This window comes from Nocardioides sp. 1609 (assembly GCF_004522105.1).
GTDB lineage: Bacteria > Actinomycetota > Actinomycetes > Propionibacteriales > Nocardioidaceae > Nocardioides.
Window position 1 is genome coordinate 1 of sequence record NZ_SPUJ01000007.1, and the last position, 230,686, is coordinate 230,686.

207 protein-coding genes (1 of these 207 cut by a window edge) are annotated in these 230,686 nt (G+C 73.8%); 72 read left to right on the forward strand and 135 right to left on the reverse strand.

Annotated elements, in window-relative coordinates; all coding sequences use genetic code 11:
* The first annotated feature begins 801 nt into the window (after positions 1-801).
* A complete protein-coding gene (locus E4623_RS18680) occupies positions 802-2,013 on the forward strand; it encodes an MFS transporter (protein WP_134768095.1) in 1,212 nt (403 codons plus the stop codon).
* Positions 2,014-2,334: 321 nt separating this feature from the next.
* Positions 2,335-2,616: a hypothetical protein gene (locus E4623_RS18685; protein ID WP_134768096.1), complete on the forward strand. Its 282-nt coding sequence runs from the start codon at positions 2,335-2,337 to the stop codon at positions 2,614-2,616.
* A 265-nt stretch (positions 2,617-2,881) separates the two neighbouring features.
* On the opposite strand, the gene E4623_RS18690 is transcribed toward E4623_RS18685, so the two are convergent.
* A complete protein-coding gene (locus E4623_RS18690) occupies positions 2,882-3,469 on the reverse strand; it encodes a hypothetical protein (protein ID WP_134768097.1) in 588 nt (195 codons plus the stop codon).
* A 163-nt stretch (positions 3,470-3,632) separates the two neighbouring features.
* Positions 3,633-4,172, reverse strand: a complete 540-nt coding sequence (locus tag E4623_RS18695; protein WP_134768098.1) for a YaeQ family protein — start codon at positions 4,170-4,172, stop codon at positions 3,633-3,635.
* Between the two features lie 123 nt (positions 4,173-4,295).
* On the opposite strand from E4623_RS18695, the gene E4623_RS18700 reads away from it, so the two are divergent.
* Complete coding sequence (locus E4623_RS18700; RefSeq protein WP_167736756.1) at positions 4,296-5,261, forward strand: MsnO8 family LLM class oxidoreductase; 966 nt, start codon at positions 4,296-4,298, stop codon at positions 5,259-5,261.
* Between the two features lie 56 nt (positions 5,262-5,317).
* On the opposite strand, the gene E4623_RS18705 is transcribed toward E4623_RS18700, so the two are convergent.
* From E4623_RS18705 to E4623_RS18725, 5 genes are all read right to left on the reverse strand, one after another.
* Positions 5,318-6,001: a hypothetical protein gene (locus E4623_RS18705; protein ID WP_134768100.1), complete on the reverse strand. Its 684-nt coding sequence runs from the start codon at positions 5,999-6,001 to the stop codon at positions 5,318-5,320.
* Positions 5,998-6,723, reverse strand: coding sequence for a class F sortase (locus tag E4623_RS18710; RefSeq protein WP_134768101.1), 726 nt, complete (start codon positions 6,721-6,723; stop codon positions 5,998-6,000). The genes E4623_RS18705 and E4623_RS18710 overlap by 4 nt, the downstream gene beginning before the upstream one ends.
* A gap of 2 nt (positions 6,724-6,725) precedes the next feature.
* Positions 6,726-7,487, reverse strand: coding sequence for a DUF4397 domain-containing protein (locus tag E4623_RS18715; protein ID WP_134768102.1), 762 nt, complete (start codon positions 7,485-7,487; stop codon positions 6,726-6,728).
* Positions 7,488-7,627: 140 nt separating this feature from the next.
* Positions 7,628-8,872 (reverse strand): acyl-CoA desaturase, encoded by a 1,245-nt coding sequence (locus E4623_RS18720; RefSeq protein WP_134768103.1) that lies wholly within the window; start codon positions 8,870-8,872, stop codon positions 7,628-7,630.
* A 23-nt stretch (positions 8,873-8,895) separates the two neighbouring features.
* Complete coding sequence (locus E4623_RS18725; protein WP_134768104.1) at positions 8,896-10,047, reverse strand: ferredoxin reductase; 1,152 nt, start codon at positions 10,045-10,047, stop codon at positions 8,896-8,898.
* 142 nt (positions 10,048-10,189) lie between these two features.
* On the opposite strand from E4623_RS18725, the gene E4623_RS18730 reads away from it, so the two are divergent.
* Entirely contained in the window at positions 10,190-11,308 is a 1,119-nt protein-coding gene (locus E4623_RS18730; RefSeq protein WP_245155170.1) for a PucR family transcriptional regulator, read from the forward strand.
* 9 nt (positions 11,309-11,317) lie between these two features.
* Complete coding sequence (locus E4623_RS18735; RefSeq protein WP_134768106.1) at positions 11,318-12,196, forward strand: SGNH/GDSL hydrolase family protein; 879 nt, start codon at positions 11,318-11,320, stop codon at positions 12,194-12,196.
* Between the two features lie 116 nt (positions 12,197-12,312).
* On the opposite strand, the gene E4623_RS18740 is transcribed toward E4623_RS18735, so the two are convergent.
* Positions 12,313-13,854: an amidohydrolase family protein gene (locus E4623_RS18740; RefSeq protein WP_134768107.1), complete on the reverse strand. Its 1,542-nt coding sequence runs from the start codon at positions 13,852-13,854 to the stop codon at positions 12,313-12,315.
* Between the two features lie 36 nt (positions 13,855-13,890).
* On the opposite strand from E4623_RS18740, the gene E4623_RS18745 reads away from it, so the two are divergent.
* The gene (locus tag E4623_RS18745; protein ID WP_134768108.1) at positions 13,891-14,565 is read left to right on the forward strand and encodes a hypothetical protein; all 675 of its coding nucleotides are present in this window, start codon (positions 13,891-13,893) and stop codon (positions 14,563-14,565) included.
* Here the strand turns inward: E4623_RS18745 and E4623_RS23045 are convergent.
* Complete coding sequence (locus tag E4623_RS23045; RefSeq protein ID WP_209020767.1) at positions 14,553-16,058, reverse strand: serine/threonine-protein kinase; 1,506 nt, start codon at positions 16,056-16,058, stop codon at positions 14,553-14,555. The genes E4623_RS18745 and E4623_RS23045 overlap by 13 nt on opposite strands.
* 41 nt (positions 16,059-16,099) lie before the next feature.
* Between E4623_RS23045 and E4623_RS18755 the strand changes: the two genes are divergently transcribed.
* Positions 16,100-16,678 (forward strand): RNA polymerase sigma factor, encoded by a 579-nt coding sequence (locus E4623_RS18755; protein ID WP_209020768.1) that lies wholly within the window; start codon positions 16,100-16,102, stop codon positions 16,676-16,678.
* The gene (locus tag E4623_RS18760) at positions 16,675-18,192 is read left to right on the forward strand and encodes a M1 family metallopeptidase (RefSeq protein ID WP_134768109.1); all 1,518 of its coding nucleotides are present in this window, start codon (positions 16,675-16,677) and stop codon (positions 18,190-18,192) included. The genes E4623_RS18755 and E4623_RS18760 overlap by 4 nt, the downstream gene beginning before the upstream one ends.
* Before the next feature lie 180 nt (positions 18,193-18,372).
* On the opposite strand, the gene E4623_RS18765 is transcribed toward E4623_RS18760, so the two are convergent.
* From E4623_RS18765 to E4623_RS18775, 3 genes are all read right to left on the reverse strand, one after another.
* Entirely contained in the window at positions 18,373-18,747 is a 375-nt protein-coding gene (locus tag E4623_RS18765) for a hypothetical protein (protein WP_245155171.1), read from the reverse strand.
* A 10-nt stretch (positions 18,748-18,757) separates the two neighbouring features.
* A complete protein-coding gene (locus E4623_RS18770) occupies positions 18,758-19,753 on the reverse strand; it encodes an NAD-dependent epimerase/dehydratase family protein (protein WP_134768110.1) in 996 nt (331 codons plus the stop codon).
* Positions 19,754-19,860: 107 nt separating this feature from the next.
* Complete coding sequence (locus E4623_RS18775) at positions 19,861-21,384, reverse strand: serine/threonine-protein kinase (protein WP_134768111.1); 1,524 nt, start codon at positions 21,382-21,384, stop codon at positions 19,861-19,863.
* A 160-nt stretch (positions 21,385-21,544) separates the two neighbouring features.
* Between E4623_RS18775 and E4623_RS18780 the strand changes: the two genes are divergently transcribed.
* From E4623_RS18780 to E4623_RS18790, 3 genes are read left to right on the forward strand one after another with little or no spacing between them, the layout of a single operon-like run.
* The gene (locus E4623_RS18780) at positions 21,545-23,359 is read left to right on the forward strand and encodes an ATP-binding protein (RefSeq protein ID WP_134768112.1); all 1,815 of its coding nucleotides are present in this window, start codon (positions 21,545-21,547) and stop codon (positions 23,357-23,359) included.
* Positions 23,352-26,522 (forward strand): DUF4157 domain-containing protein, encoded by a 3,171-nt coding sequence (locus E4623_RS18785; RefSeq protein WP_134768113.1) that lies wholly within the window; start codon positions 23,352-23,354, stop codon positions 26,520-26,522. Before E4623_RS18780 ends, E4623_RS18785 begins: the two co-directional genes overlap by 8 nt.
* Positions 26,519-27,019 carry a hypothetical protein gene (locus tag E4623_RS18790; protein ID WP_134768114.1) on the forward strand — a complete coding sequence of 167 codons (501 nt, stop codon included), beginning with the start codon at positions 26,519-26,521 and terminating at the stop codon, positions 27,017-27,019. The genes E4623_RS18785 and E4623_RS18790 overlap by 4 nt, the downstream gene beginning before the upstream one ends.
* A 52-nt stretch (positions 27,020-27,071) precedes the next feature.
* Here E4623_RS18790 and E4623_RS18795 read toward each other — a convergent pair whose 3' ends face one another.
* Genes E4623_RS18795 through pdhA form a run of 3 tightly spaced genes read right to left on the reverse strand, consistent with a single transcriptional unit; the run spans position 27,072 to position 30,705 of the window.
* Positions 27,072-28,505, reverse strand: coding sequence for a dihydrolipoamide acetyltransferase family protein (locus E4623_RS18795; protein WP_134768115.1), 1,434 nt, complete (start codon positions 28,503-28,505; stop codon positions 27,072-27,074).
* 14 nt (positions 28,506-28,519) lie between these two features.
* Entirely contained in the window at positions 28,520-29,524 is a 1,005-nt protein-coding gene (locus E4623_RS18800) for an alpha-ketoacid dehydrogenase subunit beta (RefSeq protein ID WP_134768116.1), read from the reverse strand.
* On the reverse strand, positions 29,521-30,705 hold the full coding sequence (gene pdhA, locus E4623_RS18805) for a pyruvate dehydrogenase (acetyl-transferring) E1 component subunit alpha (protein WP_134768117.1): 1,185 nt from the start codon (positions 30,703-30,705) through the stop codon (positions 29,521-29,523). Before pdhA ends, E4623_RS18800 begins: the two co-directional genes overlap by 4 nt.
* A gap of 292 nt (positions 30,706-30,997) precedes the next feature.
* Here pdhA and E4623_RS18810 point away from each other — a divergent pair, with 292 nt between their 5' ends.
* Positions 30,998-31,447 (forward strand): SRPBCC family protein, encoded by a 450-nt coding sequence (locus E4623_RS18810; RefSeq protein ID WP_134768118.1) that lies wholly within the window; start codon positions 30,998-31,000, stop codon positions 31,445-31,447.
* A gap of 18 nt (positions 31,448-31,465) precedes the next feature.
* Here E4623_RS18810 and E4623_RS18815 read toward each other — a convergent pair whose 3' ends face one another.
* The 9 genes from E4623_RS18815 to E4623_RS18855 form a co-directional block, all read right to left on the reverse strand.
* Entirely contained in the window at positions 31,466-32,392 is a 927-nt protein-coding gene (locus E4623_RS18815) for a cation diffusion facilitator family transporter (RefSeq protein ID WP_134768119.1), read from the reverse strand.
* A gap of 18 nt (positions 32,393-32,410) precedes the next feature.
* The gene (locus tag E4623_RS18820) at positions 32,411-33,367 is read right to left on the reverse strand and encodes a glutathione S-transferase C-terminal domain-containing protein (RefSeq protein ID WP_134768120.1); all 957 of its coding nucleotides are present in this window, start codon (positions 33,365-33,367) and stop codon (positions 32,411-32,413) included.
* Between the two features lie 53 nt (positions 33,368-33,420).
* Positions 33,421-34,437 (reverse strand): DUF2510 domain-containing protein, encoded by a 1,017-nt coding sequence (locus E4623_RS18825; protein ID WP_134768121.1) that lies wholly within the window; start codon positions 34,435-34,437, stop codon positions 33,421-33,423.
* Between the two features lie 94 nt (positions 34,438-34,531).
* Entirely contained in the window at positions 34,532-35,536 is a 1,005-nt protein-coding gene (locus tag E4623_RS18830) for a putative zinc-binding metallopeptidase (RefSeq protein ID WP_134768122.1), read from the reverse strand.
* A complete protein-coding gene (locus E4623_RS18835) occupies positions 35,533-36,489 on the reverse strand; it encodes a DUF4878 domain-containing protein (RefSeq protein WP_134768123.1) in 957 nt (318 codons plus the stop codon). Before E4623_RS18835 ends, E4623_RS18830 begins: the two co-directional genes overlap by 4 nt.
* 116 nt (positions 36,490-36,605) lie before the next feature.
* Positions 36,606-37,127 carry a hypothetical protein gene (locus E4623_RS18840; protein ID WP_134768124.1) on the reverse strand — a complete coding sequence of 174 codons (522 nt, stop codon included), beginning with the start codon at positions 37,125-37,127 and terminating at the stop codon, positions 36,606-36,608.
* A gap of 35 nt (positions 37,128-37,162) precedes the next feature.
* Positions 37,163-38,044, reverse strand: coding sequence for a transglutaminase family protein (locus E4623_RS18845; RefSeq protein ID WP_134768125.1), 882 nt, complete (start codon positions 38,042-38,044; stop codon positions 37,163-37,165).
* A 10-nt stretch (positions 38,045-38,054) separates the two neighbouring features.
* Positions 38,055-40,607, reverse strand: a complete 2,553-nt coding sequence (locus E4623_RS18850; RefSeq protein WP_134768126.1) for a circularly permuted type 2 ATP-grasp protein — start codon at positions 40,605-40,607, stop codon at positions 38,055-38,057.
* A 1,034-nt stretch (positions 40,608-41,641) separates the two neighbouring features.
* Entirely contained in the window at positions 41,642-44,935 is a 3,294-nt protein-coding gene (locus tag E4623_RS18855; protein WP_134768127.1) for a transglutaminase family protein, read from the reverse strand.
* Positions 44,936-45,149: 214 nt separating this feature from the next.
* Between E4623_RS18855 and E4623_RS18860 the strand changes: the two genes are divergently transcribed.
* Both E4623_RS18860 and E4623_RS18865 read left to right on the forward strand, forming a co-directional pair.
* Positions 45,150-45,743: a helix-turn-helix domain-containing protein gene (locus E4623_RS18860; protein WP_167736757.1), complete on the forward strand. Its 594-nt coding sequence runs from the start codon at positions 45,150-45,152 to the stop codon at positions 45,741-45,743.
* On the forward strand, positions 45,740-47,017 hold the full coding sequence (locus E4623_RS18865; RefSeq protein WP_134768129.1) for an MFS transporter: 1,278 nt from the start codon (positions 45,740-45,742) through the stop codon (positions 47,015-47,017). Before E4623_RS18860 ends, E4623_RS18865 begins: the two co-directional genes overlap by 4 nt.
* Positions 47,018-47,060: 43 nt before the next feature.
* Here E4623_RS18865 and hisC read toward each other — a convergent pair whose 3' ends face one another.
* Genes hisC through E4623_RS18885 form a run of 4 tightly spaced genes read right to left on the reverse strand, consistent with a single transcriptional unit; the run spans position 47,061 to position 49,883 of the window.
* Complete coding sequence (hisC, locus tag E4623_RS18870; RefSeq protein WP_134768130.1) at positions 47,061-48,128, reverse strand: histidinol-phosphate transaminase; 1,068 nt, start codon at positions 48,126-48,128, stop codon at positions 47,061-47,063.
* 10 nt (positions 48,129-48,138) lie between these two features.
* Positions 48,139-48,708: a dihydrofolate reductase family protein gene (locus E4623_RS18875; RefSeq protein ID WP_134768131.1), complete on the reverse strand. Its 570-nt coding sequence runs from the start codon at positions 48,706-48,708 to the stop codon at positions 48,139-48,141.
* A complete protein-coding gene (locus tag E4623_RS18880; protein WP_134768132.1) occupies positions 48,701-49,264 on the reverse strand; it encodes a VanZ family protein in 564 nt (187 codons plus the stop codon). The genes E4623_RS18875 and E4623_RS18880 overlap by 8 nt, the downstream gene beginning before the upstream one ends.
* A gap of 10 nt (positions 49,265-49,274) precedes the next feature.
* The gene (locus tag E4623_RS18885) at positions 49,275-49,883 is read right to left on the reverse strand and encodes a TetR/AcrR family transcriptional regulator (RefSeq protein ID WP_167736758.1); all 609 of its coding nucleotides are present in this window, start codon (positions 49,881-49,883) and stop codon (positions 49,275-49,277) included.
* Between the two features lie 61 nt (positions 49,884-49,944).
* Here E4623_RS18885 and E4623_RS18890 point away from each other — a divergent pair, with 61 nt between their 5' ends.
* Positions 49,945-51,345 (forward strand): carotenoid oxygenase family protein, encoded by a 1,401-nt coding sequence (locus tag E4623_RS18890; RefSeq protein ID WP_134768134.1) that lies wholly within the window; start codon positions 49,945-49,947, stop codon positions 51,343-51,345.
* A gap of 2 nt (positions 51,346-51,347) precedes the next feature.
* On the opposite strand, the gene E4623_RS18895 is transcribed toward E4623_RS18890, so the two are convergent.
* Entirely contained in the window at positions 51,348-52,250 is a 903-nt protein-coding gene (locus tag E4623_RS18895; RefSeq protein WP_134768135.1) for an arginine deiminase family protein, read from the reverse strand.
* A gap of 123 nt (positions 52,251-52,373) precedes the next feature.
* On the opposite strand from E4623_RS18895, the gene E4623_RS18900 reads away from it, so the two are divergent.
* From E4623_RS18900 to E4623_RS18930, 7 genes are all read left to right on the forward strand, one after another.
* Positions 52,374-53,060, forward strand: a complete 687-nt coding sequence (locus E4623_RS18900) for a GntR family transcriptional regulator (RefSeq protein ID WP_167736759.1) — start codon at positions 52,374-52,376, stop codon at positions 53,058-53,060.
* 78 nt (positions 53,061-53,138) lie between these two features.
* A complete protein-coding gene (locus E4623_RS18905) occupies positions 53,139-53,540 on the forward strand; it encodes a phage holin family protein (RefSeq protein WP_134768137.1) in 402 nt (133 codons plus the stop codon).
* Complete coding sequence (locus E4623_RS18910) at positions 53,537-54,064, forward strand: low molecular weight protein-tyrosine-phosphatase (protein ID WP_134768138.1); 528 nt, start codon at positions 53,537-53,539, stop codon at positions 54,062-54,064. The genes E4623_RS18905 and E4623_RS18910 overlap by 4 nt, the downstream gene beginning before the upstream one ends.
* A complete protein-coding gene (locus E4623_RS18915; RefSeq protein WP_134768139.1) occupies positions 54,061-54,921 on the forward strand; it encodes a fructosamine kinase family protein in 861 nt (286 codons plus the stop codon). The genes E4623_RS18910 and E4623_RS18915 overlap by 4 nt, the downstream gene beginning before the upstream one ends.
* 40 nt (positions 54,922-54,961) lie before the next feature.
* Positions 54,962-55,660: a response regulator transcription factor gene (locus tag E4623_RS18920; RefSeq protein ID WP_167736760.1), complete on the forward strand. Its 699-nt coding sequence runs from the start codon at positions 54,962-54,964 to the stop codon at positions 55,658-55,660.
* Between the two features lie 4 nt (positions 55,661-55,664).
* Positions 55,665-57,101: a HAMP domain-containing sensor histidine kinase gene (locus tag E4623_RS18925; RefSeq protein WP_134768140.1), complete on the forward strand. Its 1,437-nt coding sequence runs from the start codon at positions 55,665-55,667 to the stop codon at positions 57,099-57,101.
* Positions 57,094-57,660 carry a hypothetical protein gene (locus E4623_RS18930; RefSeq protein WP_134768141.1) on the forward strand — a complete coding sequence of 189 codons (567 nt, stop codon included), beginning with the start codon at positions 57,094-57,096 and terminating at the stop codon, positions 57,658-57,660. Before E4623_RS18925 ends, E4623_RS18930 begins: the two co-directional genes overlap by 8 nt.
* Before the next feature lie 118 nt (positions 57,661-57,778).
* On the opposite strand, the gene E4623_RS18935 is transcribed toward E4623_RS18930, so the two are convergent.
* Both E4623_RS18935 and E4623_RS18940 read right to left on the reverse strand, forming a co-directional pair.
* On the reverse strand, positions 57,779-59,122 hold the full coding sequence (locus tag E4623_RS18935; RefSeq protein ID WP_134768142.1) for an anthranilate synthase component I family protein: 1,344 nt from the start codon (positions 59,120-59,122) through the stop codon (positions 57,779-57,781).
* On the reverse strand, positions 59,119-59,694 hold the full coding sequence (locus tag E4623_RS18940; protein ID WP_245155172.1) for an aminodeoxychorismate/anthranilate synthase component II: 576 nt from the start codon (positions 59,692-59,694) through the stop codon (positions 59,119-59,121). The genes E4623_RS18935 and E4623_RS18940 overlap by 4 nt, the downstream gene beginning before the upstream one ends.
* 55 nt (positions 59,695-59,749) lie before the next feature.
* Here E4623_RS18940 and E4623_RS18945 point away from each other — a divergent pair, with 55 nt between their 5' ends.
* Together E4623_RS18945 and E4623_RS18950 are read left to right on the forward strand one after the other, a co-directional pair.
* Positions 59,750-60,274, forward strand: a complete 525-nt coding sequence (locus E4623_RS18945) for a hypothetical protein (RefSeq protein WP_134768144.1) — start codon at positions 59,750-59,752, stop codon at positions 60,272-60,274.
* Between the two features lie 124 nt (positions 60,275-60,398).
* Positions 60,399-61,931, forward strand: coding sequence for a flotillin family protein (locus E4623_RS18950; protein WP_209020769.1), 1,533 nt, complete (start codon positions 60,399-60,401; stop codon positions 61,929-61,931).
* A gap of 174 nt (positions 61,932-62,105) precedes the next feature.
* Here the strand turns inward: E4623_RS18950 and E4623_RS18955 are convergent, their stop codons facing one another.
* Together E4623_RS18955 and E4623_RS18960 are read right to left on the reverse strand one after the other, a co-directional pair.
* Positions 62,106-64,022, reverse strand: a complete 1,917-nt coding sequence (locus tag E4623_RS18955) for a chorismate-binding protein (RefSeq protein ID WP_134768145.1) — start codon at positions 64,020-64,022, stop codon at positions 62,106-62,108.
* A gap of 42 nt (positions 64,023-64,064) precedes the next feature.
* Positions 64,065-66,599: a CHAT domain-containing tetratricopeptide repeat protein gene (locus tag E4623_RS18960; RefSeq protein WP_134768146.1), complete on the reverse strand. Its 2,535-nt coding sequence runs from the start codon at positions 66,597-66,599 to the stop codon at positions 64,065-64,067.
* A 132-nt stretch (positions 66,600-66,731) separates the two neighbouring features.
* Here E4623_RS18960 and E4623_RS18965 point away from each other — a divergent pair, with 132 nt between their 5' ends.
* Positions 66,732-68,108, forward strand: a complete 1,377-nt coding sequence (locus E4623_RS18965) for a S8/S53 family peptidase (protein ID WP_134768147.1) — start codon at positions 66,732-66,734, stop codon at positions 68,106-68,108.
* Positions 68,109-68,166: 58 nt separating this feature from the next.
* On the opposite strand, the gene E4623_RS18970 is transcribed toward E4623_RS18965, so the two are convergent.
* The 3 genes from E4623_RS18970 to E4623_RS18980 form a co-directional block, all read right to left on the reverse strand.
* Complete coding sequence (locus E4623_RS18970) at positions 68,167-69,645, reverse strand: glutamine synthetase family protein (protein ID WP_134768148.1); 1,479 nt, start codon at positions 69,643-69,645, stop codon at positions 68,167-68,169.
* 91 nt (positions 69,646-69,736) lie between these two features.
* Positions 69,737-70,231: a hypothetical protein gene (locus E4623_RS18975; protein ID WP_134768149.1), complete on the reverse strand. Its 495-nt coding sequence runs from the start codon at positions 70,229-70,231 to the stop codon at positions 69,737-69,739.
* A complete protein-coding gene (locus E4623_RS18980; RefSeq protein WP_134768150.1) occupies positions 70,228-70,806 on the reverse strand; it encodes a sigma-70 family RNA polymerase sigma factor in 579 nt (192 codons plus the stop codon). Before E4623_RS18980 ends, E4623_RS18975 begins: the two co-directional genes overlap by 4 nt.
* 181 nt (positions 70,807-70,987) lie before the next feature.
* Between E4623_RS18980 and E4623_RS18985 the strand changes: the two genes are divergently transcribed.
* Positions 70,988-71,272: a hypothetical protein gene (locus E4623_RS18985; RefSeq protein ID WP_134768151.1), complete on the forward strand. Its 285-nt coding sequence runs from the start codon at positions 70,988-70,990 to the stop codon at positions 71,270-71,272.
* A gap of 64 nt (positions 71,273-71,336) precedes the next feature.
* Here the strand turns inward: E4623_RS18985 and E4623_RS18990 are convergent, their stop codons facing one another.
* Positions 71,337-73,550 carry a UvrD-helicase domain-containing protein gene (locus E4623_RS18990; protein ID WP_134768152.1) on the reverse strand — a complete coding sequence of 738 codons (2,214 nt, stop codon included), beginning with the start codon at positions 73,548-73,550 and terminating at the stop codon, positions 71,337-71,339.
* Positions 73,551-73,746: 196 nt separating this feature from the next.
* Positions 73,747-74,526, reverse strand: coding sequence for an enoyl-CoA hydratase-related protein (locus E4623_RS18995; RefSeq protein ID WP_134768153.1), 780 nt, complete (start codon positions 74,524-74,526; stop codon positions 73,747-73,749).
* A gap of 80 nt (positions 74,527-74,606) precedes the next feature.
* Between E4623_RS18995 and E4623_RS19000 the strand changes: the two genes are divergently transcribed.
* From E4623_RS19000 to E4623_RS19040, 9 genes are all read left to right on the forward strand, one after another.
* A complete protein-coding gene (locus tag E4623_RS19000; protein WP_134768154.1) occupies positions 74,607-76,307 on the forward strand; it encodes a molybdopterin-dependent oxidoreductase in 1,701 nt (566 codons plus the stop codon).
* Positions 76,308-76,486: 179 nt separating this feature from the next.
* Positions 76,487-77,212: a fasciclin domain-containing protein gene (locus tag E4623_RS19005; protein ID WP_134768155.1), complete on the forward strand. Its 726-nt coding sequence runs from the start codon at positions 76,487-76,489 to the stop codon at positions 77,210-77,212.
* Between the two features lie 38 nt (positions 77,213-77,250).
* A complete protein-coding gene (sigK, locus tag E4623_RS19010; RefSeq protein ID WP_134768156.1) occupies positions 77,251-77,865 on the forward strand; it encodes an ECF RNA polymerase sigma factor SigK in 615 nt (204 codons plus the stop codon).
* Positions 77,862-78,587: an anti-sigma factor gene (locus E4623_RS19015; RefSeq protein ID WP_134768157.1), complete on the forward strand. Its 726-nt coding sequence runs from the start codon at positions 77,862-77,864 to the stop codon at positions 78,585-78,587. The genes sigK and E4623_RS19015 overlap by 4 nt, the downstream gene beginning before the upstream one ends.
* Positions 78,587-80,566 (forward strand): FAD-dependent oxidoreductase, encoded by a 1,980-nt coding sequence (locus E4623_RS19020; protein WP_134768158.1) that lies wholly within the window; start codon positions 78,587-78,589, stop codon positions 80,564-80,566. The genes E4623_RS19015 and E4623_RS19020 overlap by 1 nt, the downstream gene beginning before the upstream one ends.
* A complete protein-coding gene (locus tag E4623_RS19025) occupies positions 80,563-81,825 on the forward strand; it encodes a cyclopropane-fatty-acyl-phospholipid synthase family protein (RefSeq protein ID WP_134768159.1) in 1,263 nt (420 codons plus the stop codon). The genes E4623_RS19020 and E4623_RS19025 overlap by 4 nt, the downstream gene beginning before the upstream one ends.
* Entirely contained in the window at positions 81,822-83,141 is a 1,320-nt protein-coding gene (locus E4623_RS19030; RefSeq protein WP_134768160.1) for a cyclopropane-fatty-acyl-phospholipid synthase family protein, read from the forward strand. Before E4623_RS19025 ends, E4623_RS19030 begins: the two co-directional genes overlap by 4 nt.
* A gap of 200 nt (positions 83,142-83,341) precedes the next feature.
* Positions 83,342-84,151 carry a DUF1295 domain-containing protein gene (locus tag E4623_RS19035; RefSeq protein ID WP_134768161.1) on the forward strand — a complete coding sequence of 270 codons (810 nt, stop codon included), beginning with the start codon at positions 83,342-83,344 and terminating at the stop codon, positions 84,149-84,151.
* Positions 84,148-84,900, forward strand: a complete 753-nt coding sequence (locus E4623_RS19040; RefSeq protein WP_134768162.1) for a serine hydrolase — start codon at positions 84,148-84,150, stop codon at positions 84,898-84,900. The genes E4623_RS19035 and E4623_RS19040 overlap by 4 nt, the downstream gene beginning before the upstream one ends.
* Positions 84,901-84,984: 84 nt before the next feature.
* Here E4623_RS19040 and E4623_RS19045 read toward each other — a convergent pair whose 3' ends face one another.
* The 17 genes from E4623_RS19045 to E4623_RS19125 form a co-directional block, all read right to left on the reverse strand.
* Positions 84,985-85,410, reverse strand: coding sequence for a hypothetical protein (locus E4623_RS19045; RefSeq protein WP_134768163.1), 426 nt, complete (start codon positions 85,408-85,410; stop codon positions 84,985-84,987).
* 14 nt (positions 85,411-85,424) lie between these two features.
* Entirely contained in the window at positions 85,425-85,712 is a 288-nt protein-coding gene (locus E4623_RS19050; RefSeq protein ID WP_134768164.1) for a hypothetical protein, read from the reverse strand.
* Complete coding sequence (locus E4623_RS19055; protein ID WP_209020770.1) at positions 85,705-86,853, reverse strand: YihY/virulence factor BrkB family protein; 1,149 nt, start codon at positions 86,851-86,853, stop codon at positions 85,705-85,707. Before E4623_RS19055 ends, E4623_RS19050 begins: the two co-directional genes overlap by 8 nt.
* Before the next feature lie 193 nt (positions 86,854-87,046).
* Complete coding sequence (locus tag E4623_RS19060; protein WP_134768165.1) at positions 87,047-88,219, reverse strand: acyl-CoA dehydrogenase family protein; 1,173 nt, start codon at positions 88,217-88,219, stop codon at positions 87,047-87,049.
* On the reverse strand, positions 88,216-90,180 hold the full coding sequence (locus E4623_RS19065; protein ID WP_134768166.1) for a biotin carboxylase N-terminal domain-containing protein: 1,965 nt from the start codon (positions 90,178-90,180) through the stop codon (positions 88,216-88,218). The genes E4623_RS19060 and E4623_RS19065 overlap by 4 nt, the downstream gene beginning before the upstream one ends.
* A 5-nt stretch (positions 90,181-90,185) precedes the next feature.
* A complete protein-coding gene (locus E4623_RS19070) occupies positions 90,186-91,778 on the reverse strand; it encodes an acyl-CoA carboxylase subunit beta (RefSeq protein ID WP_134768167.1) in 1,593 nt (530 codons plus the stop codon).
* A complete protein-coding gene (locus E4623_RS19075; protein WP_245155173.1) occupies positions 91,775-92,266 on the reverse strand; it encodes an SRPBCC family protein in 492 nt (163 codons plus the stop codon). Before E4623_RS19075 ends, E4623_RS19070 begins: the two co-directional genes overlap by 4 nt.
* A 166-nt stretch (positions 92,267-92,432) precedes the next feature.
* Positions 92,433-94,187 (reverse strand): acyclic terpene utilization AtuA family protein, encoded by a 1,755-nt coding sequence (locus tag E4623_RS19080; protein WP_209020771.1) that lies wholly within the window; start codon positions 94,185-94,187, stop codon positions 92,433-92,435.
* Positions 94,184-94,978 (reverse strand): TIGR03084 family metal-binding protein, encoded by a 795-nt coding sequence (locus tag E4623_RS19085; RefSeq protein WP_134768168.1) that lies wholly within the window; start codon positions 94,976-94,978, stop codon positions 94,184-94,186. Before E4623_RS19085 ends, E4623_RS19080 begins: the two co-directional genes overlap by 4 nt.
* Positions 94,975-95,589 carry a TetR/AcrR family transcriptional regulator gene (locus E4623_RS19090; RefSeq protein WP_348537301.1) on the reverse strand — a complete coding sequence of 205 codons (615 nt, stop codon included), beginning with the start codon at positions 95,587-95,589 and terminating at the stop codon, positions 94,975-94,977. Before E4623_RS19090 ends, E4623_RS19085 begins: the two co-directional genes overlap by 4 nt.
* Positions 95,590-96,599: 1,010 nt before the next feature.
* Positions 96,600-97,454, reverse strand: coding sequence for an FkbM family methyltransferase (locus E4623_RS19095; protein WP_134768169.1), 855 nt, complete (start codon positions 97,452-97,454; stop codon positions 96,600-96,602).
* A 9-nt stretch (positions 97,455-97,463) separates the two neighbouring features.
* Positions 97,464-97,883, reverse strand: a complete 420-nt coding sequence (locus tag E4623_RS19100) for a hypothetical protein (protein WP_134768170.1) — start codon at positions 97,881-97,883, stop codon at positions 97,464-97,466.
* Positions 97,880-98,956 (reverse strand): VanZ family protein, encoded by a 1,077-nt coding sequence (locus E4623_RS19105; RefSeq protein WP_167736761.1) that lies wholly within the window; start codon positions 98,954-98,956, stop codon positions 97,880-97,882. The genes E4623_RS19100 and E4623_RS19105 overlap by 4 nt, the downstream gene beginning before the upstream one ends.
* A gap of 10 nt (positions 98,957-98,966) precedes the next feature.
* Positions 98,967-99,854, reverse strand: a complete 888-nt coding sequence (locus tag E4623_RS19110) for an endonuclease/exonuclease/phosphatase family protein (RefSeq protein WP_134768172.1) — start codon at positions 99,852-99,854, stop codon at positions 98,967-98,969.
* A gap of 166 nt (positions 99,855-100,020) precedes the next feature.
* Complete coding sequence (locus E4623_RS19115; protein ID WP_134768173.1) at positions 100,021-100,734, reverse strand: histidine phosphatase family protein; 714 nt, start codon at positions 100,732-100,734, stop codon at positions 100,021-100,023.
* Positions 100,734-101,813, reverse strand: coding sequence for a phosphotransferase family protein (locus tag E4623_RS19120; RefSeq protein ID WP_134768174.1), 1,080 nt, complete (start codon positions 101,811-101,813; stop codon positions 100,734-100,736). The genes E4623_RS19115 and E4623_RS19120 overlap by 1 nt, the downstream gene beginning before the upstream one ends.
* Positions 101,810-103,075, reverse strand: a complete 1,266-nt coding sequence (locus E4623_RS19125) for an acyl-CoA dehydrogenase family protein (RefSeq protein ID WP_134768175.1) — start codon at positions 103,073-103,075, stop codon at positions 101,810-101,812. Before E4623_RS19125 ends, E4623_RS19120 begins: the two co-directional genes overlap by 4 nt.
* 60 nt (positions 103,076-103,135) lie before the next feature.
* On the opposite strand from E4623_RS19125, the gene E4623_RS22805 reads away from it, so the two are divergent.
* Entirely contained in the window at positions 103,136-103,696 is a 561-nt protein-coding gene (locus E4623_RS22805) for a hypothetical protein (protein ID WP_167736762.1), read from the forward strand.
* 527 nt (positions 103,697-104,223) lie between these two features.
* Here E4623_RS22805 and E4623_RS19135 read toward each other — a convergent pair.
* From E4623_RS19135 to E4623_RS19175, 9 genes are all read right to left on the reverse strand, one after another.
* Entirely contained in the window at positions 104,224-105,732 is a 1,509-nt protein-coding gene (locus E4623_RS19135) for a CoA-acylating methylmalonate-semialdehyde dehydrogenase (protein ID WP_134768176.1), read from the reverse strand.
* Between the two features lie 13 nt (positions 105,733-105,745).
* Positions 105,746-107,107: an aspartate aminotransferase family protein gene (locus tag E4623_RS19140; RefSeq protein WP_134768177.1), complete on the reverse strand. Its 1,362-nt coding sequence runs from the start codon at positions 107,105-107,107 to the stop codon at positions 105,746-105,748.
* A gap of 133 nt (positions 107,108-107,240) precedes the next feature.
* Entirely contained in the window at positions 107,241-108,398 is a 1,158-nt protein-coding gene (locus E4623_RS19145; RefSeq protein WP_134768178.1) for an ABC transporter substrate-binding protein, read from the reverse strand.
* Between the two features lie 65 nt (positions 108,399-108,463).
* Entirely contained in the window at positions 108,464-109,252 is a 789-nt protein-coding gene (locus E4623_RS19150) for an ABC transporter permease subunit (RefSeq protein WP_134768179.1), read from the reverse strand.
* The gene (locus E4623_RS19155) at positions 109,249-110,172 is read right to left on the reverse strand and encodes an ABC transporter ATP-binding protein (RefSeq protein WP_134768180.1); all 924 of its coding nucleotides are present in this window, start codon (positions 110,170-110,172) and stop codon (positions 109,249-109,251) included. Before E4623_RS19155 ends, E4623_RS19150 begins: the two co-directional genes overlap by 4 nt.
* Positions 110,169-111,107 (reverse strand): ABC transporter permease subunit, encoded by a 939-nt coding sequence (locus E4623_RS19160; RefSeq protein ID WP_134768181.1) that lies wholly within the window; start codon positions 111,105-111,107, stop codon positions 110,169-110,171. The genes E4623_RS19155 and E4623_RS19160 overlap by 4 nt, the downstream gene beginning before the upstream one ends.
* 7 nt (positions 111,108-111,114) lie before the next feature.
* Positions 111,115-112,143, reverse strand: a complete 1,029-nt coding sequence (locus E4623_RS19165) for a TIGR03842 family LLM class F420-dependent oxidoreductase (protein ID WP_134768182.1) — start codon at positions 112,141-112,143, stop codon at positions 111,115-111,117.
* A 63-nt stretch (positions 112,144-112,206) separates the two neighbouring features.
* A complete protein-coding gene (gene hydA, locus E4623_RS19170) occupies positions 112,207-113,646 on the reverse strand; it encodes a dihydropyrimidinase (protein ID WP_134768183.1) in 1,440 nt (479 codons plus the stop codon).
* 10 nt (positions 113,647-113,656) lie between these two features.
* A complete protein-coding gene (locus tag E4623_RS19175; RefSeq protein ID WP_134768184.1) occupies positions 113,657-114,505 on the reverse strand; it encodes a nitrilase-related carbon-nitrogen hydrolase in 849 nt (282 codons plus the stop codon).
* A 153-nt stretch (positions 114,506-114,658) separates the two neighbouring features.
* Between E4623_RS19175 and E4623_RS19180 the strand changes: the two genes are divergently transcribed.
* The gene (locus tag E4623_RS19180) at positions 114,659-115,996 is read left to right on the forward strand and encodes an aminotransferase class I/II-fold pyridoxal phosphate-dependent enzyme (RefSeq protein ID WP_134768185.1); all 1,338 of its coding nucleotides are present in this window, start codon (positions 114,659-114,661) and stop codon (positions 115,994-115,996) included.
* Positions 115,997-116,268: 272 nt separating this feature from the next.
* Here E4623_RS19180 and E4623_RS19185 read toward each other — a convergent pair whose 3' ends face one another.
* Positions 116,269-118,479 carry a 3-hydroxyacyl-CoA dehydrogenase NAD-binding domain-containing protein gene (locus E4623_RS19185; RefSeq protein WP_134768186.1) on the reverse strand — a complete coding sequence of 737 codons (2,211 nt, stop codon included), beginning with the start codon at positions 118,477-118,479 and terminating at the stop codon, positions 116,269-116,271.
* A gap of 108 nt (positions 118,480-118,587) precedes the next feature.
* Complete coding sequence (locus E4623_RS19190; RefSeq protein ID WP_134768187.1) at positions 118,588-119,799, reverse strand: acetyl-CoA C-acetyltransferase; 1,212 nt, start codon at positions 119,797-119,799, stop codon at positions 118,588-118,590.
* Positions 119,800-119,924: 125 nt separating this feature from the next.
* Here E4623_RS19190 and E4623_RS19195 point away from each other — a divergent pair, with 125 nt between their 5' ends.
* A complete protein-coding gene (locus E4623_RS19195; RefSeq protein WP_245155174.1) occupies positions 119,925-120,635 on the forward strand; it encodes a MerR family transcriptional regulator in 711 nt (236 codons plus the stop codon).
* A 79-nt stretch (positions 120,636-120,714) separates the two neighbouring features.
* Here E4623_RS19195 and E4623_RS19200 read toward each other — a convergent pair whose 3' ends face one another.
* Positions 120,715-122,217, reverse strand: coding sequence for a DEAD/DEAH box helicase (locus E4623_RS19200; RefSeq protein WP_245155175.1), 1,503 nt, complete (start codon positions 122,215-122,217; stop codon positions 120,715-120,717).
* A 199-nt stretch (positions 122,218-122,416) separates the two neighbouring features.
* Here E4623_RS19200 and E4623_RS19205 point away from each other — a divergent pair, with 199 nt between their 5' ends.
* Positions 122,417-123,298, forward strand: coding sequence for an NAD(P)H-binding protein (locus E4623_RS19205; RefSeq protein ID WP_245155176.1), 882 nt, complete (start codon positions 122,417-122,419; stop codon positions 123,296-123,298).
* A gap of 9 nt (positions 123,299-123,307) precedes the next feature.
* Here the strand turns inward: E4623_RS19205 and E4623_RS19210 are convergent, their stop codons facing one another.
* The 7 genes from E4623_RS19210 to E4623_RS19240 all read right to left on the reverse strand — a co-directional run bounded on the left by E4623_RS19210 (position 123,308) and on the right by E4623_RS19240 (position 129,735).
* Positions 123,308-123,997, reverse strand: a complete 690-nt coding sequence (locus tag E4623_RS19210; RefSeq protein WP_134768190.1) for a type II CAAX endopeptidase family protein — start codon at positions 123,995-123,997, stop codon at positions 123,308-123,310.
* A gap of 82 nt (positions 123,998-124,079) precedes the next feature.
* Positions 124,080-124,274 carry a CsbD family protein gene (locus E4623_RS19215; RefSeq protein ID WP_134768191.1) on the reverse strand — a complete coding sequence of 65 codons (195 nt, stop codon included), beginning with the start codon at positions 124,272-124,274 and terminating at the stop codon, positions 124,080-124,082.
* Between the two features lie 122 nt (positions 124,275-124,396).
* Positions 124,397-125,872 carry an NAD(P)/FAD-dependent oxidoreductase gene (locus E4623_RS19220; protein ID WP_134768192.1) on the reverse strand — a complete coding sequence of 492 codons (1,476 nt, stop codon included), beginning with the start codon at positions 125,870-125,872 and terminating at the stop codon, positions 124,397-124,399.
* Between the two features lie 148 nt (positions 125,873-126,020).
* Positions 126,021-126,776 carry an amino acid ABC transporter ATP-binding protein gene (locus E4623_RS19225; RefSeq protein ID WP_134768193.1) on the reverse strand — a complete coding sequence of 252 codons (756 nt, stop codon included), beginning with the start codon at positions 126,774-126,776 and terminating at the stop codon, positions 126,021-126,023.
* On the reverse strand, positions 126,773-127,624 hold the full coding sequence (locus E4623_RS19230) for an amino acid ABC transporter permease (RefSeq protein ID WP_134768194.1): 852 nt from the start codon (positions 127,622-127,624) through the stop codon (positions 126,773-126,775). The genes E4623_RS19225 and E4623_RS19230 overlap by 4 nt, the downstream gene beginning before the upstream one ends.
* Positions 127,625-127,646: 22 nt before the next feature.
* Entirely contained in the window at positions 127,647-128,522 is an 876-nt protein-coding gene (locus E4623_RS19235) for an ABC transporter substrate-binding protein (protein WP_134768195.1), read from the reverse strand.
* 43 nt (positions 128,523-128,565) lie between these two features.
* Positions 128,566-129,735, reverse strand: a complete 1,170-nt coding sequence (locus tag E4623_RS19240) for a CaiB/BaiF CoA-transferase family protein (protein WP_134768196.1) — start codon at positions 129,733-129,735, stop codon at positions 128,566-128,568.
* Positions 129,736-129,799: 64 nt separating this feature from the next.
* Between E4623_RS19240 and E4623_RS19245 the strand changes: the two genes are divergently transcribed.
* Genes E4623_RS19245 through E4623_RS19255 form a run of 3 tightly spaced genes read left to right on the forward strand, consistent with a single transcriptional unit; the run spans position 129,800 to position 132,730 of the window.
* A complete protein-coding gene (locus E4623_RS19245) occupies positions 129,800-130,234 on the forward strand; it encodes an HIT domain-containing protein (protein ID WP_134768197.1) in 435 nt (144 codons plus the stop codon).
* Positions 130,231-131,406 (forward strand): aminotransferase class I/II-fold pyridoxal phosphate-dependent enzyme, encoded by a 1,176-nt coding sequence (locus E4623_RS19250; protein ID WP_134768198.1) that lies wholly within the window; start codon positions 130,231-130,233, stop codon positions 131,404-131,406. Before E4623_RS19245 ends, E4623_RS19250 begins: the two co-directional genes overlap by 4 nt.
* Positions 131,407-131,416: 10 nt before the next feature.
* Positions 131,417-132,730: a UDP-glucose/GDP-mannose dehydrogenase family protein gene (locus tag E4623_RS19255; protein WP_209020772.1), complete on the forward strand. Its 1,314-nt coding sequence runs from the start codon at positions 131,417-131,419 to the stop codon at positions 132,728-132,730.
* A gap of 51 nt (positions 132,731-132,781) precedes the next feature.
* Here E4623_RS19255 and E4623_RS19260 read toward each other — a convergent pair whose 3' ends face one another.
* From E4623_RS19260 to E4623_RS19280, 5 genes are all read right to left on the reverse strand, one after another.
* Positions 132,782-134,254, reverse strand: coding sequence for a glycosyltransferase (locus E4623_RS19260; RefSeq protein ID WP_134768200.1), 1,473 nt, complete (start codon positions 134,252-134,254; stop codon positions 132,782-132,784).
* On the reverse strand, positions 134,247-135,185 hold the full coding sequence (locus tag E4623_RS19265; protein ID WP_134768201.1) for a hypothetical protein: 939 nt from the start codon (positions 135,183-135,185) through the stop codon (positions 134,247-134,249). Before E4623_RS19265 ends, E4623_RS19260 begins: the two co-directional genes overlap by 8 nt.
* Before the next feature lie 13 nt (positions 135,186-135,198).
* The gene (locus tag E4623_RS19270; RefSeq protein ID WP_134768202.1) at positions 135,199-136,230 is read right to left on the reverse strand and encodes a sulfotransferase family protein; all 1,032 of its coding nucleotides are present in this window, start codon (positions 136,228-136,230) and stop codon (positions 135,199-135,201) included.
* Positions 136,231-136,235: 5 nt separating this feature from the next.
* The gene (locus tag E4623_RS19275; RefSeq protein WP_134768203.1) at positions 136,236-137,903 is read right to left on the reverse strand and encodes a glycosyltransferase family A protein; all 1,668 of its coding nucleotides are present in this window, start codon (positions 137,901-137,903) and stop codon (positions 136,236-136,238) included.
* 96 nt (positions 137,904-137,999) lie between these two features.
* Positions 138,000-139,376 (reverse strand): GH1 family beta-glucosidase, encoded by a 1,377-nt coding sequence (locus E4623_RS19280; protein WP_209020773.1) that lies wholly within the window; start codon positions 139,374-139,376, stop codon positions 138,000-138,002.
* 16 nt (positions 139,377-139,392) lie between these two features.
* Here E4623_RS19280 and E4623_RS19285 point away from each other — a divergent pair, with 16 nt between their 5' ends.
* Positions 139,393-140,049 (forward strand): pirin family protein, encoded by a 657-nt coding sequence (locus tag E4623_RS19285; RefSeq protein WP_167736763.1) that lies wholly within the window; start codon positions 139,393-139,395, stop codon positions 140,047-140,049.
* 34 nt (positions 140,050-140,083) lie between these two features.
* Here the strand turns inward: E4623_RS19285 and E4623_RS19290 are convergent, their stop codons facing one another.
* The gene (locus E4623_RS19290; protein WP_245155177.1) at positions 140,084-141,049 is read right to left on the reverse strand and encodes a diacylglycerol kinase family protein; all 966 of its coding nucleotides are present in this window, start codon (positions 141,047-141,049) and stop codon (positions 140,084-140,086) included.
* Entirely contained in the window at positions 141,046-142,671 is a 1,626-nt protein-coding gene (locus E4623_RS19295) for an FAD-binding oxidoreductase (protein ID WP_245155178.1), read from the reverse strand. The genes E4623_RS19290 and E4623_RS19295 overlap by 4 nt, the downstream gene beginning before the upstream one ends.
* Before the next feature lie 17 nt (positions 142,672-142,688).
* Between E4623_RS19295 and E4623_RS19300 the strand changes: the two genes are divergently transcribed.
* The 5 genes from E4623_RS19300 (at position 142,689) to E4623_RS19320 (ending at position 147,674) form a co-directional block, all read left to right on the forward strand.
* Complete coding sequence (locus tag E4623_RS19300) at positions 142,689-143,282, forward strand: TetR/AcrR family transcriptional regulator (RefSeq protein ID WP_134768205.1); 594 nt, start codon at positions 142,689-142,691, stop codon at positions 143,280-143,282.
* Complete coding sequence (locus tag E4623_RS19305) at positions 143,279-144,868, forward strand: glycerol-3-phosphate dehydrogenase/oxidase (protein WP_134768206.1); 1,590 nt, start codon at positions 143,279-143,281, stop codon at positions 144,866-144,868. Before E4623_RS19300 ends, E4623_RS19305 begins: the two co-directional genes overlap by 4 nt.
* A gap of 143 nt (positions 144,869-145,011) precedes the next feature.
* Positions 145,012-146,079 carry a sigma-70 family RNA polymerase sigma factor gene (locus E4623_RS19310; RefSeq protein WP_245155179.1) on the forward strand — a complete coding sequence of 356 codons (1,068 nt, stop codon included), beginning with the start codon at positions 145,012-145,014 and terminating at the stop codon, positions 146,077-146,079.
* Entirely contained in the window at positions 146,076-146,714 is a 639-nt protein-coding gene (locus E4623_RS19315; protein WP_134768207.1) for a TIGR03086 family metal-binding protein, read from the forward strand. Before E4623_RS19310 ends, E4623_RS19315 begins: the two co-directional genes overlap by 4 nt.
* Positions 146,715-146,723: 9 nt before the next feature.
* On the forward strand, positions 146,724-147,674 hold the full coding sequence (locus E4623_RS19320) for a LuxR C-terminal-related transcriptional regulator (protein WP_134768208.1): 951 nt from the start codon (positions 146,724-146,726) through the stop codon (positions 147,672-147,674).
* Between the two features lie 6 nt (positions 147,675-147,680).
* Here E4623_RS19320 and E4623_RS23050 read toward each other — a convergent pair whose 3' ends face one another.
* The 8 genes from E4623_RS23050 to E4623_RS19360 all read right to left on the reverse strand — a co-directional run bounded on the left by E4623_RS23050 (position 147,681) and on the right by E4623_RS19360 (position 159,019).
* On the reverse strand, positions 147,681-148,007 hold the full coding sequence (locus tag E4623_RS23050) for a YkvA family protein (RefSeq protein WP_209020774.1): 327 nt from the start codon (positions 148,005-148,007) through the stop codon (positions 147,681-147,683).
* 15 nt (positions 148,008-148,022) lie between these two features.
* On the reverse strand, positions 148,023-148,964 hold the full coding sequence (locus E4623_RS19330; RefSeq protein WP_134768209.1) for a hypothetical protein: 942 nt from the start codon (positions 148,962-148,964) through the stop codon (positions 148,023-148,025).
* A gap of 9 nt (positions 148,965-148,973) precedes the next feature.
* Complete coding sequence (locus E4623_RS19335) at positions 148,974-150,443, reverse strand: NAD-dependent succinate-semialdehyde dehydrogenase (protein WP_134768210.1); 1,470 nt, start codon at positions 150,441-150,443, stop codon at positions 148,974-148,976.
* Between the two features lie 231 nt (positions 150,444-150,674).
* On the reverse strand, positions 150,675-152,594 hold the full coding sequence (locus E4623_RS19340) for a M4 family metallopeptidase (protein WP_134768211.1): 1,920 nt from the start codon (positions 152,592-152,594) through the stop codon (positions 150,675-150,677).
* A 240-nt stretch (positions 152,595-152,834) separates the two neighbouring features.
* Positions 152,835-155,579 (reverse strand): LuxR family transcriptional regulator, encoded by a 2,745-nt coding sequence (locus E4623_RS19345; RefSeq protein WP_134768212.1) that lies wholly within the window; start codon positions 155,577-155,579, stop codon positions 152,835-152,837.
* An 80-nt stretch (positions 155,580-155,659) separates the two neighbouring features.
* Positions 155,660-157,555 carry a penicillin-binding transpeptidase domain-containing protein gene (locus E4623_RS19350; protein ID WP_134768213.1) on the reverse strand — a complete coding sequence of 632 codons (1,896 nt, stop codon included), beginning with the start codon at positions 157,553-157,555 and terminating at the stop codon, positions 155,660-155,662.
* A 137-nt stretch (positions 157,556-157,692) separates the two neighbouring features.
* Positions 157,693-158,505 carry an SGNH/GDSL hydrolase family protein gene (locus tag E4623_RS19355; protein WP_134768214.1) on the reverse strand — a complete coding sequence of 271 codons (813 nt, stop codon included), beginning with the start codon at positions 158,503-158,505 and terminating at the stop codon, positions 157,693-157,695.
* Between the two features lie 94 nt (positions 158,506-158,599).
* Positions 158,600-159,019 (reverse strand): MerR family transcriptional regulator, encoded by a 420-nt coding sequence (locus tag E4623_RS19360; RefSeq protein WP_134768215.1) that lies wholly within the window; start codon positions 159,017-159,019, stop codon positions 158,600-158,602.
* 57 nt (positions 159,020-159,076) lie between these two features.
* Here E4623_RS19360 and E4623_RS19365 point away from each other — a divergent pair, with 57 nt between their 5' ends.
* Complete coding sequence (locus E4623_RS19365; protein ID WP_134768216.1) at positions 159,077-160,048, forward strand: NAD(P)/FAD-dependent oxidoreductase; 972 nt, start codon at positions 159,077-159,079, stop codon at positions 160,046-160,048.
* A gap of 99 nt (positions 160,049-160,147) precedes the next feature.
* Here E4623_RS19365 and E4623_RS19370 read toward each other — a convergent pair whose 3' ends face one another.
* A complete protein-coding gene (locus tag E4623_RS19370; protein ID WP_134768217.1) occupies positions 160,148-161,929 on the reverse strand; it encodes a DEAD/DEAH box helicase in 1,782 nt (593 codons plus the stop codon).
* Between the two features lie 103 nt (positions 161,930-162,032).
* On the opposite strand from E4623_RS19370, the gene E4623_RS19375 reads away from it, so the two are divergent.
* Entirely contained in the window at positions 162,033-162,407 is a 375-nt protein-coding gene (locus E4623_RS19375) for a YccF domain-containing protein (protein WP_134768218.1), read from the forward strand.
* 25 nt (positions 162,408-162,432) lie between these two features.
* Positions 162,433-163,197 (forward strand): dimethylargininase, encoded by a 765-nt coding sequence (gene ddaH, locus E4623_RS19380; protein WP_134768219.1) that lies wholly within the window; start codon positions 162,433-162,435, stop codon positions 163,195-163,197.
* Between the two features lie 18 nt (positions 163,198-163,215).
* On the opposite strand, the gene E4623_RS19385 is transcribed toward ddaH, so the two are convergent.
* Positions 163,216-163,908 carry a hypothetical protein gene (locus E4623_RS19385; protein WP_134768220.1) on the reverse strand — a complete coding sequence of 231 codons (693 nt, stop codon included), beginning with the start codon at positions 163,906-163,908 and terminating at the stop codon, positions 163,216-163,218.
* Between the two features lie 132 nt (positions 163,909-164,040).
* On the opposite strand from E4623_RS19385, the gene E4623_RS19390 reads away from it, so the two are divergent.
* Positions 164,041-165,267 (forward strand): HNH endonuclease signature motif containing protein, encoded by a 1,227-nt coding sequence (locus tag E4623_RS19390; protein ID WP_134768221.1) that lies wholly within the window; start codon positions 164,041-164,043, stop codon positions 165,265-165,267.
* 249 nt (positions 165,268-165,516) lie between these two features.
* Here E4623_RS19390 and E4623_RS19395 read toward each other — a convergent pair whose 3' ends face one another.
* The 3 genes from E4623_RS19395 to E4623_RS19405 are packed head-to-tail and all read right to left on the reverse strand — an operon-like array spanning position 165,517 to position 168,541.
* Positions 165,517-166,374: a GIY-YIG nuclease family protein gene (locus E4623_RS19395; RefSeq protein WP_245155180.1), complete on the reverse strand. Its 858-nt coding sequence runs from the start codon at positions 166,372-166,374 to the stop codon at positions 165,517-165,519.
* Between the two features lie 21 nt (positions 166,375-166,395).
* Positions 166,396-168,234: a glutamine--fructose-6-phosphate transaminase (isomerizing) gene (gene glmS, locus E4623_RS19400; protein ID WP_134768222.1), complete on the reverse strand. Its 1,839-nt coding sequence runs from the start codon at positions 168,232-168,234 to the stop codon at positions 166,396-166,398.
* A gap of 43 nt (positions 168,235-168,277) precedes the next feature.
* On the reverse strand, positions 168,278-168,541 hold the full coding sequence (locus tag E4623_RS19405; protein WP_134768223.1) for a hypothetical protein: 264 nt from the start codon (positions 168,539-168,541) through the stop codon (positions 168,278-168,280).
* A 371-nt stretch (positions 168,542-168,912) separates the two neighbouring features.
* Here E4623_RS19405 and E4623_RS23395 point away from each other — a divergent pair, with 371 nt between their 5' ends.
* From E4623_RS23395 to E4623_RS19420, 4 genes are all read left to right on the forward strand, one after another.
* Positions 168,913-169,038 carry a hypothetical protein gene (locus E4623_RS23395; RefSeq protein WP_280633681.1) on the forward strand — a complete coding sequence of 42 codons (126 nt, stop codon included), beginning with the start codon at positions 168,913-168,915 and terminating at the stop codon, positions 169,036-169,038.
* 154 nt (positions 169,039-169,192) lie between these two features.
* Positions 169,193-169,759 (forward strand): YceI family protein, encoded by a 567-nt coding sequence (locus E4623_RS19410; RefSeq protein ID WP_134768224.1) that lies wholly within the window; start codon positions 169,193-169,195, stop codon positions 169,757-169,759.
* A gap of 79 nt (positions 169,760-169,838) precedes the next feature.
* Positions 169,839-170,774 (forward strand): GNAT family N-acetyltransferase, encoded by a 936-nt coding sequence (locus E4623_RS19415; RefSeq protein ID WP_245155181.1) that lies wholly within the window; start codon positions 169,839-169,841, stop codon positions 170,772-170,774.
* 56 nt (positions 170,775-170,830) lie between these two features.
* The gene (locus E4623_RS19420; protein ID WP_134768225.1) at positions 170,831-171,937 is read left to right on the forward strand and encodes a serine/threonine-protein kinase; all 1,107 of its coding nucleotides are present in this window, start codon (positions 170,831-170,833) and stop codon (positions 171,935-171,937) included.
* Here the strand turns inward: E4623_RS19420 and E4623_RS22810 are convergent.
* Positions 171,915-173,243 carry a hypothetical protein gene (locus E4623_RS22810; protein WP_167736764.1) on the reverse strand — a complete coding sequence of 443 codons (1,329 nt, stop codon included), beginning with the start codon at positions 173,241-173,243 and terminating at the stop codon, positions 171,915-171,917. The two genes, E4623_RS19420 and E4623_RS22810, sit on opposite strands and share 23 nt — an antisense overlap.
* 161 nt (positions 173,244-173,404) lie before the next feature.
* Here E4623_RS22810 and E4623_RS19430 point away from each other — a divergent pair, with 161 nt between their 5' ends.
* Positions 173,405-174,898, forward strand: coding sequence for a lysyl oxidase family protein (locus E4623_RS19430; RefSeq protein WP_134768226.1), 1,494 nt, complete (start codon positions 173,405-173,407; stop codon positions 174,896-174,898).
* A 58-nt stretch (positions 174,899-174,956) separates the two neighbouring features.
* On the opposite strand, the gene E4623_RS19435 is transcribed toward E4623_RS19430, so the two are convergent.
* The 10 genes from E4623_RS19435 to E4623_RS19480 form a co-directional block, all read right to left on the reverse strand.
* Complete coding sequence (locus tag E4623_RS19435; RefSeq protein WP_134768227.1) at positions 174,957-175,592, reverse strand: hypothetical protein; 636 nt, start codon at positions 175,590-175,592, stop codon at positions 174,957-174,959.
* Positions 175,589-176,041 carry a hypothetical protein gene (locus tag E4623_RS19440; RefSeq protein WP_134768228.1) on the reverse strand — a complete coding sequence of 151 codons (453 nt, stop codon included), beginning with the start codon at positions 176,039-176,041 and terminating at the stop codon, positions 175,589-175,591. Before E4623_RS19440 ends, E4623_RS19435 begins: the two co-directional genes overlap by 4 nt.
* Before the next feature lie 2 nt (positions 176,042-176,043).
* Entirely contained in the window at positions 176,044-177,420 is a 1,377-nt protein-coding gene (locus tag E4623_RS19445) for a hypothetical protein (RefSeq protein ID WP_134768229.1), read from the reverse strand.
* 146 nt (positions 177,421-177,566) lie between these two features.
* Positions 177,567-178,205, reverse strand: a complete 639-nt coding sequence (locus E4623_RS19450) for a hypothetical protein (protein WP_134768230.1) — start codon at positions 178,203-178,205, stop codon at positions 177,567-177,569.
* 50 nt (positions 178,206-178,255) lie between these two features.
* Positions 178,256-179,473 carry an acyl-CoA dehydrogenase family protein gene (locus E4623_RS19455; RefSeq protein WP_134768231.1) on the reverse strand — a complete coding sequence of 406 codons (1,218 nt, stop codon included), beginning with the start codon at positions 179,471-179,473 and terminating at the stop codon, positions 178,256-178,258.
* A 59-nt stretch (positions 179,474-179,532) separates the two neighbouring features.
* Entirely contained in the window at positions 179,533-179,940 is a 408-nt protein-coding gene (locus E4623_RS19460) for a DUF1707 domain-containing protein (protein WP_134768232.1), read from the reverse strand.
* On the reverse strand, positions 179,937-180,569 hold the full coding sequence (locus E4623_RS19465) for a PadR family transcriptional regulator (RefSeq protein WP_134768233.1): 633 nt from the start codon (positions 180,567-180,569) through the stop codon (positions 179,937-179,939). Before E4623_RS19465 ends, E4623_RS19460 begins: the two co-directional genes overlap by 4 nt.
* A gap of 350 nt (positions 180,570-180,919) precedes the next feature.
* Positions 180,920-182,869 (reverse strand): M3 family metallopeptidase, encoded by a 1,950-nt coding sequence (locus E4623_RS19470; RefSeq protein ID WP_245155182.1) that lies wholly within the window; start codon positions 182,867-182,869, stop codon positions 180,920-180,922.
* A 28-nt stretch (positions 182,870-182,897) separates the two neighbouring features.
* Positions 182,898-184,106: an RNA polymerase sigma factor gene (locus E4623_RS19475; RefSeq protein ID WP_134768234.1), complete on the reverse strand. Its 1,209-nt coding sequence runs from the start codon at positions 184,104-184,106 to the stop codon at positions 182,898-182,900.
* Between the two features lie 19 nt (positions 184,107-184,125).
* A complete protein-coding gene (locus E4623_RS19480) occupies positions 184,126-184,485 on the reverse strand; it encodes a YciI family protein (RefSeq protein WP_134768235.1) in 360 nt (119 codons plus the stop codon).
* A gap of 144 nt (positions 184,486-184,629) precedes the next feature.
* On the opposite strand from E4623_RS19480, the gene E4623_RS19485 reads away from it, so the two are divergent.
* Positions 184,630-185,214 carry a maleylpyruvate isomerase N-terminal domain-containing protein gene (locus E4623_RS19485; protein ID WP_134768236.1) on the forward strand — a complete coding sequence of 195 codons (585 nt, stop codon included), beginning with the start codon at positions 184,630-184,632 and terminating at the stop codon, positions 185,212-185,214.
* Positions 185,214-185,570, forward strand: a complete 357-nt coding sequence (locus E4623_RS19490; protein ID WP_134768237.1) for a hypothetical protein — start codon at positions 185,214-185,216, stop codon at positions 185,568-185,570. Before E4623_RS19485 ends, E4623_RS19490 begins: the two co-directional genes overlap by 1 nt.
* A gap of 126 nt (positions 185,571-185,696) precedes the next feature.
* On the opposite strand, the gene E4623_RS19495 is transcribed toward E4623_RS19490, so the two are convergent.
* A complete protein-coding gene (locus E4623_RS19495; RefSeq protein WP_134768238.1) occupies positions 185,697-186,206 on the reverse strand; it encodes a DUF427 domain-containing protein in 510 nt (169 codons plus the stop codon).
* 38 nt (positions 186,207-186,244) lie between these two features.
* Positions 186,245-186,526 carry a DUF4287 domain-containing protein gene (locus E4623_RS19500; RefSeq protein WP_134768239.1) on the reverse strand — a complete coding sequence of 94 codons (282 nt, stop codon included), beginning with the start codon at positions 186,524-186,526 and terminating at the stop codon, positions 186,245-186,247.
* Between the two features lie 78 nt (positions 186,527-186,604).
* Between E4623_RS19500 and E4623_RS19505 the strand changes: the two genes are divergently transcribed.
* The 3 genes from E4623_RS19505 to E4623_RS19515 are packed head-to-tail and all read left to right on the forward strand — an operon-like array spanning position 186,605 to position 189,987.
* Positions 186,605-187,135 (forward strand): gamma carbonic anhydrase family protein, encoded by a 531-nt coding sequence (locus E4623_RS19505; RefSeq protein WP_134768240.1) that lies wholly within the window; start codon positions 186,605-186,607, stop codon positions 187,133-187,135.
* Positions 187,136-187,163: 28 nt separating this feature from the next.
* Complete coding sequence (locus tag E4623_RS19510; protein ID WP_134768241.1) at positions 187,164-188,471, forward strand: MFS transporter; 1,308 nt, start codon at positions 187,164-187,166, stop codon at positions 188,469-188,471.
* 34 nt (positions 188,472-188,505) lie between these two features.
* Positions 188,506-189,987 carry an SDR family NAD(P)-dependent oxidoreductase gene (locus E4623_RS19515; RefSeq protein ID WP_209020775.1) on the forward strand — a complete coding sequence of 494 codons (1,482 nt, stop codon included), beginning with the start codon at positions 188,506-188,508 and terminating at the stop codon, positions 189,985-189,987.
* A gap of 113 nt (positions 189,988-190,100) precedes the next feature.
* On the opposite strand, the gene E4623_RS19520 is transcribed toward E4623_RS19515, so the two are convergent.
* From E4623_RS19520 to E4623_RS19535, 4 genes are all read right to left on the reverse strand, one after another.
* A complete protein-coding gene (locus tag E4623_RS19520) occupies positions 190,101-190,598 on the reverse strand; it encodes a DUF664 domain-containing protein (protein ID WP_134768242.1) in 498 nt (165 codons plus the stop codon).
* Positions 190,599-190,698: 100 nt separating this feature from the next.
* Positions 190,699-192,384 (reverse strand): DUF429 domain-containing protein, encoded by a 1,686-nt coding sequence (locus E4623_RS19525; protein WP_209020776.1) that lies wholly within the window; start codon positions 192,382-192,384, stop codon positions 190,699-190,701.
* Positions 192,385-192,530: 146 nt separating this feature from the next.
* Entirely contained in the window at positions 192,531-193,451 is a 921-nt protein-coding gene (locus E4623_RS19530; RefSeq protein ID WP_134768244.1) for a pseudouridine-5'-phosphate glycosidase, read from the reverse strand.
* Positions 193,448-194,299, reverse strand: coding sequence for a PfkB family carbohydrate kinase (locus E4623_RS19535; protein ID WP_245155183.1), 852 nt, complete (start codon positions 194,297-194,299; stop codon positions 193,448-193,450). The genes E4623_RS19530 and E4623_RS19535 overlap by 4 nt, the downstream gene beginning before the upstream one ends.
* A 103-nt stretch (positions 194,300-194,402) precedes the next feature.
* Between E4623_RS19535 and E4623_RS19540 the strand changes: the two genes are divergently transcribed.
* Positions 194,403-195,353 carry an ATP-binding cassette domain-containing protein gene (locus tag E4623_RS19540; RefSeq protein ID WP_245155184.1) on the forward strand — a complete coding sequence of 317 codons (951 nt, stop codon included), beginning with the start codon at positions 194,403-194,405 and terminating at the stop codon, positions 195,351-195,353.
* A complete protein-coding gene (locus E4623_RS19545; RefSeq protein WP_134768247.1) occupies positions 195,350-196,150 on the forward strand; it encodes an ABC transporter permease in 801 nt (266 codons plus the stop codon). Before E4623_RS19540 ends, E4623_RS19545 begins: the two co-directional genes overlap by 4 nt.
* Positions 196,151-196,169: 19 nt before the next feature.
* On the opposite strand, the gene E4623_RS19550 is transcribed toward E4623_RS19545, so the two are convergent.
* The gene (locus tag E4623_RS19550; RefSeq protein ID WP_134768248.1) at positions 196,170-197,330 is read right to left on the reverse strand and encodes a PQQ-dependent sugar dehydrogenase; all 1,161 of its coding nucleotides are present in this window, start codon (positions 197,328-197,330) and stop codon (positions 196,170-196,172) included.
* A gap of 48 nt (positions 197,331-197,378) precedes the next feature.
* Positions 197,379-198,563, reverse strand: a complete 1,185-nt coding sequence (locus E4623_RS19555) for a homogentisate 1,2-dioxygenase domain-containing protein (RefSeq protein ID WP_134768249.1) — start codon at positions 198,561-198,563, stop codon at positions 197,379-197,381.
* Positions 198,564-198,644: 81 nt separating this feature from the next.
* Between E4623_RS19555 and E4623_RS19560 the strand changes: the two genes are divergently transcribed.
* The 3 genes from E4623_RS19560 to E4623_RS19570 are packed head-to-tail and all read left to right on the forward strand — an operon-like array spanning position 198,645 to position 201,382.
* Complete coding sequence (locus tag E4623_RS19560) at positions 198,645-199,487, forward strand: hypothetical protein (protein WP_134768250.1); 843 nt, start codon at positions 198,645-198,647, stop codon at positions 199,485-199,487.
* A 10-nt stretch (positions 199,488-199,497) separates the two neighbouring features.
* Entirely contained in the window at positions 199,498-200,709 is a 1,212-nt protein-coding gene (fahA, locus tag E4623_RS19565; RefSeq protein WP_134768251.1) for a fumarylacetoacetase, read from the forward strand.
* Positions 200,684-201,382, forward strand: a complete 699-nt coding sequence (locus tag E4623_RS19570) for a helix-turn-helix domain-containing protein (protein ID WP_134768252.1) — start codon at positions 200,684-200,686, stop codon at positions 201,380-201,382. Before fahA ends, E4623_RS19570 begins: the two co-directional genes overlap by 26 nt.
* A gap of 83 nt (positions 201,383-201,465) precedes the next feature.
* Here the strand turns inward: E4623_RS19570 and E4623_RS19575 are convergent, their stop codons facing one another.
* From E4623_RS19575 to E4623_RS19595, 5 genes are read right to left on the reverse strand one after another with little or no spacing between them, the layout of a single operon-like run.
* A complete protein-coding gene (locus E4623_RS19575; protein WP_134768253.1) occupies positions 201,466-202,797 on the reverse strand; it encodes an MFS transporter in 1,332 nt (443 codons plus the stop codon).
* Positions 202,798-202,848: 51 nt separating this feature from the next.
* Positions 202,849-204,270, reverse strand: a complete 1,422-nt coding sequence (locus E4623_RS19580) for an FAD-dependent oxidoreductase (RefSeq protein ID WP_134768254.1) — start codon at positions 204,268-204,270, stop codon at positions 202,849-202,851.
* Positions 204,270-205,058, reverse strand: coding sequence for an SDR family NAD(P)-dependent oxidoreductase (locus E4623_RS19585; protein WP_134768255.1), 789 nt, complete (start codon positions 205,056-205,058; stop codon positions 204,270-204,272). Before E4623_RS19585 ends, E4623_RS19580 begins: the two co-directional genes overlap by 1 nt.
* Positions 205,051-205,884, reverse strand: coding sequence for a glucose 1-dehydrogenase (locus tag E4623_RS19590; protein WP_134768256.1), 834 nt, complete (start codon positions 205,882-205,884; stop codon positions 205,051-205,053). Before E4623_RS19590 ends, E4623_RS19585 begins: the two co-directional genes overlap by 8 nt.
* Positions 205,881-206,354 (reverse strand): nuclear transport factor 2 family protein, encoded by a 474-nt coding sequence (locus E4623_RS19595; RefSeq protein WP_134768257.1) that lies wholly within the window; start codon positions 206,352-206,354, stop codon positions 205,881-205,883. Before E4623_RS19595 ends, E4623_RS19590 begins: the two co-directional genes overlap by 4 nt.
* Positions 206,355-206,497: 143 nt before the next feature.
* On the opposite strand from E4623_RS19595, the gene E4623_RS19600 reads away from it, so the two are divergent.
* The 3 genes from E4623_RS19600 (at position 206,498) to E4623_RS19610 (ending at position 209,709) form a co-directional block, all read left to right on the forward strand.
* Entirely contained in the window at positions 206,498-207,196 is a 699-nt protein-coding gene (locus tag E4623_RS19600; RefSeq protein WP_245155185.1) for a helix-turn-helix domain-containing protein, read from the forward strand.
* A 52-nt stretch (positions 207,197-207,248) separates the two neighbouring features.
* Entirely contained in the window at positions 207,249-208,085 is an 837-nt protein-coding gene (locus tag E4623_RS19605; RefSeq protein WP_134768258.1) for a hypothetical protein, read from the forward strand.
* Positions 208,086-208,188: 103 nt separating this feature from the next.
* Positions 208,189-209,709 carry a M23 family metallopeptidase gene (locus E4623_RS19610; RefSeq protein WP_134768259.1) on the forward strand — a complete coding sequence of 507 codons (1,521 nt, stop codon included), beginning with the start codon at positions 208,189-208,191 and terminating at the stop codon, positions 209,707-209,709.
* A gap of 24 nt (positions 209,710-209,733) precedes the next feature.
* Here the strand turns inward: E4623_RS19610 and E4623_RS19615 are convergent, their stop codons facing one another.
* The 7 genes from E4623_RS19615 to E4623_RS19645 form a co-directional block, all read right to left on the reverse strand.
* Positions 209,734-211,047, reverse strand: a complete 1,314-nt coding sequence (locus E4623_RS19615) for a cytochrome P450 (protein WP_134768260.1) — start codon at positions 211,045-211,047, stop codon at positions 209,734-209,736.
* A 193-nt stretch (positions 211,048-211,240) separates the two neighbouring features.
* Positions 211,241-211,771: a DNA starvation/stationary phase protection protein gene (locus E4623_RS19620; protein ID WP_134768261.1), complete on the reverse strand. Its 531-nt coding sequence runs from the start codon at positions 211,769-211,771 to the stop codon at positions 211,241-211,243.
* 196 nt (positions 211,772-211,967) lie between these two features.
* On the reverse strand, positions 211,968-213,002 hold the full coding sequence (gene tsaD / locus E4623_RS19625; RefSeq protein WP_134768294.1) for a tRNA (adenosine(37)-N6)-threonylcarbamoyltransferase complex transferase subunit TsaD: 1,035 nt from the start codon (positions 213,000-213,002) through the stop codon (positions 211,968-211,970).
* 127 nt (positions 213,003-213,129) lie between these two features.
* Entirely contained in the window at positions 213,130-215,859 is a 2,730-nt protein-coding gene (locus E4623_RS19630; RefSeq protein ID WP_245155186.1) for an FAD-binding and (Fe-S)-binding domain-containing protein, read from the reverse strand.
* 104 nt (positions 215,860-215,963) lie between these two features.
* Positions 215,964-217,544: a GMC family oxidoreductase gene (locus E4623_RS19635; RefSeq protein ID WP_134768262.1), complete on the reverse strand. Its 1,581-nt coding sequence runs from the start codon at positions 217,542-217,544 to the stop codon at positions 215,964-215,966.
* Positions 217,541-218,041, reverse strand: a complete 501-nt coding sequence (locus E4623_RS19640) for a hypothetical protein (protein WP_209020777.1) — start codon at positions 218,039-218,041, stop codon at positions 217,541-217,543. Before E4623_RS19640 ends, E4623_RS19635 begins: the two co-directional genes overlap by 4 nt.
* A gap of 198 nt (positions 218,042-218,239) precedes the next feature.
* Positions 218,240-219,019: an IclR family transcriptional regulator gene (locus tag E4623_RS19645; RefSeq protein ID WP_134768263.1), complete on the reverse strand. Its 780-nt coding sequence runs from the start codon at positions 219,017-219,019 to the stop codon at positions 218,240-218,242.
* An 85-nt stretch (positions 219,020-219,104) separates the two neighbouring features.
* Between E4623_RS19645 and E4623_RS19650 the strand changes: the two genes are divergently transcribed.
* The gene (locus E4623_RS19650; RefSeq protein WP_134768264.1) at positions 219,105-219,425 is read left to right on the forward strand and encodes a putative quinol monooxygenase; all 321 of its coding nucleotides are present in this window, start codon (positions 219,105-219,107) and stop codon (positions 219,423-219,425) included.
* A gap of 44 nt (positions 219,426-219,469) precedes the next feature.
* Here E4623_RS19650 and E4623_RS19655 read toward each other — a convergent pair whose 3' ends face one another.
* From E4623_RS19655 to xylB, 9 genes are all read right to left on the reverse strand, one after another.
* Positions 219,470-221,623 carry a hypothetical protein gene (locus E4623_RS19655; RefSeq protein ID WP_134768265.1) on the reverse strand — a complete coding sequence of 718 codons (2,154 nt, stop codon included), beginning with the start codon at positions 221,621-221,623 and terminating at the stop codon, positions 219,470-219,472.
* Between the two features lie 265 nt (positions 221,624-221,888).
* Entirely contained in the window at positions 221,889-222,569 is a 681-nt protein-coding gene (locus tag E4623_RS19660) for a hypothetical protein (RefSeq protein ID WP_134768266.1), read from the reverse strand.
* 89 nt (positions 222,570-222,658) lie between these two features.
* The gene (locus tag E4623_RS19665) at positions 222,659-223,705 is read right to left on the reverse strand and encodes a hypothetical protein (protein ID WP_134768267.1); all 1,047 of its coding nucleotides are present in this window, start codon (positions 223,703-223,705) and stop codon (positions 222,659-222,661) included.
* Positions 223,702-224,055 carry a PadR family transcriptional regulator gene (locus E4623_RS19670; RefSeq protein WP_134768268.1) on the reverse strand — a complete coding sequence of 118 codons (354 nt, stop codon included), beginning with the start codon at positions 224,053-224,055 and terminating at the stop codon, positions 223,702-223,704. Before E4623_RS19670 ends, E4623_RS19665 begins: the two co-directional genes overlap by 4 nt.
* A 191-nt stretch (positions 224,056-224,246) precedes the next feature.
* Positions 224,247-224,567, reverse strand: a complete 321-nt coding sequence (locus E4623_RS19675; RefSeq protein ID WP_134768269.1) for an AzlD domain-containing protein — start codon at positions 224,565-224,567, stop codon at positions 224,247-224,249.
* Positions 224,564-225,271, reverse strand: coding sequence for an AzlC family ABC transporter permease (locus E4623_RS19680; RefSeq protein WP_209020778.1), 708 nt, complete (start codon positions 225,269-225,271; stop codon positions 224,564-224,566). Before E4623_RS19680 ends, E4623_RS19675 begins: the two co-directional genes overlap by 4 nt.
* A gap of 42 nt (positions 225,272-225,313) precedes the next feature.
* Complete coding sequence (locus E4623_RS19685; RefSeq protein WP_134768270.1) at positions 225,314-226,474, reverse strand: ROK family transcriptional regulator; 1,161 nt, start codon at positions 226,472-226,474, stop codon at positions 225,314-225,316.
* A 76-nt stretch (positions 226,475-226,550) separates the two neighbouring features.
* A complete protein-coding gene (locus E4623_RS19690; protein ID WP_134768271.1) occupies positions 226,551-226,766 on the reverse strand; it encodes a hypothetical protein in 216 nt (71 codons plus the stop codon).
* Positions 226,763-228,160, reverse strand: coding sequence for a xylulokinase (xylB, locus tag E4623_RS19695; protein WP_134768272.1), 1,398 nt, complete (start codon positions 228,158-228,160; stop codon positions 226,763-226,765). The genes E4623_RS19690 and xylB overlap by 4 nt, the downstream gene beginning before the upstream one ends.
* 166 nt (positions 228,161-228,326) lie before the next feature.
* Between xylB and E4623_RS19700 the strand changes: the two genes are divergently transcribed.
* Complete coding sequence (locus tag E4623_RS19700; protein WP_134768273.1) at positions 228,327-229,565, forward strand: ROK family protein; 1,239 nt, start codon at positions 228,327-228,329, stop codon at positions 229,563-229,565.
* A 348-nt stretch (positions 229,566-229,913) separates the two neighbouring features.
* Here E4623_RS19700 and E4623_RS19705 read toward each other — a convergent pair whose 3' ends face one another.
* Positions 229,914-230,686, reverse strand: partial view of a ThuA domain-containing protein gene (locus E4623_RS19705; protein ID WP_134768274.1) — the 3' portion only. It continues 5,881 nt past the right edge of the window; the window shows 773 of its 6,654 coding nt (coding positions 5,882-6,654); its start codon lies beyond the right edge, outside the window; the stop codon is at positions 229,914-229,916.

The following is a 230,686-nucleotide window of genomic DNA, read 5'->3' on the forward strand; positions in this document are numbered from 1 at the left end:
CAAGATCCGTGACTGGGCACGCGAGCAAGGCCTCGGAGTGTCTGAGCGCGGACGGATCGCATCCTCGGTTGTCGAGCAGTACGACGCGGCGCACTGACACACCCACCGCCCGCAGCCATGCCGCTGACACAGCATGACGACGCTCTCGCGGCGGCCCTCAAGTCCGGCGTGACGCAACGCGAGCATCGGCATGATCAGACGGATGGCTTGTTCCAGAGGCGGTGGAAGGGGCTAGGTCACATGGCCGTGTGTTCGTGCAGCAGTCCCCTACGCTCGTGGTCTGAGGTGGTCCCATCCGGTCATTGCGTCAGCGTCGAACCCATACGGTGAGCCACCCCGACACCATGTTCGCCAGCCGCAGCATCACCAGACACCTCGTCCGAGGAGCGCTGGGCCTGCCCACAATGGTGGCGGCCTTTGCGCTGGTGCCGTGGCTTGGGCCGCTCGCGCTCCTGCTCATCGTGCCGTCCGCGGCGCTGCTGCGCGGATGCCCGACGTGCTGGGCCCTCGGTCTCGCGCAGACCTGTGCGATCAGCAAGCAGGGGTCCGCGGGTGGATCTCCGACCCCGCCGCCCACTTCCGGCCACACTGATAAACGGCAGCGACGTGCAGCGTCGACACATTCGGTGTGACGCGCCGCCGATGCGCACACTGTCCGCGGCATGGTCGGACGGAGCGATGTGAAGACCCTTCGCGTCCAGGATCTGTCTTCCTCCGCCATCGTCAGCATGTCCCCGATTGCGGGGCCCGTGCGCAACCTCGGCCGGAATAGTCGGTTCACGGTCTTGGTTGAGGTCGCTCGTGGATAAGTTCAGTGGAGAAGACGTCCCGCCCTCGGTGTGGCTGATCACCACCGGAATCTTCGCGATGGTGACCAGTGAGTTCATGGCCGCTGGTCTGCTGCCGGACATCTCGCGCGACATCGGGGTGACGGTCGGCGCGGCTTCGATGCTCATCTCCGGTTTTGCCCTGGGGCAGGTCTTCGGCGGGTGGGCTCTCGGGATGCCGTTGACGCGCTACGGCGCGCGCAACGTGCTGGCCGGGATCCTGGTGCTGTTCGCGCTTGTGCAGACGATCGGCGTGCTGTCCCCGTGGCCGGTGCTGCTGGCGCTGCGGATGGTCAGCGGGCTCGCCCTTGCGGCGTACTTCACTGTCGCCCTGTCGACCGTCACGAGGCTCGTTCCTGGCGAGGCCCAGCCGCAGGCGACCGCTCGCGTCTTCGCCGGCGTCACGATCGGAACCACCCTGGGGCTACCTTTGGCCACCTTCGCTGGGCAGTCGCTCACCTGGCAGTGGGCGTTCCACGCCGACACTGTGGTCGTCTTGCTTGCCGCGGTCGCGATCGCGGCCGCGCTGCCTCCACTGCCCGGTGTGACCCCGACGCCGGCCCGCGAGCTCGTCGGTCAGCTGGCGGACCTCCGGCTGTGGGCCACCTTTGTGACGGCGGGCCTCTCGATCGGGGGCGCGCTGGTGGCGTTCGGCTTCTTCAGCGCGATCCTGCAAGACGAGACCGGCGTCGCCGAGGGCGCGGTGCCATGGCTGCTCACGGTCTACGGACTCGCATCCGTCGTCGGCAACTACTACGTCGGCCGGGTCACCCACACCGGTCCGACCCGGGTTGTGGCGATCGGCGTCGCTGTGATGCTTGCCGGCCTCCTCCTCTTCCGCCTCGCACCCGGTTCGCTTCCCGTGGCCATCCTCGCCCTCATCCTGATCGGCGGCACCGGAGTCAGCCTGAACGCCGCCCACACCGCCCGCACTATCGCCGTCGGCGGGGCGACCCCTGCCGTCATGGCGATGACACCCACGATCGTGACCAGCGGCATCCTGCTCGGCACCGCGACCGGCGGCGTGGTCGCCGACGCCTACGGCGTCCTGGCCCCGCTCGTCGTCGGCGCCTCGCTAGCCGCGCTCGCCCTGATGAGCCTCGTGCCGGAACTGACGTCGCAACGACGTCGAGAGCCAGCCGCGCAGCCGGGCGCCCAGGCGGACGCGTGCCCCATAGCCACGTGACGCCGCGCCATCAGACCTCTTTGCCGTGATGTGAATTGCCAGCGCTCGCGACGACGGCTCGGAAAGCCGGTCGGGTCCAGCGTGCGTAGTCGATGTCACGAGCATCGTCGTCGAGCCAGATCCGAGGACGCCCGACTCTCGGCATGAGCGCGCACTTCGCGCGGGATGGTCGCGCGGAGCCCGCTCGGCGGCATGGTCGGGCGGATGCGGCGCGGCCAGTCGGCTGAGCCAGTTGCGAACGCGAGTTCCGCACGCAACCATCTTCCAATGCCTGAACCGAGTCCTGTGCCCTCGCCACGACTCGTGGCAGCGTGGCTGCGGTTGGACATCCTCCAGGCAGAAGAGGTCCCCATGTGGGCGGCACATTGGCTCGTGGAGGGCCTCGATGGCGACGCCGTGGTTGAGTTGGCTGGCCTGTCAGGCAAGGACTCCAGGGCAGTGAGGGACCTGTTGGCTGTCGCGCTTGAAGAGGCGGGCGTGACCGCATTGACTACTACCCAAGCCGACGTGAAAGTCGCGTTCGACCACATCGCAGCACTTCACACCGACGGCTTGGCCAGTTGGGGCTGGGTTATCGACGTGGTGCACGAGTCCATCTCGTAAGGCAACTACGCCGTCGAATACTTCGAGGAGCCTCTGGCTGCTGTCTATGGCATGGACGACGAACGCGAGGGCAGGTGGGGCCGTCCAGATGAGGAACTAGGCCGGGCTGTCCAGTCTGCGTGCGACCAGCAACTCAGGCGCATCTAGGGATCTATGGACTTCGCCCTCAGCGCGGCATGGTCGGGCGGAGCCCGTGGTGCGGCATGGTCGGGGCTCGAATGAGGGCTCCGCAAGCTTGGCCGTGAATCGAAGAAACAGGGGCCGGTCACGAACAGAGGTATGGGCCCACCGAGTCCGGGACGACAACGGCGTCACCTCGAATCGACCAGCGGTGAAGTTCTGCGCCAACGTCGATGAACTCGGTCTGAAATCCGTCCTTGGTGTCACGAATGACGAAGTCTGTTGACCATGCCGAGTCGGCCTCTAGGCAGACGGACATCAGCTCGTGCTCGATCACGCCGGTGCGAACGACACGCAGCTCGACGCGCGACAGGCTGTCGAAAGGATTCAAACTTCGCACGGTCTGGACCTGGACGACGAGCCGGCCGCCATCGAGCTGCTGGCTGGCAATCAGCGTCGGCTGTAGCACCGTTCCAAAGAGTCCAAGAACGAGAGACAAGGCAGCGAGCAGCGTCCTGATCTCGGCCGCGAGCTCACGGACCCAAGCGACGACTACGAGGACCCCCAACGCGATCCAAAGTGCCGGCGCTTGAGCGACGATGCCGACTCTGTGGTCGGTGAACACGCCTGCCGCGAGCAATCCGACAAGCACTACGAGGGCGACGACGAGGACCAGGGGCCAGCGCCGCTGGGTGCGCAGTTGAGGGGTGTGTTGCCCTGTCTCGCTTGTCATCGCGACGAGTGAACCACGCGCGGCCGGGGGGACGGGCTACGCGCAGGGCCAAGCCCGCTGCCCGACTCTCGGCAGAGTCGGGCGTATCGACCTCTCCCAGAGGCGGTGCATTGACGCGCGTTGGAAGTCGCGCATCAGGATCGGCAGCGGGAGGTCGCTCCCGCTAGCTGATCGGGTGGTCGTGCACCGCCGATGAGAGGTGGACGCCGTTCAGCTCCAGGTAGAGCTGCCGCTCCGTCACGGTGAGCGTGATCGTGTTGCGGCGCTCCATCGTGTCCACCGCTGAATCGATGAACCCGGGATCGAAGCTGTGCAGCACGATCTCGGCGGCGCGGTGGATCCTCGCCCCTGCCCACTGCGCGAGCACCTTGGCCGGGTCGCGGTGCGTGTAGATCGTCGTGCGCTCGGCAGCCTTGCTGCCCGTGTGAAGCCGCGCGGCATCCGGTGCGCCGACCTCGATCCAGGCGAGCAGCTTCCCGCTCAGGTCACGCACCAGCACCGCCGGGGCTTCGGTCGCCGAGATGCCCTCGCTGAAGGCGATGCCCTCTTCGTGCTCGAGACAGTAGGCGAGCACGCGCGTCACGAGGTACGCCTCGGTCTCTGACGGATGCCGCGCCGCGCGCAGCGTGAACTCCTCGTAGACGCCGCGATCCGTGTCGGCCAGCTCGACTTCAAACGTGTGCATAGTCGCGCCGGCCGCCATGGTGCTCAGCCTAGTCCGGGAACGGGGACCTCCCGCGCCGTCATCACCGTCGCCTGATCGCGGCGGACCGACGCGCGCAGCCAGCGGGAAGTCGACCGGCCCGCAGCGCGTTGAGACGACGTGATGCTCTCGCTGCTCGACCGGTCCCGGACTCGCGCCGGCCTGCCCGACGCGGCGGCGCTCGAGGCGACGGTGGCGCGGGCGGAGCACGCGGAGGCGGTGGGCTACGAGCGGTTCTGGGTGGCCGAGCACCATGCGGTGCCGGGGATCGCGTCCGGGACGCCGGCGGTGCTGCTGGCGGCGATCGGGGCGCGGACGTCGCGGATCCGCATCGGGTCGGGTGGGGTGATGCTGCCGCTGCACCAGCCTCTGGTCGTGGCCGAGCAGTTCCTCGTGCTCGACGCGCTGCACTCCGGGCGGGTTGACCTCGGGCTGGGGCGGTCGGCCGGGTTCACGGCGCCGGTGCGTGCGGCGCTGCGGCGAGAGGTCGGGGCGGCGGACTCGTTCGAGGACGACCTGGTCGAGCTGCACGGCTACCTCGACGGCACCGCAGAGGTGACGGCGCGGCCGGTGACGGGTCGCCCGCTGCCGACGTACCTGCTCGCCACCGGGCGGGGCATCGAGACGGCCGCGCGGCACGGGATGCCGGTCGTCGTCGGTGGGCCGGTGCTCGACTCTGAGGAGCTGACCGGGATGCTCGCGCGCTACCGGCGCGAGTTCCGGCCCGGCCGCGACAGCGTGCCGTGGGTGACGATCTCGCTCGACGTGACCGTCGCCGACGACGACGCCACCGCGTGCGAGCTCGCGCTGCCCGAGGCCTGGGCCATGGCGATGTCGCGGCAGACCGGGGAGTTCCCGCCGCTCGAGCCGGTGGCCGCGATCCGGGACGCCGACTGGCCGAGCCAGGTGCGGCGCCGGGTCGAGGACTCGCTGGAGCGAGCCGTGGCCGGCAGCCCCGAGACCGTACGACGGCGGATCGACCGGCTCGCCGAGCGCGCCGGTGCCGACGAGCTGATGGCCAGCACCTCGACCCACGACCGCGACGCGCTGCTCGCCTCCGACCGGATGCTGCGCGACCTCGTCGCCTAGCGGCCCGAGTGGCCTGAGCGGCCTGAGCGGCCTGGGTCGCCGGTCGGGTCCTCGCCTCAGCCCCCGCGCTGCAGCTGGACGACGAGACTGACGTCGCGGACCACGTCGCCGAGGTCGACCTCCCAGCCCTCTCGCGTCGCGGAGCCGCACGGCCGGGGTACGGCGGCGCGCACGCAGGCCACGTTGAGGATCTCCCCCTCGGCGCTGACCCGGCGACGCACGGGCCCGGCCTCGTCGTCGTACTCGAGGTCGAGCACGGGCACGAACACGAGCGACCGGCCGTCGACGGCGGTCGCGGTGCCGACGCGGGGCGGCACGACCCGGTAGGTCACGGTGAACTCGTGGACGAGGCGCCCCAGCGAGACCGACTGCGCCCGCAGGCCGACGGCGACCTGGCTCGCGACGCTCGTCCCCCCGGTGCTGACCTCGACGCCGACGACCTCAGCGACCCCGAGCTGCCCGTAGGGCGGTCCCGGTCGCAGCAGGATCGAGGAGACCGGCGTGGCCGTGACGACCCGGTGCACGATCTCGATGGAGCCGTCGCTCGCCACGACGGCCCGCACGTCCTGGCCCACCGGCTCCTCGAGCGGCGCCGTCGACGCGGGCGGTGCGACCGTGCGCTCGGACCCGCCCCCGTCGCCGAACGACCCCAGGATCAGCACGGCGAAGCCGGCGGTCGCGCCGATGCCGGTCAGCCCGGCGAGCGCGCCGACGGCCCAGTCCCGGCGGTTCCGCGTCATCGGCCCCGCCTCCCGGTCGCCCCGGCCACGGGCACCGCGGAGACCACGGCGAGGTTCTGGTAGCCGCCGCGGGTGGTGTCGTACGGCGGCGCGCAGGTCACCAGGACGAGCCGTCGGGTGCCGCGCGGCGAGTGCAGCCGCGGCCGGCGTTCGAACGACGACCGCGGCACCAGCCGCAGCGAGGTGACCCGGAAGACCTGCTCGAGCCGGCGCGAGCGCAGCCGGACGGTGTCGCCCCGCTGGACCTGCAGCAGGGACGCGAACGGTCCGAGCCCCTGCGCCCTCGAGTCGACGTGGGCCGCGACGAGGGTGCTGCCGAAGGGGTCGCCGACCCGGGATCCCCCCGGCCACCAACCCGCCGCGCGGACGTCGGGCGGCACGTCGAGGAGGCCGTCGGAGGTGGTGCCGGCCTCCAGGACCGGCATCGAGGTGCCGTCGGGGAGCCGGATCGCGACCGGCGGCTCCGGGGTCGAGCTGCCGACCCGCGGTGCGGTCGCCGCCGGCGGCGCCTTCCCGTCGGGCGCCGCGGCGGGGGCGCCCGTCGCGGCCGGGGTGTCGGCGCCGGCCGCCGGCCGGTCGGCGTCCGGAGCGCCGCAGCCGGCGAGCACGAGCGCCAGGGCCGCCGCCGCGGCTGCGCGTGCGGGTACGACGTCTCGGGACAGGCGCCAGGCCGCCTTCCTGGACCGGCGCGGGGTCGCGCCGGTCGGAGAGGGCGCGGGCACCGTCAGCTCGCCGGGGTGGCGAGACCTGCGAGGCCGGCGGAGCCGGTCTCCACCCGCGTGGGCGGCTCGGTGCCGTCGCCGCGCAGCGGGGTCTCGCGGACGATCACTCTCATCGAGCCCTGGCGCGGGTTGCCGACGGCGTAGACCGAGGTCAGCGTGCCGGCGCGCAGCGTCACCTCCAGGGGGCCGAGGATCGGCTTCCCGTCGACGCCGCTGGGGAGCAGGGCGACCTGGTGGGCGCCGGCCGCGACGTCGGCCTCGGCGTACTCGCCGTTGGCGATGTTGGTGAACACGACCTGGCCGTCGACCTCGACGTCGGCCGGTGCCGTCGTCGCGGTGTGCGCCAGGACGACCCGGGCCTTGCCCGGGCCGATCGGGTCCATCGGGGTCGGGTAGATGCTGACGACCGGGTCGCCGTCGACCGCGGCCGGGTTGTGCACGACGACGTCGCTCGACGACCCGGCGCCGACGTCGACGGTCGCCTCGACGGTGCCGCCGTCGAAGGCGAACTCGACCGCGTGCGGGCCGGCGTCCAGCGACACCGGCGGCGCCACGGCCCCGTCGGCGAGCCCGGCGGCCACCTCCTCGCCGTCGACGGTCACGACCATCTCGGCGCCGGGAACGGCCTGGACGAACACCACAAACCCGGCCGCGCGCGGCGACGGTCCCGCCGCGCCGGCACCCGATCCCGGCGCGGCCACGGCCGTCACCGCCGCGACCGCACCGACGACGACTCCGACAGCAAGCAGACGTGAGAACCCCATGACCAACCCCCCGGTAGGAGCGCGCCCGGAGCGCGCTGCCTCATCGTGCGTCGGGGGTCGAGGGACGCGCCGCGCCCGTCGTGCGATTCATCTACGTTGGGGATGCGGGCACGGCGGAGCAGGCTCCGGCGGAGCCGGGATCAGGCGACGGCCTGCTCGGCCTTCTGGCGCTTCTCGAGCTGGACCAGGCGGGCCTGGGCGGCCCGGCGGATCTTGGGACCCTTGGTGCTCATCGCCCACAGCAGCTTGGCCTGCTCGGGGACGTTCTTGACCTCGGTGGTGGCCAGGAAGCCGTTGGGCAGCGACAGCCGGACGACGCGGTGCCAGGCGCTCCCGACCTGCTGCGGCAGCGGGGCCGAGTGGTAGCGCAGGCCGTACTTCTCGAACAGCGCCTGCACCTGCGGGGCGATCTCGGCGTACCGGCTGCTGGGCAGGTCGGGGAAGAGGTGGTGCTCGATCTGGTGGCTCAGGTTGCCGGTCATCAGGTGCATGAACTTCGAGCCCGAGATGTTGGCGGAGCCGAGCATCTGGCGCAGGTACCACTGGCCGCGGGTCTCGTCGGCCGGGATCGACTTGCGCTCGAAGGTCTCGACGCCCTCGGGGAAGTGACCGCACATGATCACCGAGTGCGACCAGAGGTTGCGCACCAGGTTGGCGGTGAAGTTGGCGGCCAGCGTCGGCAGGAACGAGCCGGTCGGGATCGACAGGGCCGGGTGGACGACGTAGTCCTTGGTCGCCTGCTTGCGGATCTTGGCCAGCGTCTTGCGGGCGTTGGCCTTGAAGGTCTCGCTGCGCTTCTCCTTCGGGACCGACAGGTTCTTGCCGAGCTCGAGGTCGTAGGCGGCGATGCCGTACTCGAAGAAGCACGCGTTGATGAAGTTCCACAGCGGCTGGCCCAGGTGCATCGGGTGCCAGCGCTGGTCCTCGTCGATCCGCATGATGCCGTAGCCGAGGTCGTTGTCCTTGCCCACGATGTTGGTGTAGGTGTGGTGGATCTCGTTGTGCGAGTGCTTCCAGCCCTCGGCGGTGGAGGCGTTGTCCCACTCCCACGTGGTCGAGTGGATCTTCGGGTCACGCATCCAGTCCCACTGGCCGTGCATGACGTTGTGGCCGATCTCCATGTTCTCGAGGATCTTGGCGACGCTCAGGCCGACGGTGCCCGCGACCCAGGCCGGCGGGAAGGCGCTGGCCAGCAGGACGGCGCGCGAGCCGAGCTCGAGCTTGCGCTGGACGTCGACGACCTTGCGGATGTAGGCCGCGTCCTTCTCGCCGCGCGCGTCGAGGATGTCCTGACGGATCGCGTCGAGCTCGAGGCCGAGCTGCTCGACGTCGGTGTCCGAGAGGTGCGCGGTCGGGTTGACGGGGAGCTTGGTGATGACGGTCATGAGGAGTCCTGTTCTCGTGGAGATCAGTGGTCGATGGTGCAGGCACCGGCGGCGGCGCTGATGCAGGTCTGGATGGGGACGCCCTCGGGGCCGGTCTCGCCCGGGACGGCGACGGTGATGGCGCCGTTGCGCATGTCGCGGACGGCGCCCGAGCGCATCGGCAGCACGCAGCCGAAGCAGACGCCCATCCGGCAGCCGCTCGGCATCAGGACGCCGACGCTCTCGCCGGCGTCGAGGATCGGGGTGGTGCCGTCGGCGTCGACGGTGATGCCGTTGGTGAAGGTGACGGTGCCACCGTCGCCCGTCTCGCCCAGGGTGACCGGGCGGAACCGCTCGGTGGTGAGGTCGAGGCCGCGGTCGGCGTGGTGCCGCTCGAGGGCGTCGAGCAGGCCGGCCGGGCCGCAGGCGTAGGTGAGCCGGTCGTCCAGGTCGGGGACCAGGTCGGCGAGGTGGTCGACGTCGAGGATCCCGTCGCGGACGTCGTAGCGCTCGACGAGGCGCAGGTGGCCGGCGGCGGCGTGGGCGCGGAGCTCGTCGCGGAACATCGCGGAGTCCTGCGAGACGTTGATGTGCACCAGCACGATGTCGACGGTCGGGACGACGGCGCGCGAGTACAGGTTGCGCAGCATCCCGATGACCGGGGTGATGCCCGAGCCGCCGGTGACCAGGAGGAGCTTGGCCGGCATCGGCACGGGGAGCACGAAGTCGCCCTCGGCCGGGGCCATCTGGATCATCTGGCCGACGCGGGCGCGGTGCACGAGGTGCCCGGAGACGACACCGCCGGGGATCGCCTTGACGGTGATCGAGACGTGGCCGTCGGGGCGCGGGCCGTGGGTCAGCGAGTAGGTGCGCCACAGCCGGACGCCGTCGACGTCGACGCCCACGCGGACGTACTGACCGGGCACGTGGCCGCCCCAGTCCTTGCCCGGCTTGAGGACGATCGTCGCCGAGTCGGCGGTCTCGGGGCGGATCTCGACGATCCGGCCGCGCAGGTCGGCGCCGGCGCGCAGCGGGTGGAAGACGTCGAGGACGTCGTCGAGCTGGAGCGGCGTCACGGCGGCGTCCGCGAGGGCGCGGAGGCGCTGCCTCAGCGTCGGCCGCGGGGTCTCCTGCGGGGTCGGCCGGGCCGGGCCGGCCGCTGAGGCGGCCTCGCGAGGCAGGGCGGTGGACGTCATATCTTCATTGTGCCCGCTGCAGGCGCTAAACTCCTGACCTCACCATGTGAACCTCCCTCGTGCTTTTGTTCACAAAGGACAAAATATGCCGCCACGGCCCCGCCAGACCGCCGCTCATGGCCTGCTGTTGCCTTCGGGGGTGGTGAGCGGGATCCGTGCCGACCTCCCCCGCGTGGCCGACGACGTCGTCGCCGCCATCATCGAGGAGGTCCCGGGCTACACCGATGCGTTCAGCGGGCCCATGGGCGAGACGATATCCAGTGCTGTCCAGATCGCGCTCGGAGGTTTCCTCTCCCTCGCCAGCGGACGCCGCGGGTCCGACCCGCGCACGCCGGCCGCGCCGGCCGTCGAGGGCGCCTACCAGCTCGGCCGCGGCGAGGCGCGCAGCGGTCGCAGCACCGACGCGCTGCTCGCCGCCTACCGCATCGGCGCGCGCGTCTCCTGGCAGCAGATGGCGAGCGGGGCGGTGCGCGCCGGGCTGGACGCCGACACGCTGGCGTCGTTCGCGGCGCTGGTCTTCGCCTACATCGACGAGCTCTCCGCGGCCAGCGTCGCCGGCCACACCGACGAGCTCGCCAGCACCGGCCGGGTGCGCCAGCGCCACCTCGAGCGACTGGCGCAGCACCTGGTCGGCGACTCCACGCCCGAGCAGGTGGTCGCCGCGGCCGAGCGCGCCGACTGGCCGCAGCCGGCCACCCTGACCGCCGTCATCGTCCCGGACTCCCAGGTGCGGCCCGCCCTGGCCTCGCTGCCCGCCGCGACCCTGGTCGCCGTCGAGGCACCCGGGCTCGACGGCGTCGTCCTGCTGCTCGTGCCGGACTCGCACGGCCGCTCCCGCACCGCGCTGCTGCGCACCCTGCGCGGTCGCGGCGCGGTCGTCGGCCCGGCCCGGCCCTGGCTGGAGGTGCGGACGTCGTACCGGCGGGCGCTGCGGGCCCGGGCGCTCGGCCTCCCCGACGACACCGAGCGGCACCTGGCGACCCTCGTGCTCACTGCCGACGCCGACGCGCTCGCCGACCTGCGCGCCCGGGCCCTGGCGCCGCTGGCCGGCCTGCGCCCGGCGACCGTCGAGAAGCTCACCGAGACCCTGCGCGCCTGGCTCCTGCACCAGGGCCGGCGCGACGACACCGCAGCCGCGCTCTTCGTGCACCCGCAGACGGTCCGCTACCGCATGACGCAGCTGCGCGAGGCCTTCGGCGAGGGGCTCGAGGACCCCGACACCGTGCTGGCCCTCACCCTCGCGCTCGGGGTCGCCCCGTAGGTTGGCGCGGTGCGTCGCCTCGTCCCCCTCCTCCTCGCCGGCACCCTCGCGCTCGGCGTCAGCGGCTGCTCGGACGACGGGTCCGCCACCACGCCCCCGCCGGAGCCGACCTCGACCTCGGCGTCGGCCTCGGCGTCGACCTCGGCGGGCGCGCCCGCCGACGCCGTCTCCTACGTCGCCCTCGGCGACTCCTACGCCGCCGCGCCCGGCGTCCCCAACACCTCCGGCGCCGACGGCTGCTTCCGCTCCGACCACAACTACGCCCACCTGGTCGCCGAGGCCGACGAGTCGATCACCCTCACCGACGTCACCTGCAGCGGCGCGACCACCGACACCGTCCTGGCCGACCAGGTGCCGGCGCTCGACGCCGACACCGACCTGGTCACCCTCGGCATCGGCGGCAACGACTTCGAGCTGTTCCTCACCCTGATCGGCCAGTGCAGCGGCGCCGGCCCCGACGCGCCCGGCACGCCGTGCACCGACACGGTCGAGCCCCAGGCCGACGACCTGCTGCCGAAGATCGAGGAGAACATCGGCGCCACCCTGGACGCCGTCCAGGAGGCCGCGCCCGACGCCCGGGTGATCGTCGTCGGCTACCCGGCGCTGCTCCCCCGGCGCGGCACCTGCCCGGACCTGGTGCCGCTCGCCGCCGGCGACTACCCGTTCCTCAACCAGATCACGCAGGGGCTCTCCGACGCCCTCCAGTCCCAGGCCGAGGAGCGCGACCTCGACTTCGTCGACGTCGCCCGGGCCAGCCGCGGCCACGACATCTGCTCCGACGACCCCTGGGTCAACGGCGCCGAGACCGCCCCCGACGGCACCATCCCGTTCCACCCGTTCGCCGCCGAGCAGGCCGCCGTCGCCGACCTGATCACCGCCCTGCGCTGACCCGTCACCCATAGGTGACGGGTCGACCCCGATCCCCCGCTGACCCGTCACCCATAGGTGACGGGTCGACCCCGATCCCCCGCTGACCCGTCACCTATAGGTGACGGGTCGGCGTCCTAGAGGGTGCGGTGGACGACGTCGCCGTCGACGACGGTGAGGGCGACGGTCATGGCCCGGAGGTCGGCTGCGGGGTCGCGGTCGGCGGGGTCGCGGTCAGGGGGGTAGCGGTCGGCGGGGGCCGGGGCGAGCGGGTCGCGGTCGAGGAGGGCGAGGTCGCCGCGGGAGCCGACGCCGACGGTCGGCTGCTCGTCGACGGAGGCCGCGAGCGCCTCGCGCGGGGTGAGCGCGTGCTCGGGGTGCCAGGGGTCGCGGTCGTCGGCGCTGCGGTGGACGGCGGCCGCGATCGACAGCCACGGGTCGAGCGGCGAGACCGGGGCGTCCGACCCGAGCACCAGCCGGACGCCGGCGTCGAGCATCCAGCGGAACGCGAACGACCGGTCCCCGCGGCCCGGCCAGATCAGCTCGGTGAGGTCGCGGTCGTCGAGCAGGTGCGACGGCTGCACGCTGGCGCGCAGGTCGAGCGCGGCGAGCCGGGCGACGTCGTCCCGGGCGATCAGCTGGGCGTGCTCGACCGAGCCGGTCGCGCCGGTCGCTGCGTAGGCGTCGAGCGCCGCAGCGACGGCGGCGTCCCCGATCGCGTGCGTGGCGACGGTGAGGCCCGACATGTGCGCGCGGGCGAGCAGCGCCTGCAGCTCGTGCGGCGCGAGGTTCGCGGCGCCCGAGGGGTACGGCAGCCGGTCGCCGTCGGAGTACGGCTCGCAGCACCACGCCGTCCGGGTGTTGAGCGAGCCGTCGCTGATGATCTTGAGCGAGCCCATCACGAGCCGGCCGTCGCCGTCGAGCGGGTGACCGGTGCGCAGCCCGGCGGCGATGACGTCCTCGAGCCCCTCGGCGTACGTCGCCATCCGCACCCGCAGCAGGTCGCACCCGGCCCCCCACCGCTCCACCCACTCGGCAGCGCCGCCGGTGAACTCGAAGTCGACCAGCCCGACCACCCCGCGGGCGGCGGCGTCCTCGAGCGAGGCGCGGTACGCCGGCGCGCCGGTGCCGTCGTCGCCGGTGAGCCGGGTGAGGCGCTCGTAGGCCGCGAACCACTCGTTCTCGCGCACCACGTCGTCGCGGGCGCCGAGCCCGAGCGCGGCGAGCGCGGCGCTGTTGAGCCAGGCGTGGTGGGCGTCGCCGGCGATCAGCACGACCGGCGTGACCCCGGAGACGGCGTCCAGCTCGGCGACCGTCGCGTCGCGCGCCCAGACGCCGGGGCGGTGTCCCCAGCCGATGACGGGGTGGCCGGGCGAGGCGCTGACCAGGGCGCCGACCAGGGCGCAGGCGTCGTCGGGTGAGCCGACGCCGGCGGTGTCGACCCGCTGCCGGGTGAGCGTCCACTGGCCCAGGTGCACGTGCTGGTCCCACAGACCTGGGGCCAGCCACCGGCCGCCCGCGGCGACCTCCTCGACGCCGTCCGGCCGCGTCAGCGACGACCCGACCTCGGCGACCCGCCCGTCGCGCACCAGGACGTCGACCGGCTCGCCGCCCGCCGGCGCGGCCTCGCCGTCGCCCAACGGCACGATCCGGCACTCGCGCAGCAGCAGGTCGCCCACGCGAGGACGCTAACGGACCGGGATAGGGTCTCGACCGTGAGGTGGTGGGTCTCGGGTGCCGTGCTGCTGGCGCTCGTCGTCGGCGGCGCGGGCGGCTACGCCGTCGGGAGCCGCGACGAGCCGTCGTCGCCGGGCCGCAGCACGTTCGCCGACCCGGTCCCGGTCCAGGCCGACCACCCCCGGCTCCCGGTCCAGCTCTACGAGCCGGACCCGGACGACAAGCCGCTCGTGCCCGGCATCCCGCTGGAGCAGGTCCGGCTGACCGCGCTCAACGCGAAGGGCCAGCCCTCGAAGTACTCGGTGTCGGTGCCGATCCCGAAGGAGTGGGACGACTCCTTCAACGGGGTGTCGCGGTGGACCTTCACCAAGGCCGGCAACGACACGATGTCCTTCGGGATGCGCCTGGACATCATCGCCGGCGACAAGGAGTCGATGGACCGTGCCATCTCGATCCGCCAGGCGCAGCTCCGGTCGGCGAACGCCCAGGGCAACCTGCACGACGTCGAGTTCTCCGCGCAGGACGACTCCGGGTTCACCGTGACCTTCGTCGAGGACGGGTACCGACGCATCAGCATGGAGCTGTTCATCCCCGACCCCGATGGCAACGCCTTCGCCGCCATCGCGGTCTACGGCCGCGAGCGCGACCTGAGCGGCATCGAGGACCTGGTCTCGCTCGTCGACGCGAACATCACCACGATTCAGAGGCCGTAGGTCCGCACCGCGTCGAGCACCCGGACGGCGGAGCCCCGGTCGCTGCTCCGCAGCTGGACCCACAGCAGCTGACCGTCGTTGACCCGCACCACGCGCTCGACGATCACGGCGGCGCCGCCGCTGCACCCGGCGTAGAACACCGTCACCGACGGCGGCGCCGGGCCGAGCTCGTCGCGCTGCGGGTCGCCCGCCGACGAGCACTGCTGGTGTCCCGGCACCTCGTCGGGCAGCTCGGTGCCCGGGAGCAGACCGAGGAAGATCCCCTCGCCGTCGGTCGTCCAGGACGCCGACGTGCCGACCGACAGCGCGGCGTACTCGGTGTCGGTCGCGTTCGGCGGCGTCCAGGGTGCACCCGACTGGGCGTCCCAGCCCGGGGGCACGGTCACCTCCAGCTGGCCGGACTCGTCCTCGACGGTCGCCGCCGCGGGCTCCGGCTCGGAGTCACCGGCCCGTTGGCCGTAGTAGCCGGCGGCCGCGCCGGCGCCGAGCGCGACGACGACGGCGGCCGCGATCGCGAGGCTCCGGCCGACGCGGCTCCTCCGCCTCGGCGGCACCGGGTCGGGCAGCGGGCCGGTGCTCGACAGCGGCGAGGGGCGCTCGCCGGGCTGCGTGAGGGCCGGGTCGACGGGCAGGGCGCGGACGCCGCCGTCCGGGGAGTCCCACCCGTCGAGGGCGGCGGTCACCTCGGCGACGTACGCCGCGACCGAGGGCCAGCGGTACTCGCGGTCGTGCGCGAGCGCGCGGCGGACGACGGCCTCGACGCCCTCGGGGAGCTCGCGGCCCGGCGTGGAGAGCGGCAGCGGGTCGGTGGGGGCCGCGGCCGAGGACAGGCTGCCGTGGTTCCACGGGAGCCGGCCGCTGAGGAGGAGGAAGGTGAGCACGCCGAGGCTGAACTGGTCGGCGCGCGCGTCGGGCGTCTCGCCCTGCGCCTGCTCGGGCGCGACGTAGGCCGGCGTGCCGGCGATCATCGTCAGCCGCGAGGAGACGTCGAGCGCCTTGCCGAGGCCGAGGTCGCCGACCATCGCCCGCACCTCGCCCGAGCCGTGGTGCCCCTCGATGGTCCGGAACAGCACGTTGGCCGGCTTCACGTCGCGGTGCAGGATGCCGCGGTCGTGCAGCGCCTGCAGCCCGGCGCCGACCTGGCTGACCACCTCGAGCGCCTGCGGCACCGTCACCCGGCCCGCCGCGAGCCGGTCGGCGAGGGTGCCCTGGTCGGCGTAGGCCATCACGAGGTAGGGCCGGCCGTCGTCGAGCGCGCCCGCGTCGTAGACCGGGACGACGTGCGGGGACTCCACGCGCCGCAGGTAGCGGCCCTCCTCGACGAACCGGGTGCGGACCTCGTGCTGCTCGGACCAGTTGTCGGCGAGCACCTTGACGGCCACGGGGGCGTCGAGCTGCTCGTCGTAGGCGAGCCAGACGGTCGCGAACCCGCCGCTGCCGATCCGCCGCCGGACCGCGTAGCGACCCAGGTGGCTCGGACCGAGACTCGACACCCCTGCATTATGTTCGACGCCACAGGGGAAGGAGCATCGGCATGACCGCCATCAGTGGAGACGTCGCGACACCCGACGAGATCGACGAGCTCGCCCACCGCGCCCAGGACGGCGACCGGGAGGCCCTCGAGCTCGTGCTCGCCGCCATCCGGCCGCGCACGCTCAACGTCTGCCGCGGGGTGCTCCCCTTCACCCCCGACGCCGAGGACGCCTGCCAGGAGGCGCTGCTCAACATCGCCACCAAGATCGGCTCCTGGGGCGGCCGCGGCCGGTTCACCACCTGGACCCACGTCGTCGCCGTCAACTCGGCCCGCACGACGTACCGGCGGATGAAGAACCAGGCCGTCGCGACCGACCCGCAGGAGCACAACGTCGTCGGCGAGAAGCCCGACCCGCGCACCACCAGCGTCATCGCCGGCACCCGGCTCGACCTGCTCGAGGCGATGGAGACGATCGAGCGCGACCACCCGCAGTACGTCGAGCCGCTGCTGCTGCGCGACGTCTACGGCATGGCCTACGACGAGATCGCCACGCTGCTCGGCGTCCCGCTCGGCACCGTGAAGGCGCAGATCCACCACGGCCGCAAGCTCGCCCGCCCGCTGCTGCGGGGCGAGGCGTGACCCCGCTGCCACGGCGGGCCCTGGTCGGCACCACCCTGGTCTCGTTGGCGCTCGTCGCCGCCGGGTGCGGCTCCGCCGGCAAGGTCGCGTCGTCGTCCGAGCCGACCGCGTCACCGTCGGCGTCCCCGTCGTCAGGGTCGTCACCGTCGTCGCCCTCCGGCGAGGACCCGACGGACCCCGCTCCCCAGGGCGACCTCGACCTCGGGCTCAGCGAGCCGGCCGAGGACTCCTACTACCCCGAGGTCGGCGACCCGTCGGTCGACGCCCTGCACTACGACCTCGACCTCACGTGGGACCCCGAGACCGACACCCTCACCGGCACCGAGACGCTCACCTTCCGCTCCACCGGCACCGCCGAGCAGTTCCAGCTCGACTTCGCCGAGCCGCTCGAGATCAACTCGCTGTCGCTCGACGGGGCCGAGGTCGACCACGAGCACCGCGGCAAGGACCTCGTCGTCATGGCGCCCGTCGAGGAGGACGGCCGGTACGAGCTCGTCATCGAGTACGCCGGCACCCCCGCTCCGGTCCCGGCCCCGACCGAGCGCTCGGACCTGGCCACCACAGGCTTCACGATCGACGCCGAGCACCAGACCTGGACCATGCAGGAGCCCTTCGGCGCCTACACCTGGTACGCCGTCAACGACCAGCCCGCCGACAAGGCCCTCTACGACTTCACCCTGCACGTGCCCGACCCGTGGACGGGCATCGCGAACGGCGCGAAGGTCTCCGACGAGGTCACCGGCGGCGATGGCGGCACCCACACGACGGCGTTCCACCTGGCCGAGCCGGCGGCGGCGTACCTGGTGACGCTGGCGTTCGGCGACTACGTCGAGACCACCGACGTCGGCCCGAACGACGTCCCGATCACCTACTGGACGCCGCGGGACATGGAGCCCGGCAGCGGGCTGCGCTACTCCCCCGAGGCGATGGCCTGGCTCGAGACCTACCTCGGCCCGTACCCGTTCGACACCGCCGGGATCCTCGTCGTCGACTCCGAGAGCGGCATGGAGACCCAGACCATGATCACCCTGGGCGACACGGAGTACTCGATGGCCGAGAACACGGTTGTGCACGAGTTCGCCCACCAGTGGTACGGCGACCAGGTCACGCCCGACGACTGGCGAGACGTGTGGATGAACGAGGGCATGGCGATGTACCTCCAGCTGGTGTGGGAGGCGGAGCAGTCCGACGTCCCGCTCGACGCCTACCTCGAGGGCTACGCGAGCTACGAGTCCGACTACCGCGCCCAGTCCGGCCCGCCCGCCGACTACGACCCCGCCGCCTTCGGCAGCTCCAACGTCTACTTCAGCGGCGCCTTCTTCTGGCACGCGCTCCGCAAGCAGGTCGGCGACGAGGTCTTCCTCGCGGCCGTGAAGGGCTGGCCGCAGTCCCAGGACAACCGCAGCACCGACCGCGAGACGCTCCTGGCCTACCTCGAGGAGCAGACCGGCGAGGACCTCGACGCCCTCTGGGACGCGTGGCTGCTCGGCGAGACGAGCCCCGAGCTCCCCTGACGCGCTCCGGGTCGTCGGGCGGCCGGTCGGCGGCCGGTGGCCGGCGGGTGGTGGCCGGCGGGTGGTGGCCCCAGCCGCGCAATTGCCGACGCTGGCTCACTTCTCCCGACCGGAACCGAGCCAAGTCCGGCAATTGCGCGCGCGGGGCGGTCGGACGCCGGCATCGACCCCGGTGGGGGGTCAGGCCTCGTTCGGGAGCACCAGCCGCGGCACCCCGCCGAGACCGAGGCGGTAGCGGACGTGGGTGGCGTGCTCGGCGAGCTTGGCCCAGAGCGCGGCGTGCGCGGCCCACGGCAGCGGGTCGTCGCCGTGGTACCAGCTGTCGCCGAAGGAGATCCACACCGGCGTCCAGGAGCGCGCGTCGTCCCAGGCGCCACGCCTGGCCTCCACCATCCGGCGCCGGATCTGGAAGGCCTGCCGGGGGCCGTCGGCGCAGATCGGCGCGGTCGCGACCGGCCACACCCACAGGTCGAGCGGCATCAGGTCGAGCTCGAGCTCGCGCAGCATCGCGGGGTCGACCAGCACGGTCGCCACGTTCTGGTGTGGAGGCCTCACGCAACGGAGGCTACGTCGCGCTCCACGCCCTGAGTACCTCCCTCTCGTGGTCCCGGGACAACCCCGTGCGCGGCGCGTCCGGGTGCGCCCGCAGCCACGCGAGCGTGTCGCGCGCCGTCTCCGCGACCGGCCTGACCGTCAGGCCGGCGTCGAGCGAGGGTCGTGCGTCGTGGGCGAGCATCCCGTCGTGCTCCGGACGCGGCAGCCACAGCGGCAGCCCGCGCTCGCCCGACCACGGCTCGACACCGTGCCGGGCGAGCACGTCGCTCGGCACCCAGGTGAGGGCGGCGTCCGACCCCACGCCCTCCGCCACCCGGGCGAGCAGGTCGCCGATCGGCGTCGCGGGGCCGACGCCGTCGTACGCCCCGGCGGTGCGCCGCTCGGCCGCGGTGACGAGCCAGGCGGCCAGGTCGCGCACGTCGATGACCTGGACGACGTCGTCCGGGCTCCCGCCGGCCAGGACCGCCGAGCCGTCGGCGGCCTCTACGAGCCGCTCGGGCCAGTAGCCGAAGCGGGACGTCGGGTCGCCCGGCCCGCAGATCAGTCCCGGCCGGACGATGGTCGAGGACGCCGCGCTCGCCGTCACCGCCTCCTCGCAGCCGACCTTCAGCGCGCCGTAGACGTCGGGGTCGCCGGCGGTGACGCCCTCCTCGGAGTGGAGCGCGTCGACCAGCGGCAGCGTGCCGGGTCGGCCGCCGGGGGTGGCGGTGTCGGCGTAGACGTTGACGGTCGAGACGAAGACCCAGTGCGCGTCGGTCCACGCCGACAGGGCGGCGCGGACCCACGACGGGTGCCGGGCGACGTCGACCACCGCGTCGACGCGGCCGACGGCGTCACCCGGGGCCGGGTCGCCGGCGCCGCGGTCCCAGCGCACCAGCGTCGCGCCCTCCGGCACCGGTCCCGAGGTGCCGCGACAGGCGCAGACCACCTCGTGCCCGCGGCGGACCGCCTCCGCCGCGACCGCCTCCGACAGGAACACCGTGCCGCCGAGCACCAGGAGTCGCATGGCCCCACCTCATCTGCTCCCGGCGTCCGGGGCAAGGGATTCCGCCCTGAGCAGCACCGCGCCACCGACGACGCCGTCCGACGACGCCGTCCGGCGAGCGTCGCGGCTCAGGGGGTCGGGGGTGAGGTGCTGAGGAGGTCGCCGATGCAGCTCAGCCCGGCCTGGAGGATCGGTCCGGCGATGGCGGGGTCGTCGGCGTCGGCGAGGAACTGGAGGTCGTCGTCGAGGATGCCGAGCTGCTGCAGCCCGTCGACCCCCTCCTGCTCGACGAGGTTGCGGGCGATGCAGGCGCTGCTCGCCGGGTCGGCGCCGGCGCTCGGGTCCTCGAGGAAGGCCGCGGTGAGGTTGGCGATCGCCCGCTCCTCCTCGCTGCCCCCACCGCCGTCGGTCGCGGTGGACGAGGCCGGGCCCGCCGTCGGGTCGGTCGTCGCGCCGCCACCGTCGCCGCCGTCCACGAGCAGCACCGTGGTGACCACCCCGCCCACCCCGAGGACGACGGCGAGGACCGCGACCGCGACCCAGGTGCGCCTGCGGGGGCTCGGTCCCGACGGACCCGGCCGCGACGGCGGGCCACCGGTCGCGGCGCTGAACGTCGGCGGCGCCGGCGACGGCGTGCGGAACGGCGGCGCGGGCGGCGCCGTCGTCCGTGCTCCCGGTGCGGGGGTGGGCGTGGGCGTCGGGAGCTGGGGCGGTGCGAAGTGCCACGGCTGCCCCGGCCGGGGCGTCGTGAGCTCCGACGCGCGCTCGGTGTCGTCGTGCGGCCGCACCGGCGTCGCGTCGTCGGGGAGGCGGACGACCCGGCGCAGGTCGTCGCGCATGGCGGTCGCGGACGGGTAGCGGTCGCCCGGCTGCTTGGCCAGCGCCCGCCGCAGCACCCGGTTGACCTCGGCGGCGAGCGGGCCGGTCGGCGCGAGCTGCGGGACGTCGTCCTCGAGGTGGGCCATCACGATCTGGTAGTCGGTGGCGCCGCTGTAGGGCGCCCGCCCGCTCAGCGTCGCCCACAGCAGGCACCCGAGGGAGTAGACGTCGGAGGCCGGCCCGGCCTCGGAGCCGGTGTGCAGCTCGGGCGCCATGTAGGTCGGCGTGCCGACCGTGCCGCCGACCTGCGTGAGCTGCGTCGCGGCGCCGACCTGCCGGGCGATGCCGAAGTCGCCGAGGTAGGCGGTCAGGGCGTTGTCGCGGTTGCGGAGCAGCACGTTCGCGGGCTTGATGTCGCGGTGGATCAGGCCGGCGGCGTGCGCGTCGGCGAGCCCGTCGGCCACCTGGGAGATCAGGTTGACCGCGATCCGCGCGGGCGGGCGGCCGTGCCGCGCGAGCATCTGGCCGAGGTCGCCGTCCGGGATCAGCTGGGAGGCGATGTACAGCCGTCCGTCGGCCTCGCCGAAGGAGTAGACCTGCACGACGTGCGGGGAGTCGAGCGAGGCCTGCGCCTGCGCCTCCCGGGTGAACCGGGCCCGGAAGCCCTCGTCGTCGCCGATCCGCGGCGTAATCACCTTGAGCGCGACCTGGCGGTTCAGCTGGGTGTCGAGGGCCAGGAAGACGATGCCCATCCCGCCGACCCCGAGGCGTCGTCCGAGCCGGAACGGGCCCAGCTGGGAGCCCTTCTCGGGGGAACCGGTCGACGTGGTCATGACAGCCTCTCTACCCGCTCGGGGCGGCGGCAGTCGCCGGTCCTCCCGCTCGGACAGGGGCCAGTTTGCCCAATCGCCGTCCTGCGGTCCGCAGGTGGTGTCACCATCGAGGCTCACCCAGGCGCGTGACAGCGCGCGGTCACCGGCAGGAAGGCCCACCGTGACGACGGCGACGGACGCGACGAGCGCACCGGTTGCCTTCCTGCGCTTCGCCGACGCCGCGCTCGACTGGGCCCTCGGCGACCAGGACGACGCCGCGGCGACCTCACTCGCGCACGCCCGCGAGGACCTCGCCGCCGACCCCACCGCCGACGGGTTCGTCGCGCTCTGCGCCAACGCGCACGCCGACGGCGCCGCGCGCGAGCTGCTCGCCCTCCTGATCGCCTGCGAGACCGACCTGGCCCGGACCGCCCGGCTCGCGACCCTCACCGGCAGCGGCCGGCCGGGCCGGCTGACCCTCGGGGCCGCCGCCCGCCTCCTCGGCGGGGTCGGCGCCTGCGTGGCCGCGACCGGGCCGTCCTCCGCGCTGCGCCGGGCCGCGCTCGTCGGGCTGCTCGAGCACCAGGGGCCGTGGTCGACGACCGAGATCGTGCTCGCGCCCAGCGTCGTCTGGGCCATCGGCGGCGACCAGTCGCCCGACCCCGACCTGCCGGTCGGCGCCTGGATGATGGAGGGTCCGCCGGGCGGCCCGGCGTCCACGGCCGTCGAGGACGGGCTGGTGCTCGTGGCCGGGCCCGACCCGGTGCGCCGCCGCGCCCTGGTCACGCAGCAGCGGGGCGCCGACGTCTACCTCGTCACCCCGGCACCGACGAGCCCCGACGGCTGGGCCGCCGTCGTCCGCGAGGCGACGATCACCGGCAGCGGCGTCGTGGTCGAGGTCGGCGACGACCTCCCGCCCGCCGGCCGGCAGTGGATCGACCGCGCCACCCACCTGGCCTGGGCGCTCTCCAGCACCGACGACATCCCGCTCGCCGAGCTGCCCGAGCGCCCGCGCGTCGAGCTGCGCGCCTCCGACGACGTCGTCACCGAGGAGGAGTGGCGCAGCGTCTTCGGGCCCGACGCCCCGCGCACCCACCGCCTCACCGCCCACCAGCTCGAGCAGGTCGGCTCCGCGCTGCCCGCCGTGGGCGGCGACCTCGACCTGGCGGTCCGTCGACTGCTGGCCGGGCCGATGGGCCGGCTGGCCCGTCGCATCCGACCCCGCAAGACGTGGGACGACCTCATCCTCAGCGAACCCCGGGTCGACCAGCTGCGCACCGTCGTCGCGCGGTTCCGCCAGGCCGGCACGGTCTACGACGACTGGGGCGTCACGTCGTCGTCGGGCCGCGGCATCATCTCCCTCTTCACCGGACCCTCCGGCACCGGCAAGTCGCTGGCCGCCGAGGTCGTGGCGCACACGCTCGGCCTCGACCTCTACCGCGTCGACCTGTCGTCGGTGGTGAGCAAGTACATCGGCGAGACCGAGCAGAACCTCGAGAAGCTGTTCTCCGCCGCGTCCGCCGGCAGCGCGGTGCTGTTCTTCGACGAGGCCGACTCGCTGTTCGGCAAGCGGTCCGAGGTCAAGGACGGCCGCGACCGCTACGCCAACCTCGAGGTCTCCTACCTGCTGCAGCGGCTCGAGAGCTACGACGGCGTCGTCGTCCTGGCGACCAACCTGCCGAAGAACATCGACGACGCGTTCCTGCGCCGCATCCACGAGGTCGTCTCGTTCACCCTGCCCGCCGTCGACGAGCGGCGCGCCATCTGGGCCCACCACCTCGCCGACGGCGACATCCCGCTGGGCGAGCTGGACGTCGACCGGCTGGCCCGGCGCTTCGAGGTCGCCGGCGGCATCATCCGCAACGTCGTCGTCTCGGCGGCGTTCCGCGCCGCCGACGAGGGCACCCCCGTCACCATGGACCACCTGCTCGCGGCGCTCGCCGGCGAGTACAAGAAGCTCGGCCGCATGCTCAACCCGGAGGACTTCGATGCCTGACCACGACGCGCCCGCCAAGGCCGACCACCAGACGCTCGAACGGGTGGCACCGACGGCCGCCGAGCCGGTCCGCCGGGTGATGAGCGTCGGCGCGGCCGACGACCACGCCGAGCGCGACGCCGACCAGCGGGCCGCGGAGGCGCTCGGCTGGCTGGCCGACCAGCAGCCGCTCGACCGGCAGGCCGCGGAGCCGCACGTGCACACCGCGGCCTGCGGCATCGCCCGCAGCCACGCGCCCCAGCCGGGCCCGGCGACGATCGGCTACGAGGGCGGCGACCTCGACGCGGGCACGCAGAGCGAGATCGAGAGCTCCGTCGGGGGTGGCGAGTCGCTCGAGGCACCGGTGCGCAGCACCATGGAGGCCGCGTTCGGCGCCGACCTCGGCAAGGTCCGCATCCACCGTGGCGCGTCGGCGGGGAGGATCTCCCGCACGATCTCGGCCGAGGCCTTCACCACCGGCAACGACATCTTCTTCGCCGACGGCGCCTACGACCCGTCGTCCGCGCGCGGCCAGAAGGTCCTGGCTCACGAGCTCGGCCACGTGATGCAGGGCGGTGGCGCCGCGCTGCGCCGCAAGAACACCGCCACCGCCGGCGCGACTCCCGGGCTGACCGGTGCGGCCGCGGCGAAGGCCGTCAAGGAGGAGGCTGTTCGCAAGGCGAAGGAGGCCGAGCAGGCCAAGAAGGACGCCGCCGCGAAGAAGAAGGCCGACGACAAGAAGAAGGCCGACGAGGCGAAGGCGGCCAAGAAGGCCGCGGACAAGAAGGCCAAGGACGACAAGGCCGCCGCCGACAAGCAGAAGAAGGCCGAGGAGAAGAAGGCCAAGGACGAGAAGGCCGCCGCGGAGAAGCAGAAGAAGGCCGGCATCAAGGGCGAGCGGGCCGCGAACACCGCCACCGCCCAGGTGGCCCAGGCGGGCGCGAAGGTGCAGAACAAGGAGAACGCCGCCGTCGCGGCGACCATGAAGGCCGCGATGGAGGCCGGCCCGGTCTCCACGCTGCCGCCCGACCAGCTGGTCGAGTTCTGGGTGCAGGTCGAGTCCTGCCTCACCGCGGAGATGGAGGCGCGCACCCGCGTCTTCGACAAGCTCACGGACGGCTTCACCAAGGACGTCGCCGACATGGCGCCGATCGAGCAGGCCGCCGAGGTCGAGGGCGCCAAGGTCTGGGACGAGGCACCCAAGGAGGTGCGCGCCTACCGGCCGCTGCGCTTCGACGAGTTCGACAAGGCCCTCACGCGGGCCAACCAGGCCGCCCAGGACGCCCGGGTCCGCCGCGAGGCGGAGGCCGAGAAGGTGCGCGCGGCCAGCACCGTGCCGATGACCGGCAAGGAGGCGCACGAGCAGGTCAAGAAGCAGCGCGAGCAGGACCGGCTCGCGGCCCGCGCCAACGCGGCGTCCGGCGACGGCGGCAAGGCGCTCGCCGACAAGGCGACGGCGGCCGGCGAGAAGGCCGTCGCCGGCGCCACCGGCGTCACGCCGGGCGGGGAGATGGAGGCGCGCCTCCGTGCGGCCGCCGAGGAGTCGACCCGGACCGACGCCTCCGGCCCGGTGCTGGTCGACGAGCGCGCCACCGTCGACACGATCAAGAAGGTCTCCAACCCCGTCGGCAAGGGCGCCAGCAAGATCACCGAGTTCGGGCTCGAGGACGCCGGCACGATGACCGCCGAGGGCGCCGGCAGCGTCGGCGACCTGATGGACGGCAGCACCACCGGCGTCGGCGACGTGCTCGACATGGTCGGCAAGGTCATGACGCTGACCGCCACCATCGACTCGATGAGGAAGGGCACCGCCGACCGCGGCGCCAAGGTCACCGTCACCAAGGACGGCGTCGCCGTGCTGATGAGCGCGGCCCAGGTCACCAAGACGACGCTGGCGACGATGGAGAAGGGCCTCAAGGCGTTCGACACCGGCAGCCCCGTCCTGGACCAGGTCGGGTCGGCCCTGCCGATCGTCGGGATCATCACCTCGAGCCTGGGCCTCATCCACACCGCGCTCGACGCGATCCCGACGTTCGAGCGGCACTTCGCCGGCGTCGCGGCCGTCGAGGAGGCGCTGCTGGGCAAGAACGCACCGCTCGCCGCGGCGATGGACCGGATCAACTCGCGCACGGCCCAGATGATCGAGATGTCGACGTTCAAGATGGCCAAGCACGCCACGATGCTCGGGCTCAACATCGCCGAGGTGGCCTCCGCCGGAGGCTTCGGCATCCCGGCGGCCGCCAAGCTGACCATGAGCCTGGTCGACGTCCTGCACAGCGTCGGCCACGGGATCTACGACACCGTCAGCGAGTCCCAGTCCTCGACCGCGCTCAAGGGCTTCAACGTCGAGCACAAGGAGGGCGCCTCCCGCGACGTGCTCAAGCACGACATCGGCTCCGGCGTCCGGCAGCTCGTGCTGGCCGCCCAGGACGGGCTGCCCTACGCCCGCGCGACCCTGCTCGAGTACGGCATCACGGCCGCCGAGATCGGGTCCATGGACTTCGACGAGCTCACCGACCAGGTGCTCAAGGGCCTGGAGGCCACCGGCGACCCGAAGACGGTGACCGAGAAGGTCAACGCGGCCGTCAAGACCGTCACCGACACCCTCGGGGTCTCCGACGCCCCGGCGGGCACGCCGGCCGACGAGCGCGGCATCCTGCAGAAGATCAGCGACGGCATCAAGTCGGTCAAGAAGGGCGTCGAGGACAACTTCGACGACGCCCGTCAGGTGGTGGCCTCGAAGAACGCCGAGGGCCACCACGACAAGTCCGACCGCGGCACCGGCTCGGTGCTCTACTACGCCATGCGCGGCGCCAAGGACAACGAGAAGTCGCTCGACAAGGTGCGCACCGGCATGGCCGACAAGGCCAAGGACAAGGGCACCACGCTGACCGAGGCCGAGCTGCCCCGCACCTCCGCGGACCGCAAGCAGCGCGCCGAGGTGGCGGCCGCCCGGGCCAAGGGCCCGGACGCCGGCATCTCCGGGCCGGTCGCGCTCGAGAACGCCTGGGTCAAGAAGATCACCACCATGACCACGCCCGAGCTCGCGGCGTACTTCGGCGAGTTCGACGCCAGCCGGCAGAACGACCCGGTCGTCAAGGCCAAGCTCACCTTCATCGAGGGCGAGGTCGCCAACCGCATCCGGCGGGCCGAGGAAGAGCACGCGAAGAAGGCCAAGAAGTGACCGGGGCGATCCACGCGGCGGCCGGCCGGGTCTACCAGGGCTGGGCGGCGGTCGAGAGCTCCGACGGGCTCGGCTACACCATCGACGTCACCGGCAGCGACAGCTCGTGGACGGCGGTCGCGATCACCGACGACGACGGACTGGTGTTCTGCCTCTACTCCTACTCGCCCTTCGACGTGCCGGCCGAGGACGCCGAGGCGCTGGCCCGGATGTCGGAGTTCGTCGACCGGGTGAACCACGGCCTGGTCGCCGGGACGTTCGAGCTCGACCGCGACACCGGGGAGGTGCGGGTGCGCTCGGGCTACGAGCTGGGCACGCTGCCGCCCGCCCTGACCCAGGACCCGGACTTCCTCGAGACGATCGTCCGTGACCTCTCGGCGGCCAACATCGGGCTGATGGACCGCTACGCCACCGGCCTAGCCGGCGTGCTGCTCGGGCACGTGCCGGTCGCCGACATCGTCCGCGAAATCGAGGCCACCGACTCGCTGACCACCTGAGCCGGTGCCGGCCGGCGCCCCGCGCGGGACGCCGGCCGGCACGGCCGGGACCTCAGAACAACAGGGCCGACGCCGGGTCCTCCAGGATGCCGGCGACGTCGGCGAGGAAGCGCGAGCCCTTCTCGCCGTCGATGTGGCGGTGGTCGAAGCTCAGCGCCAACGTCGTGACGTGCCGGACGGCGATCTCGTCGACGCCGTCCCGCGTCACCACCCACGGCTGCTTGCGGATGGCGCCGAAGCAGAGGATCGCCGACTCGCCGGGGTTGATGATCGGCGTGCCGGCGTCGACGCCGAACACCCCGACGTTGGTGATCGTGAAGGTGCCACCGGCCATGTCGGCCGGCTGGGTCTTCCCGTCGCGGGCGGTCGCGGTGACCTCGCCGAGCGCCCCGGCGAGCTCGAGGAGCGAGAGCCGGTCGGCGTCCTTGACGTTCGGGACGACGAGCCCGCGAGGGGTCGCCGCGGCGATGCCGAGGTTGACGTAGTGCTTGAGGACGACCTCCTGGGCCGCCTCGTCCCAGAAGGAGTTGACCTCCGGCGTCCGGCGCACCGCCAGCAGCACCGCCTTCGCCAGCACCAGGAGCGGGCTGACCCGCACCTCGCGCAGCTCGCGGCGCTGCTTGAGCCGGGCCACGAGCTCGACGGTCGCGGTGGCGTCGACGGTGACCCACTCGGTGACGTGCGGCGCGGTGAACGCCGACTGCGTCATCGCGCCGGCCATCATCTTGCGCACGCCCTTGACCGGCTCGCGGGTCTCCCGGGCGCCGGCCGCGACGGTCGTCGACATCACCGCGCTCGGACCCGGGTCGACGGCGCCCCGGTAGGTCGCCCCGCCGGCGGCGTCCTCGACGTCGCCGCGGGTCACGGTGCCGTTCGGCCCGGACGTCGCACAGGTGGTGAGGTCGACGCCGAGGTCCTTGGCGAGCTTGCGGACCGGCGGCTTGGCCAGCACCCGGACCTCGGCGGGCTGGGCCACCTCGGCCGCGCGGGCCGGGACGGCGTCCTCGAGGTCGGCCGCCTCGACCAGCGGCGAGGCGAGCCCGGTCTCGAAGGAGGCCTGGGTCTGGATGTGGGTGGCCAGCGAGCCGCTGGCGACCTTGCGCGCCCGACGGATCGGTCCGCGGTCGGCCTTGTTGCGACCGACGAGGCTCTCGCCCTCGCCGCCGCCGCTGGCGGCGGGGTTGGACAGGTCGATGACCATGTCGCCGGGCCCCGGCGGCGGGGCGTCGGGCAAGGTCGGGTCCTCGGCGGCGGGCTCCCCGATGCGGATGATCGGGGTCCCGACGGCGACCATCTCGCCCTCGGGCACGAGCAGGGCGGTCACCTCGCCGGCGTACGGCGACGGCAGCTCGACGAGCGACTTGGCGGTCTCGATCTCGACGACGATGTCGTTGATGGCGATGACGTCGCCGACCTTGACCTTCCAGGTCACGATCTCGGCCTCGGTGAGGCCTTCGCCGACGTCGGGCAGGAGGTACTCGGGCATGGCGGTCTCCTGGCCTAGAAGTCGAGGGAGCGGTCGACGGCGTCGAGCACCCGGTCGAGGTCGGGGAGGAAGTCCTCCTCGATCCGCGACGCCGGGTAGGGCGTGTCGAACCCGCCGACGCGGAGCACCGGAGCCTCGAGGGAGTAGAAGCACTCCTCGGTGATCCGGGCGGCGAGCTCGGAGCCCAGGCCGAGGTTCACGTGCGCCTCGTGGACCACGACGGCCCGGCCGGTGCGGCGCACGGACTCGTGGACCGGCGCCATGTCGAGCGGCGAGAGCGTGCGCAGGTCGATGACCTCGAGCGAGCGTCCCTCGGTGGCGGCGGCCTCGGCGGCCTTCATCGCGGTCTTCACCGTCGGCCCGTAGGCGAGCAGCGTGGCGTCGGTGCCGCGGCGCACGACGCGGGAGGTGAACAGCGGCGCGACGTCGGCGAGGGTCTCGGTGTCGTCGAGCTCGGCCTTGTCGGCGTGGTACTGCCGCTTCGGCTCCAGGAAGATCACCGGGTCGTCGCACGCGATGGCCTGCTGGATCATCCAGTAGCCGTCGACGGGGTTGGAGCAGGCGACGACCTTGAGTCCCGGCGTGTGCGCGAACTGCGCCTCGGGCGACTCGCTGTGGTGCTCGACCGCGCCGATGCCGCCGCCGAACGGGATCCGGATGACGATGGGCATCTTGGTGCGGCCCTTGCTCCGGTAGTGGATCTTCGCGACCTGGCAGACGATCTGGTCGTAGGCCGGGTAGACGAAGCCGTCGAACTGGATCTCCACGACGGGCCGGTAGCCGCGCATCGCCATGCCGACCGCGGTGCCGACGATGCCGGACTCCGCCAGCGGGCTGTCGATGACGCGGTCCTCGCCGAAGTCCTTCTGCAGGCCGTCGGTGATGCGGAAGACACCGCCCAGCTTGCCGACGTCCTCGCCCATGAGCAGGACCTTCGGGTCGTCCTCCATCGCCTTGCGCAGGCCCATGTTGAGGCCCTTGGCGAGGGTGATCTTCTGGGTTCCGGTGGAGGTGCTCATGCGCGTGCTCCCTCGAACGAGGCCTGGTAGGCCGCGAAGCCCTCGCGCTGGACGCGCAGCTCCTCGGTCTCCTCGGCGTAGACGTGCTCGAAGATGGCCGACGGCAGCGGGTCGGGCATCGCCTTGCAGCCCTCGCGCAGCGTGTGGCCCAGGTCGTCGGCCTCGGCGGCGATCTCGGCCATGAACGTGTCGTCGACCAGGCCGTTGCGGCGCAGGTAGACCTCGACCCGGGCGATCGGGTCCTTGAGCTTCCAGCTCTCGACGTCGTCGGAGAGGCGGTAGCGGGTGGGGTCGTCGGTCGTGGTGTGCGCGCCCATCCGGTAGGTGTAGGCCTCGACCAGCGTGGGGCCCTGGCCGTCGCGGGCCCGCTGCAGCGCGGCCTGCGTGACGGCGTACGTCGCGAGGACGTCGTTGCCGTCGACGCGGACGCCGGGGAAGCCGAAGCCCAGCGCGCGCTGGTAGAGCGGGATCCGGGTCTGGCGCTCGATCGGCTCGGAGATCGCCCACTGGTTGTTCTGGCAGAAGAACACCACCGGGGCGTTGTAGGAGGCGGCGAAGATGAACGCCTCGTTGACGTCGCCCTGGCTGCTGGCTCCGTCGCCGAAGTGGGCCACGACCGCCGCGTCGCGCTCGGCGTCGCCGGTGCCGACGTCGCCGTCGCGCTGGATGCCCATCGCGTAGCCGGTGGCGTGCAGCGTCTGGGCGCCGATGACGATCGTGTACTGGCCGAAGTTGACCTCGGCGGCGTCCCAGCCGCCGTGGTCGACGCCGCGGAAGAGCCCGAGGAGCTTCAGCGGGTCGAGCCCGCGGCACCACGCGACACCGTGCTCGCGGTAGGTCGGGAAGACGTAGTCCTGCGGACGGAGGGCCCGACCGGCGCCGATCTGCGCGGCCTCCTGGCCGAGGAGCTGGGCCCAGATGCCGAGCTCGCCGTGGCGCTGCAGGGCCGTGGCCTCGGTGTCGATGCGCCGGGTGAGCACCATGTCGCGGTAGAACCCGCGCAGCTGCTCGGCGGAGAAGTCCATGTCGAACTCCGGGTGGTGGACCCGCTCGCCCTCCGGGGTCAGGAGCTGGACCAGCTCCGGACCTCCGGCACCCTGGCTGGGCCCGAAGACCTCCACCAGATCGGGGCCGAAGCCGGGGCCGTTCGCGGTGCTGCTCGCGTCGGGGGGTGCGTTCATGGCTGCTCCTTCTCGTCGCCCGGCGGACGGGGTCTCCGTCGCCGGGTGCCTGGGCTTCGCCGGCGTGCCTACGGGTCGGTCCGCAGGGGTGGCGCGGCTGTGACCCGGGACACAGTCCGGACGAGGAGAACCTACCGTCGTCGTGGTCGGCCCCGCCAAATCACGCCGCCACCCCGGGCGCCCTGGTCCAGGCCACCGCCCGCCGCGACGGGGTGCGCGGGCGCCGGCGGCGTCGACCCGGCTGGCCTGGGCGGGTGAGGACCGTCGCAGCCGACGTCCCTAGGCTGGCGGCATGGGTTCGAAGAGCAGGTCCGCCGGTACGACGATCGCCGCCCCGCCGTCCGTGGTGTTCGCGATCCTCAGCGATCCGCGCCAGCACACCCGGATCGACGGCTCCGGCACCGTGCGCGCCACGGTGTCCGGGCCGGAGCGGCTCGAGCTGGGCTCGGAGTTCGGCATGGACATGAAGAACGGCGCCAAGTACAAGATCAAGAACAAGGTCGTCGAGTTCGAGCCCGACCGGCTGATCGCGTGGCGCCACAAGGGCAAGCACCGGTGGCGCTACGAGCTCACCCCCACCAACGGCGGCGGCACCCAGGTCGTGGAGACCTGGGACCTCGCGCACTACGACCCCGTCTCCCGCGCGGCGCTCAAGGCGCTCTTCGGCTCGCGCACCCAGAAGGCGCTCGACGAGACCATGGTCAAGCTGAAGGCGGCCGCCGAGGCTGACGCCGCGGGCTGAGCCGCGTCCGCGCGGCCCTCAGGAGCCGTGCAGCTCGCCGAGGTCCTCGTGGGCCTCGTGGGAGACCGGCTCGACCTGGAAGGTCGCGTGCCGGACGTCGAAGTGCTCGGCCACGCAGGCGCCGAGCTCGTCGAGGATCGCGCCGACCCCGCGGGCGGCGAGGGCCTCGTCGGTGACGGTCACGTGGGCCGAGAGGCTGGGGATGCCGCTGGTGATCGTCCAGGCGTGCAGGTCGTGGACGTCGACGACGCCGGCGCCGTGGCGCAGGTGGTGCCCGACGTCGTCGAGGTCGAGACCGTTGGGCGCGATCTCGAGCAGCACGACGGCGGCGTCGCGCGCGAGGACCAGCGACCGCGGCAGGATCATCGCGGCGATCACCAGCGACGCGACGGCGTCGGCCTGGAGCCAGCCGGTCAGCCAGATGACGATGCCGGCGATCACCGCGAGGACCGAGCCGAGCAGGTCGGCGAACACCTCGTAGAGCGCGCCGCGCATGTTGAGCGAGTCGGTGTCGCTGCGGTTGAGGATCGCCATCGACACCGCGTTGGCCACGAGACCGACGGCGGCGAAGAGCACGAGCCCGCCGGCGTCGACGTCCGCGGGGTCGAACAGCCGGCCCACCCCTGCCCACACCAGGTAGCCGCAGACCCCCAGCAGCACCAGCGCGTTCAGCAGGGCGGCCAGCACCTCGGCGCGGTGGTAGCCGAACGTCGAGCGCCGCCCGGCCGGCAGCGAGGCGACGTACGACGCCCCGAGCGCGAGCAGGACGCCGCCCGCGTCGGTGGCCATGTGCGCGGCGTCGGCCAGCAGCGCGAGCGACCCCGTGAGCAGGGCGCCGACGACCTCGACGACGAGGACCGTGGCGGTGACGCCGAGCACCCAGCGCAGGCGACGGCGGTCCGCCGCCCGCCCGGCCGCGTGACCGTGCCCGTGCCCGTGTCCCATGGCCCCAGCGTAGGAGGGTCAGCCCCGGCCGTGCGGCTCCAGCCAGACGGCGGGATCGGGACCGTCGGGGACGATGCCGGACGGGTTGATGTCGCGGTGCACGACGTAGTAGTGCTGCTTGATCTGCTCGAAGTCGATCGTGTCGCCGAAGCCGGGCGTCTGGAACAGGTCGCGCGCGTAGCCCCACAGGTTCGGCAGCTCGGTGAGCTTCTGGCGGTTGCACTTGAAGTGGCCGTGGTAGACGGGGTCGAAGCGGGCCAGCGTCGTGAACAGCCGGACGTCGGCCTCGGTGATCGCGGCGCCCATGAGGTAGCGCCGGGTGCCGAGCCGCTCCTCGAGCCAGTCGAGCGCGGTGAACAGCCGGTCGTAGGCGGCGTCGTAGGCCTCCTGCGAGCCGGCGAAGCCACAGCGGTAGACGCCGTTGTTGACCTCGGTGAAGACCCTCTTCATCACGACCTCCATCTCCTCGCGGAGGTCGACGGGCCACAGGTCCGGCGCGTCGGCGCGGTGGTGCTCGCGCCACTCGTGGAACAGGTCGTGGGTGATCCACGGGAAGTCGTTGGTGACGAGCAGGCCCGTCGACTCCTCGACCATCGCCGGCACGGTGATGCCCCGGGGGTAGTCGGGGAACCGCTTGAGGTAGGCCTCCTGCAGCCGCTCGATGCCGAGCACCGGGTCGCGCCCGCCGGGGTCGAGGTCGAAGGTCCACGACCGTGCGTCGTGCGTGGGGCCGGGCAGCCCGAGGGAGATGACGTCCTCGAGCCCGAGCAGGCTGCGCACGATGATCGAGCGGTTCGCCCACGGGCAGGCCTTGGCGGCGACCAGCCGGTAGCGGCCGGGCTCGACGGGCCACAGCTCGCCCTCGACCGGGCCGTGCTCGGGACGCCGGGCCCCGAGGGTGATGCGGTCCGGCACGTAGTTCATGTCCCGGTCGAAAGCCTTGCCCTGCTCGACGTAGGTCCCCTGGTCAGCCATGGACCCAATCTACGGGCGCACGGGCCACTCCTCGGGGTGGGCCCGGTCTCGACTCAGGCGGCGCTCTCGACCTTCCAGTCGCCGTCCTCCTTGACGAGCTCCACCGTGGCGTCGTCCTCCTCCTCGAGCTCCTCGGTGCCGTAGAGGTCGCGGAAGCTGTCCGGGTCGTCGCCGGTGTACTTGGACTTCACGGTGCCCTTGACCGTGGCCTTGTCGCCGTCCTCCTCGACGTCCTTGACGTCGAAGTCGAAGTCGATGTCGTCCTGGAGGGCCTCGTAGTCGGCGCCGCCGAACTCCTCGAGCTGGGCCTCGACCTTGTCGGCGTAGTCGCCGCAGTCGCTCGCCTCGAGGCCGTCGAGCAGCTCCTGCTGCGGCTTCTCCGCCGTCAGCTCGCAGACCTCCTCGGAGTCGCCGTCGACGGTGGCCTCGAAGTAGTCCTTCGCCACACCCTCCGGGCCTCCGCCGCCGAGCACGACGGTGAAGAGCAGGACCACGACGACCAGGAGGAGGGCCACGCCACCCGCGATGATCGCGATCAGCTTGCCCTTGCCGCCGCCCGAGGAGGACGCCGGGAGCTGGTTGCCCCAGGCGGGCTGCTGGCCGTAGCCCTGCTGCCCGTACCCGGGCTGCTGGCCGTAGCCCTGCTGCCCGTACCCGGGCTGCTGGCCGTAGCCCTGCTGGCCGTAGCCCGGCTGCTGGCCGTAGCCCTGCTGCCCGTACTCGGGCTGCTGCCCGTAGCCCGGCTGCTGCCCGTAGCCCGGCTGCTGGCCGTAGCCCTGCTGCTCGGGCTGCGCCGGCTGCCCGTACGCCGGGGTGGCCGGCGGCTGGTCGCCGGCACCCTTGTCGAGGTTCGGTGCCGACGGCGAGGACTGCTGCCCGCCCCCGAGCCCCGCTGCGGGGTTGAACCGGGTCGGCTCGCTGTGCGGGTCGCTCGCCGGCTCCGGCTCCGCGGGCTGTGCGGCCTGCTGGTCGCCGCCCTGCGTGTGCTCGGTCCACTGAGACCCGTCCCACCAGCGCTGGGCGCCCTGGCCGTCGTCGTACCAGCCCGGGGGTGTGCTGCCGTGGGTCATCGGGGTCTCCTCGCGGGTCGGGACGGGGCCGGGACGTGGCTGCCGTCCGGCCGGCGCATCATGTCACGCACGGCGCCGGGTCGAGCCGGACCGGTCAGCCGTCGAGCGGCAGCAGGCCGGCCACGAAGTCGAGCTTCTCGAGCACCGGCGGGGCGATGACGAACGGGTAGACGTCGTCCTTGCCCATCGACCGGTTGATCTGGTTGAGCGCGATGGAGAGCGGCACCCAGACGCCGGTGACGACGTCGCGGAACTGGGCGAAGGCCCCCACGCCGGCGATCGTCAGGAGGCCGTACTCGCGGGCGGTCTCGACGGTGTCGGCGATGTGCAGGAAGTGCGCCCACGTCTCGGCGAAGTCCTCGAACGGGTGCATCGTCGCGTACGTCGAGATGAAGGACTCCTCCCACCCCTCCGGCGGCCCCTCGTCGTAGTGCCGCTGGAGCTCGGCCTGGTAGTCGAGCGACTCGTCCCCGAACAGCTCGCGGCACCGGGTCATCAGCTCCTCGCCGCGGACCAGCTGCCACTCGGCGTAGTGGCCGAACTCGTGGCGGAAGTGCCCCAGCATCGTGCGGTAGGGCTCGGCCAGCTGGGCGCGCACCTTCTCGCGGTGGGCGTCGTCGCTCTCGGCGAGGTCGATGGTGATGACCCCGTTCTCGTGCCCGATGACGACGTTCTCCTCGACGCTCGAGAGCAGGTCGAAGGCCAGCCCGTTCTCGGGGTCGCCGCCCTTGTCGGGGTCCTTGCCGAGGACCGTCATGCCCAGGGTGTCGAGCTCGACCAGGAGGTGCCGCTTGGCCTGCTCGGCGGCGGGGTAGTTCTCCAGGCCGACGACGTCGTCGTCGTTCGGCCGGGTCCGGGTCAGGTCGCAGCTCGAGCACTGACCGCCCTGCAGGGGGGCCAGCCAGGCGCACCCCGACAGGTTCAGGTTGGCGCAGACGTGCCAGACGAGGCCGGTCGCGTCGACGTACTGGCCGGTGGCGTCGACCGGGACCAGGGCGCGCTCGGCCCGGGAGAAGCCCAGCGCCGTGCCGCAGGACACGCAGACGGTGTTCTCGAAGTGCAGCGGGTTGTCGCAGACGCGACAGCGGAAGGCCTTCACTCGGTCGGGAAGTCGGTCGGGAGGTCGCTGAGGAGGTCGGTCGGGAAGCCCGACGGCAGGTCGCTCAGGAAGTCCGACGGGAAGCCCGACGGCAGGTCGCTCAGGAAGTCCGACGGCAGGTCCGTCGGCAGGTCGGTCGGCAGGTCGGTCGGCAGGTCGGTCGGCAGGTCCGACGGGAGGTCCGGGGTGGCGGAGCCGGCGGACGGGACGTCGGCCGTGGCCTCCTCGCTGTCGAGGCTGCTGATCAGCCAGTCGCCGTCGACCTTCTCGAGCTCGAACTCGGTGGTCTCCTCGAGCTCGCCGCTGGTGATCGTGACGGGGACGGTCGCGGTGTCGCCGTCGACCTCGGACTCGCCGACCTCGAAGTCGATGTCGTCGAACGCCTCGGTGCCCTCGGTCTCGCACTCCTCGACGTCCTCGGCGGCGTCCCCGGTGACCAGGGCGGCCGCCGCGTCGCAGTCGTCGGCCTTCAGCGCGTCGATGAACTCCTGGACGGTGGCAGCCGGGTCGGCGTCCTGGGCGCCGCCGTCGTTGCCGTCCTCGTCGTCGTCACCGCCGGTGAGCACCAGGACCAGGACGACGGCGATCACGGCGAGGGCCACGACCGCGCCGACGATCCCGAGGATCAGACCGGTCTTCTTCTTCGGCGCGGCGCCGCCGGCGTAGGACTGGGCGTAGTCGGACTGCGGCCCGCCGTACTGGCCGTAGCCCTGCTCGGTCGTGCCCTGACCCGGCTGGGGGCCGGACTGCTGGGCCTCGTACCCCGGCGGCGGTCCGCTCGGCGGGGGGCTGCTCGGGGGGCTGCCCGGGGGGCTGCCCGGCGGCGGGCTGCTCGGCGGCGGGGACGACGGCGCGGCCGGTGCCTCGCCGGGGGCGGCCCACTGGCCGCCGTCCCACCACCGCTGGCCGCCCTGGCCGTCGTCGTACCAACCCGGAGGGGGCGTGTTGTTCATGGGGGCTCCTGCAGGTGGGTGGACGACGGGTCGACGCCACGGCGCAACGACCCGGTCAGTGTCCACCAACTTGGCCGTCGGCGGGAAGGTGGTGCCCACCCCGGGGGCGGCGACCCTCAGCCGGTGCGGAACGAGTTCAGCGCCCGGCGGACGTGCCCGATGGACGCCTCGGACGCCGCGTAGCCCACCAGGTTGCCCGCCAGGAGGCCCTCGCTGCGGCGCTCGACGGCGGCGGCCGCGAAGACGTCGGGGCCGTCGGCGGCGAACACCTGGGCCGAGGCCGGGTCGTCGAAGACCAGGACGACGGCGTCCCCCGTCTCGTCGCCGACGAGACCCAGCAGCCCGGCGACCGCCCCGGGGTCGAAGGCGAACGAGTCGGCTCCGGCCGTGGCCGGTGTGCTGGCGGTCGCGCCCCGGGACCCGGCGTCGGTGAGCGCGGCGACGACCTCGTCCCCGGTGGCCGCGGCGGGGACGCCGGCGGCCAGCACCTCGACGCCGGCCGTCTCGAGCCCCGGGGCGTCGACCACGCTGACCTGCGAGCCGTCGTCGACCGGGCCGTCGTCGCCGCCGCAGCCCTGCAGCAGGACGAGGCCGAGCGCGATCGGGACGAGCAGGCGGGCGGGGCGGGGGACGAGCACCCCACCATCATGCCGGGGGACCCCGCGAGGCCTGCTCACGACGCCTCGAGGGGCGCGACGTCGACGGCGACCCGCATCGTCGAGCGCTTCGCCTCGGTGAAGATGACGCCCTTGAGCGGCGGGACGTCGCCGTAGTCGCGGCCCCAGGCGACGGTCACGTGCCGGTCGCCGATGGTCTGGTCGTTGGTCGGGTCGACGGCGAGCCAGGTGTCGTCGCCGAGCCAGACCTCGACCCACGCGTGGCTGGCGTCGGCGCCGACCAGCCGCGCCTGGCCGGGCGGCGGCTCGGTGGCGAGGTAGCCGCTGACGTAGCGCGCGGCGAGCCCGTGCCCGCGCAGGCAGGCCAGCATGAGGTGGGCGAAGTCCTGGCAGACCCCGGCCCGGGCGTCGAGGACCTGGGCGACGCTCGAGGTGACGGTGGTGGCGGTCCGGTCGTAGTCGAAGTCGGTGTGGACGCGGTGCATCAGGTCGGTGACCACCTCACCGACCGGACGTCCGGGGGCGAGCGAGGCGGCGGCGTACGACGCCGCGGCCGCGGGCTGGTCGACCAACGGCGAGGCCAGGGCGACGTCCGCGGCCCGCCAGGCACCCGCGCGGGTTGGCTCCCGCACCGGGCGCAGCTCCTCCCAGGGCGTGAGCAGCGCGGCCTCGGGCACGTGCGGCGCGACGACGTCGACGTCGCCGGCGCCCTCGACCACCAGGCTCTCGTGCGGCTCGGTGAGCTGGAAGTAGGTGACGTGGTTGCCGTAGTGGTCGAGGTCCTCGCTGACGTCGCCCGGGCCGGGCCGGACGGCGACGGCGTACGAGGACACGGCCTGCCACGGCAGCGAGCGCGGCACCAGGTGGGCGACGCCCAGGCTGTCGGTGACCGGCTCGTCGTAGGTGTAGGTCGTGGTGTGGCGGACGCGGTACCTCACGGGCTGGACCTCATGCGGTCGCCACCTCGAACGAGTCGACGAGGTCGAGCGCGGCCAGCGGCCGCGGCGCCGGGCCGGTCGTGAGGTGCAGCTCGGCGACGGCGTCGGCGAGGCGCACCAGCTGACCGGTGCACTGCGCGAGGAACGCCTCGAGGTTGGGCCGGGCCTCGCCGCCGATGGCGACCAGGGTGGCGATGTCGGTGCCGGCGAGCTCGTCGCGGAGGTCGGTCGCGAGCCGCTCGGGCCGGCTGGAGCCGGTGGAGGCCGGCAGCCGGGCCAGGTGCTCGAGGGCCCGGTCGAGGGCGAAGGCGAGCGAGCGCGGGTTGTCGGGGTCGGTGAGCAGCAGCTCCAGGACGCCGCCCGGGCGCACCGACCCGCGGTAGCGGCGCCGGTGGGTGACCGAGCTCTCGGCGGTCAGCAGGACGGCGTTCAGCACCTCGCGGTCGACGTCCATCCCCCGGCGGCGGGTCGTGGTCGGGCCCAGCAGGTGCACGACCTGGAGCGCCCGCTCGACGGAACGGCCGACGCCGATCATGTGCCAGCCGGGGTCGCGGAGCATGCTCGCGGTGATGCCCTGGAGCGCCAGGATGCCGGTGAGCATCCGGCCGGCGGACTCAGCGACCTGGTGGCTGTGGGTGCTGCGCTGGAGCACCTCCGCCGCCCGGTCGATGGTGCCGAGCGCCCGCCAGACGTCGAGGGAGAGCTGGTCGCGCACCCCGGAGCCGGCCCGCCGCAGCCCCTCCAGCGCGTGGGCGACCGAGCCGGCCCGGGCGCCGTCGAGCAGCACCGAGCGGAACTCGGCGTCGAGGTCGTCGAGCCCCGGCCCCGCGAGCAGGGCGACCGCGCCCATCATCACGTCGAGGCCGGCCGCACCGGTGGAGCGCGGGCGGTCGCGGAAGTCCTCGGCGAGGGTGTGCGCGGCGAGCACCAGGCGGAGCAGGTCCTCGGCGCGCTCGGCGTAGCGGCCGAACCAGAACATGTCCTCGAGGATCCGCGGCACCGTGCCGGTGCTGGCCCGGTTGTGGGTCATCGGCAGGACGTCGACCAGACCCTGGTCGGGCGCGCCCGGCTCGCTCTTGAGCACCCACAGGTCCTTGCTGCTCACCGACCGCCCGGAGTCGACGGAGCCGGCGGAGTCGACGGAGTCGCCAGAGCCGGTGGCGGCCTCGACGACGGTGACCAGCCCGCCGACCAGCGGCCGGTACGCCGAGCCGTAGCGCAGGGTGAAGGTCCGCAGGGTCAGCGGGCGCGCGGCGACCTGCCCCGGCGCCACCCACGTCGGCGACTGGGACAGCGTCAGGCGCTCCTGGCCGACGAAGCGGTGCGGGGCGGCGACGATCCGCTCGACCAGATCGCCGCGCGGCAGGTCGCCGGGACGAGACGACGGCGCGTCGAGCGCCAGCACCGTCAGGTCGTCGAGGTGGTCCAGGACGTGGCCGAGCCCGTCGGGGTCGCCGCACCACCAGGTCGGCACCGCCTCGAGCCGGAGCGGCTCGCCGAGCAGGGCCTCGCACATCGCCGGCATGTAGGGCAGCAGCCCGGGGTTCTCCAGGACGCCGGCGCCGAGGCCGTTGACCACGCGCACCCGACCGCGGCGCACCGCCTCGGCGAGGCCGGCGACGCCGAGCTGCGAGTCGCCGCGCAGCTCGAGGGGGTCGCTCCACGTCGCGTCGACGCGCCGCAGGATCACGTCGACCCGCTCGAGGCGTCCGAAGACCCGCATCTGGACCCAGCCGTCGCGCACCACCAGGTCGTTGCCCTGCACCAGCGGGAAGCCGAGCGCGGAGGCGATGAACGCCTGGTCGTAGGCCGTCTCGGACCGGCTGCCCGGGGTCAGGACGACGACGCGCGGGTCGGGCAGCTCGCCCTGGGCCGACTGCAGCAGCGCCGAGCGCAGCGCGCTGAAGAACGGCTCCATGCGGTGCAGGCCCGCCTCGCGGTACAGCTCGGGGAGCACCCGCGACAGCACCCGCCGGTTCTCCATCGCGTAGCCGAGCCCGGACGGCGCCTGGGCCCGGTCGCCGAGCACCCGCCACTCGCCCCGGTGGTCGCGGCCGAGGTCGGTGGCGGCCAGCACCAGCGGGCGCGGGTCGCGCGCCGAGGGCCGGGCGACGGACCGCACGAACCCGGGGTGCCCGAGGACGACGGCGGGCGGGAGCACGCCGTCGGACAGCAGCCGCTGCTCGCCGTACAGGTCGGCGAGCACGGCGTTAAGCAGCTCGGCCCGCTGGGCCAGCCCGACCTCGAGCCGGGTCCACTGGGCCGCGTCGAGGATCAGCGGCATCGGGTCGAGGCGCCAGTCGGCGGGGCGGGCGCCGCGCTCCCCGGACCGACCCGGCCGGGTGTAGGTGACGCCGTCGTCGGACAGCGCCCGCCGGATGTCGTCGTCGGCGCGGCGCAGGTCCTCGGGCCGCAGCCCGACCGCGACCTCGGCCAGCCCCCTCCACGGCGCCCGCAGCGCGCCGTCGGGACCGACGACCTCGTCGTAGCGCCCGGGCGCACCGCCCCCACCGTCGAGCGTGGGCTGGAGCACGCCGGCGGCGTACTCCCGCAGCACCGTCACGGCGCTAACCCTGACACGGACCGGCCCCCGCGCCCTCGGGGTGGTCTCGACTCGCGGTGACTCCGTCCCCGCGGCTCGACCAACGGAGACCCGCCCACCGCTGGTCGGGCCGGCGAGCATCAGCGAGCCGAGCCGAGACACCCACCGCTGGTCGAGCCGGCGAGCGTCAGCGAGCCGAGTCGAGACCCACCCACCGCTGGTCGAGCCGGCGAGCCTCAGCGAGCCGAGTCGAGACCCCTAGGCCCACACCACAGACCGCACCCCTCGCCGTGGTCTCGACTCGCGGTGACTCCGTCCCCGCGGCTCGACCAACGGAGCGACCCAACCCGCCGCTCGAGCCCCGGAGAGACAAGCCCACCGCTGGTCGAGCCGGCGAGCGTCAGCGAGCCGGGTCGAGACCCCCGGGCCCACACCACAGACCGCACCCTCGCAGTGGTCTCGACTCGCGGTGACTCCGTCCCCGCGGCTCGACCAACGGAGCGACCCAACCCGCCGCTCGAGCACCGGAGAGACCCGCGCACCGCTGGTCGAGCCGGCGAGCGCCAGCGAGCCGAGTCGAGACCCCCGGGCCGGGCCCCACAAACCGCACCCCGCGCAGTGGTCTCGACTCGCGGTGACTCCGTCCCCGCGGCTCGACCAACGGAGCGACCCAACCCCCCACGCGAGCCACGGAGAGACCCGCCCACCGCTGGTCGAGCCGGCGAGCGTCAGCGAGCCGAGTCGAGACCCCCGGGCCCCACACCACAGACCGCACCCTCGCCGTGGTCTCGACTCGCGGTGACTACGTCCCCGCGGCTCGACCAACGGAGAGCCCCCACCGCTGGTCGAGCCGGCGAGCGCCAGTGAGCCGAGTCGAGACCCCCGGGCCGGGCCCCACAGACCGCGCCCTCGCAGTGGTCTCGACTCGCGGTGACTCCGTCCCCGCGGCTCGACCAACGGAGACGCGGCTCGACCAACGGAGACGCGGCTCGACCGACGGAGACCCGCCAGTCCCCGCGGCTCGACCGCCGGAGCGGCCGAGGGGGGTGGAGGCGTCAGGTGCGGCGCAGGTCGAGGGTGTGGGGGTACTCGTCGGACGCGGCCGCCCGGCCGGCGCGGCGCAGCGCCTCGACGTCCAGGACGCCGGCAGTGTGACCGTGCGGCTCGAAGCGGCTGGCGCGGCGGGCCTCGGCCTCGTGGGCGTTGACCGGCGGGGCGTCGTACGAGCGGCCGCCGGGGTGGACGACGTGGTAGGTCGCGCCGCCGAGGCTGACGCCGGAGACGCCGTCCTGCACGGCGACGACGTCGAAGCGCAGCGGGGCGTGCACCTCGATGCTCGGGTGCAGCGCCGACGAGGGCTGCCACGCGCGGTAGCGGACGCCGGCGACGTGGCCGCCGGCGTGGCCGGGGCCGGCCGGGACCAGCGGGAGCGGGACGCCGTTGCAGGTGACGAGGTGCCGCGCCGGGTCGTAGCCGCGGACGGCGACCTGGAGCCGTTCGACCGAGCTGTCGACGTAGCGGGCGGTACCGGTGCCGGTGGCCTCCTCGCCGAGCACGTGCCACGGCTCGATCGCCTGACGCAGCTCGACCTCGACGCCGCCGGGGCGGGTGACCCCGATCCGCGGGAAGCGGAACTCGACGAACGGCGCCAGCCACTCCTCCTCGAAGGCGATCCCGGCCGCGCGCAGGTCGGCGACGACCTCGGCCACGTCGGCGGCCGCCCCGTGCGGGAGCAGCGCGTCCTCGTGCAAGCGGGTGCCCCAGCGCACGAGCGGTGCCCGCAACGGCTGCTCCCAGAACATCGCGACCAGGCTGCGCACGAGCAGCGCCTGGACCAGGGCCATCTGGGCGTGCGGCGGCATCTCGAAGCCGCGCAGCTCGAGCAGGCCGAGCCGGCCGCGCGAGGAGTCGGGGCTGTACAGCTTGTCGATGCAGAACTCGGCGCGGTGGGTGTTGCCCGTCAGGTCGGTGAGCAGGTGGCGCAGCGCCCGGTCGACCAGCCACGGCCTCGGCTCGAGGCCCTCGTCGTGCTGCTCGCGGACCAGCCGGTCGATCTCGGCGAAGGCGATCTCCATCTCGTACGTCGCCTCGGGACGGCCCTCGTCGAACCGGGGTGCCTGCGACGTCGGACCGACGAAGCGGCCGCTGAACAGGTAGGACAGCGACGGGTGCCGCTGCCAGTAGGTGATCAGGCTGACCAGCAGGTCGGGACGGCGCAGCAGCGGGCTGTCGACCGGCTCGCGCCCACCGAGCGTGAGGTGGTTGCCACCGCCGGTGCCGGTGTGGAGGCCGTCCAGGTCGAACTTCTCCGTGGTCAGCCCCGCGCGGCGGGCCTCGTCGTACAGCGTGGTGGTGAGGTCGCGCTGCTCGGCCCAGCTCGTCGTGGGCTGCACGTTGACCTCGATGACGCCGGGGTCGGGGGTCACGACGAGCTGGGTCAGCCGCGGGTCGGGCGGCGGGCCGTAGCCCTCGAGCACGACGGGGCAGCCGATCCGGCGCGCGGCGACCTCGACGAGCCGGAGCAGGTCGGCGTAGTCGTCGAGCCGGTCGGTCGGCGGCAGGAACACGTGGACGTGGCCGTCGCGGGCCTCCACGGCGAGCGCGGTGGTGCCCTCGTCGTCGGGGTCGACGACGGTCACGGACGGCACCCGCGGCTCCAGCGGCGGCCCGGCCTCGAGGTACGACGCCTCGCCCGCGAACGCCGGGTCGCGCCACGCGATCGCGTCGAGCGGCAGTCGGAGCCCGACGGCCGACGTGCCGGGGAGCAGCACGAGCCGACCGCGACGGAAGGTCCAGGCGGGGCTGGTCCACTCCTCGCCGGTGACGACGGGCAGCACCCAGCCGGTCGGGGTGTCGACGGCGGCGTCGAGGACGCCGAGCCCGTGCGCGTCGACCTTCTCGGCGGCGTCGTCGGGTCGGGCGCCGGCGGGCTGGCGGACCTCGGAGGCGAGCGCGGCGAGCGGGTCCTCGTAGGCCGGCAGCAGGTGCTCGGGGGGCAGCCCGAGCACCTTCGTGATGCGGCGGGCCAGCGCCTCGGCCTGCTCGACGGCGCCCGGGTCGGCGTCCGTCGGGGCGTCGGCCCACGGGTCCGAGAGCAGCGAGGGGTCCTGCCAGAGCGGGAGGCCGTCGGTGCGCCACTGGAGCGCGATGTTCCAGCGCGGCAGCGGCTCACCGGGGTACCACTTGCCCTGGCCGCGGTGCACGACCCCGCCGCGGGCGTAGGTCTCGCGCAGCCGCTCGGCGAGCCCGGCCGCGAGCGCGCGCTTCTCGGGGCCGTCGGCGTCGCTGTTCCACTGCGCGGTGGTGGCGTCGTCGCGGCTGACGAACGTGGGCTCGCCGCCCATCGTGAGCCGGACGTCGCCGTCGGTGAGCCGCTGGTCGACGGCCGCGCCGAGCGCGTCGACGCGCGCCCACTGCGAGTCGGAGTACGGCCGGGTGACGCGGGGGTCCTCGTGGACCCGGCGCACCTCGTTGTGGAAGGAGAAGGTGACCTCGACCGGGTCGGTGGCGCCGCTGATCGGCGCGGCGCTGCTCGGACGCGGCGTCGCGCTGAGCGGGATGTGCCCCTCGCCGGCGAACAGGCTCGACGTCGGGTCCATCCCGACCCAGCCGGCGCCCGGCAGGTAGACCTCGGCCCAGGCGTGCAGGTCGGTGAAGTCCGACGTCGGGCCGGACGGGCCGTCGAGGCCGACCATCGCGTCGGGGTCGGTGGTCAGCTGCACGAGGTAGCCCGACACGAACCGGGCCGCGAGGCCGTGCTGGCGCAGCAGCGCCACCAGGAGCCAGGCGCTGTCGCGGCAGCTCCCGATCCCCCGCGCCAGGGTCTCGTCGGGGGTCTGGACGCCGGCCTCCATCCGCACCGAGTAGGCGACCCCGGCATGGACGGCGGCGTTCAGCCCGGCGAGGAAGGTGATGATCGGGGTGCCGGCACCCGGGTCGGGCTGCGGCTGGGCGAGGCGGAACGCGTCGGCCGCGCCGGCGTCCTCGACGGGGCGCAGGTAGGGCGCGAGGTCGGCCGCGAGGGAGTCCTCGTAGGCGAAGGGGAAGTGCTCGGCGTACTCCTCGACGAAGAAGTCGAACGGGTTGATCACCATCAGGTCGGCGACGAGCCCGACCGTGATGTCGAGGGTCTTCACCTTCTCGGGGAAGACCAGCCGCGCGTTCCAGTTCCCGAACGGGTCCTGCTGCCAGTTGACGAAGTGGTTCCTCGGCTCGACGGTCAGCGAGTACGCCTCGATCGGCGTCCGGGTGTGCGGCGCGGGCCGCAGCCGGACGACGTGCGGTCCGACGTGCACGGGCTCGGCGAAGTCGTAGGTGGTCCGGTGCTCCAGGGCGACCTTGATCGACATGCCCCCACCCTGCCCGGTCCGCGTTGCCGGGCGGTAACGGCGTCCACGCCGGGGTCGGGGGCGCGCGCCCGCCCGGGCGGGTAACTCACCGTTGCGCGCACTTACCCGCCCGGACACGGGCGGGTAAGTCGTGCGAACGGTGAGTTACAGCCCCGGCCGCACCGACCGCAAAGAGATGATTGCAAATACTTCTTTGCGATCGTACCGTGGCGACGTGGACCTCACCTCGATCACTCCCGAACCGCACCAGCTCCGCGCCCTCGCGCACCCCGTCCGGCTCCGGATGCTGGGGATGCTGCGCATCGACGGGCCGGCGACGGCGACCTCATTGGCGACCCGGCTCGGGCTCAACAGCGGCGCGACCTCGTACCACCTGCGCCAGCTGGCCCAGCACGGGTTCGTGGTCGACGACGAGGAGCGCGGCAACGGGCGGGAGCGCTGGTGGAAGGCGGCGCACACCTCCACCCGGACGGCCGGCGGGCCGGCCGGCACCGAGGCCGGCGACAGTGCCGACGCGTTCCTCCAGGCGGCCGTCGTGGTCTACGCCGAGTGGCTGCAGCAGGCCGTCGAGGAGGGTCCGCTGCTCCCCGAGCCCTGGCGCGACGCGACGTCGTTCAACGACTGGATCCACCGGATCACGCCGACCCAGGCCGTGCGCCTGCGGCGGAGCATCGGCGAACTCATGGAGGCCCTCGAGGACGACGACGACCCCGACGCGCGCGCCGTCGTCGTCCAGGTCCACGTCTTCCCCCGCCCCGGCCAGGAGTACGACACCACGCCGGGGGCGGACCTGGCCGACCCGCCGTGAGGCGCCCGCTCTACGGCTGGCTGACCGCGGAGGCGCTCTCGCTCACCGGCACCCGGGTGTCGATGATCGCGATCCCGCTGTTCGTCCTCGAGCAGACCGGGAGCGCGACGCAGACCGGCCTGGTGGCGCTCGCCGAGATGCTGCCGCTGGTCGTCTTCAAGGTGCTCGGCGGACCGGTGATCGACCGGGTCGGCGCGCGCCGGGTGGCGATCACCTGCGACCTGCTCTCGCTCGTCGTGGTGGCCGCGATCCCGCTGCTGTTCGACCTCGGGCTGCTGTCGTTCCCCGGCTTCCTGGCCCTCGTGGCCGGTGCGGGGGCGCTGCGCGGGCCGGGCGACGGCGCCAAGGCCGCCATGGTGCCGGCCCTGGTCGCCTCGGCCGGGATCCCGATGGAGCGCGCGACCGGGCTCTCCGCGACCGTCGAGCGGACGGCGTCGATGCTGGGCGCCGGGCTGGCCGGCGTCCTCGTCGCGACCCTCGGCGCGCAGGACGCGCTGCTCGTCGACTCGCTCAGCTTCGGCCTGTCCGCGGTCGTGCTGGCCCGGGCGACGGCCGGCATCGAGCCCCGCACCGAGGCCGACCTCGCCGCCGGCCCCGCCGGCCCAGCCGACCCCGTCGACCCGCCGACCTACCTCGTCCAGCTCCGCGAGGGCTGGGACTTCCTGCGTCGCGACCCGCTGCTGCTCGGCATCTCGGTGATGGTCGCGGTGACCAACCTCCTCGACGCGGCGTGGTCCTCGGTGCTGATGCCGGTGTGGTCGATCGAGTCCGGCGAGGGCGCCGCCGCGCTCGGCCTGCTGTTCGCGGTGATGAGCGGCTCCTCGGCCCTCGGCGCCGCCTGCGCGGCGACGTTCGCGGCCCGGCTGCCCCGCTTCCGGACCTACCTGTTCGCGTTCCTCCTGTGCGGTCTCCCCCGCTTCGCCGTCTTCGTCGTGGACACCCCGATGGCCGGCGTCGTCGCGGTGTTCGTCGTCGCCGGGTTCGCCTCGGGGTTCATCAACCCGGTGCTGGGGGCGGTGGTTTTCGAGCGGATCCCCGCCCACCTCGTCGGCCGGGTCTCCTCGCTGACCAGCGCGATGTGCTGGGCCCTGATGCCGCTCGGCGGCCTGGTCGGCGGCGTCCTCTTCGACGCCGGGGGCCTGGCGGTGGCCATGGGCGCGTGCGGCGCCGCGTACCTGGCGGCCACGATGCTGCCCGCCGTCGACCCGCGCTGGCGCGAGATGGACCGGCGACCGGAGCGGGACACGACGTCCGCCGACGCGGCGGCGCACTGAGCCGGACGCCCACCCACCGCGCCCCCCGGGGCGCGGTGGTGGGTCAGCGCAGGGTCGCGGCGACCTCGATCAGCCGGTCGTTGGCCTCGACCTCGCCGATCGAGACGCGGACGCCGTCGCCGGCGAACGGGCGGACGGTGACGCCGACGGCGTCGGTCGCCGCGGCGAGCTCGCCGGCGCGGTCGCCGAGCGGGAACCACACGAAGTTGCCCTGGGCATCGGGGATGTCCCAGCCCTGGGCGAGCAGCGCGTCGCGCACGCGGGTGCGCTCGACGGCCAGCGCTTCGACCCGCTCGAGGAGCTCGGCCTCGGCGGCCAGCGACGCGATGGCGGCGGCCTGCGCGACCGCGGACACGCCGAACGGCAGCGACACCGCACGCAGGGCGGAGGCGATCGGGGCCTGGCTCACGGCGTACCCGACACGGAAGCCGGCCAGCCCGTAGGCCTTCGAGAACGTGCGGAACAGCACGACGTTGGGGTGCGCGCGGTAGGTCGCGACACCGTCGACGGCGTCGTCCATCCGCACGAACTCGAGGTAGGCCTCGTCGACGACCACCACGACGTGCTCGGGCACGCGGGCGAGGAAGTCGTCGAGCTCGGTCTGCGTGACGGCCGGGCCGGTGGGGTTGTTGGGGGTGCAGACCATGACGACGCGGGTCCGGTCGGTGATCGCGGCCGCCATGGCGGCCAGGTCGTGGCGGCCGTCGGCGAGGAGCGGCACCTGGACCGACGTGGCGGCGGCCGCCGTGACGGCGATCGGGTAGGCCTCGAAGGACCGCCACGCGTAGATCACCTCGTCGCCGGGCTCGCAGAACCCGGTGACGACCTGGTAGATCAGCCCGACCGACCCGGTGGCGGTCGCGAGGTCGTCGACCGGGACGCCGAGCCGCTCGGCGAGCGCGGCGTACAGCGCCACGCCGCCCATGTCGGGGTAGCGGTTCATCGTCGCCACGGCGGCCGAGGCGGCCTCGACGACGCCGGGCAGCGGCGGGTACGGGTTCTCGTTGCTGGAGAGCTTGTACGCCGTCGTCCCGGGCCGGGTGCTCGGCGGCTTCCCGGGGACGTAGGCGGGGATCCGGGCGATGTTCGCGCGCGGCTGCGGGTGGGCCATGCCACGAACGTTAGTGGGCGGCGTACCTCAGCAGGGCCACGCCCGTCGCGAAGGAGCGGGCCTCGAGCAGCCGCAGCCCGGACGCGCGGTGACCGTCGGGGAAGAGCCGGGTGCCGCGACCCTGCACGACGGGGTACACGAAGAGGCGGTACTCGTCGACGAGGTCCGCGCCGACCAGGACCGGCAGCAGGGTGAGGCTCCCGGTGCAGACGATGTCCCTGCCCGGACGGTCCTTCAGCGCCCGCACCTCCTCGACCACGTCGCCCCGCAGCACCGTGGAGTGCTGCCAGTCGAGGTCGTCGTCGGTCAGCGTGGAGGACACGACGTACTTCTCGACCCCGTTGAGGTAGTCGGAGATCCCGGTGGCGTCGTCCTCGAGGTCGCGCCAGTAGCCGCGGAAGTCGGTGAAGGTCTGCCGTCCCACGAGCAGGGCGTCGGCGGCGGCGTCCTGGCGGTGGTTCTCGGCCAGGAACTCCGGGTCGTCCACGCCCCGCTGGTCGTCGAACCAGTCGTCGAGCATCTGGATCGCGCCGTCGAGGGTGGTGTTCTGGGTGACGACGAGCCTGCGCTGATCAGTCATGGTTGGGACGACCGCGCCACGGCCGCAGAATCATCGCGAGCACGACCCCGAGGCCGACCCCGACGACCGCGCCGGTGACGTTGTCGATGATGTCGGTGACGTCGCACGCCCGGTCGATCCGGGCCAGCTCGAGCTGGGTCCACTCGATGGCGACGGAGTACGCCGCCAGCAGCGCCAGCCCGACCGGCACCAGCGCGAGCGCCGCCCTCCCGGCGCGGGCGGCGGCGACCACCAGGAGGGCGCCGGACGGCACGAAGACCACGGTGTTGAGCAGCCGCTGGCCGCCGGAGAAGATCCAGAACCCGTCCGGCGCCGGTCCGCCGATGTCCCACGAGCAGGTGCCGAGGCGCCCCTCGGCCGACACGATCCCGGGCGCCGCGGTGGCGGGCAGCAGGGTGATCAGCCCGATGATCGCGATCGACCAGAGCAGGCCGCCGACCGCGACGGCCGTCACCGGTCCGAGCCGCCCCGCCAGGACCAGGGCGACCAGGACGCAGACGACGCCGGCGACGAGGACGCCGACGAGCATGACGCCCACACCACCGACCGGGAACACCCGCGCGAGGCTACCCGGCGCCGGGGCCGCCGGGGTCGACCAGGAGGCCGGCGACGAGGTTCGCCATCAGCGGCTGGAGGAGCCCGGTCTCCGGGTCGTCCACCACCCGGTGGAGGCCGGACTGCTCGAGCATCGTGTATCCGTGCAGGGCGGTCCAGAGCTGACCGGCCACCGACGCCGGGTCGCCGCGGCGCACGACGCCGGCGTCCATCGCCCGGCGGACGCCGTCGACGAGCTGGTCGAACGCCGCCATCCCGACCTGCTGCTCCTCGTGGCTCAGCCGGAAGCTGCCGAGCGTCGTCGCGCCGAACATCACGGCGTACAGGTGCGGGTGGGCCAGGGCGTGGGCGCGGTACGCCGCGGCCATCGCGGCGAGGTCGGCGACCGGGTCGTCGGTGACCGGGACGGCGTCGACCCGGGCGTGCAGCCGGGCGAAGCCGTCGGCCACGATCGCGCGCACCAGGGCGGGCATGCCGCCGAAGTGCGTGTAGACGGCCATCGTCGACGTGCCGGCCTCGCGGGTCAGCCGGCGGGCGGTCAGCGCCGAGGGCCCCTCCTCGGCGAGGACGTCGGCGGCGACGTCGAGGAGGCGGCGGCGCAGGTCGGGCTCGTCGGACACCCTTGCCATGGTGCCATCACGGCGTTATGGTCCTCTGATAACACCGTTATGAGGAGCCGCCGTGACCCGGTACCTGCAGGACGAGTTCGCCCCCGTCACCGAGGAGGTCACCGCACTCGACCTCACCGTGACCGGCACCCTGCCGTCGCACCTCGACGGCCGCTACCTGCGGATCGGCCCCAACCCGTCGCAGGACCCCGCCACGCTCGCCGCCGAGGGCTACCACTGGTTCCTCGGCGAGGGCATGGTCCACGGCGTCCGCCTCGAGGACGGCCAGGCCCGGTGGTACCGCAACCGGTGGGTCCGCCCGAGGGAGGGCGACTTCGCACCCAACACGAACGTCGTGCAGCACGCCGGGCGCACGATGGCGCTGGTCGAGGCCGGCTCGCCGCCGTACGAGCTGACCGACGAGCTCGACACGGTCGGCCGCTGCGGCTTCGCAGGCGACCTCCGCGCGGGCTACACCGCCCACCCGCACGAGGATCCCGAGACCGGCGAGCTGCACGCGATCTCGTACTCCTGGACCCGCGGCAACCGGGTCGACTACTCCGTGCTCGACACCACCGGCGCGATCCGCCACCAGGTCGAGATCGAGGTGCACGGCAGCCCGATGATGCACGACTGCGCCCTCACCGAGCACCACGTCGTGGTCTACGACCTGCCGGTCACCTTCGACATCGACATGGTGGCCGGGAAGGTGCCCCGCCCGCTCCGGCTGCCGGCGCGGCTGGCGCTGAACCGCGTCGTCGGCCGCAACCCGGTCTCCGACCGGGTCGTCGAGGCGATGACGCGGGGCCGGGACGTGCCGACCCAGCTGCCGTACTCCTGGGACGACGACTACCCCGCCCGCATCGGGCTGCTCCCCCGCGACGCCGCCGACGGGTCGGCCGTGCGCTGGTTCGACATCGACCCCTGCTACGTCTTCCACACCCTCAACGCCTTCGAGGTCCCCGAGACCGGCGAGGTGGTGATCGACGCCGTCCGTCACGACCGGATGTTCGCGACCCGGTTCGACGGGCCGGACGAGGGGCCGGCCTCGCTCGTGCGCTTCACCCTCGACCTCGCCTCCGGCAAGGCCCGCGAGCACCGCTTCGACGAGCACTCCCAGGAGTTCCCGCGCCACGACGAGCGGCTCACCGGGCGGCGGCACCGCTACGGCTACACGGTCGGGTTCACCGACGGCCGGCTGGGCGACGCCGTCCTCAAGCACGACACGGTCACCGGCACCACCCGGGAGCGGCGGCTGGGCGCCGGCCGGCTCGCCGGCGAGATGACGTTCGTGCCGTCCTCGGCCGACGCGCCCGAGGACGACGGCGTCCTGATGGGCTACGTGCACGACCTGGCCCGCGGGCTCAGCGACCTGGTGGTGCTCGACGCCGGCACGCTCGAGGACGTCGCCACCGTGCACCTGCCCGGCCGGGTGCCGGCCGGCTTCCACGGCAGCTGGGCACCGACGGCCTAGGACTACTCCGGCGGGAGGACGACCTCGCCGCCGGGGACCAGCGGCAGGTCGCGGCCGAGGGTGATGTCGACGGGGTTGGTCAGGCAGCGGACGGAGCCGCCGCCCTTGTGGAACTCCGAGACGTCGACGACGACGACCTCGAAGCCCCACTCCTCGAGCCTGGCCCGCACCCGGTCCGGGCACGCCGGCATGACGACCGTGCGCCCCACGACCACGGAGTTGGCGCAGAACGTCGTCAGCGCCTCCTGCTCGGTGAGCACGAGGGGCTCGGGCACGAGGTCGAGCAGGGCCGCGGCCGAGGCGTCGTCGAGCGCGGCGGGGCAGACCAGCGCCCGGCGGTCGTCGAGCGGGCAGAAGGCCAGGTCGAGGTGGTACATGCCGGGGTGGGTGATCCGCAGGCCCCGGACCCGGACGCCGAGGTCGGTGGCCAAGTGCTTGAGGGCCAGCTCCTCGGTGCGGGGGCCGTAGCCGACCACCAGCGCGTCGCCGAAGGCGAACGCGTCGCCGGCCTCGAGGTGCGCGCCGACGCCGTCGCGGCCGACGTAGGACGTCGTGGAGCCGTGCTCGGCGAACCAGGCCTGCGCGGAGCGGGTCTCCATCCGCCGCTGCGGGTAGCGCATGTGCGACATCACCACGTGGGGCGCCGGCCCGTCGGGGCCGGGACGGACCACGCCGAGGCCAAGGTTCATCGCGTAGACCATGTCGGGGGCGTCAGACCGCTGCGGCAGCACGTCGACGACCGCACCGAGACCACGCAGGGTCCCGACCATGTCGTGCCACTGGCGCCACGCCAGTGGCGCGTCGGGCTGGACGTCGGTATCCATGAACGGGTTGATGGCGTAGTCGATCCTGAAGTGGGTCGGCTCGACGGCCACGTAGTGGCGACCCCAGTCCAGCTCGCTCATCGACACTCCCTCACGTTCGCCCGCGATTGTCAGACAATCTGACAACACCATGGTGACGCACGAACGCCCCGCAGACAAGCCGTCGACACCGCACGGCCGTCCCGACCCGGCATGATGGGCGCCATGAGCACCGCTGCCGGCCCCGTCGGGCCGTTCGCGACGCTCCACGTCGAGCACACCTCGACCGTCGACCGCGCCGCCGAGGAGCTGCGCCGGGCGATCTTCGAGGGCGACATCGAGAGCGGGACGGCGCTGCGCGAGGTGGCCCTGGCCGAGTCGCTCGGTGTCTCCCGCCCGACGATCCGCGAGGCGCTCGGCACCCTGGTCGCCGAGGGGCTCGCCACCCGCGAGCCGCACCGCGGTGTGCACGTCTCGACCCCGGAGGCCGGCTCGGTGCGCGACGTCTGCCGCGCGCGCTGGGTGCTGGAGGGCGCCGGCGTCGCGCGCTGGCTCGACGCCTCCGAGGAGGCCCGCGACCACGTCCGCACGTCGCTGCGGACCTACACCGACGCCGTCCGCGCCGAGGGCACCTACCAGTCGCTCAACGCGCTCCACCTCGCCTTCCACGTCTCGCTCGTCGGCCTCGCGGGCAGCCCGCGCCTGGTGGCGATGGCCGAGAACCTCGTCGTCGAGCTCAAGCTCGCGCTGGCCCAGGTCGAGCGGATCGCCCGCAACGCCCACGACCAGGCCGACTCCCACGTGGCGCTGGTCCGCCTCCTGGAGCACGACGACGTCGACGGCGCCCTCGCCTTCCTCCGGGCGCACCTCGACGACGCCGAGCACGAGATCATCGAGGCGCTCCGGCTCTGAGGCGCTGCCGACCTCACGACCACCGACCGGCGCCAGATCTGCCGACGGGCCCACCGCCCGACCTGCCAGACTCGTCCCATGCGGATCCTCCTCAGGCTGGTCACGACGGCACTCGGCGTGGCGGCGGCCGCCTGGTTCTTCGACGGCATCGCCTTCACCGGCGGGCCGAAGCAGGGCTGGGCCGAGGTCGAGCACAACCTCGTCCCGCTGCTGCTCGTCGCGGCGATCCTCGGCATCATCACGTCGTTCGTGAAGCCCCTGCTGACGTTCCTGTCGATCCCGCTGATCATCCTCACGCTGGGCCTGTTCCTGCTGGTCATCAATGCCGCCGTGCTGATGCTCACCGGCGCGCTGGCCGACGGGCTGGGCATCCCGTTCCGGGTCGACGGCTTCTGGACCGCGGTCGGCGGCGCGATCGTCATCACGCTGGTCACCTGGGTGGTCGACGGCGCGTTCGGCGAGCCCGACGACAGGCGATGAGCCTGCCCGCGCCCCGCGAGGCCGGCCGCTACCGCATCGGCCTCGTCTGCCTCGGCAACATCTGCCGCTCGCCGATGGCGCACGTCGTGCTCGACGCGAAGGTCGCGGCCGCCGGGCTCGCCGACGTCGTCACGGTCGCCAGCAGTGGCACCGGCGGCTGGCACGTCGGCAACCCGATGGACCCCCGGGCGGCCGCCACCCTCGCCGCCGCCGGCTACGACGGGAGCGACCACCGGGCGCGGCAGCTCGCCGCGACCTGGCGCGACGACCACGACCTGCTGCTGGCGATGGACGCGGCCAACCTGGCCGACATCGGCGGCGGCCCTGGCGACCCCGGCGGTACCGGCGGCCCGGGCGGTACCGACCGGGTGCGGCTGTTCCGGTCGTTCGACCCCGAGGATCGCGGCGCCGACGTCCCGGACCCGTACTACGGTGGGGACCGCGGATTCCAGGAGGTGCTGGCGATGGTCGAACGCTGCGGTGACGCGATCGTCTCCGACCTCGTCACGTCGCTGGGCCGATGACGCGGCAGCCCGGGCTCGCGCGCCGCGCCGAGGCCCTGCTGGACGCCGCGGTGGTCTCGACGGCCCCGGTGGCCGGCGGTGACGTCGCGACCGCCACCAAGCTCCGCCTCAGCAACGGCTCCACCGCGCTGATGAAGACGCTGTCGCAGGCCCCGGCGGGGTTCTTCGAGCAGGAGGCGCACGGGCTGCGCTGGCTCGCCGAGGTGCCCGGCGGCGTCCACGTGCCCGACGTGCTCGCCGTCGACGCCGACTGCCTGATCCTCGCCTGGGTCGAGCCGGGCCGCCCCACCGCCGACGACGCCGCGGCGTTCGGACGCCGGCTCGCCGCGACCCACGCCGCCGGCGCCCCGGCGCACGGCGCCGACCACGACGGCTTCATCGGGCGGCTGCCGCTCCCGCACCGCACGGCGTCCACGTGGGCGGAGTTCTACGCCGTCCGCCGGCTCCTCCCCTACGCCAAGCTCGCCCGCGACCGCGGCGCCCTCACCGCCGACGACGCCGCGGCGGTCGAGGCCGTCGTCCGGCGCCTGCCGGCGCTGGTGCCCGAGGAGCCGCCGGCCCGGCTGCACGGCGACCTCTGGAACGGCAACGTGCTCTGGGGTCTCGAGGGGCGGGCGTCGGTCATCGACCCCGCCGCGCACGGCGGCCACCGCGAGGTCGACCTCGCCATGCTCGCCCTCTTCGGCCTCCAGAACCTCCCGCGCGTCCTCGACGGCTACCAGGAGGTCGCCCCGCTCGCCGCCGGCTGGGAGGACCGGGTCGGCCTCTTCCAGCTCTTCCCGCTGCTCGTCCACGCCTGCCTCTTCGGCGGCGGGTACGGCGCCCGCGCGGCGGCGCTGGCACGCTCCTACGCCTGACTCTCAGACGCCGTTCAGGGCGCCGTGCCACAGTGTCGCTGTGTCTGCACCGTCCAAGCCGCGCGTGCTCGTCGTCGACGACGACAAGGCGGTCCGCGAGTCCCTGCGCCGTTCCCTAGAGTTCAACGGCTACGACGTCCACCTCGCCTCCGACGGCGCCGAGGCGCTCGCCGGGATCGGCGCGCTCGCTCCCGACGTCGTCGTGATGGACGTGATGATGCCGCGGCTCGACGGGCTCGAGGCCACCCGCGCCCTCCGCACCGCGGGCAACGACGTCCCGATCATCGTGCTCACCGCGCGCGACGCCGTCGGCGACCGCGTCGAGGGTCTCGACGCCGGCGCCGACGACTACCTCGCCAAGCCGTTCGCGCTGCCCGAGCTGCTCGCCCGGCTGCGCGCGCTGCTGCGCCGTGCCGTCCCGGTCGAGGGCGACGTCGAGGAGTCGCTGGTCTTCTCCGACCTCACCATGAACCTGGCCACCCGCGAGGTCCGCCGCGGCGACAGGGCGATCGACCTGACCCGCACCGAGTTCACCCTGCTGGAGCTGTTCCTGCGCCGGCCGCGCCGGGTGCTCGACCGCTCGTTCATCCTCGAGGAGGTCTGGGGCTACGACTTCCCCACGACGGCCAACTCGCTCGAGGTCTACGTCGGCTACCTGCGGCGCAAGACCGAGGCCGGCGAGGAGCCGCGCCTGCTGCACACCGTGCGAGGGGTCGGCTACGTGCTGAAGGAGTCGTGACCGCGTGAGCACGACGCCGGACGGCGAGCCGGAGGCCTCACCCGCCGACGCGTTCCCGGCCCCCGAGGCGCGGTGGCACTACCGGCGCTCGCTCGCCAGCCGCGTGACGCTGCTGACCACGATCGCGGTCGGGATCGCGGTCGCGGTGCTGTCGGCCGGCGTCTACATCACCGCGCGGATCCAGCTGCAGTCGCAGCTCGACGACTCCCTGGAGGACCGCGCCCACGCGACCGCCAAGGAGTTCCGCAACAGCGGCAACATCTCGCTGCCGAAGTACCTCGCGAACGCCTCGGACGTCCAGCTGTACCGGGTCGCCGCCGGCGACGGCGGCACCGGACCGCCGCTCAACGAGACCGACCTCCCGCTCAAGGCCGGTGACCCCGAGATCGCGGTCGCGGCCGGCGAGCTCGACCTGAGCGTGCGCACCCTGGTCGTCAACGGCGAGGAGCGGCGGGTCGTCGCGGTCCCGATCGTGGAGGGCGAGGCGCTCGTCATCACCGAGTCGCTCGACGACCAGCGGGAGGTGCTGGCGCGCCTCGGCGGGGTCAGCCTGCTCTTCGGCCTGCTCGGCGTCCTCGGCGCCGGCATCGCCGGGTGGGGCGTCGCGCGCAACGGCCTGCGACCGGTCCGCCGGCTCACGACCGCCGTCGAGCAGATCGCCCGCACCGAGGAGCTCGACCCCCTGCCCGTGGAGGGCGCCGACGAGGTGGCCCGCCTGGCGACGGCGTTCAACGCGATGCTGGTCTCGCTGTCGGCGTCCCGCGACCGCCAGCGCCGGCTCGTGACCGACGCCGGGCACGAGCTGCGCACCCCGCTCACGTCGCTGCGCACGAACGTCGACCTCCTCACCCAGGCCGACCACGACCAGAAGGCGATCGACCCGCAGGCCCGCGTCGAGCTCCTCGACGACATCCGCGCGCAGATCGACGAGCTCACCACGCTCATCGGCGACCTCACCGAGCTGGCCCGCGACGAGCCGCTCGCGCCGGTGGTCGGCGAGATCGACCTCAGCGAGGTCGTCGAGATGGCCGCCGCCCGGGTCCGGCGGCGCGCGATCGACGTGACCTTCGACGTCGTCACCGACCGCTGGTACGTGGTCGGCGAGGCCGGCTCGCTGGAGCGGGCCGTCACCAACCTGCTCGACAACGCCGCGAAGTGGAGCCCGTCGGGCGGGCGGATCACGGTGCGGCTGGGGGCCGGCGACGGCGTCGGCGTCCTCACCGTCGACGACCAGGGCCCCGGCATCCCCGAGGACCAGCGCGAGAAGGTCTTCGACCGGTTCTGGCGCACCGAGGAGTCCCGCTCGATGCCCGGCTCCGGGCTCGGGCTGTCGATCGTGCGCCAGGTCGTCGAGCGACACTCCGGGTCGGTCACGGCGACCGAGTCCCCCGGCGGGGGTGCGAGGCTGGTCCTCGTGCTCCCTGGACGACCCGATGCGTAGCCGCCCGATCGCCGCCGCGGCCGGCCTGCTCGCGCTCACGGCCGCGCTGGCCGCCTGCTCCGGCGACGACGAGCCCGCCGGTCCCCGGCCGACGATGCCGACCGAGGCCCCCGCCCTCTGGAACCCCTGCGACGGCCTCGACACCGCCGCGGTCTCGACCGCGTTCGGCGCCACCTTCGACACCCGCACCGGCACCGCCGAGTCGCCCCTGTGCTCGTTCACGCCGCAGGAGGACGGCGGCCCGGCGATGGACGTCAACTACCAGCTCTTCGCCGGCTCCCTCGACGACCTGATGAAGACCTTCGGCGTGCTGGCCGAAGGTGCGACGACCGAGGTGACCACGCCCGAGGTGCCCGACGCCGACGACGTCCGGCTGATCGTCGACGTCACCGCCGACGACACCCTCGCCGTCACGGCGTTCGTGCAGACCGGCGACCTGGTCCAGGTCGTCAACGCCCTCGACCCGTCGCCGTTCGACCGCGCCGCCGTCGTCCGCGGGGTGCGCACGGTGATGGCCGGGCTGGCCACGCACGCCGCCGAGTCCGACCTCACCGGCTGAGCGCCGAGCGGCCCGCGGGCAGAGCCCTCGGCCGGGCCCCGGGCGGGTTCACCGGGCGTGCTTCACCGGGCGTGCATCACCGGGCGTGCCTCACCGGGCGTGCATCACCGGGCGTGGTTCACCGGGCGGCCTGGTCGAGCGCGCGCAGCAGCCGTTCCGCCTTCAGCTGCGCCTCGGCCCACTCGCCGTCCGGCTCGGACAGCACGGTGATCCCGCCGCCGGTGCCGAGCGTGTAGCGGCCGTCGCCGGCGGTCACCAGGCTGCGGATGACGACGCCGAGGTCGGCGCGACCGTCGGCCGAGACCCAGCCGAACGCGCCGGCGTACGGACCGCGGGGCGTCGCCTCGACCTCCTCGATCACCTGCATCGTGCGCAGCTTCGGCGCCCCGGTCATCGACCCGGCCGGGAACAGCGCGCGGAGCGCGGCCATCGTCGAGACGTCGTCGCGGAGCCGGCCGCGGACCGTCGAGACGAGCTGGTGCACCGTCTCGTAGGACTCCACCGCCATCAGCGCCGGCACCGTGACCGTCCCGACCTCGCAGACCTGGGCCAGGTCGTTGCGCAGCAGGTCGACGATCATCAGGTTCTCGGCGCGGTACCTCGGGTGCGTCGTGAGCTCGTCGCGCAGCGCGTCGTCCTCCTCGGCCGTCGCGCCGCGGGGGGTGGTGCCCTTGATCGGCTTCGTCTCGAGCACCCGGTCGGCGCTCACCAGGGCGTACCGCTCCGGGCTCGACGCCAGCAGCCACGCCCGCGCCCGCGGCACGTCGTGCTGGAGGAACCCGGCGTACGGCGCGGGGTTGAGCGCGCGGAGCCGCAGGTAGGTCGCCGCCGGGCCCGCCGGCGCCGCCGGCCCGGCGCGCTCGAGCCGGTGGGTCAGGTTGACCTCGTAGGTGTTCCCGGCGTGGAGGTGCTCCTGGACGCGGTCGAACGCGGCGGCGTAGGCGGCGGGTGGGGAGTCGGGGTCCCCCGTGGACCGGGGGCTCCCGGCGTTCCCGGGCACGTCGCCGCCCCGGGACGGCCGGACCTCGCCGGGCGGGTGGTCGTACATCCGCACGTGCGAGGGCCGCATCCACACCGCGTCGGGCAGCGTGGGATCGGGCGGGGCCGGGAGGTCGGGGCGGGCGGCGTACCCGAGGTAGCCGAACCACTGGCCCTCCCCCGTCGCCAGCTCGGCCTCGAGCACCGCGAAGACGTCGTCGCCGACGACCGTGCCGACCAGCGCGCCGCCTGCGTCGCCGGCGACCCAGCGGGTCACCTCGCGCCGGGCCGCGGAGTAGGTGAGGGACACGTCGTCGTCGTCCAGCCAGCCGAGGACCGACCGCCGTCCGGACCACTCGCGCGCGCCGCCGCCGTCGAGCCAGAAGCAGCGCGGGTGCGTGGCGGCGACCGCGGCGAAGGCGGCCGCCACGTCCGCCGGGTCGAGCACGTCGTCCGCGCCGCGCGGGGAGCCCGCGTCGCTCATCGAGCACCCGCCAGGAAGTTCGCGACCAGCGCGGCGCCGTGCCGCGACAGGATCGACTCCGGGTGGAACTGCACGCCCTCCAGCGGCAGGGTCCGGTGCCGCACGCCCATCACGACGCCGTCGCCGGAGCGGGCCGACACCTCCAGCACCTCGGGGACGACGACCGCCGCGAGCGAGTGGTAGCGGACCGCCTCGAACCCGTCGGCGACGCCGGTGAAGACGCCGCGCCCGTCGTGGTCGATCCGGGCGACCTCGCCGTGCGCCGGCCGGACCCGCTCGACCCGCCCGCCGTACGCCGTCACGAGGCCCTGCATGCCGAGGCAGACGCCGAGCACCGGGCGCGTCGCCGCGGCCAGCACGGCCCGCCCCACGGCGAAGTCCGCGGCGTCGTCGGGGTGCCCGGGCCCGGGTGAGAGCACCACGTGGGAGTAGGCCAGGACGTCGCGCGCGGCGACCTCGTCGTGCTGGACGACGGCCGGCAGCGAGCCCGTCACCGCGGCGACGAGGTGCACCAGGTTCCACGTGTACGAGTCGTGGTGGTCGACCACGACGACGTCCGGCGCAGGGCTCACGGGGAGCCACGCTATCGGCGGTTCGAAGCACACCTTCCTGGGTAGGTTTAGGGGCGTGAGCATCTACCTCGTCCTCGGCATCGCGGGACTGGTCGTGCTCGCCTTCTCCCTGGTCGTCGGAGACCTGCTCGGCGGCGTGCTGCCGGGGCTCGACGCGCTCTCCGGCGACTGGTTCTCGACCGAGGTCGTCGGCTCGTTCGTCGCCGCGCTCGGCTTCGGCGGCCTGATCGCCGAGCAGGCCGGAGCCCCCGGCGCGGTCACCCTCGGGGTCGGTCTCTCCGCCGGCATCCTCTTCGGCGCCCTCGGCGCCGCGCTGACCCGCCTGGTGCGCGGCGGCGCCACCGACCACACCCCGGCCACCGACGACGTCGTGGGGCACGAGGGGCTGGTCGTCTCCGGCATCCCGGCCGACGGCCTCGGCAACGTCCGGGTCTACCTCGGCGGCCACACGATCAGCCTCAACGCCCGCGCCGACGTCGTCCTCGACGCCGGCACGCGGGTGCACGTGACCGGTGTCCTGTCACCGACGGCCGTGACGGTCGCCCCGGTGTGGAACGCGCTCCCGAGCACCGACTCCTGACCACCGCCCGGCCCTGTCGGACGTCCACCCCCACCACCGACCACCGACGCCGCACCACCGACGCCGATCGCCGGCACTGCCGGGCAGCCACGGCACCCCAGACCCCGACAGAAGAGAGATCCCCGTGTTCGACTCCGCCCTCGGCGCCATCATCGGCCTCGTCGTCCTGCTCCTGCTCGTCGTCCTCCTGGTCACCAGCCGCTACAAGGTTGCCGGGCCCAACCAGGCGTTCATCATCACCGGCCGCAAGGGCAAGGCCGTGCTCAACCCCGAGACCGGCCAGCTCAGCACCGACCTCTCGGGTCAGAAGGTCGTGCTCGGCGGCGGCGTCTTCGTCATCCCGTTCGTGCAGAAGCAGGCGACCCTCGACCTGTCCAGCCGGCGGATCTCGGTGCAGATCCGCGGCGCCGTCTCCGGCCAGGGCATCAAGCTGAACGTCGAGGGCGTCGCGATCGTCAAGGTCGGCGGCAACGCCGATCAGATCCGCCTCGCCGCCCAGCGGTTCCTGAGCCAGCAGCAGGACGTCGAGGCCTTCACCCAGGAGGTGCTCGCCGGTGCGCTCCGCTCGATCGTCGGCGGGCTCACCGTCGAGCAGATCATCCGCGACCGTGCGGCGTTCGCCCAGCGGGTCGCCGACGAGTCCGAGAACTCGCTCACCGGGCAGGGCCTGATCCTCGACACCTTCCAGATCCAGGACGTCACCGACGACGGCAGCTACCTCGCCGACCTCGGGCGTCCGGAGGCGGCGCGGGTCAGCCAGACCGCCCGGATCGCGGAGGCCAACGCCCGTCAGGCCGCCGAGCAGGCGCAGATCGCCGCCGAGCAGGAGATCGCGGTCGCCCAGCGGACCCTCGCCCTCAAGCAGGCCGAGATCAAGGCCGAGACGGACGCGGCCTCCGCCCAGGCGGCGGCGGCCGGACCGCTCGCGCAGGCCGACCGAGACCAGGCGATCCTCACCGAGCAGGAGAAGGTCGCGGTCCGGCAGGCGTCGCTGACCGAGCGCCAGCTCGAGACCCAGGTGCGCAAGCCCGCCGACGCGGCGCGCTACAAGCTGGAGCAGGAGGCCGAGGCCAACCGCAACGCCGAGATCGCCGGGGCCGAGGCCCGCAAGGCGGCCACCATCGCCTCGGCCCAGGCCAAGGCCGAGGAGGCCCGGCTGTCGGGTGAGGCCGAGAAGTCGCGACGCACCGCGCTCGCCGAGGCCGAGGCCATCGAGGGCGCCCGGCGCGGTGAGGCCGAGAAGGCCCGTCGTGTCGCCGAGGCCGACGCCACCCGCGCCGAGGGTGAGGCCACCGCGGCCGCGACCCTCGCCATCGGGCACGCCGAGGCCGAGGCGATGGACAAGCGGGCCGAGGCGTTCGCCCACTACAACGACGCCGCGGTGCTGCAGATGCTGATCGAGGTGCTCCCGCAGATCGCCCGCGAGGTCGCCGCCCCGATCGCCGCCATCGACCAGCTCACCGTCGTCTCCACCGACGGCGCCGGCGCGCTGCCCAAGCAGGTCACCGACAACGTCGTCCAGACCCTGTCGATGCTCAAGACCACGACCGGTCTCGACCTCGAGGCGCTGATCAAGAAGTCGGTCGGCGGCGCCGCCGGCGCGATCGGCGGCTCGACGGGCGCCGACGGCTCCCGCTCCACCTCGTCGTCGTCCTGACCCCGACGCCGACCCGTCGCCGATAGGTGACGGGTCAGTCTGGGATCTGCGCTGACCCGTCGCCGATAGGTGACGGGTCGGTCCGGGATCTGCGCTGACCCGTCGCCGATAGGTGACGGGTCGGTCCGAGATTGACGCTGACCCGTCGCCGATAGGTGACGGGTCAGCGTGGTCCTAGAGCAGGGAGCCGACGATCTCGTGGAGGAGGTCGTAGCCGCGCTCGGTGAGGATCGACTCGGCGTGGAACTGGATGCCGCGGTAGTGCGGGCCGGCCAGGTGGTGGACGTCGCCGGTCTCGGGGTCGACGTCGACGCGGACGCCGTCGGGCAGGGTGTCGTCGGGGCCGACCCGGCCGACGAAGGTGTTGTAGAAGCCCACCCGCTCGGTGCGGCCCTCGAAACCGATCGCCGACTGGGTGCCCTGGAAGACGATGTCCTTGTAGGCCAGCGGGATGCCGAGCTCGTGGCACAGCGCCTGGTGGCCCAGGCAGACGGCGAGGAACGGCGCCCGCCTGGCCAGCAGCCAGGCGACGGCGTGCCGCAGCTTGGCCATCTTCGGGTCGTCGTCGTCGCGGGGGTCGCCGGGCCCGGGACCGACGACCACCAGGTCGGCGCGGTCGAGGCACCCGGCCTCGTAGTCGGCGTGCTTGACCACGGACGACGTCAGGCCGAGGACGCCGAGCACGTGGCGCAGCATGTTCACGAAGTCGTCCTCGCCGTCGAGGATGACGACGTGCTTGCCGGCCAGCCGCGGGTCGGGCGGCGAGCCCATCTGGTCGCGCAGCCAGAACGCGCTGAGCCGGCGGTTGCGGGCGTTGAGCGCGAGCAGGACGTCCTCGTCGGCGACGAGCTCGGCCAGGTTGGTGCTCGGCACGGGTGCCGGCGGCACCAGCCCGAACGCCGACAGGATGCCGCCCGCCTTGGCGTGCGTCTCGGCCACCTCGTGGGCGGGGTCGGAGTCGCGCACCAGCGTCGCGCCCGCGGTGACGGTGAGCCGGCCCTCGAGGTCGACGTCGGCGGTGCGGATCACGATCGGGCTGTCGACGACCGCGCCGCCGACCTCGTCGCGCCCGAGGATCGCGAGCGCCGCGCCGTAGTACCCGCGGCCGACGCTCTCGTACTGCTTGATGAGCCGGCAGGCGTTCTCGACCGGTGACCCGGTGACGGTGGCGGCGTACATGGTGTCGCGCAGGACCTCGCGCGGGTCGCGGTCGGTGCGGCCGGCGAGGAGGTACTCGGTGTGCACCAGACGGCTCATCGGCTTCAGGAACGGCCCGAGCACCTGGCCACCCTCGTGGCAGATGTCGCACATCATCTTGAGCTCCTCGTCGACGACCATGAAGAGCTCGTAGATCTCCTTCTCGTCGTGCAGGAAGTCGAGGAGCTGCTTGCGGGCGTCACCCCCGTCGTCCGCCGACGGGATGCGGAAGGTGCCGCTGATCGGGTTCATCCGGACGTCGCCGCCGTGCACGCTGACGTGCCGCTCCGGGCTGGCACCGATCAGGTAGCGGTCGCCGGTGAAGAAGACGTAGGTCCAGTAGGCACCGCGCTCGCGCTCGAGGAGGCGGCGGAACACCGCGAGCGCCTTGTCGCGGCCCCAGTCGGCGACCTGCGCCCGGTAGTGCCGACCGATGACGAGGTTGGCGCCCTCGCCCTGCCCGATCTCGTCGGCGATGATCGAGCCGACCAGCCGGCCGTACTCCTCGTCGTCGGTCTCGAAGCCGCCGCGGTCGGTGAACTCGACCGGCACCTCGTCGATCGCGTCGATCACCTCGGCGACGGAGAACTCGCGCTCGGTCGCGATGTCGACCACGACCAGCGGGGTGCCGTCGTCGTGCGCCTCGAAGCCGCGCTCGGCGACCTGGCGGAACGGGATCGCCACCAGCCGGTCGGCGATGTGGCCGTCCTGCGGGACGCCCTCGTCCAGCGGGACGTCGAGGATCGAGGCGACCTCGGTGCGCGCACCGCCGACCAGGCCCACGGTGTCGCGGTCGCCCGCCCGGGTCGAACGCCGGATGATCGCCCAGGCCTCGTGCTCCGCGAGCGCGTCGATGGCGGCGCGGACGTCCGGCGACGAGGGGGGTGTGGTCATGGCGGAACTCTAGGAGAGGCCGGGGACGGCGCCGAGCGCGGATCAGACCCCGAGCGCCACGAACGCCGTCGCGGTCGGGTCGCCCGGCGCCGCGGCCCGGACGGCGTGCAGCGCGGCGCCGGGGTCGAGGCCGGCGTCCAGGTGGGCGTGGAGGTCGACCATCAGCGCAGCGGTCGCGGCGTCGTCGACCTCGGCGACGCTGCAGACGAGGCCGGCGGTGCCGAGCGCGAAGAGGGCCGAGGCGAGGCCGAGGAGCTCCTCGGCGCCGACCGGCGCGAGCACGCCGGACTCGCAGGCCGAGAGCACCACCCGGTGCGGGGCGACCCGCAGCCGCTCGAGGTCGTGCACGGTGAGCGGGCCGTCGGCCAGCTCGAGGGCGGAGAACAGCGGGCTGTCGGCACGGAACCTGCCGTGCGCCGCGACGTGCGCGAGCCGGGCGCCGTCGAGGGCGGTCATCGACGCGGCGACGGTGGCGTCCGCCCCGTCGAGCAGGACGGCGTCCGGGCGCCGCTGCGCGAGCACCGGCACCTCGGCGCCGCCGGTTCCGAGGCCGGGCCCGGCCAGCAGGACGACGTCGCCGGGGCGCGCGGCGGGCACCGGCACGGCCCGCGCCCGCAACCACTGCGCGGCCGACGGGACGACGGCGAACGGCCGCCCGGCCAGCGCCGGCAGCAGCGCCCACGGGACGCCGTGCAACCGGCTCGTCGGCGCGACGGTGACCGGGCCCTCGGGCAGCAGCCGGGCGGCCGGCCCGAGGATCGTGTCCTGCAGCCGCTGCCCGAGGTCGCCCGGCGCGAACGGCCTCCCGCGCGCCGCGCGCCGCAGCACGAACGCCGCCGAGCCGGTGAGGGCGAGCGCGTCGGCCGTCGTCCCGGCGACCGCGCGGCGGACCCTGCCGCGGTGCACGACGATGACGTGCACGACGCCGTCGACGTCGACGAGCTCGACCAGGCAGCCGTCGCCGACCTCGGTGACGAGGTGGTCGACGTCGAGGTGCTCGGCCACGGCGACCGCCCCGGACTGCCGGTGGTGCTCGGCGCGCACGGCCCGCTCGAGACGGCGGCGTTCCTGGTCGAGCTGGTCGGTGGGCTCACCGCCGGCGCGGGCCTCGGCGAGGCGGCGTCCGTTGTCGCGCAGGGCCGCCAGCGACGGCAGCACCGGCTCGTCGCCGGGGGTGACCGGCGGCTGGGCGAGCGCGGTCGCCCGCCACCGCTCGCTCCACCGCAACAGCGCGCGCGGCCCGCCGGCACCCGCCGCGGCGTGCCGCAGCGCGAGCGCCGCCAGCTCGCTGCCGTGCCCGGTGGCCAGCGCGCGCAGCTCGGTGCTGCCGAGGGTGGTGCGGTGCTCGTCGAGCGCGTCCAGGCCGCGCGCGCAGGCCCGCAGCACGCCGCCGCTGTCGCCGTCGTCGTCGCGGGCCAGGGCGGTGGCCCACCAGCCGCTGGCCCGGACGAGGGCGGGGCGACCGGAGCGGTAGGTGGCGGCCGCGGCGAGCAGCGCGGACCGTTCGGACGACGCCGACCGCTCGGCCGCCAGCGCGAGCGCGAGCGGGGCGTCGTCGATCCGCTCCGCGTGCAGCAGCGCCGCGACCTCGCGCGCCTCCCGGTCCCACCGGACGCCCCGCTCGCCCCGCCGGGCCCGCACCAGCACCAGCCTGGCCTGGGCCTCGGCCCAGGTGTTGCCCAGCCGGCGGTAGCCGTCGCGGGCGGCGCGGGCGAGGACCGCGGCCTCCGGTCGCTCCTCGACCTGCACCAGCGCCGAGGCCGCCACGAGCTCCAGCGCCGCCCGGTCCATCGGGTGGACCGTCGTCCCCGCGAGGGCCTCCCGGGCCACCTCGAGCGCCTCGCGGGGCAGGCCCGCGGCCCGGAGCGCGCGGCAGCGGGTGACGGCCAGGTGCGGGCGCGGGCGCCCGAGCCGCAGGTACTCCGCCGCCACGCCGTCGAAGATCGCGAGCGCCCGGGCCAGGTCGCCGTTCGCGACGGCGATCTCGCCGAGGTTCTGCTCGGCCCACAGCGGCTCGAGGGGGTCGTCGTCGGGGGTGAAGAGGGCGATCGCGTGCCGGGTGTGCTCCGCCGCGGCGTCGAGGTCGCCGAGGGCGAGCTCGACGAGGCCGAGGTGGTGCAGCGTGCGGGCGTGCCACAGCCGGTCGCCCTGCTCGGCGAAGGCCCGCGCCGCCCGCAGCATCTCGTCGTGCGACTCCGCCCGGCGCCCGACCCACAGCAGCGCCATCGAGCGACGCAGCCGGGTGCGCGCGGTGGGGTGCTCCACGTCGAACGTCGCCCGGTCGAGCTCGTGCAGCCCCCGCCGGCGCTGGCCGGCCTCGACCAGGGTGAGTCCGTAGGTCGCGCGGACGTCACTGATCAGCGCCGCGTCGCCGATCGCGGTCGCGGTGAGGACGGCGCCGCGCAGGTCCCCGAGGGCGAGGTCCGGGCTGCCCCGGTCGCGGTGCACGATGCCCAGGGCCTGGAGGGCGCGGACCCGGCGCTCCGGTGACGGGGACGACCCCAGCACCGCGCGCGCCCCCCGTTCGGCCGCGTCGGGGTCGTCGAGCGCGAGATCGACGAGGTCGACGTCCGACATGCCCACCTCGGACCTCCTGTCAACGCTCGTCCGGGCCATTTACCGGCCCCCGCGTGGCTACTAGCGTCGGGGCACGACGCCGGGTCGGTCGCCGGTCCCGGCACATTGTCATCCTTCGCACCTGGAGCGTCCATGGCCGAGCCGCGCAGACCGCACCTGTTCTCCCGGATCGCCGGCGCCGTGCGCGGCGTCCGGCCCCGGGGCGCCTGGTGGCCGCCCCGGCTGCCGGGGCTGCCGGGGCGGCCGCGCGTCGTCCGCGACCAGGACGCCGAGATCCGCCGGATCCAGCTCCGCATCCTGGTGGACGCCCTCGACAAGACCGGGGGCGTGGCCCTCCACGAGGGCAAGGGCGACGACGACTCCTACCTCTACCGACCGGACGAGGTGCTCACCCTGGCCGACGAGGTCGACCGCGTGGAGTCGTTCTTCCGGGAGCGCGCCGAGGAGTTCGCCGGCGCGGTCCGCACCATCGAGCGGATCGGCGACGTCCGGCGCCTCTCCCTGCCGGCCCGGCGCGACGCGCAGGGCGTGCCACAGACGCTCGACGAGCTCGACGAGGCGCTGGGCGAGGGCGTGGTGCGTCCCGACCACGTCCTCTACGTCACGCCCGGCGGGTCCGGGAAGCTGTGCCCGGCCGACGAGCCCGAGACCTGCGGCGTGGCCGCCCCGGTCCCGGGGCTGAACCCGGACGCCGGCGCCGGCCGGGGGGTCAGGGTCTCGGTCGTCGACACCGGCTGGTGGGAGCCGGCCGGCTCCAGCGACACCACGCCCTGGTTGAAGGGCGTCCACGGCGACGTCGAGCACGTGGACCCCGCCGCGATCCACCCCTACGCCGGGCACGGGACCTTCGTCGCGGGCGTCGTCCGCTGCCTGGCTCCCGGCACCGAGGTCAAGGTCGAGGGGATCATGCCGCACGGCGGTGCGTGCTACGAGTCCGACATCGCGCGGGAGCTCAACGAGGCGCTCAGCGACCCGGACCGCCCGCAGCTGATCTCGATCTCGGCCGGCACGTACACCCGGCGCAACCTCGGCCTGCTCACCTTCGAGGCCCTGTCCCGCGCGTTCGACCTGGTCGAGGGCGAGAAGGCGCCGCTCGTCGTGGCGGCGGCCGGCAACGACACCAGCACCCGGCCGTTCTGGCCGGCGGCCTACCCGTGGGTGGTCGGGGTGGGGTCGCTCGACAGCGGTGGCGTGGTCTCCCACTTCTCGAACGTCGGGCCGTGGGTCGACGTCTACGCCCACGGACGCGACCTGGTCAACGCCTACCCTGTCGGCCGCTACGTCTGCCACGAGCCCCCGCACCGCGGCGAGGTCCGCCGCTTCGACGGCATCGCCCGGTGGAGCGGGACGTCGTTCGCGACCCCCGTCGTCACGGGCTCGCTCGCGGCCTACATGTCGGCGCACGGCGTCCACGCGCGGAAGGCCCACGCCGACCTCGTCGCCGCCGGCCGGCACCTGCACGACCCGCGCGCCGGCGACATCGTGGCGCTCGGGCCGCCGTTCGTCTGAGCCGGCACCGGTCCCGCCGCCGGTGCCGCGCCCGGAGGGCCGGAGCCCCGTCGTCGGGTCAGCCGACGTGCCAGTGCCGGCGCACCAGCTCGGCGCGCGCCTCGTCGTCCTTGTCGACCTTCTTCATCAGCGCCCGGTCCTCGTCGGTGCGCAACCGCTCGAGGACGGCGTCGACCAGGGAGGCGGGGAAGACGCCGTCGGCCTCGAACCGGTCCCGGACGGCCTCGAGCGCGTCGGCCGACTCCGAGCACGACGCCGGGAGCTGCTCGAAATCGTCGTGGTCGGCGGTGTTGAGCCGCTCGGCCACCTCGAGGCTGTCGGGGTCGGCGAGCCCGGCCCGGGCCGCGACCGCCATGCCGGCCAGGAGCAGGTGGACGTCGGCCGAGCCGTCGGCGAGGCGCAGCTCGATCGTCTGGGGGTGGACGGCCGGCTCCGGGACGGTCTCGGTGCTGCCGGGGTTGGCGTGCGCGACCATCGCGGGCAGCACGTCGCCGACCCAGGCGAGCGGCACGCGCACCAGCCCGGTGCGGTCGGTCTCGCCCCAGCAGATCCCCTCGGGCGACTCGTCGCCGTCGCTGAAGCGCAGGTAGGACGTCGACACGGTGTTGCCGAAGGCGGTGAGGGCCTTCGCCGCGGTCAGGTAGCCGGCGACCAGGCGCCGGCCGGTGTCGTCGATCCCGTCGGCGTCGACGATCGCGCTCGCCCCGTCGCGGACCAGCCGGCTGTGGACGTGCAGGCCGCTGCCCGCGCCCTCACCGCTCACGGACGGCGCGAAGGTGGCCTCCAGACCGTGGGAGTAGGCGACCTCGCGCACCACCCACTTGGCCAGGACGAGGGCGTCCGCCGCCTGCTCGACCGGCACCGGCCAGAACTCGATCTCGTGCTGCACCAGCTGGCGCTCCTCCTCGAGGATGTTCCCGACCTCGCCGTGGGCGTACTTCATCCGCACGCCCATCGCCGCGAGGTGGCCCAGGACCTGCTCGCGCACCTGCTGGCCCTTCGAGAACGGCATCGACTCCTGGTAGCCACGCTCCTCCTCCACGGGGAAGACCGGGTCGACGTCGCCCACCAGGTAGTACTCGAGCTCCCCGAAGGCCTCCAGCACGCACCCGGTCTCCGCGGTGAGCACCTCGGCCGCGCGCCGCACGATCTGCTCGCCGGCGTACGGCAGGGGCGCGCCGTCCTCGCCGTAGAAGGAGCAGAGGACGTCGAGGGAGGTCCGCTCCCCGAACGGGTTCAGGAAGGCCGTGCGGTGCCGCGGCACGATGTAGACGTCGCTCGCGTCGGTGGCGGTGCCCTCGAAGACGCTGGAGCCGTCCACCCGCTCCCCGCGCACCAGGACCTCGAGGACGCGGGCCCGCGACTCGACCGGGAACGCGATCGTCTTGAGCCGGCCGTCGCCGCCGAGGTAGCGGAGGTTCACCTGGCGCAGGTCGAGCTCCTCGACCGCCCGCACCAGGTCTGCTGCGGTGAAGTCGGACGCCGGCTTGTCGAGCAGGCGGACGAGCGGGTGCGGTTCCAGGGGGTCGATGGGCATGGCTCGTTGTACCAGTACCGGTCGACCGAAGGGGTGGCTCACCCGCCGTCCGCGTCGGGCCGCGCCGCAGCGCAGGGTCGGCCCGAGAGGGTCAGAGGACGACCCACGGCGTCGTGAGGGTGCCGGCGACGAACCTGGCCGGGCCCGGAGCGACGTCGGTGAAGCGGAAGAAGCCCGACGGGTCCACCTCGGCGGAGGTCTCGGCCCCGTCGGCGCGGCGCAGCAGCACCACGGCGGCGACGGTCCCTCCGTCGGCTTCGCGCACGACCTGGCCCAGCACGGTGTCGCCGTCGACCTCGAGCTCGAGGGTGACGTCGCCGTTGCCGTAGGAGAGCGTGCGGGCGGCGTCCGGGACGCCGGCGGAGCGGACGGCGCCGGACTCGAGGGCGGAGTCGTGGAGCAGGTCGGCGAGCTCGGCGTCGACGGTGCGCCAGGTGAAGGCGGCGCGGGCGGCCTCGCGGCGGCGGGCGGTCACGACGGCCTCCTCGGAGACGGCGCGGCCGAGCTCAGCGAGCAGCGCGTCGTCGTCGGGGCCGTCGGGGCCGTCGGGGCCGTCGGGATCGGGCCTGCGGTCATCGGAGCTCATGTCGGGACTCCTCCCAGGTCGCGCAGCGCGCGGGTCGCTCGCAGCTGGTCGAGGGCGCGGGCGCGGGTCGGGCCGATGCTCCCGACCGGGATGCCGAGCCGGGCGCTGATCTCGGCGTAGGCGAGGGGCGGGTCGGTGAGCAGCAGGAGCAGCAGCTCCCGCCGGGCGGCGGGGAGCTCGGCCAGCCCCTCGCGGAGCGCCTGGCGGCGTTCGAGGGCGAGCAGGTCGTCGCCGGCGACGTCGTCGGTGGCGACGTCGAGGGTGTGGTCCTCCTGGGGGTCCGCGACCCGGGTGCGTCCGCGGGCGGCCAGCACCCGCAGGCACTCGTGGCGGGCCGTCGTGCGGATCCAGCCCGGGAGGGCGGCCGGCTCGCGGAGCCCGTGCAGGTGCTCGACGAGGCGGAGCCAGACGGTCTGGCTGACGTCGTCGGCGTCGGCCTCGGAGAGCCGGTGCTGTCGGGCGATGGCCCCCACGAGGGGGAGGAACCGGTCGACGATCGCGTTCCACGCATCCTGCTCACCGTCCTGGGCTGCTGAGACGAGGTCGGTCAGGGGGTAGGACGCGTCCACGCGCATCGACCTCCTCCGCTCGGCGTCATCAGGGCACCCAGCGGCATCGTCTCGCAGTCAGGAGCAGCGGGCCACCGTCAGTGATACGTGGTGGACGACTTTCTCCTCCGGTGTATCACGGGCGCCGCCGGCGCCTCCTCACCTCGGACAGGCGACGAGGGACGTCGCCCCGACCGTGAGGACCGGCATGAGACACCACGAGACCCACGAGCGCACCCGCATCATCCGCGAGGTGGAGGCCGTCGCCGTCGTCGACATGACCGGCCACCTCCCGTGGAAGGCGAGCTGGGCGGCGCACTTCGGCGACCGCGAGGGCCTCCTCGAGGCGTTGCGCGAGCGGTGGGAGCGGATGTGCGTCGTGCAGGGCGGGCCGGACGGCCACCAGCGGCTGCGTCGCACGCACGCCGGGATGCTGCGCATCCTCGCCGCGCACGAGCCGGTCACCACCGAGCCGCGGCGGCTGGCCGGCTGAGCCGGGCGGCCCCGCACCTGCGTGTCCCCGGGGTCAGGGGGACCTCCGGGGACACGCAGCACCCTCAGCTGACCGTGGTGAGCAGCTGGGTCGCGCGGGTGAGGACGACGTACAGCGTCGAGCGGCCGGTCAGCGACTCCTCCTCGATCTCCTGCGGGCGGACGACGACGATCGCGTCGAACTCCAGCCCCTTGGTGTCGAGGCCGGTGAGGACGACGACGCGGTCCTCGCCCGACGGCGTCACCGAGGAGTCGACCGCGGCGCGGGCGCCGCGGGCGTCGTCGGCGAGCTCGGGCCACGACGCCAGCCACGCGTTGACCTCGGACCGGCGCGCCACCGGGACGACGACGCCGACCGTGCCGCCGACCTGGCCGGCCACCTCGACGACGGCCTCGCGGACCGAGGCCTCGAGCTCGGCCGCGCTGCCGGCCGGGCCGACCCGCTTCGGCTCGACGCCGGTGGAGCGGACCGCCGTCGGGAGGTCGACGTCGAGGCCGACCCGCTCGGCGTACGCCGCCGCGAACGCGTAGATCTCGGCGGAGTTGCGGTAGTTGGTCGAGAGGTGGAACTCGTGCAGCTCCTTGCCGGCGAGCGCCTCGGCCCGCGCCTCGGCCGACTCGGCCGGGACCGGCCACGACGACTGGGCGGGGTCGCCGACGATCGTCCAGGACGCCGTGCGCCCGCGACGGCCGACCATCCGCCACTGCATCGGCGTCAGGTCCTGCGCCTCGTCGATGAGGACGTGGGCGAACGGGTCGTCGTCGATGGAGTGCGTCGGCGCCGTCCACGCGCGCCCGGACGGGGCGTACTCGCGGTCGGAGGCCGTCATCAGCTCCTGGATGTCGACGCCGCCGTCGATCAGCGCGATCGGGTCGTCGCGCTCGTCGTCGGCGCGGGCCGGGACGTCGCCCAACGCGTAGCGCAGCTCGTCGAGCAGGGCGACGTCGGCGACGGAGAGGCCGGCGCCCGTCGCGCCGCCGTCGTCGCCGAGGCCGGCCCACGACTTGAGCAGCAGCCGCTGCTCCTCGGGCGTGACGACGCCCTCGCCGACGCGGGCGAGCAGGTCGGGGTCGCGCAGCCAGCCGAGCACCTCCGGCGCGGTGACCGGCGGCCACCAGGCCAGCACGAAGTCGAGGAAGTCGTCGTCGCCGAGCATGTCCTCGTCGAAGGCCTCCCGACCCCGGTCGCGGCCGCGCTCGCCGCGCACCTGGCGCCACATGGCGTCGAGCAGCGTCGGCGTGACGCGCGGGAGCTGCCGGTTGCGGCGACCCTGCGACATGATCTGGCGGCGCAGCCGCCCGAGGAGGCCGCGGTCGAGCACGATCGTGGTGTCGTACCAGAACACCCGGTACGAGGTCGGGCTGCCGGGCGCCTGCTGCCGCGCCGTGCGGCGCATCAGCTCGGCCATCCGGACCGCGCCCTTGATGTCGGCCACCGCCGGCTCGTCGTGCCGGGTCGCACGGACGCCGTCGACGACCTCGCCGAGCGAGCGCAGGGCCACCGCGGTCTCGCCGAGCGAGGGCAGGACCCGCTCGATGTAGCGCATGAACACCCCGCTCGGGCCGACGACGAGGACGCCACCGGACTCGTAGCGGCGCCGGTCGGTGTAGAGCAGGTAGGCCGCGCGGTGCAGCGCGACGACGGTCTTGCCGACGCCCGGGCCGCCGGAGATGGTGGTGACGCCGCGGCTGGGCGCGCGGATCGCCTTGTCCTGCTCGGCCTGGATCGTCGCGACGATGGAGTGCATGGTGCGGTCGCGGGCCCGCGACAACTGGGCCATCAGCGCGCCCTCGCCGAGGATCGGCAGGTCGTCGGTGTTGCCCTCGGCGTCGAGGAGCTCGTCCTCGACGCTGGTCACCGTCGTGCCGGCCGAGCGCAGCACGCGGCGGCGGACGACGTCCTGCGGGGTGGCCGCCGTGGCCTGGTAGAACACCGCGGCCGCGGGTGCGCGCCAGTCGATGAGCAGGGAGTCGCGGTTCTCGTCGCGCAGGCCGATCCGGCCGACGTACCGGGGCTCCGGGTCGAGCTCGGGGCGCAGGTCGAGGCGCCCGAAGACCAGCCCCTCGTGCGCGGCGTCGAGCTGCGCGATCCGCTTGGCGGCCTGGAAGACCATCGCGTCGCGCTCGACGAGGCCGCCCTCGTGGCCGAGTCGCCCGCGTTCGTGTCCTTCGCGGGCCAGCTGCTGCGCAGCCCTGCCCGCGTCCTCGAGCTGGCGGTGAACGCGGTCCACGAACCGTTGTTCGCGCGCGATCTCCTGCTCGACGAGCTCTTCTGTCACCGACTGCCCTCCACTGGCCCCGAATCCGGCAAGTTGTCCAGTCTACAAAGGTTTCGGCGGCCGTGGTGACCGGTTCACCGCGGAGGGGCCCGACCGGGGCGGCGGCGCTGGCGGGTAACTCACCGTTCGCACTGCTCACCCGCCCGAATTCGGGCGGGTGAGTGCGAGCAACGGTGAGTTACCCGCCCCCGCCGGCTCACCGCCCCGGGCGTGCCAGGAACGCGTGCATCGCCTCGCGCGCGGCGTCGGAGCCGAAGAGCCGGGCCGACAGCTCGGCCATCTCGTCGGCGTCCGCCTCGATCCGGGCGAGCAGGTCGCGGGCGAGGAGGGCCTTGGTCTCGCGCAGCCCCTGGGGGGAGCCGGTGGCGAGCTCGGCGCACACGGCGTCGACCGTCGCGTCGAGGTCGTCGGCGGGGACGGCGCGGGTCACCAGACCCATCGGGACCGCCTCGGCGCCGGTGAAGACGGCGCCGCTCAGGGCGGCGTACGCCGCGGCGCGGGACGTCAGGCGGGGGAACACGGTCAGGGAGATGATCGCGGGCGCCAGGCCGAGCTTGACCTCGGTCAGCGCGAAGGTGGCGTCCTCGGCGGCCACGACCACGTCGGAGGCGGCGACGATGCCGATGCCGCCGGCGCGGGCCGCTCCCCGGACGACCGTGACGACCGGCTTCGACATGCCCACGACGAAGCGCTGCAGGTCGACGATCGCGCGGGTGCCGGCCGACATGCCCTCCGCGGCGGCCTCGGCGAGGTCGGCGCCGGAGCAGAAGACCCGTCCGCTCGAGACCAGCCGGACGACGCGGACGTCGTCGTCGGCCTCGGCCCGCGCGAGCCGGTCGGCCAGCTCGGTCACCAGCTGGCGCGACAGCGCGTTGCGGTTGTGCGGGGAGTCGAGGGTGATCGTCGCGACGGGGCCGTCCACGCGGTGGTGGACGAGCTCGTCGTGGACGACGTCCCCGGCGGGTGTCGTGGCCATGGCGGCCATCCTGCCGCACCCGGTGGTCGGCTCCGGCGCTCCGACCCATCCGGCGGGCCCGTCGGCGACGAACACCGCCCATGGCCACCTCCCGTCCCACCCGTCGTCTGTACGCCCTCTTCGGCCTGGTCTCGACCCTGGTCGGCATGGGCGTGGGCCACCTGACGGCGTCGCTGCTCACCCCGGACTCGTCCCCGGTGCTGGCCGTCGGCTCCGGGGTGATCGACCGGACCCCGGTCTCGCTCAAGGAGTGGGCGATCAAGAACTTCGAGTCCGACGGCTTCAGCATCGGTCCGATCGACTTCGCGGCCCGCAACTACGACAAGATCGTGCTGGTCGGGTCGGTCTTCGTCGGCGTGCTCGTGCTCGCCCTGGTCGCCGGTCTGCTGGCCCGCCGCAGCTTCGCGCTCGGCGCCGGCCTGCTCGTCGTCCTGGTCGCCGTCGCGGCGGGCGCGGTGCTGACCCGGCCGATCGTCGAGCCGCTGGACGTCGTCCCGAGCCTCCTGACCGCGCTCGCCGGCGTCGGCGCCCTGTGGTGGTTGCACCGCACCGCGCTCGGCCTGCCGCTCGACCCGCGGGCCCGCTCGAGCGTCGAGGTCGCCAAGGCCGAGGGCGCCCGGGCCGCCGCTGCCGACCGCACCGGCGAGCCCACCGTCGACCGCCTCTCCGAGGGCCCCGTCGCGGCCCCCGCCGACGCCGACGCCGACACCCGCCCCAGCCGGCGCGGCGTGCTCGTCGTCGCTGCGGTCCTGACGGCGTCCGCCGCCGTGCTCGGCGGCGCCGGCAAGTGGATCATCGGCCTGCGCGGCCGGCCCGAGGACATCACGCTCCCCGAGCCCACGTCCGCCGGCGCCCTCGGGCCGCTCCCCGAGGGGCTCGAGGCGAAGATCAAGGGCATCACGCCCCTGCAGGTGGCCAACGGCGACTTCTACCGCGTCGACACCCGCCTCGACACCCCCGTCGTCTCCTCCGAGGACTGGACCCTCACCGTCGACGGCGACGTCGAGAACAAGCTCGAGATCAGCTTCGAGGAGCTGCTCGACATGCCGATGGTCGAGCGCGACATCACCCTGACCTGCGTCTCCAACAGCGTCGGGGGCAAGTACGTCGGCGGCGCCCGCTGGCTCGGCGTGCCCCTGATGGACATCCTCGACCGGGCCGGCATCGGCAAGGACGCCGACCAGATGATCGCCACCGACTTCGACGGCATGACCATCGGCACCCCGATCGACCTGCTGCGCGACGGCCGTGAGCCGCTGCTGTGCATCGGCATGAACGGCGAGCCGCTGCCGCGCGAGCACGGGTTCCCCGTCCGGGTCGTCGTCCCCGGCCTCTACGGCTTCATCAGCGCGACCAAGTGGGTCACCAGGCTCACCATGACGACGTACGCCGACACCGAGTCGTACTGGACCGAGCGCAGCTGGGACACCCGTGCCCCGATCAAGCCGTCGGCGCGCATCGACACGCCCCGCGCGCTCACCACCGTCGACGCCGGCAAGGTCAACGTCGGCGGCGTCGCCTGGGCCCAGGACAACGGCGGCGTGATGAAGGTGCAGGTCAAGGTGGACGGCGGCGACTGGGCCGACGCCGAGCTCGGTCCCGACGTCAACAACGTCTACTGGCGCCAGTGGTACCGCGAGGTCGAGGTCGAGGGCGGCCAGCACACCATCTCGGCGCGGGTGGTCGACGGCGACGGGCAGCTGCAGACCGACGTCCAGGCCGCGCCGTTCCCGGGCGGCTCGAGCGGCATCCACTCGTTCTTCTTCACCGCCGCCTCGTAGCTCCGGCGGCCGCCACCGCACCCTCACGCCGGGCGTGGTGGCAGGCCCCGCCGTCGAGAGCGCGCAGGGCCTCCGGGCCCGGGAAAAAAACTCCAGAACTCGTCCCGATCCGGGCAATCCGCCCGGACCGGGCCACCGAATCACTCACGTCATTCCACTCAACGGAAGGTCCCACCCCAATGAAGCTCAAGACCCTCCGCCGCGGCACCGCCGCTGCGGCCGTGCTCACCCTCTCGATCTCCCTCGCCGCCTGCGGCTCGGAGGACGATTCCTCCGACGACAACGCCGGTGACACGAGCTCGGCCCCGGCCGAGACCGAGTCGGAGGCGCCGCCCGCCGAGGACACCCCGTCCGAGGACTCGGGCGCAGAGGCCGGCGGCGAGTTCGACGCCGTCTTCGGTCCCGCCTGCAGCTCGCTGCCCGCCGAGGGCGAGCCCGGCTCGCTGACCGGCATGGTCGTCGACCCGGTGGCCACCGCCGCCGGCACCAACCCGCTGCTCGAGACCCTCGTCACCGCCGTCGGCGCCGTCGACGGTCTCGCCGGCACCCTGAACGACGCCCCGGCGCTCACCGTGTTCGCCCCGGCGAACGACGCCTTCGCCGCCATCGACCCGGCCACGCTCCAGGGCCTGCTCGACGGCGCCAAGGCCGACGGCGCGCAGAGCGACCTGGCGACGATCCTGTCGCACCACGTGCTCGGCGAGAACCTCGACCCGACCGCCGTGGTCGGCGAGCAGCCGACCCTGATCGGCGACAACCTGACGATCTCCGGCGACCCGGAGGCCGGCATGACCGTCTCCGACGGCAAGGTCGAGGCGAAGGTCCTCTGCGGCGGCATCCCGACGGCCAACGCCACGGTCTACGTCATCGACTCGGTGCTGACCAACGCCATGCCGACGTCCTGACCAGTTCACCTCTCGACTGACAGGGCAAGATCAGCACCATGAACCGGCTCACGCCAGCCTCCGACGGCACCCCGCTCCGCGGGGTGCCGTCCGGAGGCCCGGCCCCAGGCGACGTCCTCAGTGACCTGCTCCGCCGCTCGGCCAAGGGCGACCAGCAGGCCTTCGCGCAGCTCTACGACGCGACGTCCGCGCGGGTCTACGGCCTGGCCGTCCGCGTGGTCCGAGACCCCGCCCAGGCCGAGGAGGTCGCCCAGGAGGCGTTCCTCGAGGTCTGGCGGACGGCGTCCCGGTTCGACTCGGACCGCGGGAGTGCCCTCTCCTGGCTGATGACCATCTGCCACCGCAAGGCGGTCGACCGGGTCCGCTCGGCCGAGGCCTCCTCGCGGCGCGACACCTCGTACAACCAGCACAACCAGGCGATCGACCACGACACGACCGCCGACGCGGCCCAGGCCTCCATGGAGGCGCGACGGGTCCGCGACGCACTGACAGGGCTCACCGAGGTCCAGCGCGAGGCGATCGAGCTCGCGTACTTCGGGGGCTACACGCACACAGAAGTCGCCGGCATGCTCGACCTCCCGGTCGGGACGGCGAAGACACGTATCCGCGACGGCCTCATCCGCCTGCGCGACAAGATGGGGGTGGGGTCATGAGCGTCGACATCCACGCGCTCTCCGGCGCGTACGCCGTCGGCGCCGTCGACGAGCTCGAACGAGCCAGCTTCGAGCGGCACCTGTCCGGCTGCGCGTCCTGCCGGGCCGAGGTCGACTCGCTCCGCGAGACCGCCGCGCGGCTCACCGAGACCGTCGCCGTCGAGCCGCCCGCCTCGCTGCGCGACTCCGTCCTCGCCGACATCCAGACCGTGCGTCCGCTGCCGCCGCTGGTCGCGAACGCGGCCGAACGAGGTCGCGCGACGCGGCGCCGATTTCCGGTTCTGGTCGCAGCGGCTGCTGCACTGATCGCGTTCGGCGCCGTCGGTACGACCATCTGGCACCCCTGGTCCGACGACACGTCGCAGAGCCCGCAGCTCAGCGCGAGCGAGCAGATCCTCCAGGCGAAGGACGCCGAGGAGGTCGTCGTCCCGATCGAGGGTGGCGGGTCCGCGACCGTCGTCCGCTCGAAGTCGCTCAACCGTGCGGTCATGCAGGCCACCGACATGCCCGCCGCACCGTCCGGCCACGACTACGCGCTGTGGCTGCAGCACGACGACACCATGGTCGCGGCCGGTCACATGGCCGGCGGGACCGGCGCGGTCATCCTCGAGGGCGACCCCGCCAGCGCCTCCGGCTTCGGCATCACCGTCGAGCAGGCCGGCACCGACCCGAGCGAGCCCAGCGACCAGGTCGTCGCGGTGGTCCCGTTCGAGAACGCGTGATGACGCGACGGATCGCGGTCGTCGGGTCTGGCGTCGCGGGTCTCACCGCGGCCTACGTCGCCTCCCGCACGGCCCACGTGACGCTGTACGAGGCCGACGAGCGGCTCGGCGGGCACGCCGACACGCACGTCGTCCCCGAGCACCGGGGCGGTGAGCAGCACGAGCTGCGCATCGACACCGGCTTCATCGTGCACAACCCGCGCACCTACCCGGTGCTGCTCCGGCTCTTCGCCGAGCTCGGCGTGGCCACGCAGGCCTCGGAGATGTCGATGTCGATCAAGGACGACGACAGCCGGCTCGAGTGGGCCGGCGCGCTCGGCCGCCGTGGGCTGTTCCCCACCTCGGCCAACCTGCGCAAGCCCCGCTACCTCGCCATGCTCGCCGAGATCCCGCTGTTCCACCGCCGCGCCAGGGCGCTCCTCGCGCAGGAGTCCGACACCCGGACGCTGCGCGAGTTCCTCGACGACGGTCGCTTCTCGGCGTACTTCGTCCGCCACTTCATGGAGCCCCTCGTGGCGTGCGTGTGGTCGTGCGACCCCGCGGTGTCGCTCGACTACCCGGCCCGCTACCTGTTCCGGTTCCTCGAGCACCACGGCATGCTCGGCGTCTTCGGCTCGCCGCAGTGGCGCACCGTCACCGGCGGCTCGCGCTCCTACGTCGACCGGGTCGCGGCCGCGCTGCAGGAGGTCCGCACCGGCACGAAGGTGACGTCGGTGCTCGAGACCGCCACCGGCGTCGAGGTCACCGACGGCAACGGCGCGGTCGCGACGTACGACGCCGTCGTGGTCGCCGCCCACCCGGGCCAGGCCCTCTCGCTGCTCGCCGACCCGACGCCGCTGCAACGCGAGCTGCTGGCGGCGATGCCGTACTCCCCCAACACCGCGCTCCTGCACACCGACGCCTCGCTGCTCCCCGACGCCGACGACGCGCGCGCCAGCTGGAACTTCCGGCGCCGCACGCGCGAGGAGGGCATCACCGTCACCTACGACCTCACCCGCCTCCAGCGTCTCGACACCGACGTCCGCTACCTCGTGACGCTCGGCGGCGAGGACCTCGTCGACCCCGCCACCGTGCTCGCCCGGCGCGAGTACGAGCACCCGCTCTACAACCCGGCCTCGGTCGCCGCCCAGGCGCGGCTCCCGGAGATCGACACCGACCGGCTGGTCTTCGCCGGCGCCTACCACGGCTGGGGCTTCCACGAGGACGGCGCGCGCTCCGGCCTGGCCGCCGCCGAGCGCCTCGGTCTCACCTGGCCCGAGGCCGAGGCCGAGTCCGCGAGCGAGCCCGCGATCGCGACCGGCACCTACGACACCACGATCAGCCACACCCGCCGCGCGCCGTTCCAGCGCCGCTTCACCCACCGCTCGCACACGTGGGTCGTCGACCTCGACGACCTGCCCGACCACGGCGTCCTGGCCCGGTTCGAGGCGCGCGACCACCTCGGGGTCCCGGACGCCTCGATCCGCGACAACGTGGTGGCGTTCCTGCGCCGGCACGACGTCGAGATCGGCGCCGGCAAGGTGTTCCTGGCCGCCCACCCGCGGGCGTTCGGCTACTGCTTCAACCCCATCAGCGTGTTCTGGTGCCACGACGAGAGCGGCGAGCGGGTGGCCACCCTGGTGGAGGTCCACAACACCTACGGCGATCGCCACGCCTACCTCGTGCACACCGACGAGAAGGGCCGGGCCACCACGCCCAAGGCGATGTACGTCTCGCCGTTCCACGGCACCGACGGCACCTACCACCTCACCGTCCCGCCGCCCACCGACCGGCTGCACGTCGTCGTGGAGCTGCACACCGAGGACTCGCCGCGGTTCAGCGCCTCGATGACCGGCGCCCGCTCCAGCACCAGCCCGCTCCGTGCGGCCCCCGCAGCGTTGCGGGGCTCGCTCCTCATCCGCGCCCACGGCATCGTGCTGTGGCTGCGTCGCCTGCCGGTGCGCCCGCGCCCGGCCCACTCCCAAGAAGGTGTGTCGTGACCGTTGCTCCCGAGCGCGTCGCCGCCAACCACTGGCCCGGACTCGACGTCGTCCCGTCCGGCCCCCGCGCAGCATTCTCCGCGAAGGTCGCCCGGCGGCTCTTCCACGCCGCCATCGGCCGCCTCGACGTCACCGTGGTCGAGGGCGAGACGTCGTTCGGCCGCGGCGGTCCGACCATGGTCATCACCCGGCCCGAGGAGTTCTTCGCCCGGATCGGCCGGCACCAGCTGATCGGGTTCGGTGAGGCCTACCTCACCGGCGCCTGGGACGCCGAGGACCTCGGCGGCTTCCTGGGCGTCCTCGCGGCCGAGATGCAGCACCTGGTGCCGGAGAGCCTGCAGAGGCTGCGCTCAGTCGTCGTCAAGCGTCCGCCGCGGCGCCAGCGGAGCAGCACCAAGAACTCGCGCAACAACATCGCGCACCACTACGACCTCTCCAACGACCTGTTCGAGCTGTTCCTCGACCCGACGCTGAGCTACTCCAGCGCCCTGTACGCCGGCGACCCCGCCACCGCGACGGCGGCCGACCTGGAAGCGGCCCAGGGTCGCAAGATCGAGCGGCTCCTCGACCAGGCCGGTGTCGGCGAGGGCACCCGGCTCCTCGAGATCGGGTCGGGCTGGGGCGAGCTGTGCATCCGCGCCGCCCGGCGCGGAGCCACCGTCACCTCGATCACCCTGTCGACCGAGCAGCAGGCGCTCGGCCGGGAGCGAGTGGCCGCCGCCGCCCGCGAGCAGGGGTTCAGCAGCGACCAGGTCAGCATCGAGCTCTGCGACTACCGCGACGTCGACGGCTCCTACGACGCCGTCGTCTCGGTCGAGATGATCGAGGCCGTCGGCTGGCAGTACTGGCCGACGTACTTCCAGACCATCGACCGGGTGCTCGCGCCTGGTGGCAGGGTGGCGATCCAGGCGATCACCATGCCGCACGACCGGATGCTGGCGACCCGCAACACCTACACCTGGATCCACAAGTACATCTTCCCGGGCGGCTTCCTGCCGTCGGTGCGCGTGCTCGACGAGATCACGCGCGAGCACAGCTCCCTGCGGATGGCCGAGCCGTTCTCCCTGGGCCAGCACTACGCGCAGACCCTGCGGCTCTGGGACCAGGCGTTCCTCGCCGCGCAGCGGCAGGTGCTCGACCTCGGCTTCGACGAGACGTTCCTGCGGATGTGGCACTTCTACCTCGAGTACAGCCGTGCCGGCTTCGCCTCCGGCTACATCGACGTCAACCAGCTCACCTTCACCCGGGACGACGCATGACGACCGACCGCACCCTGGTCGTGGAGACCGGTCCCGCCCGTGTCGGGACCCCGGGCGTCGCCCAGCGGATCGCGGACGCCGTGGCGCCGTTCGTCGGCGGCGAGCTGCCGGTGCGGCTGCGCGCCTGGGACGGCTCGGAGGCCGGCTCGCCCGACGGCCCGCTCGTCGTCCTGCACTCCGTGGACGCCGTCCGCCGGCTGCTGTGGCACCCGAACGAGCTCGGCGCCGCGCAGGCCTACGTGACCGGGGAGCTCGACGTCCCCGAGCAGGACGGCTGGGACCTCGACCGGGCCCTCACCCACGCCTTCGCCGTCGCTCACGAGCGCGGCCTGTCGGGGACCCGCCCCTCGCCGTCCGCCGTCGTCCGGGCGGTGCGCACCGCGCTCGACCTCAAGGCACTCGGCCGCCCGCCGGCCGCACCGGCGTCGCAGGCGAACATCAAGGGTCGGCTGCACAGCGCGCTGCGCGACCGCCGCGCGATCAGCCACCACTACGACCTCTCCAACGAGTTCTACTCCCTGATCCTCGAGCCGAACATGGCCTACTCCTCGGGCTACCACTCCTCGCCCGGGCAGCCGCTCGAGGAGGCGCAGGCCGCCAAGCTGTCGCTGGTCTGCACCAAGCTCGGGCTCACCGAGGGCTCCACGCTCCTCGACGTCGGCTGCGGCTGGGGCTCGATGTCGCTGCACGCCGCCGAGCACTTCGGCGCGCGCGTCGTCGGCGTCACCATCGCCGCCGAGCAGAAGCGGTTCATCGACGAGCGGATCCGCGAGCGCGGCCTGGCGGACCGGGTCAAGATCCGGCTCCAGGACTACCGCGAGGTGCCCGAGCGCGACCACTTCGACGCCGTCTCCTCGATCGAGATGGGCGAGCACGTCGGTCAGCGGAACTACCCGACGTACGCCGCGGTGCTGCGCCGCTCGGTGAAGCCGGGCGGTCGGGTGCTGGTGCAGCAGATGTCGCGCAGCGGGAAGTGGCCCGGCGGCGGCCCGTTCATCGAGTCGTTCATCGCCCCGGACATGTACATGCGCCCGGTCGGCGAGACCGTCGCGATGCTGGAGTCCGGCGGCCTCGAGGTCCGCGACGTCCACGCGCTGCGCGAGCACTACGTGCTCACCGTCGCGGGCTGGCTCGAGCGCTTCGAGGCCAACATCGACCGGCTCACCGAGCTGGTGGGCGAGGAGGTCGTGCGGGTCTGGCGTCTCTACCTCGTCGGCGGCTCGATGGCCTTCCGCGACGGCCGGATGGGGGTCGACCAGATCCTGATGGTCCGCCCCGGCGGGCCGCACACGCTGCCGCTGGTCCGGGAGTGGTGAGCGGGTCGCCTCGTATGGCCCTCCCCGCGCAATTGCCGCGATCTGGCCACTTCTCAGCGCGAGAACTGGCCCATTCGCGGCAATTGCACGCTCAGGACCCCCGCCCCGCCGGCCCGACGGATCGCCACCGGACCACCCCCGGGCCGCCACCGGGCTGCCACCCAGCCGACCCATGCCCGAGGATCGAGTCGTGAACGCCCATGCATAGCGTCCTGGCCCTGGCGGTCGCCCTCGCGGCGGTCGTCCTCGGCATGACCGTCACCGCGATCCGGATCCGGCAGCTCGACAAGGCCGCCGTCGTCGACATCGCGTGGGGGGCCGGGTTCGTGCTGGTCGCCGTCGCGACCGCCGTCCTCGGCACCGTCGTCGACGAGGGTGAGGCGTGGCGCCGGTGGCTGCTGGTCGCCATGGTCGCGGCGTGGGGTGGTCGCCTGGCCTGGCACGTCCGGGGCCGCGCGGTCGGCGAGCACCAGGGCAAGGAGGACCCCCGGTACGCCGAGATGCTCGGCGGGTCGGTGTCCGAGGTCGGCATGGGCACCGTCGTGCGCCGCGTGCTGGTGACCCAGGGGACGGCGCAGTGGTTCGTCGCCGCTCCCGTCGCGGTCGCGGCCGTGCTCGACGCCCCGTGGTGGCCGGCCGTCGTCGCCGGCGTCCTCGTCTACGGCGTCGGCCTCTTCTTCGAGGTCGTCGGCGACCGCCAGCTCGCCGCTTACAAGGCGAGGCCGCGCGACCAGCGGCCGCAGGTGATGGAGACCGGCCTGTGGGCCTGGACCCGCCACCCCAACTACTTCGGCGACGCCACCGTCTGGTGGGGCCTCTGGCTGGTCGCCGGACTCGGGTCCGGCTGGGTCCCCGGGCTCGCGACCGTGCTGTGCCCGCTCGCGATGACGCTGTTCATCCGCAACGTCACCGGCGCCAAGCTGCTCGAGAAGACGATGATGAAGCGGCCCGGCTTCCCCGAGTACGCCGAGCGCGTGCCGATGTTCTTCCCGCGCCCGCCCCGGCGATGACCTGGTCGGTCCTGGTCGTCGACGCCGACACCGACGAGGTGCTGGTGGCGGAGACGCCGGACGCCGTCCTGCGCACCGCGAGCGTCGCCAAGGTGCTGCTGCTCTCGGCGCTGGCCGAGGCGCTCGAGGCCGGGGCCGTGGCGGCGTCCGAGCTGCTCGAGCGCTCGGTCACGGCCCGGGTCGCCGACTCCGGCCTGTGGCACCGGCTCGACGTCACCGCGCTCCCGGTCGGCGACGTCGCCACCCTGGTCGGCACGGTCAGCGACAACTGGGCCACGAACGTGCTGGTCGAGCGGCTCGGCCTCGACGTCGTGCAGGCCGTCGGGCCGCGCGAGGGGCTCCGCTCGACGCAGCTGTGGGACGTCGTCCGCGACGACCGCGACCCCGCCCACCCGCCCACGCTCAGCACCGGCACGGCGACCGAGTGGGTCTCGGTGCTGACCCGTCTGCACCGGGGCACCTGGGTGTCACCGGCGGTGTCGGCCCGGGTGCTCGGCTGGCTCGCCGGCGGTGCCGACCACTCGATGGTCGTCGGGGCCCTCGACCTCGACCCGCTCGTCGTCTCCGACGGCCCGGTGCGGGTGGTCAGCAAGACCGGCACCGACGACGGCGTCCGGTGCGACGTCGGCCTCGCGACCGGCCCGGGCCGGACCGCGGCGTACGCCGTGCTCGCCAACGACGGCGACGTCAGCGCGACGCTCGCCCGGATGCGTGGGCTCGGCGAGCGGCTGCGGGCCTGGGTGGCGTGAGCGGGAGCGGTCCCGCGCGACTCACGTCGGGCGACGACGTCGACCGCCGACGCCAGGCGGACGTCGCAGGGCTGCGCCGCCGGCTCAGCCGGGGGTGCTCCGGACCTGGCGGGCGCGGTACCAGCGCTCGCCCTCGCCGACCAGGGTGAGGATCACCGCGATCCCGATCGCGCTGACCAGGATCTGGCCGGTGCCGAGGATCGGGTCGACGGCGTTGACGACGAGGTAGCAGACCACCATGCCGAGCCCGATGGCGAGCGGGGTGCCCCGGTGGGAGCTGGTCGCGAACCCTCGCTCGCGCCGGATCATGCCGTGCACCAGGCTGGCGGCGATGGCGAGCGTCGTCACCACCGACACCACCGCGCCGGACGGGTCACCGTCGCGCCAGTCGGGCACGGCCCAGACCAGGGTCCAGGCCACGAGCGCGACCGTGCACCCGATCGCGGACGGACTGCGCAGCACCGACCAGGTGGCCCGTCGCGCGGTGAGGGGCGGGTCGGAGACGGTCATGGGGTCATCCTGCGTCACGACCCGTCCGGACGGAACCCTCGGAGACGATGCAGCAGGCCGCGCCACAGGGGTCCGACCACGAGCAGGGCGACCAGCCCCACGAGCAGCATCAGCACCCCGCCGACCGTCGCGAAGCCGTGCGGGTCGCCGTCGCCGTACCCCGGCTCGCCGGGACCGGGCGACCGGGCGGAGGCGACCACGAGCCAGACGGCCAGCGCGCACCACAGGGCGACGAGCGCGGTCAGGACGCCGCAGACCCAGACCGCGACCCGCAGGCCGCGGTGCCGCCGTGGCTCACCCACCGCCCGAGCCGTCGCCTGGGCCGCCCCGACCGCCGCCCCGGTCGCCCTCGCCGGGGTGCTTGGCCAGGGTGGCTGTCGGCGGCGGGCCGGGGTCGGTCTCGGCGTCCACCGAGCCGCGCAGGTCGGGGCCCTTCTTGTCGGGTTCGAGCACGATCTCGTGGGTGTCGCCGTCGCGGCCGTCGAAGCGGACGACGACGGTCTCGAACCCCTTGTGCCGCTGCATCTGCGCATACATCGCGTAGGCGCGGCGGTCGGCCTCGGTCAGGTCGACGGAGTCGGTGAACGGCGTCAGCAGCGCCCGCGGCCACAGCTTGCGGGCCAGGACGACGTTCACCTCGACGCCGAGGATCGCCATCACCGAGGCGATGTAGATGATGCCGATCAGGCCGAGGACGAAGCCGAACGTCTGGTTGAGCGAGCTGGGCCCGGTGAGCACGTTGGTGACGTAGAGCGTGCCGAGGTACTGCAGCAGCTGCCACAGCAGCGCGACGGTGAACGCGCCCGGCGCGGCCCGCGTGATCGCGTGGCTGCGGGCGGAGGCGAAGCGCATCAGGCCGGTGAGCACGAGCCCCACCACGACGACGTTCGCGAGCTGGATGAGGACCCGGATGGTGCCGTTGATGCCGTCGCCGAACACCTCGGTGCTGCTGCCCAGGGTCGAGGCGATCGAGATCCCCAGCACCGCCAGCCCGGCGAACATGAGCAGCAGCAGGCTCTTGAGCCGCAGCAGGAACGGGTTGGGGCGGCTGTTGCGCGGGATCGCCCAGGCCGTCGCCATCAGGTTCTGGATCGCCTGGCCGAGCCCGAGGGCGCCGTAGAGCGCGGCGAGAGCACCGGCGACGACGGCGCCGGTGGATCCCTGCAGGCCCTGCGGCCGGCCGAGCTCCTCGCCGACGATCGGGAACTGCCGCAGGGCGGAGTTCAGCACCTGGTCCTGGAGCTCCGGGTTGCCCTGCAGGAAGAAGCCGAAGATCGACGAGGCGAGCAGCAGCAGCGGGAACGTCGCGATGAACGCGTAGTAGGTGACGGTCGCGGCGAGGTAGTTGCCCTGGTCGTCGAAGAACTTGTAGATCACCGCCAGCGGGAAGCCGACGGCGGTGAAGCGTCGCTGCGTGCGGTCCACCCCGCCGACGACACCCATGGCGAGAACCTATCCGTCGGCGCCGCGCGGGGGACGATCCGCGCTGCACGCACGTCGCCGTTGCGCGGTCGAGGGCGACGCCCACCACCTCGTGACGGCGTCCCCGATCCGTGCAATTGCCGCGGATTGGCCAGTTCTCGACCCGGAAGCTGCCCACACGTCGGCAATTGCACGGATCGGGACGGGGCGAGCCTCAGTAGCTCTTGGGCAGGCCCAGCGAGTGCATGGCGACGAAGTTCAGGATCATCTCGCGGCTGACCGGGGCGATCCGGCCGGCGCGGGTGGCGACGAGGAGGCCCGCCATGCCGTACTCCTGGCTGATGCCGTAGCCGCCGTGGGTCTGCACCGCGCGGTCGACGGCGTCGCAGGCGGCCTCGGCTGCGGCGTACTTGGCCATGTTGGCGGCCTCGCCGGCGGCCATCTCGTCGCCGGCGTCGTAGAGGGCGGCCGCCTTCTGGGTCATCAGCCGGGCCATCTCGATCTCGATGTGGCTCTGGGCGAGGGGGTGCGCGACGGCCTGGTGGGCGCCGATCGGGGTCTGGAAGACGGTGCGCTCCTTGGCGTAGGCCGTCGCCCTCTCCAGCGCGTAGCGGGCCAGGCCGGTGCTGAAGGAGGCCGCCATGATCCGCTCGGGGTTGAGGCCGGCGAAGAGCTGCACCAGTCCGCCGTTCTCGTCGCCGACGAGCGCGTCGGCGGGGAGCCGGACGTCGTCGAGGAAGACCTGGAACTGCCGCTCGGGGCTGACGATCTCCATCGGGATCGGCGTGTGCTCGAGGCCCTCGGCGTCGGTCGGGACGACGAACAGGCACGGCTTGAGCTTCCCGGTCCGCGCGTCCTCCGTGCGGGCGACGACCAGCACGTTGTCGGCCTCGTCGACGCCGGAGATCCAGATCTTCTGCCCCTTCAGCACCCACCCGTCGCCGTCGCGGCGCGCGGTGGTGGTGATGTTGTGGGTGTTGGTGCCGGCGTCCGGCTCGGTGATGGCGAAGGCCATCGTGCCGGTGCCGTCGCACAGCCCGGGCAGCCACCTCCGCTTCTGCTCGTCGGTGCCGAAGCGGCTGATGACGGTGCCGCAGATCGCGGGGCTGACGACCATCAGCAGCAGCGGGCAGCCCTGGGCGGCGAGCTCCTCGCACACGGCCGCGATGTCGCCGATGCCGCCGCCCCCACCGCCGTGCTCCTCGGGGATGTTGATGCCGAGGTAGCCGTTCCGGCCGATCTCGAGCCACAGCTCGGTCGTCTTCTCCCCCGCCCGGGCCCTCTCGGTGAACCACTCGCGGCCGTAGCTGGCGGCCAGCTTCGCGACCTGCTTGCGGAGCTCCTGGCGCTCCTCGGACTCGGTGAAAGCGACCTGACCGGTGCTCATGACCCATCTCCTCCTGACGCCGTCTCCACGACGGCGAGAACCTCACCGGCGGCGACCTGCGCACCGGCCTCGACGTTGATCTCCGCGACGGTGCCGCTGGTGGGCGCCTTCACGGTGTGCTGCATCTTCATGGCCTCGAGGACCAGGACGGCGTCACCGGCAGCCACCTGCTGACCGGCCTCGACGGCGACCCGGACGACGGTGCCCGGCATCGGCGCGAGCAGGCTGCCGCTGGCCACCGCGTCGGCGGGGTCGACGAACCGCGGGACGACGTGCAGCCGGGTGTGCCCGCCGGGACCGTCGACGTCGACCGCCCCCGTCCCCCCCGTCACCGTCGCCCCCGTCACCGCGACCGCGTACGTCGCCCGCACGCCGTCGGTCTCCAGCGTCACGGCGTCCGGGCCGGCCGCCACGACGACGAACCCGTCGACCCGGTAGCCGTCGCGGCCGCCGTACCACTCGACGACCTGCTCGCCGGGGTGGTCCGTGCCGGGCGTGGTGGCGAAGGTCGTGCGCTGCGGCTGGCTGACGACGTTGCGCCAGCCGACCGGGATGCCGTGCTGGACGACGCGGGAGAGCCGGGCGCGCTCGGCCAGGGCCACCGCGGCCGCGACCGGGGCGCCCGGGTCACCGACCAGTCCCACCGCGAGCGGGCGCTCGCCGAGGAACGCGGTGCTGACCTCGCCGGCGAGGAACGACTCGTCGCGCAGCACGGCGACCAGCTGGTCGCGGTTGGTCGTCACCCCGTGGATGCGCGCCCGGGCCAGCGCCGAGGCGAGCTTGCGGGCGGCCTGCTCGCGGGTCGCCGCGTGCGCGATCACCTTGGCCAGCATCGCGTCGTAGTGGGTGGAGACCTCGCTGCCGGACTCGAAGCCGGTGTCGACCCGCACGCCGCCGTCGGTCGGCACCTCGAACGCCGTCAGCCGGCCGCTCTGGGGCTGGTAGCCGGCGGCGGGGTCCTCGGCGTAGAGCCGGGCCTCGATGGCGTGGCCGACCGGTGCCGAGTCGTCGAGACCCGGTGCGTGGTGGTGCACGACACGCCCCTCGGCGACCGCGAGCTGGAGCTCGACCAGGTCGACGCCGCGCACCATCTCGGTGACGGGGTGCTCGACCTGGAGCCGGGTGTTCATCTCGAGGAACCAGAAGGTGTCCTGGTCGCCGTCGTAGAGGAACTCGACGGTGCCGGCGCCCAGGTAGTCGATCGCGGCGGCCGCGGCCCGGCCGGCGGCGTGCAGCGCGTCGCGGGTGGCGTCGGAGAGCCCCGGGGCCGGCGCCTCCTCGACGACCTTCTGGTGCCGGCGCTGCAGCGAGCAGTCACGCTCGCCGAGCACGATGACCCCGTCGTCGGTGCCGAGCACCTGCACCTCCACGTGGCGCCCGCGCTCGACGTACGGCTCGACGAAGACGGTGCCGTCGCCGAAGGCCGACTCCGCCTCGGCGCGGGCCTGCTCGACCTCGGTGGCCAGCGCGGCCAGCGACCGGACGACGCGCATCCCGCGTCCCCCGCCGCCGGCGCTGGCCTTCACGAGCAGCGGCAGGTCCGCCTCGGTCGGCTCCGTCGGCGCCTCGAGCACCGGGACGCCGGCGGCGGCCATGATCCGCTTGGCCTGGATCTTGGAGCCCATCTGCTCCATCGACTCCGGCGACGGGCCGACCCAGGTCAGCCCGACCGCGGCGACGGCGCGCGCGAAGTCGGCGTTCTCCGAGAGGAACCCGTAGCCCGGGTGGACGGCGTCCGCCCCGGCCCGCTTGGCCGCCTCGATCACCAGGTCGGCGCGCAGGTAGGTGTCGGCCGGGCTGGTGCCCGGCAGCCGGACGACGTGGTCGGCCTCGCGGACGTAGGGCAGGTCGGCGTCGGCGTCGGAGTGGATCGCGACGGTCTCGATGCCGAGCCGGCGGCAGGTGCGGAACACCCGGCTGGCGATCTCGGCCCGGTTGGCGACGAGCAGGCGGGAGATCATCGCGCTCACATCCTGAAGACGCCGAAGCGGTCGGTGCCCGCGTACGGCTTGTTCTCGATCACGGACAGGCAGATGCCCAGGACGGTGCGGGTGTCGCGGGGGTCGATGACGCCGTCGTCGTAGAGCATCCCGGACAGGAAGTACGGCAGCGACTGCTCCTCGATCTGGGCCTCGACCATCGCCTTGGTGCCGGCGAAGCCGTCGGCGTCGAAGGTCGTGCCCCGCGACTCCGCCGAGGTGCGCGCCACGATCTCGAGGACGCCGGCCAGCTGGGCCGGGCCCATCACGGCGGACTTCGCGCTCGGCCAGGTGAAGAGGAACCGCGGGTCGAAGGCGCGGCCGTTCATGCCGTAGTTGCCGGCGCCGTAGGAGGCGCCCATCACCACCGTCAGGTGCGGGACGGTGGAGTTGCTGATCGCGTTGATCATCATCGCGCCGTGCTTGATGATCCCGCCCTGCTCGTACTCCGCTCCGACCATGTAGCCGGTCGTGTTGTGCAGGAACAGCAGCGGTGTGTCGGTCTGGTTGGCCAGCTGCACGAACTGGGTCGCCTTCTGGGCCTCCTCGCTGAACAGCACGCCCTGGGCGTTCGCGAGGATCCCGATCGGGCGGCCGTGCAGGCGAGCCCAGCCGGTGACGAGCGAGGTGCCGTAGAGCGGCTTGAACTCGTCGAACGCCCTGCCCTCGCCGCCCCGGACGCCGTCGACCAGGCGGGCCACCACCTCGCGCGGGTCGAACGGCTCCTTGAGGTCGCTCGGGATGAGGTCGAGCAGGCCGTCGGGGTCGGCGTCGGGCTCGGCGTAGGAGCCGGGGGTCGGGGGCGCGGTCGCCCTGCGCCAGTTGAGCCGGGCCACGATCCGTCGTCCGACCCGGATGGCGTCGCGCTCGTCGTCGGCGAGGTAGTCGGCCAGACCGGAGGTGCGCGCGTGCATCTCCGCGCCACCGAGCGACTCGTCGTCGGAGTCCTCGCCGGTCGCCATCTTCACCAGCGGCGGACCGCCGAGGAAGACCTTGGCCCGGCCCCTGACCATCACGGTGTAGTCGCTCATCCCCGGCACGTAGGCGCCGCCGGCGGTCGAGTTGCCGAAGACGAGCGCGATCGTCGGCTCCTTGCGGGCGCTGGCCCGGGTGAGGTCGCGGAACAGCTTGCCGCCGGGGATGAAGATCTCCTTCTGCGTCGGCAGGTCGGCGCCGCCGGACTCGACCAGCGAGACCGTCGGGAGGCCGTTCTCCTCGGCGATCTGCGCGGCCCGGAACACCTTCTTCGTCGTCCAGGGGTTGCTCGCCCCGCCCTTCACCGACGGGTCGTTGGCGGTGATCATGCACTCCACGCCCTCGATGACGCCGATGCCGGTGACGACGCTGGCGCCGACGGTGAAGTCGGAGCCCCAGCCGGCCAGCGGCGACAGCTCGAGGAAGGCCGAGCCCTCGTCGACGAGCAGCTCGATCCGCTCGCGGGGCATCAGCTTGCCGCGGTCGTGGTGGCGCTGGACGCTGCGCTCGCCGCCGCCGGCGACCGCCCGGGCGTGCTCCATCTCGAGGTCGGCGAGCTTCTCGAGCATCGCCTCCCGGTGGCTGGGCCCGTGGGCGGTGGTCATGCCGGGTCCTGCGTCGGGCTCTCGAGGACCGCCCTCATCCGCTCGAGGGTGGTGCGCATGCCGGTGACGTTGGTGCGCCCCCGCAGGCGCCCGAGCAGCAGCCAGTACAGGCGCATCGGGAGCGCCGGCTGGAGCCGGAAGTACTCCGTGATCCGGGTGCCGCCGTCCTCGGCGTCGAGCCGGTAGCCCCAGTTGTTGACCGAGACCGCGTCCGTGCCGACGGAGAACTCGAAGACCCGCTCCGGCTCGCACACCGTCACCCGGCACGGCGACCAGTACGTCGGGCCGACGCCGTTGCGCTTCACGTGACCGGCGAACGTCGCGCCGACCTCGGGTCCGGTCGAGCCCCTGGTCCACCTCGCCTCGAAGGTCTCCGGCGAGAACTCCCCGATCCGGGTCACGTCGCTCACCAACGCCCACACCTCGGCGACCGGGGCGTCGACGTGGAGGCTCACCTCGTCACCCATCGGCCGGAGCAGCTTCACCACGGTAGGTCCTCTCGTCGGCGGTGCGGGTCGGTGTGCGGTTCGGTGTGCGGTTCGGTGTGCGGATCGGTGTGCAGGTCGGTGTGCGGGTCGGTCTGCAGGTCGCCCGGGACGGTGCGGGACCGACGACCGGCTCGTGCGCCGGGCGGGCGCACCGCCCCAGCCGTGCTCACAACAGGCCCTCCTGCACCTGGACGTGCCGCGACCGGACCCACTCGCCGAGGCCCTTGGCCTGCGGGTCGAAACGCGTGGAGGCGGCGACCCCGTCACCGAGGAGGCCGCGCAGGACGACGTTGACGGCGCCGAGGTGCGGGAGCACGTAGACGTCGATCGCGTCGTCGGGCAGCGCGGCCGCCTCGGGCACGAGCTCGCGCACCCGGTGCGGCGTGACCAGCTTGGTGAGCCAGGTGACGCGGTCGGCGTACGCCGGCGAGCCGTCGTGCGCGACCCAGAGCCCGAGGTTGGCGTCGCCGCCCTTGTCGCCGGAGCGGGCGTGCACGAAGGTGCCGAGCGGCAGCCGCCGGGTGATCGTGTCGGCCGGCGCGGGGTACGGCGAGGGCCGGCGGCCGGCGTGGTCGACGCCCCCGTCGGGGTCGGCCAGCCCGGGCGGGTCGGGCACGACCTCGCGGCGTCCGTCGGAGTGGACGACGGTGTGCTCGACGTGCGCGCGGTCGACGTAGGCCGGCCGGTAGACGCCGTACGGCGTGGGCGGGCCGGGCGGCGAGGTCATCGTGAAGCCCGGGTAGGAGCCGAGGGCGAGCTCGACGAGCGGGCCGGTGAACGCCTTGCCGACCGGCCCGGCGTCGGCGTCCTTGACCGTGCACCGCAGCAGGCAGGAGGCGCCCTCCTCGGTGTCGGCGTCGACGGCGGGCAGGGCGGTGCGGGTCCAGGTCACCGAGGACGCCGTCAGCACGCCGTCCAGCTGGGCGCGGACCCAGTCGGCCTTGGCGTCGACGTCGAGGCCGGTGAGCACCAGCTCCATCGTGTTGCGGTGGCCGCCCAGGGTGTTGACGCAGACCTTCAGCCGCGCCGGCGGGGGCGCACCGCGCACGCCGGTGACGGCGACCCGGTCGGGGCCGACCTGCTCGAGCCGCACGGTGTCGAGCCGGGTGGTGACGTCGGGGCCGAGGTAATGCGTCGACTGGATCTCGTAGACCAGCTGGGCGGTCACGGTGTCGACGGTGACCGCGCCGCCGGTGCCGTCGTGCTTGGTCACCACGCACGACCCGTCGGCCGCGATCTCGGCGAGCGGGAAGCCCAGCGGCCGGTCGAGCGACCCGGCCGGGAGGTCGAGGAAGCCGGAGAAGTTGCCGCCGGTGGCCTGGGTGCCGCACTCGAGGACGTGCCCGGCCACGACGGCGCCGGCCAGCTCGTCGTACGAGGTGGGCGTCCAGCCGTGGTGGGCGACGGCCGGGCCGACGACCAGCGAGGCGTCGGTGACCCGGCCGGTGACGACGACGTCGGCGCCGGCGCCGAGCGCGGCGGCGATGCCGAACCCACCCAGGTAGGCGTTGGCGGTGAGCGCGCCGTCGAGGCCGAGCTCGTCCGCGCGCGGACGGAGGTCGTCGCCCTCGACGTGGGCGACCACGGGGTCGAGGCCGAGCCCGCGGGCGACCTCGCGGAGCCGGTCGGCGAGGCCGGCCGGGTTCAGCCCGCCGGCGTTGCTGACGATCCGGACGCCGCGCTCGAGCGCGAGGCCGAGGCACTCCTCCACCTGGCGGACGAAGGTGCGCGCGTAGCCGAGGCGCGGGTCCCTCATCGTGTCCTTGCCGAGGATCAGCATGGTCAGCTCGGCGAGGTAGTCGCCGGTGAGGACGTCGAGGCCGGCCCCGTCCGCCGAGCCGCCCTCGAGCATCTCGCGCATCGCGGAGAGCCGGTCGCCGTAGAAGCCGGAGCAGTTGCCGATCCGCAGCGGCGCGGTCACCGGCCGGCCTCCCGGCCGGGGCCGGGCGGCCCGGCGAAGCACTGCGCGACGTCGAGCCAGGCGTCGGCGCCCGGGCCGACCGCGACGAGGTCGGTGTCGGCGCGGTGCACCCGCTGGGTCACGAGGCGGCAGAAGTCGTGGGCAGGTCCGCTCACCCGCTCCGGGGCGTCCTCGGGCCCCCAGGCCCAGGTCTCGCCGCTCGGCGCGACGAGCTCGACCCGCACGTCGGCGTCGGGCACGTCGATCCCGTGGGTCGCGAACGCGAAGCCGCGGGTGCGCACGCCGAGGTGGGCGACGTGCCGGATGCGGTCGGTGACCTCCGGTGCGACACCGAGGGCGTCGTACACGTCGAGCGCGTGCGCCCAGGTCTCCATGAACCGCGCGGTGACCATGGACGCCGGCGCCATCGGCGGTCCGAACCACGGCATCCTCACGCCGTCTGGGACGGCGCGCAGCGCCTCGGCCAGCCCGGCACGGGCGCCGTCCCAGCGGGCGAGCAGGTCCTCGGGCGCCAGCGCGGCGATCTCGAGGGCGCCGGCGTCGACGAACCCGGTCGGGTCCTCGATCGCGGCGAGCACCAGCGCGTCCCACGACTCCTGGTCGTCGTGGGCGCGGGCGGCGCGGGTGGCGGCCTCGTCGGTCCAGAGCAGGTGGGCGACCTGGGCGGCGACGCTCCAGCCGGGTGCGGGGGTGCTGGTGGCCCACCCGGCCCCGTCGAGGTCGGCTACGACGGCGCGCAGCCGGTCGCCCTCGGCCGTCAGGTCGGCCAGCAGCTCGTCGAGCAGGGTCATCGGTGCTCCTCCAGCCGCGCGTCGAGGACGCCGGCCCACTCGTCGAGGATCCGGCCGCGGCGCCGGGCGTCGTCGCTGATGGTGGTGGCCAGGCCGAGGCCGCGCACCAGGTCGAGGGTCGCCTGCACGAGCTCGCGGACGCCGAGCTGCGACTCGTCGGCGCCGAGCGCCTCGACCACGAGCCGGTGCGCCTCGCGCCCGACCCGCTGCTCGAGCGGCGCCACGGCGGCGAGCAGCGTCTCGTCGGTGCGGGCGGCCACCCACAGCTCGAGGGCGGCGAAGAAGACCGGCGAGGCGAAGTGCTCGCCGAGCACCTGGAGCACCGCGCGGGTGCGGCGGGCGCCGGTCGGCAGCCGCGTCGCGGCCGCCGCCAGCTCGGCACCCCGGACGACGGTCAGGTGCTCGACGGCAGCGACCACCAGGTCGTTCTTGGTCGGGAAGTGGTGCAGCTGCGCCCCCCGGCTGACCCCGGCCCGCTCGGAGACCAGCGTGGTCGACGTCCCGGCGAAGCCGCGCTCGACGAGGCACTCGACGGTGGCCTCCAGCAGCCGCGCGCGCATCGCGCGGGTGCGCTCCTCCTGGGGGACCCGCTGCGGCGTCGACGTCGGCACGTCGACGACGATGCCGCACGCACGAACAAACAGTCAACCCTGACTTTAACTGAGCAGGGTCGTGCCGGCCGCCGGTCGCCTCCGCTGGTCGAGCCGCCTCCGGTGGGTCGAACCGCCTCCGTTGGGTCGAGCCGCCCCCGCTGGTCGAGCCGCGGGGACGTAGTCACCGCGAGTCGAGACCCCCGCCGTCACAACTCCACACGGGCAAGGTCTCGACTCGGCTCGCTGACGCTCACCGGCTCGACCAACGGTGGGGCCCTCCGCTGGGTCGAACCGCCTCGGTTGGTCGAGCCACTTCCGCTGGTCGAGCCGCGGGGACGTAGTCACCGCGAGTCGAGACCCCCGCCGTCACAACCCCACACACGGGCGAGGTCTCGACTCGGCTCGCTGACGCTCACCGGCTCGACCAATGGTGGGGCCCCTCCGCTGCTCGAGCCGCCTCCGCTGGTCGAGCCGCGGGGACGTAGTCACCGCGAGTCGAGACCCCCGCCGGCACAACCCCACACACGGGCAAGGTCTCGACTCGGCTCGCTGACGCTCACCGGCTCGACCAACGGTGCGGCCCCTCCCCTGCTCGAGCCGCCTGCGCTGCTCGAGCCGCCACCGCTGGGTCGAACCGCCTCCGTTGGTCGAGCCGCGGGGACGACGTCACCGCGAGTCGAGACCCCCGCCGCCACAACCACACACACGGGCGAGGTCTCGACTCGGCTCGCTGACGCTCACCGGCTCGACCAACGGTGCGGCCCTCCGCTGGTCGAGCCGCGAGGACGAAGTCACCGCGAGTCGAGACCCCCGCCGTCACAACCCCACACACAGGCGAGGTCTCGACTCGGCTCGCTGACGCTCACCGGCTCGACCAACGGTGGGGCCCCTCCGCTGCTCGAGCCACCTCCGCCGGGTCGAGCCGCCCCCGTTGGTCGAGCCGCGGGGACGTAGTCACCGCGAGTCGAGACCCCCGGGGCTCGAGCCCACGCGCGGGTCTCGAACACGAGGGAGACGGGGTGCGTCCGTCACGCCTCGTCGGGCACGTAGGCGGGCCCGACCATCATCAGGTCGAACTCGATCGCGCGCAGCGTCGTCCGGTCGCGGTTGACCGGGAACATCCCGGTGGTCTGGAAGCCGGCGGCCTCGTAGACCTCGAGCATCTCGGCCAGGCGGGGCATGCCGTCGTAGATCGGCACCATCGCGACCTCCGACTGGAGGCCGAGCAGCTGCTGCACCTTGTCGCCGGCGCCGCGGAAGGTCTCGAGGTCGTAGCCCTGCGTGTCCATCTTGAGGAACGGGCGCGGCTCGTCGAGGCCGGCCATCACGTCGTCCCAGAGGTCGGCGAGCCGGTGGATCCTGATCTCCTCGACGGTGGTCTTGCCGAGGTTCTCGGCCCAGTCGCGCCCGAACTCGCTCGCCGGCAGCAGCGAGCTGAGCGGACCCGGGGTCATGTTGATCTCGGCGGTGCCGTCCTCGTCACCGAGCGCGCAGTCGACGACGCGCCAGTCGGGGTCGTCGGCCGAGAGCTCGCGGAGCCGCTCGACCAGGTGCGCGACCGGCTCGAAGCTGACGATGCGGCCGGTGTAGCCGTTGCGGCGCAGGCTCTTGGCGTACTGGCCCTTGTTGCCGCCGACGTCGAGGACGACGTTCGCCCCGACCGCCCGGAGCAGCCACGCGGAGTGCTCGCGACCGAGGAACTCGGCGACCGCACGCTCGAAGCGGCCCTGGCGGGTCCGCGCCGAGCGCGGCTGGTAGACGATGCTCGCCTCCACCTCCGGCGGCCCGAGCTGGCGCACCCGACGCCGGGAACCGGGGCGGACGAGCAGCCAGGCGTCGTCGTCGACGCGCTGCGGCGTCCAGGTCGCGATGTCCTGATCCATGCGGCCACCCTAGGGGGGTGGTCTCAGGCGCCGGGCCACGTGGTGGCGCCGGTCCCAGCCGCCGGTGCACCACAGCGCCCAGACCACGAGCAGCGGCTGGAAGAGGAGCCGCACCACCCGGCCGGTCGTGGTGTCGAGCCCGAAGGACGGCGAGCCGTGGACCGCCTGCCACACGTTGCCGGGGAACACGGCGACGAAGAACACCGCGACCACGACGCCCAGGACCGCGAGCCGGTCGCCCCGCAGCGCCAGCAGCGCCGCGCCCAGCACCAGCTCGACCACGCCCGAGACGAGCACGATCTCCTCGCGCAGCGGCAGGAACGTCGGCACCTGGCCGAGGAACTCCTCGGCGATCGCGAAGTGCGCGACGCCCGCGACCAGCAGGACGGCCGCGAGCAGCACCCGGGCAGCCGTCCGGACGGCGCTCACCGCCGCACCTCGCGCTCGAGCGCCTCCTCGGTGGCGATCCGCAGGTCGAGCCCGGCGACCACGTGGCTCAGCCCGCGGTGCTGCTCGGTGCGCCAGGCCGCGGCGACCTGGGCCACCGCGAGCAGCCCCAGCCCGACGAGGGCCGCGACGGCCCAGCCGCCACCGGCCACCAGCACCGCCGCCAGAGCGAACGCCGGGGTGGCGCCGGCGGCGAGCTTGACCAGCCGCCGGGGGTACGGCGACCCGTCGGCGCGGCCCGCGGGCGGCACCGCCCGGACCGCGACCACGTGCTCGCCGATCGTCCGACCCACCGCGAGCACCGAGACCGCCTGGACGACGTACGGGACGCCGATCAGCACGACGGTGCGGACCCCGGCGTCGTGGTCACCGGATCCGTGCACGGTGATGCCGCGGTAGACCGCCGCGGCCGCGCCGCCGAGGAGCACCGAGAAGATGACGTCGCTCGCGAGCCCGACCAGCCGGCGACCGAGGCTGACCGTGCTCGGCAGGGGCGGGGTGGTGTCGTCGCGACGGTCGAGGACGACGTACGAGAGCAGCGAGCCGCACACCGCGCCGAGGGTGTTGACGATGAGGTCGTCGACGTCGAAGAGCCGGTAGGGGCAGTCGTAGAGGTGCCAGACGCCGGTGTCCTGGGTGACCTCGATGAGCAGCGACGTCGCGAGGCCGACCAGGGCCGCGGTGACGACGCCGCGCCGCACGATGACGCGCAGGTAGTAGCCCAACGGCACGAAGAGCAGCACGTTGAGCGCGACCTGGCCGACCTGGAAGGTGTGGTCGGCGGCGCCGACGTCGGTCCAGATCCTGCTGATCGACCCGAGCGGCTCGAGCTGGCGTCCCAGGCACCGGTAGCTGTCGGCGGCCGGCATCGGCAGCAGCGTGTAGGTCCACAGCGAGAGCCCGTAGACCGCGCCGGACAGCAGCACCGCGAGGTCCTTCGGCTGCAGCTTGCCGTCGAGCCGGTACTGGTACGCCGCGGTCGGCACCAGCAGCACGACCGCCACCACCGACCCGAGCACGATCGCCACGAGTGCGTTGGTCGCCTGGTCCCCCACCGGCCGAACCCTACGGCCGCAACCGGGCCACCGTCGCGACCACGAAGGGGTGGTCGGACACCTTCTCCTCGCGCGCCGAGGCATCGGAGTGGTAGCCGTTGAACTCGACGCCGGCGCCGAGGACCCAGTCGATCGCGGCGTCGCCGGGCGGGCGGCAGGTCCCGCGCCGGTGCGACCCGCCGTTGGCCGCGACCAGGAGGCCGCCCTCCGCCAGGGCGCAGAAGGCCTCCTCCTCGGCGTTCAGGTCGCCGACGAGCAGCACCGCGCGGCCCTTCGCGCGCTCGGCCTCGACGAACGCGCGCTCGCGGGCCATCGCCTCGGCCCGGTTGTCGCCGGCCTCGCCGCGCACGTCGGCGGGGTTGTGCACGTTGACCACGGTGACGACGTCGCCGGTCGACCGCACCCGCAGCACGACGACCGGCATCTCGCGCAGGTTGTCGTAGAAGTACGGGATGGTGAGCGTCGTCCGCTCCAGCACCGCGAGCCTCGAGCGCCGCCACACCACCGCGTTGTCGAGGTCGCCGAAGTAGCCGAACCGGTCGCCCAGCCGCCGCTGCAGCACCGCAGACTGCCGCGCCTGCAGCTCCTGGAGGCCGAGGACGTCGGGCCGGAAGGTCCGGATCCGCTCCAGCATGCCGCCGATCCGCTCCGCCGCCGGCGGGTAGTACTCGGCCGCCCCACCCCCCGGCGAGGTGTGGCTGGCGCCCAGCACGTTGAACGTCGCCACGGTGAGCAGCCGTCGCTGCGGCAGGTCCGCGGCGTCCGGGCCCGCCGTCGTCGGCTCGGCCCCGCCGCCGTCCGGTGGCTCCTCGCCCCCGCCGTCGCACCCGGCGAGCAGCAGCACGGCCGCCACGACCGACGCCACCGTCCGCCTCAGCCCGCCCCGCCGTCCCGTCACCCGGGCAACCTACGTGAGGGCTGCGCCGTGGACCGGGGACCCGGTCCGGGATTTCCCCGGTCGACCGGGGAAGTCTGAACCTGGGGGCCGATATCCCGGCCGACAAGTTCAGGGATCCCCGGTCGACCGGGGAAATCCCGCCCGCCAGGATCCGCCACGCCGACACTCAGCGGTAGGTCAGCAGGCCGCCGTCGAGGTGGGGGTGCTCGTTGAAGGTGAGCAACCGCGGACCCGAGGAGCCGACGACGACGCGGGTGATCGAGGTGTTGACCGTGACGGTGTTGAAGCGCTGCCACAGGCGGGCAGCCGTAGGCGGGTCGGCGTCGGGGTCGACCAGGGCGGCGCAGGCGACGGCGATCGCACCGCCCGAGGTCACCACCACCGTCGTCCGACCGGAGCCGGACGTCGCCGCGGCGCGGTCGAGCGCGCCGCGGACGCGGCCGACGAAGCCGGCGTAGGTCTCGTCGTAGCTGCCGTCGCCGGCGGCCCAGCGCTCCGTCGCCCGCTCGAACAACCGCTGGAAGGCCCGGCGATCGTGCCGGACGTCGCCCTCCACCTCGTAGGCGCCGGGGGCGCCGGGGGCGCCGGGGGCGCCGGGGGTGCCGAGGAACCCGGCGATGATGCCGAGGTGGTCGAACTCGTTCCAGGCGGGGTCCTCGACGACGTCGGCGGCGGTCCAGCCGGCCCGCTCGCTCATCGCCCCGAGGGTCTCGCGGTGGCGCCGCATGTCGCCGCGCACCAGCGCGGTCGGGGCCGCCTCGTGCTCGGCGAACCAGCCGCCGAGCCGGCGTCCCTGCTCCCACCCGTTCTCGGAGAGGACGTCGTAGTCGTCGGTGCCGAACGACGCCTGGCCGTGACGCACCAGCAGGACGACGCCCATCAGGCCGCCCCGTCCGACGCCGAGCCGACCAGCGACCGGCAGCGACCCTCGAGGTAGGCGACGGCGCCGCCGAGGTGGGCGAACGCCTCGTTGGTCGTCTGCCGGTGCACGTAGCGGTACCAGATCTGCTGGATGATCACGGCGAGCCGGAAGAGGCCGAACACCTCGTAGAAGCGCCACTGCCCGGCGTCGACGTCGCGGCCGGTGCGCTCGGCGTACGCGGCGACGACCTCGGCGCGCGTCCACATGCCGGGGGCGGCGGTGGGCTGGCGGCGGAACATCTGGAAGACCTCGTCGTCGTCGGCCTGCACCCAGTAGGCGAGCGCGCCGCCGAGGTCCATCAGCGGGTCGCCGACGGTCGCCATCTCCCAGTCGAGGACGCCGACGACGGCGAGCGAGTCCTGGTCGAGGACCAGGTTGTCGAGGCGGAAGTCGTTGTGGACCAGGACCTGGCCGACGTCGCGCGGCTGACGCTCGTCGAGCCAGGCGACGACCGAGCCCCAGTCGCCGGTGTCGTCGGTGCGGGCGTCGGCGAACCGCCTCGTCCAGCCGCCGACCTGGCGCGCGACGTACCCGTCGCCCCTGCTCAACGCGGCCAGCGCGGGGACGGCGGCGACGTCGACGTCGTGCAGCGCGACCAGGACGTCGAGCGCGTCGCCACAGAGGGCCGAGGCGGCGGCCGGCGTCACCTCCACCTGGAAGTCCTTGCGCGGGATGAGTCCGTCGACCTTCTCCATCACGTAGAACTCCGAGCCGATCACGGCGGGGTCGGTGCAGAGCCCGACCATCGCCGGCACGAACGGGAAGACCGGCGCCAGCGCCTGCTGGACGTCGTGCTCGCGACCCATGTCGTGCGCGCCGCGGGCCTTCGCCCCGGCGGGCGGACGACGCAGGATCAGGTCCGGCGCGCCGGCCGCGTCGTCGTACCGCAGCAGGTAGGTGAGGTTGGACGCGCCGCCGGCGAACTGCCGCACCTCCGCGATCGGGCCGCGACCGATCCAGGCCGCCACCGCGTCGACGTCGAAGGCGTCCTCGTCACGGACCGGCCTGGCCGGGTTGCCGTCGACCGGTCCCGTCACCGGCTGGCCCCGTGCTTGCCGAGCTCGAGGCGCGCGACGACGCCGCGGTGCACCTCGTCGGGTCCGTCGGCCAGGCGCAGCGAGCGCGCCGCCGTCCAGGCCCCGGCCAGCGGGTGGTCGTCGGAGAGCCCGCCGCCGCCGTGCAGCTGGATCGCCATGTCGATGACCTCCTGCGCCATCCGGGGGGCGGCCACCTTGATCTGCGCGACCTCGCTGAGCGCGTCGAGCGGGCCGCCCCGGTCGAGCTTCCACGCGGCGTGCAGCACGAGGAGGCGCGTCGAGTCGATGGCGATCCGGGCCTCGGCGATCCGCTCGCGGTTGCCGCCGAGGTTCGCGAGCGGCTTGCCGAACGCCGTCCGCTCCAGCGAGCGGCGGCAGGCCAGCTCGAGCGCCTTCTCGGCGAGCCCGATCAGACGCATGCAGTGGTGCACGCGGCCGGGGCCGAGCCGACCCTGGGCGATCGAGAACGCCTCGCCCGGCCCGCCGATGATGTTGGCCAGCGGCACCCGCACGTCGGTGAAGGAGACCTCGCCGTGGCCGAGCGGCTCGTCGTGGAAGCCCATCGTCGACAGCATCCGCTCGATCGTCACGCCGGGGGCGTCGCGCGGGACGAGCACCATCGAGTGCCGGTGGTGCCGGTCGGCGTCGGGATCGGTCAGGCCCATGAACACGAAGATCCGGCAGTCGGGGTGCCCGACCCCGGTCGACCACCACTTGCGGCCGTTGATGACGACCTCGTCGCCGTCGACGACGGCGGTGGCCTCCATCGTGGTGGCGTCGGAGGACGCGACGCCCGGCTCGGTCATCGTGAACGCCGACCGGATCCGGCCCTCGAGCAGCGGCTCGAGCCACTCGGCGCGCTGCGCGTCGGTGCCGTAGCGCAGCAGCACCTCCATGTTGCCGGTGTCGGGGGCGTTGCAGTTGAGGACGATCGGCGCGATCGCCGACCGGCCGGTGAGCTCGGCGATCGGCGCGTAGTCGACGTTCGTGAGGCCCTCGCCGCCGTCGGTGCCGAACCGGACGGCGTACTCGCCGGCGTGCTCGCGGGGCAGGAAGAGGTTCCACAGCCCGCGCTCGCGTGCCTTCGCCTTCAGCTCCTCCAGCACGGGCAGGGGCTCCCACGGGCTGCCCAGCGAGGGGTCGAGCCGCCGGGCGGCGAGCTCACGGTGGTAGTCGACCTCGACCGGCTCCACCTCCTCGGCGAGGAACGCGCGGACGCGCTCGGTGAGGTCGGCGGCACGGGGCGAGGGGGCGAAGTCCACGTCCGGCACGGTAACGGGCGGCGCCCCGTCACGGGAGGCCCCCGTGGGATGATCGGCCCCGTGCGCACCGCTCGTCGTCCCGCCGCTGCCAGGGCGTCGGCGCTCCCGAGGCTCGCAGCGCTCGCCGGGGTCGCGACGCTCGTGCTGGGCGGGTGCGACGCCGACCTCCACCAGACCGACGACCACCCCGCCCAGCCGGACGTCGTCCGCGCCGGGCTCGTCGACCTGTACGCCGGCGACGAGGTCGCCTCCGCCGACGTCCTCGCCGAGGCCGGGTGCTTCGCCGACGCGCTGCTCGACGTCGTCAGCCTCGACGACCTGGTCGCCGCCGAGGTCGTCGACGACAAGGGTCAGGTCGTCGAGACGCTGCCGGTGCTCGACGTCGACGTCGCCGGCGCGTGGGTCGAGGCCTACACCGGGTGCGTGGACTACCGCGTCGCCGCCGCCCGCGGCGCGGGCCGCGCCGGAGACCTGGACGCCGCCGCCTTCCTGCGCTGCTTCGACGCCGCCGTCCCGCCCGACGACGTGCCCGCCGCGCTGGTCGACACCCTCACCGGCCGCTCCGACAGCGCGGCCGCCGCCGCGCTCCTCGGCGCCCAGGAGCGCTGCACCACCGCCTGAGGCCACCGTGGTCCGGACAGCGAGGCAACCGCTGGTCGGGCCGGGTCAGGACCCCCACCCTACCGAGGTCTCGACTCGCGGTGACTCCGTCCCCGCGGCTCGACCACCGGCAACCGCTGGTCGAGCCGGCGAGCGCCAGCGAGCGCCAGCGAGCCGAGTCGAGACCACCCGGCACCTCCAGGGGTCTCGACTCGCGGTGACTCCGTCCCCGCGGCTCGACCACCGGAGAGCCCGCCGAGCCAGGTCAGGACCCACCGGCCCCGCTGGTCGAGCCGGCGAGCGCCAGCGAGCCGAGTCGAGACCACCCCACCGGTCCCGGAGGTCTCGACTCGCGGTGACTCCGTCCCCGCGGCTCGACCACCGGAGAGCCCGCCGAGCCAGGTCAGGACCCACCGGCCCCGATGGTCGAGCCGAGTCGAGACCACCCGACACCCCAAGGTCTCGACTCGCGGTGACTCCGTCCCCGCGGCTCGACCACCGGACACGGCTCGACCGCCGGAGAGCCCGCCGGTCGGGGCGGGAGGCGCCTACTCGTTCTGCGGGAACCCGAGGTTGAGGCCGCCGTGGCTCGGGTCGAGCCAGCGCGAGGTGACGGCCTTCTCGCGGGTGAAGAAGTCCATGCCGGCCGGGCCGTAGGCCTTGGAGTCGCCGAAGAGCGAGGCCTTCCAGCCGCCGAAGGAGTGGTAGGCGACGGGCACGGGGATTGGGACGTTGATGCCGATCATGCCGACCTCGACGTCCTGCTGGAAGCGGCGGGCGGCGCCGCCGTCGTTGGTGAAGATCGCGGTGCCGTTGCCGAACTGGCCGCTGTTGATCAGCTCGAGGCCCTCGGCGTAGGAGGCGACGCGGACGATCGAGAGCACCGGACCGAAGATCTCGTCGGTGTAGACCGTGGACGTGATGCCGACGTGGTCGACCAGCGAGGGGCCGAGCCAGAAGCCGTCGGCCGCGCCGTCGGCCTCCACCCCGCGTCCGTCGACGACCAGCGAGGCGCCGTCGGCGGCGGCCACCTCGAGGTAGCCGGCCACCTTGTCGCGGTGCTCGCGGGTGATGAGCGGACCCATGTCAGCGCCCTTGCGGCCGTCGCCGGTGACCAGCTTCGTCATCCGCTCCTGGATCTTCGCCACCAGCTCGTCCCCGACCGGGTCGACGGCGAGCAGCACCGAGATCGCCATGCAGCGCTCGCCGGCCGAGCCGAAGCCGGCGTTCACCGCGGCGTCGGCGGCCAGGTCGAGGTCGGCGTCGGGCAGCACGAGCATGTGGTTCTTCGCGCCGCCGAGGGCCTGGACCCGCTTGCCGTGGCGGGTGCCGGTCTCGTAGACGTGCTGCGCAATCGGCGTCGAGCCGACGAACGAGATCGACGCGACGTCGGGGTGCTCGAGGAGCCGGTCGACGGCCTCCTTGTCGCCGTGGACGACGTTGAGGACGCCGTCGGGCAGGCCGGCCTCGGTCAGCGCGGCGGCCAGCCAGTTGGCGACCGACGGGTCCTTCTCCGACGGCTTGAGGACGACGGTGTTGCCGGTCGCGATCGCCAGCGGGAAGAACCACATCGGCACCATGGCCGGGAAGTTGAACGGGCTGATGATCCCGACGACCCCGAGCGGCTCCTTGATGGAGTAGAGGTCGACGTCGGTGGAGACCGACTGCGAGTACGCGCCCTTGCTGACGTGGGGCATGCTGCACGCGAACTCGACGACCTCGATCCCGCGGGCCACCTCGCCGGCGGCGTCGCTGAGCACCTTGCCGTGCTCGGAGGTGAGCAGCGCGGCGAGCTCGTCGCGGCGCTCGTGGAGGATCGCACGGAACGCGAACATCACGGTCTGCCGCTTGGCGATCGAGGAGCGGCCCCAACCGCTCTTCCCCGCGAACGCCGCGCGCGCGGTGGCGACCGCGGCGTCGACGTCGTCGGCGGAGCCGTAGCGGACGTGCTTGGTGACCTCGCCGAGGGCCGGGTCGTAGACGGGCCCGGTGCGGTCGGAGGTGCCGGCGGCGAGGGTGCCGCCGATCCAGTGGTCGAGGACAGGCAGGTCGGTCATCGGTGCTTCCTTCTCAGATCTCGCGGTCGAGGATGGTGAGGACGTCGTCGTAGACCGCCATGGCCTCGGCGACCTCGTCGTCGGTGACCACGCACGGTGGCACCACGTGGAGGCGGTTGTCGGCGGCGAAGGGCAGCAGCCCGCGGGCCATGCACTCCTTCTTGGCCAGGCCGATCAGGGCCGGCGGGACCGGGGCCCGGCTGTCGCGGTCGGCGACCAGCTCGACGGCCCAGAAGACCCCGAGCCCGCGGACCTCGCCCACCACCGGGTGCTTCTCGGCGAGCTCGGCCAGGCCGGGTCCGATCGCCTCGGCGCCGATCCGCCGGGCGTTCGCGACGATGCCCTCCTCCTCCATGGCGTCGAGGGCGCCGATGATCGAGGCGGCGGCGAGCGGGTGGCCCGAGTAGGTCAGCCCGCCCGGGAAGACGGTCTCGTCGAAGTCGGCGGCGATCGCGTCGCTGATGAGGACGCCGCCGACCGGCACGTAGCCGGAGTTGACGCCCTTGGCGAAGGTGATCAGGTCGGGCCCGTGGCCGTCGAGCTCGGAGAACGCGTCGAGCGCGAACCACTCCCCCGAGCGACCGAACCCGGCCATCACCTCGTCGAGGATCATCACGATGCCGTGCTTGTCGCAGAGCTCGCGGACGCCGGCGAGGTAGCCCGGCGGCGGCACCATGATCCCCGCGGTGCCGGGGATGGTCTCGAGCAGGACGGCGGCCACGGACGACGCCCCCTCGCTCTCGACGACCCGGCGCAGGTGCTGGAGCGCGCGCTCGCTCTCCTCCTCGGGCGTGGTCGCCCAGAACTCGCTGCGGTAGAGGTAGGGGCCGAAGACGTGGACGTGGCCGCGGGCGTACTCGTTGGGCACCCGGCGCCAGTCGCCCGTCGCGACGACGGCCGCGCCGGTGTTGCCGTGGTAGGAGCGGTAGGTCGAGATGACCTTGTCGCGGCCGGTGTGCAGGCGCGCCATCCGGACGGCGTTCTCGTTGGCGTCGGCGCCGCCGTTGGTGAAGAAGACCTTGTTCAGGCCCTCGGGCGCCCGGTCGGTGATCCGGCGGGCGGCCTCGCCGCGGGTGAGGTTGGCGGTCGCCGGGGCGATCGTCGCGAGCTGGGCCGCCTGCGCCTGGATCGCCGCGACCACCTTGGGGTGCTGGTGGCCGATGTTGACGTTGACCAGCTGGCTGGAGAAGTCGAGGTAGCGGTTGCCCGCGTGGTCCCAGACGTGGCAGCCGAGGCCACCGGCCACGACCATCGGGTCGAGGGCGCCCTGCGCCGACCAGGAGTGGAAGACGTGGCTCCTGTCGAGGGTCTTGGTACGGGCGTCGAGGTCCGCGCCCTCGCCGGGAGCGGTCGTGGGGTGCTGGGTCGCCGTCATCGTCGTCGGTTCTCCTGGTCGGGGGTCGTCGGGGGTGGTGCCGGGTCGTGCCGGGTCGTTGCGGGGTCGGGTCGGGAGGGTGGTGCGCGGTGGGCCCGGCCGGGGCCGGGCCCACCGCGGCTGCCGCGTCGGCTCAGCTCCCGCCCTCGGTGGGCGTGACCTCGATCGGGGTGTAGTCGGCACCGGTGGTGTCGACCTCGTCGCCGAGCTCCTCGATCGCCTGCTCGACGTAGGTGTTGTCGTACGCCGTGGCCGGCGGCTCGGCGGTGATCAGGTTCTGGCCCTGCTCGTTGACCGCGGCGAGCGCACCCGCGACGGTCTGGTCCCAGGCGGCCTCGTCGATGACGCCGATGCCGGCGTCGGCCGGCCAGATCAGCTTGTTGGTCTCGTTGGCCATCCACAGCTCGTGGGTGGGGCCCCAGCTCGACCCGGCCGCGATGGTGGTCTCCGCGGCGCTCTCGACGTTGTCGCGGGCGTAGGCCCAGCCCTTGATGACGGCCTTGAGGAACTTCACCGTGGTGTCGGCGTACTCCTCGTCGCTCTCGAGCCGCTCGGTGTCGGCCCAGATGGCGTCCTGGAGCATGGCGCCCTCGGTGTCCTCGTAGCTGATGACGTTGAAGTCGTCGGCGGTGTAGAGCTCACCGGTGTCGGGGTTCGGCGTCTCGAGCAGCTGGGCGTACTCGTTGTAGGTCATCGCCTGGGCGGCGTCGATGTCGCCCTGCAGGAAGGCGTTCATGTTGAAGTCCTGCGTGACGATCTCGACGGACTCCGAGTCGAGGCCCTCGGCCGCCATGGCGGCGAAGATCTCCCACTCGTTGCCGAAGCCCCACGAGCCGATCTTCTTGCCCTCGAAGTCGGCCACCGACTCGATGCCGGAGTCGGCCATCGAGACCTGGAGGGTGCCGGAGCGCTGGAAGATCTGGGCGACGTTGGTCAGGTTGGCGCCCTGCTCGATCGAGCCGAGCACCTTCGGCACCCAGGCGATCGCGTAGTCGGCGTCGCCGGCGGCGAGAGCGTCCTGCGGCACGATGTCGCCGCCGGACGGCACGATCGTCACGTCGAGGCCCTCGTCGGCGAAGAAGCCCTGCTCGACGGCGGCGTAGTAGCCGGCGAACTGGGCCTGCGGCAGCCACTGCAGCTGCAGGGTGACCTCGGTCGTGCCGCCGCCGCCACCCCCGCCGCCGCCGTCGTCGCCTCCGTCCCCGTCGTCTCCTCCACAGGCGGTGAGCATGGCCGAGGCCGCCACCAGCGTCGCCGCGACCGCGAGGTTGCGGCGCATCGTCTTCAACATGAGTGTTCCTTTCGACAAGCGGTGAGCGGTCCCGCCACGCGACGCTGCGAGGCGGTGGTGGCGCCTCAGCGGGCGCCTCCGGTCGGCAGGCGCCACTGCACGAGACGTTCGAGCAGCACGGTGGCGACGTACGCGACCAGTCCGAGCACGATGGCCGCCACGACGTAGGCCCAGGCCCGGGCGTACGCGCTGGTGGCGGCGGAGGTGGAGATGAAGCTGCCGAGCCCGCCGCGCGGGCCCCCGAAGTACTCGGCGACCAGGGCGGAGATGACGGCGAGCGAGCTGGCGACGCGGATCCCGGTGATGACGAACGGCGCCGCCGACGGCAGGGTCAGCGAGCGGAAGGTCTGCCACCCGGACGCCGAGTAGGAGTGCATCAGGTCGCGGTGCTGCGGCGTGGTCTGCCGCAGGCCGCGCACGGTGTTGACGTAGACGGGCACGAAGGCCGCGATGGCCGCGATGGCGCGGCGGCCGTACTCGCTGTCGGCGCCGTACATCGAGTTGAGCACCGGCGCCAGCGCCACGATCGGGACGACGGCGAGGGCGGCCACCGCGAAGGCCAGCATGCCGTCGACGACCCGCGCCCAGGCGGCCAGGCCGGCCAGCACGATCCCGACGACGGTGCCGAACACCAGGCCGATCAGCGCGTTGCGCCCGGTGATCCAGAACGCCTCGCGGACCGCGGCGGAGTTGTCCTGCAGCTCGCCCCAGATCTCCTGCGGGCCCGGCAGCAGGTACGGGGAGACCTCGACGACCGACACCAGGAACTGCCACAGCCCCACGATCAGCGCCCCCACCACGAGGGGGGCGACGACCCGGACGACGTGCGCCGCCGGCGTCGTGGGCGAGGTCACCGCTCCTCCGCGCCGCTCGAGGCGACCGGGGCGCCGTGCAGCGCCTCGCGCACCTCGGTGACCTTGGCGAAGAACGCCGGGTCCTCGCGCAGCCGCTGGTCGCGGACGACGTCGCGGCCGATCCCGGTGAGGACCTCCTCGGTGATCCGGCCCGGCCGCGCCGACATCACCACGACCCGGTCGGCGAGGAAGACCGCCTCCGGGATGGAGTGGGTCACGAAGACGACCGCCGCGCCCGTCTCGACCGAGATCCGGGCCAGCTCGGCCTGCATCCGCTCACGGGTCATCTCGTCGAGCGCACCGAACGGCTCGTCCATCAGCAGCAGCCGGGGCCGCTCGGCCAGGGACCGGGCGATCGCGACCCGCTGCTGCATTCCGCCGGAGAGCTGGTCGGGCCGGGACTTGGCGAAGTCGGCGAGACCGACCATCTCGACCAGCTCGGCGACCCGCTGCTTGCGCTCGGAGCGGGACGCACCGTGCAGCTCGAGGGGCAGCGCGATGTTGCCGGCGACCGAGCGCCACGGCAGCAGCCCGGCCTGCTGGAAGGCGATGCCGTAGTCCTGGTCCTTGCGGGCCTGGGTGGCGGTCTTGCCGAACACCTCGACGGTGCCGCCGCTGGGCTGCTCCAGGTCGGCGACCAGCCGCATCAGCGTCGACTTGCCGCAGCCGGAGGGACCGATGAGCGCGACGAACTCGCCCGCCCGGACCGTCAGGTCGACCTCGGAGAGCGCGGTCACCTGGTTCTTGCGGGTGCCGAAGGCCTTCGTCACGCCGGTGACGCGGACGGCGTCCACGGTGCCGAACGGCGCCGCGGCCGAGGCCGGGGTGGAGCCCGTCGTCGACGCGGGCGCGCTCGCCGCGGGGTCCTCGCCGCCGTCCTTGGCGAGGGTGGGTGCGGGCTGGGGGTCCGGGGTGTTCATGAAGCCTCTCCACGTCGGTAGTTGCGCAGCAGCAGCCCGAGCAGCGCCACGAAGCCGGCGGCCACCAGGCCGAGGACGACGGCACCGAAGATCGGCGCCCACGCCTTCTCGGGATCACCGGAGGCCTGGCCGGCGTACTGGACGAGCATCCGGCCGATGCCGTCGGGGTAGACGATCGAGACCTCGGCCACGACGGTGCCCACGACGGCGCCGGCGGCACCGAGGCGCAGCGCCGGCAGCAGGTAGGGGACGGCGGCCGGCGCGCGCACCCGACGCAGCGTCGCCCACCAGCCGGCGTCGTAGGTGTGCATCAGCTCGGTGTGGATCCGGTCGGAGGCCTGCAGGCCGCGCAGCGCCCCGACCGCGACCGGGAAGAACGCCAGGTAGCTGGCGATCAGCGCCACCGACATCCACGGCGCCCACTCCCAGCCGCCGATCTCGATGCGCGAGCCCCAGCTGCGGACCATCGGCGCGAAGGCGATGAGGGGCACGGTCTGGCTGAGCACGATCCAGGGCAGCAGCCCCCACTCGACCACCCGCAGGCTCGACATCAGCAGCGCGAGCAGCAGGCCGACCACCGTGCCGACCAGCCACCCGGCCGCGGCCACCTTGAGGGAGACCACGACGGCGTCGCCGACGACCTGCCACAGCGGCTCGGCGCCCTGCATGCTGGTCACCGGCTCGCCGAGGCGCTGGAACATGTCCCACACGTGCGGCATCGAGAGGTCGGTGGTGCGCGGCAGCACGCGGTTCTCGCCGACCAGGACGCCGTCCTCGGGCGCGAGCGCCTTGTAGGCCTCCCACACCCCGGCGGCGGCGACCAGCCCGAGGACGCCGAGCAGGGCCGAGCGCAGCACCGGCCAGGCGCCGCTCACCAGCCGCGGCCGGGCGCTGACGAGCCCGGGCGCGGCGGTGGTCTGAGCAGTACTCGACATGGGGCCGTCAGGCCTTCGCCGTCACGTGCTCGCGCAGGGCCGGGATGATGGTCTCGCCGTACTGGCGCAGGGTCTCCTCCTTGTTGTCGTGCTGGAGGTAGACCGCGAACTGGTCGACGCCGATCGCCTTCAGCTCCTCGAGCTTGGCGATGTGGTCCTCGGCGGTGCCGAGCAGGCAGAACCGGTCGACGATCTCGTCGGGCACGAAGTCGACGTGGTCGTTGCCGGCCTTGCCGTGCGAGTTGTAGTCGTAGCCCTCGCGGCCCTTGATGTAGTCGGTGAGCGCCTGCGGGACGTCGCCGGTGTCGCCGTACTTGGCGACGATGTCGGCGACGTGGTTGCCGACCATGCCGCCGAACCAGCGGCACTGCTCGCGCATGTGCGCCAGTGCCTCCGGGGTGTCCGCGCCGACGTAGGCCGGCGCCGCGACGCAGAACGTGATCGCGTCGGGGTCGCGGCCGGCGTCCGCGGCGGCCTTGCGCACCGCGCCGATCATCCACTTCGCGATGTCGACGTCGGCCAGCTGCAGGATGAAGCCGTCACCCACCTCGCCGGTGGTCTTGAGCGCCAGCGGTCCGTACGCCGCGATCCACACCTCGAGCTCGGAGGACCGGGCCCACGGGAACTGCAGGGTGGTGCCGTTGACCTCGACCGAGCGGCAGTTCGCCAGCTCGCGGATCACGTGGGTGGCCTCGCGGACGTCCTTGAGGGTGGTCGGCTTGCCGTTGAGCACCCGCACCGCCGAGTCGCCGCGGCCGATGCCGCAGACGGTCCGGTTGCCGTACATCTCGTTGAGGGTCGCGAAGACCGACGCCGTCACGGTCCAGTCGCGGGTGGCCGGGTTGGTGACCATCGGGCCGACGACCACCCGGTTGGTCTCGGCGAGGATCGCCGAGTAGATCACGTACGGCTCCTGCCACAGCAGGTGCGAGTCGAAGGTCCACACGTAGTCGAACCCGTGCTCCTCGGCCAGCTTGGCGAGGCCGACGGTGCGCCACGCGGGCGGGTTGGTCTGCAGGACGACGCCGAAGTCCATTGAAAGCTCCTTGAGATTCTCCGTTGGTCGAGCCGCAGGGACGCAGTCACCGCGGGCCGAGACCTAGACGAGGTACTGGGTGAGGCCGCGCTTGAGGTAGCGCCCGTGCCCGGCGCGGCCGTGGAACTCGCCGTCGGACACGAGGACCGAGCCGCGGCTGACGACGACGTCGACGTGACCGTCGACCTCGTAGCCCTCCCAGGCACTGTGGTCCATGTTCATGTGGTGGGTCTTCCCGACCCCGATGGAGGTGTGGCCGGCGGGGTCGTAGACGACGATGTCGGCGTCCGCGCCGGGGGCGATCACGCCCTTGGTGCCGTGGAGGCCGAACATCCGCGCCGGCGTGGTCGAGGTGAGCTCGACCCACCGCTCGAGGGTGATCTCGCCGGTGACGACGCCCTGGTACATCAGGTCGAGGCGGTGCTCGACCGACCCGATGCCGTTGGGGATCGCGCGGAAGTCGCCCCGGCCGAGCTCCTTCTGGTCCTTCATGCAGAACGGGCAGTGGTCGGTGGAGACCATCTGCAGGTCGTTGGTGCGCAGGCCCTGCCACATCGCGTCCTGGTGGCCCTCCGCCCGCGAGCGCAGCGGCGTCGAGCAGACCCACTTGGCGCCCTCGAACTCGCCCCAAGCCGGGTCCCCGGTGGCGCCGAGCTGCTCCTCGAGCGAGAGGTAGAGGTACTGCGGGCAGGTCTCGCCGAACACGTTCCGGCCCCGGTCGCGGGCCGCCGCGATCTGGTCGACGGCCTGCTTGGCGCTCACGTGGACGACGTACAGGGGCGACTCGGTGAGGTCGGCCAGCATGATCGCGCGGTGCGTGGCCTCCTCCTCCATCTGCCAGGCGCGGGCGATGCCGTGGAAGTACGGCGTGGTCTTGCCCTGGTCGTGGAGCTGCTGGGCCAGGACGTCGATCGCCGGGCCATTCTCGGCGTGCATCATCGTGAGCAGGCCCAGCTCGGCGGCCTTCTGCATGGCCTTGAGGATCTGGGCGTCGTCGGAGTAGAAGACGCCGGGGTAGGCCATGAACAGCTTGTAGCTGCTGATGCCCTCGTCGAGCAGGGTCTCCATCGCCTTCAGCGACTGCTCGTCGACGCCGCCGATGATCTGGTGGAAGCCGTAGTCGACCGCGCAGTTGCCGCGCGCCTTCTCGTGCCAGGCCTCGAGGCCGGTCTCGACCGCCTCGCCTGTCTTCTGGACGGCGAAGTCGATGATGCTCGTCGTGCCGCCCCACGCCGCGGCGGTGGTGCCGGACTCGAAGGTGTCGCTGGCCTCGGTGCCGCCGAACGGCAGCTGCATGTGGGTGTGGGCGTCGATGCCGCCCGGGATGACGTACTTCCCGGTCGCGTCGACGACCCGGTCGACACTCGCCGTCAGGTCGGTGCCGAGCAGGGTCGACCCGGGCTCGAGGACGGCGACGATCCGCTCGCCGTCGACGAGGACGTCGGCGCGCGAGCGGCCGGTGGAGCTGACGACGGTGCCGCCGGTGATGAGGAGCGTGCTCACTCGTTGCTCCTCAGGCCTGGGCGATGTGGGTGTAGGAGTCGGGACGACGGTCGCGGTAGAACTGCCAGTCGTCGCGCATCTGCAGCACCAGGTCCATGTCGAGGTCGCGGACCAGCAGCTCCTCGCCCTCCGACGAGCCGCGCTCGCCGACGAAGTTGCCGCGCGGGTCGATGACCTGGCTGGTGCCGTAGAAGTCGACCGCCTCGTCGCCGTACTCGTTGTCCTCGAGGCCGACCCGGTTGGGCTGCAGCACGAAGTAGCCGTTGGCGACGGCGGCGCACGGCCCCTCGACCTCCCACAGCCGGTTGGAGAGGCCGGGCTTGGTCGCGTTGGGGTTGAAGACGATGTGGGCGCCGTTCAGGCCCAGCTCGCGCCAGCCCTCGGGGAAGTGCCGGTCGTAGCAGATGTAGGTGCCGACCTTGCCGACCGCGGTCTCGAAGACCGGGTAGCCCAGGTTGCCGGGACGGAAGTAGAACTTCTCCCAGAACTTGTCGAGGTGCGGGATGTGGTGCTTGCGGTACTTGCCGAGGACCGTGCCGTCGGCGTCGACGACGACCGCGGTGTTGTAGTAGACCCCGGTCTGCTGCTCCTCGTAGATCGGGAGCACGTGCACCATGCCGAGCTCCTTGGCCAGCGCCGCGAAGCGCTGCACGATCGGGCCGTCGGCCGGCTCGGCGTAGCGGTAGTACTTCTGGTCCTGGGTGATGCCGAAGTAGGGCCCGTAGAAGAGCTCCTGGTAGCTGATGACCTGCGCGCCCTGCGCGGCGGCGTCGCGCGAGAACTGCTCGTGCTTGTCGAGCATGGACTCCTTGTCGCCGGTCCAGGTGGTCTGGCTGATGGCGGCCTTCACGATCGTCAACGGGTCCTCCGCGGGCTGGGCGCATCGCTACGCATCGGTGGATGGGGATCTGGAGGTCCGGTCCGCGACCTCGCGAGCTCGGTCGGCGGCCCGGAACTGTTATCCTGGTGCCTGAACATTTCGCGATCGTTACGCTCGTGTCAAGGATCTGGCGTGGACTTCTCCGAACTGGACGGGCGGACTCCCCAGGCGATCGCCGGCGCCGTCAGCCGCGCCGTCCGGGCCGGCGAGCTGGCTCCGGGAGACCGGATGCCGACCGTCCGCGACGTCGCCGCCGACCTCGGTGTCTCGCCGGCGACGGTCAGCGCGGCGTGGCAGGCGCTGCGTCGTACCGGCCTGGTCGTCTCGCGCGGACGCGCCGGCACCTACGTCAGCGACGCCCCGACCGCCTGGCTCAGCCCGCGGGTGCGCGGGCTCGTCGGCGCCGGTCCCGACGGGTTGCGGCTCGACCTGTCGCGGGGCACGCCAGACCCGCTGCTGCTCCCCTCGCTCGGCCCGGCGCTCAGCCGGGTCTCGGCCCGCGCCGCGACGCTGGCCTACCACGACGAGCCGGTCCTCCCGGCGCTGCGCGCGGCGCTCGCGCCGACCTGGCCCTACGTCGCCGAGGCGATCACCGTGGTCGACGGCGCCACCGACGGCGTGGCCCGCACCCTCGAGCAGGTCGTCTCCTACGGCGACCGCGTGGTGCTGGAGTCGCCCGGCTTCCCGCCGTTCTTCGACCTCGTCGAGGCGCTCGGCGCCGAGGTCGTCCCGGTCGCGCTCGACGGGTCCGGGGTGCGGGTCGACGCGCTGCAGCAGGCCCTCGCGAGGCAGCCGGTCGCCGTCGTCCTGCAGTCGCGGGCGCACAACCCCACCGGGGGCGCGATGACGCCGGCCCGGGCCCGCGCCCTCGCCGGGGTGCTCCGCAAGCGGGGCGACGACGCCCCGTGGATCGTCGAGGACGACCACTCCGGTGCCATCTCGACCTCGCCCGACGTCTCGCTCGGCACCTGGCTTCCGACCCGGGTGGTGCACGTGCGGTCCTACTCCAAGTCCCACGGACCCGACCTGCGCATCGCGGCGCTCGGCGGCCCGGCGCACCTGGTCGACCGGATCGTCGCGCGCCGGATGCTCGGCCCGTCGTGGACCTCGCGCATGCTCCAGACGATCCTGCTCGACCTGCTCACCTCGTCGCGGTCGATGGACGAGGTCGCCGAGGCCCGCCGCCAGTACTTCGGCCGCCAGCACGCGATCGCCGAGGCCCTCGCGGGGCACGGCCTCGACGTCGTCCCGCCCGACGGCATCAACCTGTGGCTGCCCGTCGCCGACGAGCGCGCCGCCGCCGTCCACCTCGCCGCCGCCGGCATCCGCGTCGCGGCCGGCTCGGCGTTCCTGGCCACCGACCACGACGCCACCCCGCCCGGCCACGTGCGCGTCACCACCGGCCTGGTCACCCCCGACGACGCCGCCGACGTCGCCGCCCACCTGGCCGCCGCCTCCCGCGCCCGCTGACCCGCGACGCGTGGCACCATCCCCGCCATGAGTGTCGACCTCGAGCCACCGGTCGACCCGCCCGCGCGCTGACCCGTCACCCATGGGCGACGGGTCACCCACGAAACCACGCTGACCCGTCACCTATCGGCGACGGGTCACCCACGAAACCACGCTGACCCGTCACCTATCGGCGACGGGTCACCCACGAGACGACGCCGACCCGTCACCTATAGGTGACGGGTCGGCGCGGTGGAGAGGGTGAAGCGGGCGGAGCGGGGTCGGACGACGGGTCAGGCGGGGAACGAACCGCCGGTCTCGGCGAGGTTGCGCAGCCACGGGGTGGGAGCGAACCGGTCGCCGTAGGTGGCGGCGAGCTCGTCGGCCCGGCGGACGAACGCCGCGAGACCGATCTCGCCGTCGGCACCCTCGTAGCCGGTCATGAACTGCGCCGCACCACCGGTCATCGGCGGGAAGCCGATGCCCATGATCGAGCCGATGTTGGCGGCGGCCGCGGACTCGATGACGCCCTCCTCGAAGCACTTGGCGGTCTCGAGCGCCTCGGCGAACATCATCCGGTCCTTCATGTCCTGGAACGGGATCTGCGTCTCCGAGACCGGGAACAGCTCGGCCAGGCCCGACCAGACGGAGGTCCGCCTGCCGGACTCGTCGTAGTCGTAGAACCCGGCGCCGCGCAGCCGTCCGGCGCGGCCGGCGTCCAGCATCTTCGCGACGACGACGGTGCCCGGGTGCTCGACGTGGGTGCCGCCGTCGCGCTCGGTGGCCTCGCGGGTGGCCTTGCCGATCTTGGCCATCAGCTCGAGGTTGAGCTCGTCGGAGAGCTGCAGGACCGGGGCCGGGTAGCCCGCCTGGGTGGTGGCCCGCTCGATGCTCCACGGGTGCGCGCCCTCGGCGAGCATCGCCATGCCCTCGTTGACCATGAAGCCGATGACGCGGGAGGTGTAGAAGCCGCGGCTGTCGTTGACCACGATCGGCGTCTTGCGGATCTGCTGGACGACGTCGTAGGCCTTCGCCAGCGCCACCTCGGAGGTCTTCTCGCCCTTGATGATCTCGACCAGCGGCATCTTGTCGACCGGGCTGAAGAAGTGCAGCCCGATGAAGTCGGCCGGACGGTCGACGCCCTCGGCGAGCTCGGTGATCGGCAGCGTGCTCGTGTTGGAGCAGAGCAGCGCGTCCGCGTCGACGTGCTCGGCGACCTCGGCGAACACCCGGGCCTTCAGCGCGGGGTCCTCGAAGACGGCCTCGATGACCAGGTCGCAGCCGGCCAGCGCGGCCGGGTCACCGGTCGCGGTGATCCGGGCCAGCAGCTCGGCCTTCTGCTCCTCGGTCGAGCGGCCCTTGGCGATGGCCTTGTCGAGCAGCTTCTCCGAGTACGCCTTGCCCTTCGCGGCGTTCTCGTCGGAGACGTCCTTGAGGACGACCTCCATGCCGGCGCGGGCGCAGGAGTAGGCGATGCCGGCACCCATCATCCCGGCACCGAGGACGCCGACCTTGGTCGCCTTCCACGGCGCGACGCCCTGTGGACGGAGCTTGCCGGAGTTGATCGCCTGCAGGTCGAAGAAGAACGCCTGGATCATGTTCTTCGAGCCCTGGTTGACGACGAGGTTCGTCAGGTAGCGCGACTCGATCCGGCTGGCGGTGTCGAAGTCGCGACTGGCGCCCTCGACGGCGGCGCTGAGGATCGCGCGGGCGGCGGGGTACACGGCACCCTTGGTCTGCTTGCGCAGCAGGGCGGGGAACGCCGGCAGGAACGCCGCCAGCGCCGGAGACTTCGGGTTGCCGCCGGGCATCTTGTAGCCGGGCGCGTCCCACGGGTTCTGGGCGGCGTCGGGGTTGGCCTTCAGCCACACCTTCGCAGCCGGGAGGAGCTCGTCCTGGCTCGCGACGACCTCGTCGATGATGCCGACCTCGAGCGCGGCCCGGGGCTTGAACTGCTTGCCCTCGAGCAGCACGTTCATCAGCCCGTCCTGGAGGCCGAGCATCCGCACGATGCGGGTCACTCCGCCGCCGCCGGGGAGCAGGCCGAGGCTGACCTCGGGCAGGCCGAGGACCACCTTCGGACCGTCGACGGCGATCCGGTGGTTGCACGCGAGGGTGATCTCGAGGCCGCCGCCGAGCGCGGCGCCGTTGATCGCCGCGACGACCGGCTTCGGGAGGCGCTCGAGGCGACGCAGGTCGCGCTTGACGCTCTCGGACGTCGCGAACACGCTCGCGGCGTCGTCCTTGGTCGCCCGGGTCATGTCGCGCAGGTCACCGCCGGCGAAGAAGGTCTTCTTCGCGCTGGCGACGATCACGCCGCTGATGCTCGACTCGTCGGCGGCCAGCTCGGACTCGAGGCGGTCGACGGCCGCCTTCATGGAGTCGACGTAGAGCTGGTTCATGGTGTTCGCCGACTGGTGGGGGTCGTCGAGGGTGAGGGTGACGATGCCGTCGGCGTCACGGTCGTAGCGGACGGCGGTCTGCTGGTCAGTACTGGTGGTCATGCGTGGTTCCTGTCTCGTGCGTACGTCGTCGGGTTGCGCTGGGCGGATCGGCTGAGAGGTCTCGACTCGGGCGCGCTGGCGCTCGCCCGGCTCGACCAGCGGTGAGCCTCAGACGATCTCGACTACCGTCGCGATGCCCATCCCGCCGCCGACGCAGAGCGTGGCGAGGCCGCGCTTCTGGTCGCGCCGGACGAGCTCGTCGATCAGGGTGCCGAGGATCATCGCGCCGGTCGCGCCGAGCGGGTGACCCATGGCGATCGCGCCGCCGTTGACGTTGGTGACCTCGTGCGAGATGCCCATGTCGCGCATGAAGCGCATCGCGACGGCGGCGAACGCCTCGTTGATCTCCCAGAGGTCGATGTCCTTCGCCTCGAGCCCGGCCTTGCCGAGCGCCTTGCGGGCGGCGGGCGCGGGACCGGTGAGCATGATCGTCGGGTCGGCGCCGCTGACGGCCATCGACACGATGCGGGCGCGCGGGGTCAGGCCGAGCTGGACGCCGATCTCCTCGGTGCCGATCGCCATCAGCGCGGCGCCGTCGACGATGCCCGAGGAGTTGCCGGCGTGGTGGACGTGGTTGATCTTCTCGACCCAGTGGTACTTCTCGAGCGCGACGTCGTCGAAGCCGGCGTCGGCCCCGATCTGCGCGAAGCTCGGCCGCAGCCCGGCCAGGCCCTCGGGGCTGGTGTCGGGACGGACGGTCTCGTCGTGGTCGAGGATGACCAGGCCGCTGCGGTCGCGCACCGGCACGACGGCGTCGGTGAAGTAGCCGTTGGCCCAGGCCTTCGCGGCGCGGTGGTGCGACTCGGCGGCGTAGGTGTCGACGTCGTCGCGGCTCCAGCCCTCGATCGTGGCGATCAGGTCGGCGCCGATGCCCTGCGGGACGAAGCCGGTGGTCAGCGCGGTGGCCGGGTCCTGGGCCCACGCGCCGCCGTCCGAGCCCATCGGGACGTTGCTCATCGACTCGACGCCGCCGGCGAGGATCAGGTCCTCCATGCCGCCGCGGATGCGGGCGGCGGCCTGGTTGACGGCCTCGAGGCCGGAGGCGCAGAAGCGGTTCAGCTGCACGCCGGCGACGGTCTCGGGGTAGCCGGCGGCCAGCGCCGCGGTCTTGGCGATGTCGCCGCCCTGCTCGCCGAGCGGCGAGACGACGCCGAGGACGACGTCGTCGACGCGCGTCGGGTCGAGGCCGGGGTTGCGGGTGCGGACCTCCTCGAGGAGGCCGACGATCAGGTCGATCGGCTTCACCTCGTGGAGGGAGCCGGCCGCCTTGCCCTTGCCGCGCGGAGTGCGCAGGTGGTCGTACACGAATGCTTCTGCCATGACCCGTCCTTGTCGTTCGAGGTGATGTGGTGCCGCGGTGTTGCGCTGTCACGATTGTGACACCAATACTGTCAGTATCGTCAAGGAGTGGTCACCAGACCACCGAGTGAGAGGGGTCACGTCGCGTGGAAGCGCCGCTGGACGGCCTGATGACCCTCGACGAGCTCTGCTCGCGGGTGGGTCTCACCGTGCGCAACGTCCGGTTCTACACCTCGCGCGGCCTGGTGCCGCCGCCGATCCGGCGCGGACGCTCGGGCTACTACTCCGGCGAGCACGTCGCCCGGATCGAGCTCGTCCTGGAGCTCCAGGCCCACGGCTTCACGCTCTCGGCGATCGAGCGCTACGTCTCCGCGCTCCCCGAGGACGCCGAGCCGGAGGACATCGCGCTGGCCCGCACCATGCTCGCGCCCTGGCAGTCCGACCTCCCGGTCGACATGGAGCGCTCCGAGCTGGAGCAGCGCGCCGGGCGCGACCTCTCCGAGGAGGACGTCGCCACGCTGGTCGCGCTCGGCATCGTCCGGGTCCGCGCCGAGCGGTTCCTGGTCGCGCGCACGCAGCTGGGCATCGGCGTCCAGCTGCTCGAGCTGGGCTTCCCCCGCGCGGTCGCCGAGGCAGCCCGCGACGTCTACCAGTCCCACGGGCGGCAGATGGCCGAGGAGCTGCACCAGGTCATCACCGAGCAGCTCGCCCCGCTGTACGGCGCCGACGAGTCCGAGCGGTTCCAGGAGGTCATGGAGAGCCTGAAGCCGCTCTCCGTCGGCGGCCTGGTGACGGCGTACGAGACCGCCGTGGCGAAGGCGGCCCGCACCGCCACCCGCACCCGGACCCGGAAATGACGCCGACCCGTCACCTATGGGTGACGGGTCGGCGGCGGATCGTGATCGACCCGTCACCCATGGGTGACGGGTCGACGGATCAGCGGTGGGACGAGAACGACGCGGCGGAGTGACCGCCGGACGATCGCCCGGCGGAGCCGGACGAGGAACCGGTCGAGGAACCGGTCGACGGGCCGCCGGAGCGGCGACGGTTGCGGTTCGAGGAGCCGGCCGGCTTGCTGCCGGCGCCCGCGGCCGCCGGGCCGCCGGAGCGACCGCCGCCCGAGCGACCGCGACCGCGACCCCCGCCGTTGCCCCCGCCGCCGTTGCCGGCACCCGAGGCCTTCGGCTTGGAGGAGCGCTGCGGGGAGGACGTCGGGACGTCGAGGGTCAGGCCGCCGGGCACGAGGACCCGCTCGCCGGGGGCGAGCGTGGCGAGCATCGGGTGCGAGGCGCCGGTCACCTTGGTCGTCGTCGGCTTGATGCCGGCGGCGCGGGTGAGCTGGCGGACGTCGCGGACCTGCTCGTCGGTCATCAGGGTGACGACGGTGCCGGCGGCACCGGCGCGGGCGGTGCGGCCCGAGCGGTGCAGGTAGGCCTTGTGCTCGGTGGGCGGGTCGGCGTGGACGACCAGCGCGACGTCGTCGACGTGGATGCCGCGGGCGGCGATGTCGGTCGCGACCAGCGTCGTGGCCTGGCCGGAGTGGAACGCCTCCATGTTGCGGGTGCGGGCGTTCTGGCTCAGGTTGCCGTGCAGGTCGACCGACGGGACGCCGCTCTTGTTGAGCTGACGCGCCAGCGCCTTCGCACCGTGCTTGGTGCGGGTGAAGACGACCGTGCGGCCGGGGGCCGAGGCGAGGTCGACGAGCACCGGGATCCGGCTCTCGCGGCCGATGTGCAGCACGTGGTGGTCCATCTTGGAGACCGGCGACTGCGCCGAGTCGGCCTCGTGGACGACGGGCGAGTGCAGGAACTTCTTCACCAGGACGTCGATCGCGTTGTCGAGCGTGGCGGAGAAGAGCAGGCGCTGGCCGTTGCTCGGCGTCCGCTCCAGGATGCGACGGACGGCGGGCAGGAAGCCGAGGTCGGCCATGTGGTCGGCCTCGTCGAGCACGGTGACCTCGATGTTGCCGAGGTTGCAGTGGCCCTGGCCGATGAGGTCCTCGAGCCGGCCGGGGCAGGCGAGCACGATGTCGGCGCCGCGGCGCAGGTTCTGCACCTGCGGGTTCTGGCCGACGCCGCCGAAGATGGTCATCGTCGAGAGGCCGTTGGTCGCGGCCAGGGGCTTGAGGGCCTCGTGGATCTGGCCGACGAGCTCGCGGGTCGGGGCGAGGATCAGCGCGCGGGGCTTGCCCGGCGCGGCTGCGCGGTTCGACGCGACGAGGCGCGCCACCACGGGCAGCAGGAACGCGTAGGTCTTGCCGGAGCCGGTGCGGCCCCGGCCGAGGACGTCGCGACCGGCGAGCGAGTCGGGCAGGGTCGCGGCCTGGATCGGGGTGGGGATGGTGATGCCCTGCGCGTTGAGCACGGCGACGAGGTCGGCCGGCACCTTGAGGGCAGCGAAAGAGGACTGGTGGATCTGGGTCACAGAAAGATCACTCACGTTGGTGTGTCTCACCAAGCTGTCCCGCCGGCGGCGGGATGGAGAAGCATGTGCCTCACGAGGAGGGGCGCCGGTCCACGGCTCGAAGCCGGACGGTCCTGCGCGGGAGCCCGAGGCAAGACTTGACGGGCTGCTGAGGACAACTCTAGTGGCTGGTGGGGTGAACCCGCACATCCCTGGACCTCTCTAGGGTGTGAGAGTGCCCACCGTCCTCGTCACCGGCGCCACCGGCTTCGTCGGACGCCGCCTCGTCCCCGTCCTCGTCAATCGCGGCCTCACGGTGCGCGCGATGACCCGCCGCCCCGAGAAGTACGACGGCCCGGGCGAACCCGTCGGGGGCGACGTCCACGACGCCGACTCGTTGACGCAGGCCCTGGCCGGCGCCGACGTCGCGGTCTACCTCGTGCACTCCCTCGACGACAAGGACTTCGAGCGCAAGGACGCCGAGGCCGCGGCGACCTTCGGGAGGGTGGCCGCCGAGTGCGGCGTCCGCCAGATCGTCTACCTCGGCGGGCTCGGCGAGGACGACGACGACCTGTCGCCGCACCTGCGCTCGCGCCGCGAGGTGGAGGGCAAGCTGGCCGAGGGCGGCGTCCCGGTCACGGTGCTGCGCGCCGCGATCGTCGTCGGCGCCGGCGGCATCTCGTGGGAGATCACCCGCCAGCTGGTCAAGAACCTGCCCGCGATGGTGGTCCCGAAGTGGGTCAGCACCAAGACCCAGCCGATCGCGATCGACGACGTCGTCCGCTACCTCGACGGCGTCATCGACAACGAGGCCGCCGCCGGCCGGGTGCTCGAGATCGGCGGCCCCGAGCAGCTGACCTACCTCGAGATGATGCAGCAGGCCGCCGAGGTGATCCTGGGCCGACGCCTGCCGATCGTCACCGTGCCGGTGCTGACGCCGTCGCTCAGCTCGCACTGGATCGCCTTCGTCACCGACGTCGACACCACAACCGCGAAGAACCTCATCGACTCGATGTCGACCGAGGTGATCGTCACCGAGCACGCCATCGACGAGATCGTGCCGGGCCGGTCGATCGGCTACCAGGAGTCGGTGCGCCGCGCGCTCGAGGAGAGCTGACCCGGCGCTTCAGACGCCGAAGATCGCGGGCAGCGCGAAGAGCATCGTCAGCGACCAGGTGCAGTGGGTCAGGATCGGCGCCAGGATGCCGCCGGAGGCCCGCCGCTGGAGCCCGACGATGAGGCCGAGCAGGATGGCGGCGAAGGCGAGCATCACGTTGCCGGTCGCGGCGGTCGCGATCGTGTAGGCGAGCGTCGTCCACGCGACCGGGTGCCGGGTGATCGCGGCGTAGGCCGCCCCGCGGAAGAACAGCTCCTCCGCCACGCCGTTGACGGCCGTGACGACCACCAGCACCGGCAGGTAGCCCTCGCTGGCGAAGCCGAGCACGTTGCGGATCTGGTCGGCGAGCGGGCCGATCTCGCGGACGATGAGCGCCCCGACGATGAAGATCCCGGCCAGCGCGGCCCCGATGAGCAGCGGCTGGACGATCGGGCGCACCTCCATGTCCTTGGCCGCGATCCGGCCGAGGTGGAGGGGTCCGGACGCGAAGGCGCCCACGGTCCACACGCCGGCGAGCACGAAGGACATCACCACGAACATCGCGCTGCCCTGCTCGAGCCGCAGGAGGGTGCCGAGCACGATGGCGCCGAGCAGCACGAAGCCGCAGGTCACCAGCTGGCGGCGGCGCAGCGCCGCGGGCTCGTCGCGGTGGTCGCGCGGGACGACGTCCCACAGCGACCGCTCGATCCACTGCCTCACCACAGCACTCACCCCTCCCCGGCTACGGACGCGTCACGGTAGCGAGGAGGGGTGAGGATGATCGTGAGGTGGTGGCGGCGACCTACTTGGTCAGGCCGTCCTTGACGTCCTTGGCGGCGTCCTTGAGCTTGTCGGCACCCTGCTTGACCTTCGAGGAGGACTGGTCGCCCTTGCCCTCGGCCTCCAGGCGCTCGTCACCGGTCGCGCGACCGGTGCCCTCCTTGGCCTTGCCCTTGAGCTCTTCGGTCTTGTGGCCCAGCTTGTCGTCGATTCCCATACCTCCAGGGAACCACGCCGTCCAGGGCCGGGCTTCACCCCTCGGGATCGTGCGTGCCCGCGGAACCCGGGGTGGGCCCGACCCGGGTGCACGCTCGCCCGCCGGGGCCGGCAGCGCCGGGATCAGCCGAACGAGAGGACGCCGTCGTCGACGTCGCCACGGCGGATCGCCCGGAGGTCGACGAGGTAGTTCTGCTTGAGCGTCCACGGGGCGCGGTCGCCCTGCTTGGGCAGGCCGGCGAGGGCACGCTGGACGTAGCCCGACGCGAGGTCCATGAACGGCCGCTCCCCCACGCGCTCGTCGCGGACCGGCACCACCGTGCGCAGCCCGCGCTCGTCCATGTGCGAGAGCAGCCGGACGACGTACTCGCCGACCAGGTCGGCCTTGAGCGTCCAGGACGCGTTCGTGTAGCCGACGGTGAAGACGAAGTTCGGGATGCCGCTGAGCATCAGGCCCTTGTAGGACATCGACTCGCTCGGCACGAACGGCACGCCGTCGACGGTGAGGTCGATGCCGCCGAACAGCTTCAGCTTGAGGCCGGTCGCGGTCACGATGACGTCGGCGTCGAGGTCGCGCCCGGACGTCGTGCGGATGCCGGTGGGCGTGAACGTCTCGATGGTGTCGGTGACGACCGAGGCGGTGCCGGCCCGCAGCGCCTTGAAGAGGTCGCCGTTCGGGACGACGCACAGGCGCTGGTCCCACGGGTTGTACGGCGGCTGGAAGTGCTCGTCGTACGACGTCCCCGCCGGCAGCTGCGGCTCGGTGAAGCGGCGCACGAGCTTCTTCGCCTGGTCGGGGAAGCGCTGCGAGAGCTGGTAGTTGCCGACCAGCTTGAGCACGTTGGCCCACCGCACGATCGGGTAGCGCACCTTCTCCGGCACGCGGCGCAGGGCGACGGCGAGGGGGTCGCGGTCGGGCTGCGGGAGGATGTAGGTCGGCGTCCGCTGCAGCATCGTCACGTGGCCCGCGGTGTCGGCCATCGACGGCACCAGGGTGACCGCGGTGGCCCCGGAGCCGATGACGACGACGTTCTTGCCGGCGTGGTCGAGGTCCTCGGGCCAGAACTGCGGGTGGACCACCTGGCCGGTGAACGACTCCTCGCCCGGGAACACCGGGCGGTGGCCCTCGTCGTAGTCGTAGTAGCCGGTGCAACCCCACAGGAAGTCGCAGGTCATCGTCAGCTCGGCGCCGTCGTGCTCGATCCCGACGGTCCAGCGGGCGGCCTCGCTGCTCCACGCCGCCGACGTGACGCGGTAGCGGTAGCGGATCAGCTTGTCGACGCCCCGCTCCTCCGCGACGGTGCGCACGTAGTCGAGGATCAGCGCCCCGTCGGCGAGCGCGGTGTCGCTGGGCCACGGCCGCCACTGGTAGCCGAAGGTGAACATGTCGGAGTCGGACCGGACGCCGGGGTAGCGGAACAGGTCCCACGTGCCGCCGCTGACGGCCCGCGACTCCAGGACCGTGACCGTGCGGCCGGGGTGCCCGGCCCGCACCTGGCACGCCGCCCCGATGCCGCTCAGCCCGGCCCCGACGATCAGGACGTCGACGTGCTCGACCTCGGCGCCGGCGGTGCTTCCAGGGGAGGCAGGAGTGCTCATGGCCCGACCGTAGCCCGAAATCGCCGCTATTGACAGATATTCAGCAGTGGGCTGTGAGCAACGCCACCCGTCGCCGAGTCGGCGTTCGCGTCGAGCACGAACGCCGACTCGACGCGATCCGACTTGATCTCCGCGCCGACTCGGCGGGTCAGGCGGGGAGGACGCGGCGGAGGAACTGGCGGGTGCGGTCCTCGCGCGGGTCGCTGAAGATCTGGGCGGGCGGGCCCTCCTCGAGGATGCGGCCCTGGTGGAGGAAGCAGACCTTGGTCGCGACGTCGCGGGCGAAGCTCATCTCGTGGGTCGCCAGCACCATCGTGGTCCCGGCCTCGGCGAGCGCGCGGACGTTCGTGAGCACCTCGCCGACCAGCTCGGGGTCGAGGGCGGCGGTGATCTCGTCGAGGAGCAGCAGGTCCGGGCGGGTGCAGAGCGCGCGCACCAGGGCGACGCGCTGCTGCTGGCCCCCGGAGAGGCGGTCGGGGTACTTCTCGACGTGCTCGCCCAGGCCGAAGGTCTCGAGCAGGTCGCGGGCACGCTGCTCCGCCTCGCCCCTCGGTACGCCGTGCACCCGGCGCGGCGCGAGGGCGCAGTTGTCGAGCACGGTCAGGTGCGGGAACAGGTTGTAGGCCTGGAAGACCATCCCGATCCGGCGGCGCACGACGCGGGGGTCGACCCGCGGGTCGGCGATCTCGCCGCCGTCGAAGCGGATGACGCCGTCGTCGACGTCCTCGAGCAGGTTGAGGCAGCGCAGCAGGGTCGACTTGCCGGACCCCGACGAGCCGATCAGGCAGACGACGTCGTGGGGCTGGACGGTGAGCGACACGTCGTCGAGGACCAGTCGGTCGCCGTAGGACTTGCGCAGGCCCTCCACCTCGAGGAGCGGGCGGTCCTCGGTCAGGTCGGTCATCGGGCGCCGGCCCTCTCGCGCTCGGCGTACCGGCGCTGCAGCCAGTCGGTGAACCGGGCCAGCGGCACGGTCATCACGATGAAGAAGCAGGCGACGACGACGAGTGGGGTGTAGTTGAAGTTGTAGTTGCCGTAGTCGCGGGCGGCGAAGACGGCGTCGAAGATGCCGGCCGCCGCGACCAGGGCGGTGTCCTTCTGCAGCGAGACGAAGTCGTTGAGCAGCGGCGGCAGCACCCGCCGCACCGCCTGGGGGACGACGACGAAGCGCAACGTCTGCGAGCGGCTCAGGGCGAGCGCCTCGGCGCTGGCCACCTGGGAGGGGTGGATGGAGTCGATCCCGGAGCGGAAGACCTCGGCGACGTAGGCGCCGTAGGACAGCACGAGCGCGACCCCGGCCCAGAAGAGGGCGCTGTTCGGCACGCCCTGCAGGCCGAGCGCGGGCATGCCGAAGGCGAGCAGGACGACGAGCAGGATCGTCGGGATGCCCCGGAAGACGTCGGTGTAGAAGGCCGCCACCAGCCGCACCGGCACCAGCCACGCGGAGCGGGCGCTGCGCGCCAGGGCGACGGCCAGCGCGAGCACCAGGATGATCGGCTCGCAGATCAGGAAGAGCTTGACGTTGATCCAGAACCCGTCGCGGACCGAGGGGAAGGACTCCTTGGCGTGGTGCCAGTCGAAGAACGTCTTCTGCACCGTCGGCCAGCCGGGCGAGGACAGGACGACGGCGCCGACCAGGCCGAAGACGGTGAGCGTCGTCACCGTCGCGACGAGCACCGAGAACAGTCGCTGGCGCCGGCGGACGTCGCGCCGGTCGAGCTCGCGCTCGCTCGGGATCCAGGCCTGGGTCACGCGGGGCTCACGGGGGCGTGGTTCACGGGAGCTCGGGGACGGCCGTGGCGGCCGGGATCCACTGCTGCTCGAGCTCGGCGAGGGTGCCGTCGTCCTCGAGGGCGTCGAGCGCCTCGTCGACGCACGGGACCAGGCCGCTGCCCTTCTCGAAGAGCAGGCCGAACTGCTCGGTCTGGTCCTCGGCCACCTGGAACTGGCCGACGATCTTCGCCTTGGGGATCTCGGCCGCGGTGATGTAGAGCGCGGTCGGGAGGTCGGCGACGATCCCGTCGACCTGGTCGTTGAGCAGGGCCTGCTTGGCGGCGTTGGTGTCCTCGAAGACGAGCGGGTCCTCGCCGGGCTGGATCACGTCGCGGATCGCGGTCAGCGACGTGGTGCCGGTCTGCGCGCCGAGCTTGTAGTCGGCCAGGTCGGCGACGCTGGCCGCGTCGGAGACCGGCGAGTCGTCCAGCGCGATGACGGCCTGGCTCGCGGTGTAGTAGCCGCGGGAGAAGTCGACGGCCTGGGCCCGCTCGGGGCTGATCGAGACCTGGTTGATGTCGAAGTCGAACTTCTTCTCACCGGGCGCGTAGGAGTTGTTGAAGGGCACCGTGACCCAGGTGACGTCGTCGGCGGCGAAGCCGAGCCGGTCGGCGACGGCGTACGCCACGGCGGACTCGAAGCCCTTGCCGTTGGTCGGGTCGTTGTCGGCGAACCACGGCTCGTAGGCCGGGGAGTCGGTGCCGATCGTCAGGGTGCCGTCGGACAGCAGCGGCAGGTCGGCGACGTCGCAGGACGCCGTGTCGCCGGTGCCGGCGCTGCCGTCGGCGGCGGCGTCGTCGTCCTCGGCGGGCGCGCAGGCGGTGACGGCGAGGGTGAGCAGGACGGGGAGCGCGGCGTGGGCGAGGCGGCGGTGCATGCCGAAATCGTAGGGCCGCGGCCGCGCCGGTGGCGCCGGGGCCTCAGACCTGGACGGCGACGCCCCGCTCGAGGAGCCCGTCGACGTCGTCGACGCCCCACGCGGCGAGGGCCGCGCGGGTGTGCTGGCCGGGGAGGGACGGCGGCGTGGTGAGCGTCGGCCCGGTGCGGGAGAACCGCGGGGCGGGCGCCGGCTGGGTGAGCCCGTCGCGCTCGACGAAGGTGCCGCGGGCCGCGAGGTGCGGGTGCCGGGCGGCCTCGCTGAGCGGGATGATGCCGGCCACGCACGCGTCGGTGCCCTCGAACACCTCGATCCACTCGGCCTGGGTCCGGCGCAGGAAGGTGTCGGTGAAGACCCGCCGCATCTCGTCGTAGCGGTCGAGGTCGGCCTGTCCCGGGCAGGACCCCTCGACGCCGAGGAGCCGCACCAGGGTGGCGAAGAACTGCGGCTCGAGCGCGCCGACGCTCATGTGCCGGCCGTCGGAGGTCTCGTAGACGTCGTAGAACGGCACGCCGCCGTCGAGCAGGTTGGCGGCGCGCTCCTCCCGGTAGTGCGGCTCGTTGGCGAAGGCACTGGTCATCGCGTTGAGGTGGGCGGTGCCGTCGACGATCGCGGCGTCCACGACCTGGCCCTGGCCCGACACCCGCGCCTCGAGCAGCGCGGCCAGCAGCCCGATGACGAGGTACGTCGACCCGCCGCCGAAGTCGCCGACCAGGTTGGCCGGGAAGTGCGGGCGGGCCGGGTCCTGGCCGAGCCCGAACAGGGCGCCGGTGATCGCGACGTAGTTCATGTCGTGCCCGGCGGCCCGGGCGAGCGGGCCCTCCTGGCCCCAGCCGGTCATCCGGCCGTAGACCAGGCGCGGGTTGGCGGCCAGGCACGCCTCGGGCCCGAGGCCGAGGCGCTCGGTGACACCGGGTCGCATGCCCTCGACGAGGAGGTCGGCGTCCTCGACGAGGCGCAGGACGACGGCCGCGGCGTCCGGGTTCTTCAGGTCCAGCGCGACGCTCGGGCGGCCGCGGTTGAGCAGCATCGAGGCGCCACCGCCGAGACCGGGACTGCCGGGTCGCTCGACGCGGATCACGTCGGCGCCGAGGTCGGCCAGGATCATGCACGCGTGCGGACCGGGCCCGATGCCCGCGATCTCGACGACCTTGACGCCGCGCAGCGGCCCGGTCCCCTGCCCCAGCTGGATCTCAGTCGTCTCGTCGGCCATGCGGCGATCCTGCCACCAACGCTGCCAGTACCGCTGTCAGCGTCCGCGCCCTACGGTGGTCGCCATGAGCCACGAGGACTGCCTCTTCTGCGGGATCGTCGCCGGCACGGTCCCCTCGACCCGGGTCGACGAGGACGAGCGCACGGTGTCGTTCATGGACGTCAACCCGGCCACCGAGGGCCACCTGCTCGTCGTCCCGCGGGCGCACAGCCGCGACCTGCTCGAGATCGCGCCCGAGGACCTGGCGGCCTGCGCGCTCACCGCGCAGCGGCTCGCCGGCCGGGCGGTCGAGGTGCTCGGGGCGGCCGGCGTCAACCTGCTCAACTGCTGCGGCGCGGCCGCCTGGCAGACGATCTTCCACTTCCACCTGCACGTCGTCCCCCGCTACGACGACCCGACGGGCGCGCGCGACGCCCTGTCGCTGCCGTGGGTCCCCACGCCCGGCGACCCCGACCGGATCGGCGCCGTCGGTGAGCGTCTGCGCGGAGCCCGGGCATGAGCGGCACCGTCGACACCGGGCTGGTCCGCGACCTCACCGACGACGAGGCGCGCGCCGCCCTGGTGTGCAAGTGGGGCGAGGTCGAGGCCGACGTGCTGCCGGCCTGGGTGGCCGAGATGGACTACGCCGTCGCCGAGCCGGTCACCGCCGCGCTGCACCGGGCGGTGGACGCCGGGATGACCTCCTACCCGCGTCCCGGCGCCGGTGGGGCCCTCGGCGAGGCGTACGCCGGGTTCGCGGCCCGCCAGTTCGGGCACGACGTCGACCCGCAGCGGGTCGTGCCGACGGTCGACGTCACCGCCGGTGTCCGGCTCGCCCTCGACGTCGCCGCGGGTCCGGGCGCGCTCGTGATGCCGGTGCCCGGCTACAGCCCGCAGCTCGCGATGGCCGCGATCACCGGCCGCGAGTCCCGCGACCTCACCGTCGACCCCGACGCCGAGCGCGCGGAGCTCGACCTCGACCTCCTCGACCACCACTTCGCGCACGGCGCCCGCGCGCTGCTGCTCACGCAGCCGCACAACCCGTGGGGGCGGGTCTTCACGCGCGCCGAGCTCGAGGGGGTGCGCGACGTCGTCCTGCGCCACGACGGTTTCGTCGTCTCCGACGAGATCCACGCCCCGCTCGTGCTCGACGGCCGCGAGCACGTGCCCTACCTCGCGATCGAGGGCACCGCCGAGCACACCGTGGCGGTCGTGGCGGCGTCCAAGGCCTTCAACGTCGCCGGCCTCAAGTGCGCCCAGCTGGTGACGGCGTCCGACCGGCTGCACGACGCGCTCGCCTCGGCGCCGATGGCCCGCAACGACTCGTGGTCGGTGCTCGGGGTGGAGGCCTCGGTCGCGGCCTACACCGAGGGAGACGCGTGGCTCGACGCGCTGCGGACCCGGCTCACTGCGCAACGCGACCTGCTCGTCGTCCTCCTGGCCGAGCACCTGCCGCTGGCCCGGATGCGGCCGGTGGAGGCGACGTACCTCGCCTGGATCGACCTGCGCGCCTACGGCCACGACGACCCGGCCGCGGTCGCGCTCGAGCGGAAGCGGGTGCGGCTCGCGCCGGGGCACGACTACCACCCCGGGCTCACCGGGCACGTCCGCCTCAACTTCGCGACCAGCGTGGAGCGGCTGACGGAGGTCGTCCGCCGCCTCGCCTCCGCGGTGGCACCCGCGGCCACCTAGGCTGGCGGCCGTGAAGATCACAGTCATCGGGTGTGGGTACCTCGGCGCGACGCACGCCGCCTGCATGGCCGAGCTCGGCCACGAGGTCCTCGGCGTGGAGATCGACGTCGCCAAGCGGACGGCGCTGGCCGCCGGCACGGTCCCGATGTACGAGCCCGGTCTCGAGGACCTGCTGGCCAAGCACGTCGCGACCGGCCGGTTGCGCTTCACCGACTCCTACGAGGAGGCGGGCGCCTTCGCCGACCTGCACTTCGTGTGCGTCGGCACGCCCCAGCTCGCCTCCAGCCTCGGCGCGGACGTCTCGTACGTCGAGGCGGCGGTGCGGTCGCTGGCGCCGCACGTGACCCGCCCGGCGCACGTCGTGGGCAAGTCGACCGTGCCGGTCGGCACCGCCGCCCGGATGGCCGCGCTGCTCGCCGAGCTGGCGCCGGCCGGTGCCGACGCCGAGCTCGTGTGGAACCCGGAGTTCCTCCGCGAGGGCTTCGCGGTCAAGGACACCCTCGAACCCGACCGCATCGTCCTCGGCGTCCCGTCGGAGGGTGCCGAGCGGGCGCTGCGCGACTTCTACGCGCCGATGGCCGAGGCCGGAACGCCGTTCGTGGTCACCGACTACGCCACCGCCGAGCTCGTGAAGGTCTCGGCCAACGCGTTCCTGGCGACCAAGATCTCCTTCATCAACGCCGTCGGCGAGGTGTGCGACGCCGCCGGCGCCGACGTGGTCGCCCTCGCGGACGCGATCGGCCACGACGTCCGGATCGGCCGGCGGTTCCTCAACGCCGGCGTCGGGTTCGGCGGCGGCTGCCTGCCCAAGGACATCCGCGCGTTCGTCCACCGCGCCGGCGAGCTGGGCGTCGAGGACGCGATGTCGTTCCTGCGCCAGGTCGACGACATCAACCAGCGCCAGCGGTCCCGCACCACCGAGATCGTCCAGGGCATGCTCGGCGGCTCGGTGCTGGGCGCCCGGATCGGCGTGTGGGGGGCCGCGTTCAAGCCCGACTCCGACGACGTCCGCGACTCTCCCGCGCTCAGCATCGCCGGGCAGCTGCACCTCGCCGGCGCCCACGTCACCGTCTACGACCCGAAGGCGTCGGTGACCGCCGCCGCACGGTTCCCCACCCTGCGCTACGCCGAGTCCGCCGTCGACGCCGCGCGCGACGCCGACGTGCTGCTCCACCTCACCGAGTGGCCGGAGTTCCGTGCGGTCGACCCTGCCGACGTCGGTGCGGTGATGGCGCACCGTCGCCTCCTCGACGGCCGCAACCTGCTCGACCTCCCCGCCTGGCGAGCCGCCGGCTTCGTGGCACGGGGCCTCGGCACGAGGTAGGCCGGGTTCGAGCCTGCGAGGCGGACCGCCGCCGGCTGACCGGACCGGCCGTCAGGGCGCCCAGCGGGCGTCGGGCTCGAGCAGCCGCGACGGGCGGAACCCCGGCCAGGTCGCGATCGTGCGCGCCGGGTCGAGCAGGTAGTCGAGGTCGGCCTGCCAGGTGTGGCCGGTCGCGTTGCGGCGCAGGACGTAGCCCAGGCCGTGGGTGCGGTACGTCGCCGCCCCCATCGCGTCGAGGGCGTCGATGAGCTGGGCGTCGACCCACTGGCGCACCGGCCGGAACCCGCCGGCGTCGCGCAGCGCCATCCGGTCGACCAGCATCGTCCCCCCGGCGACGAACGAGGTGTAGACCTCGACCGGGTGGCCGCGCTTCGCGGTGAGGTCGGCCTCGGCGAGGTAGTGCAGCTCGGCCGGCATCCCGACCATCTCGGCGCCCGACCACGCGCGGGCGCGCAGCAGGTCGGCGACGACGTCGGGGGCGTACCAGTCGTCGTCGTCCATCTTGAGGACGACGTCGCCCCGGGCCGCACGGGACGCCGCGTGCAGCACGTCGCCGAACAGCGTGGTCGCGGGCTGGGGCAGCACCTGCACGGTGGTGCCCGGACCCACGGCGTCCTGCACGCGCGCGGCCGGGACGTCGAACCCGTGCGGGGCCAGCACCAGCTCGAGGGACCCGACCCCGCGCTGACGGGCGACCTGCGCGAGCGCGAAGTCGAGCATGTCGGCGCGCCGCGTGGCGAGCAGGATGCTGACGCTCGGGTGCGCCGGAGCGCCACCCGATCGCCGGGCCAGGGTGGAGAAGCGGTCGAAGGCCGCCCGGCGCAGCAGCACGCTGTGCTCCTCGCGGGCCGTGACGTCGGCGAGGTCGACCGGAGCGGTGATCGCGTCGCGGAGCGCTGCTCCGAGCTCGTCCGGGGCGCTGCTCGCGACGACCGGGACGCCGGCCAGGGCGAGCGCGGCGGCGGCACGGGTGGCGGCGGCGTCCCAGGTGTGGACGACGACCGCGGCTGCCGGACGCACCGCGGTCACGACGGCGGCCGTCACCTCCCCGAGGCCGGCGACGTCGACGACCGGGCCGTCGGCGGCGGGGACGAACCCGGCCGGGTTGAGGACGCGCTCGTCGAACGGGCCGATGCCGCCGGGACCCGCGCCGACGAGGACGCCGCTCGCGCCGGCCCGGTCGCCCCACACCGCCTGGCGCCCGACCTCGACGACCACCGCGGCCACGTCGACGTCCGCGGCGAAGCGCAGCACGGTCCACCAGGCGCCCTCGACCCGGCGCGACCCGACGGCCGTGAGCGCCGGCCACTCGGGCCGCCCGACCAGCGCCACGGCACCGTCGCCGCCGTGCAGGCCGATCTCGCGTGCCAGGACGCCGGCGGGCCAGGCGCCGCCGCGGGGCGCGCCGACCACGGCGACCCGCGCGTGGACGCCGGGCCCGCTGGTCGCGGCGAGCAGGTGGCCGCCGCCGGGGCGGTCCAGGAAGCGGCGGACCGGCGTCGGCAGCGCGGTCGGCTCAGCCATCCCGGCGTCCGGGGCGGCCGACCAGGGGCCGCCGGGCCTGCGGCAGCCAGGTGTCGACCACGTGGTCGACGACGTGGACGCCGGGAGGCGCGACGATCCGGTGCAGGTCGGCGACCTCCGCGCCGCGTCCCTCCCGCAGCGCCGTGACGACCTCGCGCTCGCGCTGCTTGCGCCGGACCCGGCGCTGCTCGAGCGCCTCCACCTCCGCCCAGTGGGCGAACTCGTCGGTGTCGAGCCACTTCAGCTCGACGCACAGGCCCTCGGGGGCGACGATCCGCTCCGAGGTCGCGGGGAACTCGCGGACCTCCCACTCGAAGGCCTTGACGAAGGTGAACTCCGGTCCCATCGGGTAGATCCACGGCTCGAGGAAGCGCGACCGGAGGTCGATCCACGCCTCGGTCTCGTCGACGACCGTCAGCGGGTGCCGCGGCACCAGCACGACCGCGCCGCTGCCCGGCAGCTGCCAGGACAGGTCGCGCAGGACGGAGACGCCCTCGGGGGTGAGCACCATGTCGCCGTCCCACTTCATCGAGTAGCTGGTGCGGACGTGGCTGAAGGACCAGTTGTAGAAGTGCGTGAGCGAGTGGACCGAGTCGGGCGGGGTGAACAGGTGGTCGTGCCCGGCGCGGCTGACCTCGAAGGGGTACTCGAGCGCGGTGTAGCGATCGCTCGCCCCCGCCTCGGCGGCCACGCGCCGGCCGAGCTCGGCGGTGCCGTCGCCGGACCGGTTGTCGACGAGGACGACGTGGTCGACGGCCGCGAGCACCGGTGGCAGCACCCACGGCAGGTTGCGAGCCTCGTCGCGGACCCGGAACACGCACGTGAGCCCGGGCGGCGCCGGCCGGGTGGGGGCGGCGGCGTTCCAGGGCCACCGGACGTCGTAGGTCGGGTCGCCCTCGCGGCACGGGACGTCGGCTCCCGGGGTCGGCATCGTCGACCGGCCCTCAGTCGCTGCCCGGTCGGTCGAGCACCCGTCGCAGCCGGCGCCGCAGCCCGGCCGGGACGGCGGCCCGCACGCTGTGCGGCACCCGGTCGGCACCGCGCTCCACCACGGCGCGCTCGGGCGTCGGCAGGGTGACGAGCCCGGCGCGGTGAGCGGCCCGGCTGCTCGACCGCGCCAGCGCGGCCGCCTGGTCGTACGTCGTGGTGTAGTCGGCGCGCACGCCGTCGAGCCGGGCGAGCACACGGGCGTCGTCCGGGGTCTCGACGAGCTCGCCGAGGGCGTCCCACGTGCGGTCGGCGAGGTCGCGGAGCCCGGCGGGGAGGTCGACGTCGTCCCAGGCGCGGCCGGCGGTGGGGACGTCGCCCCGGAGGTAGGTGTGCACGGCGCGGATGTCGTTGGCCCCGGCCTCCTGGACGGCGCGCAGGCCGAGTGCGGTGCCGAGCCCGGCCACGGGCACGGTCCAGTCGGCGAGGAGGTCGTCGTGGCGGACGAAGCCGCGCGCGGAGCCCCGCGTCGCCCGCTCGGCGTGGAGCTGGGCGTTGACCCAGCCGGCCACCACCGGGACGTCGTCGGCGTCGTGGTCGGCGCCGCCCACCGGCGCGACGCTCGCCGCCGGGTGGCGCAGCACCGTGACGCAGGACAGGTCGGCGTCGCAGCGCAGCGCCGCCGAGCGCCAGACGCCGAGGAACCAGGCGAGCCGGGGATCGCGGAGGACGAGCTCGGGGCCGTCGGCGACGAAGCGCTCCTCCAGCCACCGGTGCACCCGGACGCGCAGGGGCTCGAGGTGGGCCAGCCTGCCGGTGTCGAACCAGGCCGACGGGCGGGCGTCGTCGGCGTCGACGTTGCACCGTTGGAGCAGCTCGTCGTGCAGGTCGGCCACCCAGCGCGGCACCTCGCCGGGAGCAGCGGGGTCGGCACCCCGCTGCGGCACGCGCATCCCGAGGGTGCGCAGCGTCCCCGCGAGCGCGTCGCCGCCGCTGCCCTCCGCGCCGAGCACGAGCACCAGGCGTCGTCGGGTCGGCTGGTCGTCCACGGCGCTCAGGGTAGGCCATCGACCGGGCGTGGCCCGCCCGGTGTCGACGGCACCTCGAGCAGGGAGCCGGGCCGGAACCCGGGGCGGGACGATTCCGCCGCGAGCGTCGGGAGCGCGCCGTCGTGACGGCGCACGTGGCCCAGGCCGTGGGTCCGGTAGACGGTGCCGCCGGCGCGTCGGACGGCGTCGACCGGGTCGGCCCCGGGACCCCCGCCGGGGCGACGGCGCAGCAGCCTGCGGTCGAGCAGGTAGGTCGGACCGACCCGTCCGGCGTCCGCGCCGAGGTAGGTCTCGGTCGCCGTCGGACGGCGCCAGGTGACGTCGTCGGACGGGGAGTGACAGGTCTCGGCGGGGGCGGCGACCACGGTGGCGCTGCTGTAGCGGCGGGCGAGCAGGAGGTCGGTGACGACGTCCGGGCCGTACCAGTCGTGGCCGTCCAGCACGAGGACGACGTCGCCGGACGCCCGCGCCGCGGCCTCGAGCACCATGCCCGGCAGCCCCGAGCCGGGCGAGGTGTCGGCGGTCGCGGTCACGACGGTGTGGGCCAGGACGGCCCCGGGGCCACCCAGGGCGTCCCGCACCCGGTCGGCGTCGGGGGTGAAGCCGTGCGTCACCAGCACCAGCTCGACGTCGTGCCCGCGCTGCCGGGTCACCTGGGCGAGGGCATGGGTGAGCAGCTCCGGACGGCGCACCGGCAGCAGCACGCTCACCGACGGCTCCCCCGCCCCGCGGACGCCGGCGCGCCCGGCGAGCGCGGCGCGGCGTCCGGCCGCGGAGTGCCGGGTGAGCGCGCCCCGCCGCAGCCGCACCGACACCTCCTCACGGCCGAGCGGGTCGTCGAGGTCCGCCACCCGCTCCTCGGGCACCCCGTCGGGGACGCCGACGACCGGGATGCCGCACATCAGCAGGCCGGCGGCCAGACGCGGGTCGTGACCGGGTGCGGGCCGGACCCCCTGGGCGTCTCGGAGGATGTCGACGAGGCCGGGACCGAGCACGCTCGTGGCCGGCAGGTCGACCACGGCTCGGGTCCACCGCCTCCGGAAGCCCGTCGGTCGGTAGACCGCCTCGTCCAGCGGTTCCGGGGCCTCGACGGCCCGGAGCACCACCGGACGCCGCCCGGTCGCCTCGGCGACCACCGGCGGCTCGGGCGGGTCGACGACGACGTCGGGCGGGTGCCTCGCCGCGGGGTCGACGTACGACGTGCCGGGCGGCAGCGCGCGCACGCCCAGGTGGCCGTCGTCGGCGCGGGGGCCGTCGAGGGCACCCCCCGCGGCGCGGGCGAGGGCCGCCAGCACCGGCCCCGCGGCGAGCCGGCGGTCGAACTCGAACCGGGCGTGCCCCGGACCTGCCTCCACCGACGTCAGCGGCGGCCACGACGGGTGGGCCCGCAGCGTCGGCGCGGTCGGGCGCGGGCCGGGATCGGCCACGACGACACCGACCTCGCGGGCCCAGCCGACGCCGTGCGCCCGGCGGGCCTGGCGCCGCAGGTCGGCGACGTCGGCCACGACCAGGAGCACCGTGCGGAACTGGCCGTCGGGCTTGACCGCGCCGGGCGCCATCCGGGCGACGTCCCCGTCGGGGAGCACGACGTCGAGGTCGGTGACCACGAGCGCCGGCCGGCGCGCGGCCGCGAGGACCGCGTGGACGGCGTCGACGAGGTGCGGGTCGGGCATGGGCCCACCGTAGGGCCCCAGCGGCGACCGGCTCGACCGGACACATGACCGACTCGGTCGGCTGGGCTGCCGGGTCGGCGCGTGGTCCCGCTGGGGTCAGCCGATCGACCGGGGCTGGGCGGCGATCAGGGCGGCGTACCAGTCGAAGGAGCGCTTCGGCGTGCGGACCTGGGTGTCGAAGTCGACGTGCACGAGGCCGTAGCGCTGGCTCAGGCCCTCGGTCCACTCGAAGGCGTCGAGCAGCGACCACACGTAGTAGCCGCGGACGTCGACGCCCCGGTCGACGGCCTTCGCGATCGCCCGCAGGTGCTGGTCCAGGTAGTCGATCCGCGCCTGGTCGTCCACGACGCCGTCGGCGTCCGGCTCGCCGTTGAACGCAGCCCCCGACTCGGTGACCACGATCGGCGGCAGGGCGGCGCGGAACCGCGCCCGGAAGGTGATCAGCCACTCGCGCAGGGCGTCCGGGACGATGGTCCAGCCGCGGTCGGTGCGGTCGTAGCCGAGCAGCTCGTGCACCTCGAACGGCATCGGCGCGTCCTGCGGGGCGGCGGCGATCCGGATCGGGCTGTAGTAGTTGACGCCGTAGAAGTCGAGCGGCACCCGGATGGCCGCGAGGTCCCCCGGCTGGACGAGCTCCTCGACCAGCGGCTCGAGGTCGGTGGGGTAGCGACCGAGCAGCATGGGCTCGATGAACAGCCCGTTCCACAGCGAGTCGAAGAGCTTGCTGGCCCCGACGTCGGCGGGGTCCTCCGAGGACGGCCAGATGGGGGCGTGGTTGTTGGCGCAGCCGACGGAGCGCGCTCCCACCGAGCGCAGCGCCGTCGCGCCGTGGCCGTGCGCGAGCAGCATCTGGTGGCAGACGTGGAGCGCGTCGAAGTGCAGGGCGTAGCCCGGCGCCTGGGTGCCGAGCCCGTAGCCGAGCATGGCGCCGACGTTGGGCTCGTTGACCGGCACCCACGACTCGACCCGGTCGGCGAGGCGCGCGCCGACCACCGCGGCGTACTCCGCGAACGCGCGGGCCGTCGCCGGGTTGAGCCAGCCGCCGTCGTCCTCGAGGTGCTGGGGCAGGTCGGACTGGTAGAGCGTCGCCATCGGCGAGATCCCGGCCTCGAGGAGGCGGTCGACCATCCGGTCGTAGAAGTCGAGGCCGGCCTCGTTGACCGGGCCGCGGCCGGTCGGCATGACGCGCGACCAGGAGACCGAGAACCGGTACCCGCCGACGCCGAGGCGCTCCAGGAGGCCGACGTCCTCGGGCACGCGGTGGTAGTGGTCGGCCGCGACGTCGCCGGTGCTGCCGTCGACGATGCGCCCGGCCTGGTGGCTGAAGGTGTCCCAGATGCACGGGCCGCGCCCGTCCTCGGCCGTGGCCCCCTCGACCTGGTAGGCCGACGTCGCGACGCCCAGGACGAATCCGGGCGGCAGCGTGGGTGGGGCGTCCGACTCGGGGCGACCACCGGTGTCGGGGGTTGGCACGGGCACAATGATGCCCGTGAGTGTGGAGATCCGTCGCGGAACTGGCCGGTCCGTCGAGCGTGAGACGGGTCGCCTGAGCCGGCACTCGTTCTCGTTCGGCTCGACGTACGACCCCGACAACCTGCGGTTCGGGCCGATGGTGTGTCACGACGACCACCTGCTCGGGCCCGGGCGGGGCTTCGACACCCACCGGCACAGCAACCTGGTGATCGTCTCCTACGTCGTCAGCGGGGCGCTCCGGCACACCGGCCCGACCGGGTCGGCCGTCGTCGGCGCCGGCCGCTTCGCGGTCCTGCACACCGGTGACGGCACCGACCACAGCGAGGTCGCCGACGAGGGGCCGACGCGGTTCGTGCAGACCTGGCTGACCGACGACGACGGCCGCGCGGCCGACGCCGCGTCCTACGACGTGCTCGACGGCGTCGACCGGGCCGACGGCGGTGGCGTCGACCTCCCCGGCGCCCGGCTCACGGTGGTCAGGCTCTCCGACGGGGAGACCGGCACCCTGCCCGCCGCGCCGCTCCTGCACGTGTACGTCGTCCGCGGCGCGCTGCTCCGCAGCTCGCTCGCCGAGCCGCTGCAGGAGGGCGACGCGTTCCGGTTCACCGACGAGCCGGCCCACGAGGTCACCGCCGGTGTCGACACCGAGCTGCTCGTGTGGGCCTTCGCGTGAGCCGCTGACACCTCGCCGCCCGGTGGCGGACCCGTCAGCCGATCACGGCCAGCGCGCCGGGCAGCACCTCGGCCACGGCCGGCGACCCGCTCGGCCCGCCCGGCCCGCCCGACCCGCTCAGCGCGGGCAGCAGCCCGAGCGGCTCGCCGTCGCCCCCGACCGGGACGCCCGGGCCCGAGGTCGGGTCGGCGGCCAGCTCGATCCGCCGACCGCGGAGCACCGTCACCGCGTCGAGGTGCACGTGGGCGCCGGAGTACACCTTCGGGAACGAGCGCACCAGGGCCGGGCGCGAGGCCGCCTCGATGACGACGACGTCGAGCAGGCCGTCGTCGAGCACGGCGTCCGGCGCGATCCGCATGCCCTTGCCGTAGTAGGCCGAGCCGGCGACGACGACGCAGGCCGCGGCGTACTCGTGGCAGCGTCCGTCGACCGACACGCGGAACCGGGCCGGTCGGTAGGTCGCCAGGGCGCGGAGCGCGGCGTACGGGTACTGGAGCGTGCGCGGCAGCCGGTGGGCGCGGTCGACGATCTCGCCGGCGCGCGCGTCGACGCCGGCGTAGACCGAGCCCGCCACGTGGCGCACCGGGCCACCGGGCGGCGTCCAGGCGATCAGGTCGACGTGCCGGACGTCGCCGTCGAGCAGCCGGCGGGCCTGACCCTCGGCGTCGTCGGGGAGCCCCAGCATCCGGGCGAAGTCGTTGCCGCGTCCGGCCGGCAGCACGCCGAGGGTGCCGCCCGCGGTCGCGACGGCACCGGCCACGGACGACAGCATCCCGTCGCCGCCGACCGACACCACGACGTCGCCGCGCGCGACGGCGGCGTCGACGAGCGCGGTCATCGCCCTGGGACCCGGCGAGTAGGTGACGTCGACGGTCGCGCCGGCGTCGCGGAGCAGGCGGGCCACCGGGACCACCGCGCCGGGTGCCGCGCCGCCGCCGGAGGCGGGGTTGACGAGGAACGTGAACGAGCGGGTCACCGGGTCGCCCGGGGTGCTCGTCACGGGACCAGGACGCCGGGGTTGAGGATCCCGGTCGGGTCGAGGTCGGTCTTGACCGCCCGGAGCACCGACGCACCGAGCTCGCCGATCTCCCGGGTCAGCCACGGCCTGTGGTCGGTGCCGACCGCGTGGTGGTGGGTGATCGTCGCCCCGGCCGCCATCATCGCGTCGCTGGCCGCCGCCTTGGCCGCGAGCCACCGCGGCAGCGGGTCGGTGCCCGCCCTCGTCGCGACGGTGAAGTAGAGCGAGCAACCGGTCTCGTAGACGTGCGAGACGTGGCAGAGCACGATCGCACCGTCGCCGAGCGAGGTGGTCAGCGCCTCCTTGACGGCGGCGTACAGCGCGGCGCGGTTGGACCAGAAGGTCGCGGTCTCGAGCGTCTCGACCAGGACGCCGACGTCGAGCATCGAGTCGCGCAGGTACGGCGCGCCGAAGCGGCCGCGCACCCAGGCCGCGCCGGGCCCCTCGCCCAGCGCCGTGCCGCCGAGCCCCTCGAGGACGCCGGTGACCGCGGCCCGCCGGGCCGCGACGACGTCCGGCTCGCCCTCGTGACCGACGATCATCAGGCAGCCACCGGGCGGTGCCCCGCCGGCCTCGGCGCCGGCCTCACGTCCGGCCGCGCCGCCCACCTCGTCGGGGTGGGCGAGGTTGATCGCGGTCTCGTCCTCGTCGGAGAGCCGGAGGACGGTCGGCAGCAGGCCGGCCTGGGCGAGGGTGCGCATCGCCTCGGCGCCGGCGTCGAACGACGGCCAGCGCCATCCCTCGTAGGTCGTCCGCGCGGGCCGGCGGCGGACCCGCACCGTGACGGCGGTGATGACGCCGAACGCGCCCTCCGAGCCGAGGAACAGCTGGCGCAGGTCGGGGCCGGCCGCGTTGGCCGGGGCGCTGCCGAGCGCGATCTCGCCGCGCGGGGTCGCGACCCGCAGCCCGACGACGAGCGCGTCGAAGCGGCCGTAGCCGGCGCTCGACTGCCCGCTCGACCGGGTGGCGGCGAAGCCGCCGATCGTGGCGTACTCGAACGACTGCGGGTAGTGCCCGAGGGTCAGGCCCTTGGCGGCGAGCAGCGCCTCGGCCTCCGGGCCGCGCAGGCCGGGCTCGAGCACCGCGGTCATCGAGACCGGGTCGACGTCGAGGAGCCGCTTCATGCGCACCAGGTCGAGCGAGACCAGCCCGGCGAAGCCCTCACGCCGAGCGACCAGGCCGCCGGCCACCGACGTCCCGCCGCCGAAGGGGACGACGGCGACGTGGTGCTCGACGGCCCAGGCGAGCACCGCGGCGACCTCCTCGTGGTCGCCGGGGCGGACCACGACGTCGGGGGCGTCGGACAGGTCGCCGGCCCGGGCGCGCAGCAGGTCGGGGGTCGACTTGCCGCGGGTGCGGAGGCGGCGGGTCTCGTCGTCGTCCAGGACGTGCCGGGCTCCGACGACGGCGCGGAGCGACGCCACCAGGTCCGCGGCAAGGCCCGGCCTCGGCAGGGCACCCGTCCTGGTCGGCTGCTCGTCGAGCCCGAAGGCGAGCTCGACCAGCCCGCGCGCCGCCTCGGGGAGCGGGGCCGCCGACGACGGGGCGCCCCACCGTGTGGGGTGCATCTCGGACTGGACGAACGGGATCTCGGTGGGGCTCACGTGTTACAGTGTGACATATGACGTCACTTCGTCACATCCCGTTGTCCGAGAGCGGCTTCCTCGACGCCGCGCGAGCGTGCATCCTCGACGTCGGGTGGCGGCGCACGACCCTCACCGAGGTCGCCCGCCGCGCCGGGGTGTCGCGGATGACGATCTACCGCACCTGGGCCGACATGCCCACCCTGCTCGGCGACCTGATGACCCGCGAGTGGATGACGATCGTCGCCACCAACCGCACCGGCGACGCGTTCGTGGGCGTCGACAGCGTCGCGGGGCTCGTCGAACGGGTCGTCATCACGATCCGGGCCCTGCGGCACAACGAGCTGTACGTCCGGATCGTCGAGCTCGACCCCGAGCTGCTGCTGCCCTACCTCCTGTCGCGCCGCGGCCGCTCGCAGGACCACGTCCTGCGACTCACCGAGCGCGCCATCGCCGAGGGCCAGGACGCGGGACTGGTCCGCGCCGGCGACCCCACCACGATGGCCCGCGCCCTCGTCCTCGCCGCGCACGGGTTCGTGCTGTCCTCGCACACCATGCTCGACGACGACGTCGACCAGGACGCGCTCGACGCCGAGCTGACGCTGCTGCTGACCCGCGCGCTGGTGCCGTGAGCACGCCCCCGCGCACCCGCCCCCGCGACCGGCGACCCGCGACCCGGATCGCCGCCGGCCTCGACGGCGCACCCGACGCGGTCGACGTCCTCGTCGTCGGTCTCGGCGTCACCGGCGCCGGCGTCGCGCTCGACGCCGCGACCCGCGGGCTGTCGGTGCTCGCCGTCGACGCCCACGACCTCGCCTTCGGCACCTCGCGCTGGTCCTCCAAGCTCGTGCACGGCGGCCTGCGCTACCTCGCCCAGGGCCAGATCGACGTCGCCCACGAGAGCGCCGTCGAGCGCGGCGTCCTGATGGAGGTCACCGCGCCGCACCTGACCCGCGCGATGCCCTACGTCGTGCCCGTCACCGCCGCGACCAGCCGGTCCACCCGCACGCTGACGGCGTTCGGCCTGCACGCGGGCGACCTCCTGCGCCGGGGCGCGCACACCTCGGTCGACACGCTGCCCCGGCCGCGCCGGGTGTCGACGACCGAGCTCCTGCGGCTCGCCCCCGGGCTCCGCGCCGCCGGCCTCACCGGCGGCTACCTCTCGTGGGACGGCCAGCTCGAGGACGACGCCCGCCTGGTCACCACGATCGCCCGCACGGCGGCGTCCCACGGCGCCCACCTGCGCACCCGCGCCCGCGTCCTGGCCGCCACCGGTCGCTCGGTCGAGCTGCGCGACGAGCTGACCGGCGCGGTCCGCGCGGTCACGGCGGGCGCCGTCGTCAATGCGACCGGCGTCTGGGCCGGTGACCTCGTCGACGACGTCACCCTTCGCCCCAGCCGCGGCACCCACCTGGTGCTGCGCGCCGAGACGCTCCCGGGGCTGACCACCGCGGTCTTCGCGCCCGTCCCGGGCTCGCGCAACCGGTTCGTGATGGTGCTGCCCCAGCCCGACGGCACCCTGCACGTCGGCCTCACCGACGAGCCGGTCGAGGGCCCGCTCCCCGACGTCCCGACGCCGTCGGAGGCCGAGATCGGGTTCCTGCTCGACGTGGTCGCCGCGGCCTTCGACCGGCCGCTGCACCGCGCCGACGTCGTCGGCGCGCACGCCGGGCTGCGGCCGCTCCTCGACGCCGCTCCCGCCACCCGCCACGACCGCCGCGGCGCGACCGCCGACCTGTCGCGCCGGCACGCCGTCCTCACCAGCCGCACGGGCGTCGTCACGATCGTCGGCGGCAAGCTGACGACGTACCGCCGGATGGCCCAGGACGCCCTCGACGCCGCCACCGCCCACCTCGACGCCGGGCCCTGCGTCACCGCCTCCCTCCCCCTCCTCGGCGCGGCGCCCCGTGCCGAGCTGGCCGCCCTCGAGCAGCCGGCCCGCCTGGTGCGCCGCTACGGCACCGACGCCGGCCTCGTGCTCGACACCGCCCGCGAGGTCACCCGCCTCGGCGACGACGAGCTCCTCGCGCCGGTCGCGGACGGCGTCCCGGCGACCCTCGCCGAGCTCGTCTTCGGCGTCACCCACGAGGGCGCGCACGACGTCGCCGACCTCCTCGACCGCCGGACCCGGGTCGGCCTGGTCCCGCCCGACCGGGCCCTCGCCGTCCCCGCCGCCGAGCGCGCGCTCGCCCTCGCCGCGACCGCCCGAGCCCGTTAGTCCCGGCCGCCCGGGACGCGGAAGCGGCCCTCCGACAGCCCGAACGGCCGGGAACATCGCCGCCGGCGGCCGCCGACCGATGAGTGCGGCCCTCGACCCCGGTCGGTAGGAGCAGGCAGACTGACCAACGGCGGGAGCACAGCATGACGACGACGGCGACGGAGCGGGCGAACCTCGACATGACGGCGGAGGAGACCACCGGCGGGTCCGGCAACGACGGGGCCGCGACCGAGCTCGACGACTTCGACGGCCTCACCTCGCGCTACCAGCGCGAGCTGCTGGCGCACTGCTACCGGATGAGCGGGTCGGTGCACGAGGCCGAGGACCTCGTCCAGGAGACGTTCCTGCGGGCGTGGAAGGCGAGCGCGACGTTCCAGGGCCGCAGCTCGGTGCGCACCTGGCTGTACCGGATCGCCACCAACGTGTGCCTGACCAACCTCGAGGGCAAGCCGCGCCGGCCGCTGCCGGCGGGGCTCGGCACCTCCGACCAGATGGCCGGCGACGCGCTCGAGGAGAACCACGAGATCGCCTGGCTCGAGCCGGTCCCGGACGCCGCCGTGGTGGTCGCCGAGCGCGACACCCTGCGCCTGGCCTTCGTCGCCGCGCTCCAGCACCTCCCGGCCCGCCAGCGCGCGGTGCTGATCCTGCGCGACGTCCTGCGGTGGTCGGCCGCCGAGACGGCCGAGGCGCTCGACACGACGTCGGCGGCGGTGAACTCCGCCCTCCAGCGCGCCCACGCCCAGCTCGGCGAGCGGGCCCTGACCGAGGACACCGTCGTCGAGGACCTCACCGACGCCCAGCGCGGCCTCCTCGACCGCTACCTCGACGCGTTCTGGCGCAAGGACATCGACACGATCGTCGGGCTGCTCAAGGCCGACGCCACGTGGGACATGCCGCCGTTCACCAACTGGTACCGCGGCGCCGACAACATCGGCGACCTGATCGGCACCAAGTGCCCCGGCGGCGTCCACGACATGGCGATGATCGCCACCACCGCCAACGGCCAGCCGGCGTTCGGGCTCTACATGCGGGTGCCCGACGGCCACTTCCAGCCGTTCCACCTGCAGGTCCTGCACCTCGACGGCGACCTGGTCCGTCACGTCACCGCCTTCTTCGAGACCCGGCTCTTCGCGACCTTCGGGCTGCCGGACTCGCTGCCGGCCGACTACCTGCCGGTCGACCACCAGCCGGCCGCGCCGACCGGGCCGTGACCGGCGCCCCCGGCGGGGGCGTCGAGCTGCTCGAGCGGGCCCTCGCCTACACGCGGGGCTCGCTGCTGCACGTCACCCCCGCCCACCTGCGACTGCCCACCCCGTGCGCCGCGTGGGACCTCGACCGCCTCCTGACCCACATGGACGACGTCCTCGACGCCTTCACCGAGGGCGCCGGTGGCGCCGTCGCGCTGCGTCCGAGCACCCCGCTCGACGTCCGGGTCGCGACGCTCCAGAGCAAGGCCTGCGACCTGCTCGGGGCGTGGAGTGGCCCGCACGCCCCGGACGTCGTCCACGTGGCCGGGCTGCCGGTGCCGACCGAGGTGCTGCTGCGGGCGGCGGCGCTGGAGATCGCCGTCCACGGCTGGGACGTCGCCGAGACCACCGCCCGCACGACGGGCGTGCCGTCGTCCCTGCCCGCGGCGCTCGCCCGCCACCTCCTCCCGGTCGCAGCGGGGCTGGTCGCCGACGCCGACCGCGGCACCCGGTTCGGACCCGGCGTCGACCTCGGCCCCGGTAGCGGCGCCTCGACCCGGCTGCTCGCGTTCCTCGGCCGGCGGCCCGGGCGGCACCTGACTGGTCCACTGCCTCTGGATTCCCTCAATACCGGTCCGGAACGGCGTTCCGCTTCCTAGCCTGGGCCCATGCCCGCCACGCTCGTCGCGCCCGACACCGGAGCAATCGACGACCTCCGCGCCCTGGTCCGCCGGGGACGGGTCCGACTCGCCCTGTCGGGGCTCCGCGCGCTCGAGGCGGAGGACCTCGCCCCCGCGGCGGACCGGACGGCGGCGCAGGCGCTCCTGCTGGAGTGCCACCTGGCCCAGGGCGACCTCGCCGCGGCGCAGGCCCTGGCGCCCGCGGTGGCCCTCGACGACCGCGCGGAGGCCCGCCACGCGCTGGCCGAGCTCGCCGCGGCCACCCTCGACCCCGACGTCGCCGTCGAGCGCTACCTGTCCGTCGCCGACGCCCCCGACGCCGACCCCGAGGGCCTGCGGGTCCCGTGGCGCGCCGGCGCGGCCCTCGCGATGCTCCGCGCCGGACGCCGTCCCGAGGCCTTCGAGCTGGCGCGCACCCAGCACGCCCTCGCCCTCGAGCACGGCTCGCCGGCCGACCTCGCCCTGGCGCTCCGGGTGCTCGCCACCACCAAGCCCGACGGCCTGCGGGCCCCGGACCTGCGCGTCGCCCTGGCCCTCCTCGACGGCGTCGAGGCGGGACGGCTGCGCGCCCAGCTCCAGACCGACCTCGCCGGCCTGCTCCTGCTCGTCGGCGAGCCGGACGAGGCGCTGACCCTGCTCCGGTCGGCGGAGGAGCACGCCTCCAGCGAGGACCTCTGGCCCCTGCTCAACCGGGGCCGCCGGTTGCTCGAGCGGATGGGCGAGGCCCCGCGCCGCCGTCAGTCCGAGGTGCTCGCCGTCCTCACCGCCGGCGAGCGTCGCGTCGCCGTGCTGGCCCTGGAGGGCCGCTCGAACCGCAGCGTCGCCGAGCAGCTCGGGGTCTCGGTCAAGGCCGTCGAGGGCCACCTGTCGAAGATCTACCGCAAGCTCGACGTGACCTCGCGTCCCACCCTCGTCGCGAGCCTCTCCACCAGCGTCTGACGGCGCTCAGGCGGGTGGTTCGCCCGCCTCGGGACGCCGCCGGCCCTGGATGCCCGCCTGCTCGAGGCGCTGGCGCACCTGGACGACCTTGTAGACGAAGATCGCGACACCCGCGAGCACACCGGCGTCGTCGACGAGGCCCAGCGGGCCGAGGAGCGCCTCCGGCAGCACGTCGATCGGGCTCGCGAGGTAGACCAGCCCCCCGATCATCGCGACCACGCCGCGCGGCGGGACCCGGTAGCGCCACATCACGAGGCCGACGACCAGCAGGCCGACCAGCACCAGGACGCCGAGCACCACCAGCACGGCGACGAACAGGTCGGAGAGGTCCATGGGGTCAGTCTGCGCTCAGTACTGGTGGAACCACGCCGCCAGGTCGAGCGAGATCCCCGGACAGGTCAGGTTCATGTCGCGGTCGGCCTCGACCCACTGGCCGAGCACCGCCTCGCCGCCCTGGATCATCCAGTCGTCCCCGCACCGGGCGAGGGCCTCGGCCGACGACGTCTGGCCGGCCGCGCGCCACTCCGGGACGCCGAGCTCGAGGTCGCCCACGACACCGGACCACAGGGCCGGCGTCGAGTAGACGCCGATCCGGTAGCCGGCGTCCTGGTAGCCGCGGGCGATCCCGGCGACCACGGCGGCGTTGGCCTGCAGGTCGCCGGACCACGCGAAGTCGGGCACCGGCTCGACGTCGATCCAGACGATCGGGGTGAGCAGCCCGGCGGCCTCCATGGTGTCGACGTTGAAGAGCGCCTGCTGGTAGCCGGTGTTCGCGAGCGCCCCGAGCGGGGTCGCCCCGTCGTAGGGGCCGTCCTGGCCGTGCTCGTCGAGGAAGCGCGCCTCGGGATAGCTGGCGACGGCGTACGCCGAGATCATCCGGCCGGCCCGGCGGGTGTCGTCGACCTGGCTCTGCAGGCACGGGTTCGGGTAGAAGCCGGGGCCGTTGGTGAGCCCCACGACGACGTAGCGCGCCTCCGGCACCGGGCCGGGGCCGCCGTGCGACCGCTTCTCGGGGATGCCCATGCCGGGCGGGCACTGCGGCCAGCTGATGTCGGACCCGAGCACCGGCTCGTCGGCGACCTCGATGCCCTCGACGAGGTCGGCGAGCGGGTCGCGGGTCACGGTCGGCGGGGGCGGCGGCGCCTGGGTGGGCTCGGGCGTCGTGATGTCGACGGGGGCGTCGGCCGCCGCCGAGGACGTCGGGGCCGGGGCGCCGGTGGGTCCCGCGGACGGCTCCGCCGAGCAGCCGGTCGCGAGCAGCAGCACCGTCGCCACCACCCACCTCCGCATGCGGAGAGGCTACGGGGCCGGCAGCGCGACGTACGTCGTCTCGAGGTACTCCTCGATGCCCTCGAAGCCGCCCTCGCGTCCGAACCCGCTCGCCTTCATGCCACCGAACGGGGCCGCGGGGTTCGACACCAGCCCGGTGTTGACCCCCACCATGCCGAACTCGAGCGCCTCGGCGACCCGGATGGTGCGGGCCAGGTCGCGGGTGAAGACGTAGGAGGCGAGGCCGTACTCGGTGTCGTTGGCGGCCGCGATCGCCTCGTCGTCGGTGGTGAACGTCGTGATCGGGGCGACCGGCCCGAAGATCTCCTCGGTGTTGATCGCGGAGTCGGCGGGGACGTCGACCAGGACCGTCGGCGGGTAGAAGAAGCCCGGTCCGTCGGGCGTCGTGCCCCCCACCAGGACCTTCGCGCCGTCGTGCACCGCGTCGGTCACGAGCTGGCCGACCGACTCGACCGCCTTGTCGTCGATGAGCGGGCCGACGTCGACGCCGTCGTCCTGCCCGCGCCCGACGGTGAGCGCGCCCATCCGCTCGGCGAGGCGCCGGCCGAACTCCTCGGCGACGTCGACGTGGACGAGGAAGCGGTTGGCCGAGGTGCAGGCCTCGCCCATGTTGCGCATCTTCGCGATCATCGCCCCGTCGACGGCGGCCTCGACGTCGGCGTCGGCGAAGACCAGGAACGGCGCGTTGCCGCCGAGCTCCATGCTGACCCGCTGCAGCTGGTCGGCCGACTGGCGCACCAGCACCCGGCCGATGCCGGTGGAGCCGGTGAAGCTCACCTTGCGGAGCCGGTCGTCGGCCTGCACCGCCTGGCTCAGCTCGGCGGCCCCGGTGGTCGGCACGATGTTGAGGACGCCGTCGGGCAGACCCGCCTCGGCCAGGACGGTCGCGAGCAGCAGCATCGTCAGCGGCGTCTGCGCGGCCGGCTTGAGGACCATGGTGCACCCCGCGGCGACGGCCGGGCCGATCTTGCGGGTGCCCATCGCGAGCGGGAAGTTCCACGGGGTCACGAAGAAGCACGGACCGACCGGCTTGCGGATCGTCAGCAGCCGGCTGCCACCGGCCGGGGCCTGCATCCAGCGGCCGTGGATGCGGACTGCCTCCTCGGCGTACCAGCGGAAGAACTCGGAGCCGTAGGCGACCTCGCCCCTCGCCTCGGCCACCGGCTTGCCCATCTCCAGGCTCATCAACCAGGCCAGGTCGTCGGCGCGCTCCTGCAGCAGCTGCCACGACCGGCGCAGGATCTCGCCGCGCTCGCGCGGCGCGGTGGCGGCCCACTCGGCCTGGACGGCGACCGCGGCGTCGAGCGCCTCGATGCCCTCGGCGGCCGACCCGTCGGCCACGGTGGTGAGCACCGACCCGTCGGCCGGGTCGAGGACGTCGAAGCGCCGGGCGTCGTCGGCCTCGCGCCACGACCCCCCGATCAGCAGGTTGCGGTTCTCGGGGGGCAGCAGGGAGTCGAGGCGCTCGGACGTGTCCATGGGCCCCAGCCAACCACCCGAAGTCTTTCCCTCAAATCGGAGACACGCCCACGTCACACGACGTATGCTCGCGAGCAGTCGTCCTTCGGAGGGAGCACCAAGAAAGACGACGAGAGCCCCTCGCCGACCCCATGCGGCGGGGGGTTCGCTCCTTTTTCCGGCCGGGAGACCGGACGGGGGACGGCTCGGGGGCCGGCGGCGATGCCACCGGCCCCCGAGCCGTCAGGGGGGTCAGGGCGTGTCGTAGCGGAGCGTGTAGCTGCCCGAGCCGGAGTAGGCGTAGACCTCGATCCGGTAGGTGCCCGAGGCCGCGCTGTAGGTCACCTGCTCGGTCGACGCGGCGCTCTCGCTCTTCGCGACGTCCACCCACGAGGTGCCGCTCCTGCGCTGCAGGTAGAGGTCGTAGTCGGTGCCCGACGGGCCGGTGAGGCAGGCGTTGATCGTGCCGCCGGTGGTGGTGAAGCCGGAGGTCGACGGCTTGTACGACGACGTCCGGCTGCTCACGGTGCCGGTCGCGGTGACCTCCGAGCAGGCGCCGCCTCCGGGGGGCGTGGTGGTGCCGCCGCAGGTCGGCTCGCCCGACTGGGCGCCGACGTTGATGCCGGCCCACGCGTCGCGGACCCGGTTGAACGTCGTGCAGTCCGTCGTGCCGTAGAGGTTCTTCGCGGCCGTGAGGGTGGCGACGCGAGCCTTGCCGTGCGTCCAGGACGACGTCTTGAGCAGCAGCCCGTTGTAGAACACCTTGCCGGCGGCCTGCAGGCCGATGCCGGTCAGCGAGGCGCCGTTGCAGGACGTCGAGCCGGAGGTGCCGTTGGCCAGCAGGTAGAACCAGTGGTTGAGCGGGCCGGCCGCCGCGTGCACCTCGGTGCTGGGGATGCTCGAGGAGTAGCAGCTCGGGTCGCCGAGGGCGCTCGGGTTGGCCATGTTCCGGATCGGCCCGGCGCCGACGAGGTTGGCCTCCTCGCCGACCAGGTAGTCGCCCGGGTCGTTCGGGTTGTTGGCGTAGAACTCGGTGAGGGCGCCGAAGATGTCGCCGGTCGCCTCGTTCATGCCGCCCGTCTCGTTGCCGCCGGTGGAGCCGCCGGGCGTGGTCTGGAAGACGCCGTGCCCGTTCTCGTGCGCGACGATGTCGATCGCGGTGAGCTGGCGGGTGTTGTCCTGGCTGTGCCCGAAGTTGATGATCGACCCGTCGTAGTAGGCGTTGACGTCGTTGAGGCCGACCCGCGCCGGGTAGTTCGTGCCGTTGCCCTTGATGCCGCTGCGGCCGAGCCAGGCCGAGAGCATGTCGACCTCCTTGCCCACGGCGTACAGGACGTCGACGCAGGCGGTCTCGAGGTTGGTGCCCGAGCCGTTGCCCCAGACGTCGTCGGTGCCGGTGTACGCCGCGCCGTTCTGGCCGCCGCACCTGACGCCGGAGCGGGTGGGGTCGGTCATCGAGTACGACGACCCCGACCCGGACGTCCCGATCGTGACACCGGGGTAGTAGTAGCCGGTGCCGGTGCCGTGCACGACCTGGTCGCTGGCGAGCAGGACCCGGCCGGTGCGCGCGTCGCTCCAGACGGTGGTGATCGACGGCGACCCGGCCCTCGTGCCGGTGACCTTCGTGCGCCACGCCAGGCGCGGCGTGCCCACGGCGTAGACGCTCAGCCTCGGGCGCGACACCGAGCGCACCCGGTCGACCTGTCGGCGGGCGGCGGCCCGGGCCGCGGTCCGGGAGACGGTCGGCCTCGTCGAGCGCACCGCGATCGCGCGGGCCGGGGCTCCGGTGGCGCCGGCGACGCGGCCGGCCTGGTCGACCGCGACGACGTAGTCGCCGCCGTAGACCGGGAGGCCGGCGAAGGTGCGGCCGTAGGTGACGTAGTAGGTGCCCTTCGTGCCGGCGTGGGCGCCGGTACGGCGGGCGGCCGCGGCGTCGCCCCGGGCCGACGGCGTGTGCCGGCGCACGTACGCCGCGGCGGCGGCCACGGCGCGGTCGCGGCGGTCGTCGGCGGCCTGACGGCCCTCCGGCGCGGAGCGGTCGGCACCGGCGAGGGGCCGGTCGCCCCGCTCGGCCGGGGCGGCCGAGGTCGGCGCCGGCGTACCGACGGCGAGGGCACCGCAGAGGGTGACGGTGAGTGCTGCGGCTGCCCGGGACAGCGTCCTGGATCTCATGGGGTCTCCTGAGGGGGTGGGTCGAGGTGGGACGCGGCCGGGTCGCGGGGAGATGTCCTCAGAAGCGGTCGCGATCGGAACCTAGGGACGCGCGACCCGGGGCAGTAAGGGGGAAAACCCTTGCCCACCCGGGCGTCTAGACCACCGGTCGCCGGACGCGTTCCGGACGCCGGTCACCGGGCGGGTCGGGGCGAGCCGGGGCGGGTCGTGGTGGGTCGGGGCGGCGACGCGAGGTGCCCGCTACTCGCGCGGCGGCGGCACCAGCAGGGTCGCGAGCTGGGTGCGCGAGCGCAGGTCGAGCTTGCGGTAGATCCGGGTCAGCGTGGCTTCGACGGTCTTCACGCTGACGTAGGCCCGCTCGGCGATCTCGCGGTTGCTGGCGCCGGCGGCGACGGCCTGGGCGATCCGGGCCTCGGTGTCGGTCAGTCGCTCGAGGAGCGGGTCGTCGGTCTCGGGGGCGCGCTCGGGCTCGAGCTCGGCGTGCACCTGCTCGGCCCAGGGCGTGGCGTGCAGCCCGGTGAACAGGTCGTGCGCCTCCTGCAGGGTGGTGCGGGCCGCCGCGACCCGACGGCGTCGGCGCTCGAGGTGGGCGCGGGTGACCAGCACCCGGCCGACGTCGATCTGGAGGCCGAGGTCGGCGGCCACCTTGGCCGCGCGGTCGAGCACCAGCTCGGCGCCCTCGAGGTCGCCGTGGGCCACGAGCAGCTCGGCCTCGGCCCGGTCGAGCTGGGCCGAGACGCCGGCCGTGCCGCCGTGCGACGCGCGCCGCTCGACGGCGTACCGGGCCTCGCCGAGCACCTCGGCGGCCTCGTCGAGGCGCCCGAGCGCGGCGAGCGCGGCCACCAGGTCGGCGTGCCAGCGGTTCACCGTGGGGTCGCCGAAGCCCCCGGCCCGCTCCACCGCACGGACCCGCTCGAGCGCGTCGCGCGCGCCCTGGGCGTCGCCGGAGCGCAGCAGCGCCTGACCCAGGACGACCAGGTGGCGTTGGAGGTAGCGGACGTCGCCGCGCTCGGCGGCGGCCTCGACACCACGGCGGGCCAGCGTCGCGGCGCGGGCGAGGTCGCCGCAGACCAGCTCGGCCTGGGCGGTGATGAACCAGCCGGTGTGGGCCTCGAGGTCGAACTCCGCCCCGATCCGGGTGGCACGGGCGGCGTACTCGGCGGCCTCGCGGCAGCGCCCGGTGCGCGCGGCCACCTCCACCAGGCACCGGAGCACGTGCACGTGGTCCATCCCGGCGCCGCGCTCGACCTGCGCGAGCATGCCGAGGAACGCCGTCCAGGCCACCTCGAGCCGGTCGTCGTAGAAGGCGAAGCGGGCCTGCATGTAGACCGGTGAGGTGTGCAGGAAGCCGGTCGGCGTGGGGCCGGCGAGCTCGACCGCGCGCTGCAGGCAGCCCGGGTGGTCGGAACCGGTCCAGCGGCGCGCCACGGCCAGCGTGGTGAGGCCGAGGGCCAGCTCGTCGTCGTCGCCGTGCGCCTCGAGCAGCGCGACGGCCCGCTCGCAGGCCCGGTGGGCGGCGTGCGGGCGCGACTCCATCAGGGCGATGCGGGCGCGCTGCAGGAGCACCTTCGCGACCAGCATGTCGTCGTCGGCCGCGTCGGCGAGCGCCGCGGTCAGCATCTCGTCGAGCAGCGGGACGGCGTTGCCGGCGAGCTCGGGGATCGCCAGGCGGACCCGCACCGCCTGGGCGGGCGTCGTCGGCGACTCGAGGACGTCGGCCAGCGCGCGCTGCACGAGGTCGACGTGGTTGCCGGGCGCGGCGGTCTCGATCGCCGAGACCAGCCACTCGATCCGGGCCGCGCCCAGCTCGAGGGGCGCGCGGTCGGCGGCGAGGAGGAAGAGCTCGGCGGCGAGCTCGCGGTCGCCGAGCCGCGCCGACTCCGTGGCCGCGGCACCGAGGTCGCGGGCCAGGTCCGCGTCGGGTCGCGGGTCGGCGAGGGCGAGGTGGCGCAGGCGCTGGCCCGGCGTCGTGGCGGCGTCGGCGAGGGTGCGGTGCAGCGCGGTGCGGGTCTCCACGCCGAAGGCGTCGACGACGACCTGGCGCAGCAGCGACGGCGTGAAGCGCAGCGCCACCTCCCCGGGCACGACCAGCCCGGCCTGCACGGCGCGACGCAGGTCGGCGGCGGCGCCCACCCGGCCGGCCCGCTCGAGCTCGCGCAGCGTCGGTCGGCTCAGCAGCGCCGCGTGCAGGAGGGTCTCGCGCACCTCGTCGGGCTGGGCCGCGAAGCGCTCGTTGAGGACCCGGCCGATGCTGGCCGGCAGGGGTGTCGGGACGCCGAGCACCACCGGGCGCTCCCCGACCAGCCCGGCCATCGCCAGGGCCAGCGACGGGATGCCGCCGGACTCGACGTGCACGCGGTGCGCGACGTCGGGGGTGAGCCCGTGGTCGCAGAGCAGGTCGAGCATGTCGACGACGTCGAGCGGCGCCACGTCGAGGTGGTGCAGGTCGCTGATGTCGATGCTGGCGTCGATCTCGCCCACCGAGGTCACCGTGGCGACCACCCCGACCCGACCGCCGAGCCGGCGACGGGCGTAGCCGACCACCGTGGAGGAGTCGCCGTCGAGCCACTGGACGTCGTCGAGGAGCAGCAGGACCGGCTGGTCGGCGGTCCACCGCTCCAGGACGGCGTGGAAGCAGGCCGCGAGGTCGGAGCGCAGGACGTCGGTCGACTCGACGCCGACGAGACCCGAGTCGACGGCCTCCCGGACGTGGGGCGGACCGGCCGCGACCACCTCGTCGAGCAGCTCGGCGGGGCACTGGGCGAGCAGGTCGCGCAGCGCTGCGAAGGGCAGCGCCACCTCCTCGGGGGCTCCGGTCGAGCGGAGCACCTCGGCGCGCTGGTGGGTGCGGGCGTTCTCCTCGACCAGCTCGAGCAGCGCGCTCTTCCCCGAGCCCGGCGGGCCGCAGAGGACGACGGACTCCCCGGCGTCGAGGAGGTCGTGGACCTCCCCGAGCAGCGTGGAGCGTCCGACGACCCGAGTCATGCACCTCAGGCTAGGACCCGGGGGGGCACCTCCGACAGGGCCGCCGCCGGGAACGTTCCTGCGGGGAGGACCCCTCGTCGCTACTGCGCCGCGCGCAGGAACTCCTCCAGGATCGGGCCCGCGGTGCCCGACCCCGAGGATCCCTCGGCGACGAAGACCGCGACGGCGAGGTCGCCCTGGGCGGCGATCATCCAGGCGTGGGTCTTGACCCGGCCGCCGTCCTCGAACTCCGCGGTCCCGGTCTTCGCGATCACCTCGGGCCCGGGGACGTCGGCCAGGAACCCGCCGCTGCCCGAGGTGACGACCCCGCGCAGCAGCTCACGCAGCTGCGCGGCCTCGGCCGTGGCGACCGGCTCGACGCCGTCGGGAGGGCTGACCTCAAGGCCCTGGAGCAGCCGCGGCACGACGAGCGTGCCCTGCTGGATCGAGGCGGCGACGGTGGCCATCACCAGGGGCGAGGCGAGCACGGTGCCCTGGCCGATCATGTCGGCGGCGGCGCCGGTCTCGCTCTCGGGCGGCGGCACCTGGCCGAAGTAGGCCGGGAAGCCGAGGTCGTGGTCGATGCCCATCCCGAGGGACGCCGCGGCGCCCGCGAGGTCGCCGTCCTCGAGACGGCCGCGCTCGGCGATGAACGCGGTGTTGCAGGAGCTGGCCACCGCGGTGCGGAACGGGATGTCGCCGGTGCCCCCGGCCGGGTAGTCGTCGTAGTTCTCGAAGTCGCGCCCGTCGACCCGCACCGTGGTCGTGCACGGCACGCGGGTGTCGGGCCGCACCCCGCGGCGCAGCAGCGCGAGGCTGCTCACGCTCTTGAACGTCGACCCCGGCGCGTACTGGCCGAAGGTGGCGAGGTTCTGGCCGCCGTTGCCCGGGCCGTTGGCGGCGGCCAGGACGGCCCCGGTGCTCGGCTGGATCGCGACCAGGGCGCTCGCCGGACCCACGTCGGCCAGGGCCGCCTCGGCCCGCGTCTGCAGCTGCTCGTCGAGCGTGAGCGCGAGGTCGCTGCCCTGCTTCGCGCCGGCGCGGTGGATCTCGCGGACCTTGCCGTCGCTGCCGACCGCGTTGACGACGACACCACCGGTGCCGCGCAGCTGGTCGTCGTAGCGGGCCTGGAGGCCGGAGGTGCCGGCGACGTCGCCGACCTCGTAGACGCCGGGGTTGTCCTCGATCATCTCGGCGGTCACCGGCCCCACCGACCCGAGGATCGGGGCGGCGAACTCGCGGGTCGGCGCGAGCGGGACCTGGGCGCCGAACATGACGGCGCCCGGGATGGCGCGGTAGCCGCGCTCGACGGCGGACGGCGCCTGGTCGGCGCGGTAGACGATGGCCTCCACGAAGGCCTTGTCACCCGCCGCCTCGACCTGCGCGACGTACGGCGCGACGTCGACGTCGACGAGCCGGGCGAGTCGCTTCGCCGACGGACCTGCCTGGGCGGCGGGCACCTCGGTGCGGTCGATGCCGACCCGCAGCACCGGGCGCTCGGTGACGAGCGGGACTCCCCCGGCTCCCAGGATGTCGGCCCGCTCGGCCTCGACCGGGGTCAGCTCGAGGACGGAGCTGGCGTTGAGGCTGGGCTCGACGACCTCGTGACCCCACTCGACGACCCACTCGTCGTCGACGCGGCTGAGCGGGGCGGTGCTCTCGTAGCTCCAGGTGTCGTCGTCGGTGAGCGGCCAGGACCACGCGAGGGTGGCCGTCGCCTCGTCGCCGTCCTCCTCGACGCCGGCGAGGGTGACCTCGGGAGCGATGTCGCCCATCGCCTCCACCACCGCGTCGAGGTCGTCGCCGACCTCGGCGGCGCCGGCGTCGGCGAACGGCACGTCCGACACGTCCCCGGCGGCCAGCGCGGTGGCGAGCGCGTCGGCGGTGCCGTCGGCGCTGCCACCGGCGTCGCCGGGGTCGGGGTCGTCACCCGAGCAGGCCACGAGCCCGAGCACGAGGACGGCGGCCGTCGGGACGGCGAGCAGGCGGGAGCGCATGCCCCCGGTTCTACCAGCCGGCCCCGACCGGGGCCGGGACGCACCGAGCGGGGTAGTCCCGGACGATCGGCCCCACTTTCGCTCGAGAAATGGGGCCGATCGTCCGGGACTACCCCGGCGGGCGCGTCTCCGGCGGGTCAGAGCAGCGGGGCGACGAGCGGGGCGTAGCCGGAGGCGTGACCGGCCTGGTTGGGGTGGTAGCTGTCGCTGATCGGGTTGGACAGCCCGTTGATCCAGGCCCCGTCGTCGCAGACGGCGTGCCCGGTGTAGCTGCTGGTCGGGTCGGCGAACGCGAAGCCCGCGGCGCCGGCCCGGGCGGCGAGCTGGGCGTTCAGCTGGTCGGCGGTGGCGTTGAGGCGGGCCTCCTCCGCCGGGGAGAAGAAGGTCGCGGCGTTGCAGTCCTCGCCCATGAAGATCCGCGGGTACCCGACGACCACCACGGAGGCCGACGGAGCGCCGGAGCGGATGCCGGCGTACAGCGACGACAGCCGGCCCGGGAGCGTGGTGGAGATGAACGCCTGCGCGCCGTCGATCGCGCCGTCGCAGTCGCTGGCCCAGCCGGGCTTCGCGCACTCGGTGAGGACGTCGCCGAAACCGGCGTCGTTGCCGCCGGCCGAGACCGTGACGTAGGAGGTCGAGGCGCTCAGCGCGCCGAGCTGCGTGTTGGCGACCGACGTGGTGGTCGCGCCGGAGCAGGCCTGGAAGTCCAGCGCGTAGCCCTTCTGGTCCGCGACCAGCTTCGGGTAGGCGAGGTTCGACCGCTGGCACGACGTCCCGTCGTCGAGGTAGCTGCGGGTGCCGACCCCGGAGGAGTAGGAGTCCCCCAGCGCGACGTACGACGGCCCGGCCGCCTCGGCGGGCGCCCCGCCCAGGGCCACGACGGCGGCCGCGGGTGCGGCGACCGCGGCCAGGGTGGCGGTGACGAGACGACGTGCGGTGCGGGCGAACACGATGGGACCTCCGAGAGTGCGCGGCAGTGGGTGCCTCCAGCGCACCACCGCCCGTCCGGCACCGGTAGAGGGCTATCCCCCGTCGGTGCCGGCGTCAGTGCTTCCAGTCGACGCGCGGCGGGTCGCCGACGAGCAGGTCGCCCACGTGCTCCTTGAAGCGCGGGCAGTTGGCGACGTCGTGGGCCCGGCAGCGCAGCGCGTGGAGCGTCATCTCGCGGGAGTGCTGCATCTCCTCCATCCGGCGGTCGAGGTCGGCGACGTGCGCCTCCAGGACGACGTGCCGCTCCGGGGCGTCGGCGTCGAGCAGGACCTCGATCTGCTCGAGCGTCATCCCGGCGGCCTTGCTCCGGAGGATGACGGCGACGCGGACCACCTCGTCCTGACCGAAGCGGCGGCGGCCCGCGGCGTCGCGCGCGGGCTGGAGCAGGCCGACGTCCTCCCAGTGCCGCAGCACGTGGGTCGCGAGCCCGAAACGACTCGCGAGCTCGCCGATCGACCAGTCATTTGACTTCATGTCAACATGAAGTCACATCCTCGTCGTGGAGACAAGTTCCGACCGAGAGGACGCACGATGAGCACCGAGAAGACCACCACCACTACCGACCACCCCGACGACCGCGAGAGGCACGACGTCGTCGTCGTCGGCGGCGGACCCGCCGGCCTGCAGGCCGCCCTGACCCTGGGCCGGATGCACCGCCGCGTGCTCCTGCTGGACGCCGGCGGCTACCGCAACGACCCCGCCGACCTGATGCACAACTTCCTGACCCACGACGGCCGGCCGCCGGCCGAGTTCCGCGCCCTCGGCCGGGCCGAGCTGGCGACGTACGCCACCGTCGAGGTCCGCGACGTCGCCGCCACGTCCGTCGTCCCCGACGGCGACGGCTTCCTCGTCGGCACCGAGGCCGGCAACGTGGCGACCCGGCTGGTGCTCCTGGCCACCGGCGTCCGCGACACCCTGCCCGACAAGCCCGGCCTCGACGGGCTGTTCGGCACGGTGGCCGCGCACTGCCCGTTCTGCCACGGCCACGAGTACGCCGGCCGCCCGGTCGCCGTCCTCGGCTCCCACGCGCACGTCGGCCGGCAGGCCGCGATGCTGGCACCGATCGCGTCCGAGCTCGTCGTCCTCACCGACGGCGGCACGCTCGACGACGAGAACGCCGCCCAGCTCGCGGTGCTCGGCGCCGCGGTGCGCACCGAGCCCGTCAGCGGCTTCTGCCGCTCGGCGCTCGGCGCGCGGGTCTCGTTCGGGACCGGGCCCGACGTCGAGGTCGGCGGCATCCTCGTCGGGACGACGTTCGCACAGTCCGCGCCGTTCGCCGCCGACCTCGGCCTCACCCTCCTCGGCTCCGGTTGCGTCGAGGTCGACCCCATGGGCCGCACGTCGCTGCCGGGGGTCTTCGCCGCCGGCGACCTCGCCCACGTCGCCGCGCTCCCGATGCCGATGAGCTCGGTCCTCGCCTCGGCCGCCGCCGGCCAGCTCGCCGCCAGCGCCTGCGTCGCCGAGCTGCTCGCGCGCGACGTGGGGGTGCTGGTGCCGGCGTAGCGGGTAACTCACCGTTGCTCGCACTCACCCGCCCGAATTCGGGCGGGTGAGTGCATCGAACGGTGAGTTACCCGGCCGGGCGCGGCGCCGGCCGGAGCGTCAGTCGGACGACTTCTTGTGCCGCGGCTTCTTGTACGACGGGGGACCGTCCGAGCGCTCGGCGTCGTGCGACGACGTGCGCGGCGGGCGGCTCGGGCCGCGGTCCTCGGTGAGCTCGATCAGCTTGCCGCTGATGCGGGTGCTCTCGAGCTTCTTCCAGGTCTCGGGCGACAGGTCGGCGGGCAGCTCGACGATGGAGAAGTCGGGCATGATCTTGATGCTGCCGAAGTCGCCGCGGGACAGCCCGCCCTCGTTGGCGATCGCGCCGACGATCTGGCGCGGCTCGACCTTGTGGCGCTTGCCCACCTGGATCTTGTAGTTCTTCATGGCCTGGCCGGAGCCGGAGCGGCCCGGTCGTCCACCGCGCTCGGGACGGTCACCGCGGGCGCCGGCGCCGGCGGACCGCTCGGGACGGTCGTCGAAGCGGCGGGCGGGACGCTCGTCGTTGGGGTCGAGCAGGAGGGGGGTGTCGCCCTGCGCGACGACGGCGAGCGCGGCGGCGACGTCGACCTCGGGCACGTCGTGGTTGCGGACGTAGTGGGCGATGACGTCGCGGAACTTCTCGACGCGTGCGGTCTGGCCGAGCGCGGCGGTGATCGCGTCGTCGAAGCGGGCCAGGCGGGTGACGTTGACGTCCTCGACCGAGGGCAGCGTCATCTCGGCGAGCGGCTGGCGCGTCGCCTTCTCGATGTGCTTGAGCAGGTAGCGCTCGCGCGGGGTGACGAAGGAGATCGCGTCGCCCGAGCGGCCGGCGCGGCCGGTGCGGCCGATCCGGTGCACGTAGGACTCGGTGTCGGTGGGGATGTCGTAGTTGACGACGTGGCTGATCCGCTCGACGTCGAGGCCGCGCGCGGCGACGTCGGTGGCGACAAGGATGTCGAGCTTGCCCGACTTCAGCTGGTTGACGGTGCGCTCGCGCTGCACCTGGGCGACGTCGCCGTTGATCGCCATCGCGGAGAACCCGCGGGCCCGCAGCTTCTCGGCGAGCAGCTCGGTCTCGCTCTTGGTGCGGACGAAGACGATCATCCCCTCGAAGTTCTCGACCTCGAGGATGCGCGTGAGGGCGTCGACCTTCTGCGGGTAGCTGCAGATCAGGTAGCGCTGGGTGATGTTGGCGGCGGTGGCCGTCTTGCCCTTGACCGAGATCTCGGTCGGGTTGTTGAGGTACTTCTTCGACAGGCGGCGGATCTGCGCCGGCATGGTGGCGCTGAAGAGCGCGACCTGCTTGTCGTCGGGGGTGTCGGCGAGGATCGTCTCGACGTCCTCGGCGAAGCCCATGTTGAGCATCTCGTCGGCCTCGTCGAGCACGAGGAACTTGAGCTCGGAGAGGTCGAGGGTCCCCTTCTCGAGGTGGTCCATGATCCGGCCGGGGGTGCCGACGACGATGTGGACGCCGCGGCGCAGCGCGCTCAGCTGGATGCCGTAGGCCTGGCCGCCGTAGACGGGCAGCACGTGCACGCCCTTGGTGCCGGCGGCGTACTTCTGGAAGGCCTCGCACACCTGGAGCGCGAGCTCGCGGGTGGGCGCGAGGACCAGCGCCTGCGGGCTCTTCTGCCGGAGGTCGAGGCGGTCGAGGATCGGCAGCGCGAACGCCGCCGTCTTGCCGGTGCCGGTCTGCGCGAGGCCGACGAGGTCGCGGCCCTCGAGCAGCGGCGGGATGGTCTGGGCCTGGATCGCCGAGGGGCTCTCGTAGCCGACGGCGGCGATGCTCTTGAGGACGGCGTCGCCGAGACCTAGGTCGGCGAAGGTGATGGCCGGCTCTGCGGACTCTTCGGTGCTCATCCGTCAACGGTAGTGGGTGTGGCTTGTACCACCCGATTTCGCGCCGCGGTGGCCTGGGTCACTGGCCGGCTCCCCCACGCGGGCACACTGCCAGACTGGGGGGATGAGCACCCTCCTGAACGTCGTCTGGCTGGTGCTGTGCGGGTTCTGGATGGCGATCGGGTACGCCGTCGCCGGCGTCGTCTGCTGCCTCCTGGTCGTCACCATCCCGTTCGGGCTGGCGTCGTTCCGCATCGCGGCCTACGCGCTCTGGCCCTTCGGTCGCGACGTCGTGACGCGGCCCGGTGCCGGCGCGCCGTCGGCCGTCGGGAACGTGGTCTGGCTCGTCCTCGCCGGCTGGTGGTTGGCCCTGGGCCACGCCTTCACCGGCATCGCGATGTGCCTGACGATCATCGGGATCCCGCTCGGCATCGCCAGCTTCAAGATGATCCCGATCTCGCTGCTGCCGCTGGGCCGGGAGATCGTGCCGGCGCGCTGAGCCCGCCGGGTGCGAGGATCGCGGCGTGAACCGTCGCGCCCTCGTCCGTCGTCCCAGCCCGCGCCTCGCCGAGGGGCTGCTCACCCACCTCGCCCGGGTGCCGGTCGACGTCGACCTGGCGCTGCGCCAGTGGGACGGGTACGTCGCCGCGCTGCACGCCGAGGGGTGGGAGACCGTCGAGGTGCCGCCGGCGCCCGACTGCCCGGACTCGGTGTTCGTCGAGGACACCGTCGTCGTCTACGGCGACCTCGCGGTCGTCGCCCGGCCGGGCGCGGACGAGCGGAAGCCCGAGACCGCGGGCACCGAGGCGACCCTGCGCGGGCTCGGCTACCGGGTCGCGCACGTCGAGGAGCCCGGCACCCTCGACGGGGGTGACGTCCTCAAGCACGACGCGATCGTGTGGGTCGGGCTGGGCGGGCGGACCAACCGGGCCGGGGTCGACCAGCTCGCGGCCCACCTGGGGCCGCTCGGCGCGCGGGTGGTCGGCGTCCCGCTCACCAAGGTGCTGCACCTGAAGTCGGCCGTGACGGCCCTGCCCGACGGCACCGTCGTCGGGTTCGAGGAGCTGGTGGACGACCCGACCGTGTGGTCGTCGTTCCTCGCCGTCCCCGAGGAGCCGGGCGCGCACGTCGTCCTGCTGGACGCCGACACCGTGCTGATGTCGTCCAGCGCGCCGCTCACCCGCGCGCTCTACGAGGCCCGCGGCCTCCGCGTCGTCGCGGTGGACATGACGGAGTTCGAGAAGCTCGAGGGGTGCGTCACCTGCCTGTCGGTGCGGTTGCGAGGCTGAGCCCGCGGCCGGCGTCGACTACGGCCCGGCCCTCAGCGTCACCCGTGCCAGTCGCACGACCTCCCGCTTCGGCATCGACCGCGGGTACCGCCAGGGGGCGTCTGCGACCATGTCCCGCGTCCGGGTCAGGGTGACCCGCACGACGCTCCTGCCCCGGCGGGCCACGACGGTGTAGCCCGCGGACTTGGCGTTGCCGACGGCTCGGAGCGACCAGGCGACGCTCTGGTCGCCCAGGCGGGCGACGGGGACCCGGGTCCGCCGGGTGGTCGAGATCCCGTCGCACTCCTCGCACACCCACTCGGTCACCCTCGGGCACCGGCGCGGGTACGACTCGTTGTTGCGGACGGCGGCGCGGGCGGCCGCGGCGTCGGCGTACCGCAGGACGGCGATCTCGGCACCGGTGTGGACGGCCCTCGGGACGCCGCGCTCCCGCCCGGAGTACCACCGCGCCTGCACCCCGCGGTAGGCCAGCATCTGCTCGTCGGACCGGCACCCCGCCGGCCGGCTCCCCAGGGCGGCGATGTCGCCCGGGTAGACCCGCCACGCCCCCTGCCCACCGACGGCGGCCTTGACCTCGGGCGCCGCGGGAAGGCCCGTCGGCGCAGCCCGAGCGGTCGGTGACGCCGCCGCGCCCACCGCGCCGGGAAGCACGGGGGACAACGACATCGAGAGCGCCACGAGTGCCGTCACGAGCAGGGAACGGTGGGCCATGGCGCCATCATGCGCCTCGTCGAGCGCGGACGACAGGCATCCGGCACGTGCCGTGGCGCGCTCACTCGGCACACTGGTCACAGCCACTCGAACACACTGTCGATTGTCGGTGGTGCGGCGTAGAATAGAGGCATGAGCAAGCACCACGACGACCACCACGACGGGCACCCCGTCGCCCGGTTCGTCGCGCTGCTCGAGGCCGAGCTCGCTGCCCTGGTCGATGTTCCGACGTGGTCGCTGGACGCTGCTGCGACCGCCGACCTGGTGCCGCGGCTGGCGAGGGTGGTGGCCGGGGTGCAGGAGCTCGAGGCGCGGGTCCTCGGGCAGGCCGGGGTCCTCGACCTGCCGGCCACGATCGGGGCCAGGTCGCTGGCTTCCTGGCTGGCGCGGGTCACCCGGGTCACCGGCGGCGAAGCGTCCCGGAAGGTCCGGCTGGCCGGCGACCTCGCCGCCCACGAGGCCACCCGGGTCGCGATGGCTGCGAGTCGGGTGCACGCCGAGCAGGCGAGGGTCATCGCCGCCGCCGTCGGCGACCTCGACGGCGACCACGCCTGTTGGCGTGAGAAGGCGGAGACGCACCTGCTCGGTGAGGCGGCTCACCACGACGCGCAAGACCTGAAAACCCTGGGGCGGCGGATCCTGGAGAGCATCGACCCCGACCGGGCCGACGAGCACGAAGCGAAGCTCCTCGAAACGGAGGAGGCTCGGGCCCGCAAGCGCACCACGTTCACGCTGTGGGACGACGGCGAGGGCCTCGCCCACGGCCGGTTCACGATGCCGTCCGCCCAGGCCTCCATGCTCCGCAAGGCACTGGCCGCGATCGCGGCACCCAAGCACGTCCGCGCCACCAGCGGCGCCGGGACCTACGACCACGAACGACCCACCCCCGAGAAGCTGGGGCAGGCGTTCTGCGAGTACGTCGAGCACTACCCGACCGACCAGCTCCCGAGCCTCGGCGGGACCAGTGCCACCGTCGTGGTCACGATGACCCTCGAGACCCTCCTCGGCGGCCTCGCCGCCGCGCACCTCGACACCGGCGTCGCGCTCTCACCCGGTCAGGCCCGCCGGATGGCCTGCGAGTCCGGGATCATCCCCGCCGTCCTCGACGGACAAGGCCACGTCCTCGACCTCGGACGACGACGCCGCTTCCACACCCCCGCCCAACGACTCGCGATCGGATTGGAGCAGCAGCACTGCCAACACCCCACCTGCACCACCCCCGCCGCGTACTGCCACACCCACCACGGCACCCCATGGTCCGCAGGCGGCGAGACCAACACCCAGGACACCGCCCTCCTCTGCCCCTTCCACCACCACCAGGCCCACGCCACCGGCCAGGCCTACCCGCTCCGGACCTGACCCTGCACCCAGGAGCCGCGGGCTCCCGATCAGCCCGGTAGCCGCGTGGACGCAGCCACGTGGTCGCGCCCACCTGGGTGGAGCACGTCCGCTCGGCACGTGGGGCCTGCGTCGCTGGACCTCAGGGCACGATTCCGCTCGTCGCGGCGTGCTGAGGTTGCCTTCCCCCGGCCGACGGGTGGAGGTCCCTGCAGCGGGTGATGGGATCGGCACCTGAAACCGGCGCTGCCACGGTGGTGTGGCCGACGGTCAGTTCCGGTTGAGCCCGAACTGTCGCGTGAGGAGGGCCTGCTTGAAGTGCGACTCGGCGGCGTTGACCTCGGCGGTCGGGGCGTTCGGGTCGAAGACCCGCAAGATGCTGAAGACGAAGTGGTGCTTGTGCGAGGGGTCCTTGATGCCCAGCTCCCTCAGCGCGACGTTGCCGCCGTGTCCGTCGTCGGCGTACGTCGCCCACCTGCCCAGGATCCTCTCGCCGCCGTCGGCCTTGCCGACGTAGAGCTGACCGGTGCGGGCATCGGAGATGGCGTAGACGCCCTGCACGGAGCTCAGCGCCGATCGCCACAACGCGTAGGAGGGGTCGCTCGTGACCTGGCGCAGCTCGTCGAAGGTGACCAGGACACCGCCATAGCCTGGGAAGGCGACGATCGACGGGTCGGCGATCTCGACGACGGGGAGCGTGGCCGCCCTCGGTCCGCGCTTGGCCCAGCCGATGGCGCCGGCACCCCAGTCCACGAGCAGGCGACCGGCCAGCGACCTCAGCACGGGCGAGGGCCGCAGGTCGTAGGTACGGAGCTCGTCCGTGCGCTGGTCGTGCAGCTCGCCGTGGTTGGCGTAGACGGAGTGCAGGCGCGCCCTGCTGCCGCGCTGGCCGTCCGCGGCAAAGACCAACCAGAGCGGCGGGGGCGTCGCCGGGAGGATGTTCGTCCTCACGGTCTGGACCCTCGTGTAGGCCAGGACGCTCTCGGGCGAGAGATCCCGCAACGAGGCAGGGTCCTTCGGCCGGATGGTGTGCCGGAGCGCGATCGCGTCGTCCACGTCGTCGAGCCCCGCGGCGGCAAGGAGGTGTCCGAGGGTCAGGTCGCCGGCCGGCGACGGGGGGCTGATCACCTGCCGAACCTAGCCTCGCGGCTACTCGACGGTGACCGACTTCGCCAGGTTGCGCGGCTTGTCCACGTCGAGGCCCAGGGTGGTCGCGGCGTGGAACGCCAGCAGCTGGAGCGGGATCGTCATCAGGATCGGGTCGAGCTCGCGCTCCGACCTCGGGACGTCGATCCGCTCGCACCGGACGTCGCCGAGGTCGACGTCGGGGTGCGTGACGACGACGAGGGGGCCGCCGCGGGCGGAGACCTCGTGCAGGGCGGCGACGTTGCGGTCGGTGAGCTCGTCGTCCGGGACGATCGCCACGGTCGGCACGACCGGGGAGATCAGGGCGAGCGGGCCGTGCTTGAGCTCGGAGGTCTGGTAGGCCTCGGCGTGGCGGTAGGTGATCTCCTTGAACTTCTGCGCCCCCTCACGGGCCACCGGGAACCCGCGCACCCGGCCGATGAAGAACAGGGACTCCGCCTCGGCCAACCGGGTTGCGACGAGCGCCAGCTCGTCCTCGCTCTTCAGCACCTCCTCGATCTGCGCCGGGAGGGCCTGGAGACCCGCGATCAGCCGCTTGCCGTCGGCGATCGACAGGTCGCGGGTGCGACCGAGCTGGAGGGCCAGTAGGGAGAACCCGAGGAACATCGTGGTCAGCGCCTTGGTCGAGGCGACCGCGACCTCCGGTCCTGCGTGCAGGTAGATGCCGCCGTCGCACGCCCGCGCGATCGCGCTGCCGACGACGTTGACCAGGCCGATGACCCGGCCGCCCTTGCGCCGGATCTCCTCGACCGCGAGCAGGGTGTCGATCGTCTCGCCGGACTGGCTGACGGCGACGTACAGCGTGTCGGGCTCGATCACCGGGTCGCGGTAGCGGAACTCGCTGGCCGCCTCGGCGTCCGCGGGGATCCGGGCGAGCTCCTCGACGAGCGAGGCGCCCATCTGCCCGACGTAGTAGGCCGAGCCGCAGCCCAGGATCTTCACGCGGCGGATCGCGCGGGTCTCGCGGGCGTCCATGTTGAGCCCCCCGAGGTGCGCGGTGCCGAACCGCTCGTCGAGACGTCCGCGCAGCACCCGCTCGGCCGCGGCGGGCTGGTCGAGCATCTCGCGGTACATGTGACCGCCCTCGGCGCCGTCGCCGACCGGGTCGTAGGCCGTCAGGTCGAGGTCGAGGGTGGTCGCGGGTCGCGAGGTGTGGCTGAGGTCCGTGCGGTACGTCGTGAACCCGGTCGCCGTGAGCGTCGCGATCTCGCCGTCCTCGAGGTGGGCGACGGTGGTGGTGTAGCGGACCAGCGCAGCCAGGTCGGAGGCGACGTGCATCTCCTTCTCCCCCACGCCGATGATCAGCGGGCTCCCGTTGCGGGCCACCACGATCCGGTCGGGGAAGTCGGCGTGCACGACGGCGAGGCCGTAGGTGCCCTCGACGAGCGCGAGCGCCTCGCTGACCCGGCGCTCGAGCGTGTCGGCCGTCGACAGGCCCACCAGGTGCGCGAGCACCTCGGTGTCGGTGTCGGAGGCGAGCTCGACGCCCTCGTCGACGAGCCGGTGCCGCAGCGCGGCGGCGTTGTCGATGATCCCGTTGTGGACCACGGCGACATTGTGAGCGGCGTTCGTGTGCGGGTGGGCGTTGACGTCGTTCGCGGGACCGTGGGTGGCCCAGCGGGTGTGGCCGATGCCCACCTTGCCGGCGAACCGCTTGGGCAGGTCGGCCTGCAGGCCACGGACCCGACCGGCCTTCTTCGCGATCCGGAGCGCACCGGTGGTGCCGCTGCCGATCACGGCGACGCCCGCCGAGTCGTAGCCGCGGTGCTCGAGACGGGTGAGTCCCTCGAGCAGCAGCGGGGCCGCTTGCTGGGTGCCGATGTAGCCGACGATGCCGCACATGGTGGTGCCTCTCTGGTGGGGTTGGTCGGGTGCCGGGTCCCGGCTAGCCGTAGACCAGGCGGCGCAGCTGCCGCTCGGTCAGCCGGGGCGCCGCGACGACGCGGTCGCCCAGCTCGCCGGCGATCCGGGTGAAGATCTCGGGGTTCCTGGCGCCGAAGGTCTTGAGCTCGGCGTGCCGGCGCACGACGTAGGCCTCCACCGGTTCGGCGTGGAAGGCGAGGACGTCCTCGATCACCCGGGCCGCCTCGGTGGCGCTGAGCCCGGCGGTGGCGGCGACGTGGGCCACGAGCGTGGGATCGACGGGCACGTCTGCGATCCTGCGCCTGGAACGCGCGTCGGTGCAACTTCCTGCCCGATTTCGGGCACGTTCGGCCTCGATCGTCCGGGTTCGCCTGCGCAACGAGTCGCGAACCCCGCCGCGCGCTCCCCCGACGGCCGGCTCGGGCCGACCCCCCGGTGCGCTGGGGCGTCCGAGGTGGGTGGGGTCCGTGTGCACGCCGAGGATGCTGGGACCCCCCGCGATCCCCTCGGTCCGCCGGGGCGGTGGAGCGTCGATGTCGATCCGACCGGCCCGTCACCCACTCAGGTGGGGGACGAAGACCACTCCAAGGGGTGAGTTGCCCCCACAGGTGGAGGTCGGGTACCTTGGGTGAACAGAAGGTGAACAGGAGGTGTCCCATGAACGACAGTCGAACGTGCCAGCTCGAGATGCGCTGGATCCCGGTGACCGACGAGCGCGGACGCACGCGGATGGAAGCGGTGTGGATCGACCCGACCACCGTCTCCGCCGCCCACGCGGCCTGAGCGTCCCACCACCCACACAGCACACCGGCAGTCGCCGCCCCCGCCGGGGCCGCGACTGCCGGTCGTCATTTTTCTGCGATCGGGAACATAACCGGACCACGGTCCGTTACGAGTGATTGACTGTTCAACCACACCCTTTCAGCAGGAGATTCCCATGAGCGAGTTCGACGCCAGCACCACGATCCTCGAGTCGATCACCGGCGACTACGCCATCGACCCCTCCCACTCGCGGCTGGGCTTCGTCGCCCGCCACGCCATGGTCACCAAGGTCCGCGGCCAGTTCCACGAGTTCAGCGGCACCGCGCACGTCGACGCCGAGAACCCCGCCGCGTCCAAGGTCGACCTGACCATCACCGCCGCCAGCGTCTCCACCGGCAGCCCCGACCGCGACGGCCACCTCCAGAGCAACGACTTCTTCGGCGCCGAGGAGAACCCGCAGATCACGTTCTCCTCCACCGACGTGGTGCGCGACGGCGCCACCTGGACCATCACCGGCGACCTCACCATCAAGGGCACCACCCACTCGGTCGCCATCGACTTCGACGAGGTCGGCTCCTCGCAGGACCCGTTCGGCAACACCCGTGTGGGCTTCGAGGGCGAGGTCACCGTCAAGCGCAGCGACTGGGGCCTCAACTTCAACGCCGCCCTCGAGACCGGCGGCGTCCTGGTCTCGGAGAAGATCAAGCTCGAGTTCGACATCTCGGCCATCAAGCAGGCCTGAGCCCGCCCGCCCTCCGGCACCGAGGGGCGCGACCGCGATTGCGGTCGCGCCCCTCGCGCTCTTTTGGTCGAATGCACCGGTGACCGCACCGATCGACCCTCCGCTCCCCGCCGGGCTGACCTCGCGCCACCTCACCTTGGACGACGCCGCCGCCGTGCAGGCGCTGATCGCGGCGGAGGAGGAGCGTGACCTCGGTCGGTCGACGGTCTCCCTCGACGACGTCGTCGGGGAGTGGCAGCGCCCCGACCGCGACCTCCCGGCGTCCACGACCGGTGTCGAGCGCGACGGCGTCCTGGTCGCCTACGGCGAGCTGGACGACGACCACGCCTTCGCCGCGGTCCACCCCGGGCACCAGGGGCGGGGCATCGGCCGCTGGGTCGCGCGGTGGACCGAGGACGCCGCCCGCGCCGCCGGCCACCCGACGCTGTCCGGGCAGGTGCTCTCCGGCTCCCCCGCCGACCGGTTGCTCGCGGCCCGCGGCTACCAGACCAACTTCACCGCGTGGGACCTCGAGCTCCCCACCGGCGCCGAGGTCGCGGCGCGGCCGCTCCCCGACGGCTACCTGCTCCGCCCCGCGACCGACGCCGACCACGAGGCGTGCTGGACGCTGTTCGAGGACGCCTTCCTCGAGTGGTCCGAGCGCGAGCGCCGGACGTTCGACGAGTTCGGCTCCGCGATGTGGGGGCGACCCGGCTTCGAGCCCTGGAACCTCCGCGTCGTGTGTGCCGGCGGCCGGGCTGCGAGTGGTGGCGGGAGTGAGGTGGTCGGCGCGTCCTTCACCACGATCACCGACGGCGACGGCTACGTCCACAAGCTCGCCGTCCGGTCCGACCGGCGGGGCCTCGGGCTCGCCACGGCGCTCCTGGCGGACGCCTTCGCCGCCGCCCGCGAGCACGGGGCCGCGGCGTCCCGGCTGTCGACCGACACCCGCGCCGGGGCGCGCGGCCTCTACGAGAAGGTCGGCATGGTCGTCGAGTCGACCTGGGTGAACCGGGTGCTCGACCTGGGTCGTTGACGGTGCGCCGCGGAGACGGCGACGAGGCGGCGCACGCCGTGACTACGCTCGACCGCATGGGTGAGGTCTTCGCGGGGCGCTACGAGCTGCTCGACCCGGTCGCGAACGGCGGCATGGGCACGATCTGGCGCGTGCTCGACCGCACCGACGGGCGGGTGAAGGCGGCCAAGATCCTGCGCCAGTCGGACGCCGCGTCGTTGCTGCGGTTCGTGCGCGAGCAGTCCATGCGGATCGACCACACCCACGTCGTGACGCCGATGTCGTGGGCCGGGGTCGACGACCGGGTGCTCTTCACGATGCCGCTGGTGCACGGCGGGTCGGTCGCCGACCTGCTGCGCGAGCGCGGCGCCCTGCCGGTGCGCTGGGTGGCGCTGCTGACCGACCAGCTGCTGCAGGCCCTCGAGGCCGTGCACGGCGCCGGGATCGTCCACCGCGACGTCAAGCCCGGCAACCTGCTGCTCGACCCGTTCCCGGCCCCCGGCGCGTCGGGCCCGCACCTGAGGCTCACCGACTTCGGCATCGCGGCCCCCGTCGACGAGCCCCGGATGACCCGGGCCTCGGTGGCGATCGGCACGCCGGGCTACATGCCGCCCGAGCAGTGGCACGGCGCCGACCCCGACCCGCGCGCCGACCTGTACGCCGTGGGTCGGGTGGCCCTCGAGATGCTCACCGGTGAGCGCCCCGTGGCCGCCGACGGCCCGTCAGGCGCACCGGCCCCGGACCCCGAGCCCTCCGGCGACGTCGCCCGCGACCGGCTCCTCGCGCTGATCGCCGGCGCCACCCGGGCCGACCCCGCGCTCCGGCCGCTCGACGCCTCGACCATGCGCGCCGACCTCGCCGCGACCGGGCTGCTCGCGCTGCCGCCGTCCCCCGGGGAGGACGTCGTGGTGCCCGACCGGTTCGGGCCCGCGACCACCGGCCTGCCGCCCACCCGGGGCCTGGCCGCCCCGACGGCCGCCCCGACGGTCGGCCCGGCGCCGTCCGGCCCGCCGACGTACCGGGACAGCGGCGGCACCGCGGTGCTCGGACGCGAGCCCACCGTGGCGTTCGGGGCCGGCCTGCAGCCGGCCGGCCCGGTCCGCCCCTCGGCGGTGCCCGGCGTCGTGCTGGTGCTGGTCGGCCTCGTCGGCCTCGTCGTGGCTACCTGGCTGCTGCTCGGCTGACCCGGCGCCGTCGCGCCAGCAGGACGACACCCGCGGCGCAGCACAGCAGGCTCGCGCCGCCCACCGCCAGGCCCGCCGTGCGCCGGGAGCCGTCGTCGCCGGCGGCCGCGTCGTCCGACCCCTCGGCGCTCCGCGGCGTGCCGGAGACGTCGGCGGAGAACACGCCGTCGCCGACGAGGTACGGCGTGGCGAGGCCGTAGCCGGCGGGTACGTCCGAGCCGCTGGGGCCCGGCGCCACCTTGGGAAACGCCGGCGCGCCGGCGGCATCGCCGATGACCTCGACGCTCAGCTCCACCGGCACGTCGACGGCGGGCTCCTCGGCGTCCGGGTCTGCCGGGGAGACCGACACCGCGACCCAGTAGTCGCCCGGCACGGTCGCGGCCTGGCCGGCGAACCGGTTCAGGTAGGCCACGCGCGGCGTCCCCTCGAAGAGCTGGACGCCGTCCTCGTCGTAGGTGCCCTCGCCCAGGGTCTCCTCGACCGCGGACTCGACCGGGTTGCGCACCGGGTCGTAGACGGTCAGGCCCACCGTCGGGTAGCTGCCCTCGACGCTGGTCCGCCCGGGCACGTCGACGCGGGCCGCGAGTGCCTGGCCCCAGCCGAGCCGCACCCGGTAGAGGCGCTGCGCGCCCTGGGGGACGTCGTCGGCGTACGTGCCGGTCTCGATCTCGGGGGCCTCGTCGAACGACGGGACGCCGGCCAACCGCGTCGGCGGGCCGGGTGTCGGGAGCGCGACGCGCGGCGCGTCCGCAGGCTCGAGGAGGTCGGGGACGGCGCTGACCGATGGCGCCTCCTCGACGACCCGGATCGCCACCGGGAGGTCGGAGGTGAGCTCGGACGAGCCGCGGTCGACGGCGATGTCGAGGGTCGCCGCCCGCCCGCAGACGGAGTCGCGGTCGTCGACGTCGTCGGGACCGACGGCCACGGAGACCCCGAACGCGGTGCCCGGCGCCGGGTAGGACGTCTCGTCGGAGTCGCACGAGGTGCCGTCCGGCGCCGCGGTCACGGTGATGCCCAGGGCGTCGCCGGCGCCCTCCGCCGAGACGCCGACGACCCCGATCAGGACGGTGGAGTACTCCATCGTGCGCTGGTAGGAGAACCGCAGGGTGTTGGCCGGGCTCGCGCCCGGGCCGGTCAGCGTGTCGGCCCACAGCCCGGCCGTGAGGCGGGTCGGGTCGGCGGGGTTCGCGGTGCCCTCCACCGGTGAGCCGCCGAGATCGACGTCGGCGGCGGCCGGGACCGCCGCCAGCAGCAGGGCCAGCACCGGGACCGACGCGATCGTCGCCGCCACCGCCCTCGCCATCACGCGGTGACCCTACCCAAGCCCCGACCCGTCGACGCACCGCGCCGCCACCGCGCTCCCGGGCGTCACCGGCCGCGGAAAGCTCGCCGTCGCGGCAACCGATCGGGGCTCCGGCGCGTCTTCCTCTCGACCAGCAGACCCACCCCAGCAGAGAGAAGAAGCCTGTGCTCCGACACCGCCGTCTGGCCGCCCTCACCTCCGTGGCCGTGATCAGCCCCCTCGCCGCGGTCGTCGGCCTGACCGGAGGGGCCGCGCCCTCGGCCGGTCAGGCCGCCCCGGCGCGGGCCGCCGCCGAGCCCTCGGTCAGCCCGTCGCTCTGGGCCCCCGCGCGCGTCGAGGGAGCGATCTACGGCAAGCGCGAGCTCGCGCGGGTCGACCTGCCGGTCCGGCTGGTGGCCGGGTCCGAGCCGATCGAGCTGTGGTCGAACCGCGCCTCCTACGCCCAGCCGATCACGACGGTGGTGCGGACGTCGTCCGGTGACGTCGCGCTGCCCGCCGGCGCCGCGTCGTCGTTCAACGGCCTCGACGACTTCCTGGCCGTCAAGGTCGTCGACGCCCGCACCGGCAAGCAGGTGATGTTCCGCACGAAGGACGCCTGCCTCAACAGCGACGGGCAGCGGGTCCGTCCCGACGCGCCGGCGCGCTCGCCGTACCCGGCCTACTGCTTCTCCAACCCCTACAGCCTCGGCGGCGTCCAGGGCATCCAGGCCGGCTGGTCCAACCCGGTGCTCGAGTACTCCGGTGCCGGCATCCGGCTGCCGAGGGGCCGCTACACCGTGACCACCTCGGTCCGGGCGCCCTGGCGCGACGCGCTCGGCATCAGCGCCGCCGACGCCCGGCGCACGGTGCGGGTCGTGGTCAAGAAGGAGCACGACCACGACGAGCACGAGCACCGCGGCGCCGGCGGTCCGGGCCTGCGCCCGGCCGGCACCGACGGGCCGAGCGGTCGGCTCCTCGACGAGGTCGACGGCCCGCGGCCGAACCTGCGCTCGCTGCCGGCCTGGGGCATCTCGGTGAGCGACAACGGCGACTACCTGCGCTTCGCCGCCACCGTGTGGAACGCCGGCGACAGCCCGCTGGTCGTGGACGGCTTCGTCGACCCCGCCGACAGCGGGCGGATGGAGGCCTACCAGTACTTCTTCGACGCCGAGGGCGAGCAGACCGGCTACCAGCCCGTCGGCTCGTTCGAGTTCGACACCAAGGAGACGCACCAGCACTGGCACTTCCGCGACTTCGCCCGCTACACGCTGCTGCGCGCCGACCAGACGACGGCGGTCAACTCCCGCAAGGAGGCGTTCTGCCTGGCCAACACCGACGCCGTCGACCTGACCGTCCCGGACGCCGACTGGAACCCCGAGAACACCGACCTCGCGACCGACTGCGGCTACACCGACTCGCTGTCGCTGCGCCAGGTCCTGGCCGCCGGCTGGGGCGACACCTACGCGCAGTTCCGTGCCGGCCAGTCGTTCAACCTCAAGGGCCTGCCCAACGGCACCTACTACATCGCCACCATCGCCAACCCGCGCGGCCGGCTCGTCGAGTCCTCGAAGGACGACAACACCTCGCTGCGCAAGGTGGTCATCGGCGGCAAGCCCGGTGCCCGCACCGTGAAGGTCCCGCAGGTCGGGATGATCGAGGAGCCCACCGAGCAGTGGTGACGTCCGGGGGCTGAGCGAGCGCCGGCGAGCGCCGAGGGGCTCACCGGCGCTCGCCCGCTCAACCTCCGGGGCCGACGAGCCGGACGGAGCGGTCCAGCTCGATCGTGGTGACGACGTCGGTCACCGAGGGCCGCACGGGGGTGGAGGAGAAGCCGAACCGCGGGGGCGGGGTCACCGGGGCGAGGCCCCCGAGGTCGACGCCGTCGAGGGTGCCGGAGACGCGCACCAGGCGACGGTTGTCGCTCGCGCCGTACCACTCGCGCCGATCACCGGTCTCGCCGCGCGTGCGGACGCCGTCGAGCACCACCTTCGCGACGCCGTCGGTGGCCGTGCACCACCACGGCGCCTCCGCGACCCGCGCCGGGACCACCTGGAGCAGGTTTCCCAGGAGGGTCCGGGAGCCGAAGCCGAGGTCGAGGGTCAGCGACTCCGACCGCACCCGCCAGGCGTACGGGTCGGCGATCGCGGTGAACGGCTCGACCCGGATCTCGTCGAACTCGTAGGTCGCCGCCACGAAGCGGGCGACGTCGGGGCCGGGGGCGAGGAGGATTCGGTGTCCGTCGGGGCGCTCGACCATGGCGTCGGCGAAGGAGCCGAGCGGGCTGTCGTCCCAGCGACCGACCACGATGCGCGTCCCGCTCGTCGTCCCGACGCCGGCGATCCGGCCCCGGAAGCGCACCCGGTGACGGGTCACGGACGCTCCGCGGCCTCGGCCTCGGCCTCGTCGAAGGCGACCCGGGCCGCGACCAGGGCCTCGGCCTGCCGGCGCTGCACGCGGGCCGCCAGCTCGAGGCCGCCAGGATCCGCCTGCGGGCGGGCCCAGAACGTCTCCCACGTCAGGGTGCCCCGGTCGACGCGGTCCCGGATCGACCGGATCTCGAACGAGGCGTCCTCGGCGCCGGACTCCTCGACCAGCAGGACGACCAGCGCGGGGTCGAGACCACCGGCGGCGGCGACCTCGGCCGCGTCGTCGGCGCGGATCCGGGCGACGGTGCCGCGCACCCGGTCGAGGACGGCGAGCAGCCGCGTGTCGGCGTCGGCCACCACCACCTCGTCGAGCAGGGCGCCGGTGTCGGGCTCCTCCGCCGCGGCGTCCTCACCCAGCACGAAGATGCCGGGCGGTGTCTGGTCCTCCTCGGCCATCGTCACACCACCGGCGCCGTCGACGTGGAGGGGTTGTCGTAGGTGCCGTCCAACGGTCCTGGAGCCATCAGCATCTCCTCGTCGTCGTCGGGCGCCTCCTGGGCCTCGTCGGGGATGTCGATGTTGTCGAGGTCGTTGAGCGACTCCTCGAGCCCGCCCAGCTCCTCGGAGGTGTCCTCCCCGATGGTGACGACGTCGTCGAGGGCGGCCTCGGCCTGCTCGCTCAGGGCGACGACGCCGTTCAGCCCGGGGACGCCGGCCGTGACGCCGGGCAGTCCGGTCACGGTGTCGACGATGTCCTGGAACTTGTCGAGCCGGCCCGCCTGGACCTCCGCCCAGCTGGTGACCTCGTCGACGAGTCCCTGGCACTCGGTGATGATGGTCCGGACCGTCTGGACGTCGTCGATGATGTCCTGCACGACGCCGAAGCCGTCCCGCAGGATGTCCAGCGCCAGGAGCGCCCACCCCAGGCCGGGGACGAACCGGCTGGTGACCTTGCTGGCCAGCTTGAGGATCTTCTCGCCGAGGATCACCAGGACGTCCTCGACCTCGACGGCGATCTTCTCGGACATGTTGGCGATCGAGTTGAAGACCGCCGCGCCCCCGCTGACCCCGGCCCCGACCGCCTTCATCACGATGTCGTAGGTGCCGAGCTGGGCGATCAGCCCGTAGGACGCCTGGCCGGTCAGCGCCTGCGGCGTCTTCACCCCGAGCTGGAAGAAGCAGTCGCCCCACGTGCTCATCGCGGTGTTCACCACGCCGCACGCGTTGGCGTTGGTGCGGATGGCGCCGTAGTCGCCGGAGAGTGGGAACACGATGTAGTCGCGCAGGCTGGCCTCGTCGAGCTTGTCGATGTCGGCGCCGAGACCCTGGAGGAGCCCGATGCCCCAGTTGATCGTGTCGCGACCGGTGTCCCAGGCGTCGGCGGCCGCGTCGAACTTGTTGTTGTGGTTCAGCTCCGCGCCGCCCTCCTCGGGGTCGACCAGCAGCGACTCGACGTCGTCGAGGTGGTAGTTCTCCAGGTAGCCCTCCGGCGGGGTCGGCGGCGAGTGCGGTCCGCCGTAGGCGCCTCGGTAGTAGGTGAACGCCTCGTTGATGTCGCCGTCGGCGCGGTCGATCTCCTGCGCGGACCACGCGATCGCGCCCTGGAGGTCGGACCACTTGTCGCCGAACTTCAGGCGCATGTCGTCGAACCAGCCGTCGATGTGCTTGAGCTGGTCGCCGATGATGTGCAGGCAGCAGGCCTCGTTGCCGAAGCCCGAAGCGTCGCAGACGTGCTTGCTGAAGTAGCTGCTGACGTGCCAGGCCTGGTCCCCGACCTCGTTCATCGCAGCGAACATCTTGTTCAGGTTCTCGAAGTTGACCTCGAGCTCACCCATGGATCACGTCCTCGCTCGGGGCGCCGACCGAGAACGACCGGCACCGTGGTGGAGGGCCGGCGTGGGAGCAACCGGCTACCCACTCCGGCTACCCGACCCCCCGAGCGCGCAAACCCGGCCACTCGGGCCGACCGGTCGGCGGGGAGTCAGTCGAGGTAGGCCTCGGCCACCCCGACGGCCGCCGCGACCAGCTCGTCACGGGGCACCGGGTCGGTCCCGAGCGCGGCGGCGTTGTCGGTGGCCTCGACCACCAGCACGGCGCCGTCGTACGACGTGACCACCCGCGCGATCGGGGTCCCGGCGATCTTGCCGGCGTAGACCTCGGCGTCGGTGGAGCCGGCGACGTCCTCCTCGACCGGGTCGAGCACGGTGAGCGCGCCCTCGAGCTGGTCCTGCAGCGTGACGGGGGCCCCGAGACGGGTCCAGTCGATCCCGAGTCCGTCGTCGACGTCGTGCACGCTGTTGCACGAGGTGAGGTAGCCCGACCCGGTGCCGTCGGAGACCGTCTGCGCCCGCCCGGTGATCTCGGCCAGCTCGTCGTCGCTGATCGTGGAGCAGAAGGCCGCCGGGTCGACCTCCGGCGGGTCCTCCGGAGCATCGGAGCTGATCGTCTCCTCGGGGGTCGGCGACGTCGAGGCGTCCACGGGACTCGCCGAGGTCGGGTCCTCGGACGGGGAGTCGTCGTCGGAGCACCCGGCGGTCAGCACGACGAGCACGGCGGCGGCAGCGAGGGCGGGGAGCCGACGCGACGGTCGGGCGGGACGGGCCGAGACGAGGGGGAGCACGTCGGCCACGCTACCCAGGAGCGCCGGCCGCGAAGCCCCGCCGGGTCGGCTCAGCGGATCGGTGCCCCGGAGATCGTGCGTGCGATGACGAGGCGCTGGATCTCGGAGGTGCCCTCGAAGATCGTGTAGATCTTGGCGTCGCGGGCCCAGCGCTCGACCGGGTACTCGCGCGTGAAGCCGTTGCCGCCGAGGATCTGCATGGCCTTCTCGGTGACCCGCACGGCGGTCTCGCCGGCGAACAGCTTGGACATCGACCCCTCGGCGGAGTCGAACGCCCGGCCCTGGCTGGCCATCCACGCGGCCCGCCACACCAGCAGCCGGCTCGCGTCGATGCCGGTCTTCATGTCGGCCAGCGCGAACGCGATGGCCTGGTTCTCGATGATCGCCTTGCCGAACTGCTCGCGGGTCCGGGCGTAGTCGAGGGCGACCTCGTAGGCCGCCCGCGCGATCCCGATCGCCTGCGCGCCGACCGCCGGGCGGGTGCGCTCGAAGGTGGCCATGCTGGCGTTCCCGCGCCGCGCGCCGCCGCCCTCGCGGGCCCGGGCGAGGCGGGCGTCCAGCTTCTCCTTGCCGCCGAGCAGGCAGCGACCGGGCACGCGGACGTCCTCCAGGACCACCTCGGCGGTGTGGCTGGCGCGGATGCCGTGCTTGTGGAACTTCTGGCCCTGGCTGAGCCCCTTCGTGCCCGGCGGGACCACGAAGCTCGCCTGGCCGCGGGTGCGGAGGTCGGGGTCGACGACGGCGGTGACGACGTGGACGTCGGCCAGGCCGCCGTTCGTGGCCCAGGTCTTGGTGCCGTTGAGGACCCACTCGCCGGTGGCCTCGTCGTGGCGCGCCCGGGTGCGCATCGCGCCGACGTCGCTGCCGGCGTCCGGCTCGGAGGAGCAGAAGGCACCGAGCTTGAGGTCGCCGGGCGACCCGAACATCTGCGGCACCCACTCGCCGACCTGCTCGGGCGTGCCGTTGCTGCTGACGCCGGCGGCGGCCAGCGCGGTGCCGGCGATCGCCAGCCCGATGCCGGCGTCGCCCCAGAAGAGCTCCTCCATCGAGATCGGGATGCCCAGGCCGGTCGGGTCGAAGCCCTGCGTGGCGAAGAAGTCGAGCGAGTAGATGCCGGCCTGGGCCGCGGCCTCGACGACGGGCCAGGGGAACTCCTCGCGCTCGTCCCACTCCGCCGCGGCAGGTCGGATGACGTCGGCGGCGAAGGTGTGGAGCCAGCTCTTCAGCTCGAGGTGGTCGGGCGTGGGCTCGAACGAGGGGGTGGACACGCGGCCACGGTACCCGCGACACCACGTCCGCGGACGGGCCGTGGTGTGTCGCCGGTCGGTCAGGCCCCGCGGTGGGCGCGGTGGGCGAGCAGCCCGCACCCGAGGAGGACGATCCCGATCCAGAACGGCAGCTGGGTCACCACCGACAGCACGACGAGCAGGATCAGGATCGGCACGAACGGCGCCCGGCCTCCGGGGCCGCCCGGGGCCCGGAACCGGCCGGGGCCCCACGGGCCGGGGTCCGGACGCCGTCCGCTCGCGGATCCCCCGGGGACCCGTCGGGCCGGGGTCGAGCTCGGCAGGTCGTGGAAGACCGCCTCCAGGTCGGCCCCGGTGCGCGCCGACCACACGGCATCGAGCCTCTCGGCGTGCTCGTCGACGCTCAGCCGACCCAGCGCCACGTGCTCGCTCAGGTCGGCTGCCGCCCGGTCGCGCTCCGTGTCGCCGATGCGCAACCCGTCGTTCATGACTCGCGGCCCTCGCCGGTGCCGGGCTCGAGGTCGGGCTCGGTGCCGGGCTCGAGGTCGGCCGGCGGCTCCTCGGCGTCCGGGCCGTCGGCCAGGACGCCGTACAGCGCACGGCGGGTGTCGGCCAGGATCTGGACGGCGGCACGTCGCTGGGTCTCCGACCCGTTGGTCACGAGCTGCCAGACGGCGCCCATGACCTGCCCGATCTCGGACTTCAGGTCGACCTGCTCGCCGTCGCGCGCCTCGTCCTTGGCGGCGGAGCGGTCGAAGGGGGCCCACACGGCCGCGAGCTCCTCGGCGTTCTCCTCGGCGTGGGCCAGGCCGGCCGCGCTGAGCCGGATGGTGCGCCGACCCCGCTCGTCGTCGGCCTCGACGAGACCCTCGTCCTGGAGCTGCTGGATCGTCGGGTAGACCGACCCGGGGCTGACCCGCCAGCCACCGTCACTGCGCTCGGCGATCTGCTGGATCACCTGGTAGCCGTTGATCGGCCGGTCCTCGCGAGCGGCCGTGGCCAGCACGTCGAGGATCGCCGTGCGGACGTCGCCGCGCCGGACCCGCGGTCCACCGCGGCCCCGCTCGGGCTGGCCCATGCCGAACAGGCCGGCCATCCAGGGCGGCGGACCGCCCATCGGGCCACCGCCGTGGCCGCCCGGCCCTCCGAACGGTCCGCCGCCCCAGCCGGGGCCGCGTCGTCCTGGTCCCCGGTGCTGCTGCCACGGGGAGCTGGTGTCGTCGAGCCCTGCGGCCCACTGTCGGTTGCGTCGTTGGTGTCCCATCACGGGACCCCCTCTCAAGTCGGTGGTATCGCGATGCTTCTGTGCTAGTTCGCGATATATCGTGACTGTACGCCGGGCCGAGCGCCGACGCAACCGGGATTTCCCCGGTCGACCGGGGATCCCTGAACTGGGAGGCCGAGATATCGCCCGACAAGTTCAGACTTCCCCGGTCGACCGGGGAAACCCCGACCGGCCGCGCCGCGCTACCGCGCGAGCCACTCCGCGTAGGAGTCGAAGGTGTAGGGCCGGCCGAGGAAGTCGGCGACCAGGTCGGCGGCGTCCCTCGTGCCGCCAGGCGCGAGCACCCGGTCGCGGTAGCGGCGGGCGACGTCGGGGGCGAAGAGGTCGTCGGCGTCGAAGGCGCTGAAGAGGTCCTTGGCGATCACCAGCGACCACATGTAGGTGTAGTACGCCGAGCTGTAGCCGCCGAGGTGCCCGAACGAGGCGAACATGTGGGTGCCCTCGCGGTACGGCCACGGGGAGAACCGGCCCTGGAGCTCGACCATCCGTGCGGTCAGGTCGCCGGGGCGCTCGACGTGGAACCAGTACGACATCGAGGCGTAGAACATCTGCACCCGCGCGAGGTAGCCCTTGCCGAAGTCGTCGCTGCGGCGCATCGCCGCGACGAGCTCGGCCGGGATCGGCTCGCCGGACTCGTCGGTGGCGAAGCTGCGCAGGATGTCGGCGTCCCAGGCCCACTCCTCGAGCATCTGGCTGGGCGCCTCGACGAAGTCCCACTCGGTCGCGACGCCGGCGAAGCGCGCCCAGTCGACGTGACCGCCGAGCACGTGGTGCACCAGGTGGCCGAACTCGTGGAAGAGCGTGACGACGTGGTCGTGCTCCATCAGGCCGCGGGAGAAGTTGCAGACCAGCACGCCCTCGGGGAGCTGCTGCCCGGCGACGCCGTCGGTGAGGGTGAACTGCGCGGCGTGCTTGTACTTGCCCTCGCGCGGGTGCAGGTCGAGGTAGATCCGGCCGAGCGCGGCGCCGGTCTCGGCGTCCGCGACGTCGTAGACGGTCACGTCGTCGTGCCACACCGACGCGCCGGGCACCTCGTCGTAGCGGAGCCCGAAGAGCCGTCCGGTCACCGCCAGGAGGCCCTCGCGGACCTTCGGGAAGGCGAAGTAGGTGCGCACCCGCTGCGAGTCGACCTGCAGCTGCTCCTTGCGGACCAGCTCCTCGTAGTAGGCCGCGTCGGTGGCCGGCACCTGCTCGGCGTCGGGGTGGTCCCGGCGGTAGCGCTCCAGGACGACGGCGAGGTCGCGCTCCATCGGCTCCTGGGCGAGCGCGGCGATCTTGTCGATGAACGCCGGGATGGCCCCGCCCTCGCCGATCATCTTCACCTCCGCGTCGTACGCCGCCCAGTCGGCGAACCCGACGAGCCCGGCGAGCTCGTGGCGCAGGTCGAAGAGCTCGCGCAGCAGCGGCTCGGTGGCCGGCCACCCGCGGTTGAGGAACGCATCGAGCATGTCGGCGCGGACGCCGGCGTCGTGGCAGAACATCCGGGTCGGCACCGCGTCGGGGTAGTCGGTGGTGACGGTGACCAGACCGTCGTCGTCGGCCGGGTGCGCCTCGAGCCAGTCGGCGGGCAGGCCCGCGAGCCGCTCCGGGGCGACCCGCACGGTGCGGACGTCGTCGCGGATGACCTTGCCGAACTCCTGGTCGATCTCCGTCATCCGCTCGTTGATCGCGGAGATGCGCTCGCGGGTGGCGTCGTCGCGGTCGACGCCGGAGCGGGCGAAGTCGCGGCGGACCTTCGCGAGCAGCCGCGTGGCCTGGGCGTCGAGCCCGGCGTCCGGCCCCCCGTCGAGCCCGTCGAAGAGCTCGAAGAGACCACGGTCGAGGCCGAGCGCGGTGACGACCCGGCTGACGTCCTGCTCGGCCTCCTCGGCCGTCGTCCGCACCCCCTCGTCGGGGTGCACGTTGCCGAGCAGCGAACCGAGCGCCGCGACGTTGCCCAGCTCGAGGCCGGCCCGGTCCCACTGGCGCAGCACGTCGAGCGTCGCGGACGGCGGCGCGGTGCGCAGTCCCTCGACGAGCTCCTGGGCACGGGCCAGCCCGCTGTCGGCGCGGTCACGGACCCACGCCCGCCACCCCGCGGCGTCGGCGTCACGGGCGGGCAGGGACAGGGGGACGAGGTTCTCCACGGTCACCGGGACAGGGTAGGCCGGGCCTGGCCGTTCAGCCGGCGAGCTGGTCGCGCCGCCGACGCAGGTAGGCCGTCTCGGCCGGGTTGTCGACCAGGGCGAGCGCGGTGTCGTAGGCGGTCCGGGCCTCGGCCGAGCGACCGAGCCGGCGCAGCAGCTCGGCCCGGGTGACGTGGAACGGGTGGTAGCCCTGCAACGGCCCGCCCAGCCGGTCGACCTGGGCCAGCGCCACCTCGGGGCCGTCGAGCTCGGCGACGGCGACGAGGCGGTTGAGCGCGACCACCGGGCCCGGGTCGAGCGCGGCCAGGTGGGCGTAGAGCGCGGCGACCTGCGACCAGTCGGTGTCGGCCGCGGTCGGCGCGTCGGTGTGGACGGCGTTCACGGCGGCCAGCAGCTGGTAGCGGCCGGGCCGGCCGAGGGCCAGGCACGCCCGGACCAGGTCGTGACCCTCCTCGATGAGCGGGCGCGACCAGCCGCCGCGGTCCTGCTCGTGCAGCGGCACCAGCTCGCCCCCGGCGATCCGGGAGCCGCGCCGCGCCTCGGTCAGCAGCATCAGGGCCAGCAGCCCGGTGACCTCGGGATCGTCGGGCAGCAGCGAGCGCAGCGTGCGCGCGAGGCGGATCGCCTCGGCCGTGAGGTCGTCGCGCACCGACGTCCCGCCGGCGGTGGAGAGGTAGCCCTCGTTGAAGACGAGGTAGATCACCGTGAGCACGGCGGCGACCCGCTCGGGCAGGTCGGCCGGCTCGGGGATCCGGTAGGGGATGTGGGCGCCGGCGATCTTCTTCTTGGCGCGGGTGATCCGCTGGGCCATCGTCGTCTCGGGCACGAGGAAGGCCCGGGCGATCTCGCCGACGGTGAGACCGCCGAGCAGGCGAAGGGTGAGCGCGACCCGCGCCTCGGGGGCGAGGGCCGGGTGGCAGCAGGTGAAGACCAGGCGCAACCGGTCGTCGTCCACGACGCCGGTCGGCTCGTGGGGCGTGCCGTCGGAGATCATCAGGGCCGCCTGGTGCTTGGCGTCGCGGTGGGACTCGCGGCGGATCTTGTCGATGGCCTTGCGGGCGGCCGTCGTGGTCAGCCAGGCCCCGGGGTTCGGCGGGACGCCGTCGACCGGCCACCTCTCGAGGGCGACCAGGAGCGCCTCGCCGGCGGCGTCCTCGGCGACGTCGATGTCGCCGAAACGCCGGACCAGCGAGGCGACCACCCGGCCGAACTCCTCGCGGTAGACCCGCTCGATCACGTCCACGGGATCGTCGACCGGCGGCTCAGCCCTCCTGGAAGGGCCGGACCTCGACCGGGCCGCCGCACGCCCTCGACCCCTGCTTGGCCCAGTCGAGCGCGGCGTCGAGGTCGGCGGCCTCGATGATCCAGAAGCCGCCGAGGTACTCCTTGGACTCCGAGAACGGGCCGTCGGTGACGACCGGCGCCTCGCCGGTGTTGTCGACGACGGTGGTCGCGTCGTGGGTCTGCAGACCGCCGGCGAACAGCCACGCGCCCTCGGCCCGGAGCTTCTCGTTGAACGCGCCGACCGCCTCGAACATCGGCTGCATGTCCTCGACGGTCATGGTCTCCATCTCGGCGATCGAGGCCTCGTCGTGGTTGACGGCCAGGAAGTACTGCGACATGTCGTTCTCCTCGTTCTCCGGCGGCCCCTGTGGCCGCCTGACACCCTCTCCACGAACGGGCGGGGCCGGACACGACAGGCCCGGACGGATTTCTCCGGGATCTTTTCCGAGGCCTTTTCTACCCGATCCCACTACCGTCGAGCCATGACCGACTGGGGCACTCTCTACCGCGACCACGTGGCCGCGGTCACCGCGTTGGCCGAGAGCCTCACCGCCGCCGAGCTCGCGGTGTACGTGCCCGGGACGCCGGCGTGGACGGTGCACGACGTCGTCGCCCACCTCGCCGGCGGGCCGGTCGACGCGGCCACCGGGCGGATGGACGGCGCGCCCGGTCCGGAGTGGACCGCCCGGCACGTCGGCGAGCGCGCCCACCTGCCGGTCGCCGTCCTCGTGGAGGAGATGCGCGAGCACCAGGACGCGATCGCGGCGTCGACCGTCGACAACCCGCGCCCGGCCATCGTGTGGGACATCGCCGTGCACCACGCCGACCTGCACGAGGCGCTGGGCAGGGCGAGGCTCCCCGAGCGGCTCTGGGTCCCGGTCCTCGACCAGCTGGCTGCGGCTCGCGCGCCGCGTCTCGTCGGGACCGTCGACCCCTACGAGCTGTTCCGCGCCCTGTTCTCGCGCCGCTCACGCCACCAGATGCGCGCCTGGGGCCTCGACGACGACGTCATCGAGGCGGTCTGCATCTTCGGCCCGCGCGACGACGACCAGCCGGTGCCCGCCTGATGGCCAGCTACGCCGTCAACCAGGCCGGGGTGGACCGGGCACGCGAGCTGATCCGGGCCCGCCAGTACGTCCTCGACAGCGACTGGGGCGACGTCCAACCGGACGCGGCGGCGGAGAACGCCTACCTCGAGCGCCACTCGTGGGAGGAGTACGCCGCCTGGCACCTCGGACTCACCGAGGGCGCGAGCGACGCCACCAAGCCGCGCTACGCGTTCGTGCACGGCGACCTGCGCCGGGTGCACCGCTCCGGCCTCATCGCCTGCGTCTACCGGGCCTCGGAGTGGCGGCACAAGCAGGTCGAGCTGGCCGCCCACGACCTGCTCCAGGAGCTCGACGGCGTCGCCGGCATCGGCTGACCCCACCACCGGAGGCTGGGCAGCGAACCCCGGCGAGCGCCGACGAAGCCGCCGGCCCCGCGATGGCCTCGGTGGGCCGGTCAGTCTCGACACGACCGCGGGCTCGCTGCGCTCCCCTGCGTCGTGTCACCACCCCCAGGAGCCGGGCGAACCCTTGAACGGACCGACGACGCGCGAGGTGATCCAGCCGCCGTAGAAGCCGCCGTCCTGGGGCTCGACGACCTCGCCGTCAATGAGGCACCGGTCGACCTGCCCGGGCATGACCGCGACCGCGTCCACCAGGTCGGCGAACCGCGCCGTCGGCGTCGGGTAGGTCCAGGCGGCCCGCGGGGCGACGACGTCCCCGGAGACGAGGTCGAAGTAGGACGCCTCTCCCTTCCACTCGCACATCGAGCTCCCGGCGACCGGGCGCAGGACGCCGTCCGCGAACGCCGTGCGCGGCAGGTAGTACGTCGGTGGGTGGCTGGTCTCCAGCACCCGCCACGAGCGGGTGGTCGCGGCGACCACGACACCGCCGAGGACCACCTCGACGGACTCGGTCGAGACCTCCAGGGCCGGTGGGCGCGGGTAGTCCCAGCAGGACTCCTGGCCCGGGCCGGGCTTGACGCGCTTCGAGGGGGGCGGGTGCGGGGTCACCCCTCCAGCCTGGCACCGCGGTGGTCGCGCGGGCCGGGCTACCGCGCGGCGATCCCGTCGAGGCGCAGCACGGTCGACCCGTCGCGGTGCGGGCCCGTCGTGCCGACGTGCTTGCCGTCGATCTCGGGACCGTTCTTGATCACGTGCACCAGCGCCATCCCGTGCCCCCGCCCCAGCCCGAGGTCCTCGGCGAGCCAGGCGAGGATCTCGCCTGCTTTCGTGTCCGCCCCGAAGCCACGGGCACGGGCGAGGTCGACGAGCTCCTGCGGGGTGCGGCCGGTCTTCCTCTCGGCGCCGTCGAGGTAGGCCTGGAACGACATGGGTGCTCCTCCTGCGGTCGGTGTGAGACATCTGACTCCACGGCGCGGGAGGAATCATCGATCGTCTAGCGTGCTCCGGTGAACCTGTTCGAGTTCGAGGGCAGACGGCCCACCGTGCACCCCGAGGCCTTCGTCGCGCCGACCGCCACCCTGATCGGCGACGTGACCGTGGAGCGGGGTGCGAGCATCTGGTACGGCGCCGTGCTGCGGGCCGACATCTGCGCGATCGTCATCCGGGAGGGGTCGAACGTGCAGGACAACTCCGTGCTCCACGCCCAGCCCGACACCACCCTGACCGTCGGCCCCGACGCCACCATCGGGCACGGGTGCGTCGTGCACTGCGCCGAGGTCGGCGCGAAGGCGCTGGTCGGCAACGGCAGCACGCTCCTCGACGGCGCCACCATCGGGGCCGGCACGCTGGTCGCCGCCGGCTCCGTCGTCACCCCCGGCACCGCCATCCCCGCCGGCGTGGTGGCCGCCGGGATCCCGTGCCGGGTGACGAAGCCGATCACCGGGACCTCCTCGGAGTTCTGGGTCGAGATGAACCCGCCGTACTACCGCGAGCTCGCCCAGCGGCACGCCGCGGGAGCACCGCGGGTGGGCGAGTGAGCCGCGACGGGCTCGACCCCGACCGCCGGTGAGCCGCCTCCGGAGCCTGGTCGCCGACACCCGCCCCCTCGAGAACGCCCACTTCCGGCGGCTGTGGCGCGCCAACATCATCACCGTCGTCGGCGCCCAGCTGACGGTCGTGGCGGTGCCGGCCCAGATCTACGCCGACACCGGCTCCTCGGCGTACGTCGGGCTGACCGGCGTCTTCGGCCTGGTGCCCCTCGTCGTGTTCGGGCTCTGGGGCGGCGCGCTGGCCGACGTCTTCGACCGCCGCACGATCCTGGTCTGCACGACGCTCGGGCTGATCGTGACCAGCGGGCTGTTCTGGGTGCAGTCGGCGCTCGGCAACACCAACGTCTGGGTGCTGCTGTGCCTGTTCGCGGTGCAGCAGGCGTTCTTCGGGGTCAATCAGCCGACCCGCAGCGCGGTGCTCCCGCGCCTCGTCCCGCTCGAGCAGCTCCCGGCGGCGAACGCGCTCAACTCCACGGTCTTCATGGCCGGCGGCATCGCCGGTCCGCTGGTCGCCGGCGCGCTGATCCCTGTCTTCGGGCTCCAGTGGCTCTACCTGATCGACACCGTCACCCTGCTCGCGACGCTGTCCGCCGTCGTCCGGCTGCCGTCGATGACGGTCGAGCGGGGTGCGGGGGTGGTCGCGAAGGCACCCGGGCTGCGCTCCGTCATCGCGGGGTTCACCTACCTGCGCGGCCACCCGGTGCTGCTGATGTCGTTCCTGGTCGACATCATCGCGATGGTCTTCGGGATGCCGCGCGCGCTGTTCCCGGAGATCGCCCACGAGACCTTCCGCGGTCCCGAGGAGGGCGGCATCGCGTTCGCGCTGCTCTTCGCCGCGATCCCGGCCGGCGCCGTCATCGGCGGCGTCTTCTCCGGCTGGGTCTCGCGGGTCAGCGGCCAGGGCAGGGCGGTCGTCGTCTGCATCGTCGTGTGGGGGGTGGCGATCGTCGGGTTCGGCCTCGCGGTCGGCGTCGCCGGCGCCCAGGACGACGTCGGCGTCCGGCACGCGTTCCTCGTCGTGGCGGTGCTGATGCTCGTGGTCGGCGGGGCCGCCGACATGGCCTCCTCCGCCTTCCGGTCCGCCATGCTTCAGGCCGCCGCCACCGACGAGGTCCGCGGCCGGCTCCAGGGCATCTTCATCGTGGTCGTCGCCGGCGGCCCTCGGGTCGCCGACGTCGCGCACGGCGCCGCGGCCGCCGGTGTCGGCACGGCCGTCGCCGCGACGGGTGGCGGCGTGCTGGTCGTGGTGCTGACCGTCGTCGCCGCGCTCGCGGTGCCGTCGTTCGTGCGCTACCGCATCATCCGGGCAGCCGGACCGGTGTAGGCCGCCCTCCAGACCGGCGACCTAGACTCCCCGGGTGATCGACCCGGACGACCTCGAGGCCACCCTGCGCGTGCTCGGTGCGCTGCACACCGTGCCCGAGGAGCACCCCGACCACGTCGCGGTGAAGCGGGCGGCGTCCCACATGTACAAGGCGCTCAAGCGCGAGCGCCGCACCGCCAAGCGGGAGGCCGAGCTGGCCCACGACCGGGCCGTCACCGAGGCCACCGCGACCGGGAGCCCGCTGCGCATCGACGACGAGACCGAGGGCGTGCTGCTCACGACGCCGACGACGGGCGCGTTCGCCGGCGAGCTGCTCAACCCGCGCGGCTGCTACATCTGCAAGCGCGACTACACGCTGGTCGATGCGTTCTACCACTGGCTGTGCCCCGACTGCGCCGCGCGCTCGCACGCCAAGCGCGACCAGGGCACCGACCTCACCGGACGCCGGGCGCTGCTGACCGGCGGTCGCGCCAAGATCGGCATGTACATCGCGCTGCGGCTGCTCCGAGACGGCGCGCACCTGACGATCACCACCCGATTCCCGCACGACGCGGCCCGGCGGTTCTCGTCGCTGGCCGACAGCGGCGACTGGCTGCACCGCCTCAAGGTGGTCGGCATCGACCTGCGCGACCCCACCCAGGTGGTGGCGCTGGCCGACGACGTCGCCGCGGCCGGCCGGCTCGACGTGCTCATCAACAACGCCTGCCAGACCGTGCGCCGGTCGCCGGGCGCCTACGCGCCGCTCGTCGAGGCCGAGCGCGAGCCGCTGCCCGAGGGCGTCGAGCTGCCGGAGATGGTCACCTTCGACCGGGTCTCCGAGCTGCACCCGGCCGCGATCTCCGGGGCGCTGGCGCAGGCCCCGGTCGCCCACCACGACGGCGAGTCGCTCGAGCACGCCCGTGCCGCGCACACCGCGGCCAGCCTCACCGCGCTCGCGCTGCGCGGCGGCAGCGCCTCGCTCGACGCCCACCTCGCCGGCACCGCCGTCGACGCCGGCGGGCTGCTGCCCGACGTCGCGACCGCGAACTCGTGGACCCAGACGGTCGACGAGGTCGACCCGCTGGAGCTCCTCGAGGTGCAGCTGTGCAACTCGGTCGCGCCGTTCCTGCTCGTCTCGCGGCTGCGGCCGGCGATGGCGGCGGCCGCCGCGGCGGCGCCGTCCGGGCGGGCCCACGTCGTCAACGTCTCGGCGATGGAGGGGCAGTTCGGCCGTCGCTACAAGGGTCCCGGACACCCGCACACCAACATGGCCAAGGCCGCGCTGAACATGCTGACCCGCACGTCGGCGGGCGAGATGTTCGAGACCGACCGGATCCTGATGAACGCCGTCGACACGGGCTGGATCACCGACGAGCGCCCGCACCACGAGAAGCTCCGCATCGCCGCCGAGGGCTGGCACGCCCCGCTCGACCTGGTCGACGGCGCCGCGCGCGTCTACGACCCGGTCGTCCGCGGCGAGGCCGGCGAGGACCTGCACGGCCACTTCCTCAAGGACTACGACCCCAGTCCCTGGTGAGGACGTCGTACAAGCACAGACACCTCGCTACCTGGTGACGGCCCGCGCCGCGTTACGACGCGGAACCGGCGGTGGACGACCGCCGCGGTGTACGTGGTTCTACGACGCGTGGGTCAGAGACCCAGCAGCCCGCGCACGTAGGCGGCCTGGCCGACGTGCTGGGTGTCGTCGTTCACGACGCTGACCAGCCGGACGCCGAGGGTCACCGGCGGGTCCCACCGCTCGTCGACCACGCGGTCGAGGTCGTCGGGCGCGAGGGTGGCGACGTGGGCGACCGAGCGCTCGTGCACCGCGACCAGGTACTCCGCCAGCAGGGCGGCGTCCCAGGTGCCCGCGCCGACGTCGGCGCTGCTCTGGCCGAAGCCGATCGCGTCGTCGTCGTAGGGCAGGGCGAAGCGCCCGGCGAACGCCGGGTAGACCTGGTCGGCGCCGGCGACGTCCGCCACGTGGTCGTCCTGGACCCTCGCCAGGTGCCAGACCAGCCAGCCGATCGGGTTGGCGTCCGGGGTCGGGCGGTGCGCCAGCTGGTCGGGCGTCAGCCCGTCGAGCACCGCCAGCCCGCTCTCGCGGACCCGCTCCAGTCCCTCGACGATCACCTCGGCAGGAGTCATGGCACCCAACCTACGTCCCACCTCCGCTGACCCGTCACCCATGGGTGACGGGTCGGCGTCGATCTCGCGGTGACCCGTCACCTATGGGTGACGGGTCGGCTCAGGAGGCGCCGCGGAGGCGGTCGAGGCGCTGGGCGAGGAGCGGCTGCCGGTGGGCGTTCTGGTGCAGCCCCAGGTAGCGGTCGCCGAAGACCCACAGCAGCGCGTCGTCGAGGCGGCGGACGGCGCCGGGCGGGTGCCGGTAGTCCATCCGGGCGTCGATGGTGGCGTCGTCGGCCTCGCGGAGTACCTCGCCGAGCTCGTCGAACGACGTGATGCCGAGCTCGAGCAGCAGGCCGGCGATCCACCCGTAGTGGTCCGTGCGCGACCAGCCGGCGTTGGAGTACTGGCCCGCGAGGTAGGCCGCGAGCTCGCGCGGGTCGAGGCGGGGGTCGTCGTCGGCGGTGGCGTCGCCGACGGCGCCGACCGCGGGGGTGGCCCCGCGCAGCCGCTCGCGGATCTCGGAGAACTCGCGGTCGGCCAGCTCGAGCAGGCCGGCGGCCAGGGTGAAGCGACGGTCGAACTCGCCGACGTGGATGTCGGGCACGGTGCCCTTGTAGCGGATGTCGTGCTCGAACTCGGCCCACGCGTGCTGGAGCACGGTGCGCACCTGCACCTGGGTCGAGCGCCCGCCGAGGTCGACCATCAGGTGCCGGCTGGCGTAGCCGAAGCGGCCCTCGCTGGCCGTCTCCTGACCGAGGTCGCGGTCGTCGGTGACGGTGACCTGCTCGGCGAGGACGTCGGCCACGGCGTCGACGTCGTCGCGCACGTAGGTGATCACGCGGACGCCGACCGCGTCGGTGATCTGGGTGGTCGGGTCGTCGTACAGCGGACGTCCGGCGGCGGTGCGCGCCGCCTTCTCGGCGAACGACGCCACCGTCTTGGTGCGCCCGGTGACCGACAGGTAGTTGATGCCGGCCTCGTCGAGCAGTCGTCGCACCAGCGCGACGGCCTGCTCACCGGCGCGGACCAGGTCGTCGTGGCCCGCCACGTAGCCGCGCACGGCCCGGCGCACGACCTCGGCGTGGGTCACCGCGACCGGGTCGGTGCCGAGCGTCGGGGTGACGATGTAGCCGGTGTCGAGGTCGCCGTAGCGGGTGACGTCGTCGGGCCGGTGGTCGACGAACCACGCCACGTAGGCGCACAGGACGGCGTCCACCTGGTCCTCCACCCGCCGCAGCTGGGCCTTCTGCGTGGCCGCCTCGACGAGCGCGCGCAGCCCGGCCCAGGTCTCGTCGGTGCGGACGACGGCCTCGACGTGGCCCATCAGCGCGAGCAGCTCGCTGCGCAGCAGCTCCAGGTCGCGACCGGGCTTGGCCTTGTAGCGCAGCACCTTCGGCAGGTCGAACAGCACGATCGACGCCGCGTGCGGGTAGACCTCGACGGCCCGCCGCCGGCGACCGGAGCGCGGGTCGATGTCGAGGCCGAGCCGCTTGGCGAGCCGGGCGCCGCGGGTGCCGTTCGCGAACTCCGGCTTGCCCGTGTTGGAGGGGTGGGTGCCGGCGTCGAAGCGGCGGAAGTCCTTGCTCAGCGCCTGCTCCGCGGGGCGCGAGCCCTTCTCGTTCTTCACCACGAGCGGGGCGTCGATGCCGGCCAGGCAGTCACCGTCGTACGCCGCCAGCGCGGCCGCGACGTCGTCGTCGGTGCGGACCGCGCTCACGTGCAGCAGGCGCGCCTCGGCGTCGACCACCGCGAGCCCGGTGGGGGCCTTCTCGCCCCAGGCGAGGTCGATGCCGATGTAGTGCACGGGGACACCCTGCCGCATGGGTCGTCGTCGTCGAGGTGGCCCAGCAGCGCAATTGCCTCGATCTGGCCAGCTCGGCGCGCGAAAGTTGGCCAGATCGAGGCAATTGCACGCGATCAGCCCTCCGAGCAGCCGCCGCGCGGCGAGGCCTACCGGACGGCGTGCGCCGTCGCGATCGCCGCACCGAGCCGGGCGTTGTGCCGCACGAGCGCGATGTTGGCGACCAGGCTGGCGCCGTCGGTGAGCTCGACGATCCGCTTGAGCAGGTACGGCGTGACGTCCTTGCCGCTGATGCCGAGCGCGTCCAGGTCGGCCAGGGCCCGGCCGATCACCACGTCGATCTCCGCCGCCGGGATCTCGTCGGCGACCGGGATCGGGTTCGCCACGACCAGGCCGCTGCGCAGGCCGAGCCCGCGGGCGGCGGTCATCGCGGCGGCGACGTCGGCGGCGGACTCGACGCGGGACGGGGCGGCGTACCCGCTGACGCGCGAGTAGAACGCCGGGAAGTCGTCGCTGCCGACGACCATCACCGGGACGCCGTTCGTCTCGAGCACCTCGAGGGTCAGGCCGATGTCGAGGATGCTCTTCACGCCGGCGCACACGACGGTGACCGGGGTGGTCGCGAGCTCGGTGAGGTCGGCGGAGACGTCGAACGACTCAGGCGCGCCACGGTGCACGCCGCCGAGGCCGCCGGTGACGAAGACGTCGATGCCGGCGAGGGCGGCCAGCCGCATCGTCGCGGCGACGGTGGTGGCGCCGTGCCCGCCGCGCGCGACGACGTGCGGCAGGTCGCGGACGCTCGCCTTGGTGACGCCGGGGTCGCGGGCGAGCAGCTCGAGGGCGTCGGGGTCGAGGCCGGCGCGCGGGACGCCGTCGAGCACCGCGATCGTGGCCGGCACGGCCCCGTGCTCGCGGACGATGCCCTCGACCTCGAGCGCCATGGCGACGTTGTCGGGGTAGGGCATCCCGTGGCTGATGATCGTGCTCTCGAGCGCGACGACCGGGCGCCCCTCGGCGACGGCGGTCGCGACCTCGTCGGTCAGGCGGATGGCGGGGGCGGGGGCGGTCACAGCAGGCTCCTCACGAGCTCGTCGGTCAGGTCGGGACGCACGGTGTGCGGGCTGGAGACGGTCAGGGCGGCGACGACGTGGGCGTAGGTCGCCGCCTCCCCCGGGTCCGCACCGCCCAGCCAGGCGTGGCAGAACGCCGCGAGCATCGCGTCGCCGGCACCGGTGACGTCGACGACCTCGGCGGTGCGGGCGGCGAGCCGGTGCACGCCGTCGGGGGCGGTGAGCGTGGAGCCCGCGGGCCCGCGCCGCTCCCAGGTCAGGTCGGCGTCGAGCGCACCCCCCGCCGACAGGGCGGCCAGCTCGGCGCCACCGGCGGAGAGCAGGAACAGCCGGCGGCCCGTCGCGGTCGGCGCCAGCCGCGTGGCCTTCGGGACGCTCACGGGGTCGAGGGCGACCGGTCCGGCGGCGGCGTCCCAGGCGGCGGCCAGGGTCGCCGGCGCGAGGTTGCCGTCGAGGACGACGAGGTCGGCGGCGGCCAGGAGGTCGCGGTCGAGGTGCTCGGGCCCGAGCGCGGCCGGCATGTCGGAGACACCGCCGACCAGCTCACCGGTGTCGTCGAGCAGGGCGACGTAGCTGCCGGTCGGCGCGGCGACCAGCCGGACGCCGCCGACGTCGACGCCCGAGGCCCGGGTCGCGTCGACGACGAGCCGGCCGTGGGCGTCGTCGCCGACCGCGGCCAGGAGGTGGGTCGTCGTGCCGAGGCGGGCGAGGTTCTCGGCGACGTTGCGGCCGACGCCGCCCGGCGTGACGGCGACGCTGCCGGGGTTGCTGGTGGCCGGCACCGGCACGGCGTGGGGGCGCGCGACCACGTCGACGTTCGCCCCGCCCACCACGACCACCCGCGCCACGGGAGAACCATGCCAGTCGCGATGAATCCGGTTGTCGGTGCCAGTCCCTACCGTGACACTGACGCCACCCCCCGCACCACGAGAGGCGACGACGATGGTCGACATGATCCGGGCCCGAGGCCTGGTCAAGCGCTACAAGGAGGTCACCGCCCTGGCGGGGCTCGACCTCACCGTCCCCGAGGGCACCGTCCTCGCCCTGCTCGGCCCCAACGGCGCCGGCAAGACCACCGCGGTCCGGTGCCTGACCACCCTCCTGGTGCCCGACGAGGGCAGCGCCGAGGTCGCGGGCGTCGACGTGCTCGCCGACCCGCAGGGGGTGCGCCGCAAGATCGGTCTGTCGGGCCAGTACGCCGCGGTCGACGAGTACCTCACCGGCTTCGAGAACCTCACGATGGTCGGGCGGCTCTACGGGCTGGGCAAGGCGCGGTCGCGCACCCGGGCCCGCGAGCTGCTCGAGCGCTTCGACCTCGCCGACGCCGGCGACCGGCCCTCGAAGACCTACTCCGGCGGCATGCGGCGCCGCCTCGACCTCGCCGGGGCGCTGGTCGCCGAGCCCCCCGTCCTGGTGCTCGACGAGCCGACCACCGGCCTCGACGTGCGGGCGCGCCAGCAGATGTGGGACGTCATCCGCGAGCTCGTGGGCGGCGGCGCCACCCTGCTCCTGACCACCCAGTACCTCGAGGAGGCCGACCGGCTCGCCGACGACATCGTCGTCATCGACCACGGCCTGGCCATCGCCCAGGGCACCGCCGACGAGCTCAAGGCCCAGACCGGCGGCGAACGCATCGAGGTCGTCGTCGCCGACGCCCGCCACGTCGAGGCGACCCGCCGGCTGCTCGGCGCCGTCGCCGTCGGCGACGTGCAGGTCGAGGAGCGCAGCCTCACCGCGGCCGTCACCGACGGGGCGCCGGCCCTGCGCCGCCTGCTCGGCCACCTCGAGGAGGAGCAGATCGGCGTCCTCGACGTCGGGCTGCGCCGACCGACCCTCGACGACGTGTTCCTGACCCTGACCGGCCGCACGGCCGACGAGAAGTCCGAGGAGGTCGCCCGATGAGCGCACCGCAGGCCCTGAGCGACGGCTGGGTCGTCGCCCAGCGCAACCTGATCAAGATCAAGCGCGTGCCCGAGGTGCTGGTCTTCGTCCTGATCAGCCCGATCATGTTCGTCCTGCTCTTCGCCTACGTCTTCGGCGGCGCGATCGACCCGGGCGACGGCACGGAGTACAAGGAGTTCCTGGTCGCCGGGATCTTCGCCCAGACCGTCGTCTTCGGCGCCACCTTCACCGGCGCGGGCCTCGCCGAGGACATGCAGAAGGGCATCATCGACCGGTTCCGGTCCCTGCCGATGTCGCGGGCGGCGGTCCTGGTCGGCCGCACGACGTCCGACGTCGTCTACAACGTCCTGTCGCTGATGATCATGGCGCTCACCGGCCTGCTGGTCAGCTGGCGCATCCGCGACGGCGTGCTCGAGGCCCTCGCCGGGTTCGCGCTGCTGCTCGTCTTCGCCTACGCCATCAGCTGGATCATGGCCTTCGTCGGTCTGCTGGTGCCCAGCGTCGACGTGGTCAACAACGCCTCGTTCGTGGTGATCTTCCCGCTCACGTTCCTGTCGAACGCCTTCGTGCCGCTCAAGGACTTCGACGGCATCCTGAAGAGGTTCGTCGAGTGGAACCCGGTCTCCTCGCTGACCCAGGCCTCGCGCGAGCTGTTCGGCAACACCGTCGGCGAGCCCCCGTCGGACGCCTTCTCGATGCAGCACCCCGTGGTCTACACGCTGATCTGGTCGGCCATCATCGTGGCGGTCTTCGTCCCGCTCTCGGTCCGCCAGTTCAAGCGGACGACCTCCCGGTGACCCTCCCGGTCGGTCGGCCTCACCGGGCGAGCGCGAACAGCTGGTCGTCCTCGGCGGCCGGGTCGCCACGACCGTCGGTGTTCGAGGTGACCACCCACAGCATCGTGGTGTCGGCGGTCATCGCCACGTTGCGGATCCGGCCGTAGCGGCCGACGAGGTAGGCGACCGGGTCCTCGAGGACGTCGGCGCCGGTGGGGTCGCCGTCCTCCTGGCCGGGCGTCTCGACCTCGGGAGTCGCGAACGGCACCTCCCACAGGGTCTCGCCCCTCAGGGCGGCCACCCACAGCGACCCGTCCCACCAGGCGATGCCGGACGGTGAGGCCTCGTCGGTGCTCCAGACGACCGCCGGGTCGACGTACTCCTCGCCGCCGCCGGTGCCCTCGACCTCGGGCCAGCCGTAGTTGGCGCCGGCCCGGACCAGGTTGAGCTCGTCGAACGCGCTCTGGCCGAACTCGGCGGCCCACAGGCGGCCCTCCGGGTCGAAGACGAGACCCTCGACGTTGCGGTGGCCCAGGCTGTGGACGGCGGTGCCGGACGGGTTGTCGGGTGCCGGCTCGCCGTCGAGGGTGTAACGGAGCACCTTGCCCGAGAGCGAGTCCGGGTCCTGGGCGTCCTCGGGGACGCCGTTGTCGCCGGTCGAGACGTAGAGCATCCGGTCCGGGCCGACGACCAGTCCGCCGCCCTGGTGGTAGGTCGCGCCGCCGGGGATGCCGGTGACGACCTCCTCCGGCTCACCGAGGCTCGTCCCGTCCCAGCTCATCGCGACGACGCCGTTCTCCTCGGGCCCAGTCCGGTAGGCGTACAGGGTGTCGTCGCCGGGCCCCAGGGCCAGGCCGAGCAGCCCGCTCTCCCCCTCGGCGCGGACGCCGTCGACCGAGCCGACGACCTGGGGCTGGCCGCCGCCCGGCGGCGACAGCAGGATGTCGCCGCTGTCGCGCGAGCCGACGAGGAGCCCGCCGCCGACGAGCGGCGCCAGCCCCCACGGCGTCCGGAGCTCCGTGCCGACGCCGTTGACCCGCAGCTCCTCGTCGGCCGCCGGGACCGACGGCCCGGCCGTGCCGGTCCGCGACTCGTCGCTGGGTTCGTTGCGGACGTCGTCGTCGCCGCAGCCGGTCAGGACGACGGCGACCAGGGTCGCGCACGTCAGGGCGACGGGGGTCCGGGCTGCTGGGCGGCGCATGACCCGATCGTGCCGGACCGCCCCTGAGACCCGGGCCGGCCCAGCCGCTCAGCGCAGGCTGTTGGCCCAGGTCCAGGCGTAGGCGGGGTCCTCGACGGCCAGCCCGGCCTCGCCCAGCTCGAGGGGGGCGAAGGTGTCGACCATGACGGCCGACTCCTCGAAGTACTCCGCGCCGAGCGAGGCCTCGATCGCCGACGGCTGCGGCCCGTGGGCGTGGCCGCCGGGGTGCAGCGAGATGGAGCCGAGACCGATGCCGGAGCCCTTGCGGGCCTCGTAGTCGCCGCCGACGTAGAACATGACCTCGTCGCTGTCGACGTTCGAGTGGTAGTAGGGCACCGGGACGGCGAGCTCGTGGTAGTCGACCTTGCGCGGCAGGAAGTTGCAGATCACGAAGTTGTGGCCCTCGAAGACCTGGTGCACCGGCGGCGGCTGGTGGACCTTGCCGGTGATCGGCATGTAGTCGTCGATGTTGAACGTGTAGGGGTAGAGGCAGCCGTCCCACCCGACGACGTCGAAGGGGTGGGTCGCGTAGGTGTAGCGGGTGCCGACGATGCTCCCGGCGACGCGGTGCTTGACCAGCACCTCGACGTCGCTCCGGTCGGGGCCGTCGAGCAGGTGCACGGCGGTGGGGCCGTGCAGGTCGCGCTCGCAGTAGGGCGCGTGCTCGAGCAGCTGGCCGTAGCGGGAGAGGTAGCGCCGGGGCGGCGCGACGTGGCTGTTGGCCTCGATCGGGTAGAGCTGCGAGGCCTCGGCCGGCACCCACCGGTGCGTCGTGGCGCGCGGGATGACCACGTAGTCGCCGGTGCGGTAGGCCAGCACGCCGAAGACCGTCTCGACGGTGCCGCTGCCGGACTCGACGTAGACGCACTCGTCGCCGATGGCGTTGCGGTACAGCGGCGTGGCGTCCGTGCCGGTGGTGACGTAGGAGATCCGGACGTCGGCGTTGCCGAGCACCAGGCGCCGGTCGAGGACGGCGTCCGGGCCGGTCTCGAGGTCGTGCAGCTTGAGGTGGCGCGGCTTCAGCGGGTGGTTGGGCACCCGCGTCTGGTCGGGCAGCTCCCAGACCTCGGCCGAGGAGATCGCCGAGGGGACGCCGCGGTGGTAGAGCAGCGAGGAGTCGGAGGAGAAGCCCTCCTCGCCCATCAGCTCCTCGTAGTAGAGGCGGCCCTGGGGATCGCGGTGCTGCGTGTGCCGCTTCGGGGGGACCTCGCCGACCTGCCGGTAGTGCGCCATCGTTGCGTCCTCTCGTCCGGACTGTCCGATTAACGAACAGGTACTGTTCTCATTCCGGACGATAGTCGCTAGGGTGTGACGGTGTCCATCCCCTCGCCGTTCCGGCACCTCGTCGACGACGCCGCGATCTTCCCGCCCGGCCTCGCCCCGCTGCCGGACGCCGTCGCGGCCCACGCCGCGCACCTGCGCTCGGGCCACGCCGCCCTCGTGGGCCCGTTCCTCGTCGACGCGGCGCGGCTCGACGACCTCGTCGACCTGGCCCCGGCCGGGTTGTCGGTGAGCGTCGTGGTCCCGGCTCCCGACGTCGTGGCCGACGTGGTGGCCCGGGCCGGGGCCGCCGGGCTCCGGCTCGCCGGGCTCGAGGTCAAGCTCGGCGGCGCGGGCGCGCCCGCCGCGCAGGTCGCCGAGATCGCGGCGGCGGCTGGCTCCGGCGGGGTGCCGCCCTACGTCGAGGTGCCTCGCGTCACCGACCCCGCGTGGCCCGCCGTCCTCGACGCGGTGCTCGCCCACGGCCTGCGCCTGAAGTTCCGCACCGGCGGCACCGAGGCCGGCGCGTTCCCCTCCGAGGCCGAGCTCGGCGGCTGGATCGAGGCCGCCGTCGCCCGCGGCGTGCCCTTCAAGTGCACCGCGGGCCTCCACCACGCCGTGCGGCACACCGGCCCCGCGACCGGCTTCGAGCACCACGGCTACCTCAACATCCTGCTGGCCACGGCCCGCGCGCTCGCCGGCGCGCCGGTCGAGCCGGTCCTGGCCGAGCGCGACGGCCCGACGCTCGCCCGCGAGGTCTCGCTCCTGCCGCCCGACGCCCTGCTCGCGGCCCGCGCCGCGTTCACGTCGTACGGCTCCTGCAGCATCCTCGAGCCGCTCGAGGACCTCACGGCGCTGCACCTGATCGGCACCACCGACGTCCGCACCACCGACTGAGAGGCTCCACATGATCACCTGGGTCGAGGGCGCCGCCGGCAGCCCGTACGACATCGACAACCTCCCGTACGCCGTCGTCGCCACCGCCTCCACGGCGGCGCGGCTCGGCGTCCGGATCGGCGACCGGGTCCTCGACCTGGGCGCGGCCGCGCGGACGCTGCGCCCGGGGTGGGCGGCGCTGCTCGACGTCGCGGCGCTGAACCCGCTGATGGCCGCCGGCCCGGACACGTGGGCCGAGGTCCGCGCCTGGGTGGTCGAGCTGCTCACCGACCCCGCCCTCCGCGACCGCGTCACCCTGCTCGAGGTCGACGAGGTCACGACGTCGTTGCCCTTCGAGGTCGCCGACTACGTCGACTACTACGCCTCCGAGCACCACGCCACGAACGTCGGCCGGATCTTCCGCCCCGACGGCGACGCGCTGCTGCCCAACTGGAAGCACCTGCCGGTCGGCTACCACGGCCGGGCCGGCTCGATCGTGGTCTCGGGCACCGACGTCCACCGGCCCGCGGGCCAGCGCAAGGCCCCGGCCGACGACGCCCCGACGTACGGCCCCTCGCTGCGCCTGGACATCGAGGCCGAGCTCGGCTTCGTCGTCGGGCGCAGCCTCCCGCTCGGCGAGCGGGTCGGCACGGCCGAGCTCGCCGAGACCGTGTTCGGCGTCGCCGGGGTCAACGACTGGTCGGCGCGCGACCTCCAGGCCTGGGAGTACGTCCCGCTCGGGCCCAACCTCGCCAAGTCGTTCGCCACCTCCGTCTCGGCCTGGGTCACCCCGCTCGCCGCGCTCGGGGCCGCCCGCGTCGACGTGCCCGGCCAGGAGGTGCCGGTGCTCCCCTACCTGCAGGAGACCGGCCCGAACGGCGTCCCCTCCGGCTACGACGTCGACGTGGAGGTGGAGCTCAACGGCGTGGTCGTCGCGCGCCCGCCGTACCGGACGATGTACTGGTCGCCGGCGCAGATGCTGGCCCACCTCACCGTCAACGGCGCCTCGCTGCGGGTCGGCGACTTCTTCGCGTCCGGCACGATCAGCGGTCCGGAGCAGGACCAGCGCGGCTCGTTCCTCGAGCTGTCGTGGGGCGGGCGTGAACCGTTCGCCGTCGGCGGTGAGGAGCGCACCTTCCTCGAGGACGGCGACGAGGTCGTGCTGCGCTACAGCGCGCCGGGTGCGCTCGGCGGACGGATCGGGTTGGGTGAGGTCCGTGGCCGCATCCTCCCGACCCGCTGACGCCGAGGGTGGCTCGCAGACGCTCGAGCGGGGACTCGCGGTCCTCGTCGAGCTGGGTCGGCACCCCGCCGGCCTGACCACCGCCGAGGCCGCGGTGGCGTGCGGCCTGCACCGCTCCATCACCCACCGGCTGCTGGTCTCGCTGGTGCGCACGGGCTTCGCCGACCGCGACGCCGGGGGACGCTTCCGCGTCGGCCCGGCCGCCGCGGACCTCGCCCACGGGAGCGGCGTCCGCCCACCGCGCCTGCGCGACGTCGCCGGGCCCGTGCTGCACCGGCTCGCGGTCGAGCTCGACGCGACGGCGTCGCTGGTCGAGGTCGCCGGCGACGCCGCGGTCACCACCCTGGTCGCGGAGCCGCCCACCGACGGGCCCCGCTTCTCCTACCGCCTCGGCAACCGCGACCCGCTCGACCGCGGCGCCGGTGGCCTCGCGGCCCTCGCCTCGGGTCCGGCGCTCCCCGGCGAGCCGGACCGGGTCGCCGCCGTCCGCGAGACCGGCCACGTCGCGACGTACGCCGAGCTCAACCCGGGCGCGTACGCCGTCGCCGCCCCGCTGCCCGGGTGGCCGGCCCGCGCCGCCGTCAACGTCGTCACCTCCCGCGAGGACCTGGTCGACGCGGCCGTCGAGCCGGTGCTGCGCGCCGTCCGCGAGATCGGCGCCGCCCTCGGCTGAGAGCATCCCACCGCCCCCGCCGGGTCGACCGGCGGGGGCGGTGGCGTCGTGCCGCGCGGCACCGCCTCGAGGGCAGGCGCCGGTCAGACGGTCTCGGTGACGGCGGCCGGGGTGCCCTGGACGGGCTTGACGAAGGCCAGCAGGACGATCGCCACGAACATGCAGACGGCCGGGAAGATCATGCTGAAGATGACGTCGTCCGCTGCGGCGGTCTTGCCGATGACGAACGGCCCGAAGAAGCCACCGGCAGCGGCGATCGCGTTGATGGTGGCCAGCCCGACCGCGGTCTGCGACCGGGTCAGGGCCTCGGAGGCCAGCGCCCAGAACGGGCCGAGGTAGGAGAAGACGCCGATCGCGAGCAGGCAGAGGCCGATCATGCCGAGCGCCGGGGTCTCCTTGAAGACCATCGTGACGACGAGCCCGACGACGGCGACCGCCAGCGTGCACATGACGATCGGCTTCCGGTTGCCGAGCAGGTCGGAGTAGCGCGCCACCAGGAGCATCGCGATCGCACCACAGACGTACGGGATCGCGCCGACGAGCCCGATGTTGGTCGAGGAGTAGCCCGGGTTGAGCTGGGCGACGATCTGCGGCAGGAAGAACGTCATGCCGTACAGGCCCACGGCGTAGAGCAGGTTGATGAAGGCCAGGTAGAGGATCTTGGGGTTCTTCACCGCGTCGAGCGAGATCTCCATGTGCTCGTCGTCTGCGACGTCGTACTCCTTGTTGATCTCCCCCTCGAGCCAGTCCGACTCGTCCTTCGAGAGCCAGCGCGCCTTGCTCGGGCGGTCGGCGAGGTAGAACAGCACCCAGACGCCGAGCAGGACCGGCGGGGCGCCCTGCAGGATGAACACCCACTGCCAGCCGTTCAGGCCGAACCAGTCGGCGTGGTCGAGGATGTAGCCGGCGCTGATGCTGCCGATGAGCAGGGCCACCGGCTGGGCGAGGGAGAACCCGGCGATGCCGCGGCTGCGGTCCTGGGTGCGGAACCAGTAGGTCATGTAGAGCAGCAGCCCGGGGAAGAGCCCGGCCTCGGCGACCCCGAGGGCGATCCGGGCGACGTAGAGCTGCGTGGTGTTCTGCACGAACCCGGTCAGCATCGTGATGATGCCCCAGGTGATCGCGATCCGCGCCAGCCAGAGGCGGGCCCCGACCTTCTTCATGACGATGTTGCTCGGGACCTCCAGGACCGTGTAGGCCACGAAGAAGATCGCCGCGACGGTGCCGTAGGTGGCGAGGCTGATGCCGAGGTCGGTCGACATCTGCAGCTGGGCGTAGCCGATCGCCGCCCGGTCCATGTAGTTGAACATGTAGAGCAGGAAGGCGACCGGCAGGACGTAGCGCTGGACCTTGCGCAGGACGGCGGGCCCGGAGACGGACGCGCCCGGGCGAGCGGAGGGGGTGCTGGTGGACATGGGAGCTCCAGTTTTCCGGTGAAGGGGCGGAGGGGCGGCGAGGGGGGTGCCTCAGGCGGTGGCGGCGGCGTTCTGGCCCGCGAGCCGGCCCAGGGTGAGGGCGTTGGCGACGGCGTTGCCACCGCCGACGTAGCGGTTGCCGAGGACGCCGCCGCCGGCCTCCCCGGCCGCGAACAGGCCCGGGATCGGCCGGGCCCGCTGGTCGAGGACGGCGGCGTTCGCGTCGATCTCGAGACCGGCGTGGGTGCACACGAGCTCGGCCGGCAGCACGCGGGTGGCGTGGAACGGCGGCGCGGCGATCGGGGCGGGGGGCGTGGTGACGCCCTTGGCGGCCAGCGTCTGGTCACGCTGGAAGTCGACGTCGGTCCCGTGCGGGAGCTGGTCGTTCCAGCGCTCGACGGTGGCGACGAGGTGGTCGGCGGGCACGCCGATCCGCTCGGCGAGGCCGGGCAGGTCGTCGGCCGCGACGACGGCGCCGGTGCCGACGAGCTCGGTGACGCGGGCCGGCGTCCAGTCGGCGTACCCCTCGGGCAGCGCCCGGCGCGCGGCCTCGTCGAAGACCATCCAGGCGGGTCCGCCCTGGGCGTCGATGAGACCGCCGGAGACGGCGTACGACGCGTCCTCGTCCATGAACCGCCGGCCCTGCGGGTTGACGTGCACGCGCGACACGGGCGGGAACCCGGCCTGCCAGTGGTGGTGGCGGACGAACTGGGCGGTCGGGAGCATCAGTCCCCAGCCGGCGCCGGCGACCGAGGCGCCGACCTGCTCACCAAGGGCGAGGTGGTCGCCCCGCGACCCGGGGGCGGCGACGACGAACAACGAGTCGCCGGCCCGGAGCGCGTCCGGGAACCAGCGCTCGACCAGCGCGGGGTCCTGCGCGAGGCCGCCCGAGGCGACCACGACGGCCCCCGACCGCAGCTCGACACCGTCGGCGACGACACCGCTCACCCGGCCGTCCTCCACGAGCAGCCGCTCGACGCGGGTGTGCAGGACCGCCTCGACGCCGCCGGCCTTCCGCGCCCGGTCGAGCACCTGCACCAGGCCGTAGCCCTGGTCCTTCGGGACGTGGGCGCGCCACACGTCCTCGACGCCGGCCCGGGTCAGCCCCGGCGTGTGCGCGTCGGGCGACACCTGCGCCGGCACCTCGACGCCGAGGTCGAGCAGCCACTCCAGCGTCGGTCCCGCGAGCTCGCAGAACCGCCGGACCAGGCCCGGCTTGAGCAGCCACTGGTTGAGGTCCATGTAGTGCTGGAAGAACCGGTCGACGGTGTCGTCGACGCCCAGCGCCTTCTGCACGCTGGTGTCGGCCGCGGTGAACATGCCGGCCGACAGCTGGGTCGACCCGCCGAGCTCGCCCTCGGACTCGAAGAGGATGACGCTCCGCCCGCGCTCGGCGGCGGACGCGGCCGCCGCGAGGCCCGCGCCGCCACCGCCGATCACGATGACGTCGTAGTCGGTCTCAGGGGCACTCATCAGAGCTCTCCGTCCATCTCGGTGAGGATGCGGTGGTAGGTCCCGTTGGAGACCAGGGCGCCGTCGACGGTCAGCTCGGCGCCGGACATGTAGGAGGAGCCGTCGCCGAGCAGGAAGGCGACGACGTCGGTGATCTCGCTGGGACGGCCCATCCGGCCGAACGGGATGCTGGCCACCGCGCTCTCCACGAAGCCGTCGGCACCGGCCAGCAGCGGGGTCTCGACCAGCCCGGGGTGCACGGAGTTGACCCGGATCCCCCAGGCGGCGAGCTCGCCGGCGGCCGACTTGGTGAGGCCGCGCAGGGCCCACTTCGACGCGGAGTACGACGGCGAGAAGTAGCCGATCTGCCCGGCGATCGAGGAGATGTTGACGATGGAGCCGCCGCTGGAGTCGCGCATCAGCGGCGCGCACGCCTGGATGCCGAGGAACGGCCCGTCCAGGTTGATCGCCAGCACCCGGCGCCAGACGTCGTGCGGGGTGTCCATGAAGCGCAGCCGCCGCGAGATCCCGGCGTTGTTGACCAGGCCGTGCAACGCGCCGTACGTCGTCGCGACCTCGGCGACGAGCGCCTCCCACTGCGCGGGGTCGGTCACGTCGAGCACGTGCCCGCTGGCGGTGCCTCCCGCGGAGCGGACCTCCTGGACCACCGGCGAGCAGTCCGCGACGTCGGCCAGGACGACCCGCCAGCCGTCGGCGGCCAGGGCCCGCGCGTGACCGGCGCCCATGCCGCCGGCGGCGCCGGTGACCAGGACGACGCGGTCGGCACCGGCGCGGGCCAGGTCAGACATGCCGGGAGCCGCCGTCGACCGCCAGGATGTGACCGGTGACGTAGCGGGCGCTGTCTGAGAGCAGGAACAGCATCGGGCCGACGACCTCCTCGGGCGAGCCGATCCGGTGCAGCGGGATGCTGTCGAGGGCCTTGGCGAGGGCCGGCGGGTCGTCCTGCACCCAGCGGGTCATCTCGGTGTCGACGAAGCCGGGCGCGATCGCGTTGACGCGGATGCCGAGGTCGCCGTACTCGACGGCGAGGCACTCGGTGAGGTGGGCCACGGCCGCCTTCGAGGAGCAGTACGCCGCCCGCCCGCGCCGGACGCGGACCGCCGCGACGGAGGCCATGTTCACGATCGAGCCGCCGGGCGCCATCGCGGACGCGGCCGCCTGGGCGCCGTAGAGCACGCCCTCGACGTTGATCGCGAGGGTGGCCTGGATCTGGCTGACGGGGATCTCGGCGGCCGGGGCCTCGGGGAAGATGCCGGCGTTGTTGATCCAGAGGTCGAGCCGGCCGAACCGCTCGACGGCGAGGTCGGCCACCCGCTGCTGGGCGTCCCGGTCGCGGACGTCGACGGCGGCGCCGACGACCTCTCCGGCTCCTGCGAGACCGTCGTGCTCGAGCGTGATCGCCGCGGCGGCCGCCTCCATGAGCGGCTCGTCGAGGTCGGCTCCCAGGACCCGGACGCCGCGACGGGCCAGGGCGGCGGCGAAGCGCGCGCCCATGCCGCGGCCGGCGCCGGTGATGACGGCGACCTTGCCGCGGAGGTCGGGGTGGTCCACGGTCATCAGGGCGTCCTCGACCCGGCCGGGGTGCTCGTGGGTGGGGTGGTCGAGCAGGGTCATGCGGTTGCTCCTCGGTCGTGGGCGTCGGGGGTGGTGGTGACGGGTCCGGGCGCGCTGTCGTCGCGCCGGACGAGGCGGTGGGCGACCAACCAGCCGTCGCCGTGGCGGGCGAGGCGGTCGGTGAGGGTGGTCAGGCGCACGAGGCGGCTGTCCTGGTCCTCGGGGGTGGCCACGATCTGGAGGTAGGCGTGCGCGACGACCTCGTCGTCGCGCTCGGACGCCTCGACGTCGACGTTGGTCACGACGTGCCGCAGGTGGGTGCGCGTGGCGACGCAGGAGTCGTGGAACGCGCGGGCGAAGGCGGTGAGCGCCGCGGCGCCGCGCGACGGCTCGGGGTACGACGGCGAGTCGAAGACCCCGTCGGCGGTGAACGTCGCCGCCCACCCGGCCGCGTCGCCCTCGTCGATCAGGCGCGACTGCCGCGCGTACAGCCGCTGCGCCGCCACGACGACGGACTCGGGAACCTCCACGTGCCACCTCCTCCTCTGTGTGCGATATTCGCACGCTGCGTGCTATAACTGCACTGGAGGTTAGGCCGGTCACATCGGGGTGGTCAAGCCCACACCGTGACCCGGCACACGCCGGAGTGCCGGAGGGCGCCAGGATGAGACGCATGAACGAGGGGTCGGACGTCGTCGTCGACGGCGGCATGTCCAAGACGCTGCACTCCGGGCTGCGCGTGCTCGAGGTGCTCAGCGCCCGCGGCGAGGGCATGACGATCACCGAGGTCGCCGAGGCGGTCGGCGTCCACCGCACCGTGGCGCACCGCTTCCTGCGCACCCTCGAGGCACACCGCCTCGTGCGGCGCGACCGGGCCAAGCGGTTCCACCCGGGCGCGGGGCTGGTGCCGCTGGCCGACCCCGTGGAGCGCGACCTCCGCACGGCCGCGCTCCCCCTGCTCGAGGAGCTCGCCGACGCCGTCGGGGCCACGGCGCACCTGGTGGCCCAGGAGGACCCCGAGCGGGTCCGCGCCCTGATGGTCGTGGAGCCCCGCAGCGCCTCGATGCACGTCGCCTTCCGCCCCGGCCAGCTCGACCTCGTCGACCGGGGCTCGGCCGGTCTCGCCATCCTCGCGGCCCAGCCGGCCGTCCTCGGCGAGCGGGACGAGATCCGGGTCGCCCGCGAGCGGGGTTACGCCGTGACCTACGCCGAGGTGATCCCCTCGGTGCACGGGATCTCGGCCCCCGTGCCGCTGCGCCGAGACGGTGCGCCGCTCAGCGTCGGGGTCTCCGTGTTCGACCTGGTCGACGAGGACCGGGTCGCCGCCGCCGTGGTCGCGACCGCGGCCCAGCTGGCCCGCGTGGCCGGCTGAGCGCCGCCGGTCCGCGTTGTCCGGTCCCCGCCCCGGCTCTACGGTGACGAGGGTGCCCACCCACCCGTTCTGGTCCGCCCTCGTCGACGACGCGGCGATCTTCCCGCCCTGCGACGTCCCCCTCCACGACGCCGTCGCGGCCCACGCCGCGCGGACGAGCGACGACGGGGCCGGGCTCGTCGGCACCTTCGTGCTGCGCGACACCGACCTGCCCCTGGTCCGCGGCGTCGACGCGCCCCTCACGGTCGTCGTCACCGGTGGTGCCGGCCAGCTCGCCGGCCCGGCCGGCCTGGCCGCTCGGCTCGGCCTGCGCCTCGTCGCCCTCGAGATCGCGCTGCGCGACCACGACGACCTCGCCGGCAACGCCCGGCGGGTGGTCGCGGCGGTCGACGCGGCGCGCGCCGACGGCGGGCTCGACGACGACGTGCACGTCCGCGTCGAGCTGCCGGCCGTGCCCGCCGACCACGCCTGGCGCAGCGCCGCCGAGGTGGTCGCGGCCGCCGAGCTGCAGCTGAGGCTCCGCACCGGCGGGAGCGAGCCCGGAGCCGTGCCCGCGCCCGACGTCCTCCTCGGGTGGATCGACGCCGCCCTCGACCTCGAGACGCCGTTCGCGTGCACCGGGGGCCTGCACCGCGCGGTGCGCCACGACACCCCCGACGGCGGCGTCCAGCACGGGTTCCTCAACGTGCTCGTGGCCACCCGCGCCCTCTACGACGGCGCCCCGACCGACCAGGCCCGGGTGCTGCTCGAGGAGCACGACCCCGACGAGGTCGTCGAGGCGGTGCGCTCGGCCGACCTGGGCGGCGTCCGACGGTGGTTCACGTCGTTCGGGTCCGGCTCGGTCGCCGAGTCGTGGGGCGACCTGCGCGCCCTGGGCCTGGTCGGCTGAGCGGCTCCGGCCCCTGCTCCGAGGGGCTGGACGGACCGCGTCACCGGGCGGTGTTGGGGCAAACCGCCCCGGACGGGGTGCGCAGCCAGCCATACTCGCCGCCATGCGATGCCTGCCGACGCGAGTCCTGGTCCTGGTGCTCCTGGTCTCGACGTGGCTCGTCGCCGCGATCGCTCCGTCAGTCGCCGACCCGGGGTTCAGACTGCCCTTCGAGCCCGGCCGACAGTTCCCCATCACCCAGGGCCCGGGCGCGCACGCCGCGGGTCCGTACCCCGACTACAACCGTCACGCGGTCGACTTCGCTCTGCCGAGCGGCACCCCGGTGCTGGCTTCGGCCGGGGGGACGATCCAGTTCGAGGGATACGACTCGACCGGGGCGATCCAGGTCCGTGTCGACCACGGGGGCGACCGCTGCACTCAGTACGTTCACCTGAGCCGGACGATCATCGATCGCGGCCAGACCGTGCAACGCGGGCAGCTCCTCGGGTACAGCGGCAGCACCGGCATCAGCTCGGGCCCGCACCTGCACTGGAACATGGTCTACTGCTCGACCCAGCGCTCTCGGGAGGTCGTCAACACCCTGGAGATGGGCACCAGCTATCCCATCGGCACCTCCGCACGCAGCCAGAACACGGCGGGCAACGACCCGGTCGGCAGCTTCGACGAGCTGGTGAGCCCGGCACCGGGCGTGGTCCGGGTCCGCGGGTGGGCCCTCGACCGGGACAACCCCGGCGCGGCGACCGGCATCCACGTCTACGTCGGCGGGCCCGCCGGCAGCGCCGGGGCCCGCGGCTTCGACATCGGGCCGGCGGCGGCGTCCCGACCCGACGTCGCGAACGCCTACCCCGGTGTCGGCGAGCGCCACGGGTTCGACGTCTCGCTGGAGGTCGGGGCCGGGAGGCTGCCGGTGTACGTCTACGCGATCAACCTCGCCGGCAGCGGTGGCTCGAACGTGCTCCTCGGCCGTCGCGACGTGACGGTGTCGAACCCCGACCCCGTCGGGTCACTCGACAGCGTCAGCTCACCTCAGGGCGGCGAGCTGCACGTCGGCGGCTGGACCTTCGATCCGAGCAACCCCCGCGAGGCCACCGGATTCCACGTGTACGTCGGCGGGCCGGCGGGCGACCCACGGGCGGAGAGCTTCGACCTCGGTCTCGCGTCGGTGTCGCGCCCCGACGTCGGCCGGGTGTACCCCGCTGCCGGGGAGGCCCACGGCTTCGACACCACGTTCCCGACGGGGAAGGTGGGGTTGCAGCCCGTGTTCGTCTACGGCATCGACACCGGGCCGGGTGACAACGTCCTGATCGGCTCCGGCACCGTCGAGATCGGAGTCGGCCCGCCCCGGATCGGCGCCACGAAGCGGGCCTCCGTCGTGGGCCGGCCGGCTGCAGGAAGAACAGTGCGGGCCGGCTCCACCTCGTGGACGGTGCGCAGCGTCACCGTGCGGTACCAGTGGTTCCGGGACGGGAAGCCGGTCGCGGGTGCGACCAGGTCGACGTACCGGGTGAGGAAGGCCGACCGCGCGAAGCGCATCAAGGTGCGCGTCGAGGCGACGCGTGCCGGCTACGTCTCCGGGGCGACGACCTCACGAGCGGTCAAGGTCCGCCCACCCCACCGCCGCTGACCGAGCTCGGGTCGCGGCCCCGGGTCAGCGGCCGGCCGGGACCCGGTCGCTGGCGCCGTACAGGTCGACGGGCAGCTCCTCGACGCCGTACACCGCCGAGAGCTTGCGGAAGTCGAGCGCGTCGCGCGGGACGGTGACGGCCAGGTCGGGGAACCGGACGGCCAGGGCGCGCAGCGCGATCCGCAGCTCCATCCGGGCCAGCTCGGCGCCGACGCAGCGGTGCATGCCGTGGCCGAAGGCGAGGTGGCGCGTCGGGGCGCGGTGCGGGTCGAAGGTGTCGGGGTCGGCCCCGGCGACCGCGGGGTCGCGGTTGGCGCCGAGCAGCGAGATGCCGACCGCGTCGCCGGCGCTGATCTGCTGGCCGCCGAGCTCGAGGTCGACCTTGGCGAACCGCAGGAACGCCAGCTGGACGACGGTGAGGTGGCGCAGCAGCTCCTCGACGATCCGGTCGACGTGGTCGCGCCCGGCGGAGTCGTCGCGCATCATCGCCATCGCCTCGGGGTTCTCGGCGAGCAGGTAGGCGCCGAGGGAGAGCATCGACGCCGACGTCTCGTAGCCGCCGAGGAAGACACCGTCGGCGATGCCGCCGAGGGTGAGGTCGTCGAGCTCGTCGCCGTGCTCCTTGAGGAGCCCGCCGATCAGTCCGTCGCCGGGCTCGGCGCGCTGGGCGGCGACCGCCTTGATGAGGAAGTCGCGGGTGTGGGCCGCCGCGCCGAACGCGCCGACGCCGCCCTGCGACAGGTCGAAGCGGGCGACGCCGAGGCTGTAGAACCGTTCCCGGTCCTCGACCGGGAGACCGAGCAGCTCGCAGATGACCTGGAAGGGCACCGGGAAGGCGAACTCCTTGACCAGGTCGACGTGCGGACCGCTCGCCTCCATCGCGTCCAGCCGCTCGTGGACGACGCGCTCGATCTCCGGTTCGAGCCGGGCCAGCCGGCGCATCGTGAACTCCGGCGTCAGGTAGCGGCGCAGCGCGGTGTGCAGCGGCGGGTCGGTCATCCCGAGCCCGCCGATCTGCTCCTCGTCGCTGCGGCCCTCCTGGGACACGAACTGCCCGATGTCGTTGGAGTACGACGTGCCGTCGGCCAGGGCGGCCCGGGCCTCGTCGTAGCCGCTGACCAACCAGATGTTCTTGCCGAACAGCGTGGCCAGCTTCTTGACCGGCTCGGCGGCTCGGACCGTCGCCATCTCGGGCAGCGGGTCGAGCCCGTCGCGCTTGAGCGGCATGGTCACCGACGACGGCAGGAACCGCATCTTGCGCAGGTCGATCCCGTCGCGCATCGTGCGCTCGAGCAGGAACTTCCCGGCGCGCTGCTTGACCGCCTCGACGAACCTCATGGGTGTATTGGATCAGACGGCGCGCGGTGTACGCCTCGGGACGTGCCCCGAGGTGACCCTGGCCTCACCCCGGCGACCGCCGAGATGCGGGGCCCGACCCGGGGTAGTCCCGGACGAACGGCCCCACCTCTCGGCGATTTCCGGGGCCGATCGTCCGGGACTACCCCCGGCCGCCACCCACCCCCGTGGCGGATCAGGGGGCGATGTTCTCCGGGACGCTCGCGCCGGCGGTGCGGTTCTCGGCGTCGACCATCCACGCGAGCTGCTCGATGCGCTCGATGATCGTGTGCAGCAGGTCGGCGGTGGTGGGGTCCTCGGCGTCGACGTCGTCGTGGATCCGACGCGCGGTCGCGGAGACGCCGTACAGCGCGCCGACGACCAGGTCGACGGTCGCGGCGGTGTCGACCTCGCCGGCCGGGAAGGCGGCCAGGCTCGACTGGTGACCGACCGTGGCGGCTCGGGCGTCCGGCGTGACGTAGACGGCACGCATCCGCTCCGCGACGTCGTCGCCGAACGCGCGGGCGGCCTCGACGATCTCGTCGAGCTGGAGGTGGAGGTCGCGGAAGTTCTTGCCGACGACGTTCCAGTGCGCCTGCTTGCCCTGGAGGTGCAGGTCGGTGATGTCGACGAGCAGCTGCTGCAGGTGGGTGGCGAGCTGGGTGGAGGCCCGGAAGGCGGGGTGGGAGGAGTGCACGGTCTTGTGGCGGTCGGTCATCTGCGTCATGACGGTGACAATGCCAGGCTTTCTGGAATGATTCCAGGAAAGCAAGGCTCACCTACCCCCGGGCCGCCTGGGCCGGCCGACCCTCGGGTGCCCCACGCGTGCAATTGCCCACGCTCGCTCGGTTGCGCCGCGCAGAACTGGCCCAGGGAGTGCAATTGCACGCGCGGGGCGGTGCCCGGTCACCCGCGCACGACGCTCAGGCGCCCGTCGTCATCGCCTGCAGCTGGGCGAGCTCGAGCGGGACCGAGGAGCGGGCGCCGAGCTCGGGGACGGACGGCGGGGCGCCGTCGCGGACCAGCAGGTCGCCGATGGCGGCGATCATCGCGCCGTTGTCGGTGCACAGGCGCATGGGCGGCACCCGCAGCTCGATGCCGGCCTCGGCGCAGCGCTGCTCGGCGAGCGAGCGGACACGGGAGTTGGCGGCGACGCCGCCGACGATGACGAGGGTGTCGACCCGCTCCTGGCGGCAGGCGCGGATCGCCTTGGTGACGACGGTGTCGGCCACGCACTCCTGGAACGACGCCGCGATGTCGGCCACCGAGACGCCCGGGTCGCGCGGCGCGGCGACGTAGCGGGCGACCGCCGACTTGAGGCCCGAGAACGAGAAGCCGAGTGCCGGGTCGCGCGGGCCCATCAGCGGCCGGGTGAACCGGACGGCGGCCGGGTCGCCGTCGACGGAGACCCGGTCGATCGACGGACCACCCGGGTAGGGCAGGCCGAGCAGCCGCGCGACCTTGTCGAACGCCTCCCCGGCGGCGTCGTCGAGGGTGTCGGACAGGTGCACGATCGGCGTCCGCACCAGGTCCTCCACGGCGAGCAGGCTGGTGTGCCCGCCGCTGACGATGAGCACGATGCTGCGCTCGGGCAGCGGGCCGTGCACGAGGGTGTCGGCGGCGGCGTGCCCGGCGAGGTGGTGGACGCCGTACAGCGGGACGCCGAGGGCGAGCGCGGTCGCCTTCGCCGCCGCCACCCCCACGTGCAGGGCGGTGGCGAGACCCGGCCCGGCCGTCACCGCGACCGCCCCGACCTGGTGCCACGCGAGGCCGGCGTCCTCGAGCGCGGTGCGCATCGTCGGCACCATCGCCTGCACGTGCGCCCGCGCCGCGATCTCGGGGACGACGCCGCCGAACAGCACGTGCTCGTCGATGCTCGACGCGAGCGCCTCACCGAGCAGGACGCCGTCGCGCACGAACCCCACGCCGGTCTCGTCGCACGAGGTCTCGATGCCCATCACGATCGTCACGCACCGATTCTCGCAGCCACGACGACGGCACCGGGAGCAGGTTCCCCCGGCCCCGACACCGGCCCCGACCCCGGCCCGGACCCCGGCCCCGACCCGGCCCGGCCCGGACCCCGGTTCACGCCAGGGCCTCGGCGAGCACCTCCAGCACGTGCCGGTAGGACCGGCCGGTCGCGCGCGACAGGCCGATCTCGCAGGTGCGGTTGCCGCTGACGTAGGCGTCGAAGCCGCCACCGCCCGCCTCCAGGGCCGCGACCTCGGCGGCCTCGGGTGCGGTCGCGGCGGCGGTCAGCTCGGGGTGCAGCAGGCCACGGTCGCCGGCGAAGCCGCAGCAGCCCCACGCGGTCGGGACGACGACGTCGTCGGCCACCGCCGCAGCGAGCCGCAGCAGCGCGCCGGTGGAGCCGAGCGCGGTGCTCGAGCAGGTGGGGTGGACGGCGACGCGGCCGAGCCGCCGCGACGACGGCACCGGCGGCAGGTGGGGCAGCACCCGGTCGACGACGAAGTCGAGGACGTCGACGACGTCGTGGCCGGCGTCGGCCACCAGGATCTCGAGGCCCTCGGTGCACGAGCTCGCCTCGACGACGACCGGCAGCCCGCGGTCGGGCTCCAGCGCGGCCCGCACCCGCTCGCCCATCCGGCGGTGACCCTCGAGGTGGCCCTTGGACTTCCACGGCGTCCCGCAGCACAGGTCGGCCATCGCACCGGGCCCGGACGGCGTCCGCAACCGGACCCCGGCGCGTTCGCACAGCGCCCGGAACGCCGTCCCGGCGCCGCCGCCGAACATGGTGCCGACGCAGGAGGCGAACCAGACGGCGTCCGCGTCGGGCGCGACGAGGTCGACCCGCCTCGGGCCGCCGCGACCGAGCCCGGGGCCGTACTCGGGGAGCGTGTCGTGGTCGACCACCCGCCGGGCCGCACGGGACGTCGCCGCGGCCGCCCCCGGCGCCCGGGCGGCGAGCGTGAGGCCGGCCGAGGCGGCGCGCGTCGTCGCCGACCAGTGGTTCGCGGCGAACGCCCAGCCCTGCTGCTCGGCACGCGAGCCGTCCTCGGCGCGCAGCCGGCGCACCAGCGCACCGGTGTCGATGAGCACGGGGCAGGCGGTCGCGCACATGCCGTCGGCGGCGCAGGTGTCGATGCCGTCGTACTCGTAGTCCTCGCGCAGGCTCGCGGCCAGGTCGTGGTCGCCGCGCTGCTGCGCCGCGGCCATCTCGCGCCGCGCGACGATCCGCTGCCGCGGGGTGAGGGTGATCGAGCGGGACGGGCAGACCGGCTCGCAGAAGCCGCACTCGACACACCGGTCGACCTCCTCCTCCACGGGCGGCGCGGTCTTGAGGTCGCGCAGCCACGCGCGGTCGTCGTCGGTGACCACCGAGCCCGGGTTGAGCAGGCCGCGCGGGTCGAAGAGCCGCTTGACGGCGTGCATCACCGCCGCGAGCTCGGCGCCGTACTGCCGCTCGACGAACGGCGCCATGATCCGGCCCGTGCCGTGCTCGGCCTTGAGGGTGCCGTCGAGGCCGAGCACCAGGTCGACCATGTCGGTGGTGAACGCCTCGTAGCGGGCCATGTCGGCCGCGGAGTCGAAGCGCTCGTTGAGCAGGAAGTGCAGGTTGCCGTCGCGGGCGTGCCCGAAGATCACCGAACCCTTGTAGCCGTGCGCGGCGAACAGGCCGACCAGGCCGGTGCTCAGCTCGCCGAGCCGCCCGACGGGGACGGCGACGTCCTCGAGCAGCGCGTTGGTGCCCGGGGGACGGGCGCCGGCGACGGCGCTGAAGAGACCCTTGCGGGTGCGCCAGAGGCGACCGCGCTCGACGGCGTCGCCGGTGAGCTCGAGCGGCACCGACAGCGGGAGGTCGCCCAGCGGACCCTCGGCGGCGGCCCGCAGCGCCGCGAGCTCCTCGGTCGTCGCGGCCTGCAGCTCCACCAGCAGGGCGGCGTGGTCGCCCACCCCGGCCGCGTCGAGCCGGCCGATCGCCTCCGGCCGCTGCGGGTCGAGCGCGGCGACCCGCAGCGAGGCGGCGTCCAGCAGCTCGGCGGTCGCGACGCCGGTGGCCAGGATCTCCGGCACCAGCGCCGAGGCGGTCGCGAGGTCGGGGAGCACCAGGAGCCCGGTCGCCGCGTGCGGCAGCACGTCGACGGTGCGCAGCACGGCCGAGGCGACGAAGCCGAGGGTCCCCTCGCTGCCGACCATCAGCTTCACCAGGACGTCGACCGGCTCGTCGGCGTCCAGGAAGGCGTTGAGGCCGTAGCCCATCGTGTTCTTGATCGCGAAGAGCCGGCGCAGCGTCGCCACCGAGGCGGCGTCGCCACGGACCCGGTCCCGCAGCCGCAGCAACCCCTCGTGCAGCTCCGGCTCGGCCGAGCGCAGCGCCCGGTCCGCGTCCGGCGCCGCCGAGTCGACCACGGTGCCCGACGGCAGCACGACGACCATCGACTCGACGGTCGCGTACGAGCTGAGCTCGGTGCCGCACTGCATCCCGGAGGAGTTGTTGGCGATGACCCCGCCGAGGGTGCAGGCGATCTCGGAGGCCGGGTCCGGCCCGATCTTGCGACGGTACGGCGCCAGCCGGGCGTTGACGGCCCGGACCGTCACCCCCGGTTGCACGCGGACCCGCGCGCCGCCGTCCAGCACCTCGACGGCGCCGGCGCCCGCGAAGGCGTGGCGGACGTCGACCAGCACGCTGTCGCTGAGGGCCTGGCCCGAGAGCGAGGTGCCACCGCTGCGGAAGGTCAGCGGGACGCCGAGCACCCCGCACGCCCGCATCACCTCGGCGACCTCGCCGGCGTCGCCGGGCGTGGCCACGGCCTGCGGGTGCAGCAGGTAGTGCGACGCGTCGTGGGCGCGCACCGCCAGGTCGAGCGGGCGCCCGGTGACCCCGCAGCCGGAGTCACCGAGCGCCGCGACCAGCCGGTCGGCCAGCCGATCGACGGGGGAGGGGTCGGCCGTGACGCTCAGAGGTCGCCCTTCCCGAGGCGGTCGGCGATGTGCTCGGCCTGCCGGATCGCCAGTGCCACGATCGTGAGGGTCGGGTTCGCCGCCGCGCCGGTGGTCATCACCGAGCCGTCGCTGACGAACAGCCCCGGGACGTCGTGCGCCTCGCCGAAGGCGCCGATGACGCCGTCCTCGGGCCGCGCGCTCATCCGCAGGGTGCCGAGGTTGTGGGTCGCGGGGTACGGCGGGGTGTGGTGGGTCCCGTTCGCGCCGACCGCCTCGTAGAGCAGGTCGGCGCGGCCGTAGCCGTGCTCGCGCATCGCGACGTCGTTCGGGTGGTCGTCGAAGTGGACGTCGGGCACCGGCAGGCCCCACTGGTCCTTCGCGCCGGTGTTGAGCGTGATCCGGTTGCTCTCCTGCGGCAGGTCCTCCCCGACGATCCACAGGCCGGCGGTGCGGGCGTAGGCGTCCATCACCTCGGTGAACTCCCGGCCCCACGTGCCCGGGTCGACGAACGCCGCGAGGAACGGGACGCCGAGCGACAGCGTCTCCAGGTAGTAGCCGCCGGCGAAGCCGCGCGAGGTGTCGAGACGGGCCTCGTCGGCGATGATCCCGGCCATCGTCTCGCCGCGGTACATGCGCACCGGCTGGTCGAAGCGCGCGTAGACCGAACCGGTGGTGTGGCGCATGTAGTTGCGTCCGACCTGGCCCGAGGAGTTCGCCAGGCCGTCGGGGTGCAGGGAGCTGGCGCTCATCAGCAGCAGCCGCGGCGACTCGATCGAGTTGCCGGCGACGCAGACGACCTTGGCCGCCTGCCGGTGCAGGTTGCCGTCCTTGTCGAGGTAGAGGACGCCGTTCGCGCGGCCCTGCGCGTCGTGGGTGACCTGGACGGCCTGGCACTGCGTGCGCAGGTCGCACCTCCCGCTCTCCACGGCCCGCGGGACCTCCCGGACCGCGGTGCTCCACTTGGCCGTCGACTTGTCGCCCTGGAAGTTGAAGCCGTCCTGGACGCTCGCCGGGCGCCCGTCGTAGGGCTCGGCGTTCGTGCCGTAGGGGCCGGTCGCGTAGAACTTGTAGCCGATCTTCTCGGCGCCGCCGGCGAAGACCTTGTAGTTGTTGTTGGCCGGCAGGGCCGGGCGTCCGTGGCGGTGGGTCGACCCGATCGCGATCTCGGCCTTGTCGTAGTACGGCGCCAGGTCGGCCAGCTCGATCGGCCAGTCGAGGAGGTTGGCGCCCTCGATTTCGCCGTAGTGGCTGCGGCCCTTGAACTCGTACTCCTTGAACCGCGGGGTCGCGCCCGACCAGTGCGTCGTGGAGCCGCCGACCACCTTGACGATCCAGGCCGGCAGGTTGGGGAAGTCCCGCGTGATCCGGTAGCCGCCGGAGGTGGTGCGGTTGTCGAGCCAGGCCATCTGGTTGAAGGCGGCCCACTCGTCGTTCTCGTAGTCGTCGGGCTTGAGCCAGGCGCCGGCCTCGAGCACGACGCACGGGATCCCGCGCTGGGTGAGCTCGTGGGCGACGGTGCCGCCCCCGGCGCCGGAGCCGATGATGACGACGGCCTCGGTGTCCTGGTCGATCGGCGTGCCGAACTGGTCGCTCATGCCTGGCTCTCCTGGGTCTGCTGGGGCTGGTCGTGATCGGCCACCTCGACGAGCTGCTCGGGGCCGTCGTACTCCTCGATGCGCGGGTCGGGCAGCCAGTCGAGGTCGTCGAAGCCGCGGTGCAGGTAGCCACCGTGCTCGAACGAGGAGCCCTCGTAGCCCAGCAGCTCCCACACCTCGGGGTCGTTGTAGAGCGTGGTGACGGTGACTCCCCGGATGAACCGGAAGAACTCGGCGTCCTCGATCTCGCGCAGCAGCTTCTCGTCGATCTCGGAGCCGCTCTGTGCGGCGCGGAGCTCGAGGGTGGCCAGCCCGCGCTCGAGCGCGAGGCGGTGCCACAGGTCGGCGTCGAGCTGGTCCAGGATCACCCGGGCGGTGCGCTCGTAGGGGCCGTCGGGGAACGACGGGTGGGGGTACGCCGCGCGGAGCAGGCGGACCAGGGCCGGCGCGAGGTCGGCGGCGGGCTCGGGGGTGGATGCGGACGCGGGATCTGACACGGAGGCCTCCGGAACGGGACGGTGTGACTCCCGTCACCGTAGGAGCGTCCGTGCCGTCCGACGAGGGTCGTTCTCGCCGGCCGATAAGCCGACGTCCACAGGTGGGGTGAGCGAGCCCTGGCTGGCGCCGTCGGGACCACCGGCCGCCTGCTCGACGTCATCGAGCTGACGCGCCCTCAGCACGCTCGGGCAGTCGGCTCACGCGGACCGGTAGAACCGCCCGATCCGGGCGGCGCAGGCCCGCAGGACCTGCTCGACCTCGGCCCGGCCGTGGGCCAGGACGGCGTCGGGCGCCGAGATGGCGACCGAGCCGACGAGCGCGCCGGCGACGCCGCTGACCGCCGCGGCGGCGCACGTCGATCCCGCCTGGAACTCGCCGAACTCCCAGGCGATGCCGCGCTCGGCGACGGTGTCGAGCTGCGCGTGGAGCTCGGCGTGCGTGGTGATCGTGCCGGGGCCGAACCGGGGCATCGGCTCCGGGTCGAGCAGCGCGGCGCGCTCCTCGTCGTCCATCCGGGCCAGCAGGATCTTGCCGAACGCCGTCGCGTGGGCCGCCTCGTGGAACCCGAAGTCGATGGGGGGCAGCCGCGGGTGCGCCGGGCTGTCGACGGTGAGGACGACGACGATCTGCGAGCCGCGGTGCACGGCGAGGTAGGCGGCCGTGCCGAGCTGCTGGTGCAGGGCGGTGACCTCGGCGCGCACTTGCCGCGACACCCCGATCTGCTCGTGCAGCGAGACACCGAGCGCGTGCAGCTTGTAACCGAGCTCGAAGCGCTTCTCCTCGCGGATGTGGACGAGGTAGTCGCCGTCGAGCAGCTCGCGGACCAGCCGGTAGACCGTCGGCAGGGGGAGGCCGGTGACGTCGGCGATCTCCTTGGCCGACGCGCCGCCGCGGGCGGCCACGGCCTCGAGGATGTCGAAGGTGCGCGCGACCGATCCCGGCCGCTGATCCCCCGCCGGCGCCGACATGACGCTCATGTAACCACGCAGGTCACAGCGCCGTTCTCACCCGGTGAGAGACACCTCTGGCCGCGGCGGCCCGGCCGCTGGCACAGTCGGGCGCATGATCCTGATCTGTGTGAAGTGGAAGATCAAGCCGGAGCACGCCGACAGCTGGCCCGAGCTCGCCCGCGAGTTCACCGAGGCGACCCGGGCCGAGCCGGGCAACCGCTTCTTCGACTGGTCGCGCAGCGTCGAGGACCCCACCGAGTACGTCCTCCTCGAGGCCTTCGACGACGACGCCGCCGGGCCGCACGTGCAGTCCGACCACTTCAAGAAGGCCCAGGCCGACCTCCCGCAGTACGTCGTGGAGACCCCGCAGATCCGCAACTGGCAGAACGAGCCCGACGAGTGGCACCGCCTCGGCGAGTTCGAGGTCTCCTGACCCGAGGCCTGCGACCCCGCTCGCCCCCGCCCACCTCGCCCGCGTCAGCCGAGCGGCGTCCCGAACGGCCACTCCCAGCGCAGGGGGGTGACGATGATCGACTGGCGCGGGTCGCCGTCCCAGTCGACGCCGAGCCCGTGCTCGGTGAGCACCTCGGCGACGAGCCGGCCGACCCGCGCCGCCGTGGCGTCGTCGGGGGCGCCGCGAGGGGTGTCGTCGGGGGCGTCGAGCCCCCCGTAGGAGAGGGCGATCTCGTCGGTCAGGACCGCGCGGGCCTCCTCCCGCGGAGCGACGACGACGTAGCCCACCGGGTTCGACCCCGGTGCCCGGGTGCGGCCCGCGAACGACACGGCCACCCCGCGCCCGGGCAGGGCGGCGAGCGCGCGGAGCAGCAGCTGCGCCGCCGGCGAGGGCCGCACGACGAGGCGTCGGTGCTCGGCCACGACCTCCTCGACCAGGGCGACCGTCTCGCTCTGCGTCGGCCGGCGCTCCCCGGGGAACCGGCGCCCGAAGTCCTCGCTCGTGGTCAGGTCGACGGCCACCTCGACCAGCCCGGCGTGGTCGTGGCGCCCGGTGGCGGCCCGCACCATGAGGTGTCCCGCCAGGCCCGAGCTCGGCGGGAACCGGGAGTCGAGGACGACGTGGCGCGCCGGCAGCGGCACCTCGCCGCCGTCCGGCGTCACGACCACGGCCGTGGACGGCGCCGTCGCCAGCACCGTCTCGACCCGCAACCGGACCGGGCCCGGCGTCCCGCCGAGCACCAGGTCGAGCTCGGCACCCGCTGAGGCGAGGACGGCCCCCACCGCAGCGGCGCTGTCGTCGGTGACCTCCGCGTCGTCGCGCTCCTCGAAGCCGCGCAGCCAGCGCGCCCCGGTGAAGCGGCGGACGCCGTCGGGTCGGGAGTAGACGTAGCGACGCTCCATGGGGCGTCCCAGGGCGAGCGAGACGACGCGGCGAAGGTCCCCGAGGCTCGTCGAGGCGTCGACGCGGAGCCGGACGACCTCGGCGCCGCCGAGCACGCCGGTCAGCTCGACCCCGGCACCCTCCGGGAGCGTGGAGGGCAGGTCGACCGGCGCCCAGACAACGGTGGAGTCGTCGGTGCCCACGACCCCGAGGTGGTCCGACAGGGTCCGGATCACCCGGTGCCGCAGCGCGTCCGGCACGAGCAGGACGTGGCTGCCCCGCTCGAGCACCTCGTCGTCGAGCAGGCCCAGGGACGCGAGCGCGTCGAGGGTGCGCATCACCTCGGAGGTGACCGGCGCGAGACCGGCCGCGTCGTCGCCGAGCATGGCCGCCGCCATCTGGGTGACGACCGAGGCGGTCGACTCCTCGTCGTCGTCCTCGTCCTCGGCGCGCAGGTAGGACTCGTCGCAACCGGCGAGCAGGGCCACCGCGAGCGCGGCCGCCGCCGCGAGGGGGCGGCGCTGGTCGCCCTCGCTCCGGAGGGCCCTGTCGAACGCCGAGTCGACGGCGGCCCGCACCAGACCCATGACGACCAGGTCGACCAGGTCGGCGGACGGCGGCGGGCAGCCCCCGGCCTCACGGACCTCCCCGCGGGCCTCGAGGACCTGCCGTCCGCCGTCGGCGCGCACCAGACCGGTCTCGTGCAGCGCGTCGACCCAGAGGTGGAGGGCGACCGAGCCGTCCGCGAGGCCGACGACCCGCGCGGCGGCGGACCTCGGGAGCGAAGGCCCGGCACCGAGGGCGTCGAGGGTGGCTCGCAGGAAGCCGAAGAAGGGGCGGGCCGCACCGACCCGCAGCACGTCGTGCGCCGTCGGGACCGCGGCGAGCCCGGTCGCGATGGACTCGTCCACGGTGGGGCCCAGCGACCCGAGGCCGAGCGGTGGCTGGGTGCCCCAGGTGGTGACGTCCCAGCAGTCCTGGACGGCGCGCTCGCTGCGTCGCCACTGCTCGGTCCGTCGCAGGAAGAGCAGGTAGCGGACCAGGGTCATGAGGACCAGGTCGTAGTCGTCACCGCGGTCGATGTCGTCCCGGACCACGTCGCGCAGCAGCCAGCGCAGCAGCTCGGCCGTGGGGTCGTGCAGGTCGCCGCCGCCGCGGGCGGCCCGCGCGAACAGGTCGCCCAGGACGCTGCCGGCGACCCTCGGTGAGGGTCCCTCGGGCAGGTCCGCGCCGGCGTACCAGCCCTCGAACCGCGCGACGGTCAGGCCGGGGACCTGCGGGAGTGGTGGGGTCATGCCCCTGACCTGCCCGGCTCGGCGGGTCGGGACACCCGCGATCTCGGCGGAGTCGGCGCTCGGGGCGCAGGTGCTCGACGTGCCGGCGGCCAGGACCACCCGGGGGTGCCGCAAGGTGCTCGACGAGCAGGTCTCCGAGCCCGGTGACGGAGTGCTCGACGTCGATCCCCGTGACGAGGATCCCGGTCGCGACGACGGGGATCCCGGTCGTGACGACGCGGATCCGGATCGGCCGCGACGGGGATCCCGCTCGGACGCAGCCCGGCTACGACCGGTCGAACGGCCGCTCCCAGCGCACCGCCACCACGATCCGGTGCCCGGGGTCACCGTCCCAGTCGACGACGAGCCCGGCGTCGGCGAAGGCGGCCGCGACCGCGCGGGCGACCCCGGCGGCCTCGTCGTCGAGTGCGCCCGACATGCCGCTGAAGCCCACGGTGAGTCGCCCGGTGAGCACGGCACGGTCGACGTCCTGGGTGTGGCTGTAGGCATAGCCCCGCGCCGGCACCGCCGACTCCCCGGCCATCCGGAGCGCCCGCTCGTAGCCGTCCTGCGCCGCCTCGCCGGCGTCGAAGCCGACGCCCAGGGAGTAGGCGATGCCGCCCGCTTCCAGCTGGTCGACGGCGGCGTCGAAGGCGAGGATGCCGGCCGACGGGGCCGGCACCACGGCGTCGTGCTCGGCGATCACCTGGTCCAGCAGCTCCTCCGCCTCGTCGAGGCTGGGCTCGCCGTCGTCGGGGAAGACCGCGCCGAAGTCGTCGTTCACGATCAGGTCCTCCAGCCCGTCGACGAGGTCGGCACGGTCCTGCAGGCCGCCGGCCACCTTCAGCATCAGGTCGCCGGCGAACGTCGTCTCGTCCGGCGGGACGGGGGTCACGAACGACGCGTGCGGGTGGGAGGCGGAGCTGCCGGCACCGGAGCGGTCCGCCGGGTTCGTGGCTGGGGTCATGGCAGGGGTCATGCCCCGCTCGGGGGCGACCACACCGGCGCGAACCCGCCGTGCTGCGGCAGTGTGACCCGACAGGACAGGTCCGGCGGCTACGGGACGGTGGGCCCGACCGGGACGGGGCGTGCCTGCACGAGCGGGGGCAGCGGCGCGGACCGGCCGGCTGTCTCCGGTGCGCAACGGCCCGACCGCAGCTGCGCCTGGTCGAGCGGGAAGACGTTGAACAGCTCGTTCCCCGCGTCGTACACCGGGCACGGGACCCAGCGTTCCGGCCCCTGACCCCGGCTCGCACCGGGTGCGACGGCCAGGGGATCTCCGTCCTGGTCGAAGAGCTGCACGCCCTCGAGCGGGAGGCCCTCGGCGTCGTAGGCGAAGACGTTCGTCACCGGCTCGTCGTCGAGCTGGAGTCCCGGTCGCTGCTCGGAGCGGGCGCCCGCGTTGAAACCCGCGCGGTACCCGTCGAACGCCTGCGCCTCGGCGCGGTTGCCCGCCAGGTAGCCCGGCCACGGGACGTTGAACGAGAGCATCGCGACCACGAGCCCGACGTTGGTCGTCAGGGTGACGAGCCGGCCCGACACGTGTCGACGGCGACCGGATCCCGGCCAGAGGCGGTCGAGGCCGACCAGCACGCTGAGCGCGACCGCGACGGCCAGCAGACCGGGCCCCACCACCGGGTGCCCGAGCGACGGCACCACCGTCAACGGCTCGTGGCTGCCCGCCAGCACGTCCGCGAGGGTGACCGCGATCCAGGCGCGGGCGACCCACCAGGCCGGGCTCAGCTCGCGGACGACGTCCCAGGTCGCGCGAGCCCAGGCTCGCGCCCCGACCACGCGGTCGAACCGGTCACGACTCTCGTCGAGGAGGCGCTCGATGGTGGGCGGACGCGGCACCCGCGGCCGGACCCGGCGGCTCGCGTGCTCCGGGAGCCCGGCCGCGAGCCGGAGCTCGGCGGCGTAGGCGGCGGGGTCACCGAGGTCGGTCCGGCTCGTCGGGTCGGCGAGGTGGTCGACCAGGTCGGCCTCGAGCCCCCCGACCAGCTCCTCGCGCTCCTCCTCGCTCAGGTCGGACAGGCGGGCGCGCACCTGGGCGACGAACGAGGTGATGTCGGGCGTCGTGCGGTGCGGGACACGGGTGGTCACGGGCGGTCTCCCTCGGGTCGGGGCGGGTGGCGGTCGGAGCGCAGGAGCTCGGTCACGGTGTCGCTGAAGGTCGACCAGTCCTTCGACTGGCGCGCGAGCTGGTCGCGGCCGGAGGGCGTCATCCCGTAGTACTTGCGGTGCGGGCCCTCGTCGGAGGGGACGACGTACGACGTCAGTGCGCCCGCGGCGTAGAGGCGACGCAACGTGCCGTAGACGGAGGCGTCGCCGACCTCGGACAGCCCGCTCGCGCGCAGCCGTCGCAGGACGTCGTAGCCGTACCCGTCCTCCTCCTCGACCACCGCCAGCACCGCGAGGTCGAGGACCCCCTTCAACAGCTGGGTGGTGTCCATGTGAAGCACACTAGTGCGCGATCCGCACTAGCGCGTGGACGAGAGGTGCGCGTGTCGCGGACCAGCGACCACGCGGATCCCGGTCGTCACCACGCGGATCCCGGTCGTCACGACGCGGATGCCGGTCGTGGGGACCGGGATCCGGAGCACGACGAGGCGGATCCGGTCGCCGCCGGGCTGGGGTGCGGCGCTCAGACGAACGCGCGCAGCAGCGCCGTCACCAGCACCGCGGCCGCGGCCGCGGCGAGCAGGGGCGCACGGCACAGCAGGAGGACGGTCGCCACGGCGACCCCGACGGCCTCCGCGCCGATCACGAGCCGTCGGCCGTCGGCGAGCAGCGCCGTGGCCACCAGGGCGGCGAGCAGCGCCGGCGCCAGCGCGGCGATCACCCCGGCACTCCACCCCGGGAGCGGTCGGCTGCCCACGACGGCGGGGCCGATGCCCTTCGTCACCACGGCGACGGCGACCAGCCCGGCGATCAGGATCCAGACCTGCGCCTCCGACAGGTTCATCCGGTCCCGCTTCCCGCACCGTCGCCGGCGTCCTCGACGGGAGCCGGCCGCGCGGCCCCGAGCCCGAGGAGGGCCGCGGTGCCCGCCGCGAGGACCGGGACGCCCGGTGGGGCGAACGGCACCAGCGCGATCGCGATGCCCGCGCCGAGCGCGGCGACGACGCGGGCCCGGGGCTGACGGAGCTCGGCGAGCAGGATCGCGACGAAGAACGTCGGGAAGAGGGCGTCGAGCCCGAGCCGCTCGGTGTCCGCGAGGACGTCGCCGGAGAACGCCCCGACGACGGCGCCGGCCGTCCAGGCGACGTACTGGGGCAGCGTGGTGCCGAACAGCAGCCCCCGGTCGAAGGTGCCGTCGCCGCGGTTGGCGAGCGCCCACGACGAGTCGACGACCGCCTGCCCCTCAACCGCCCGCCGCAGTCGCCCGCCGGTGAGGGACGGCGCCAGGGCGACCCCCATCGCGAGGAACCGCGAGTGCATCAGCGCCGCCGCGGACAGCGCGGCCGGGATGCTGCCACCACCCGCCACGATCGTCAGCGCGGTGAACTGGGCCGAACCGGCGAAGACGAGCGCGGAGGTGACGACGGCCTGGAGGGGCGTGAAGCCGGCGTTGACGGCCAGCACGCTGAAGGAGAGCGCGAGCACGAGGGCGACCGCGCCGTACGGCATCCCGAGACGGACGCCGCGGCGGAAGGAGTCGGCGTCCACCTGCCCACCGTAGGAGCGGCCCCGGCCGGTCCGCCGGCGGGGTCAGCCGAGCAGCACGCCGGCCAGCGCCTGCTCGGCCGCGCCCAGCGCAGCGGCGCCGAGGCCGAGGGTGCTCAGCCGGAGCTCGGGTCGGCGACGTCCGGGCGGGTCGAGCCGGTCGTCGAGCGCGGCGCGCGCGTGGTCGAGGACGAGGTCACCGAGCGGCACGAAGTAGCCGCCGAGGACGACCACCTCGGGGTCCAGGACGCTGGTCAGGGTCGCCAGCCCCAGGCCGAGGTCCCGTCCCACCCGGGCCAGGACCTGCTGGGCCCCGGCGTCGCGGGCGGCCCGCGCGGCCACCGCCTCCGCCGTCGCGGTGGGGGTGCCGAGCTCCTCCATCCCCAGGGCCCGCAGGACGGCGTGCAGGCCCACCGAGGCCTCCCAGCAGCCGCGTCGGCCGCACCCGCACCGTGCGGTCGGGTCGCCGACCGCCACGTGCCCGGCCTCGCCGGCGAAGCCCGTCGCGCCCTGCACGAGCACGCCGCCGGCGACGATCCCGACGCCAATGCCGACCGTGCCGGTCACGTAGAGGGCGTGGTCGACGCCGCGGGCGACACCGTGGTGGACCTCGGCGTAGGCCGCGCAGTTGGCGTCGTTGACGACGCGGACGTCGGAGTCCGGGAGCAACCCGGCCAGCGCGTCGGCGAGCTCGGGACCCGCCAGGGTCAGGTTGGGCGCCCACGCGACGGTGCGGTCGTCGCCGTGAACCAGCGCCGGCACGGCGGCCGTGACCCCGACGAACCGGCCGGCGCCGTAGCGGTCACGCAGGTCGCGCGTCACCGCGAGCAGCGCCTCGACCCGGTCCTCCGCGACCGGGCGCGACTCGCTGAGGACGACGTCGCCGGTGAGGTCGAGGACGACGGCGGTCACGTAGTCGACGTTGAGGTCGAGGCCGAGGCCGAGGTGCCGCCCCGGCCGCAGCGCCACCGGCCGGCCGGGCCGCCCGCGGACCGGCACCCGATCGTCGCCGAGCCGGTCGTCGGCGGCCCGGTCGACCCCGACGGTGCCGTCGGCCTCGAGGCTCGCGACGATCGCCCCGATCGTCGGCTTCGACAACCCCGTGGCGACGGCCAGCTCCGCGCGGGAGGTGGGGCCCAGGCGGCGCAGGGTGCGCACCACCAGCGCCGTGTGGCGGCGGCGGAGCTGGTCGGTCCCGGTCGTCATCGGCTGCTCGTCGGCTGCTTCGTCGCTGGGGTCGTGGGTGGGAGCGGCTGGTCCTGCGTCGCCGGGGGTCCGCCGCTCAGCGCACGCCGCAGCGGTGCTCGCGGGCGGTCTGCTCGAGCGGGTGCGCCGGGAGGGAAGCACGGGCGGCGGCGCCGACGGGGACGCGGCCGCCCCGGCCGACGGTCCGGGGACCGGCGGACACCGTGTCCTCGGGGGTGGGGGTGGGCAGCTCGGGCACGGAGATCCCCTCGTCGTCGGCGGTGGAGAGGTGGCGCACGGGTGCGCGGGTCACGTCCAGGAGGCGGTGCGCTCGCGCAGGGCGGCGTACGTCGCGCGCACCTCGGGGTCGGGCTCGGCCTCGAGCACCTCGGCCTCCGGTCCGGCCCAGGTGGGCGGTGCGGCGCTGCCGGCCAGGGCCCAGGCGGCCTGGCGGGCGGCGCCGAGGGCGACGTACTCCCCCGGCGGCACGACGGTCACGGGTCGGCCGAGCACGGCCGGCGCGAACGCCCGGACGGCACGGCTGCGGGCCGCCCCACCGACCAGGAGCACCCGGCGCGGCTCGACCCCGGTCGCGGCGACGACCTGGTCGACGGCGTCCGCGAGCGCGCACAGCAGGGCCGTGTGGGCCGCGCGCGCGAGGTCGGCACGGGTCGTGCGCGGGGTCAGACCGGTCCAGGTGCCGGTCGCGGTCGGGCGGTAGGGGCTGCGCTCGCCGCCGTAATAGGGCGAGAGGACGACGCCGCCCGCGTCCGGGGTCGACTCGAGCGCGAGCTCGGCGAGGCCGTCGTGGTCGACGCCGAGCCACCGCGCCTGCAGGTCGAGGATCCCGGCGGCGTTCATCGTGGTGACCATCGGGAGGAAGCCGCCGGCCGCGTCGGCGAAGCCGGTGACGACGCCGGTGCCGTCGGCGACGGGGCGGGCGCTGACGGCGGAGGCGACGCCGGAGGTGCCGATCGAGACCAGGACGTCGTCCGGTCCGAGGGCCATGCCGAGGGCGGCCGCCATGTTGTCGCCGGTGCCGGCGGAGACGATCGCGCCGTCGGGCGTGTGGGCGGCGACGCCGCCGGGGGCCACCAGCCGGGGCAGCGCGGGCTCGTGACCGAGCGCGGCGGCGGCGAGGTCGGGGCGCCAGCGACCCTCGGCGGTGGCGAAGTAGCCGGTGCCGGAGGCGTCGCCGCGGTCGGTGAACGGCTCGGTGCCGGGCGCGCTGAGGTGCCGGGCGACGAGGTCGTGGGGGAGCAGCACCCGCGCGACCCGGGCCGCTCGCTCGGGCTCGTGGTCGCGCAGCCAGCGCAGCTTGGTCACGGTGAAGGAGGCGACCAGGACGCTGCCGACCGCGTCGGCACAGGCCTGCGGGCCACCCATCTCGGCGATCAGGTCGGCGGCGGCCCCGGCAGAGCGGGTGTCGTTCCAAAGCAGCGCGTCGCGCACGGGCCGGTCCTCGGCGTCGAGCGCGACCAGGCCGTGCTGCTGGCCGCCCACGCCGACCGCGGCCACGGTGCGCAGCTGCTCGGGAGGCAGCGCGGCGAGGACCTCGTCGACGGCCGCGGTCCACGCTCGCGGGTCGACCTCGGTGCCGGCCGGGTGCCCGACGGCGTGCTGGGCCACGACCGTGCCGTCGTCGGCGTCGACGAGCAACGCCTTCACCGACTGGGTGGAGGTGTCGATGCCGAGGACGAGCGTCATGCCTGCATTAAGTACGACTGTCGTACTAAAGTCAATGGTCGGCGGTCGATCCTGCCACCGACCGGCGACTGCCCACCGCACTTTTGGCTGAATGCGGACAGAACTGGGGGTGATGGGTGGACGAAAGTTGTACCCCGAAGGGGACTTGCCATGATTTACTGACACCATGTCGCCGACGCCCCACACCAGCGGGGTTCAGGCACTCCCGTCCACGACGGCGGCCGCCCCCCTCGGGGGCGGCGAGCTCCTCAGCCTCATGCTCGACGGCAGTCCCCGCACCCGCGCCGACCTGATCGAGCTCACCGGTCTGGCCCGCTCGACGGTGGCCGGCCGCATCGAGGGACTCCTCTCCGTCGGCCTGCTGCTGCCCTCGGGCCAGAGCCGTTCGACGGGCGGCCGACCGCCGACCCGCTTCGCCTTCAACCCCTCCGCCCGGCTGGTGCTCGCCGCCGACTTCGGCGTGACCCACGGGCGGGCCGCGCTGACCGACCTCACCGCCACCGTGGTGGCCGAGGAGGTGAGCGACCTCGACATCGCCGACGGCCCCGAGGCCACCCTGGGGTGGCTCGTCGAGGCGACCGACCGGCTCCTCGAGCGCACCGGCCGCACGCGCGCCGACCTCGCGGGCGTCGGCATCGGGCTGCCCGGACCCGTCGAGCACCACACCGGACGCCCGGTCAAGCCGCCGATCATGCCGGGCTGGGACGGTTTCGAGGTCGCGGCCTGGGTCGGTGAGCGACTCGGCGCGCCCGTGCTCGTCGACAACGACGTCAACATGATGGCTCTCGGCGAGCACTCGGTGGTCTACCCGCACGTCGAGCACCTCGTCTTCGTCAAGGTCGCCACCGGCATCGGAGCCGGCATCATCAGCGGCCGCCGGCTGCACCGCGGGGCCCAGGGGTCGGCGGGCGACCTCGGCCACGTCCAGAGCCCGCAGGGCGGGGACGCCCTCTGCCGCTGCGGCAACCACGGGTGCCTCGAGGCGATCGCCAGTGCCCGGGCCATCGCCCAGGCGCTGGACCCCGACCACTCCCCCGTCGCCGACGCGAGCCGCACGGTCCTCGACCGTCTGGCCCTCGGCGACCGGGACGCGCTGGCCGCCATCCGTCGCGCTGGCCGCGACATCGGCGAGGTCCTCGCGTCCTGCGTCAGCCTGCTCAACCCCTCGGTGATCGTGCTCGGCGGCGCTCTCGCCGGCGGCGCACCCAGCCTGCTGGCCGGCGTCCGCGAGGTCATCTACGCCCGCTCGCTGCCCCTGGCCACGGGTGAGCTGAGCGTCGTGCCGGCCCAGACCGGCGAGCACGCCGGCGTCATCGGTGCGGCCACGATGGCGGTGCAGCAGTTCCTCGCACCGCAGTCGGTCGACGCGATGCTCGCCAACCCGGTCAGCCAAGCCGCGATCTGATCTGACTGTCCGAGCCTGCCAGGGCCGGTCAGGTCATCGGTGGTCGAGCGATCTGACTGTCCGAGCCTGCGAGGACCAGTCAGGTCATCGGTGGTCGAGCGAGCGGCGCGGCTGAGGAACGAAGCCGCGACCCGCGTGTCGAGACCCCTGGCCCACCGAGGCCAAGCCGCCCCGGCGGGCTGGCAGCAGAGGGCCAGCAGTTCCGTCGGCGCTCGCCGGCGCTCGCTCGCTCAAGCTCCGGGGTGCCGGCGTCCGGCCGCTCGGCCCCCGGGGGCCGGAACGGCCGGACGCCGGCCACCCCCGAGATCTCGGGGGTGGCCGGCGTCCGTGGTGGGGCCGGGAGGTCCGTCAGCGGCGGACGGTGAACCTCCAGGTCGTGACGGTGCGGTTGCCGGCCGCGTCGACGGCGACGACGCGCACGGTGTGGCGGCCGAAGGAGAGCGCCCGCTTCGGCGTCGCCGTCAGCCGGCCCTGCGCCTGGTTGTAGCGCACCGGGTTGACCCGCTTGCCGTCGACGAACACCTGCAGGCCGCTGGCCCGGACCGCGGAGGTGCGGTCGGTGACCTTGGCCTTGATGGTCGGCGTCCGGTCGCGGGTCGTGCCCTTCGGGCTCGTCCCGACGACCTTCGGGCCGGTCGCGTCGACCGTCCAGGTCGCCGTCGCCGGGCTGGCGTCGACGCCGCCAGCGCTCACGGAGCGGACCCGCACGGTGTGCCGGCCGTCCTTGAGGTTGCCGAACGTCTTCGGCGAGGTGCAGGCGGTGTACGCCGAGCCGTCGATCGAGCACTCGAACGTCGCCTGCCCCGCACCGGGACCGGTGGCCGTGAACCGCAGGGTCGCGGTCCGGGCCCGGGTGGTGCCGCTCGGCGCCGCGGTGATGCGGGTGTCGGTGACGCCGACCGGCGCCGCGGTCACGGTGATCGTGACGGTGCCGGTGTCGTCGTCGGTGCCGTCGGAGACGACGTAGTCGAACGTGTCGCTCCCGACGTACCCGGCGGCCGGCGTGTAGGTGACGCTGCCGTCACCGGCGATGGTCGCGGTGCCGTGCGCCGGCGTCGTCACCGACTCCACGGTGAGGGTCGCTCCCGTGTCGGCGTCGGTGTCGTTGACCAGCACGTCGA

Coding starts and splice junctions, on each gene's coding strand:
- E4623_RS18695 (WP_134768098.1), bottom strand. CDS start 4,172: ATGGCGGCCGGCGCGACTATGCACACGTTTGAAGTCGAGCTGGCCGAC.
- E4623_RS19190 (WP_134768187.1), bottom strand. CDS start 119,799: ATGGCAGAAGCATTCGTGTACGACCACCTGCGCACTCCGCGCGGCAAG.
- E4623_RS18835 (WP_134768123.1), bottom strand. CDS start 36,489: ATGAACAACACGCCCCCTCCGGGTTGGTACGACGACGGCCAGGGCGGC.
- E4623_RS19360 (WP_134768215.1), bottom strand. CDS start 159,019: ATGAAGTCAAATGACTGGTCGATCGGCGAGCTCGCGAGTCGTTTCGGG.
- E4623_RS18985 (WP_134768151.1), top strand. CDS start 70,988: ATGAGACACCACGAGACCCACGAGCGCACCCGCATCATCCGCGAGGTG.
- E4623_RS19165 (WP_134768182.1), bottom strand. CDS start 112,143: ATGGACTTCGGCGTCGTCCTGCAGACCAACCCGCCCGCGTGGCGCACC.
- E4623_RS19645 (WP_134768263.1), bottom strand. CDS start 219,019: ATGAGCGTCATGTCGGCGCCGGCGGGGGATCAGCGGCCGGGATCGGTC.
- E4623_RS19320 (WP_134768208.1), top strand. CDS start 146,724: ATGCCCGCCACGCTCGTCGCGCCCGACACCGGAGCAATCGACGACCTC.
- E4623_RS18980 (WP_134768150.1), bottom strand. CDS start 70,806: ATGCGCGTGGACGCGTCCTACCCCCTGACCGACCTCGTCTCAGCAGCC.
- E4623_RS19250 (WP_134768198.1), top strand. CDS start 130,231: ATGAGCGGCACCGTCGACACCGGGCTGGTCCGCGACCTCACCGACGAC.
- E4623_RS19540 (WP_245155184.1), top strand. CDS start 194,403: ATGATCCGGGCCCGAGGCCTGGTCAAGCGCTACAAGGAGGTCACCGCC.
- E4623_RS18810 (WP_134768118.1), top strand. CDS start 30,998: ATGGGTTCGAAGAGCAGGTCCGCCGGTACGACGATCGCCGCCCCGCCG.
- E4623_RS18825 (WP_134768121.1), bottom strand. CDS start 34,437: ATGACCCACGGCAGCACACCCCCGGGCTGGTACGACGACGGCCAGGGC.
- E4623_RS19550 (WP_134768248.1), bottom strand. CDS start 197,330: ATGCGCCGCCCAGCAGCCCGGACCCCCGTCGCCCTGACGTGCGCGACC.
- E4623_RS19240 (WP_134768196.1), bottom strand. CDS start 129,735: ATGGCCGACGAGACGACTGAGATCCAGCTGGGGCAGGGGACCGGGCCG.
- E4623_RS18875 (WP_134768131.1), bottom strand. CDS start 48,708: ATGACTGATCAGCGCAGGCTCGTCGTCACCCAGAACACCACCCTCGAC.
- E4623_RS19140 (WP_134768177.1), bottom strand. CDS start 107,107: ATGACGGCGACCCAGCACCCCACGACCGCTCCCGGCGAGGGCGCGGAC.
- E4623_RS19590 (WP_134768256.1), bottom strand. CDS start 205,884: ATGACCCTGCTCGACCACCCCACCCACGAGCACCCCGGCCGGGTCGAG.
- E4623_RS19485 (WP_134768236.1), top strand. CDS start 184,630: ATGACCGACTGGGGCACTCTCTACCGCGACCACGTGGCCGCGGTCACC.
- E4623_RS19410 (WP_134768224.1), top strand. CDS start 169,193: ATGAGCGAGTTCGACGCCAGCACCACGATCCTCGAGTCGATCACCGGC.
- pdhA (WP_134768117.1), bottom strand. CDS start 30,705: ATGAACGCACCCCCCGACGCGAGCAGCACCGCGAACGGCCCCGGCTTC.
- E4623_RS19335 (WP_134768210.1), bottom strand. CDS start 150,443: ATGGACACGTCCGAGCGCCTCGACTCCCTGCTGCCCCCCGAGAACCGC.
- E4623_RS19275 (WP_134768203.1), bottom strand. CDS start 137,903: ATGCCCGACCCGCACCTCGTCGACGCCGTCCACGCGGTCCTCGCGGCC.
- E4623_RS23395 (WP_280633681.1), top strand. CDS start 168,913: ATGAACGACAGTCGAACGTGCCAGCTCGAGATGCGCTGGATCCCGGTG.
- E4623_RS19030 (WP_134768160.1), top strand. CDS start 81,822: ATGACGACCGACCGCACCCTGGTCGTGGAGACCGGTCCCGCCCGTGTC.
- E4623_RS19260 (WP_134768200.1), bottom strand. CDS start 134,254: ATGGCTGAGCCGACCGCGCTGCCGACGCCGGTCCGCCGCTTCCTGGAC.
- E4623_RS18800 (WP_134768116.1), bottom strand. CDS start 29,524: ATGAGCACCTCCACCGGAACCCAGAAGATCACCCTCGCCAAGGGCCTC.
- E4623_RS19685 (WP_134768270.1), bottom strand. CDS start 226,474: ATGACGACCGGGACCGACCAGCTCCGCCGCCGCCACACGGCGCTGGTG.
- E4623_RS18995 (WP_134768153.1), bottom strand. CDS start 74,526: ATGGCCACGACACCCGCCGGGGACGTCGTCCACGACGAGCTCGTCCAC.
- E4623_RS19385 (WP_134768220.1), bottom strand. CDS start 163,908: ATGGCCCACCGTTCCCTGCTCGTGACGGCACTCGTGGCGCTCTCGATG.
- E4623_RS19650 (WP_134768264.1), top strand. CDS start 219,105: ATGATCCTGATCTGTGTGAAGTGGAAGATCAAGCCGGAGCACGCCGAC.
- E4623_RS19655 (WP_134768265.1), bottom strand. CDS start 221,623: ATGACCCCACCACTCCCGCAGGTCCCCGGCCTGACCGTCGCGCGGTTC.
- E4623_RS19370 (WP_134768217.1), bottom strand. CDS start 161,929: ATGAGCACCGAAGAGTCCGCAGAGCCGGCCATCACCTTCGCCGACCTA.
- E4623_RS18895 (WP_134768135.1), bottom strand. CDS start 52,250: ATGAGCGAGCTGGACTGGGGTCGCCACTACGTGGCCGTCGAGCCGACC.
- E4623_RS19420 (WP_134768225.1), top strand. CDS start 170,831: ATGGGTGAGGTCTTCGCGGGGCGCTACGAGCTGCTCGACCCGGTCGCG.
- E4623_RS19055 (WP_209020770.1), bottom strand. CDS start 86,853: ATGGGTGTCGTCGGCGGGGTGGACCGCACGCAGCGACGCTTCACCGCC.
- E4623_RS18915 (WP_134768139.1), top strand. CDS start 54,061: ATGACGCGGCAGCCCGGGCTCGCGCGCCGCGCCGAGGCCCTGCTGGAC.
- E4623_RS19580 (WP_134768254.1), bottom strand. CDS start 204,270: ATGAGTGCCCCTGAGACCGACTACGACGTCATCGTGATCGGCGGTGGC.
- E4623_RS19555 (WP_134768249.1), bottom strand. CDS start 198,563: ATGGCGCACTACCGGCAGGTCGGCGAGGTCCCCCCGAAGCGGCACACG.
- E4623_RS19340 (WP_134768211.1), bottom strand. CDS start 152,594: ATGAGATCCAGGACGCTGTCCCGGGCAGCCGCAGCACTCACCGTCACC.
- E4623_RS18720 (WP_134768103.1), bottom strand. CDS start 8,872: ATGACCGTCATCACCAAGCTCCCCGTCAACCCGACCGCGCACCTCTCG.
- E4623_RS19020 (WP_134768158.1), top strand. CDS start 78,587: ATGACGCGACGGATCGCGGTCGTCGGGTCTGGCGTCGCGGGTCTCACC.
- E4623_RS19300 (WP_134768205.1), top strand. CDS start 142,689: ATGACGTCACTTCGTCACATCCCGTTGTCCGAGAGCGGCTTCCTCGAC.
- E4623_RS18795 (WP_134768115.1), bottom strand. CDS start 28,505: ATGCCCGAGTACCTCCTGCCCGACGTCGGCGAAGGCCTCACCGAGGCC.
- E4623_RS19225 (WP_134768193.1), bottom strand. CDS start 126,776: ATGACCGACCTGACCGAGGACCGCCCGCTCCTCGAGGTGGAGGGCCTG.
- E4623_RS23050 (WP_209020774.1), bottom strand. CDS start 148,007: ATGGACCTCTCCGACCTGTTCGTCGCCGTGCTGGTGGTGCTCGGCGTC.
- E4623_RS19390 (WP_134768221.1), top strand. CDS start 164,041: ATGAGCAAGCACCACGACGACCACCACGACGGGCACCCCGTCGCCCGG.
- E4623_RS19670 (WP_134768268.1), bottom strand. CDS start 224,055: ATGGACACCACCCAGCTGTTGAAGGGGGTCCTCGACCTCGCGGTGCTG.
- E4623_RS19000 (WP_134768154.1), top strand. CDS start 74,607: ATGGCCACCTCCCGTCCCACCCGTCGTCTGTACGCCCTCTTCGGCCTG.
- E4623_RS19035 (WP_134768161.1), top strand. CDS start 83,342: ATGCATAGCGTCCTGGCCCTGGCGGTCGCCCTCGCGGCGGTCGTCCTC.
- E4623_RS19465 (WP_134768233.1), bottom strand. CDS start 180,569: ATGGGCGGTCCGCCGCCCTGGATGGCCGGCCTGTTCGGCATGGGCCAG.
- E4623_RS18855 (WP_134768127.1), bottom strand. CDS start 44,935: ATGTCGATCAAGGTCGCCCTGGAGCACCGGACCACCTACGACTTCGCC.
- E4623_RS19115 (WP_134768173.1), bottom strand. CDS start 100,734: ATGGGCGTCGTCCTGCTGGTGCGTCACGGCCAGGCGTCGTTCGGCACC.
- E4623_RS18965 (WP_134768147.1), top strand. CDS start 66,732: ATGGCCGAGCCGCGCAGACCGCACCTGTTCTCCCGGATCGCCGGCGCC.
- hisC (WP_134768130.1), bottom strand. CDS start 48,128: ATGGCCCACCCGCAGCCGCGCGCGAACATCGCCCGGATCCCCGCCTAC.
- E4623_RS19350 (WP_134768213.1), bottom strand. CDS start 157,555: ATGCGCTCCCGCCTGCTCGCCGTCCCGACGGCCGCCGTCCTCGTGCTC.
- E4623_RS19155 (WP_134768180.1), bottom strand. CDS start 110,172: ATGAACACCCCGGACCCCCAGCCCGCACCCACCCTCGCCAAGGACGGC.
- E4623_RS19185 (WP_134768186.1), bottom strand. CDS start 118,479: ATGACCACCAGTACTGACCAGCAGACCGCCGTCCGCTACGACCGTGAC.
- E4623_RS18975 (WP_134768149.1), bottom strand. CDS start 70,231: ATGAGCTCCGATGACCGCAGGCCCGATCCCGACGGCCCCGACGGCCCC.
- E4623_RS18775 (WP_134768111.1), bottom strand. CDS start 21,384: ATGACCACGTCGACCGGTTCCCCCGAGAAGGGCTCCCAGCTGGGCCCG.
- E4623_RS19040 (WP_134768162.1), top strand. CDS start 84,148: ATGACCTGGTCGGTCCTGGTCGTCGACGCCGACACCGACGAGGTGCTG.
- E4623_RS18910 (WP_134768138.1), top strand. CDS start 53,537: ATGAGCCTGCCCGCGCCCCGCGAGGCCGGCCGCTACCGCATCGGCCTC.
- glmS (WP_134768222.1), bottom strand. CDS start 168,234: ATGTGCGGCATCGTCGGCTACATCGGCACCCAGCAAGCGGCCCCGCTG.
- E4623_RS18960 (WP_134768146.1), bottom strand. CDS start 66,599: ATGTCGGACGTCGACCTCGTCGATCTCGCGCTCGACGACCCCGACGCG.
- E4623_RS18690 (WP_134768097.1), bottom strand. CDS start 3,469: ATGACAAGCGAGACAGGGCAACACACCCCTCAACTGCGCACCCAGCGG.
- E4623_RS19060 (WP_134768165.1), bottom strand. CDS start 88,219: ATGAGCACCGGTCAGGTCGCTTTCACCGAGTCCGAGGAGCGCCAGGAG.
- E4623_RS19045 (WP_134768163.1), bottom strand. CDS start 85,410: ATGACCGTCTCCGACCCGCCCCTCACCGCGCGACGGGCCACCTGGTCG.
- E4623_RS19330 (WP_134768209.1), bottom strand. CDS start 148,964: ATGCGGAGGTGGGTGGTGGCGACGGTGCTGCTGCTCGCGACCGGCTGC.
- E4623_RS18755 (WP_209020768.1), top strand. CDS start 16,100: ATGACCGCCATCAGTGGAGACGTCGCGACACCCGACGAGATCGACGAG.
- E4623_RS19445 (WP_134768229.1), bottom strand. CDS start 177,420: ATGGGTGAGCTCGAGGTCAACTTCGAGAACCTGAACAAGATGTTCGCT.
- E4623_RS19545 (WP_134768247.1), top strand. CDS start 195,350: ATGAGCGCACCGCAGGCCCTGAGCGACGGCTGGGTCGTCGCCCAGCGC.
- E4623_RS19365 (WP_134768216.1), top strand. CDS start 159,077: ATGAGCACCGAGAAGACCACCACCACTACCGACCACCCCGACGACCGC.
- E4623_RS19065 (WP_134768166.1), bottom strand. CDS start 90,180: ATGATCTCCCGCCTGCTCGTCGCCAACCGGGCCGAGATCGCCAGCCGG.
- E4623_RS19615 (WP_134768260.1), bottom strand. CDS start 211,047: ATGAGGTTCGTCGAGGCGGTCAAGCAGCGCGCCGGGAAGTTCCTGCTC.
- E4623_RS19245 (WP_134768197.1), top strand. CDS start 129,800: ATGAGCCACGAGGACTGCCTCTTCTGCGGGATCGTCGCCGGCACGGTC.
- fahA (WP_134768251.1), top strand. CDS start 199,498: ATGATCACCTGGGTCGAGGGCGCCGCCGGCAGCCCGTACGACATCGAC.
- E4623_RS19480 (WP_134768235.1), bottom strand. CDS start 184,485: ATGTCGCAGTACTTCCTGGCCGTCAACCACGACGAGGCCTCGATCGCC.
- E4623_RS19160 (WP_134768181.1), bottom strand. CDS start 111,107: ATGTCGAGTACTGCTCAGACCACCGCCGCGCCCGGGCTCGTCAGCGCC.
- E4623_RS19220 (WP_134768192.1), bottom strand. CDS start 125,872: ATGAGCACTCCTGCCTCCCCTGGAAGCACCGCCGGCGCCGAGGTCGAG.
- E4623_RS19215 (WP_134768191.1), bottom strand. CDS start 124,274: ATGGGAATCGACGACAAGCTGGGCCACAAGACCGAAGAGCTCAAGGGC.
- E4623_RS19610 (WP_134768259.1), top strand. CDS start 208,189: ATGCGATGCCTGCCGACGCGAGTCCTGGTCCTGGTGCTCCTGGTCTCG.
- E4623_RS19145 (WP_134768178.1), bottom strand. CDS start 108,398: ATGTTGAAGACGATGCGCCGCAACCTCGCGGTCGCGGCGACGCTGGTG.
- E4623_RS18970 (WP_134768148.1), bottom strand. CDS start 69,645: ATGCCCATCGACCCCCTGGAACCGCACCCGCTCGTCCGCCTGCTCGAC.
- E4623_RS19575 (WP_134768253.1), bottom strand. CDS start 202,797: ATGTCCACCAGCACCCCCTCCGCTCGCCCGGGCGCGTCCGTCTCCGGG.
- E4623_RS19490 (WP_134768237.1), top strand. CDS start 185,214: ATGGCCAGCTACGCCGTCAACCAGGCCGGGGTGGACCGGGCACGCGAG.
- E4623_RS19700 (WP_134768273.1), top strand. CDS start 228,327: ATGTCGCCGACGCCCCACACCAGCGGGGTTCAGGCACTCCCGTCCACG.
- E4623_RS19460 (WP_134768232.1), bottom strand. CDS start 179,940: ATGAACGACGGGTTGCGCATCGGCGACACGGAGCGCGACCGGGCGGCA.
- E4623_RS18930 (WP_134768141.1), top strand. CDS start 57,094: ATGCGTAGCCGCCCGATCGCCGCCGCGGCCGGCCTGCTCGCGCTCACG.
- E4623_RS19310 (WP_245155179.1), top strand. CDS start 145,012: ATGACGACGACGGCGACGGAGCGGGCGAACCTCGACATGACGGCGGAG.
- tsaD (WP_134768294.1), bottom strand. CDS start 213,002: ATGGGCATCGAGACCTCGTGCGACGAGACCGGCGTGGGGTTCGTGCGC.
- E4623_RS19620 (WP_134768261.1), bottom strand. CDS start 211,771: ATGACGCAGATGACCGACCGCCACAAGACCGTGCACTCCTCCCACCCC.
- E4623_RS18905 (WP_134768137.1), top strand. CDS start 53,139: ATGCGGATCCTCCTCAGGCTGGTCACGACGGCACTCGGCGTGGCGGCG.
- E4623_RS18820 (WP_134768120.1), bottom strand. CDS start 33,367: ATGGCTGACCAGGGGACCTACGTCGAGCAGGGCAAGGCTTTCGACCGG.
- E4623_RS18815 (WP_134768119.1), bottom strand. CDS start 32,392: ATGGGACACGGGCACGGGCACGGTCACGCGGCCGGGCGGGCGGCGGAC.
- E4623_RS18770 (WP_134768110.1), bottom strand. CDS start 19,753: ATGCGACTCCTGGTGCTCGGCGGCACGGTGTTCCTGTCGGAGGCGGTC.
- E4623_RS18900 (WP_167736759.1), top strand. CDS start 52,374: ATGAGCACCGCTGCCGGCCCCGTCGGGCCGTTCGCGACGCTCCACGTC.
- E4623_RS18785 (WP_134768113.1), top strand. CDS start 23,352: ATGCCTGACCACGACGCGCCCGCCAAGGCCGACCACCAGACGCTCGAA.
- E4623_RS18725 (WP_134768104.1), bottom strand. CDS start 10,047: ATGACGTCCACCGCCCTGCCTCGCGAGGCCGCCTCAGCGGCCGGCCCG.
- E4623_RS19635 (WP_134768262.1), bottom strand. CDS start 217,544: ATGAGCGACCAGTTCGGCACGCCGATCGACCAGGACACCGAGGCCGTC.
- E4623_RS19265 (WP_134768201.1), bottom strand. CDS start 135,185: ATGCCGACCCCGGGAGCCGACGTCCCGTGCCGCGAGGGCGACCCGACC.
- E4623_RS19070 (WP_134768167.1), bottom strand. CDS start 91,778: ATGACCACCGCCCACGGGCCCAGCCACCGGGAGGCGATGCTCGAGAAG.
- E4623_RS19345 (WP_134768212.1), bottom strand. CDS start 155,579: ATGACTCGGGTCGTCGGACGCTCCACGCTGCTCGGGGAGGTCCACGAC.
- E4623_RS19600 (WP_245155185.1), top strand. CDS start 206,498: ATGAACGAGGGGTCGGACGTCGTCGTCGACGGCGGCATGTCCAAGACG.
- sigK (WP_134768156.1), top strand. CDS start 77,251: ATGAACCGGCTCACGCCAGCCTCCGACGGCACCCCGCTCCGCGGGGTG.
- E4623_RS19005 (WP_134768155.1), top strand. CDS start 76,487: ATGAAGCTCAAGACCCTCCGCCGCGGCACCGCCGCTGCGGCCGTGCTC.
- E4623_RS18705 (WP_134768100.1), bottom strand. CDS start 6,001: ATGACGCGGAACCGCCGGGACTGGGCCGTCGGCGCGCTCGCCGGGCTG.
- E4623_RS19235 (WP_134768195.1), bottom strand. CDS start 128,522: ATGCACCGCCGCCTCGCCCACGCCGCGCTCCCCGTCCTGCTCACCCTC.
- E4623_RS19375 (WP_134768218.1), top strand. CDS start 162,033: ATGAGCACCCTCCTGAACGTCGTCTGGCTGGTGCTGTGCGGGTTCTGG.
- E4623_RS19660 (WP_134768266.1), bottom strand. CDS start 222,569: ATGACCCCAGCCACGAACCCGGCGGACCGCTCCGGTGCCGGCAGCTCC.
- E4623_RS18935 (WP_134768142.1), bottom strand. CDS start 59,122: ATGAGCGACGCGGGCTCCCCGCGCGGCGCGGACGACGTGCTCGACCCG.
- E4623_RS18955 (WP_134768145.1), bottom strand. CDS start 64,022: ATGACCACACCCCCCTCGTCGCCGGACGTCCGCGCCGCCATCGACGCG.
- xylB (WP_134768272.1), bottom strand. CDS start 228,160: ATGACGCTCGTCCTCGGCATCGACACCTCCACCCAGTCGGTGAAGGCG.
- E4623_RS19440 (WP_134768228.1), bottom strand. CDS start 176,041: ATGGCCGAGGAGGACCAGACACCGCCCGGCATCTTCGTGCTGGGTGAG.
- E4623_RS19015 (WP_134768157.1), top strand. CDS start 77,862: ATGAGCGTCGACATCCACGCGCTCTCCGGCGCGTACGCCGTCGGCGCC.
- E4623_RS19520 (WP_134768242.1), bottom strand. CDS start 190,598: ATGACTCCTGCCGAGGTGATCGTCGAGGGACTGGAGCGGGTCCGCGAG.
- E4623_RS18715 (WP_134768102.1), bottom strand. CDS start 7,487: ATGGGGTTCTCACGTCTGCTTGCTGTCGGAGTCGTCGTCGGTGCGGTC.
- E4623_RS18700 (WP_167736756.1), top strand. CDS start 4,296: ATGCTCTCGCTGCTCGACCGGTCCCGGACTCGCGCCGGCCTGCCCGAC.
- E4623_RS19095 (WP_134768169.1), bottom strand. CDS start 97,454: ATGGATCAGGACATCGCGACCTGGACGCCGCAGCGCGTCGACGACGAC.
- E4623_RS19585 (WP_134768255.1), bottom strand. CDS start 205,058: ATGTCTGACCTGGCCCGCGCCGGTGCCGACCGCGTCGTCCTGGTCACC.
- E4623_RS19675 (WP_134768269.1), bottom strand. CDS start 224,567: ATGAACCTGTCGGAGGCGCAGGTCTGGATCCTGATCGCCGGGCTGGTC.
- E4623_RS19085 (WP_134768168.1), bottom strand. CDS start 94,978: ATGACCCTGCTCGACGAGCTGCTGGCCGACCTGACGGCCGAGGGCGAC.
- E4623_RS19500 (WP_134768239.1), bottom strand. CDS start 186,526: ATGTCGTTCCAGGCCTACCTCGACGGCGCCGAGAGGAAGACCGGCCGC.
- E4623_RS19135 (WP_134768176.1), bottom strand. CDS start 105,732: ATGACCGACCTGCCTGTCCTCGACCACTGGATCGGCGGCACCCTCGCC.